216 protein-coding genes, 3 tRNA genes and 1 pseudogene (2 of these 220 cut by a window edge) are annotated in these 224,398 nt (G+C 64.5%); 93 read left to right on the forward strand and 127 right to left on the reverse strand.

The annotated features are described in order from the left end of the window. On the reverse strand, positions 1-639 hold the 5' portion of the coding sequence (locus KUF59_RS01090; RefSeq protein ID WP_212456333.1) for a heavy metal translocating P-type ATPase. It extends 1,836 nt beyond the left edge of the window; only the first 639 of its 2,475 coding nucleotides appear in the window; its start codon is at positions 637-639; its stop codon lies beyond the left edge, outside the window. Between the two features lie 65 nt (positions 640-704). Here KUF59_RS01090 and KUF59_RS01095 point away from each other — a divergent pair, with 65 nt between their 5' ends. Next, positions 705-980 carry a metal-sensitive transcriptional regulator gene (locus KUF59_RS01095; protein ID WP_212456332.1) on the forward strand — a complete coding sequence of 92 codons (276 nt, stop codon included), beginning with the start codon at positions 705-707 and terminating at the stop codon, positions 978-980. 187 nt (positions 981-1,167) lie between these two features. Here KUF59_RS01095 and KUF59_RS01100 read toward each other — a convergent pair whose 3' ends face one another. Beyond that, positions 1,168-2,151, reverse strand: a complete 984-nt coding sequence (locus KUF59_RS01100) for a YiiX/YebB-like N1pC/P60 family cysteine hydrolase (RefSeq protein ID WP_212456331.1) — start codon at positions 2,149-2,151, stop codon at positions 1,168-1,170. A 196-nt stretch (positions 2,152-2,347) separates the two neighbouring features. Here KUF59_RS01100 and KUF59_RS01105 point away from each other — a divergent pair, with 196 nt between their 5' ends. Next, entirely contained in the window at positions 2,348-3,766 is a 1,419-nt protein-coding gene (locus tag KUF59_RS01105) for a flavin monoamine oxidase family protein (RefSeq protein ID WP_212456330.1), read from the forward strand. A gap of 150 nt (positions 3,767-3,916) precedes the next feature. On the opposite strand, the gene KUF59_RS01110 is transcribed toward KUF59_RS01105, so the two are convergent. The 5 genes from KUF59_RS01110 to rpmI form a co-directional block, all read right to left on the reverse strand. Beyond that, complete coding sequence (locus KUF59_RS01110) at positions 3,917-4,687, reverse strand: sulfite exporter TauE/SafE family protein (RefSeq protein WP_212456329.1); 771 nt, start codon at positions 4,685-4,687, stop codon at positions 3,917-3,919. Positions 4,688-4,742: 55 nt separating this feature from the next. Next, positions 4,743-7,151, reverse strand: a complete 2,409-nt coding sequence (pheT, locus tag KUF59_RS01115) for a phenylalanine--tRNA ligase subunit beta (RefSeq protein ID WP_212456328.1) — start codon at positions 7,149-7,151, stop codon at positions 4,743-4,745. After that, complete coding sequence (gene pheS, locus KUF59_RS01120) at positions 7,148-8,230, reverse strand: phenylalanine--tRNA ligase subunit alpha (protein ID WP_212456327.1); 1,083 nt, start codon at positions 8,228-8,230, stop codon at positions 7,148-7,150. Before pheS ends, pheT begins: the two co-directional genes overlap by 4 nt. A 197-nt stretch (positions 8,231-8,427) precedes the next feature. Continuing rightward, positions 8,428-8,790 (reverse strand): 50S ribosomal protein L20, encoded by a 363-nt coding sequence (gene rplT, locus KUF59_RS01125; protein ID WP_212405662.1) that lies wholly within the window; start codon positions 8,788-8,790, stop codon positions 8,428-8,430. A gap of 79 nt (positions 8,791-8,869) precedes the next feature. Beyond that, entirely contained in the window at positions 8,870-9,070 is a 201-nt protein-coding gene (gene rpmI / locus KUF59_RS01130; protein ID WP_008539890.1) for a 50S ribosomal protein L35, read from the reverse strand. Between the two features lie 259 nt (positions 9,071-9,329). On the opposite strand from rpmI, the gene KUF59_RS01135 reads away from it, so the two are divergent. Continuing rightward, positions 9,330-9,725: a hypothetical protein gene (locus KUF59_RS01135; protein WP_212456326.1), complete on the forward strand. Its 396-nt coding sequence runs from the start codon at positions 9,330-9,332 to the stop codon at positions 9,723-9,725. Between the two features lie 62 nt (positions 9,726-9,787). Here the strand turns inward: KUF59_RS01135 and infC are convergent, their stop codons facing one another. Further along, positions 9,788-10,327 carry a translation initiation factor IF-3 gene (infC, locus tag KUF59_RS01140; protein WP_212456547.1) on the reverse strand — a complete coding sequence of 180 codons (540 nt, stop codon included), beginning with the start codon at positions 10,325-10,327 and terminating at the stop codon, positions 9,788-9,790. A gap of 241 nt (positions 10,328-10,568) precedes the next feature. On the opposite strand from infC, the gene KUF59_RS01145 reads away from it, so the two are divergent. Both KUF59_RS01145 and KUF59_RS01150 read left to right on the forward strand, forming a co-directional pair. Continuing rightward, positions 10,569-11,366, forward strand: coding sequence for an alpha/beta hydrolase (locus KUF59_RS01145; protein WP_212456325.1), 798 nt, complete (start codon positions 10,569-10,571; stop codon positions 11,364-11,366). A 164-nt stretch (positions 11,367-11,530) separates the two neighbouring features. Further along, the gene (locus KUF59_RS01150) at positions 11,531-11,998 is read left to right on the forward strand and encodes a nuclear transport factor 2 family protein (RefSeq protein WP_212456324.1); all 468 of its coding nucleotides are present in this window, start codon (positions 11,531-11,533) and stop codon (positions 11,996-11,998) included. Positions 11,999-12,112: 114 nt separating this feature from the next. Here the strand turns inward: KUF59_RS01150 and KUF59_RS01155 are convergent, their stop codons facing one another. From KUF59_RS01155 to KUF59_RS01165, 3 genes are read right to left on the reverse strand one after another with little or no spacing between them, the layout of a single operon-like run. Then, positions 12,113-12,910, reverse strand: coding sequence for an acyl-CoA thioesterase domain-containing protein (locus KUF59_RS01155; RefSeq protein ID WP_212456323.1), 798 nt, complete (start codon positions 12,908-12,910; stop codon positions 12,113-12,115). Between the two features lie 53 nt (positions 12,911-12,963). Beyond that, a complete protein-coding gene (gene queG, locus KUF59_RS01160; protein ID WP_212456322.1) occupies positions 12,964-14,139 on the reverse strand; it encodes a tRNA epoxyqueuosine(34) reductase QueG in 1,176 nt (391 codons plus the stop codon). Then, entirely contained in the window at positions 14,088-14,780 is a 693-nt protein-coding gene (locus KUF59_RS01165) for a glutathione S-transferase family protein (protein ID WP_212456321.1), read from the reverse strand. The genes queG and KUF59_RS01165 overlap by 52 nt, the downstream gene beginning before the upstream one ends. A gap of 169 nt (positions 14,781-14,949) precedes the next feature. On the opposite strand from KUF59_RS01165, the gene KUF59_RS01170 reads away from it, so the two are divergent. The 3 genes from KUF59_RS01170 (at position 14,950) to KUF59_RS01180 (ending at position 17,932) form a co-directional block, all read left to right on the forward strand. After that, a complete protein-coding gene (locus tag KUF59_RS01170) occupies positions 14,950-15,756 on the forward strand; it encodes an undecaprenyl-diphosphate phosphatase (RefSeq protein WP_212456320.1) in 807 nt (268 codons plus the stop codon). Positions 15,757-15,857: 101 nt separating this feature from the next. After that, entirely contained in the window at positions 15,858-17,195 is a 1,338-nt protein-coding gene (locus KUF59_RS01175) for an FAD-binding protein (protein ID WP_212456319.1), read from the forward strand. Further along, the gene (locus tag KUF59_RS01180; RefSeq protein ID WP_212456318.1) at positions 17,192-17,932 is read left to right on the forward strand and encodes an SDR family oxidoreductase; all 741 of its coding nucleotides are present in this window, start codon (positions 17,192-17,194) and stop codon (positions 17,930-17,932) included. The genes KUF59_RS01175 and KUF59_RS01180 overlap by 4 nt, the downstream gene beginning before the upstream one ends. A 40-nt stretch (positions 17,933-17,972) precedes the next feature. Here KUF59_RS01180 and KUF59_RS01185 read toward each other — a convergent pair whose 3' ends face one another. Then, on the reverse strand, positions 17,973-18,938 hold the full coding sequence (locus tag KUF59_RS01185) for a complex I NDUFA9 subunit family protein (RefSeq protein WP_212456317.1): 966 nt from the start codon (positions 18,936-18,938) through the stop codon (positions 17,973-17,975). Positions 18,939-19,075: 137 nt separating this feature from the next. Between KUF59_RS01185 and KUF59_RS01190 the strand changes: the two genes are divergently transcribed. From KUF59_RS01190 to ptsN, 10 genes are all read left to right on the forward strand, one after another. Continuing rightward, positions 19,076-19,162, forward strand: a tRNA-Leu gene (locus tag KUF59_RS01190). A 227-nt stretch (positions 19,163-19,389) separates the two neighbouring features. After that, positions 19,390-20,715, forward strand: a complete 1,326-nt coding sequence (locus KUF59_RS01195) for a UbiA family prenyltransferase (RefSeq protein ID WP_212456316.1) — start codon at positions 19,390-19,392, stop codon at positions 20,713-20,715. Further along, positions 20,715-22,445, forward strand: a complete 1,731-nt coding sequence (locus tag KUF59_RS01200) for a DUF6798 domain-containing protein (RefSeq protein ID WP_212456315.1) — start codon at positions 20,715-20,717, stop codon at positions 22,443-22,445. Before KUF59_RS01195 ends, KUF59_RS01200 begins: the two co-directional genes overlap by 1 nt. Positions 22,446-22,619: 174 nt before the next feature. Continuing rightward, on the forward strand, positions 22,620-23,234 hold the full coding sequence (locus KUF59_RS01205) for a ribonuclease D (RefSeq protein ID WP_258768091.1): 615 nt from the start codon (positions 22,620-22,622) through the stop codon (positions 23,232-23,234). A 160-nt stretch (positions 23,235-23,394) separates the two neighbouring features. Further along, a complete protein-coding gene (gene lptC, locus KUF59_RS01210) occupies positions 23,395-24,123 on the forward strand; it encodes an LPS export ABC transporter periplasmic protein LptC (RefSeq protein WP_212456313.1) in 729 nt (242 codons plus the stop codon). A 5-nt stretch (positions 24,124-24,128) separates the two neighbouring features. Then, a complete protein-coding gene (locus KUF59_RS01215; protein ID WP_249140069.1) occupies positions 24,129-24,824 on the forward strand; it encodes an LptA/OstA family protein in 696 nt (231 codons plus the stop codon). Positions 24,825-25,034: 210 nt separating this feature from the next. Continuing rightward, positions 25,035-26,024, forward strand: a complete 990-nt coding sequence (gene lptB, locus KUF59_RS01220) for an LPS export ABC transporter ATP-binding protein (RefSeq protein WP_212456311.1) — start codon at positions 25,035-25,037, stop codon at positions 26,022-26,024. A 91-nt stretch (positions 26,025-26,115) separates the two neighbouring features. Further along, complete coding sequence (gene rpoN / locus KUF59_RS01225) at positions 26,116-27,738, forward strand: RNA polymerase factor sigma-54 (RefSeq protein WP_212456310.1); 1,623 nt, start codon at positions 26,116-26,118, stop codon at positions 27,736-27,738. 72 nt (positions 27,739-27,810) lie between these two features. Then, a complete protein-coding gene (gene hpf / locus KUF59_RS01230; protein ID WP_212456309.1) occupies positions 27,811-28,404 on the forward strand; it encodes a ribosome hibernation-promoting factor, HPF/YfiA family in 594 nt (197 codons plus the stop codon). A 246-nt stretch (positions 28,405-28,650) separates the two neighbouring features. Then, entirely contained in the window at positions 28,651-29,112 is a 462-nt protein-coding gene (gene ptsN, locus KUF59_RS01235; RefSeq protein ID WP_212456308.1) for a PTS IIA-like nitrogen regulatory protein PtsN, read from the forward strand. Positions 29,113-29,304: 192 nt separating this feature from the next. Here the strand turns inward: ptsN and KUF59_RS01240 are convergent, their stop codons facing one another. Together KUF59_RS01240 and KUF59_RS01245 are read right to left on the reverse strand one after the other, a co-directional pair. Continuing rightward, a complete protein-coding gene (locus tag KUF59_RS01240; protein WP_212456307.1) occupies positions 29,305-30,426 on the reverse strand; it encodes a Fic family protein in 1,122 nt (373 codons plus the stop codon). 234 nt (positions 30,427-30,660) lie between these two features. Further along, the gene (locus tag KUF59_RS01245) at positions 30,661-31,299 is read right to left on the reverse strand and encodes a TetR/AcrR family transcriptional regulator (protein WP_212456306.1); all 639 of its coding nucleotides are present in this window, start codon (positions 31,297-31,299) and stop codon (positions 30,661-30,663) included. Positions 31,300-31,584: 285 nt separating this feature from the next. On the opposite strand from KUF59_RS01245, the gene KUF59_RS01250 reads away from it, so the two are divergent. Genes KUF59_RS01250 through KUF59_RS01260 form a run of 3 tightly spaced genes read left to right on the forward strand, consistent with a single transcriptional unit; the run spans position 31,585 to position 35,145 of the window. Further along, entirely contained in the window at positions 31,585-32,388 is an 804-nt protein-coding gene (locus tag KUF59_RS01250; RefSeq protein ID WP_212405692.1) for an SDR family NAD(P)-dependent oxidoreductase, read from the forward strand. 36 nt (positions 32,389-32,424) lie between these two features. Beyond that, positions 32,425-33,555, forward strand: coding sequence for a DUF5938 domain-containing protein (locus KUF59_RS01255; RefSeq protein WP_212456305.1), 1,131 nt, complete (start codon positions 32,425-32,427; stop codon positions 33,553-33,555). Positions 33,556-33,612: 57 nt separating this feature from the next. Continuing rightward, positions 33,613-35,145, forward strand: a complete 1,533-nt coding sequence (locus KUF59_RS01260; protein ID WP_212456304.1) for an acyl-CoA synthetase — start codon at positions 33,613-33,615, stop codon at positions 35,143-35,145. On the opposite strand, the pseudogene KUF59_RS01265 reads toward KUF59_RS01260, so the two are convergent. Beyond that, a pseudogene (locus KUF59_RS01265) lies at positions 35,142-35,237 on the reverse strand (IS5/IS1182 family transposase); the annotation flags it as partial. The gene KUF59_RS01260 and the pseudogene KUF59_RS01265 overlap by 4 nt on opposite strands. A 253-nt stretch (positions 35,238-35,490) precedes the next feature. Between KUF59_RS01265 and KUF59_RS01270 the strand changes: the two are divergent. Further along, entirely contained in the window at positions 35,491-36,318 is an 828-nt protein-coding gene (locus KUF59_RS01270; RefSeq protein ID WP_258768092.1) for an outer membrane protein, read from the forward strand. Positions 36,319-36,599: 281 nt separating this feature from the next. On the opposite strand, the gene KUF59_RS01275 is transcribed toward KUF59_RS01270, so the two are convergent. The 8 genes from KUF59_RS01275 to KUF59_RS01310 all read right to left on the reverse strand — a co-directional run bounded on the left by KUF59_RS01275 (position 36,600) and on the right by KUF59_RS01310 (position 43,816). Then, positions 36,600-36,875, reverse strand: a complete 276-nt coding sequence (locus KUF59_RS01275) for a BQ00720 family protein (RefSeq protein ID WP_212456302.1) — start codon at positions 36,873-36,875, stop codon at positions 36,600-36,602. 50 nt (positions 36,876-36,925) lie between these two features. Continuing rightward, positions 36,926-37,351, reverse strand: coding sequence for an Hsp20 family protein (locus KUF59_RS01280; RefSeq protein ID WP_027550085.1), 426 nt, complete (start codon positions 37,349-37,351; stop codon positions 36,926-36,928). 219 nt (positions 37,352-37,570) lie between these two features. Next, positions 37,571-38,662, reverse strand: a complete 1,092-nt coding sequence (locus KUF59_RS01285; protein ID WP_212456301.1) for a sn-glycerol-3-phosphate import ATP-binding protein UgpC — start codon at positions 38,660-38,662, stop codon at positions 37,571-37,573. 6 nt (positions 38,663-38,668) lie between these two features. Then, entirely contained in the window at positions 38,669-39,517 is an 849-nt protein-coding gene (ugpE, locus tag KUF59_RS01290) for a sn-glycerol-3-phosphate ABC transporter permease UgpE (protein ID WP_212456300.1), read from the reverse strand. After that, the gene (ugpA, locus tag KUF59_RS01295; RefSeq protein ID WP_212456299.1) at positions 39,517-40,398 is read right to left on the reverse strand and encodes a sn-glycerol-3-phosphate ABC transporter permease UgpA; all 882 of its coding nucleotides are present in this window, start codon (positions 40,396-40,398) and stop codon (positions 39,517-39,519) included. Before ugpA ends, ugpE begins: the two co-directional genes overlap by 1 nt. Before the next feature lie 63 nt (positions 40,399-40,461). After that, complete coding sequence (gene ugpB, locus KUF59_RS01300; RefSeq protein WP_212456298.1) at positions 40,462-41,778, reverse strand: sn-glycerol-3-phosphate ABC transporter substrate-binding protein UgpB; 1,317 nt, start codon at positions 41,776-41,778, stop codon at positions 40,462-40,464. A gap of 219 nt (positions 41,779-41,997) precedes the next feature. After that, complete coding sequence (locus KUF59_RS01305) at positions 41,998-43,203, reverse strand: CaiB/BaiF CoA transferase family protein (RefSeq protein WP_249140068.1); 1,206 nt, start codon at positions 43,201-43,203, stop codon at positions 41,998-42,000. Between the two features lie 184 nt (positions 43,204-43,387). Then, a complete protein-coding gene (locus KUF59_RS01310) occupies positions 43,388-43,816 on the reverse strand; it encodes an organic hydroperoxide resistance protein (RefSeq protein WP_212456297.1) in 429 nt (142 codons plus the stop codon). 156 nt (positions 43,817-43,972) lie between these two features. Here KUF59_RS01310 and KUF59_RS01315 point away from each other — a divergent pair, with 156 nt between their 5' ends. Further along, positions 43,973-44,434 carry a MarR family winged helix-turn-helix transcriptional regulator gene (locus tag KUF59_RS01315; RefSeq protein WP_212456296.1) on the forward strand — a complete coding sequence of 154 codons (462 nt, stop codon included), beginning with the start codon at positions 43,973-43,975 and terminating at the stop codon, positions 44,432-44,434. A gap of 109 nt (positions 44,435-44,543) precedes the next feature. Here KUF59_RS01315 and KUF59_RS01320 read toward each other — a convergent pair. Together KUF59_RS01320 and KUF59_RS01325 are read right to left on the reverse strand one after the other, a co-directional pair. Further along, positions 44,544-44,619, reverse strand: a tRNA-Ala gene (locus tag KUF59_RS01320). 95 nt (positions 44,620-44,714) lie between these two features. Next, positions 44,715-45,125, reverse strand: coding sequence for a TIGR02300 family protein (locus KUF59_RS01325; RefSeq protein WP_212456295.1), 411 nt, complete (start codon positions 45,123-45,125; stop codon positions 44,715-44,717). 202 nt (positions 45,126-45,327) lie between these two features. On the opposite strand from KUF59_RS01325, the gene aroA reads away from it, so the two are divergent. The 14 genes from aroA (at position 45,328) to KUF59_RS01395 (ending at position 58,548) form a co-directional block, all read left to right on the forward strand. Further along, positions 45,328-46,665, forward strand: coding sequence for a 3-phosphoshikimate 1-carboxyvinyltransferase (gene aroA, locus KUF59_RS01330; RefSeq protein WP_212456294.1), 1,338 nt, complete (start codon positions 45,328-45,330; stop codon positions 46,663-46,665). Beyond that, the gene (gene cmk / locus KUF59_RS01335; protein WP_212456293.1) at positions 46,662-47,300 is read left to right on the forward strand and encodes a (d)CMP kinase; all 639 of its coding nucleotides are present in this window, start codon (positions 46,662-46,664) and stop codon (positions 47,298-47,300) included. Before aroA ends, cmk begins: the two co-directional genes overlap by 4 nt. Before the next feature lie 267 nt (positions 47,301-47,567). Then, positions 47,568-49,277: a 30S ribosomal protein S1 gene (gene rpsA / locus KUF59_RS01340; RefSeq protein ID WP_212456292.1), complete on the forward strand. Its 1,710-nt coding sequence runs from the start codon at positions 47,568-47,570 to the stop codon at positions 49,275-49,277. Positions 49,278-49,619: 342 nt separating this feature from the next. After that, a complete protein-coding gene (sppA, locus tag KUF59_RS01345) occupies positions 49,620-50,600 on the forward strand; it encodes a signal peptide peptidase SppA (protein WP_212456291.1) in 981 nt (326 codons plus the stop codon). A gap of 173 nt (positions 50,601-50,773) precedes the next feature. Then, positions 50,774-51,076, forward strand: a complete 303-nt coding sequence (locus KUF59_RS01350) for an integration host factor subunit beta (protein ID WP_140980679.1) — start codon at positions 50,774-50,776, stop codon at positions 51,074-51,076. Positions 51,077-51,148: 72 nt separating this feature from the next. Next, a complete protein-coding gene (locus KUF59_RS01355; RefSeq protein WP_212456290.1) occupies positions 51,149-51,565 on the forward strand; it encodes a lipopolysaccharide assembly protein LapA domain-containing protein in 417 nt (138 codons plus the stop codon). A 64-nt stretch (positions 51,566-51,629) separates the two neighbouring features. Further along, positions 51,630-52,289 carry a phosphoribosylanthranilate isomerase gene (locus KUF59_RS01360; protein ID WP_212456289.1) on the forward strand — a complete coding sequence of 220 codons (660 nt, stop codon included), beginning with the start codon at positions 51,630-51,632 and terminating at the stop codon, positions 52,287-52,289. Further along, positions 52,286-53,503, forward strand: coding sequence for a tryptophan synthase subunit beta (gene trpB, locus KUF59_RS01365; RefSeq protein WP_212456288.1), 1,218 nt, complete (start codon positions 52,286-52,288; stop codon positions 53,501-53,503). The genes KUF59_RS01360 and trpB overlap by 4 nt, the downstream gene beginning before the upstream one ends. Continuing rightward, entirely contained in the window at positions 53,500-54,336 is an 837-nt protein-coding gene (trpA, locus tag KUF59_RS01370; RefSeq protein WP_212456287.1) for a tryptophan synthase subunit alpha, read from the forward strand. Before trpB ends, trpA begins: the two co-directional genes overlap by 4 nt. A gap of 137 nt (positions 54,337-54,473) precedes the next feature. Further along, the gene (gene accD / locus KUF59_RS01375; protein WP_212456286.1) at positions 54,474-55,415 is read left to right on the forward strand and encodes an acetyl-CoA carboxylase, carboxyltransferase subunit beta; all 942 of its coding nucleotides are present in this window, start codon (positions 54,474-54,476) and stop codon (positions 55,413-55,415) included. 95 nt (positions 55,416-55,510) lie between these two features. Then, the gene (locus KUF59_RS01380) at positions 55,511-56,770 is read left to right on the forward strand and encodes a bifunctional folylpolyglutamate synthase/dihydrofolate synthase (protein ID WP_408918141.1); all 1,260 of its coding nucleotides are present in this window, start codon (positions 55,511-55,513) and stop codon (positions 56,768-56,770) included. A gap of 30 nt (positions 56,771-56,800) precedes the next feature. Then, positions 56,801-57,541 carry a metallophosphoesterase family protein gene (locus KUF59_RS01385; protein WP_212456284.1) on the forward strand — a complete coding sequence of 247 codons (741 nt, stop codon included), beginning with the start codon at positions 56,801-56,803 and terminating at the stop codon, positions 57,539-57,541. 96 nt (positions 57,542-57,637) lie between these two features. Beyond that, entirely contained in the window at positions 57,638-58,075 is a 438-nt protein-coding gene (locus tag KUF59_RS01390) for an SRPBCC family protein (RefSeq protein ID WP_249140091.1), read from the forward strand. Beyond that, positions 58,072-58,548, forward strand: a complete 477-nt coding sequence (locus KUF59_RS01395) for a MarR family winged helix-turn-helix transcriptional regulator (RefSeq protein ID WP_212456282.1) — start codon at positions 58,072-58,074, stop codon at positions 58,546-58,548. The genes KUF59_RS01390 and KUF59_RS01395 overlap by 4 nt, the downstream gene beginning before the upstream one ends. Before the next feature lie 54 nt (positions 58,549-58,602). On the opposite strand, the gene trxA is transcribed toward KUF59_RS01395, so the two are convergent. From trxA to ubiE, 11 genes are all read right to left on the reverse strand, one after another. After that, complete coding sequence (trxA, locus tag KUF59_RS01400; RefSeq protein WP_140980672.1) at positions 58,603-58,923, reverse strand: thioredoxin; 321 nt, start codon at positions 58,921-58,923, stop codon at positions 58,603-58,605. 69 nt (positions 58,924-58,992) lie between these two features. After that, positions 58,993-62,502, reverse strand: a complete 3,510-nt coding sequence (gene addA, locus KUF59_RS01405; protein ID WP_212456281.1) for a double-strand break repair helicase AddA — start codon at positions 62,500-62,502, stop codon at positions 58,993-58,995. Further along, positions 62,496-65,639, reverse strand: coding sequence for a double-strand break repair protein AddB (gene addB, locus KUF59_RS01410; protein ID WP_212456280.1), 3,144 nt, complete (start codon positions 65,637-65,639; stop codon positions 62,496-62,498). The genes addA and addB overlap by 7 nt, the downstream gene beginning before the upstream one ends. A gap of 223 nt (positions 65,640-65,862) precedes the next feature. Continuing rightward, on the reverse strand, positions 65,863-66,585 hold the full coding sequence (locus KUF59_RS01415; RefSeq protein WP_212456279.1) for a nucleotidyltransferase family protein: 723 nt from the start codon (positions 66,583-66,585) through the stop codon (positions 65,863-65,865). Between the two features lie 139 nt (positions 66,586-66,724). Further along, positions 66,725-67,045, reverse strand: coding sequence for a PilZ domain-containing protein (locus tag KUF59_RS01420; RefSeq protein WP_212456278.1), 321 nt, complete (start codon positions 67,043-67,045; stop codon positions 66,725-66,727). 88 nt (positions 67,046-67,133) lie between these two features. Beyond that, entirely contained in the window at positions 67,134-68,657 is a 1,524-nt protein-coding gene (tsaE, locus tag KUF59_RS01425) for a tRNA (adenosine(37)-N6)-threonylcarbamoyltransferase complex ATPase subunit type 1 TsaE (protein ID WP_258768093.1), read from the reverse strand. Then, the gene (locus tag KUF59_RS01430) at positions 68,654-71,158 is read right to left on the reverse strand and encodes a sensor histidine kinase (RefSeq protein WP_212456276.1); all 2,505 of its coding nucleotides are present in this window, start codon (positions 71,156-71,158) and stop codon (positions 68,654-68,656) included. The genes tsaE and KUF59_RS01430 overlap by 4 nt, the downstream gene beginning before the upstream one ends. A gap of 213 nt (positions 71,159-71,371) precedes the next feature. Then, positions 71,372-71,830 (reverse strand): dUTP diphosphatase, encoded by a 459-nt coding sequence (gene dut / locus KUF59_RS01435; RefSeq protein ID WP_212456275.1) that lies wholly within the window; start codon positions 71,828-71,830, stop codon positions 71,372-71,374. After that, positions 71,827-73,293 carry a bifunctional phosphopantothenoylcysteine decarboxylase/phosphopantothenate--cysteine ligase CoaBC gene (coaBC, locus tag KUF59_RS01440; protein WP_258768094.1) on the reverse strand — a complete coding sequence of 489 codons (1,467 nt, stop codon included), beginning with the start codon at positions 73,291-73,293 and terminating at the stop codon, positions 71,827-71,829. Before coaBC ends, dut begins: the two co-directional genes overlap by 4 nt. 56 nt (positions 73,294-73,349) lie before the next feature. Next, on the reverse strand, positions 73,350-74,924 hold the full coding sequence (gene ubiB, locus KUF59_RS01445) for a 2-polyprenylphenol 6-hydroxylase (protein ID WP_212456273.1): 1,575 nt from the start codon (positions 74,922-74,924) through the stop codon (positions 73,350-73,352). After that, entirely contained in the window at positions 74,921-75,682 is a 762-nt protein-coding gene (gene ubiE / locus KUF59_RS01450; RefSeq protein ID WP_212456272.1) for a bifunctional demethylmenaquinone methyltransferase/2-methoxy-6-polyprenyl-1,4-benzoquinol methylase UbiE, read from the reverse strand. Before ubiE ends, ubiB begins: the two co-directional genes overlap by 4 nt. Before the next feature lie 81 nt (positions 75,683-75,763). On the opposite strand from ubiE, the gene mutM reads away from it, so the two are divergent. Continuing rightward, positions 75,764-76,645, forward strand: a complete 882-nt coding sequence (gene mutM / locus KUF59_RS01455; RefSeq protein ID WP_212456271.1) for a bifunctional DNA-formamidopyrimidine glycosylase/DNA-(apurinic or apyrimidinic site) lyase — start codon at positions 75,764-75,766, stop codon at positions 76,643-76,645. A 131-nt stretch (positions 76,646-76,776) separates the two neighbouring features. Here the strand turns inward: mutM and KUF59_RS01460 are convergent, their stop codons facing one another. Continuing rightward, a complete protein-coding gene (locus KUF59_RS01460) occupies positions 76,777-77,523 on the reverse strand; it encodes a ParA family protein (RefSeq protein WP_212456270.1) in 747 nt (248 codons plus the stop codon). A gap of 240 nt (positions 77,524-77,763) precedes the next feature. On the opposite strand from KUF59_RS01460, the gene ggt reads away from it, so the two are divergent. Next, on the forward strand, positions 77,764-79,443 hold the full coding sequence (ggt, locus tag KUF59_RS01465) for a gamma-glutamyltransferase (RefSeq protein ID WP_212456269.1): 1,680 nt from the start codon (positions 77,764-77,766) through the stop codon (positions 79,441-79,443). A 135-nt stretch (positions 79,444-79,578) separates the two neighbouring features. Here the strand turns inward: ggt and KUF59_RS01470 are convergent, their stop codons facing one another. Next, positions 79,579-80,928 (reverse strand): serine protease, encoded by a 1,350-nt coding sequence (locus tag KUF59_RS01470; RefSeq protein WP_258768095.1) that lies wholly within the window; start codon positions 80,926-80,928, stop codon positions 79,579-79,581. A 92-nt stretch (positions 80,929-81,020) separates the two neighbouring features. Between KUF59_RS01470 and KUF59_RS01475 the strand changes: the two genes are divergently transcribed. Continuing rightward, positions 81,021-81,824, forward strand: coding sequence for a HesA/MoeB/ThiF family protein (locus KUF59_RS01475; RefSeq protein WP_212456267.1), 804 nt, complete (start codon positions 81,021-81,023; stop codon positions 81,822-81,824). A 9-nt stretch (positions 81,825-81,833) separates the two neighbouring features. On the opposite strand, the gene KUF59_RS01480 is transcribed toward KUF59_RS01475, so the two are convergent. After that, positions 81,834-82,388 (reverse strand): TetR/AcrR family transcriptional regulator C-terminal domain-containing protein, encoded by a 555-nt coding sequence (locus tag KUF59_RS01480; RefSeq protein WP_249140067.1) that lies wholly within the window; start codon positions 82,386-82,388, stop codon positions 81,834-81,836. A 234-nt stretch (positions 82,389-82,622) separates the two neighbouring features. Here KUF59_RS01480 and KUF59_RS01485 point away from each other — a divergent pair, with 234 nt between their 5' ends. Next, positions 82,623-83,684, forward strand: a complete 1,062-nt coding sequence (locus KUF59_RS01485; protein ID WP_212456265.1) for a hypothetical protein — start codon at positions 82,623-82,625, stop codon at positions 83,682-83,684. 23 nt (positions 83,685-83,707) lie between these two features. Here the strand turns inward: KUF59_RS01485 and KUF59_RS01490 are convergent, their stop codons facing one another. Next, a complete protein-coding gene (locus KUF59_RS01490) occupies positions 83,708-84,709 on the reverse strand; it encodes a 2-hydroxyacid dehydrogenase (protein WP_212456264.1) in 1,002 nt (333 codons plus the stop codon). A gap of 340 nt (positions 84,710-85,049) precedes the next feature. On the opposite strand from KUF59_RS01490, the gene KUF59_RS01495 reads away from it, so the two are divergent. After that, positions 85,050-85,577: an SH3 domain-containing protein gene (locus KUF59_RS01495; RefSeq protein WP_212456263.1), complete on the forward strand. Its 528-nt coding sequence runs from the start codon at positions 85,050-85,052 to the stop codon at positions 85,575-85,577. A gap of 143 nt (positions 85,578-85,720) precedes the next feature. On the opposite strand, the gene irrA is transcribed toward KUF59_RS01495, so the two are convergent. Then, the gene (gene irrA, locus KUF59_RS01500; RefSeq protein ID WP_212456262.1) at positions 85,721-86,212 is read right to left on the reverse strand and encodes an iron response transcriptional regulator IrrA; all 492 of its coding nucleotides are present in this window, start codon (positions 86,210-86,212) and stop codon (positions 85,721-85,723) included. A 316-nt stretch (positions 86,213-86,528) separates the two neighbouring features. Here irrA and fabA point away from each other — a divergent pair, with 316 nt between their 5' ends. The 6 genes from fabA to KUF59_RS01530 all read left to right on the forward strand — a co-directional run bounded on the left by fabA (position 86,529) and on the right by KUF59_RS01530 (position 92,785). Continuing rightward, on the forward strand, positions 86,529-87,050 hold the full coding sequence (fabA, locus tag KUF59_RS01505) for a bifunctional 3-hydroxydecanoyl-ACP dehydratase/trans-2-decenoyl-ACP isomerase (protein ID WP_212456261.1): 522 nt from the start codon (positions 86,529-86,531) through the stop codon (positions 87,048-87,050). Between the two features lie 48 nt (positions 87,051-87,098). Next, positions 87,099-88,322 (forward strand): beta-ketoacyl-ACP synthase I, encoded by a 1,224-nt coding sequence (gene fabB / locus KUF59_RS01510; protein ID WP_212456260.1) that lies wholly within the window; start codon positions 87,099-87,101, stop codon positions 88,320-88,322. Between the two features lie 8 nt (positions 88,323-88,330). Beyond that, positions 88,331-88,684 (forward strand): hypothetical protein, encoded by a 354-nt coding sequence (locus tag KUF59_RS01515; RefSeq protein ID WP_212456259.1) that lies wholly within the window; start codon positions 88,331-88,333, stop codon positions 88,682-88,684. After that, positions 88,681-89,478 (forward strand): enoyl-ACP reductase FabI, encoded by a 798-nt coding sequence (fabI, locus tag KUF59_RS01520; RefSeq protein ID WP_212456258.1) that lies wholly within the window; start codon positions 88,681-88,683, stop codon positions 89,476-89,478. Before KUF59_RS01515 ends, fabI begins: the two co-directional genes overlap by 4 nt. 122 nt (positions 89,479-89,600) lie before the next feature. After that, on the forward strand, positions 89,601-91,616 hold the full coding sequence (locus KUF59_RS01525; RefSeq protein WP_249140066.1) for an autotransporter family protein: 2,016 nt from the start codon (positions 89,601-89,603) through the stop codon (positions 91,614-91,616). A gap of 185 nt (positions 91,617-91,801) precedes the next feature. After that, entirely contained in the window at positions 91,802-92,785 is a 984-nt protein-coding gene (locus KUF59_RS01530; protein ID WP_212456257.1) for an ABC transporter substrate-binding protein, read from the forward strand. Positions 92,786-92,948: 163 nt separating this feature from the next. Here KUF59_RS01530 and KUF59_RS01535 read toward each other — a convergent pair whose 3' ends face one another. The 5 genes from KUF59_RS01535 to KUF59_RS01555 all read right to left on the reverse strand — a co-directional run bounded on the left by KUF59_RS01535 (position 92,949) and on the right by KUF59_RS01555 (position 96,879). Beyond that, on the reverse strand, positions 92,949-93,545 hold the full coding sequence (locus KUF59_RS01535; protein WP_212456256.1) for a glutathione S-transferase family protein: 597 nt from the start codon (positions 93,543-93,545) through the stop codon (positions 92,949-92,951). A 162-nt stretch (positions 93,546-93,707) separates the two neighbouring features. Then, a complete protein-coding gene (locus KUF59_RS01540; protein ID WP_212456255.1) occupies positions 93,708-94,520 on the reverse strand; it encodes a hypothetical protein in 813 nt (270 codons plus the stop codon). A gap of 17 nt (positions 94,521-94,537) precedes the next feature. Beyond that, positions 94,538-95,350 carry a hypothetical protein gene (locus KUF59_RS01545; protein WP_258768096.1) on the reverse strand — a complete coding sequence of 271 codons (813 nt, stop codon included), beginning with the start codon at positions 95,348-95,350 and terminating at the stop codon, positions 94,538-94,540. 113 nt (positions 95,351-95,463) lie between these two features. Continuing rightward, on the reverse strand, positions 95,464-95,928 hold the full coding sequence (locus KUF59_RS01550) for a GNAT family N-acetyltransferase (protein WP_212456253.1): 465 nt from the start codon (positions 95,926-95,928) through the stop codon (positions 95,464-95,466). 15 nt (positions 95,929-95,943) lie between these two features. Next, positions 95,944-96,879 carry a LysR substrate-binding domain-containing protein gene (locus KUF59_RS01555; protein ID WP_212456252.1) on the reverse strand — a complete coding sequence of 312 codons (936 nt, stop codon included), beginning with the start codon at positions 96,877-96,879 and terminating at the stop codon, positions 95,944-95,946. Positions 96,880-96,994: 115 nt separating this feature from the next. On the opposite strand from KUF59_RS01555, the gene katG reads away from it, so the two are divergent. Continuing rightward, on the forward strand, positions 96,995-99,151 hold the full coding sequence (gene katG / locus KUF59_RS01560; protein ID WP_212456251.1) for a catalase/peroxidase HPI: 2,157 nt from the start codon (positions 96,995-96,997) through the stop codon (positions 99,149-99,151). 76 nt (positions 99,152-99,227) lie between these two features. Here the strand turns inward: katG and pnp are convergent, their stop codons facing one another. The 8 genes from pnp to rimP form a co-directional block, all read right to left on the reverse strand. Continuing rightward, positions 99,228-101,384 carry a polyribonucleotide nucleotidyltransferase gene (gene pnp / locus KUF59_RS01565; protein ID WP_212456250.1) on the reverse strand — a complete coding sequence of 719 codons (2,157 nt, stop codon included), beginning with the start codon at positions 101,382-101,384 and terminating at the stop codon, positions 99,228-99,230. Between the two features lie 382 nt (positions 101,385-101,766). Continuing rightward, a complete protein-coding gene (rpsO, locus tag KUF59_RS01570) occupies positions 101,767-102,036 on the reverse strand; it encodes a 30S ribosomal protein S15 (protein WP_008540131.1) in 270 nt (89 codons plus the stop codon). A 2-nt stretch (positions 102,037-102,038) separates the two neighbouring features. Then, entirely contained in the window at positions 102,039-103,157 is a 1,119-nt protein-coding gene (gene truB / locus KUF59_RS01575) for a tRNA pseudouridine(55) synthase TruB (protein ID WP_212456249.1), read from the reverse strand. Further along, positions 103,154-103,585, reverse strand: coding sequence for a 30S ribosome-binding factor RbfA (gene rbfA, locus KUF59_RS01580; protein WP_212456544.1), 432 nt, complete (start codon positions 103,583-103,585; stop codon positions 103,154-103,156). The genes truB and rbfA overlap by 4 nt, the downstream gene beginning before the upstream one ends. Positions 103,586-103,742: 157 nt before the next feature. Beyond that, positions 103,743-106,412 carry a translation initiation factor IF-2 gene (gene infB, locus KUF59_RS01585; protein WP_212456248.1) on the reverse strand — a complete coding sequence of 890 codons (2,670 nt, stop codon included), beginning with the start codon at positions 106,410-106,412 and terminating at the stop codon, positions 103,743-103,745. 86 nt (positions 106,413-106,498) lie between these two features. Beyond that, positions 106,499-107,182, reverse strand: coding sequence for an RNA-binding protein (locus tag KUF59_RS01590; RefSeq protein WP_212456247.1), 684 nt, complete (start codon positions 107,180-107,182; stop codon positions 106,499-106,501). A 23-nt stretch (positions 107,183-107,205) separates the two neighbouring features. Then, complete coding sequence (gene nusA, locus KUF59_RS01595) at positions 107,206-108,816, reverse strand: transcription termination factor NusA (protein ID WP_212456246.1); 1,611 nt, start codon at positions 108,814-108,816, stop codon at positions 107,206-107,208. 2 nt (positions 108,817-108,818) lie between these two features. Beyond that, entirely contained in the window at positions 108,819-109,574 is a 756-nt protein-coding gene (gene rimP, locus KUF59_RS01600; protein ID WP_212456245.1) for a ribosome maturation factor RimP, read from the reverse strand. A 341-nt stretch (positions 109,575-109,915) separates the two neighbouring features. On the opposite strand from rimP, the gene KUF59_RS01605 reads away from it, so the two are divergent. Beyond that, complete coding sequence (locus KUF59_RS01605) at positions 109,916-110,998, forward strand: DUF2336 domain-containing protein (protein ID WP_212456244.1); 1,083 nt, start codon at positions 109,916-109,918, stop codon at positions 110,996-110,998. Between the two features lie 94 nt (positions 110,999-111,092). On the opposite strand, the gene KUF59_RS01610 is transcribed toward KUF59_RS01605, so the two are convergent. From KUF59_RS01610 to murJ, 16 genes are all read right to left on the reverse strand, one after another. Then, positions 111,093-111,803, reverse strand: coding sequence for a tRNA (guanine(46)-N(7))-methyltransferase TrmB (locus KUF59_RS01610; RefSeq protein WP_212456243.1), 711 nt, complete (start codon positions 111,801-111,803; stop codon positions 111,093-111,095). Beyond that, positions 111,800-112,930: a M20 family metallopeptidase gene (locus KUF59_RS01615; RefSeq protein ID WP_212456242.1), complete on the reverse strand. Its 1,131-nt coding sequence runs from the start codon at positions 112,928-112,930 to the stop codon at positions 111,800-111,802. Before KUF59_RS01615 ends, KUF59_RS01610 begins: the two co-directional genes overlap by 4 nt. A gap of 111 nt (positions 112,931-113,041) precedes the next feature. After that, the gene (locus tag KUF59_RS01620; protein WP_212405258.1) at positions 113,042-113,455 is read right to left on the reverse strand and encodes a helix-turn-helix domain-containing protein; all 414 of its coding nucleotides are present in this window, start codon (positions 113,453-113,455) and stop codon (positions 113,042-113,044) included. A gap of 217 nt (positions 113,456-113,672) precedes the next feature. Next, positions 113,673-115,301 carry an apolipoprotein N-acyltransferase gene (lnt, locus tag KUF59_RS01625; protein WP_258768097.1) on the reverse strand — a complete coding sequence of 543 codons (1,629 nt, stop codon included), beginning with the start codon at positions 115,299-115,301 and terminating at the stop codon, positions 113,673-113,675. Next, entirely contained in the window at positions 115,298-116,416 is a 1,119-nt protein-coding gene (locus KUF59_RS01630; RefSeq protein WP_212456240.1) for a hemolysin family protein, read from the reverse strand. The genes lnt and KUF59_RS01630 overlap by 4 nt, the downstream gene beginning before the upstream one ends. Position 116,417: 1 nt before the next feature. Then, a complete protein-coding gene (ybeY, locus tag KUF59_RS01635; RefSeq protein ID WP_212456239.1) occupies positions 116,418-116,927 on the reverse strand; it encodes an rRNA maturation RNase YbeY in 510 nt (169 codons plus the stop codon). Positions 116,928-116,986: 59 nt separating this feature from the next. After that, entirely contained in the window at positions 116,987-117,982 is a 996-nt protein-coding gene (locus KUF59_RS01640) for a PhoH family protein (protein WP_212456238.1), read from the reverse strand. Positions 117,983-118,046: 64 nt separating this feature from the next. Beyond that, positions 118,047-119,444, reverse strand: coding sequence for a tRNA (N6-isopentenyl adenosine(37)-C2)-methylthiotransferase MiaB (miaB, locus tag KUF59_RS01645; RefSeq protein ID WP_258768098.1), 1,398 nt, complete (start codon positions 119,442-119,444; stop codon positions 118,047-118,049). A 191-nt stretch (positions 119,445-119,635) separates the two neighbouring features. After that, complete coding sequence (locus tag KUF59_RS01650) at positions 119,636-120,316, reverse strand: HAD family hydrolase (RefSeq protein WP_212456236.1); 681 nt, start codon at positions 120,314-120,316, stop codon at positions 119,636-119,638. A 79-nt stretch (positions 120,317-120,395) separates the two neighbouring features. After that, on the reverse strand, positions 120,396-120,851 hold the full coding sequence (locus KUF59_RS01655) for a Fur family transcriptional regulator (protein ID WP_212456235.1): 456 nt from the start codon (positions 120,849-120,851) through the stop codon (positions 120,396-120,398). A 39-nt stretch (positions 120,852-120,890) separates the two neighbouring features. Further along, complete coding sequence (gene rimI / locus KUF59_RS01660; RefSeq protein ID WP_212456234.1) at positions 120,891-121,376, reverse strand: ribosomal protein S18-alanine N-acetyltransferase; 486 nt, start codon at positions 121,374-121,376, stop codon at positions 120,891-120,893. Beyond that, on the reverse strand, positions 121,373-122,062 hold the full coding sequence (tsaB, locus tag KUF59_RS01665) for a tRNA (adenosine(37)-N6)-threonylcarbamoyltransferase complex dimerization subunit type 1 TsaB (protein ID WP_212456233.1): 690 nt from the start codon (positions 122,060-122,062) through the stop codon (positions 121,373-121,375). The genes rimI and tsaB overlap by 4 nt, the downstream gene beginning before the upstream one ends. Positions 122,063-122,222: 160 nt before the next feature. After that, positions 122,223-122,795, reverse strand: coding sequence for a NifU family protein (locus KUF59_RS01670; RefSeq protein WP_212456232.1), 573 nt, complete (start codon positions 122,793-122,795; stop codon positions 122,223-122,225). A gap of 294 nt (positions 122,796-123,089) precedes the next feature. After that, entirely contained in the window at positions 123,090-123,584 is a 495-nt protein-coding gene (locus KUF59_RS01675; protein ID WP_212456231.1) for a universal stress protein, read from the reverse strand. A gap of 104 nt (positions 123,585-123,688) precedes the next feature. After that, positions 123,689-124,741, reverse strand: coding sequence for a tryptophan--tRNA ligase (gene trpS / locus KUF59_RS01680; protein ID WP_212456230.1), 1,053 nt, complete (start codon positions 124,739-124,741; stop codon positions 123,689-123,691). Positions 124,742-124,815: 74 nt separating this feature from the next. After that, on the reverse strand, positions 124,816-126,366 hold the full coding sequence (gene murJ / locus KUF59_RS01685; protein WP_212456229.1) for a murein biosynthesis integral membrane protein MurJ: 1,551 nt from the start codon (positions 126,364-126,366) through the stop codon (positions 124,816-124,818). A gap of 123 nt (positions 126,367-126,489) precedes the next feature. Here murJ and KUF59_RS01690 point away from each other — a divergent pair, with 123 nt between their 5' ends. After that, positions 126,490-127,491, forward strand: a complete 1,002-nt coding sequence (locus KUF59_RS01690) for an adenosine kinase (protein ID WP_212456228.1) — start codon at positions 126,490-126,492, stop codon at positions 127,489-127,491. Positions 127,492-127,658: 167 nt separating this feature from the next. On the opposite strand, the gene KUF59_RS01695 is transcribed toward KUF59_RS01690, so the two are convergent. Then, positions 127,659-129,188, reverse strand: coding sequence for a malonate--CoA ligase (locus KUF59_RS01695; protein ID WP_212456227.1), 1,530 nt, complete (start codon positions 129,186-129,188; stop codon positions 127,659-127,661). A gap of 87 nt (positions 129,189-129,275) precedes the next feature. Here KUF59_RS01695 and KUF59_RS01700 point away from each other — a divergent pair, with 87 nt between their 5' ends. From KUF59_RS01700 to KUF59_RS01715, 4 genes are all read left to right on the forward strand, one after another. Next, entirely contained in the window at positions 129,276-130,049 is a 774-nt protein-coding gene (locus KUF59_RS01700; protein ID WP_212456226.1) for an SDR family oxidoreductase, read from the forward strand. 358 nt (positions 130,050-130,407) lie between these two features. Then, a complete protein-coding gene (locus tag KUF59_RS01705; RefSeq protein ID WP_212456225.1) occupies positions 130,408-130,962 on the forward strand; it encodes a fasciclin domain-containing protein in 555 nt (184 codons plus the stop codon). 185 nt (positions 130,963-131,147) lie between these two features. Next, complete coding sequence (locus tag KUF59_RS01710) at positions 131,148-131,777, forward strand: cytochrome b/b6 domain-containing protein (protein WP_212456224.1); 630 nt, start codon at positions 131,148-131,150, stop codon at positions 131,775-131,777. A 15-nt stretch (positions 131,778-131,792) separates the two neighbouring features. Continuing rightward, positions 131,793-132,575 carry a molybdopterin-binding protein gene (locus KUF59_RS01715; RefSeq protein WP_212456223.1) on the forward strand — a complete coding sequence of 261 codons (783 nt, stop codon included), beginning with the start codon at positions 131,793-131,795 and terminating at the stop codon, positions 132,573-132,575. A gap of 115 nt (positions 132,576-132,690) precedes the next feature. Here KUF59_RS01715 and KUF59_RS01720 read toward each other — a convergent pair whose 3' ends face one another. After that, positions 132,691-133,908 carry a YbfB/YjiJ family MFS transporter gene (locus KUF59_RS01720; RefSeq protein ID WP_212456222.1) on the reverse strand — a complete coding sequence of 406 codons (1,218 nt, stop codon included), beginning with the start codon at positions 133,906-133,908 and terminating at the stop codon, positions 132,691-132,693. Between the two features lie 246 nt (positions 133,909-134,154). Here KUF59_RS01720 and leuB point away from each other — a divergent pair, with 246 nt between their 5' ends. Beyond that, entirely contained in the window at positions 134,155-135,267 is a 1,113-nt protein-coding gene (leuB, locus tag KUF59_RS01725) for a 3-isopropylmalate dehydrogenase (RefSeq protein WP_212456221.1), read from the forward strand. A gap of 175 nt (positions 135,268-135,442) precedes the next feature. Here the strand turns inward: leuB and KUF59_RS01730 are convergent, their stop codons facing one another. Together KUF59_RS01730 and KUF59_RS01735 are read right to left on the reverse strand one after the other, a co-directional pair. Beyond that, complete coding sequence (locus tag KUF59_RS01730; RefSeq protein ID WP_212456220.1) at positions 135,443-135,832, reverse strand: hypothetical protein; 390 nt, start codon at positions 135,830-135,832, stop codon at positions 135,443-135,445. Positions 135,833-136,004: 172 nt separating this feature from the next. Then, a complete protein-coding gene (locus KUF59_RS01735; RefSeq protein ID WP_258770094.1) occupies positions 136,005-136,787 on the reverse strand; it encodes a hypothetical protein in 783 nt (260 codons plus the stop codon). Between the two features lie 117 nt (positions 136,788-136,904). Between KUF59_RS01735 and KUF59_RS01740 the strand changes: the two genes are divergently transcribed. Continuing rightward, on the forward strand, positions 136,905-137,939 hold the full coding sequence (locus tag KUF59_RS01740) for an aspartate-semialdehyde dehydrogenase (RefSeq protein ID WP_212456219.1): 1,035 nt from the start codon (positions 136,905-136,907) through the stop codon (positions 137,937-137,939). Positions 137,940-138,169: 230 nt separating this feature from the next. On the opposite strand, the gene KUF59_RS01745 is transcribed toward KUF59_RS01740, so the two are convergent. Further along, positions 138,170-138,814 carry a carbonic anhydrase gene (locus KUF59_RS01745; RefSeq protein WP_212456218.1) on the reverse strand — a complete coding sequence of 215 codons (645 nt, stop codon included), beginning with the start codon at positions 138,812-138,814 and terminating at the stop codon, positions 138,170-138,172. A gap of 129 nt (positions 138,815-138,943) precedes the next feature. Between KUF59_RS01745 and KUF59_RS01750 the strand changes: the two genes are divergently transcribed. Beyond that, positions 138,944-139,825: an HpcH/HpaI aldolase/citrate lyase family protein gene (locus tag KUF59_RS01750; protein WP_212456217.1), complete on the forward strand. Its 882-nt coding sequence runs from the start codon at positions 138,944-138,946 to the stop codon at positions 139,823-139,825. Between the two features lie 120 nt (positions 139,826-139,945). Here KUF59_RS01750 and KUF59_RS01755 read toward each other — a convergent pair whose 3' ends face one another. From KUF59_RS01755 to KUF59_RS01770, 4 genes are all read right to left on the reverse strand, one after another. Further along, on the reverse strand, positions 139,946-140,365 hold the full coding sequence (locus KUF59_RS01755; RefSeq protein ID WP_212456216.1) for a helix-turn-helix domain-containing protein: 420 nt from the start codon (positions 140,363-140,365) through the stop codon (positions 139,946-139,948). Positions 140,366-140,464: 99 nt separating this feature from the next. Further along, positions 140,465-141,250, reverse strand: coding sequence for a glycosyltransferase family 32 protein (locus KUF59_RS01760; protein ID WP_212456215.1), 786 nt, complete (start codon positions 141,248-141,250; stop codon positions 140,465-140,467). Positions 141,251-141,331: 81 nt separating this feature from the next. After that, positions 141,332-141,937 (reverse strand): 3-isopropylmalate dehydratase small subunit, encoded by a 606-nt coding sequence (gene leuD, locus KUF59_RS01765; protein WP_212456214.1) that lies wholly within the window; start codon positions 141,935-141,937, stop codon positions 141,332-141,334. A 92-nt stretch (positions 141,938-142,029) separates the two neighbouring features. Further along, positions 142,030-142,428, reverse strand: coding sequence for a metallopeptidase family protein (locus tag KUF59_RS01770; RefSeq protein ID WP_212456213.1), 399 nt, complete (start codon positions 142,426-142,428; stop codon positions 142,030-142,032). Between the two features lie 156 nt (positions 142,429-142,584). On the opposite strand from KUF59_RS01770, the gene KUF59_RS01775 reads away from it, so the two are divergent. Then, positions 142,585-142,863 (forward strand): hypothetical protein, encoded by a 279-nt coding sequence (locus KUF59_RS01775; protein ID WP_212456212.1) that lies wholly within the window; start codon positions 142,585-142,587, stop codon positions 142,861-142,863. A gap of 121 nt (positions 142,864-142,984) precedes the next feature. Here KUF59_RS01775 and KUF59_RS01780 read toward each other — a convergent pair whose 3' ends face one another. Continuing rightward, a complete protein-coding gene (locus tag KUF59_RS01780; protein WP_249140065.1) occupies positions 142,985-143,200 on the reverse strand; it encodes a hypothetical protein in 216 nt (71 codons plus the stop codon). 189 nt (positions 143,201-143,389) lie between these two features. Here KUF59_RS01780 and KUF59_RS01785 point away from each other — a divergent pair, with 189 nt between their 5' ends. Next, positions 143,390-143,617, forward strand: a complete 228-nt coding sequence (locus tag KUF59_RS01785; RefSeq protein ID WP_212456562.1) for a hypothetical protein — start codon at positions 143,390-143,392, stop codon at positions 143,615-143,617. Between the two features lie 89 nt (positions 143,618-143,706). Beyond that, positions 143,707-143,973 carry a hypothetical protein gene (locus tag KUF59_RS01790; RefSeq protein ID WP_212456211.1) on the forward strand — a complete coding sequence of 89 codons (267 nt, stop codon included), beginning with the start codon at positions 143,707-143,709 and terminating at the stop codon, positions 143,971-143,973. Between the two features lie 4 nt (positions 143,974-143,977). Here KUF59_RS01790 and KUF59_RS01795 read toward each other — a convergent pair whose 3' ends face one another. Then, positions 143,978-144,277, reverse strand: a complete 300-nt coding sequence (locus KUF59_RS01795; RefSeq protein WP_212456210.1) for a DUF1330 domain-containing protein — start codon at positions 144,275-144,277, stop codon at positions 143,978-143,980. Positions 144,278-144,440: 163 nt separating this feature from the next. Between KUF59_RS01795 and KUF59_RS01800 the strand changes: the two genes are divergently transcribed. Further along, positions 144,441-144,986: a hypothetical protein gene (locus tag KUF59_RS01800; RefSeq protein ID WP_212456209.1), complete on the forward strand. Its 546-nt coding sequence runs from the start codon at positions 144,441-144,443 to the stop codon at positions 144,984-144,986. A gap of 172 nt (positions 144,987-145,158) precedes the next feature. Here KUF59_RS01800 and KUF59_RS01805 read toward each other — a convergent pair whose 3' ends face one another. The 7 genes from KUF59_RS01805 to ffh form a co-directional block, all read right to left on the reverse strand. Next, positions 145,159-145,362 (reverse strand): hypothetical protein, encoded by a 204-nt coding sequence (locus KUF59_RS01805; RefSeq protein WP_212456208.1) that lies wholly within the window; start codon positions 145,360-145,362, stop codon positions 145,159-145,161. A gap of 108 nt (positions 145,363-145,470) precedes the next feature. Continuing rightward, positions 145,471-146,877, reverse strand: a complete 1,407-nt coding sequence (leuC, locus tag KUF59_RS01810) for a 3-isopropylmalate dehydratase large subunit (RefSeq protein ID WP_212456207.1) — start codon at positions 146,875-146,877, stop codon at positions 145,471-145,473. Between the two features lie 324 nt (positions 146,878-147,201). After that, on the reverse strand, positions 147,202-147,582 hold the full coding sequence (gene rplS / locus KUF59_RS01815) for a 50S ribosomal protein L19 (RefSeq protein ID WP_212456206.1): 381 nt from the start codon (positions 147,580-147,582) through the stop codon (positions 147,202-147,204). A 110-nt stretch (positions 147,583-147,692) separates the two neighbouring features. Further along, entirely contained in the window at positions 147,693-148,463 is a 771-nt protein-coding gene (trmD, locus tag KUF59_RS01820) for a tRNA (guanosine(37)-N1)-methyltransferase TrmD (RefSeq protein WP_212456205.1), read from the reverse strand. A gap of 126 nt (positions 148,464-148,589) precedes the next feature. After that, positions 148,590-149,156, reverse strand: coding sequence for a ribosome maturation factor RimM (gene rimM / locus KUF59_RS01825; RefSeq protein ID WP_212456541.1), 567 nt, complete (start codon positions 149,154-149,156; stop codon positions 148,590-148,592). Positions 149,157-149,165: 9 nt separating this feature from the next. Further along, on the reverse strand, positions 149,166-149,498 hold the full coding sequence (gene rpsP, locus KUF59_RS01830; RefSeq protein ID WP_212456204.1) for a 30S ribosomal protein S16: 333 nt from the start codon (positions 149,496-149,498) through the stop codon (positions 149,166-149,168). Positions 149,499-149,584: 86 nt separating this feature from the next. Continuing rightward, a complete protein-coding gene (gene ffh, locus KUF59_RS01835; protein ID WP_212456203.1) occupies positions 149,585-151,135 on the reverse strand; it encodes a signal recognition particle protein in 1,551 nt (516 codons plus the stop codon). A gap of 318 nt (positions 151,136-151,453) precedes the next feature. Here ffh and KUF59_RS01840 point away from each other — a divergent pair, with 318 nt between their 5' ends. Further along, positions 151,454-152,518, forward strand: coding sequence for an MBL fold metallo-hydrolase (locus KUF59_RS01840; protein ID WP_212456202.1), 1,065 nt, complete (start codon positions 151,454-151,456; stop codon positions 152,516-152,518). 219 nt (positions 152,519-152,737) lie between these two features. On the opposite strand, the gene KUF59_RS01845 is transcribed toward KUF59_RS01840, so the two are convergent. Continuing rightward, positions 152,738-153,457 (reverse strand): SIMPL domain-containing protein, encoded by a 720-nt coding sequence (locus KUF59_RS01845; protein ID WP_212456201.1) that lies wholly within the window; start codon positions 153,455-153,457, stop codon positions 152,738-152,740. Positions 153,458-153,468: 11 nt separating this feature from the next. Then, positions 153,469-154,269, reverse strand: a complete 801-nt coding sequence (locus tag KUF59_RS01850) for a GyrI-like domain-containing protein (RefSeq protein WP_212456200.1) — start codon at positions 154,267-154,269, stop codon at positions 153,469-153,471. A gap of 211 nt (positions 154,270-154,480) precedes the next feature. Between KUF59_RS01850 and dapF the strand changes: the two genes are divergently transcribed. Both dapF and mtaB read left to right on the forward strand, forming a co-directional pair. Continuing rightward, positions 154,481-155,356 carry a diaminopimelate epimerase gene (gene dapF, locus KUF59_RS01855; RefSeq protein ID WP_212456199.1) on the forward strand — a complete coding sequence of 292 codons (876 nt, stop codon included), beginning with the start codon at positions 154,481-154,483 and terminating at the stop codon, positions 155,354-155,356. Further along, positions 155,356-156,609, forward strand: coding sequence for a tRNA (N(6)-L-threonylcarbamoyladenosine(37)-C(2))-methylthiotransferase MtaB (gene mtaB / locus KUF59_RS01860; protein ID WP_212456198.1), 1,254 nt, complete (start codon positions 155,356-155,358; stop codon positions 156,607-156,609). The genes dapF and mtaB overlap by 1 nt, the downstream gene beginning before the upstream one ends. A 137-nt stretch (positions 156,610-156,746) precedes the next feature. Here the strand turns inward: mtaB and KUF59_RS01865 are convergent, their stop codons facing one another. Further along, the gene (locus KUF59_RS01865; protein WP_212456197.1) at positions 156,747-157,856 is read right to left on the reverse strand and encodes a DUF2336 domain-containing protein; all 1,110 of its coding nucleotides are present in this window, start codon (positions 157,854-157,856) and stop codon (positions 156,747-156,749) included. 115 nt (positions 157,857-157,971) lie between these two features. Then, positions 157,972-158,673: an RluA family pseudouridine synthase gene (locus tag KUF59_RS01870; RefSeq protein ID WP_212456195.1), complete on the reverse strand. Its 702-nt coding sequence runs from the start codon at positions 158,671-158,673 to the stop codon at positions 157,972-157,974. Between the two features lie 57 nt (positions 158,674-158,730). Here KUF59_RS01870 and ftsY point away from each other — a divergent pair, with 57 nt between their 5' ends. After that, on the forward strand, positions 158,731-159,678 hold the full coding sequence (ftsY, locus tag KUF59_RS01875) for a signal recognition particle-docking protein FtsY (RefSeq protein ID WP_212456194.1): 948 nt from the start codon (positions 158,731-158,733) through the stop codon (positions 159,676-159,678). 13 nt (positions 159,679-159,691) lie between these two features. Continuing rightward, positions 159,692-160,294: a septation protein A gene (locus KUF59_RS01880; protein WP_212456193.1), complete on the forward strand. Its 603-nt coding sequence runs from the start codon at positions 159,692-159,694 to the stop codon at positions 160,292-160,294. Positions 160,295-160,451: 157 nt separating this feature from the next. Here KUF59_RS01880 and KUF59_RS01885 read toward each other — a convergent pair whose 3' ends face one another. The 5 genes from KUF59_RS01885 to ccmA all read right to left on the reverse strand — a co-directional run bounded on the left by KUF59_RS01885 (position 160,452) and on the right by ccmA (position 163,419). Next, positions 160,452-161,048 carry a DsbE family thiol:disulfide interchange protein gene (locus KUF59_RS01885; protein WP_212456192.1) on the reverse strand — a complete coding sequence of 199 codons (597 nt, stop codon included), beginning with the start codon at positions 161,046-161,048 and terminating at the stop codon, positions 160,452-160,454. After that, entirely contained in the window at positions 161,045-161,230 is a 186-nt protein-coding gene (ccmD, locus tag KUF59_RS01890; protein ID WP_212456191.1) for a heme exporter protein CcmD, read from the reverse strand. The genes KUF59_RS01885 and ccmD overlap by 4 nt, the downstream gene beginning before the upstream one ends. Next, positions 161,227-162,018: a heme ABC transporter permease gene (locus KUF59_RS01895; protein ID WP_212456190.1), complete on the reverse strand. Its 792-nt coding sequence runs from the start codon at positions 162,016-162,018 to the stop codon at positions 161,227-161,229. Before KUF59_RS01895 ends, ccmD begins: the two co-directional genes overlap by 4 nt. 77 nt (positions 162,019-162,095) lie before the next feature. After that, positions 162,096-162,764 carry a heme exporter protein CcmB gene (ccmB, locus tag KUF59_RS01900; RefSeq protein ID WP_212456189.1) on the reverse strand — a complete coding sequence of 223 codons (669 nt, stop codon included), beginning with the start codon at positions 162,762-162,764 and terminating at the stop codon, positions 162,096-162,098. A gap of 52 nt (positions 162,765-162,816) precedes the next feature. Beyond that, on the reverse strand, positions 162,817-163,419 hold the full coding sequence (ccmA, locus tag KUF59_RS01905) for a heme ABC exporter ATP-binding protein CcmA (RefSeq protein ID WP_212456188.1): 603 nt from the start codon (positions 163,417-163,419) through the stop codon (positions 162,817-162,819). A gap of 230 nt (positions 163,420-163,649) precedes the next feature. Here ccmA and acnA point away from each other — a divergent pair, with 230 nt between their 5' ends. The 3 genes from acnA (at position 163,650) to KUF59_RS01920 (ending at position 168,336) form a co-directional block, all read left to right on the forward strand. Beyond that, complete coding sequence (acnA, locus tag KUF59_RS01910) at positions 163,650-166,370, forward strand: aconitate hydratase AcnA (RefSeq protein ID WP_212456187.1); 2,721 nt, start codon at positions 163,650-163,652, stop codon at positions 166,368-166,370. Between the two features lie 369 nt (positions 166,371-166,739). Next, on the forward strand, positions 166,740-167,513 hold the full coding sequence (locus KUF59_RS01915; RefSeq protein WP_212456186.1) for a DUF1223 domain-containing protein: 774 nt from the start codon (positions 166,740-166,742) through the stop codon (positions 167,511-167,513). Between the two features lie 451 nt (positions 167,514-167,964). After that, positions 167,965-168,336 carry a DUF2794 domain-containing protein gene (locus KUF59_RS01920; protein ID WP_212456185.1) on the forward strand — a complete coding sequence of 124 codons (372 nt, stop codon included), beginning with the start codon at positions 167,965-167,967 and terminating at the stop codon, positions 168,334-168,336. Between the two features lie 142 nt (positions 168,337-168,478). Here KUF59_RS01920 and KUF59_RS01925 read toward each other — a convergent pair whose 3' ends face one another. From KUF59_RS01925 to KUF59_RS01940, 4 genes are all read right to left on the reverse strand, one after another. Beyond that, a complete protein-coding gene (locus tag KUF59_RS01925) occupies positions 168,479-169,009 on the reverse strand; it encodes a GNAT family N-acetyltransferase (RefSeq protein WP_212456184.1) in 531 nt (176 codons plus the stop codon). Between the two features lie 255 nt (positions 169,010-169,264). Further along, positions 169,265-170,056: a Bax inhibitor-1/YccA family protein gene (locus tag KUF59_RS01930; RefSeq protein WP_212456183.1), complete on the reverse strand. Its 792-nt coding sequence runs from the start codon at positions 170,054-170,056 to the stop codon at positions 169,265-169,267. Between the two features lie 282 nt (positions 170,057-170,338). Continuing rightward, positions 170,339-172,909, reverse strand: a complete 2,571-nt coding sequence (locus KUF59_RS01935; RefSeq protein ID WP_212456182.1) for an ABC transporter permease — start codon at positions 172,907-172,909, stop codon at positions 170,339-170,341. Further along, the gene (locus tag KUF59_RS01940) at positions 172,906-173,628 is read right to left on the reverse strand and encodes an ABC transporter ATP-binding protein (RefSeq protein ID WP_212456181.1); all 723 of its coding nucleotides are present in this window, start codon (positions 173,626-173,628) and stop codon (positions 172,906-172,908) included. The genes KUF59_RS01935 and KUF59_RS01940 overlap by 4 nt, the downstream gene beginning before the upstream one ends. A gap of 55 nt (positions 173,629-173,683) precedes the next feature. On the opposite strand from KUF59_RS01940, the gene KUF59_RS01945 reads away from it, so the two are divergent. The 12 genes from KUF59_RS01945 to KUF59_RS02000 all read left to right on the forward strand — a co-directional run bounded on the left by KUF59_RS01945 (position 173,684) and on the right by KUF59_RS02000 (position 187,647). Beyond that, the gene (locus KUF59_RS01945) at positions 173,684-174,319 is read left to right on the forward strand and encodes an arylesterase (RefSeq protein WP_212456180.1); all 636 of its coding nucleotides are present in this window, start codon (positions 173,684-173,686) and stop codon (positions 174,317-174,319) included. Between the two features lie 172 nt (positions 174,320-174,491). Continuing rightward, positions 174,492-175,028: an RNA 2',3'-cyclic phosphodiesterase gene (thpR, locus tag KUF59_RS01950; RefSeq protein ID WP_212456179.1), complete on the forward strand. Its 537-nt coding sequence runs from the start codon at positions 174,492-174,494 to the stop codon at positions 175,026-175,028. 121 nt (positions 175,029-175,149) lie between these two features. After that, positions 175,150-176,337: a cell division protein ZapE gene (zapE, locus tag KUF59_RS01955; RefSeq protein WP_212456178.1), complete on the forward strand. Its 1,188-nt coding sequence runs from the start codon at positions 175,150-175,152 to the stop codon at positions 176,335-176,337. A gap of 256 nt (positions 176,338-176,593) precedes the next feature. Continuing rightward, positions 176,594-177,562, forward strand: coding sequence for a malate dehydrogenase (gene mdh, locus KUF59_RS01960; RefSeq protein ID WP_140982562.1), 969 nt, complete (start codon positions 176,594-176,596; stop codon positions 177,560-177,562). Positions 177,563-177,777: 215 nt separating this feature from the next. Continuing rightward, on the forward strand, positions 177,778-178,974 hold the full coding sequence (gene sucC / locus KUF59_RS01965) for an ADP-forming succinate--CoA ligase subunit beta (protein WP_212456177.1): 1,197 nt from the start codon (positions 177,778-177,780) through the stop codon (positions 178,972-178,974). A 16-nt stretch (positions 178,975-178,990) separates the two neighbouring features. Continuing rightward, positions 178,991-179,470: a DUF1579 family protein gene (locus KUF59_RS01970; RefSeq protein ID WP_212456540.1), complete on the forward strand. Its 480-nt coding sequence runs from the start codon at positions 178,991-178,993 to the stop codon at positions 179,468-179,470. Positions 179,471-179,503: 33 nt separating this feature from the next. Further along, positions 179,504-180,388, forward strand: coding sequence for a succinate--CoA ligase subunit alpha (gene sucD, locus KUF59_RS01975; RefSeq protein ID WP_212405020.1), 885 nt, complete (start codon positions 179,504-179,506; stop codon positions 180,386-180,388). Between the two features lie 135 nt (positions 180,389-180,523). Further along, positions 180,524-183,487 (forward strand): 2-oxoglutarate dehydrogenase E1 component, encoded by a 2,964-nt coding sequence (locus KUF59_RS01980; protein WP_258768100.1) that lies wholly within the window; start codon positions 180,524-180,526, stop codon positions 183,485-183,487. A gap of 109 nt (positions 183,488-183,596) precedes the next feature. After that, complete coding sequence (gene odhB, locus KUF59_RS01985) at positions 183,597-184,832, forward strand: 2-oxoglutarate dehydrogenase complex dihydrolipoyllysine-residue succinyltransferase (RefSeq protein ID WP_212456175.1); 1,236 nt, start codon at positions 183,597-183,599, stop codon at positions 184,830-184,832. 51 nt (positions 184,833-184,883) lie between these two features. After that, complete coding sequence (locus tag KUF59_RS01990) at positions 184,884-185,645, forward strand: SDR family oxidoreductase (RefSeq protein WP_212456539.1); 762 nt, start codon at positions 184,884-184,886, stop codon at positions 185,643-185,645. A 36-nt stretch (positions 185,646-185,681) separates the two neighbouring features. Next, entirely contained in the window at positions 185,682-187,082 is a 1,401-nt protein-coding gene (gene lpdA / locus KUF59_RS01995) for a dihydrolipoyl dehydrogenase (RefSeq protein WP_258768102.1), read from the forward strand. A gap of 34 nt (positions 187,083-187,116) precedes the next feature. Next, complete coding sequence (locus tag KUF59_RS02000) at positions 187,117-187,647, forward strand: hypothetical protein (protein ID WP_212456173.1); 531 nt, start codon at positions 187,117-187,119, stop codon at positions 187,645-187,647. Between the two features lie 170 nt (positions 187,648-187,817). On the opposite strand, the gene KUF59_RS02005 is transcribed toward KUF59_RS02000, so the two are convergent. Next, positions 187,818-188,408, reverse strand: a complete 591-nt coding sequence (locus tag KUF59_RS02005; RefSeq protein ID WP_212456172.1) for a DUF4337 domain-containing protein — start codon at positions 188,406-188,408, stop codon at positions 187,818-187,820. A gap of 140 nt (positions 188,409-188,548) precedes the next feature. Next, positions 188,549-189,517: a tyrosine recombinase XerC gene (locus KUF59_RS02010; protein ID WP_212456171.1), complete on the reverse strand. Its 969-nt coding sequence runs from the start codon at positions 189,515-189,517 to the stop codon at positions 188,549-188,551. 125 nt (positions 189,518-189,642) lie between these two features. On the opposite strand from KUF59_RS02010, the gene KUF59_RS02015 reads away from it, so the two are divergent. Further along, a complete protein-coding gene (locus tag KUF59_RS02015) occupies positions 189,643-191,850 on the forward strand; it encodes a primosomal protein N' (RefSeq protein ID WP_212456170.1) in 2,208 nt (735 codons plus the stop codon). 231 nt (positions 191,851-192,081) lie between these two features. Here the strand turns inward: KUF59_RS02015 and KUF59_RS02020 are convergent, their stop codons facing one another. Further along, positions 192,082-192,576, reverse strand: a complete 495-nt coding sequence (locus tag KUF59_RS02020; protein WP_212456169.1) for a septal ring lytic transglycosylase RlpA family protein — start codon at positions 192,574-192,576, stop codon at positions 192,082-192,084. A 646-nt stretch (positions 192,577-193,222) separates the two neighbouring features. Between KUF59_RS02020 and KUF59_RS02025 the strand changes: the two genes are divergently transcribed. The 6 genes from KUF59_RS02025 to KUF59_RS02050 all read left to right on the forward strand — a co-directional run bounded on the left by KUF59_RS02025 (position 193,223) and on the right by KUF59_RS02050 (position 200,213). Beyond that, positions 193,223-193,783: a F0F1 ATP synthase subunit delta gene (locus KUF59_RS02025; RefSeq protein WP_212456168.1), complete on the forward strand. Its 561-nt coding sequence runs from the start codon at positions 193,223-193,225 to the stop codon at positions 193,781-193,783. Next, a complete protein-coding gene (gene atpA, locus KUF59_RS02030) occupies positions 193,783-195,312 on the forward strand; it encodes a F0F1 ATP synthase subunit alpha (protein ID WP_212456167.1) in 1,530 nt (509 codons plus the stop codon). The genes KUF59_RS02025 and atpA overlap by 1 nt, the downstream gene beginning before the upstream one ends. A gap of 148 nt (positions 195,313-195,460) precedes the next feature. After that, positions 195,461-196,336: a F0F1 ATP synthase subunit gamma gene (locus KUF59_RS02035; protein WP_212456166.1), complete on the forward strand. Its 876-nt coding sequence runs from the start codon at positions 195,461-195,463 to the stop codon at positions 196,334-196,336. Between the two features lie 48 nt (positions 196,337-196,384). Further along, positions 196,385-197,827 (forward strand): F0F1 ATP synthase subunit beta, encoded by a 1,443-nt coding sequence (gene atpD / locus KUF59_RS02040; RefSeq protein ID WP_212456165.1) that lies wholly within the window; start codon positions 196,385-196,387, stop codon positions 197,825-197,827. A 141-nt stretch (positions 197,828-197,968) separates the two neighbouring features. Further along, a complete protein-coding gene (locus KUF59_RS02045; RefSeq protein WP_212456164.1) occupies positions 197,969-198,376 on the forward strand; it encodes a F0F1 ATP synthase subunit epsilon in 408 nt (135 codons plus the stop codon). A 142-nt stretch (positions 198,377-198,518) separates the two neighbouring features. Continuing rightward, entirely contained in the window at positions 198,519-200,213 is a 1,695-nt protein-coding gene (locus KUF59_RS02050) for an adenylate/guanylate cyclase domain-containing protein (protein WP_258768103.1), read from the forward strand. A 122-nt stretch (positions 200,214-200,335) separates the two neighbouring features. Here KUF59_RS02050 and KUF59_RS02055 read toward each other — a convergent pair whose 3' ends face one another. The 10 genes from KUF59_RS02055 to proB form a co-directional block, all read right to left on the reverse strand. Then, positions 200,336-200,836, reverse strand: a complete 501-nt coding sequence (locus tag KUF59_RS02055) for an RNA pyrophosphohydrolase (protein ID WP_258768104.1) — start codon at positions 200,834-200,836, stop codon at positions 200,336-200,338. A 114-nt stretch (positions 200,837-200,950) separates the two neighbouring features. Continuing rightward, positions 200,951-201,457 carry an RNA pyrophosphohydrolase gene (locus KUF59_RS02060; protein WP_212456161.1) on the reverse strand — a complete coding sequence of 169 codons (507 nt, stop codon included), beginning with the start codon at positions 201,455-201,457 and terminating at the stop codon, positions 200,951-200,953. A gap of 76 nt (positions 201,458-201,533) precedes the next feature. After that, positions 201,534-202,757: a divergent polysaccharide deacetylase family protein gene (locus KUF59_RS02065; RefSeq protein ID WP_258768105.1), complete on the reverse strand. Its 1,224-nt coding sequence runs from the start codon at positions 202,755-202,757 to the stop codon at positions 201,534-201,536. A 160-nt stretch (positions 202,758-202,917) separates the two neighbouring features. Continuing rightward, entirely contained in the window at positions 202,918-204,273 is a 1,356-nt protein-coding gene (locus KUF59_RS02070) for a S41 family peptidase (protein WP_212456159.1), read from the reverse strand. Next, positions 204,270-205,592, reverse strand: a complete 1,323-nt coding sequence (locus tag KUF59_RS02075) for a murein hydrolase activator EnvC family protein (RefSeq protein ID WP_258768106.1) — start codon at positions 205,590-205,592, stop codon at positions 204,270-204,272. The genes KUF59_RS02070 and KUF59_RS02075 overlap by 4 nt, the downstream gene beginning before the upstream one ends. A 33-nt stretch (positions 205,593-205,625) precedes the next feature. Further along, a complete protein-coding gene (rlmH, locus tag KUF59_RS02080) occupies positions 205,626-206,108 on the reverse strand; it encodes a 23S rRNA (pseudouridine(1915)-N(3))-methyltransferase RlmH (protein WP_258768107.1) in 483 nt (160 codons plus the stop codon). A gap of 94 nt (positions 206,109-206,202) precedes the next feature. Continuing rightward, a complete protein-coding gene (gene rsfS, locus KUF59_RS02085) occupies positions 206,203-206,559 on the reverse strand; it encodes a ribosome silencing factor (protein WP_212456156.1) in 357 nt (118 codons plus the stop codon). A gap of 193 nt (positions 206,560-206,752) precedes the next feature. Beyond that, complete coding sequence (locus KUF59_RS02090) at positions 206,753-207,397, reverse strand: nicotinate-nucleotide adenylyltransferase (RefSeq protein WP_212456155.1); 645 nt, start codon at positions 207,395-207,397, stop codon at positions 206,753-206,755. A gap of 13 nt (positions 207,398-207,410) precedes the next feature. Further along, the gene (locus KUF59_RS02095) at positions 207,411-208,706 is read right to left on the reverse strand and encodes a glutamate-5-semialdehyde dehydrogenase (protein ID WP_258768108.1); all 1,296 of its coding nucleotides are present in this window, start codon (positions 208,704-208,706) and stop codon (positions 207,411-207,413) included. A gap of 215 nt (positions 208,707-208,921) precedes the next feature. Continuing rightward, entirely contained in the window at positions 208,922-210,043 is a 1,122-nt protein-coding gene (gene proB / locus KUF59_RS02100; protein WP_258768109.1) for a glutamate 5-kinase, read from the reverse strand. Positions 210,044-210,241: 198 nt separating this feature from the next. Between proB and KUF59_RS02105 the strand changes: the two genes are divergently transcribed. Then, complete coding sequence (locus KUF59_RS02105; RefSeq protein ID WP_309500915.1) at positions 210,242-211,210, forward strand: Bug family tripartite tricarboxylate transporter substrate binding protein; 969 nt, start codon at positions 210,242-210,244, stop codon at positions 211,208-211,210. 136 nt (positions 211,211-211,346) lie between these two features. On the opposite strand, the gene KUF59_RS02110 is transcribed toward KUF59_RS02105, so the two are convergent. The 3 genes from KUF59_RS02110 to KUF59_RS02120 all read right to left on the reverse strand — a co-directional run bounded on the left by KUF59_RS02110 (position 211,347) and on the right by KUF59_RS02120 (position 214,669). Then, on the reverse strand, positions 211,347-212,981 hold the full coding sequence (locus KUF59_RS02110; protein ID WP_258768111.1) for an alkaline phosphatase family protein: 1,635 nt from the start codon (positions 212,979-212,981) through the stop codon (positions 211,347-211,349). Positions 212,982-213,051: 70 nt separating this feature from the next. Then, on the reverse strand, positions 213,052-214,092 hold the full coding sequence (obgE, locus tag KUF59_RS02115) for a GTPase ObgE (RefSeq protein WP_212456150.1): 1,041 nt from the start codon (positions 214,090-214,092) through the stop codon (positions 213,052-213,054). A 97-nt stretch (positions 214,093-214,189) separates the two neighbouring features. Then, entirely contained in the window at positions 214,190-214,669 is a 480-nt protein-coding gene (locus tag KUF59_RS02120) for a MaoC family dehydratase (protein ID WP_258768112.1), read from the reverse strand. A 117-nt stretch (positions 214,670-214,786) separates the two neighbouring features. On the opposite strand from KUF59_RS02120, the gene KUF59_RS02125 reads away from it, so the two are divergent. Further along, entirely contained in the window at positions 214,787-215,704 is a 918-nt protein-coding gene (locus KUF59_RS02125) for a DMT family transporter (RefSeq protein WP_212456148.1), read from the forward strand. Between the two features lie 176 nt (positions 215,705-215,880). Here KUF59_RS02125 and KUF59_RS02130 read toward each other — a convergent pair whose 3' ends face one another. The 3 genes from KUF59_RS02130 to rplU form a co-directional block, all read right to left on the reverse strand. Then, positions 215,881-216,474 carry a GNAT family N-acetyltransferase gene (locus KUF59_RS02130; RefSeq protein ID WP_212456147.1) on the reverse strand — a complete coding sequence of 198 codons (594 nt, stop codon included), beginning with the start codon at positions 216,472-216,474 and terminating at the stop codon, positions 215,881-215,883. A gap of 140 nt (positions 216,475-216,614) precedes the next feature. Further along, positions 216,615-216,884: a 50S ribosomal protein L27 gene (gene rpmA, locus KUF59_RS02135; RefSeq protein WP_212456146.1), complete on the reverse strand. Its 270-nt coding sequence runs from the start codon at positions 216,882-216,884 to the stop codon at positions 216,615-216,617. Between the two features lie 102 nt (positions 216,885-216,986). Next, a complete protein-coding gene (gene rplU, locus KUF59_RS02140; RefSeq protein WP_212456145.1) occupies positions 216,987-217,373 on the reverse strand; it encodes a 50S ribosomal protein L21 in 387 nt (128 codons plus the stop codon). Between the two features lie 343 nt (positions 217,374-217,716). On the opposite strand from rplU, the gene KUF59_RS02145 reads away from it, so the two are divergent. Then, on the forward strand, positions 217,717-218,853 hold the full coding sequence (locus tag KUF59_RS02145) for an ROK family protein (RefSeq protein WP_212456144.1): 1,137 nt from the start codon (positions 217,717-217,719) through the stop codon (positions 218,851-218,853). Between the two features lie 168 nt (positions 218,854-219,021). On the opposite strand, the gene KUF59_RS02150 is transcribed toward KUF59_RS02145, so the two are convergent. Then, the gene (locus tag KUF59_RS02150) at positions 219,022-219,885 is read right to left on the reverse strand and encodes an alpha/beta fold hydrolase (protein ID WP_212456143.1); all 864 of its coding nucleotides are present in this window, start codon (positions 219,883-219,885) and stop codon (positions 219,022-219,024) included. Between the two features lie 119 nt (positions 219,886-220,004). Here KUF59_RS02150 and KUF59_RS02155 point away from each other — a divergent pair. Next, positions 220,005-220,094, forward strand: a tRNA-Ser gene (locus tag KUF59_RS02155). A gap of 21 nt (positions 220,095-220,115) precedes the next feature. Here the strand turns inward: KUF59_RS02155 and soxA are convergent. The 6 genes in view from soxA to KUF59_RS02185 are tightly spaced (at most 57 nt apart) and all read right to left on the reverse strand, a layout consistent with a single transcriptional unit that may run on beyond the window. Then, entirely contained in the window at positions 220,116-220,892 is a 777-nt protein-coding gene (gene soxA, locus KUF59_RS02160) for a sulfur oxidation c-type cytochrome SoxA (RefSeq protein WP_212456142.1), read from the reverse strand. Further along, the gene (soxZ, locus tag KUF59_RS02165; protein WP_212456141.1) at positions 220,889-221,209 is read right to left on the reverse strand and encodes a thiosulfate oxidation carrier complex protein SoxZ; all 321 of its coding nucleotides are present in this window, start codon (positions 221,207-221,209) and stop codon (positions 220,889-220,891) included. Before soxZ ends, soxA begins: the two co-directional genes overlap by 4 nt. Continuing rightward, positions 221,209-221,688 carry a SoxY-related AACIE arm protein gene (locus KUF59_RS02170; protein ID WP_212456140.1) on the reverse strand — a complete coding sequence of 160 codons (480 nt, stop codon included), beginning with the start codon at positions 221,686-221,688 and terminating at the stop codon, positions 221,209-221,211. Before KUF59_RS02170 ends, soxZ begins: the two co-directional genes overlap by 1 nt. 9 nt (positions 221,689-221,697) lie before the next feature. After that, on the reverse strand, positions 221,698-222,150 hold the full coding sequence (gene soxX, locus KUF59_RS02175; protein ID WP_249140062.1) for a sulfur oxidation c-type cytochrome SoxX: 453 nt from the start codon (positions 222,148-222,150) through the stop codon (positions 221,698-221,700). Continuing rightward, on the reverse strand, positions 222,143-223,414 hold the full coding sequence (locus KUF59_RS02180; RefSeq protein WP_212456139.1) for an FCSD flavin-binding domain-containing protein: 1,272 nt from the start codon (positions 223,412-223,414) through the stop codon (positions 222,143-222,145). Before KUF59_RS02180 ends, soxX begins: the two co-directional genes overlap by 8 nt. 57 nt (positions 223,415-223,471) lie before the next feature. Then, positions 223,472-224,398, reverse strand: the 3' end of a protein-coding gene (locus tag KUF59_RS02185) for a xanthine dehydrogenase family protein molybdopterin-binding subunit (RefSeq protein ID WP_212456138.1). Its footprint extends 1,257 nt past the window's final position; the window shows 927 of its 2,184 coding nt (coding positions 1,258-2,184); its start codon lies off the right edge, out of view; the stop codon is at positions 223,472-223,474.

Raw genomic sequence — 224,398 nt, forward strand, 5'->3', positions numbered from 1 at the left:
CACGACGGGCGTGGCTGATACGAGCTGGATCCAGTTCGATAGCGTGGGATCAATCCAGTTGTGCGGGCCGGCGAGATGGCCGCCCATCTCCAGCACGACGGGCGGCAGCGACAGCGCGCCACCGATCCAGAAGCGGCGCGTCATGTCAGCGAGCTCGGGATTGGGACCGGTGTCGAGGCTTGCGACTTCCGGCTCCAGCGCCATGCCGCAGATCGGGCAGCTTCCCGGCCCGATCTGGCGGATCTCCGGGTGCATCGGACACGTGTAGATCGTGCCGGCCGGCATCTCCGGTTCGGGTGCCTTGGCCTTGTCGAGATATTTCGCCGGATCGGCCGCGAACTTGGTGCGGCAGCCGGCCGAGCAGAAATGATAGGTCGTGCCCTGATGGTCGAAGCGATGTTTTGAGGTCGCCGGGTCGACCGTCATGCCGCAGACGGGGTCGAGCACCTTCGTGGCTGAAGCTCCGTGGTGATGGTGGGCATGGCCGCCGTGATCGCCATGTCCGCCGCAGCAGCCGGACGGCGCCTTGGTAGATGAATCCTTGGGCGTTTCGACCGGCGCGGACGCAGCCTTGGAGGAGCAACCGCACCCGGAATGGTCGTGCCCGTGGTTCTCGTGCTTGTGTTCGGCGTCGTTCATTCCAGCGCTCCGGCCATCTCGATACCAGGCTTGCAACCCATACCCGGTAGGGGTATATAAACGGCATGCGAAAGGACATCAAGGCATCCGTCGAAAAACGCCTGAGCCGGATCGAGGGCCAGGTCCGCGGCCTCTCCAAAATGGTCGGCGAGGACCGCTACTGCATCGACATCGTGACGCAGATCTCCGCCGTGCGCGCGGCGCTCCGCCGTGTCGAGGAGGAGATCTTGAAGGATCATGTCGCGCATTGCGTCGAGCATGCGATTTCGAGCGGCAACAAGACCGATCAGCGCGAAAAGATCGCGGAGTTGATGGCGGTCATCAGTCGCGCGGAACGATAATTCATTTCTCGTGATTGGGACGAGCTAAGCATCCCTTCACGTCGTCCTGGCGAAAGCCAGGACCCATTACCCCAAAAAGCAGTTTGGCGAAGACTGGGCGTTCGGTACTGGCACCATACGCGACGGATAGATTCCGCGGTATGGGTCCTGGCTTTCGCCAGGACGACATCGGAGAGTCTGCGCCCCCTTATGCTGCGCGCGCCCGGCGGCGGCGGGGGCGGTACATGGCGATCTTCTTCAGGAGCGGAAAACCCTCAGACGCCGTGACGCGCCCGACCATGGCCGCATGCGCAGACGCATCGTCGGCCGGGCTCACTTCCGCAGCCGGAACTTGCGCTTCTTCGTCAGTCGCTTCAGGAACAAGCGGCGGCGAACCGATCGTTTCTGGAAACACACTGAAAGTGCCCGCTACCTCCTCGAGCGGCTTTTGCTTGTCGGCCCAGTGCAGCGACGTGTAGTCGAAGCCGTGCACGATGGTGGGTTTGACGACCTCGAAATAGGGCGAGATGTCGAAGTCGCGAGGCATGTAGAGCGAGGAATCGCGGATATGCAGGATCTCCTTGCGGGCGCGCCGCGAGCCTGCCTTGGTGATCTTGGGCAGGATCGGGTAGCGCACCGCGTCGAAGGCCTGCGCGATCAGCGCCGAGCAGATGATCTTGGTGGGATCGCCCGAGCCGAGCGCGATCATGCGGCGCCGCCAGCGCTGCGGCACCGGCAGCGGGAACAGGAAGCGCATCAGGTCCAGGATGTTCTTGGTGTCGTAGCCGAAGCCGATGCGGTTGATGGCATAGCGGCAGACGGTGTGACGGTCCTCATAGGACAGACCGACCGGACGGCAGAGGCGGGTGTGATAGGGGAAATATTTCGATAAGGGCGCGGAGGTGACGCCCTCGCCGATATTGGCCTCGATCAGGACGTGCGGCTCGCCGTCGGCCTCTTCCGCGCCCTCGACCGGCCCGACATAGAGCGCGGCATGGGACCAGGTGGACTGCGTGAGGTATTTGATGATGCCGGAGATGCGGTTGTTGCCTTCGACCAGCAGCACGTCGCCCGGCTGGATCACACCGCGCAGATGTTCCGGATCGCTGGGCGTGAACGGCTCATAGCCCGGCACCTCCTTCGAGAGGTAGTGGGCAATCAGCTTGCCGACTGAATCTAGGACCGTCCCCATAGCACCGAACTCCCCCCACAACCTTTTTCGGCTGCTTTTTTTCCCTTCTCTATCATGGTCGAAACGCGTTGCAATTTGGTTCATCGCTTGTTCGGGTCAAGTACGATTGATTCACCATGATGGTTGCCGTGCTGCATCAGATGCGGCAAGGTTCGCTAGCTGTTCCCGTTCGCTTCAAGTCCCCGGAAACCATGACATGACAATCACGCGCCGCGGCTTCCTATCGGCGTCAGCGGCATTTGCTGCAGCGCCGATAGCAATGCCGATAGCGCTGCCGATTCTTGGCGCGACCGCCGCGCCCCTGCCGCGCGAGGTCGACGTCGTCGTGATCGGGGCCGGAACTGCCGGTATCGCTGCAGCGCGGCGCGTGATGGCGGCGAACCGCAAGGTCGTGGTGGTCGAGGCCGCCGCGCAGATCGGCGGGCGCTGCATCACTGATACCACCACCTTCGATGTGGCGTTTGATCGCGGGGCACGCTGGATGCACAATCCAGAGACCAACCCGATGATCAAGCTGGCACGCGGCGTGGGGCTCGACGTGTCGCCGGCCCCTAGCGGGCAGAAGATGCGCATCGGCCGTCGCAACGCACGTCCCAGCGAAACCGAGGAATTTCTGGCCGCGCTGGTGCGCGCCAATCGCGGTATCGATGAAGCCGCGCGCGGCAAGCTCGACGTATCAGCCGCGTCCGCGCTGCCAAAAGATCTCGGGGACTGGGCCGGTACCGCCGAGTTCGTGCTCGGCGCAAGCTTCGCCGGCAAGGATTTGAAGGAATTTTCGGCCATCGACAAAGCGCGCGCGCAGGACCGCAATTCGGCGATCGCCTGCCGCCAGGGGCTGGGCACGCTGATCACAAAACTCGGCGAGCAGACGCCGGTCGCACTGTCGACGCCGGCAAGCCGCATCAGCTGGAGCAATCGCGACGTCAGCGTCGAGACGCCGGCCGGCAAGATCGTGGCGCGCACCGCAATCATCACGGTCTCGACCTCTGTGCTGACGGCAGGCGCAATCAAATTCGCGCCCGACATTCCCAAGCGCACGCTGGACGCGGCGGCCAAGCTGGGGCTCGGCAGCTACGATCACATCGTGCTGCAACTGCCCGGCAATCCGCTCGGGCTCGCGCGCGACGATATCCTCATCGAGCAGAGCAGCTCGACCCGCACGGCGCTGCTCTACGCCAATATCGGCGGCTCCTCGCTGTGCTCGATCGACGTCGGCGGCTCCTTCGGCCGGGATCTTTCCGCGCAGGGCGAGCAGGCCATGGCGGCCTTTGCCCGGGAGTGGCTGACAAAACTGTTCGGCAGCGAGGCGACCGCGGGCATCAAGAAGACCAGCGCGACGCGCTGGAATGCGTCGCCCTTCGTCATGGGTGCGATGTCGGCATCAGCACCGGGCGGGCAACTGTCGCGAAAGATCCTGACCGAGCCGATCGGCTGCATGTATCTGGCCGGCGAAGCGACCCATGAGACGCTGTGGGGCACGGTCGACGGCGCCTGGGAGAGCGGTGAGCGCGCCGCGGAAGCAGCGCTCCGTCGCATCGGCGCGCTGAAGGAAGAGCCGGCCGACGTACCGACGCAATCGACCAAGCGCCGCCGCGCGGCGCCGCCTCGGAACTAAGCGACGACACATTCAGTTGTCGTCCTGGCGAAAGCCAGGACCCATAATCACAGAATCACGTTTGGCGAAGACTCGTAGTTGCCAACTCGCGCTACAATAGCTGACCGGGGTAATGGGTCCTGGCTTTCGCCAGGACGACGCCCAGAGGCGTTACCGAAACACGCCATCCAGCGCCGGCATCCCAAAGATCACCGCCATCGCAATCAGCATATAGCAGATGCCGCGAAACACCGTTTCGCTGGCGCGGCCGAACAGCGAGGCGCCGAAGGCGACGCCGATCGCGTAGGCGGGCCCGACGATGCAGGACAGCAGCAGCGACTCGCGCGTGATCAGCCCGGTGCTGGCATAGCTGATCATTGAGAACAAATCCGACGCGCCGAAGAACAGCACGATGTTGGCGCGCGCGACCGTCGAGGCGATGGGGCGCCCGAGCCAGTAGCCGACGATGGGCGGGCCGCCGGTCTGTGCCAGTCCGCTGCAAAAGCCCGAGAGGCCGCCGATGCCGACCGAGAGCGAGGCATGGTCCTTGCCGCGATAACGCCAGCCCGACAGCAGCAGCGCCAGGAGGGCTGCGACGAAACCGGAGATGATCCAGCGCGTGGTGACGGGATCGAGCACGCTGAGAAAATAGGTGCCGATGGGTACGCCGATGAGCGCACCGAGCACGATCACGGCGGTGGCCTTGCGATCCGCCTTTCGCCATGCGTCCGGAAGCAGCGGTGCCGCGGCGACGAAGTCGATGACGAGGAGCAGCGCGGCCACGAGACGCGGCGCCGCGACGCTGCTTGCGAGCGGCATGAAGATCAGCGCCGCGCCGAAGCCGGAAAAGCCGCGCGCGGTGCCGGCAACGAAGGCGATGGCGCAGATCGCCATCGCAATGGTGAGGCTGACTTCCTTCGGAAGGAAATCCGTCAGACTCATGCGTGATATCTTTGGAGCATGATGCTGTCCGAAAACCGCTTCACACTTTTCGGCATCATGCCCGCAGCGTGCCGCCGGTCTTCTTCGTTACCTCGGCCACGACCTTCGCGGCCACAGCTTCGATCTCCTGATCGGTCAGCGTCTTCTCGCGCGGCTGGATCGTGACCGCGATCGCGATCGACTTCTTGCCGTCCTCGATGCCCTTGCCTTCATAGACGTCGAACACGTTGACATCAGTGATCAGCTTCTTGTCGACACCTTGCGCGGTCCGCACGATGTCGCCGGACTTGACGCCGCGGTCGACGATGAAGGCGAAGTCGCGCGACACCGGCTGGAACGCCGACAGCTCGATAACAGGCTTGGCGCGGGTCGCCTTCTTCTTCGCCTCGGGAATGCGGTCGAGGATCACCTCGAACGCCATCACGGGGCCGTCGGCGCCGAGCGCTTCCAGCGCACGCGGATGCAGCTCGCCAAAATAGCCGAGCACGTTTTGCGGGCCGATCTGGATGGTGCCGGAGCGCCCGGGATGCATCCATTTTGCGCCGCCCGGCACGATCTGCAGCGCCTGCATCGGCGCGCCGGCCGCGGCCAACACGGCAAGCGCATCGGCCTTGGCGTCGAGCGCATTGGCAGCCGCAGAGCCGGTCCAGTGCCGCCCAAGTCCCTCAGACGAGGCGAAGCCGCGGCGAACGCCTGATGCCGCCATGAACTGGTCTTGCGGGCGATCACCCTTGAAGACCTGGCCGACTTCGAACAGCGCGACATCGCCAAAGCCGCGATCGGCATTGGCCTGCGCCGCCGCGATCAGGCCGGCCAGCAGGGTCGGCCGCATGTCGGAGAGGTCGGAGGCGATCGGGTTCGCCACCTCGAGCTCCGGCTTCCCGCCGCCGAACAATTCGGCCGCCGGCTTTGCGATGAAGGACCAGGTCACGGCCTCGACCATGCCGCGGCTCGCCAGCGCGCGCCGGGCGCGGCGGGTGCGGAGTTGCAGCGGCGTCAGCACGGGCTTGCGCGCGTCCTCGCCGCGCTCGAACGGCGTCTCCGGCACCTTGTCGACGCCAAAGATACGGACGATCTCCTCGACGATATCGGCCTTGCCATGGGCATCCGAACGCCAGGAGGGCACGGCGACCTTCACCACCGGGCCGTTGCCCGCCATCATGAAGCCGAGATGGGTGAGGATACGCTTCATCTCCGGCAGCGGCACCTCGATGCCGGACAGCCGCTTCACCTCGGTGATCGGGAATTCGATGATGCGATCGTCGCCAAAAGTTTTTCCGACGACGAAGGTCTCGGACGGAGCGCCGCCGCACATCTCCATCACGAGCTTGGTCGCGAGCTCCAGGCCGGGCACCATGAACGCCGGATCGACGCCGCGCTCGAAGCGGTAGCGCGCGTCCGAATTGATGCCGAGCTTGCGGCCGGTCTGCGCGATGTTGATCTCGTTCCACAGCGCCGATTCGATCAGCACGTCGGTGGTGTTTTCGTCGCAGCCAGAGGTCTCGCCGCCCATGATGCCGGCGAGCGATTCGACACCGTGCTCATCCGAGATCACGCAGATGCTGGGGTCGAGATTGTAGGTGCGGCCGTCGAGCGCAAGCAGGCTCTCGCCCTCGCGCGCACGGCGGACGGTGAGATTGCCCCGGACCTTCCTGGCGTCGAACACGTGCAGCGGGCGCGCGCGGTCGTAGGTCATGAAGTTGGTGATATCGACCAGCGCATTGATCGGGCGCAGCCCGATCGCGGTCAGCCGCTTCTGCAGCCATTCCGGCGACGGGCCGTTCTTCACGCCGCGCACGAGGCGCAGCGCAAAGCCCGGACACAGTGTTGAGTCCTCGACCGTCACCTTCACCGGGCAGGGGAATTCGCCCTTCACGGCCTTGATGGCCGGATCCCTGAACTTGCCCATGTCGGCGGCTGCAAGGTCGCGCGCGATGCCGTGCACGCCGGTGCAGTCCTGCCGGTTCGGCGTCAGATTGATCTCGAACATGGGATCGCCGAGACCGGCCCATTCGGCGTAAGCAGCGCCGATCGGCGCGTCCGCCGGCAACTCCATGATGCCGTCATGATCGTTGGAGATCTGCAGCTCCGCCGCCGAGCACAGCATGCCACGGCTTTCGACGCCGCGGATCGTACCGACGCCGAGCGTGATGTCCTTGCCGGGAATGTAGGTGCCGGGGGCCGAGAACACGCTGACGAGACCGGTGCGCGCATTCGGCGCGCCGCACACGACCTGCACCGGCGCGCCACCGTCACCGGTATCGACCATGCAGACGCGCAGCCGATCCGCATTCGGATGCTGCTCGGCCGAGATGACGCGCGCAATGGTGAACGGCTTCAGCGCCTTCGCCTTGTCCTCGATGTTCTCGACCTCGAGCCCGATCATGGTGAGCTTGTCGGCGAGCTTTTCAACGGACTCGTCGGTGTCGAGATGGTCCTTCAGCCAGGAGAGGGTGAATTTCACGAGCTCAGCCCTCCTGCAAGCGTCGGCACTTCGAGCGGCTTGAAGCCGTAATGGGACAGCCAGCGGACGTCGCTGTCGAAAAGCTGGCGCAAATCGCTCATGCCGTATTTGAGCATGGCGATGCGGTCGATGCCCATGCCCCAGGCAAAGCCCTGGTACTCGTCGGGATCGATGCCGCAGGCGCGCAGCACGTTCGGATGCACCATGCCGCAGCCGAGAATCTCGAGCCAATCCTCGCCTTCGCCGAAGCGGATCTCGCCCTTGTCGCGGCGGCACTGGATGTCGACTTCCAGCGACGGCTCGGTGAACGGGAAGAACGACGGGCGGAAGCGCATATTGATGTGGTCGACCTCGAAGAACGCCTTGCAGAACTCGTGCAGGATCCATTTGAGGTGGCCGAGATGCGAGCTCTTGTCGATGACGAGGCCTTCGACCTGGTGGAACTGCGGCGTGTGGGTCGCGTCCGAATCAATGCGGTAGGTACGGCCGGGGCAGATCACGCGGATCGGCGGCTTCTGGCTCAGCATCGTGCGCACCTGCACCGGCGAGGTGTGCGTGCGCAACAGCATGCGCGAGCCATCCTCCTTCGGATGGAAGAAGAAGGTGTCATGCATCTCGCGCGCGGGATGGCCGATCGGGAAATTCAGCTTTGTGAAGTTGTAGTCGTCGGTCTCGACATCAGGACCTTCGGCGACCGAGAATCCCATGTCGGCGAAGATGGTGGTGAGCTCGTCCCAGACCTGGCTCAGCGGATGGATGCGGCCGGCCTCACCTAGCGGATCGCGCACCGGCAAGGTGACATCGATGGTTTCGGACGCGAGCCGCGCATCGAGCGCTGCGGACTTGAGAATGTCGCGCCGCGCGGCGAGCGCCTGGCCGACCTTGTCCTTGGCCTGGTTGATGACAGCGCCTTGCGTCTTGCGTTCGTCCGGCGACATCTTGCCGAGCGTTGCAAGCAGCGCGGAGATCGAACCCTTCTTGCCGAGCGCTGCGACGCGCACGGCTTCGAGCGCGGCTTCGTCGGAGGCCGCGGCGATGTCGGTAAGGATCTGAGTTTCGAGGTTGGCAAGATCGGTCATAGCAATCCCTTTTGGCTAGGATGCTAAGCCGCTGCTCCTAGCTCGTTCATGCCCGGCACAAAAGCGCGAAGCTTTGCCGGGCACCCACGACTTAGAGTTTTGCGCGAGAGAAGACGCGAATGACCTAAGGAGATTTGGCGCGAAGACATGCTTCGCGCTTCTTCAGGTCCTTACGACTTGAAACTGCGCCGGACAGCTCACGCTGCCGCGAGAGCGGCCTTGGCCTTCTCGGCGATCGCCTGGAACGACGCGGGCTCGTTGATCGCGAGATCCGAGAGCACCTTGCGGTCCACGGTGATGCCCGACTTGGCAAGGCCGTCGATAAATCGGCTGTAGGTCAGGCCGAACGGACGGACGGCAGCGTTGAGGCGCTGGATCCAGAGCGCGCGGAAGGTGCGCTTCTTGCGCTTGCGGTCACGGAAGGCGTACTGCTGGGCCTTCTCGACGGCCGGCTTGGCGGCGCGAATGGTGTTCTTGCGGCGGCCGTAGAAACCCTTGGCGGCCTTGTAGACTTTCTTGTGCTTGGCGTGGGCGGTCACACCGCGTTTGACGCGAGACATGACAAAAATCCTTCAGAGATGACTTCGGTTTTGGATCGCCGCGCGAACGCGGCACGGTTGGCAGTGATCGTCGACGCGATCAGGCGTTCGGCAAGAAGTACTTCTTGACGTTGTCGCCGTCGGTCTTGAACAGCACGCGGGTGCCGCGGAGCTGGCGGATCTGCTTCTTGGTCCGCTTGATCATGCCGTGACGCTTGCCGCGCTGGGCGTGCATCACTTTGCCGGTGGCAGTCACCTTGAAGCGCTTTTTAGCGCCCGATTTGGTCTTCAGCTTGGGCATTTGGCTCTCCTAATGGCCACAACAGGATACCGCCCGCGAAGGCGGCTGGCCGTCAAAAATGCTCGTTAGAGCGTTGATTGTGCTCAGGTTTTAGCGAACGAGCGCGAAACCCGCACGGGCACCGCCACGGCAGCCCTTAAATCAGCCGGGCGATGAAGGCTGGGCTTATGGCAGAGCCAAAGCGAAATGGCAACGATGAACCGCGGAAATGGGATCGCCGACTATCCAGCATTGCCACATTTTCGCCCGGAGCGATCCGATGCCCGATTGCCAGCCATCACCTATCCCCCGCCGTGGCTTCCCCCGTCTTGCGCTGCTCGCGGTGCTTGCCGCTGCCGCCCTGCCATCGACCGCCGATGCCAGAATTGGCGGCTATGACGGGGTCTGGAACGTCACCTTCGCCACCACCCGCGGTAATTGCAGCTCGGGCTACCGCGTGCCTTTTACCGTCACGGGCGGTCGGGTTTCGTCCGCCGGCGGCGGACGGGTGTCGGGCAGGGTCAACCGGCGCGGTGCCGTCGCCGTGCATGTTTCGGTCGGCGCGTCCCATGCCGACGGCGGCGGCCGGCTGGGCGGTGCGGCGGGCGCGGGGTCCTGGAACGGGATCATCTCCGGCGACCGCTGCAGCGGAACCTGGCAGGCGACCAGAAGTTGACCTAAACGAAACGGCCCGCCAGATCGCCTGACGGGCCGTCAAAACTTGAGCCTTGTGCCGGCCTAGCGCGGCGCCAGCACCATGACGACCTGGCGGCCCTCGAACCGGGCGTCCTGCTCGACCTTGGCGAGCTCGGCGACGTCGCTCTTGATCTTGTCGAGGAGTTTTGTGCCGATCTCCTGGTGCGCCATCTCACGGCCGCGATAGCGCAGCGTGATCTTGACCTTGTCGCCCTCTTCGAAGAACCGCTGCATCGCGCGCATCTTCACGTCGTAGTCGTGGTCGTCGATCATCGGGCGGAGCTTGATCTCCTTGATCTCGACGATCTTCTGCCGCTTGCGCGCTTCAGCGGCCTTCTTCTGGGCGGAATATTTGTACTTCCCGTAGTCCATAATCTTGCAGACGGGAGGGCTGGTATTCGGCGAAATCTCGACCAGATCCATGCCGGCTTCCTGGGCCATCCTGATGGCGACCATGGTTTCGACCGTACCCTTGTTTTCACCGGTCTGATCGATCAGCTGGATCTGCGCATTGCGAATATCATCATTGATGCGCGGCCCGTCTTTGCTGGCAGCGGGCGGAGCTTTATTAGGACGGCGAATGGTTGGTTCTCCAAAGTTGTGAACGAAGCGGGTAGTCTGAAGGAAGATGCGTTTGCGGGCAAGCAAGTCGCGCCTGCGGTACGTGAAAAACCCTCAAATGCGAGGCATTTTGGTCACGCCCATCGACACGCCGCTCGACATAGACACCTTGCTCCTGTTCTGCAAGCGTCCCTGAGGGACAATGGCCGGATCGGCCGCCATTGCCGGACGGCTCCAACCGCACAGCCAGAGTAAACGTTCCATGACCAGTTCGCCCGACGACGCCCCGGACTTCATTGAAATGGGCGCAGGCCCATCCGCCCGCAGGATTGCGGTGCGCCGCCGCGCAGGAAAAGGTCCCGGGTTGGTCTGGCTGGGTGGTTTCAAGTCGGACATGCAGGGAACCAAGGCGCTGGCCCTGGATGCATGGGCGCGGGACCATGGCCGCACCTGTGTCCGGTTCGACTATTCCGGTCACGGCGAATCCAGCGGCGATTTTGCCGATGGGACGATCGGACGCTGGCTGGAGGAAAGCGTCGCCGTGTTCGAGCAATTCTGCGAGGGACCGCAAATCCTGATCGGTTCCTCCATGGGCGGCTGGATGGCGCTGCTGCTCGCGCGCGAGATCAGGAAGCGACAACAGAAACAGCAAGGCGGGGCATCGCTCGCGGGCCTCGTGCTGATCGCGCCGGCGCCTGACTTCACCGAAGAGCTGATGTGGAAGAATTTTCCTGCTGATGTGAAGGCTGAGATCGAAACCAAGGGAATGTGGCTGCGGCCGTCCGAGTATGGCGATGGCTCACCGTATCCGATCACCAGGAACCTGATCGAGGAGGGACGCAACCATCTCCTGCTCGGCAGCGCCATCGATGTCGGCTGCCCCGTGCGCATTCTCCAGGGCGCGCAGGATCCCGACGTGCCCTGGCGACACGCCTTTGCGCTGACGCATCGCCTGCCGGCCGACGACGTCGTGCTGACCATGATCCAAGACGGCGACCACCGCCTGTCGCGCCCGCAGGATATCGCGCGCATCCTTGCCGCGGTCGCCGAGATCGGGTGAACTCTGTCTCCAAGGTTGACCGTGTCGTCGCCCGCCTTGTGCGCAATTGCGCACTGGGGCGGGCGATCCAGTATTCCAGAGACAGTGACGAATACGGAGAAGCCGCGGCGTACTGGATGCCCCGCCTTAGCGGGGCATGACAGCCGAGAGTGGGAGAAACGCTAATGAACGTCGCCACCCTGCTGCGCGCCTTTTGCGAAGCGGTCGAGAGCCGCAACGGCGAGGCTTTTGCAAAATTGTTTACCGAGGACGGCGTCTATCACGACGTGTTCTATGGTGCTTTTGCGGGCCGCGCCAAGATCGCCGCGATGATCGACGACTGGTTCTATCGCACGGCGACCGATTTTCGCTGGGTCATGCATGATCCCGTGTCAGACGGCACCATGCTTTATGCGCGCTACACCTTCAGCTATCGCTCGACGCTGCCGGAAGCCAAGGGCGTGCGGGCGATGTTCGAGGGCGTCGCCATCATGACGCTGAGTGACGGCAAGATCGCCAGATATCACGAGGTCGCCAACACCGCGCCGGCCTTCGTCGATCTCAACTTCGCGCCCGAGCGCATCGCAAAAATCGTTGCCAAGCAGGGCGCCGCGCTGAAGGCGCGGCCGGAGATGCAGCAGCATCTGGGGTAGCCGTTATTCCGGGGCGCGCGCAGCGCGAACCCGGAATCCATCGGGTCTCAGAGTCTGCGGTTGAATGGATTCCGGGCTCGCGCCAAGTGGCGCGCCCCGGAATGACAGCGAGAACTACTTCTTCGCCGGAGCCGCCATCGGCTTGCGCTGCGCCAGTGCTGCGACCGTCGCGGTGCCGATCGGGCCCTGCTCATCATAGAGCCAGCACTCGCCGATCGCGACGCCTTCCGTCGCCTGATGATTCACGACATCGAAACCGATCCAGTTCGTCACCGGCAGGCGATGCAGATAGATAGTCACGTCGCTGTTGATGTAGCCGAGGCCCTTGTCGCCGGCATTGGCAAACGGGCTCGCGAAGTCCGCGCCGGCGGCGACATGGACGAACGGCGTCATCGGCACGCCCGAGACCAGCTCGCGCACCTCGCTCATCCAGAGACGGCGCGGACCGAGCGAGCCCATGTGACCGACGATCGGCCGCGTCGTCCACTTGCCGTTCATGCCGAGCCGCGGATCGGTCGGCGGCGGAATGTCCGCCGGCTTCGGCACGTCCCAGTTCGGCGGCGACCAGACATTGCCGTCCGGATTCTGTGTCCGGCGCAAAAGCTGGCAGGAGGCGCGCGCCATGCTGACGCCGCCGGAGAGAAACTCGGCTTCCACCACGCGGATGCGCAGGCCGTCGCGCACGAGCCGCGTCGTCACTTCGATCGGCTTGTCGATGGTCGGCAGGCGAAACATGTCGACGGTCAGTCGCGCCGGCACGAATTCGGGGCCCGAATGGCGCTCCTCGATGGCAAAACCGAGCAGGCCGATGATGACGCGACCGTGCAGCGATTTCGGGTCCCACGGACCGTTGGCGACTTCCGTCGGACGGAATGTATCGCCGTCGCGGGTGAAGAAAGGCATGTTTTTCATGACGCGCGACCTTGAAGCAACGCGCGGGGAAATCAAGGGCTGACGCTTCCTAGTCAGGAGGCGATCTGCCACTCCTCACGCACGCTCTCGTCGTGCTCACCGGCAATCGCAGCGGCCCTCATCGCTGCAAATTCCTCTCGCGACGACAACTGTGCGAGCGCCCAGACCGCCGCGCCGCGAACCAGGGGACTCGCATCGCTCAGCAATCGTCGCGCCTCCTCCGCCAACGCTACGTCCCCCGAGTTGCCAATCGCAATCAGCACATTGCGCAAAAAGCGGTCGCGCCCGATGCGCTTGACCGGCGACTTCGTGAATAGCGCGCGAAACGCCGCATCATCGAGCTGCGCAAGCTCAACGAGCGTCGGCGCGCGCAGTTCGTCACGCGCGGCGAGCTTTGCCTCGCGGCCCTCTTTCGCAAACTTGTTCCAGGGGCATGCGGCAAGGCAGTCGTCGCAGCCATAGATGCGGTTGCCGATGGCTTTTCGAAATTCGTGCGGGATTGGTCCCTTGTTCTCGATGGTCAGATACGAGATGCAGCGTCGCGCATCGAGCTTGTAGGGCGCGGGAAAGGCCGCAGTCGGGCAGATGTCGAGACAGGCGCGGCAGGAGCCGCAGTGATCGATCTCGGCATCGTCGGGCGGCAGCTCGAGCGTCGTATAGATCGCGCCGAGAAACAGCCACGAGCCGAATTCACGCGAGACGAGGTTGGTGTGCTTGCCTTGCCAACCCAGATGCGCCGCGTGCGCCAAGGGCTTTTCCATCACCGCCGCGGTGTCGACGAACACCTTGACCTCGCACGGCGCGGTCGCCACCAGCCAGCGCGCCAGCGTCTTCAGGCGCTTCTTGATGAGATCGTGATAATCGTCGCCTTGCGCGTAGACCGAGATCGCCGCGTGATTGCGCTGTTGCAGGATTTCGAGCGGATCGTGATCGGGACCGTAATTGACGCCCAGCATGATCACCGAGCGCACGTCGCGCCACAGCCCGCGCGGATCGACGCGCCGTTCGGGTTGCGCGGCGAGCCAGTCCATGTCGCCGTGCCCGCCTGAGGCGATGAAGTCGCGAAAATACTTGGCGGCGCTTTCGATCGCGCCCGGCTCGGTGATTCCGATCGCGTCAAAACCCAGCGCCTGCGCCTCGCGCGTCAGCGCTTTCTTGAGTTCAGAAAGATCGCGGCTCAGAAATCCAGGTCCACATAGGTCCGCGACGCCGGCACGCCGGCCAGCCATTCGCTCAGCAGCGGACGGAACGACGGCCGGGATTTCACCCGCGCGTACCAAGCCTTTGCTGCTGCGTCCTCGCTCCATGGCACGTCGCCCAGATAGTCGATCGCCGAAAGATGCGCCGCGGCGGCGAGATCCGCGTAGGTCAACCGGTCGCCGGTGAGGAAGTTTCGCGTCTGCTCCAGCCAGCCGATATAGGCCAGATGATAGCGCACATTGGACTTGGCCGCGCGCATCACGTCGGGCGAGGGCGGCCCGCCGCCGTTCTCCTCGCTCATGAAGCGCTTGTAGATGCGCTCCGTGACCAGGGGATGGGACGCTTCCTCGAAGAATTTTTCGTTGAACCAGGCCATCAGCCGGCGCACTTCGATGCGCTCAGCCGTCGTTGTCGGCATCAGTCGCTTGGCGCCCATCTCGGCGCCATGGACCTCATCGATGTATTCGGCGATCACGCCGGCGCCGGGAATGGGTGGCTGTCCCTCGACCACCAGGACCGGCGTGGTGGCGGCCGGATTGAGCGCGAGAAATGCCTCGCGGCGTTCCCAGGGCCGCTCTTCCACCAGCTTCAGGTCGAGCCCGTACTCGCCGATGATCAGGCGGATGAAGCGCGAATGTGGGCAGAACGGATGATGAAACAGCGTGAACATGCAGTCTTTGCTATGGCGAGGATGCTTAAGAATCCATCAATGGTTGTTCGGCGCCACACTAGTCCTCCAAAACCGCGAGGCAAGGCGTGTTTTCGCATTTTCGCGATTGCGGCCCAGGGACGAATAGGCGAGAAGAGCCCCGCTTTTCCAGCCGAAATGGACCGTAAATATGTCAGACACGATACGGGCAGTGATCCTCGGCATCATCGAGGGCGTGACGGAGTTCCTTCCGGTGTCCTCGACCGGGCATCTCCTGCTCGCGGAGCGCTTTTTCCATCTCGGCGAGGGCGCCTTCTGGGATTCCTTCACGGTCCTGATTCAGCTCGGTGCCATCCTTGCGATCGTCGGCCTCTACTTCAAGAAATTGTGGGACGTCGCGATCGGCATGTTCTCGGGCGATGCCTATGCGCGCCGTTTCGTGATCGGCGTCCTGGTCGCGTTCCTGCCTGCGGTCATCGTCGGCCTGGTCGCCGGCAAATACATCAAGAGCATGTTGTTCAACCCATGGGTCGTGTGCTTCACGCTGATCGTCGGCGGCGCCATTCTGCTCTGGGTCGATCAGCTCGAGCTCAAGCCGCGCGAGCATGACGCGACGCGCTTTCCGCTGCTGACCTATTTGTTGATCGGCATTGCGCAGTGCGTGGCGATGATCCCCGGCGTATCGCGTTCGGGAGCGAGCATCGTGGCCGCCATGCTGCTCGGTGCGGACAAGCGCGCCGCGGCAGAATTTTCCTTCTTCCTCGCGATCCCCACCATGATCGGCGCCTTCGCCTACGATTTTTACAAGAACCGGGCGGAGATGACGACCGATCACATGGGCATCATCGCGATCGGCTTCGTGGTGTCGTTCATCACCGCGATCATCGTGGTGAAGACCTTTTTGGGATATGTCACGCGCCACGGCTTTGCGCTGTTCGCCTGGTGGCGCGTCATCGTCGGCTCGCTCGGACTGATCGCGCTGGCGCTCGGACGGTAATTACTTCCGACCAAATCGCGGTCGGTTCTCAACGTTATATAAGCTTTTGATCGGTAGGCAGTTTCGAGCAAGGCGGGGTGCGCCTTGCGAGGGAGCTGAACATGGCGCTGGTCAGCGGCTGGGGGCGTTTCCCGGTCGTCGATACCGATGTCCTGAGGCCGCGCTCGTTCGGAGCGGTCGGCGCGGTCATTGCGCGCACCTCCGGTGGCATCGCGCGCGGCAACGGCCGCGCCTATGGCGACGCCGGCATCGGCCAAAACCAGACCATCGACATGACGGCCTTCGACCGCGTCAGGTCCTTCGATCCCGAGACCGGCCGCATCCGGCTCGAGGCGGGCGTGCTGCTGTCAGATCTCATCGACACCTTTGGCCCGCGCGGCTTCCTGCCCTATGTCGTGCCGGGCACGCGCTTCATCTCGATCGGCGGTGCCATCGCGGCCGACGTCCACGGCAAGAACCATCATTGCGAGGGCGGGTTCGGCCGCTATGTCGACAGCATCTTGCTCTGGCCCGGCGAGGGCGAGGCGATCGAGATATCGCGCGAGCAGAATCCGGACGCGTTTGTCGCGACCATCGGAGGCATGGGGCTCACCGGTGTAATCCTCGAAGCGACGCTGCGGCTGCGGCCGGTCGAGACCGGCTGGATCCGCGAGCAGGTCATTCCGGCCGAGAATCTCGGCGATGCGATGAAGGCGCTCGATTCCGGCGATTCCGCGACCTATTCGGTGGCGTGGATCGATTGCGTGGCTGATGGCAGCAATCTCGGCCGTTCGCTGATCTATCTCGGCGAGCACGCGCGTGCCTCCGAGATCTCGCCCGATGCAGACAAGTTTCCGCGCGGCGCCGATCCGCGGCTCAACGTGCCCGTCGACCTGCCGTCGATGACGCTGAACCGCTACAGCGTCCGCGCCTTCAACGAGCTCTATTTCCGGATGGGCGCGCGCCGCGCCGGCGGGCCCAATCTGGTGTCGATCTTCCCCTATTTCTTTCCGCTCGACGGTGTCGGCGCCTGGAATCGCATCTACGGGCGGCGCGGCTTCCTCCAGCATCAATGCGTGATCCCGCAGGACGGCGCGCGCGATGTGCTCGGGGAGATCCTCGCGCGCGTTTCCAAGCGCGGCGATGCGTCGTTCCTCGCCGTGCTCAAGAAGCTCGGACCAAGCGACGGCATCATGTCGTTTCCGCTGCCGGGCTACACGCTGGCGCTGGATTTCCCGATGACCGGCAGCATTTTGGGCTTTCTCGACGAGCTCGATCGGCTGGTCGTGGCCGCCGGCGGGCGTCTCTATCTGGCAAAGGATGCGCGTCAGTCGCGCGCGACGTTCGAGGCCGGTTATCCGGCCCTGCAACGCTTCAAGGAGATCCGGGCCTCGCTCGATCCGTCCGGAAAGATCCGATCAAAACTTTCGCAGCGTCTACTCGATGAGGTGCATTCGTGACGGCACGCAAGATCGTCCTGGTTCTCGGTGGCAGCTCCGACATCGGACGCGCCACGGCGCGGGCCTTCGCGAAGGCAGGGTGGGACGTTCAGCTCGGCGGTCGCGACGCTGCCGCGCTGGAGCCTGACGCGGCCGATCTGCGAGCGCGCAATACCGTTGATGCAAGCGTGCATCATTTCGACGTGCTCGACACCGCATCGTTCGATGCCTTTGTGGCCGGCCTGCCGGCGCTGCCCGATGCCGTGGTCTCGATCGTCGGTCTGCTGGGTGTGCAGGAGAACGCACAGCGCGATCTCGACCACGCCACCACCATCATGCGCTCCAACTACGAGGGTCCCGCGCTGATCCTCGGCCTGCTCGGGGAAAAGTTCTTGGCGCGCGGCTCCGGTATCATTGTCGGCGTGTCCTCGGTCGCGGGCGATCGCGGCCGCGCCTCGAACTATGTCTACGGCTCGGCGAAGGCAGGCTTCTCGGCATTCCTGTCAGGCCTGCGCGCACGTGCCAGCCGCGGCGGCGTGCAGGTTATCACCGTGAAGCCCGGCTTCGTGCGGACGAAAATGACTGAGGGCATGAAGCTGATCGGCCCGCTGACCGTCGAGGCGCCGGTCGTAGGTGATGCCATCTTGGATGCCGTCGAGCGCAAGAGGGACGTCATCTACGTCAGCAACAAGTGGCGCCTCGTGATGCTCATCATCAAGACGCTGCCGGAGGCGGTTTTCAAGAGGCTGAAGTTCTGACGCTTCGGGCGGCTATGCCCGGCCATGACAATGCGGAACCTTAAGCCCCGTTGCGCTGGAATTGCCCGGCGGCGCGGAAGCGCCAGAGATATTGCGGGGCGATCGCTTCCAGCGAATCGCCTGATATGCCGAGACCTTCGAGCGTCAGCCCGGCCGCCTTCGCGGCATCCGAGACGACATTGTCCTTCTCGAGCAGCGTGACCTGATCCGGCGTCAGCTTGAAGGCACCAGGGGCGAATTGCAGGAAGGCAGCCTGGAAGCGGGCGAGGCCAAACGGCACCGGCACCAGCATCCGATCGCGACAGGTGATGGTGAGGATGGTCTGGACGATCTCGCGCATGGTCAGGACCTCGGGGCCGCCAAGCTCGTAGGTGGCGCCCGCCCTGGCCTTGCCGTCCACGGCGTCCGCGATCGCGGTGGCGACATCGCCGACATAGACCGGCTGCATCCGGGTCGTCTCGCCAATCAGCGGCAGCACCGGCGACATCCGCGCCAGCGCCGCAAAGCGGTTGGTGAACTGGTCCTCGGGCCCGAAGATCACGGAGGGACGGACGATCGTCGCCGACGGCACCGCCGCCAGCACCGCCTTCTCGCCGGCGGCCTTGGCGCGGGCGTAGGCCGAGGCCGACTGCTCATCGGCGCCGATCGCCGAGACATGCACCATCCGCGCACCGGCGGCGGCCGCCGCCTTGGCAACGGTCTCGGCGCCCTTGGCCTGGACAGCGTCAAACGTCTGCCCGCCGCTCTCGGCCAGAATGCCGACCAGATTGATCACGATATGCGAATCACGCAGCGCCGCCTCGACAGAAGCCGGGTAGCGCAGATTCGCCTGCACGGTGTGGACCTGGCCGACCCGGCCGAGCGGCTGCAGGAAGCCGGCCAGTTCCGGCCGCCTGACCGCGACCCGAACGCGGTAATCCCGCTTGCAGAGCGCGCGGACGACGCTGCGGCCCAAAAACCCCGATCCGCCGAAAACGGTGACGAGAGTTTCCAGATTCGATTGCATTTGGGTCATTCCTGCCGGAGGTGCGCTTAAGGCAGGCTTGTATCGGTCCGGTTTGCGATGCGCAATCGGCTCGCCACGGACGATTTGACAAGCGCGTCATCGATCCGTAGTAACCGCCCCCGTGCCCCAAACGGCATGCCCAGGTGGCGGAATTGGTAGACGCGCTGGCTTCAGGTGCCAGTGGCTTCACGGCCGTGAAGGTTCGAGTCCTTTCCTGGGCACCACTTTTTTCTCAAATCCCTGCTTCAGATGGCTCAACCGGCGCTCCGGTTGAGGCCAAACAGGCCGATTCTGGCCCGCCGGCCGTCCCTCTGGCCCCAGCCGGCTCCAAGACACCTTCACAGGTTGAATTAAGCCGTCCTTAGCGATTGGAAATTACGGTTTTTGCCGTGGATTTCCCTGCTCCCCGGCAGCCCAGCCGGCAATCTCTCGGCAGTCAGAGCGTCGTCGCATGGAGCAGCCCTTAAGGCAGCATTTTGGTCAGGTTGAGCCGGTGCCAACCCCGGCGGCGGCCGAGCGTGTGCTGGTCATCGATGTCAGGGGCGCGCTGCTGCGCTCGGACCTCGGGCTCGAGGCTCTGTTCTCGGATCCCGGCAAGACCCTCCGCCATCTTCGCGATATCAGTTCCTGGCGCATGAGCGAGCTTGGGGCTCTCGCGGCCGATGCCGCGATCGACTATGCGAGCCTGCCTTACGACCAGGATGTCCTGAACCAGGCGCTCGCGGCGCGGGCGCGGAGCGAAAAGATCTATCTCGTCGCTGATAGCTTTGCCGATCATGCGGCCGGTATCGCTTCGCATCTCGGTTTCGACGGCGTCGTCGCGCCGGCCGATCTGGTTGCGGGCGCCGTGCCGTTTGAGCGCGCCTCCATCGCGCACATCAGCGGCCAAAGCGGTAGCCGACGCACCAGCCTGAAAACCTGGGCGAACGCGCTCCGCGTCTACCAATACACCAAGAACACGCTGGTCTTCGTGCCCGCGGTGACCGCCCATCAGATGAATCTTTCGGCGCTCGGCGACGCCCTGTTGGCGTTCCTGGCGTTCTCGGCCTGCGCGTCCGGCGCCTATCTGATGAACGATCTCTTGGACCTCGCGGCCGACCGCCAGCATCCGACAAAACGCCATCGCGCGCTCGCCGCCGGGACCTTGCCGATCGCGCATGCGCTCATCGCCATTCCCGCGCTGTGGCTATTTGCGGTCGGTGCGAGCCTCTGCATCTCCGGAATCTTCGTCGCCGTGCTCGGCGCGTATCTCGCGACCACCATCGCCTATTCGCTCGTGCTCAAGCGAAAAATGCTGGTCGATGTCGTGACGCTGGCGGGTCTCTACAGCCTGCGCATTATTGCCGGTGCCGTCGCTGTCGGCGTCGTGCTGTCCGAATGGCTGCTGATGTTCTCGCTGTTCGTGTTCACCTCGCTGGCGTTGATCAAGCGCTTCAGCGAGCTCAGCATGCGCCAGGGCGCGGGCCTCGCCGACCCCTCCAATCGCGACTACAAAATCTCCGACCTCAGCGTCATCGCAGCCATGGCGGCGGCGAGCGGCATGAATGCGGTGATCGTGTTCTCGCTCTATGTGTCGTCCTCGACGGTCGCGACGCTGTACAGCCGTCCCTGGATGCTGTGGCTGCTCAACCCGCTGCTGCTCTACTGGTTCGGCCGCGCCCTGATGATGGCGCATCGCCGCGAGATGCCCGACGATCCCATTCTCTACACGTTCCGGGACGGCGCCAGCCGGATCACCGTTGCGGCGATGATCTGCATCATGCTGGCGGCGATCTGATGTCGCTGGTGCATCCGAGCCCGGCGCTCAGCGATCGCAAGGGCGCGCTTGGCCTGTCCGCCGCTTTCGCCGACGCGCTGCTGATCGCCATCGTCATCGCCGCGCTGTCGATGCTGCGCACCGGCTATGTCTTCGGCATCGAGAACAATCTGTTCCATCTGCCGATCGTTGCGAGCCTGCCCGGCGAGCCGCAATACCAGGGCGACGCCTTCATGCAGTCGCTGCGCTTCTTTGCGTCAGGCATCTGGGTGCTGCTCGACAACACGCAAAAATATCTGGGCAATACCGAGCTCCTGTTCCTCGTCCTCGACTACCTCTCGCGGCTGCTCACGTTTGTCGGCTTCCTCGCCTGCGCCTCGCTGCTCGGCGTCGTCACAAGGCGCGACAAGATCGTCTTCAGCCTGATCCTGTGTTCGATCGGCTTCCTCGACGGCTACACCCATGCCGGCACCGGCGGGCTGTTCGTGAACTATTTTACCCATTCGGAGATCGCCAACGGCACCGCGCTGCTCGCGATCTATTTTGCGGCCAGGGGACGGTTCACCGCGGCGGCCTTCACCCTCGGCATCACCTTCTTCGTCAATGCCTTCGTCGCGGTCTGGATCGCGCCGCTGCTCGTCGTCATCGCGATCAGCCTCTTGCTCAAGGGCGAGACCAGCTTTGCCGCGCTCTCTTCGCGCACGCTGCTCGGTCTTCTGTTCTCTGCGCCGATCGTCTATCCGGCTCTGCATTCGATCCTCGCCAATCCGGAATTCGGCAAGCCGCTCGCATTCGACTATCTCGCGTACTTGCACGAATATTTTGCCGGCCATTCGGTGATCGACGCGATCGCACTCAAGAACGTGGTCGGCGCGGTGGCCGTGGCCGTGCTCGGCGCCGCTGCCTTCTGGGGATTCGGCGCTGACGCGCGGGAGCTGAAATGGGCCTATCTCGCCGCGCTCGCGATCTATCTCGCCGGCATCGTCGCGCCCTATCTCTCAGGCTCGCCCTTCGTGCTCAATCTTCAGCTCCTGCGCGCCGGCACGATCTTCTATCTGCTCGCCGGCCTCGCCGTCGCGGCGCTCGCGACGAACTGGCTGCGCGATGACCGCTCGGCGATGTTTTTGCCCGGCTGCTTCGTCGTGCTGGCGCTCGGCATCCAGGGCACGGTGCTGCTGTTCGCCGCCCCGATCATCCTGCTGCTGCAATATCAGCGGGCCACGCCGGAGGTCGTTGCGGACTCGCATCGCTCGATCGGCTACGCGGCACTCGCCGGCGCAGCTCTGGTTCTCTTTCCGCTCTCGGTCTGGGAGAATATCAGGGTCAACCGGCTCTACACCGAAGCCGTTGCCGAGTGGACCGATCTCGGCAATTGGGCGCGCAACGCGACGCCGTTGGATGCGACCTTCATCGTTCCGCCGAAACCGGCGGAGGACGCGGCCGTCGAGCCGATCGTCATCGCGCTGTCGCGCGGCGCCGTGTTCGAATTCGTCTCCCATCGCCGCGTCTGGGTCGACTACAAGCGCGGCGCGGCCGCGATGTGGACGCCGTCCTATTACCCAATCTGGCACATCAGGATGACCGACCTCGCAGCACTCGACTCCCATGCGGCGCGCCTCGCCTACGCTGCGCGCAACGGCATCGGCTATATCGTCTCGCTCTGCGCGACGCTGCCGGCGCAGAGCGACGTCGTGTTCCGGACCCCGCATTTGTGCGTGTCCGCGGTCAGGCGGCAGGCCGAAAAGCTCTGAAACGGTCGGCCGCCGCTTGCGCAGCCGGTGGCCAGCGGATACATCGCGACCGGCCCTCGCCAGTTCCCGGCTCTTTACTGGAGCATGATCCTGTCGGAAAACCGCTCCACACTTTTCCGGATCATGCTCTGGTATTAGCTTGGGCCGCACCATTCGATTGAGGTTTCAAACGCCATGACCGTACGCCTGCATCGCGGCGATCTGCCGGACCTGTCCCGCTACACCGGGTCGGTTGCGATCGACACCGAAACCATGGGCCTCAATCCGCATCGTGACCGGCTGTGCGTGGTGCAGCTCTCGCCCGGTGACGGCAGCGCCGACGTGGTGCAGATCCCGAAGGGTCACACCGACGCGCCGAACCTGAAGGCGCTGCTCGGCAATCCCGCCGTTACAAAAATCTTCCATTTCGCACGCTTCGACGTCGCCGTGCTCTTCAACACCTTTGGCGTCATGCCGCAGCCGATCTACTGCACCAAGATCGCCTCGCGCCTGACCAGAACCTATACCGACCGCCACGGCCTCAAGGACCTCGTCCGCGAGGTGCTCAATGTCGATCTCTCCAAGCAGCAGCAGTCGAGCGACTGGGGTTCGGACAGCCTGACCGAGCCGCAGCTCGCCTATGCCGCCTCCGACGTCCTGCACCTGCATGCGCTCCGCGAGCGGCTGGATGCCATGCTGGCGCGGGAGGGGCGCACCGCGCTGGCCCAGGCCTGTTTCGACTTCCTGCCGACCCGGGCCAGGCTCGATCTCGGCGGCTGGGAGGCCGAGGACATTTTTGCGCATTCCTGAGGCGCTCCGTCACGCCAGGGACGGGCGCCACTGCCCCGTTTCCGACACAGTCGTGACGACCTGTCGCAGGCTGCATATCCCGGCGACGCCGGGTACAATGGTGCGTCCAGTTCTTGAAGAGGCTTGCTTGTAACAAGGCTTGCGGCGTCCCGGAGCGACGGTGAACTCAGCTCACAATCCCACCATGGATGCGGCCCTCGCGGCACGCTTCGCCAGCGCGGCGCGCCACAGCCGCCTGGTGCGGATTCTGCGCATCACGGTGCCGGTCACGGTGGTTGTCGCAATGGCCTCGATCATCGCCATTTCGACCTTCCTCAACCCCTTTAGCATCAAGCTGCCCGGCGGTGATGTTGGAAACCTCGTGGTGTCAGGCACCAAGATCACCATGGAATCGCCGCACCTGTCAGGTTACACGCCGGACCAGCGGCCTTATGAGCTCTGGGCCAAGACGGCGATGCAGGACATCACCGACCCCGACCATGTCGAGCTCTCGGCGTTGCGGTCAAAACTGTTGATGGAAGATGGATCGACCCTGCTGCTCGATGCCCGCACCGGCATTTTCGACAACAAGCAGCAGCAGCTCGATCTGCGCAAGGACATCTTCCTGCGCACCTCCACCGGCTATGAGGCGCGGCTGAACCAGGCCTTCGTCGACATGGCCAAGGGCACGGTAACGTCGGATGAACATGTCGATGTCAAATTGACCAACGGCACGCTGACCGCTGACCGGCTGCGCATCACCGAGGGCGGCGAGGTGATCCGCTTCGAAGGCCACGTCGTGATGTATCTGGACAAGTTGGGCGATCCTCCCGTTGCTGCCCAGGCTCCCGAGCCCGCGCCGCCAGCGAAGACGCGCTCGATTCAAAGCAAGTCGAACAGTTCAAGATGACCCTTATGGCGAAGCACTTTTTGCGTAACGGCTCCAGGCGGAGCGTTGCTATCGGGGCCGGCGCGCTCGCGGCCGTTCTCGCGTTGATCGCGGCGGCGCATGCGCAAAGCACCATGCAAGGCGTGCCCAACGCGATGCAGGGTTTTTCGCAAAACCGCGATCAGCCGATCCAGATCGAAGCGGCTTCGCTCGAGATGCGCGACAAGAAGAAGGAAGCGACCTTCGCCGGCAATGTGAAGGTCGTGCAGGGCGACACCACCATGACGTCGAAGTCGCTGGTGGTGTTCTACGAATCCGGCGGCGACAAGCCTGCGACGCCGCAGCCGACGGCCGCGAAGGGTGCCAAGTCCGCGCCGATGCAGTCGACGACGCCGGGCCCCGGCGGCAGCTCCTCGATCAAGCGGCTGGAAGCGCGCGGCAATGTCGTGGTCACGCAGAAGGAGCAGGTGGTCACCGGCGAGACCGCGATCTTCGACACCAAGACCAATCTGATCACGATGGCCGGAGGCGTCGTTCTGACGCAGTGCAACAACGTGCTGCGCGGCGACAGGCTGCTGGTCGACATGACCACCGGCGTCTCGCGTGTCGAGTCGGACACCGGCAAGGTACAGGGCCTGTTCATCCAGCAGAACGATTGTGGCCCCGGGAAGCCGGGTGGCGGGCCTCCACTGCCGGGCGCGGGTTCAAAGAAACAGAAGTGATTTCAATCGCTTGATGTCTTTGTTGGCCGGGCGAGGTTGAAGCTCGCCCGACAAGACTGTATCTACCCAGGCGGGCTTGGGAGCGGGATCGTGGGTGTTTCTCTGGGCAAGAAACATCCTTTCACTCATGCTGTGTCGAATCACGTCGATGCGGCCGGTTGCGGGACATCCGCGACGCGGAATCACCGTGAAAAGGCTAAAGTAGGCGGGATGGTCGATCTCCTCAGCATGTTCCGTCGGCGCCCCGCCAAACGCGGATTTGGCCGCCTGCGCGAGGACATCACCGCGCTCGGCGACACTGTCGGCAGCCTGTTGACCAGCCCGTTGCAGGATGCGCCGATCGCGCGCGAGCAGCCGATCCAGTCGCCGGATCAGTTCCGGGACGATCCGCGACCGCAAAACCCGCATCCCCTCCGGGGCAGCGCGCAGACGAGCGCAAAGGCGAACGGATCAGGCGGGCCGCAGCTGCTGCGGCGGCCGGGTTTCCTGGCCGTGCATAGCGTGGAAAAGAGCTTTGGCAGCCGCCAGGTGGTGCGCGGCGTCAGCATCTATGTGCGCCGTGGCGAGGCCGTCGGCCTCCTAGGGCCAAACGGCGCCGGCAAGACCACCGTGTTCTACATGATCACCGGGCTGATCAAGGCCGACCGCGGCGCGATCGAGCTCGATGGCCACGACGTCACAAAACTGCCGATGTACCAGCGCGCGCGGCTCGGCATCGGCTATCTGCCGCAGGAAGCCTCGATCTTCCGCGGCCTCACCGTCGAGCAGAACATCCGCGCCGTGCTCGAGGTGGTCGAGCCGTCGCGCAAGAAGCGCGAGCAGCAGCTCGATTCGCTGCTGGACGAGTTCAACATCACGCGCTTGCGGAAGTCGCCCTCGATCGCGCTGTCCGGCGGCGAGCGCCGCCGCGTCGAGATCGCGCGCGCGCTCGCCACGCGGCCGAACTACATGCTGCTCGACGAGCCCTTCGCCGGCATCGATCCGATCGCGGTCGGCGACATTCAGGACCTCGTCCGCCACCTCACCAACCGCGGCATCGGCGTGCTCATCACCGACCACAATGTGCGTGAGACACTTGGTCTCACCGACCGTGCCTACATCGTCTATGCCGGGGAAATCTTGACCGAGGGTAGTCCGGATGAGATCGTCAATGATCCGGACGTTCGCCGCCTTTACCTCGGCGAGGAGTTCCGCCTCTAGCCCTTTTTTCTCATCCGTCAAGGCGTGTACATCGGGCGCGGACTAGGATAAGCAAAAATCGGACCAATTTTCGGGAACGGTTCTTGCTTCGATGGCGCTAACGCAGAGATTAGAGTTCCGGCAATCGCAGTCGCTGGTCATGACGCCGCAGTTGATGCAGGCGATCAAGCTGCTGCAATTGTCCAATCTCGATCTCACGACCTTCGTGGAAGAGGAACTCGAGCGTAACCCGCTGCTGGAGCGGGCCAATGACGAGGCCCCCGCGGGCGAAGCCCCGGCCGAGGCCGGTCAGTTCAGCGATGGCGATGATTCCGGCGGTCAGGGCGGTGACGACGGCTTTGGCGGCAGCGCCGAGGCTTTTGAGCCCGGCCAGGAAGAATGGATGAGCAAGGACCTCGGCACCCGCGCCGAGATCGAGCAGACCCTGGACACGGGCCTGGACAACGTCTTCTCCGAGGAACCGGCCGAGGCTGCCGCGCGCAACGCGCAGGACGCGGCGCCGACCACCTATACCGAGTGGGGCGGCGGCGCCTCCGGTGAGGAAGACTACAATCTGGAAGCTTTTGTCGCAGCCGAGATGACGCTCGCAGATCATCTCGCCGAGCAGCTTTCGGTCGCCTTCACCGCGCCCGCGCAGCGCATGATCGGTCAGTATCTGATCGACCTCGTCGACGAGGCCGGCTATCTGCCGCCGGATCTCGGCCAGGCCGCCGAGCGCCTGGGCGCAACCCAAGCGGACGTCGAGAACGTCCTCGCCGTGCTGCAAAAGTTCGATCCGCCCGGCGTTTGTGCGCGCAATTTGAGCGAATGCCTGGCGATCCAGCTGCGCGAGCTCGACCGCTACGATCCCGCGATGCAGGCGCTCGTCGAGCATCTCGATCTCCTCGCCAAGCGCGACATCGCCGCCTTGCGCAAACTCTGCGGCGTCGACGACGAGGACATCGCCGACATGATCGGCGAGATTCGCCGCCTCAATCCAAAACCCGGCATGAAGTTCGGCTCGGCGCGTCTGCAGACCATGGTGCCCGACGTCTACGTTCGTCCCGGCCCGGACGGCGGCTGGCATGTCGAGCTCAACAGCGACACGTTGCCGCGCGTGCTGGTCAACCAGACCTACTATTCCGAACTGTCGAAGAAGATCGGCAAGGACGGCGACAAGTCGTATTTCACCGACGCGCTTCAGAACGCCACATGGCTCGTGCGCGCGCTCGACCAACGCGCGCGCACCATCCTCAAGGTCGCAACCGAAATCGTGCGCCAGCAGGACGGCTTCTTCACGCATGGCGTCGCGCATCTGCGTCCGCTTAACCTGAAGGCCGTCGCCGACGCCATCCAGATGCACGAATCGACGGTGTCGCGCGTCACCGCCAATAAATATATGGCGACGAATCGCGGCACGTTTGAATTGAAATATTTCTTCACCGCCTCGATCGCGTCGGCCGACGGCGGCGAGGCCCATTCCGCGGAAGCGGTGCGGCACCACATCAAGCAGTTGATCGATTCGGAGGAGCCGACGGCAATCCTGTCGGACGACACGATCGTGGAACGGTTGCGCGCCTCAGGCATTGATATCGCCCGCCGCACGGTTGCGAAGTACCGCGAAGCCATGCGTATCCCATCCTCGGTGCAACGCCGCCGCGACAAGCAGAGCGCCCTTGGTAACGTCCTCTCCACCGCATTGTCGGATCGCTCCCGCAACACCGAGCCGGCCTGATTGCGCCGGCTCTAAATCGCGCTACTCTCAATCTCGCTTTCAGTTCGATCCACCCACCAGGCGAGGTACCAAATGACTCTCCGTATCTCGGGTAAAAGCATCAGCGTCGGCGAAGCCCTGCGCGGACGCGTCAACGACCGCACCGAAGAAGTGCTGCGCAAATATTTCGACGGCAACTACTCCGGTCACATCACCCTGAGCAAGGACGGCGTCGGCTTCCGCACCGATTGTGCGCTGCATCTGGATTCGGGGATCACGCTGGAAGCCGATTCGATGGCCCCGGACGCCTATGCCAGCGCCGACCAGGCCCTGCTGATGATCGAGAGGCGGCTGCGCCGCTACAAGAGCCGGCTCAAGGATCGCTCCGCCCGCAAGGCCCACGCCGCGTCCGAAGCGCTCGCCGCGATGGATGCGACGAGCTACGTGCTGGAGGCGCCGGGCGAGGGCGAGGACGAAGTCACGGGCTATAGCCCCGTCATCATTGCGGAGGCCACGACCTCGCTAAAGCAGCTCTCGGTCAGCGAAGCGGTCATGGAACTCGATCTCAGCGGCGCCCCGTGCCTGGTGTTTCAGCACGGCTCGAGCGGCCGGGTGAACATCATTTACCGCCGGGCGGACGGCAATGTCGGCTGGGTCGACCCGCCGGGGGCCAAATCCGGGGAGTAGGTCCGAGGGCCGGCGGCCGGCCGCTCAGGGGTGCCGGAGCTATCCGTAAGACCCCTGTCTTTAAGGATGACCGCGGTAAAAGACGTTTCCGGGAGTTGGCACCGGGATTGCGTTGGAGTAGAAGCGCCCCACATCAGGACCGGGGCTAAGTCCGCCTCCTGCTTCACCTTATCGACGCCGGCCCAACCTGGTTCGCCAAGTTGGCTCATTCGGAACCTGACGGTTTAATTCACCTCGGAAAGCTCCATGCCGATTACCGATCTGGTCGCACCCGAGGCGATTCTCCCGGCATTGAAGGTCAACAGCAAGAAGCAGGCTTTGCAGGAACTCGCTGCGAAGGCCGCCGAGCTCACCGGACAGAACGAGCGCGCGGTTTTCGAAGTGCTGCTCCAGCGTGAGAAGCTGGGCACCACCGCCGTCGGCTATGGCGTCGCCATCCCGCATGGCAAGCTGCCCAAGCTCGAAAAAATCTTTGGCCTGTTCGCGCGGCTCGAGCGTCCGATCGATTTCGAATCGATGGACGGCCAGCCCGTCGATCTCGTCTTCCTGCTGCTGGCACCGGAAGGTGCCGGCGCCGATCACCTCAAGGCACTGGCGCGCATCGCCCGCCTGCTGCGTGACCAGGACATCGCCAAGAAGCTGCGCGCCTCGCGCGATGCGCAGGCGATCTACTCCGTGCTCGCACTGCCGCCTGCGACTGCGGCGTAAAGTTACAGTCCCACATATCGCGAAGCTCGGGCTTTTGAGACGCTGACGTTTCCGCGTCGTCATGGCCGGGCTTGACCCGGCCATCCACGCCTTACATCGCGGGTACGAAAAGCATCCGACGAGGGATTCAATGGTTGCCGGTTGCCTCGCAAAGCAACGACCGCACGGCGGACGACTGCCGTGATTGCGTTGTCACCTGCCGGAGGACCCTTTTGGAAGGTTCAGGAAGTATCGCGTGTGTCGAAGTTCGCCGGTCTTTGTCAACGCGCTCCTCTCGACGAGGTCTTGCAGGTCGCGCGTCGCGGTCGCGCGCGAAGTCTTGCTGATGCTGATGTAGTTTTCGGCACTCAGCCCACCCTTGAATCCGTCGATGCCTTCGCGGAACATGCGGGCGATGACCTTGGCTTGGCGTTCGTTCAGTTTGTCGGCGTGGCCTTGATAGAATTTTGCCTTGGCGATGTAGAAATCGACGCGCTGGATGGTGTTGCTCTGCGCCTCGAGGATCGTGTTGGCGAAATATTTCATCCAGCCATCGATTTCGAGATCCTTGTTGTTGTGCTCCAGCGCGGCATAATAGTCATTCCCTTTGCGTTCGATGGTGTAGGCAAGCGCGATGAGGCTCGGCTGGCCCAGGTTTTGCGCGAGGGCTTTTTCTGCAAGTGCGCGGCCAATGCGGCCGTTACCGTCCTCGAATGGATGGATGCAGACGAAATACAGATGCACGAGCGCGGCGCGCGTGAGCGTCGGCAGCGGAGTCTTGCCGCCCGGAGCCGTGTCGTTGAACCATGTGACGAAGCACTCCATTTCCCTCGGCACACGCGCCGAAGGCGGTGCTTCGAAGTGAACCGCGCGTTTTTGAATTGGGCCAGATACGACCTGCATCGCATCTGCGTGTGTGCGGTAGCCGCCAACGACTTTGATGTCCCTGCTATCGGGCAGCAGCATCGCGTGCCAATCAAACATTGTCTTGTCGGCGAGCGGTTCGGCGAAGCTCTGATAGAGGTCGATCATCATCTTTGAAATGCCGCGCTCGGCTGGCTTCACGCCCGGCGATTCATCTCCGAGACCTAACTGGTGGCGCAGCGAAGACTGCACGCTGTCCCGATTGAGGATTTCCCCCTCGATTTCCGAGGTCTTTACCGCTTCGTCGCTGATGAGTTCGATCTTGAGGATTTCTTGATCGCCCGGGCCTAGGTGCTTACGGGCGCCGATAAATTCCCCGGACTGCAACAGAAATTGCTGCTCCAGAGGCTCTAACGCCTTTGAATCGTACGAGAATTTCGGCCAATGGGGCTGTTCCCAGTTCCACATCATGAGCTATATGGGCTTCATTCTATAGCTCACAATAGCAAAGAATGTGAGTTATAGCCACGCGTTCTATAGCTCATGGATCTGGCCAGGCCGCGGTTTGGTCGCCGCACGAATAACGAGCCCGGGACAAGACCGGGCATGACGAGCCAACAATCCCCCAAAAGCAAAATGGGCGCGCCTTCAAGCGAAGGCATGCCCATTTGAAATTCAAGCCGTGCGCGAAAACGCTCGCCTGCCTCAGCACACCGTCGGCAGCAGGCGTCGGACTTCGTCGAGCAGATCGGGAAGTGCCGTCTTGTCACCCGCGAGGTGCCTGAGCAGCGCGCTCTGGAACAGACCGTCGAACAGCGCATAGAGCGCGGCTGGAGACGACGCCGGCCGCTTGCCGCCGAGCTCGGCATAGCGTGAGGCGATGCGCCAGATCATCGCCTCCAGGCTCTTGTCGATCTCGAGCACGTCCTTGCGAAACGCCGCCTCGAACATCGCCTGCGAGCGAAGGTCGTACCAAAGCCTGTGCATGCGGGCTTCGTCCTGCAGCGTTGCCGCAAGCTTGGCGAGGAAACCCTCCGTCAATTCGTCGCGGCTCTTTGCGGTCGTGACGACCTCGTCATATCGCGTCACGCACTTCGCCTTGTAGTGGCGGACGCAGCAGCAGATCAGGTCGAGCTTGTCGCTGAAATAATAGTGGAACACGCCGTGCGTGAACGCCGAGTTCTGCGCGATCTCGCGCAGGCTGGTGCGTGCGAAGCCGAGCTCGCCAAGCGTCTCTAACGCGGCCTCGGCAAGCTCGATGCGTCGCGCGTTGAATTTTTCGTCGCGCAGCACCTCCGCCGCATCGGCCACACGCCGGGCCGCCCCCGTCACCTGCCGCGCCATCTCGTTCCTTCCTCAGTCCCGTTCTTTCAAGGACTTATACCGCGCCTGCCGCGGAATGCTCTATCCCCTCACAACCACTTCCTTTGACAACTGTCAAATTCGTTCTTGACAAGTGTCAAGATTCTGGCGGAGGTTCGCGCCAACAAATTTGGACAGTCGTCAAGACGTCCGGACATGGAGGAACGCTTCGCCGGGTGCGGCCCAAAGGCCCGCGCCCGTGCAGTGCCGGCGTGCGCCGTCGATCGGCCCGGCGCGAATCAATCACCAGCAACGGAGGAGTGCGTCATGAGTGGGAAGAGCCTTGCAGGCAGGAAAGCCCTGGTCACCGGCGGTGCCAGAGGAATCGGCGCGGCCATCGCGCAGGCGTTGGCGCGAGCCGGCGCCTCGATCATGATCGCCGACATCCTGGAGGACACCGGCCGCGCCAGCGCAGCCGCAATCGCCAAGGAAGGTGTCGCGACGGGATTCGTCCAGCTCGACGTCACCAATGATGACCAATGGGAGCGGGCGGTTGCTGCGACGGTCGAAACCCTCGGCGGCTACGACATCCTGATCAACAATGCCGGCATCGAGATCACGTCGCTGATATCAGAGGTCAAGGCCGAGGACGCACGGCGGATGTGCGACGTCAACATCGTCGGCACCGTGCTCGGCATGAAGCACGCCTTCCGCGCGATGCGCCCGGGTGGGCCGGCGGGCAAGGGCGGCGCCGTCGTCAACATCGCTTCCGTCGCGGCGACGATCGCTTTCCCGAGCATCGCGGTCTACTCCGGCACGAAATCCGCGGTCGACCGCATGACGCGGGTCGGGGCGATGGAAGCCGGCAAGCTCGGCTTCGGCGTGCGCGTGAACTGCATCTATCCCGGCCTGATCCCGACCGACATGGGCATGCAACTCGCCAACGACATCGTCAAGGTCGGGCTCGCGCCTGACGTCAATGCCGCGGTCGGCTCGGTGGTCGAGCAAACGCCGCTCGGCCGTCTCGCCGAGGTCACCGACATCGGCGATGCCGCGGTGTTCCTCTGCTCGAACGAGGCGCGCTTCATCACCGGCATCGGACTGCCGGTCGATGGCGGCATGGGCATGTGACAACAAGGCCGACAACAAGCATTTCGGAGGATCGCAATGAGCGAGAAGAAGCCCGTCATCGTCTATGGCGCTTCCGGCTATACCGGCCGGCTGGTCTGCGAATATCTGCGCGAGTACAACATCCCCTTCATCGCCGCCGGCCGCAGCGCCGAGAAGCTCAACGCCGCGATGAAGTCGAACGTGGCCGGCATCGAGACCGCCGACTACGAGGTGGTTGCGGTGCCGCACACCGTGGCCGCGCTGACTGAATTGTTCAAGGGCGCCTCGGTGGTGCTCAACACCGTGGGCCCCTTCGCCAAGTTCGGCGGCGAGGTGGTGCAGGCCTGCCTCGCTTCCAAGTGCCACTACACCGACACGACCGGCGAGCAGGACTGGCTGATCACGCTCGATCAGGAGTGGGGCACGAAGTTCGCCAATGCCGGCCTGTTGCTGGCGCCGGGCATCGCACAGATGTACACCACCGGCGAGATCGCCGCGCAGCTGTGCCTGGAGACGCCCGGCCTCGACACGCTTGATATCGCCGTGTTCTGGGGCGGCAGCCCGACCATCGCCTCGACGCAGACCATCCTGGTCAACGCCGCGATGGCCAAGGCCTACTACCTGGAGCAGAACAAGTATGTCGAGCATCAGCCCGATGCCGGCCTCTACAATCTCGCCATCCCCGGCCAGCACGAGCTGGCGCTGGCGCTGCCCTGGGGCGGCACCTCGCACCCCGTGTGGTTCAAGCGCGATCCGCGCGTGGCCAACGTGAAGGTGCTGGGCGGCGTGTTCAACCGCGCGCTGATGCTGGGCGTGCCGCAGATCGTCGCCGCCGCGCTGGAGGCGACCAAGGACATGAACCCCGACGACCGCTACGCCGCGTTGGCGCAGACTGCTGCCGGAGTGATGAACACCATGCCACCGCGCGAGAACCCGCGCGTCAACAAGTCTATGGATTCGGTGCATGCCTCCGGCCCGTTGGGGCGCGCGCACTGCATCATCTACGGCAACAACAATTACAAGCAGACCGGCATGTTGCAGGCCTATGCGGCGTTCGCCCTGCTGCAGCAGCCGCCGAAGCGAGCTGGGTTCGCCTCCGGATGCCAGGCATTTGGCCACCGCGAACTGCTGGGACAGCTGCGCAGCTTCGGTTTGGTCAGCAAGCCGATCCTCACCGTTCACGACTGAGCGAAATCGCGGGTGGCGCAGTCGCGCGTCACCCGCCAACTGTTTGGGGTATTGACCATGCGCTTCATCGATTACCTCGACAAAGGCGCCTCGCTCGGCGCCGATGCGCCCTGCCTGACCATGGATGGACGCGATCTCAGCTATCGCGAGGTGCAGCGATTGAGCTACCGGATTGCGCGCGGGTTCGCGGGATCGGGGATCGCGGCGGGAGAGAAGGTTGCGATTCTCTCCGGCAACGACCCGCTTGCCTTCGCCTGCGTGTTCGGCATTTCGCGCGCCGGTGCGGTCTGGTGCCCGATCAATCCGCGCAACGAAGCGGCCGAGAATAAATTCATTCTCGACCAGTTCGACTGCAGCGCGCTGCTGTTTCATTCGAGCTTCGCGCCGATGGTGGAGGCGGTACGGCCCGACCTGCTGAAGCTGCGCCTGCTCGTCTGCCTCGATGCCGAGCTGCCCTTCGCATCCTCCTTCGACCGCTGGCTCCAGGACATTGCGGACGATTACTACCAGCGCGCGACGGTCGACGACCTCGCGATGATCCCGGGCACCGGCGGAACCACCGGCAAGCCCAAGGGTGTCATGCTATCGGGCCGCAACATCGAGGCCATGACGGCACTGACGCTCATGGGGTACCCGTTTAGGGGCCGCCCGGTCTACCTCGCGCTGGCGCCCCTGACGCACGCCGCCGGCGTGCTGTGTTTCCCGATCATGACGCTTGGCGGCCGCATCGTGATCATGCATCACCCCGACATCTCTGAATTCCTCGATCTGATCGAGCGTTACAGCGTCACGCACACTTTCCTGCCGCCGACCGTGATCTACATGCTGCTCGATCATCCAAGACTCGAATCGGCGAAGCTCGGGTCTCTGCAATGCTTCTGGTATGGCGCGGCGCCGATCTCGGCCGCGCGGCTTGCGGAGGCGCTGCAGCGCATCGGGCCGATGGCGCAGTTGTTCGGCCAGACCGAAGCGCCGATGATGATTTCGATGATGGCGCCCGACGAGCATTACAATAGCGACGGCACGATCGCGATGGAGCGCCTGTCTTCGGCCGGGCGGATCAGCCCGCTGGTGCAGGCCGGCATCATGGACGCGGACGGCAATCTGCTGCCGAGCGGCGAGCGCGGCGAGATCGTGGTCCGCGGGTCGCTGGTGATGGAGGGCTATTACAAAAATCCCGAGGCCACGGCGGAAGCCTCCGCGCATGGCTGGCACCACACCGGCGACATCGGCTACATCGACGGCGACGGCTACCTCTACATCGTCGACCGCGCCAAGGACATGATCATCACCGGCGGATTCAACGTCTATTCGATCGAGGTCGAGAACGCGCTGCGGGCGCATGAGGCGGTGCAGGATTGCGCGGTGATTGGGCTCGCGGACGAGAAATGGGGCGAGCGGATTGTCGCCGTGGTGCAGCCCCGCGCCGGCCAGAGCGTCGATGCGACAGCGCTGGCGGCCTTCGTCAAGCAGCGGATCGGCAGCGTCAAGACGCCGAAGCAGATCGAGGTCTGGGACGACCTTCCGCGCTCCAAGGTCGGCAAGGTGCTGAAGCCGGACATCCGCGCGCGGCTGGCAGGTCGCAACTAGGGCGCGGACTCACAAGCGCGGAGCGATAGCCTGATTGAAGCGAGCCGGACGAAGGCTAGGTAGTTGGCGGCAAGCTTATCGTAACGCGGCAGAAGTTCGCGCCAAGCCGATTATCGTGAGCCTCACCGGGGCTCAGTGCCAGCCGCGATACGCCCAAAAGCGGACCTAATACGCTCACATTGAGTTTTGTCGAGGTTGACCCATCAGCGACATCGGCGCGTCCTCGCCCTGGCGTGGGACAAAATTCCTGAAGCTGTAACGAAGTCGCAACAGCCGGGAGATCGGTTGCTTGTTATTGTGCCCCCAAGCCCGCAACTTTTCAGGGGCAGATCTTCAGGGGCATAGATGAAAATTACTGTGATTGGGGCTGTTGTCGCTACTCTGCTCGGAACGCCCGTTTTGGCGGCCGACCTGGCGGTCAAGGCTCCGCCGCCTGCCCCGGCACCGGTCTATAGCTGGACAGGCTTTTATGTCGGAGGTTCTGTCGGCGGCCGGTGGACCGACGCGGACTGGACAACGACCTGCTTGTACACCCCATTCTCTGCAAATAATTGCCCGCTGAATGGACTCGATCCGAACAGGCTTGCCACCAGAAATCCTCAGAGCTTCGATTCGTCGGCCGTCAGAGGCGGGGTTTATGCTGGATATAACTGGCAATTCGATCCGAGATGGGTCGCTGGTGTTGAAGCCGACGCTGGATGGGCGGACAACAGGAAGTCGGTGAATAACGGCATTCCCGGCACGCTGCAGGCAGTCTTCGTTGATAACGACATAGCCGAGGTCAAACAGACGTGGGATGCCGGCCTCCGCGGGCGTATCGGATATCTGATCAATCCAGGCTTGATGGTGTTCGGCGCCGGTGGTGTGTCCTGGACGCGCCTTCAGGCGACGACCACCTGCGGGCCAATCCCGCTGACATGGTGCAGTGTTGGCGGCGGGGGGTTATCTGCCTCGACGTCGATGACCAAGGTCGGCTGGACAGTTGGCGGCGGCCTTGAGTGGATGTTGGCGCAGAGGTGGTTGCTGCGGGGTGAATATCGCTACGCTGACTATGGCAAGGCCACAGTCAACTTGCTTGCAGACCCGGCCGGTCGAGATGGGTTGCTTGCGGATATCAATGTTCACACCCACACGGCCTTGTTCGGCGTCGCTTATAAATTCAGCGGTCCGTAGTTTCGGACGGAAGAGCGACGTCCGGGCAGGCTTGTCTGCGACTGTCGCAGGTGCGCCCCGGGATGTCTGAAAATGGCCCCTTCTCGGAAATCGAGCAACGTCCGCTTTTGCGCCGCCGTTGGAGGACAAGCGGACATCGATTGATGCAGTCGATTTATGAGTACGCGGCCCAGCAAGCGCCCTCACCGTGAGGGGCCTGGCGGGTGTCAAAAAATAAAAACGGGCACGCCTTCGTGCGAGGGCATGCCCGCTAAAATTCCGTCGGTCGCGCGCGAAGCGCGTCAGTGCACGCTCACCGCCTGCAGCTCGTTGCTCCAGGCGTTCGCGATCGCGGCTTCGCGGCTGTCGGTCAGCATGATCGGCGTGCCGTCGGCGGCGTGGAGCGCGAACAGTTTGAGGCCCGGCGCGATTTTTGGGGCTTGCGGAAACAGGTCCGGCACGTCTTCGGAGCGGATCTGCTTCACATAGGCGATATGACCTTCGCCGAGGGTCGCCAGCGTCTCGGCTGACAGGTTCTTGGCTTCTTCGTATTCGAACGCAACAATACCATCACTCATGGTCTCGACTCCTTCAGGAGACTAAGCGGTCGAGTCCGCTACTCGTTCCATTATTCGTGCTCATTGATAGCGATTGTCTTAACGATCCTTTCCGGTTCCGGCCGGGCAAGATCAACAGACAACAACCCGTTCTTCAAATCCGCACCCAGCACCAGCATCCCCTCCGCCAGCACGAAGGTGCGCTGGAAGTGGCGCGCGGCGATGCCGCGATGGATGTATTGCCGGGACTTGTCGTCCTGCTGACGCCCGCGGATCACGAGCTGGTTTTCCTCAATGGTTACATCGAGTTGGTCGCGGGTGAAGCCGGCGACCGCCAGCGTGATGCGCAGTCGTTCAGGCGCGCCGTCCGACCGTTCGCACCTCTCGATATTGTAGGGAGGGTAACCGTCGGCGCCTTTGACGACGCGATCGAGCACGCGCTCAATCTCGTCGAAGCCCAGAAGGAACGGACTGGATAACGTGGGAACACGAGACATAGTTTACAAAGTCCTCTCGAAGCGACTTTGACGTTTCAGGGCCCGGAAGCGGCGCCCCTTGGTCAGCAATATGGGCATATCCCCGTGCAGGTTCAAGCACCTAGCGGGACCCTTGCACAGCCGTCGCCCTTCAATCGCTCCCGGAATGACCAGAGGCGTCCGGCTACTGTGCATGGGGTTGTTTCGATGCTTTTATCGCCCCGGCCGGAAAAGCCCGTCTCACGCCTCGATTCGGGTCCTGCCGTCGCCGCTGAACAGGTGCAGCTTTGCCCTGATGGCCGCGACCCGGATTTTCTGGCCGATCGGGGGCGCCTCGGCGCCGGGGATGCGGACGATGATCTCCCCCGGCGGCAGCTCGCCGGGCGTGGCGGCAACGCGCTCCCCGTCATGGCCCCGCGCGCCATAGACGAAGGTTTCGGCGCCAACGCGTTCGATCGCCTCCACGGTGAGCGGAAGCGCGACGCCGCCGGCGGGCGTCTGGTCGGTGATGACGAAATCCTCGGGCCGGATGCCGAGGATGCCGGCGTCAGCGCCGCCGCCATTGGCGCCGAGCTGCGACTTGATCTCGTCCGGGCGCGTCGACATCAGGTTCATCGGCGGCGCGCCGATGAAGGAGGCGACGAAGGTGGTGGCCGGCTTCTCATAAATGTCGAGGGGATTGCCGACCTGCTCGACCTGGCCGCCATTCATCACGACAAGGATGTCGGCGAGCGTCATCGCCTCGAGCTGGTCGTGCGTGACGTAGATCGACGTGGTGTTGAGGCGGCGCTGCAATTTGCGGATCTCGACGCGCATGGCGATGCGCAACTTGGCGTCGAGGTTGGAGAGCGGCTCGTCGAACAAGAACACTTTTGGCTGGCGCACGATGGCGCGGCCCATCGCGACGCGCTGGCGCTGGCCGCCGGAGAGCTGGCGCGGCTTGCGCTCGAGCATCGGCGCGAGCTCGAGGATGCGGGCGGCTTCCTCGACCCGGGTCTTGATCTCGGCTTCCGGCATGCCGCGGTTGCGCAGGCCGTAGGCCATGTTGTTGTAGACGCTCATATGCGGATAGAGCGCGTAGTTCTGGAACACCATCGCGATGTCGCGATCGGCGGGCTCGACCTGGTTGACGACGCGGCCGCCGATATCGATATCGCCGCCGGTGACGGTTTCCAGCCCCGCCACCATGCGCAGCAGCGTGGACTTGCCGCAGCCGCTTGGGCCGACCAGCACGCAGAACTGGCCGTCGCCGACATCGACGTTGACGCCCTTGATGGCCTCGAAGCCGCCGGGATAGGTTTTTCGGACGTTGCGCAGGGTGACGTTGGCCATAACTTCTTACTTCTCCGTCTCGACCAGGCCGCGCACGAACAATTTCTGCATGGCGATGACGACAAAGACCGGCGGCAGCATCGCGAGCACGGCCGTCGCCATCACGACGGGCCATTCCGTCAAAGCGTCGGTAGTGGTGATCATCTTGCGGATGCCGATCTGGATGGTCTGCATGTCGTCGCGGGTGGTGATCAGCAGCGGCCAGAGATATTGATTCCAGCCGAGGATGAAGAGGATCACGAACAGCGCGGCCATGTTGGTGCGCGACAGCGGCAGCAGCGTATCCCAGAAGAAGCGGAACGGGCCCGCGCCGTCGATTCGCGAGGCTTCCAGCAGCTCGTCCGGCACGGTCATGAAGAACTGCCGGAACAAAAGCGTTGCGGTGGCCGACGCGATCAGCGGCAGCGACAGGCCGGCATAGCTGTCGAGCATGTGCAGGTCGGCGACGATCTTGTAGGTCGGGTAGATGCGCACTTCGACCGGCAGCATCAGGGTGATGAAGATGATCCAGAAGATCGGCATCCGGAACGGAAAGCGGAAATAGACGATCGCATAGGCCGAGATGATCGAGATCGCGATTTTGCCGACCGCGATCATCAGCGCCATGATCAGCGAATTGAGCATCATGTTGCCGACCGGCTCGCGGGTCGTGCCGCTCGTGCCGACGAAGATGGTCTGGTAGTAGGTCTTGAGGAACTCGCCGCCTGGCAGCAACGACATCTGCCCATTGGCGATGACGGCGTTGTCCTGGGTGGAGGCGACGATCGCCAGATAGACCGGGAAGGCGACGATCGCGATTCCGATCCACAGGATGACGTGGGCGACGTAACGCCGGATGCCCTCTTGCTCGACCATCAGTAGGTCACCTTGCGTTCGACGAAGCGGAACTGGATTCCGGTCAGCACGATGACCATGATCATCAGGATCACCGATTGCGCCGCGGAGCTGCCGAGATTTCCGCCGAGCAGGCCGTCGGTATAGACCTTGTAGACCAGCGTCTCCGTCGACTTGCCGGGACCGCCGCGGGTCATCGTGTCGATGATGCCGAAGGTGTCGAAGAAGGCGTAGACGATGTTGACGACCAGCAGGAAGAAGATGGTCGGCGACAGCAGTGGGAACGTCACCGTCCAGAACCGTCGCATTGGGCGCGCGCCGTCGATCGCGGCGGCCTCGAGCACGCTCTTGGGGATGCTCTGCAGGCCGGCGAGGAAGAACAGGAAGTTGTAGGAGATCTGCTTCCAGGCCGCGGCGAGGATGATCAGCGTTGCGGCCTGGTTACCGTCGAGCAGCGGATTCCAGTCGATGCCCATGCCGCGCAGATAGCGCGAGAGCACGCCGAGCGAGGGGTGCAGCATGAAGATCCAGAGCACGCCGACCACCGGCGGGGCGACCGCATAGGGCCAGATCAGCAGCGTGCGGTAAACGGTGCCGCCGCGCAGCGGCTTGTCCGCCATGACCGCGAGCAGCAGTGCAAGCGACAGCGACGACAAGGCGATCGCGAACGAGAAGGCGAAGGTGCGGACGATCGCCTCGAAATAGGCGGGCTCCTTGAACAGGTCGATGTAGTTCTCGAACCAGACGAAGCTGGTCGAGAGACCGAAGGCATCCTGGAGCAGGAACGACTGGATGACCGCCTGCAGGGCCGGCCAGTAGAAGAAAATCAGGACGATCGCGAGTTGCGGCGCAACCAGCGCGTAGGGCAACAGCTTTGATTGGAAGATGGATTGCTTTTGCATGATGTCGGGTCAGTGGCAGGCCGCGAGATGCGGCCTGCCAGTTTGGTGCCTCAAACCATCATGTCAGCGGACGGCGGTTTTTTCAAACTGCCGCAGCATGGTGTTGCCGCGCTCGACGGCGGCATCGATCGCCTGCTTGGCGGTCTTCTTGCCAGCGAGCGCCTGCTCGATCTCTTCGGCCCAGACGTCGCGGAGCTGGACCATGTTGCCGAGCCGCAGGCCGCGCGAATTCTCGGTCGGCTCCTTGTTGGTGAGCTCCAGGAGCGGCGTCTCGAGATAGGGCTGGTCCTTGTAGAAGCCTTCGGCCTTGGCCTTCTCGTAGGCAGCCTTGGTGATCGGCAAATAGCCCGAGGCCTTGTGGATATAGACCTGACGGTCGGTGTCCGAGAGGAAGGTCAGGAATTTCGCGACGCCCTTGTACTCGTCGGCCGACTTGCCGCCCATGACCCAGAGCGAGGCGCCGCCGATGATCGAGTTCTGCGGTGCGCCCTTGGCGTCCGGATAGTACGGCATCGGCACGGCGGTGAAGGCGAACTTGGCCTGCGCCTTGACGTTGCCGAAGAACGCCGAGGACGTCAGGTAGATCGGGCACTCACCCGAGGTGAAGCGGCCTTCGCCGGTGTTGGTGCGGCCGGCGTAGTCGTAAGTCTTGTCCTTCTGCAGCTCGACCAGGTTTTCGAGATGCTTGACCTGAAGCGGGCCGTTGAACTCGAGCACGGTGTCAAAGCCGTCGAGGCCGTTGGCTTTGCTGGACAGCGGCACGTTGTGCCAGGCGGAGAGCTGCTCGAGATTGACCCAGGTGACCCAGGAGTTGGAGAAGCCGCAGGTCGCGTGGCCGGCAGCCTTCAGCTTCTTGGCGGCGTCGAATACCTCAGGCCAGGTCTTCGGGATCTCGACATTGGCCTTCTTGAGCTCGTCGAGATTGATCCACATGACCGTCGACGACGAGTTGAAGGGGAAGGAGAGCATCTCGCCCTTCGTCGTCGAATAGTAGCCGGTGATCGCGGGCAGATAGGCTTTTGGATCGAACTTTTCGCCGGTCTCGGCCATCAGCTTGTAGACGGGCTTCACGGCGCCGGTCGCGGCCATCATGGTCGCGGTGCCGACTTCGAACACCTGCATGATGTGCGGCGCGTTACCGGCGCGGAATGCCGCAATGCCGGCATTCATCGTATCGGCGTAGTTGCCCTTGTAGGTGGGAACGACCTTGAAGTCGGTCTGCGCAGCGTTGAAATCGTTGGCGAGCTTGACGATCACGTCGTTGTTCGCCCCGGTCATCGCGTGCCACCACTGAATCTCGGTCACGGCCAGCGCCGGAGAGGCGCCAAAACCGATCGAGACTGCGAGAGCGGCAGCCGCACCAAAATGTCGAAGAGCCATCAAGAAAACCTCCCTTAGGCCGTCAAAAATGTGCGCTTGCGCTAGCAGCGCCATATGACGTTCACGTGACTGTGTAAGCGGCCGAAACGAAAGCGGCAAGCGCTGGAAAAGGGAAGCCGGAAAATAGGCGAAGACGCGCCCAGGCATGCCGCACCGTTCGCGGTGCATATGCGTGCCCGCGCCGCAGTGCGGCATTTTTGAATTATTCTGCGCGCAGCCTCAGCGCTTGCGGTCGGGACCGCAGACCACGCCCTTGGCCACCAGTGCGTCGATCTCGGCCTTGGCGTAGCCGAACTCGCCGAGCACCTCGGCGGAGTGCTGGCTGAACTTTGGCGGTACCCGGCGCAGGCTCGGCTTTGACCGTTCGAGCCGGATCGGTGACGCCACGCCCTTGTACCAATCCTTCTCGATGACGTCGCCGCGGTGGATGGTGTGCGGATTGGTCAATGCCTGGTCGATCTTCTGCACGGGACCCGCCGGCAGGCCGGCGGCGAGCAGGCGATTGCACAGCGGTTCGGCCTCATGCTGGCTGAACACGGCCGCTAGCTCGGCGCGCAGCGCCTCGCGGTTGGCGATGCGGTCCTTGTTGCGGGCAAAGCGCGGGTCGGTACCGAGCTCCGGCTTGCCGATCTCTTTCGCCAGCTTGCGGAAGGTGCCGTCATTGCCGACGCCGATGAAGATGTTGTCGGTCTTGGTCGGGAAGATCGCGTAGGGCACGAGGTTTGGATGCTCGTTGCCGGTGAGGCCGGGCGGCTTGCCATGCATGAAATAGTTCGCGGTGTGCGGATGCATGATCGCAAGGCCGGTCTCGTACAGCGTGGTCTCGAGGAACTGGCCCTGACCGGAGCGCTGACGTTCGGACAGCGCCATCAAGATGCCGATCGCCGCATAGAGGCCGGTGGTGATGTCGACCAGCGGCACGCCGATGCGCATCGGGCCGCTCTCCGGCGATCCGGTCGCCGCGATCATGCCGGTCATCGCCTGGATGATGGCGTCGTAGCCGGGATTGCCGCCGCGCGGGCCATCGGCGCCGAAACCGCAGATCCGGCAATGCACGAGGCGCGGGAATTTGGCGCGCAGCACGTCGCTGCCGATGCCCCATTTCTCCAGCGTGCCCGGCTTGAAATTCTCGATCAGCACGTCGGCCGTCTCGAGCATCTTGAGCAGCACGACGCGGCCGCCTTCGGAGGCGAGGTCGAGCCCGATCGAGCGCTTGTTGCGGTTGATGCCGACGAAATAGGCCGCGTCCTCGTCGTGGAAGGGAGGGCCCCAGTCGCGCACCTCGTCGCCTGCCGGCGGCTCGACCTTGATCACGTCGGCGCCGTGGTCGGCGAGGATCTGCGTGCAATAGGGGCCGCCGAGCACGCGCGTGAGATCGATGACGCGCAGTCCGCTCATCGCGCCGGTAGCAGCTTCAGAACTCATGGCGGCAACCTCTGCTCAAGCCTAAGTCGATATTCGAGCACAGGCCTAGCGAGGTTCGTTCACGCCAGCAATGGCCTGCCGCGTGTGGGCGCATGCGCCGCCGATCATGCCGTCACGCGGCAAATCGCGCGTAAGCAGCCGGCCCGAGGGGGATCCCGGGCCGGCCGCAGGTCCAGCCTTCGCGTCAGACGACCGTCAGGCGGACGTCGACGTTGCCGCGGGTGGCGTTGGAATAGGGGCATACCTGGTGGGCCTTCGCGACCAGCGCTTCGGCGTCGGCCTTGGCGAGGCCGGGCAGCGAGACGGCGAGATCGATGTCGAGGCCAAAGCCGCCTTCCGAGCGCGGGCCGATGCCGACGGTGGAGGTCACGGAGGCGTCCGCAGGCACCTTCACGCCGCCGCCCTGGGCTGCAACCGCCTTCATCGCGCCGATGAAGCAGGCGGCATAGCCTGCGGCAAACAGCTGCTCGGGGTTGTTGCCGGCGCCGCCGCCACCGCCGAGCTCCTTCGGGGTCGCCAGCTTGACGCTGAAGGCGCCGTCAGCTGTCGAGGCGTTGCCGTCGCGGCCGCCGGTGGCTGTTGCGGTGGTCTTGTAGAGGACTTTCACGGACATGGTCGTCTCCCTGGTGGTCTTCGGTTGGGGTGACACCTATATTGCACACAATTACATTGTGTACAATTGAAATTGGCAAGCCTCACATTTAATTGTTCGCAATTGAATGCGCGGCCGGCCCGGGCCAGAATGCTGGGTAAGTCCGAAGAGGTCAAAATGGTTCGAAAACAACTCGCCGGCGATCAGCCACTCCGGCTCGATAATCAGATCTGCTTTGCGGTCTATTCGGCCGCGCACGCCTTCAACCGGGTCTACAAGCCGCTCCTGGACCTGCTCGGCCTGACCTATCCGCAATATCTGGTCATGCTGGTGCTGTGGGAGCGCGACGACGTGCCGCTCAAGGATATCGGCGAAAAGCTGTTCCTGGATTCCGGCACGCTGACGCCGCTGCTCAAGCGCCTCGAGGCGGCGCAACTGGTCAAGCGCACGCGCTCGACCGAAGACGAGCGCCAGGTGATGATCGCACTGACGGCCCAGGGCCATGCCCTGAAGGAGAAGGCGCGCGCGGTTCCGCAGTCGATCCTGGCGGCCTCGGACTGCTCGGTCTCGGAGCTCGTCGCGATGAAGAACGAGATCGTGGCGCTGCGCGATCGGCTGAATGCGGTGATTGGGGAGTAGCTGAAGCCCGGCTTCGCCCTGCGGGCTACGCCGCGGCAGCCTTCGCTAGCTTCGCTGCGATAGAGTAGCGCGGGCTTGCCGAGCCGAAGCTCGCGAAGCGAGCGAAGGCTGGTGGAGCCAGGCGGGATCGAACCGCCGACCTCTTGCATGCCATGCAAGCGCTCTCCCAGCTGAGCTATGGCCCCGTAGTCCTTAACCGGGATGATCCTGGCGGATCACACCCAACCGGCGAGCCTGGTGACTCGCGCGGTGCACCCTTTTTCACAGATCAGGCGCGATCTCAAGTCTCTTCGTCGCCGCCGACATCACCAATGATGTCGGTCACGTCCTCATCGCCCTCTTCATCGTCGGCGATGAAGGTCGAATCATCGTCATCATCGTCCTCGAGGGTCTCGTCGACCTCGATATCGTCCTCGGACTCGGGCACGGCAGCCTTGACCTTGCCGGTATTCTCTTCGGCATCGGCCTCCTCGAGCGAGACCAATTCCTCGGACTCGGCGGGCTCCGGCGCGGTGTCGGCAGGCATCGGGCTCCGGGCTTCGGCGCCGCGGGTCGCGCGGACCGGTGCCACCGGGGCAATCGGCACGACCTCGCCGGTATAGGGCGAGATCACCGGATTCTTGTTGAGGTCATAGAACTTCTTGCCCGTGGTCGGGCAAATGCGTTTGGTTCCGAGTTCGGACTTGGCCACGGCAGGAATCCTGGGAATGTCTGAAAAGCGGTGCTTCACTTGGCTAGTTGGCGGCCCGCTGTCAATAGCGCATTACGGGAGAAAGACATGCCCGTAAAGACTTGCTCGTAAAGACTTGCCCGTGACGGCACGGGGTCCGTGTGGTACCTGCGCCACGCGCCGCATGGGATATCCGCGGCGCTTGGATCCAGGGACTTAAATCGTGAGCCATTCCGACCAGCGGACACCCCTCCAGTCGCGCGCCAGCGGCCCCCTGACCGGGTCAGTCCGGGTGCCCGGGGACAAGTCGATCTCCCACCGGGCGCTCATCCTGGGGGCGCTTTCGGTGGGCGAAACCCGCATTTCCGGCCTTTTGGAGGGCGAAGACGTTCTCAACACCGCCAAATCGATGCGGGCCCTGGGGGCCCAGGTGGAGCGGACCGGCGATTTCGCCTGGGTCGTGCGGGGCGTCGGCGTCGCCGGCTTTGCCCAGCCCAAGGCCCCCCTCGATTTCGGGAACTCGGGGACCGGCTGCCGGCTGGTGATGGGAGCCGTCGCGGGCTGCCCGATCGCGGCGGTCTTTGACGGCGATGCCTCCCTGCGCAGCCGTCCCATGCGCCGGATACTGGACCCCCTCGAAAAGATGGGCGCCAAGGTCACGGCCGGTGGCGAGGGCGGGCGGCTGCCGCTGACGCTCCAGGGCGCGCGCGATCCGCTGCCGCTCACCTACAAGACGCCGGTGGCCTCGGCCCAGATCAAGTCGGCGGTGTTGCTGGCGGGCCTGGCTGCGCCGGGCACGACCACCGTCATCGAGACCGAGGCGAGCCGCGACCACACCGAGCTGATGCTCAAGCATTTTGGCGCCGACATCACCTCGACCGTGGAAGGCCAGCATGGCCGCCGCATCACGCTGTCCGGGCAGGGCGAACTTCATGGCGCTGAGGTCGTGGTACCCGCCGACCCGTCCTCGGCGGCGTTTCCGATCGTGGCGGCGCTGATCGTCGGCGGCTCCGATCTCGTGCTCTCCGACGTCATGACCAACCCGCTGCGCACCGGCCTGTTCACGACACTGCGCGAGATGGGCGCCTTCATTGAGGAAAGCGAAGTCCGCGGCGACGCCGGCGAGCCGATGGCAAGACTGCGCGTGCGCGCCTCAAAACTGCGCGGCGTCGAGGTGCCGCCGGAGCGCGCGCCCTCGATGATCGACGAATATCTGGTGCTGGCGGTGGCAGCGTCGTTTGCGGAAGGAACGACCGTCATGCGCGGCCTGCACGAGCTGCGCGTGAAGGAATCCGATCGGTTGGAGGCGACCGCCGACATGCTGCGCGTCAACGGCGTGAAGGTCGAGATTGCCGGCGACGATCTCATCGTCGAGGGGCGTGGGCACGTGCCCGGCGGCGGCCTCGTTGCAACCCACATGGACCACCGCATCGCGATGTCGGCGCTGGTGATGGGATGCGCCTCGGACCAGCCGGTGAAGGTCGACGACACCGCCTTCATCGCCACCAGCTTCCCCGACTTCATTCCGATGATGCGCTCGCTCGGCGCGGAGTTTTCATGATCATCGCCATCGACGGACCTGCGGCCTCGGGCAAGGGGACGCTCGGCAAGCGACTCGCGCACCACTACGGCTATCGCCACCTCGATACCGGCGTGATCTATCGCGCCGTGGCCTATGGCCTGATGCAGGCCGGCCAGGACCTGCGGGACGAGGCGGCGGCGGTGGCCGTGGCGCTGGAACTCGATCCGGAAAAGTTCGGCAATCCGGCGCTGAAGTCACATGAGATCGGCCACGCCGCCTCCGTAGTTTCCGCAATCCCGAGGGTTCGCGAGGTCCTCCTGAACTTCCAGCGGCAATTCGCCGCCGATCCGCCCGGTGCCGTGCTTGACGGCCGCGACATTGGAACCGTGATCTGCCCGAATGCCGACGTGAAGATCTTTGTCGTCGCCGACCCAAAAGTCCGCGCCCGCCGCCGCACCCTGGAGGCCCAATCGAGGGGCGAGGCGGCGGACGAGGCGGCTATCCTCGCCGACATCCTCGCGCGCGACGAGCGCGACCAGAACAGGCCGATTGCGCCGCTAAAACCGGCCCCGGATGCTCACTTGCTTGATAACTCTCAACTGGATATAGAAGGCGGCGTCCGGGCCGCCATCGACATTATCGAGGCCGTCCGAGCGGGCCGGCAGCGGGGTTAAGCCGCAGCCGTCATTGGAGGAAGCGCCCGCTCCCGCTCTTTGAGGTCGATAGCTCGGTCCCCTTCTCGGGGACCGGCGACATCCAGGCTCCGGATCAAGATTTTCAACGTATCGAACGCGCGGGCTCTCGCCGGCCCGCTCTTGCTGTTCCCGGTGCGAGTCCGGGACACGAGCGGTCGCTCGAAGGTTCTGCGGACCTTCCGACACTGCGCGCACGATACGCCCTTAAACCCAACGGCCGGCAAGACGTCCGCAACTGGAGAACAAATGGCTTCGACTTCTGCTGATACCTATAGCCCCTCGCGCGACGATTTCGCCGCGATGCTCGATGAGTCCTTTGCCGGCGGCAATTTGCAGGAAAGCTCCGTCGTCAAGGGCAAGGTTGTTGCGATTGAAAAGGACATGGCCGTCATCGACGTCGGCCTGAAGACCGAGGGTCGCGTTGCGCTGCGCGAATTTTCCGGCCCCGGCCGTGAGAGCGACCTCAAGGTCGGCGACGAGGTGGAAGTGTTCCTCGATCGCATCGAAAACGCCCTCGGCGAAGCCGTGCTGTCGCGCGACAAGGCGCGCCGCGAAGAGAGCTGGGGCAAGCTCGAGAAGGCGTTCCAGAACAACGAAAAGGTCACGGGCGTCATCTTCAACCAGGTCAAGGGCGGCTTCACCGTCGATCTCGACGGCGCCGTGGCCTTCCTGCCGCGCTCGCAGGTGGACATCCGTCCGATCCGCGACGTCGCTCCGCTGATGAACAACGCGCAGCCGTTCCAGATCCTCAAGATGGATCGCCGCCGCGGCAACATCGTCGTGTCGCGCCGCACCGTGCTGGAAGAGACCCGCGCCGAGCAGCGTCAGGAGCTGGTGCAGAACCTCGAAGAGGGTCAGGTGATCGACGGCGTGGTCAAGAACATCACCGATTACGGTGCGTTCGTTGATCTCGGCGGTATCGACGGCCTGCTGCACGTCACCGATATCGCATGGCGTCGCGTCAACCACCCGACCGAGGTGCTGACGATCGGTCAGACCGTGAAGGTCAAGATCATCAAGATCAACCACGAGACGCACCGCATCTCGCTGGGCATGAAGCAGCTGCTGGACGATCCGTGGCAGGGCATCGAAGCCAAGTACCCGCTGGGTGCGCGCTTCACCGGCCGTGTCACCAACATCACCGACTACGGCGCGTTCGTCGAGCTCGAGCCGGGCATCGAAGGCCTGATCCACGTCTCCGAGATGTCGTGGACCAAGAAGAACATGCACCCCGGCAAGATCGTCTCGACCTCGCAGGAAGTCGAGGTGCAGGTGCTCGAAGTCGATTCGGTCAAGCGCCGCATCTCGCTCGGCCTCAAGCAGACCATGCGCAATCCCTGGGAGGTCTTCGTGGAAGGTCACCCGACCGGTTCGACGGTCGAGGGCGAGGTCAAGAACAAGACCGAGTTCGGTCTGTTCCTGGGTCTCGAGGGCGACGTCGACGGCATGGTCCACCTCTCCGATCTCGACTGGAAGCTTCCGGGCGAGCAGGTGATCGACAACTACAAGAAGGGCGACATGGTGAAGGCCGTGGTGCTCGATGTGGACGTCGAGAAGGAGCGCATCTCGCTCGGCATCAAGCAGCTCGAAGGCGACCCGTTCGCCGAGCCGGGCGATGTCAAGAAGGGCGCCGTCGTGACCTGCGAAGTGCTCGAAGTGAAGGAAAGCGGTATCGAGGTGAAGATCGCCGGTACCGACTTCACCACCTTCATCAAGCGCTCGGAGCTCGCGCGTGACCGCAACGACCAGCGCGCCGAACGTTTCGCCGTTGGCGAGAAGGTCGATGCCCGCGTGATCCAGTTCGACAAGAAGGCCCGCAAGGTCCAGGTGTCGATCAAGGCGCTCGAAGTCGCCGAAGAGAAGGAAGCCATCGCGCAGTACGGCTCCTCCGATTCGGGTGCGACGCTCGGCGACATCCTCGGCACCGCGCTCAAGAACCGCGGCGAGAACAAGTAAGCGATACGCTCGTTTCGCAAGCATCAAGGCCCCGGCGATCCGCCGGGGCTTTTTTGTTGCCGCAACGAGTAACGCCCTCGTCCCGGACAAGCGTGACTTCGTAGGGTGGGCAAAGGCGCGCTCTTCGCGCGTCGTGCCCACCATCGTTCCGCGCCGGGAAAAGTGGTGGGCACACCTCCGCCTCGGCTCTTCGAGCTGTGGCGGCGGCTTTGCCCACCCTACGGCGCTACTCCGGGACAGGCCTTCATTTCTTCAAATTGCGTCGCAATTGATGTATCCAGATAAGCCGATGGTCACGCTGTGGCTGCAAAACCTGCGCGGCCCATATTTGGAGATTTTTCGATGTCGCTCGATTCGGACATCATCGTCGATCGCCGACGAATCCGCCGCAAGCTGACCTTCTGGCGCGTCGTCGCCGCGCTGGTTGCGATCGTTGCGATCGCAGGTGTTGCGCTGGTGGCCGCGCCCGGTACGCGCGGGACGTTCACCTCGGCCGGCGCGATCGCGCGCGTCAAGATCGATGGCCTGATCCGCAGCGATTCCGAACGCGTCGAGGCGCTGGAGCGACTGGAGAATTCGCGCGCCGCCGCCGTCATCGTTCACATCAATTCGCCCGGAGGCACCACGGCCGGCTCCGAACAGCTCTACGACTCACTGGTGCGGTTGAAGGCGAAGAAGCCGCTCGTGGTCGTCGTCGAAGGCCTTGCCGCCTCGGGCGGCTATATCGGCGCCATCGCCAGCGACCACATCATCGCCCAGCAGAGTTCGCTGGTCGGTTCGATCGGCGTCTTGTTCCAGTATCCGAACGTGGCCGAGCTTCTGAAGACCATCGGCGTCAAGGTCGAGGAGGTGAAATCCTCGCCGCTGAAGGCCGCGCCGAACGGTTTTGAGCCGACCAGTCCCGAAGCGCGCGCCGCGCTCGACGCGCTGGTGAAGGACTCCTTCGCCTGGTTCAAGGGTCTGGTGAAGGAAAGGCGTGGCATGGATGACACGCAGCTCGAAAAAGTGGCCGACGGCCGGGTCTTCACCGGGCGGCAGGCGGTCGACCTGAAGCTGATTGATCAGCTCGGCGACGAGAAGACGGCCGTGACCTGGCTCGTCGAGCAGAAGGGCGTCAAGAAGGGCCTGCCGGTACGCGACTACAAGCTTCAACCGCGCCTCGGCGACCTGTCATTCCTGCGCGCAGCCGCCGCAATGACGCTGGAAGCGCTTGGTTTGAGCTCGATTGCGCACCAGATCGAGCAGAGTGGGGTAGCTCGGGCGGTCGACCGGCTTGGATTGGACGGGATGCTGGCACTGTGGCAACCGGCCGCATCCAATTGAAGTGGAACTGGGCGAGGGCGGGAAGGTTTTCCCGTCCGACGGGTATTGTGACAGGCCCGCTTTTCAGCCCTTGTCACGCAAATTCCCGTCACCCAATCTTGATTTAGCGTCTTGACAGTTCAAGGCATTTTCACGGAAATGGTCATCCGCACGCTTCCGGGTCCTATCTCTCGATGATCAAATCCGAACTTGTTCAGCGCATCGCCGAGCACAACCCGCATCTCTACCAGCGGGATGTCGAGAACATTGTGAATGCGATTCTCGAAGAGATCGTCGCGGCCCTGGCGCGCGGTGATCGCGTCGAGCTGCGCGGCTTCGGCGCTTTCTCAGTGAAGCACCGCCCGGCGCGCGCCGGCCGTAATCCACGCACCGGCGCCCATGTGCCCGTCGACCAGAAGAGCGTTCCGTTCTTCAAGACCGGCAAGGAAATGCGCGAGCGGCTGAACCGCGACCATCCGGATCCCGGCGGCGAATAGGCCGACATCCGGGTTTTCCCGCGTGGCCGCATGTTGCGGCCACAGGCTTGATTCCAAGGCGAGCGAAGCGTCATGCGAAAATTCCTGACCGCGCTGATCGTGATTCCGCTGGGCCTGCTGCTTGTCGTCTTTGCGGTCGCCAACCATCATTTCGTCACGGTCTCCTTCGACCCCTTCATGGCGAACGACCCGGTCTTGTCGATCACGTTGCCGCTGTTTCTGCTTCTGATCCTGGTGGCCGCGCTCGGGGTCCTTGCTGGCGGCTGTGCCGTCTGGTTCGGCCAGCGGCGCTGGCGCCGCGCCGCCCGCCAGCATGAGGCGGATGCGCGCTCGGTGCGGACCGAGCTGGCCGGCCTGCGGGCCTCTGCGGCCGCGGCCAGGCTGGACCAGCGGCAGGATCACAGCTACCAGCCGCAGCGCCTGCCTGCCCCCTCGGGCGCCGGCCTTTACGGTCCCGTCGGGCGAGACAAGCAGCGCGCGACGTTGTAGAAGCGGCCGCACCGAAAACCCGCTTTCCCGCCGCCGGCCGGCGGCTTCCACGCTGTTTGAGACCATGTCCCTGCTCGTCAAAATCTGTGGCCTGTCCACGCGCGAGACGCTTGAAGTGGCGCTCGACGCGGGCGCCGACATGGTGGGGTTCGTGTTCTTTCCGCCATCGCCGCGGCACCTGTCGCTGGAGGTTGGACGAGACCTCGGTCGCCAGGTCAAAAAGCGCGCGCTGAAGGTCGCGCTCACGGTCGACGCTGACGATGCGACCCTCGACAACATCATGGATGCGCTGTCGCCGGATATCCTGCAGCTGCACGGCAAGGAAAGCGTCGCCCGGCTGCGCGACATCAAGCAAAAATTCGGCCGTCCGGTGATGAAGGCGATGCCGGTCGAAACCGCAGCCGATCTCGCCGTGCTGCCCGGCTATGCCGCGGTCGCCGACCGCATCCTGTTCGATGCGCGGGCGCCGAAGGACGCGACGCGGCCCGGCGGCCTAGGGGCGCCCTTCGATTGGCACCTGCTCGAAAACCTCGATCTGCACGTGCCCTACATGGTCTCGGGCGGCCTGCATGCAGAGAACGTCGCGGAAGCCCTGCGCGTCACCGGCGCCGGCGGCGTCGACGTCTCCTCCGGTGTCGAGAGCGCCCCAGGCGTGAAGGATCCCGAGATGATCAAAGCCTTCATTCGCGCAAGCCGCGCCATCCAAGAGTTGAGCGTACGATGAACATCGCCAAACCAAATTCCTACCGCAGCGGCCCCGACGAGGGCGGCCATTTCGGCATCTTTGGCGGACGCTTCGTCGCCGAAACGTTGATGCCGCTGATCCTCGACCTGGAGAAGGCCTACGCCGCGGCCAAGGCCGACCCGGCCTTCCAGGCCGAGATGAACGGCTATCTCAAGCACTATGTCGGTCGGCCCTCGCCGCTCTATTTCGCGGAGCGCCTGACCGAGCACCTGGGCGGCGCAAAAATCTATTTCAAGCGCGAGGAGCTGAACCACACCGGCTCGCACAAGGTGAACAACGTGCTCGGCCAGATCATGCTGGCGCGCCGCATGGGCAAGAAGCGCATCATCGCCGAGACCGGCGCCGGCCAGCACGGTGTTGCGACCGCAACGCTGTGCGCGCGCTTCGGGCTCGAATGCGTGGTCTATATGGGCGCGGTCGACGTCGAGCGGCAGCAACCCAACGTCATCCGCATGGAGATGCTGGGCGCAAAGGTGTTTCCGGTGCAGTCGGGTACGCGCACGCTCAAGGACGCCATGAACGAGGCGCTGCGCGACTGGGTCACCAACGTGCACAACACCTTCTATTGCATCGGCACGGTCGCAGGTCCGCATCCCTATCCGACGTTGGTGCGCGACTTCCAGTCGGTGATCGGCAGCGAGACCAAGGTTCAGATGCAGGAGGTCGAGGGACGCCTGCCGGACTCGCTCGTCGCCTGCATCGGCGGCGGCTCCAATGCCATGGGCCTGTTCCATCCCTTCCTCGATGATCCCACAGTGGAGATTTTTGGCGTCGAGGCGGCGGGGCATGGGCTGACGCAGTTGCATGCGGCCTCGATCGCCGGCGGTCGTCCCGGCGTGCTGCACGGCAATCGCACCTATCTCCTGATGAACGAGGACGGCCAGATCCAGGACGCGCATTCGATCTCGGCCGGTCTCGACTATCCCGGCATCGGCCCCGAGCATTCCTGGCTGCATGAGATCGGCCGCGTGAAGTACCTGTCGGCAACCGACGACGAGGCGCTCGAAGCGTTCCAGCTCCTGTCGCGCCTCGAAGGCATCATCCCCGCGCTCGAGCCTGCGCATGCGATCGCCAAGGTGATGGAGCTCGCGCCGAAGCGGCCGAAAGATCACCTGATGGTCGTCAATCTCTCCGGCCGCGGCGACAAGGACGTCCCGCAGGTCGGTGACATCCTGAAGGGCAAGAAGAAGTGACCACGCGTATCGACACCCGCTTTGCCGAGCTGAAGAAGCAGGGCCGCTCGGCCTTCGTCACCTTCCTGATGGCCGGCGATCCCGATCTTGCGACTTCGCTCGAGATCATCAAGGCGCTGCCGAAGGCGGGCGCCGACGTGATCGAGATCGGCATGCCCTTCACCGATCCGATGGCCGACGGCCCGTCGATCCAGGCCGCGGGCCTGCGTGCGCTCAATGGCGGCATGACGCTGAAGAAGACGCTGGAGCTCGTGCGCGGCTTTCGCAAGGGCGATGACGCCACGCCGATCGTGCTGATGGGCTACTACAATCCGATCTACATCTACGGCGTCGACAAGTTCCTGTCCGATGCCAAGACCGCCGGCGTCGACGGCCTCATCATCGTCGACCTGCCGCCGGAAGAGGACGAGGAGCTTTGCAAGCCGGCGCTGAAGGCCGGCCTCAACTTCATCCGCCTGGCGACGCCGACGACCGACGACAAGCGCCTGCCGGCCGTGCTCGCGAACACGTCGGGCTTCGTCTATTACGTCTCGATCACCGGCATCACGGGTGCGGCGGCCGCCGACAGCACGGCGGTGAGCGAGGCGGTCGCCCGCATCAAGCGCCATACCAAGCTTCCGGTCTGCGTCGGCTTCGGCATCCGCACGCCGGATACGGCACGCGCCATTGCCTCGCATGCCGACGGCGCGGTGGTGGGCACGGCGCTGGTCGATGCCCTGCGCGGCAGCCTCGATTCGCAAGGGCGTGCCACCGCCAAAACCGTTAACGCCGTTGCCGATCTGGCGGCCTCCCTGGCCCAGGGCGTCCGGGGCGCGCAGCAGGCGGCCGAATAGCCATAATTCCGCTGCCAAGACGGACCAAACGGCGGCGGACCAAACGGCGGCTTGCCGGGGAACGCCCCGGCCGCCATATATTCCTCGGGCGATCGGCAAGACCTGTCGCTAAGACCGATCGCTAATCGGAGCAAACCATGAACTGGCTCACCAACGTGGTCCGGCCAAAAATCCGCAACATGCTGCGGCGGGAGACGCCGGAGAATTTGTGGATCAAGTGTCCGGATTCCGGGCAGCTCGTGTTCTACAAGGATGTCGAGGCCAACCAGTTCGTCATCCCCGGCTCGAACTATCACATGCGCATGGGCGCGGTCGCGCGGTTGAAGTCGATCTTCGACAACGAGACCTGGTTCGACGTTGCGCTGCCGGACGTCGCGGCCGATCCGCTGAAATTCCGTGACGAGAAGAAATATGTCGACCGCGTCAAGGATGCCCGCGCGCGCACCAACCTCAACGACGCGATCAAGGTCGGCTACGGCAAGCTCGAAGGCGCGGCTGTCGTGGTCGCCGTGCAGGATTTCGACTTCATGGGCGGCTCGCTTGGCATGGCCGCGGGCGAGGCCATCGTGCGCGGGCTCGAGCTCGCGGTGGAAAAGAAGTCGCCGTTCGTTGTGTTCGCGGCGTCCGGCGGCGCGCGCATGCAGGAAGGCATCTTGTCGCTGATGCAGATGCCGCGCACCACGGTGGCCGTGCAAATGCTGCGCGAGGCAAAACTGCCCTATATCGTCGTGCTGACCAACCCGACCACCGGCGGCGTCACCGCCTCCTACGCGATGCTGGGCGACGTGCAGATCGCCGAGCCCGGTGCGCTGATCGGCTTTGCCGGCGCGCGCGTGATCGAGCAGACCATCCGCGAGAAGCTGCCGGAAGGTTTTCAGCGCGCCGAATATCTGAAGGAGCACGGCATGATCGACATGGTCGTGCACCGTCACGATCTGCGCCCGACGCTGGCGCGACTCTGCCGCATCCTGACCAAGTCACCTGCGCTCGAAGGCGCGCCGAAATCCACGCCGCAAGTCACCAATCCGGCGCAGATCGTGGCGGCTTCCGAGGTGGCGCCGGCCGCGCCGCACGCGTGACACTGCCCACCAACAGCGAAAAACCGTCGCTCGATGAATTGATCGGGCGGCTGTCGGTCCTGCATCAGAAGCGCATCGACCTTGGCCTCGAGCGGATGTACCGTCTGCTCGAGCGTCTCGACCATCCCGAGCGCAGGGTCCCGCCGGTGATTCACATCGCCGGCACCAACGGCAAGGGGTCGACGCTCGCCTATCTCCGCGCGACGCTCGAGGCTGCCGGCCTGCGGGTTCACGCCTACACCTCGCCCTATCTGGTGCGGATCAACGAATGCTTCCGTCTCGGCCGCACCGGTGGCGGCGTGCTGGTCGGTGACGACGAGCTGCGCGAGGCGCTGCAACTGGTCGAGCGCGTCAACGCCGGTGAGCCCGCGACTGTGTTCGAGCTGAAGACCGCGGCCGCCTTCCATCTGTTTGCGCAAAACCCGGCCGACGTTCTGCTGCTGGAGGTCGGCCTCGGCGGCCGGCTCGATTCCACCAACGTCATCGAGACGCCGCTTGCGACCGTGATCACGCCGATCAGCATGGATCACATGGATTTCCTCGGGGACACGCTGGCGTCGATCGCCGGCGAGAAGGCGGCGATCATCAAGCGCGGCGTGCCGGTCATTTCAGCCGAGCAGACGCCGGAGGCGATGGCCGTGATCGAGGCACAGGCCAAATGCATGCGCGCGCCGTTGTTTGCGGCCGGCGAAGGCTGGCACGTCAATGTCGAGCATGGGCGGCTCGTCTATTCCGACGATCGCGGCCTGATGGATCTCACGGCGCCGCGCCTGTTCGGCCGTCATCAATTCGACAACGCCGGTCTTGCGATAGCGACACTGCGCGCGGTCCAGTCTCTCAACGCCAATGCATTCAAGATCAATCACGCCGCGTTCGAAGCCGGCATCGTCAACGCCGAATGGCCGGCGCGGATGCAGCGCATCACATCCGGGGCGCTGCTCGGCTGGGGGCCTCCGGCCTCGGAGATCTGGCTCGATGGCGGGCACAACGCCGAGGGTGGCCGCGTCGCTGCCGCAGCACTCGGCGACCTCGAGGAGCGGGTGTCGCGGCCGCTGGTGGTGATCGCGGGCATGATGGCGAACAAGGACGCGCATGCGTTTCTCGCCAATTTTGCCGGCCTCACCCGCCACATCATCGCGGTGCCGATTCCAGCCACGGAGAACGCGATGCCGGTCCATCGGCTCGCGGATGCGGCGCGCAGCCTCGGCATGCGCGTCGAGATCGCGCCCGGCATCGAGGCCGCGCTGCGCGCATTGTCGCGCCTTGCCTACGAGGTCCCGCCGCGCATTTTGGTCACCGGCTCGCTCTATCTCGCCGGCCACGTGCTCGCGCTCAACGGCACGCCTCCTGCATAGGATTGTCCCGCAGCGAGGGGAGTGACGACGATGCGTTTTGCCGCGATTGCCGATGTGCACGGAAACTATCTGGCGCTGGAGGCGGTCGTTGTCGACATCCGCGCCCACGGCATCAAGGACATCGTCAACCTCGGCGACATGGTGAGCGGCCCGCTCGATGCACGGCGCACGCTGGACGCGCTGATCGCGCTCGATGCCGTCCATGTGCTCGGCAATCACGATCGCTATCTGCTCGATCGTCCCCCGGAGAAGATGGGCTCGTGGGATCGTCCGGCACATGCGCAGCTCGACAGTTCGCATCTCGACTGGCTGCGCGCGCAGCCGATGACGCGCGTGCTCCGCGATCAGGTCTTCTTGTGCCACGCGACGCCCGACAACGACGAGGTCTACTGGCTCGACACCGTGCATCCGGACGGCACGGTCGCGCTAGCGTCGCTCGATCGGATCGAGCAACTCGCAAAAGGGATCACGCAATCGCTGATCCTCTGCGCGCATACGCATCTGGCGCGAGCGGTCCGGCTTCGCGACAACAGGCTGATCGTCAATCCCGGCAGCGTCGGCAGTCCCGGCTATCGCGACACGCACCCCTATCCGCATGTGGTCGAAGCCGGTACGCCGCACGCGCGCTATGCGATCCTTGAGCTGGCTGAAGGCGCTTGGCAGGTGACGTTCCGTCACGTGCCCTATGATCACGAGGCGATGGCTGCGCTGGCGCGCCGCAACGGTCAGCCCGAACTTGCGAACGCGCTGGCGACCGGCTGGATCAAGTAGCTTTCACCGGCGAAACAGGGGACGCCACGGGCCTTGACAGGTATGTAAGCGCGCTTATTATAAGTGCGCTTACATACGGAGGGCATCGTGAGCGACATGCAGGCTTGGCAGTACGAATACGCGATCGAGACGAGTGCGACGGCGGACACCATCTGGAGCGTTTTCCGCGACGTCCCCGGTTGGAAGAATTGGAACGCGGGGATCGAACGCATTGACATTGAGGGGCCGTTCTCGGCCGGAACGTGGTTCACGATGAAGCCTCCCGGCGAGGAGCCACTGCGCTCGCAACTGGTCGAGGTCAGTGAGAACGAATGTTTTGTGGACGAAACGCGCGTCGGAGATCTCGTGATCGCTGTCGCCCATCGCATCGAATATGCCGGACCGAAGCGCACGCGCATCGTCTATGCTGTCGACGCCAATGGACCCCAGGCCTCCGTGATCGGCCCCGCTGTTGCGTCGGATTTTCCCGAGGTTCTTGCAAGCCTCGCCAAGCTCGCCGAAACGAAACAGGCGGAGAGGATGGACCAGCAATGAAGCAACCGCCGCTGCCGACACGGCTATCCGGCCCGGCTGAAAGCCCGGGCTTCCTGCTGTGGAAGATTTCGAACGCCTGGCAGCGGCAGCAACGGGCGGCGCTTCAGCCTTTCGGGCTCACCCATTCCCAGTTCGTGGTGCTGGCAACGGCGACCTGGTTCAGCGCGTCCGAAACCCTGACCCAGGCGCGGATTTCCCAGCTCACTGGGATCGATCCGATGACGACGTCGCAGGTTCTGCGCGCGTTGGAAGCGGCTCGCTTGATCCAGCGGGTCGACCATCCCACCGATCCGCGCGCCAAGTCGATCACGGTCACCAAGGCAGGCCGCGATCTCGCCCGCGAGGCCGTCCCCGTCGTGGAGGATGTCGACGCCGCCTTCTTCGAACCGCTGGCGTCCGATACCAAGCGGCTGGTCGCGATGTTTCAGGCGCTTGTTCAGGGCACTGAGCGAACCGAAGACGACGCCAAATGAAAACGACCGGCGAAGCGCCGGCCGTTCAAAACAGTCTCGTGGTCGTGACGCGAATCAGACCGAAGCGGTGATCCACTGCTGCAGCTTTGCCTTCGGCGCCGCGCCGACCTGGCGGGAAGCCATCTCGCCGCCTTTGAAGATCATCAACGTCGGAATCGACATCACGCCATACTTCGAGGCGGTCTTCGGGCTCTCGTCGACGTTGAGTTTCACGATCTTGACCTTGTCGCCCATCGCGCCGGCGATCTCGTCGAGCGCGGGGGCGATCATGCGGCAGGGGCCGCACCACTCGGCCCAGAAATCGACCACGACCGGGCCGTCCGCCTTGAGCACCTGGGCTTCGAAATCGGCGTCAGAGACCTTGCTAACGGCCATTGGAGTTACCTCGTACGGTTGAAGGAAGAGGCGTGACATGGAATCGCGCCCGGGATCATGCCGTTCAACCTATGAACGGCTCCTTGCCGGGTCAAGGACGCTCACACTGAGATGAAGGGATGCCAGTGCCGCGTCCAGCGCGGAGGCTGAAATCTCCATATATTCAAGGGCCTCGGTCCAGAGCAGGACAGCCCGGATCGGCGTCTGGGGATAAAGCCTGGCGAGCACGGCGCGGTAAAACGCCAACTGCCTGACATAAGCCGCGGGCGCCTCGGCGGCCGACTTGGGCGGGGTCTGGTTGGTTTTGAAATCAACGATCAGGACTTCGCCCGCGCCCACCACGAGCCGGTCGATCTGCCCGGACACCAGCGCGGGCGCGCAGCCAGGACGCTCCAGCCGGCCGACGATCGCGACCTCCGCGCGGCTGCCCGCAGCAAACACCGCAGCAAAGCGCGGATCGGAGATCAGGGCGAGCACTTTTTCGGCCAGCGCCTGCCGCTCCGGTTCCGGCCAATCCGATGCGTTGCGGGAGAGGAAGCCACGCGCCGCCTCGCGTCGCCGCTCGGCGGCGATATCGGGGAGCGACTGCAGCAGCCGGTGCACCAGCGTGCCGCGCTGCAGGGCCAGCGTCCGGGACTGGACCGATTCGCCGCTGCGCACCGCACGTCCCTCCTCGGCGCTTTGGCCGGAGGGACGGACGAGATCGTCGTCCAACGATTCGCGCGGTGCCGGCGTTCGCAGCCAGGACGGCAGCTCGATATGTTCATCGGCCGAGGCCGTCGGCACGCCCAGCGCGGTGACATCCTCCGGCCGCGCGAATCGCGTGACCTTGCCGAGCGGCGTCTCGATGATCTCCTTTTCGAGGCCCGAGCCGGTGAGCCCGGTGTCGATCAAATCGTACCAGCTCAGCTTGCGGACCGTCTTCATGTTGCCGGGCATGCAGCCGCCGACGATCAGCCTATCCGCCGCGCGCGTCATCGCGACATAGAGCAGGCGGCGATACTCGTCCTCGGTCTCGGCCAGCATTGCGCTCCGTGCGTCGATCAGGGGCTTTGGATCATCCGCCTTGCGGCCGGCCCAGACCACGACCTCGCCGCCATTGCCGCGCGGCACCTGGATCAGCCGCAGCCGCTGCGTGTCCGCGGGCGACGACGTCGTGTCGACCATGAACACGACGGAGGCCTCCAGGCCCTTGGCGCCATGCACGGTCATGACGCGGACCTCGTCGCGCGAGATTTCCATGTCACGCTTCACCTCGGTGTCGGCCGAGCGCAGCCAGGCCATGAAACCCTGCAGCGAGGCCGGCGCCTTGCGCTCATAGTTCAGCGCGAGCTCCAAGAATTCATCGAGCGCGTCATTGGCCTCATGGCCGAGTCGGCGCAGGATGCGCGCCCGCCCGCCATCTCCGCCGAGCAGCCAGGCATAGAACGCGAACGGCGTCTCCTCGCGCGCGCGAACCTCGCAGGCTTCGAGCCGACGAAGTGCGGCTGCGAATTTTTCGTCTCTCGCGGCACGATCGCCGAGTGCGCGGCGCAGCGATCCCTTGCGGCCCCAGCCGATCGCAAACAAATCATCGTCATCGAGCCCGAACAGCGGGCTCTTCAGCGCCACCGCAAGCGCAAGGTCGTCCTGCGGCAACAGCAGCGCATCGGCGAGATTCATCAGGTCGATGATGGCGATGTGCTCGGTCAGCTTCAGCCGGTCGGCGCCGGCGACCGGGATGCCTGCATGCTTCAACGCCTGGATCACCGCGTCGAACGCGTTGCCGCGCCGGCGCACCAGGATCAGCATGTCGCCATAGCGCAGCGGGCGCCGCTCGCCCTCGTGCCCCGTCAGCGTGCCGCTCTCGACCAGCCGCTTGATCTCGGCCTGGATGCGGCGGGAAAGTTTTACCTCGGGGCTGGTCACGGAGACGCCGTCGAACGGCGCGCGCCAGCCTTCGATGTCCTGCTTGTCGTCGGCGACGGCGAGATCCCAGAGCTCGATCAGGCTTGGACCTGCATCGGCCAGCGCGTGATGCAGGGGATGGCCGATGTCGATCGAGTGGATGCTGCCGTAGATCTGGGGTTCACGGAACACGTGATCGACGGAGTGTAGGATCGTCGCGCCCGACCGGAACGAATAGGTGAAAGCGACAGGATCGAACTTCAGCCCGGCGGCGGTGAACTTGCGGTGCAGCTCGCGCCGCCGCTGATCGAACTCGTGGGGTGCTGCGCCCTGGAACGAGAAGATCGACTGTTTTTCGTCGCCGACCGCAAACACCGTCCGGTTCAGCCCCTCGCGCGCGCCGGCGCCGGCGGTGAATTCGGAGATGATATGGGCGACAATGTCCCATTGCCGCGGGCTCGTGTCCTGGGCTTCGTCGATCAACACGTGATCGACGCCGCGGTCGAGCTTGTAATGCACCCAGCCCGAGCTGATGCGGTCCAGCATCGCCAGTGTCTTGTCGATCAGGTCGTCATAGTCGAGCAGCCCGCGCTCCTGCTTCTCGCGCCTATAGTTCGCAGCCGCAGCCGTTGCGATATGCAGCAGTGCCTCGGTGCGGTCGCGGACCGTCACGGCGCGGCGACGTTCGACCAGCGTCGTCAGGCGCTGCGCCTCCGCCTCGAACAGGCGCGCCACGGACGGATTGTGGTCGCCGAATCTCTTGGTCACCACAGCCTTGCGCGGCAGCTTTTCGTCGGTCAGGAAGACGCTGAGATAGGCGTCGACCTGTGCGGCGCCGGAGAAGATCTTTGCTTCCTGCAGCCGTCCCGCCTGGGTCTTGTCGGATGCGGCACCGTCATCGAGAGCGAAGGCGATGTCATCCCAGCGCGACCGCGGCAGGAATGGCCCGTCCAGGATCTCCTGCTCGATGTCTTCCAAACGATCATCCGGGGAGACGCCGAGCACGGCCGCCATCTGCGCGGCCGCCGCTGCGGCGCTGCCGGCCTGATCGGTCCAGGCCATGAAATGATCGCGGCTGAGACAGGCCTCGCGCACGACCTCCTTGAACGTGACATCGGCCGCGCTGGCCATGGCGGTCAGGAGCGCCCGTCCCGTGACGCTGTCGGGGGCGCGCGCGGCCTCCAGCAGGACCTTCAGATTGGCGCGCTCCATCATGTCGGTCTGGTCGCGCTCGTCGATGACGGCAAAGCGCGCCGGCACGTTGGCCTCGAACGGAAACTGCTGGAGCAGGCGGGTGCACAGCGCGTGAATGGTCTGCACCTTCAATCCGCCCGGCGTCTCCAGCGCGCAGGCGAACAGTTTTCGCGCCTCGCGCCGCATCTTTGCATTCGGATGCGGAATGCCGGCCGCGCGGATCGCGCTATCGAGCGCAGCATCATCCAGCGTCACCCAGTGCCCGAGCGTGGTGAACACGCGCTCGGCCATGTTGGCCGCCGCTGCCTTGGTGAAGGTGATGCAGAGGATCTTTTCCGGCGGCACGCCCGCGAGCAGCAGGCGGATCACCCGCTGCACCAGCACATGCGTCTTGCCCGAGCCGGCATTGGCCGACACGAAGGCCGATGCGGTCGGGTCCGACGCGCGGGCCTGCGTCGCACGCACGGCATCGGGGATGGGGCGGGGCGCCTTCACCATTCCTCGATCCCCAGGCCGCCGGCGGCCGACCATTCCTTGATGCGGGCGAGATCATCATAGGCGCCGTAGCGGTTGGTCCACATCGGCAGGTTCAGGGAGGTGTAGGCCTGGTTCTCGTCCTCGAAGGCGCGGATCAGGGCTTCAAGCTTGCGCCGCGCGTCTGCGGCTGCGGTGTCCGGCGGCTGTGGCTCGTCGCCCGGCTTGATTTTCAGTTCGAGGATGCGCTCCTCTCCCGGCGGGTTGTTGCCGCTGAGTCTGACATAGACGAGCTGGCTGACCGATGAGCCCGCATCGATGTCGGAAAAACCGCCTTCGCGCAAAATCGCGGCTTCCAAGGTGAGCTGCGGAGACAGGCCCATGCGGACTTGCTTGCCGGTCGGCGGCTGACCCGTCTTGTAGTCGAGGATGGCGTAGCCGCCGCCTTGGCGCCGCTCGATGCGATCGGCACGTGCGGAGAGACGGAAGGCGCGCTCATTGTCGAGCTGGATCGATATCTCGCCGCGGGTCTCCGCGTTGATCGTCTCGATCACGTCGCGTCGCGCCATCTCCCATTCGCCGAACCAGCGCGCGATGCGCTGGAAGCGCGGCCACCACAGCGCGCGGGCTTCCGGCCGTTCCATCAGCGGCGCAAAATGCTTTTCGCCGATCTCGCGCAGTGCGCGCGCTGGATCCGGCGGCAGGCGTTCCGCAAACTTTTCGGTGAACTCGCCAAGCGCTTCGTGAATGGCGGAGCCGCGGTCGGCGGCCGACAGCGGCATGTCGACGGGATCGAGCGCATCCAGTCGCAAAATGTACTTTGCGTAGATCGTGTAGGGATCGCGCAGCCAGTCCTCGATCGCAGTGACCGAGAGTTTGAGGGGGCGTGTTGCGCGCGGCGGCCGCGGCTCGGGCTGCTTGATTGGCTCGACCTCGTGGGGACGGTCGAGCTCGTTCGCATAGGCGACGTATTTTTCACCGGCACGCACCGCCGCTTTCCAGCGATCGGCGCCCGCGACAGCCTCGAGGCGATGCAGGAAACGCGAGGCCACGGCCGGTGCGCCGCCGGCCTTGGCAGAGTGTGTGAGGATGACTTCGTCGGCGCCGAGCAGTTGCGCAAAATCGTGCGCGGAGAGGCCGATGCGCCGTTCCGGGAGGTCGAGGCCAAGCTCGTGTCGCATCGGTCGGCTGAGCCAGGGATCGATGCGCGGCGCGGGCGGCCACACGCCTTCGATCAGGCCGCCGATGATGACGCGGTCGGTCTGCATCAGCCGCGATTCCAGGGGACCATAGATGTGCAGCCGCGCCCCCGGCTTGTCGCCGCGGCGCACCGCGCGATCGCCGAATGCGGTCTGGAAGACGTCCGGGTAGTCCGGAAGCGGCACCATCAGCCCGCTCCTGACCTCGCCGCGCAGCAAATCGTCGAAGGCGCTCGCGAGCGCCAGCCCTTCGCGCTCCTCGAAGGCGAGCGGGATGCCATGCTCGTCACGCGACAATGCGATCAGGATTTCGCGATGACGATAAGCGAGCTCGGCGAAATCATACGGTCTTGACGAGGCCAGGTTCTCGATCGGCGCCAGCGCCGTCTGCAAGGCCGCGATCAGCGCCTGGATACGATCGAGGTCTTCGGCCTTCAGGCGCGCACGCGGCTCAGATCGATGCAGCGCGGATGCTTCTTCGCGCCACAGCTTGGAGAGCTCGTCGCGGAAGCGCGCGAATTCGCGCGACAGGCCGGCGGAGCCCGCGGGCGGCCGCGTCCCGCGCAACACCGCGAGCTCCAGCCCTTCGATCGCGCGCTTCCAGGCGCCAGGCGTGCTACCCAGCCGGCACAGTGGATGCTTCAACAGCGCGAGCAGCGTCGGCGGCTCAAGCCCCTTGGTCGCGGCTTCCGCCGTGAGCCGTGCAAAGATGCCGGCTGATGTTTCCATCAGCACGTCGCCGCCGGAATCGTCGAAGGCGAGGTTCCAGCGCGCGAGCGCCGCCATCACGCGGCGGGCCAGCGCGCGATCCGGCGTCACCAGCGCCGCCGATTTGTCGAGATGCCGCGCCTCGCGCATCGCGATCGCAATCGCGAGCGCCTCCATTTCCGGATTGGGCGCCGCGACGACCGCGAGGTTTGCCATGCCGCCCGCAATCTTCGCCGCCACATCCGGCTGCTTCAGCCGGTCATGCCATATCTCCGTCCTGGTGGACGGCCGCATCGACTCGGATGCGAGCAGATCGCGGCCATGTTCGGCCGGCGGCTGTAGCACCTCGACGTCGCTGCGCTTGATGCCGAAGCGCTGGAGCAGGCCATGCATCGCATATTGCGGATGGTTCGAGGCCGGTTGCTCGGTGATGCCCAGCAGGTCCCTGCTGCCGCCGATTGTCTGCCAGGCGTCCTCGTCGAGATCGGTGTCGAGCCCCGGCAGCACCACGGCGCCGTGCGGCAGTGAGGCGACCGCATGCAGGAACTTTGCGGTGGCCGGCATCGAACCGGTGGAGCCTGCGGCGATCACGGGGCCTGCCGGGTGTGCGGTCAGGCGCCGTGCTTCCGCAGATATCAACTGGTCGCGCCGCGCGGCCGGCTCGATCCGGCCGATCTCGGCGAGATGGCTGGGCCACGCGATCTTCGCGATGCGCAGGAATTCGAGCGAGTGCTGCCAATATTGATCGAGATTATCAGGCACGAGGCCATCGAGCGCGCCCCAATCGACGCCGCGCGTCACCATGTCGTCGATCAGGCGCGCCAGGTCCGACGCCAGCGCAAGCGTCGAGGCCGGACCGCCGACCACGAGCGGCGCCAGCACCTCGCCCTTGGCCCAGGCCGCCACCAGTCGCGCCAGCGTCAGCCGCCGTTCGAGCTCGCCAAGGCGTGGCGGAATCTCGAGCGGCTCGGCGCCCGAGAACTGTTCGGCCTCACCTGCGAACGCGAGCTCGTCCTCGTCGATGTCGCCGAGCGCGACGATGCGCGGCAGCACGACCGCGTCCGACTTCATCTCGTCGAGGAAGATCTCGCGTACCACCCGCATCGCGCGTCGCGTCGGCAGATAGAGCGTCGCGTCCGCAAGCCGCGCCGGCTCCTTGCGCGCCTCAAAACCGTCGACGAGCCGGCCGTCGAGCAGCGCGGCCACGACCGTGCGCAGAAACGGAACTGAGATGGGAACACTGAAGACGCGCATGGCTGCCTGATTCGCGAGATCAGGCGCCAATATAGGGAGCCACGCTCAGATGGTCATGGGCGCAGGCGGGGTCTTCCCCGGTGTTAGGGCCCCATATCGTCTGTCATCGTCCGCGAAGGCGGACGATCCAGTATTCCAGAGACGGTGACGTGATGCGGAGAAGCTGCGGCGTACTGGATACCCCGCCTTCGCGGGGCATGACAGCGTCACGAGCGGTGGCAGCCTACGCCACGCTCTCCAAATACGCCTCTTCCGCGGCATGCACGGCGTCGGGGGTGCCGACATGCATCCACAGGCCGTCGAGCCGCAGGCCGAACAGCCGATCCTGCTCACTGGCGCGGTCGAACATCTTTGTCAGCGAGAATTCGCCCTTGGGCGCGTTAGTGAAGATCGACGGCGACATGATGGCGGCGCCGGCATAGACGAACGGCACCACTTCCTTCTCCCGCCGGGCCCGCAGAGTGCCATCCGGCAGCATGGAGTAATCGCCGCGTCCGCTGTAGCCGATGCTGCTCGCGGTCGGGGCCATCAAGAGCATGATGTCCATCCGGGCCGGATCAAAATTTTCGGCGAGCCGCGCCAGATTGGAGCGGACGCCGTCGATCCACAGCGTGTCGGAATTGACGTGATAGAACGGCGCATCGCCGAGCAGCGGCAGCGCCTTGACCACGCCGCCGCCGGTGCCGAGCACCTGGTTGCGCTCGTCGGAAATGGTCACGTGCGGCAGCTTGCGGGTGGCGACATGATCGATGATCTGGTCGCCCAGATAGTGCACGTTGACCACGGCCTCGGTGACGCCGGCCTGACCGAGCTTGTCGAGCACATGGTCGAGCAGTGGCTGGCCGGCCACCGGAACCAGGGGCTTTGGCATCTTATCCGTCAGGGGGCGCATGCGCAGGCCCAGCCCTGCGGCGAGCACCATGGCTTTGGTCGGTTTGACGGACATCGGTCGGCTTTCTCAGAACCTCAATTTCGCGGCCGCAGCAATCCTGGCATGGGGCAACCCTAGCATGAGGATCTGCCGACCGCATCGAACCTGACCGCCATAGTCACCCGAGGTGACGTTTGTACGACGGGTGTTGCACTCAGGCCCCGGCCGCTGTGGACCGTGCCTTTTTCTTCTTGTCGCCCTGCTTGAGGAAATTGACGCCGATCTGGTCGCCATTGACCCAGGCAAGCTCGCAGCGCCGGTAGGCAAGGCCCGTCGACGACAGCAGGAGAAAAAATTCCTTCAAATGGAGGCCCTCGACCGAGCCGTCGACCGTCAGCTTGGCGCCGGTTTCGGAGACGTCCTCCATGGTGCAGTCCCGCCGCCAGGTGCCGTCGATCCCCATCATCTGGGCGGGAATCCCCCGCTCGAAGACGACGCGGTTACCGCCGCCGCGCTGATCGGTATTCGCCGCCATACTCCTCGCTCCAGCCCCGTAACCTTCCGGCCTCCTGCGGCGCAGATTACCGGCGCGACGGCTAACAGCCGGTAAATCAGGGCCCGAATCAGGCTTTTGGCGGCGGGACGTTGGCGAGGTACCAGTCGCGTAAGTGGGCGAGCGACGGGTGGGCCAGCGAGCGGTTGAGATAAGTCCAGATCCGCGGCTGGTGGCGCAGATAATGCGGCTTGCCGTCGCGGCGGTTGAGGCGGGCGAAGGTGCCGAGCAGCCGTGTATTCCGCTGCGCCGACATGATGGCGTAGAGCTCGGCAAAACCGGCCGCGTCAAAGCTCGCATCATCAGTGCGGCGCGCCTTGATGTAGCGCGACAGCAACGTCAGCTCGAGGCTTTCGGGCACGTCGATGCGGGCGTCCTGGAGCAGCGACACCACGTCATAGGATTTAGGCCCGAGCACGGTGTCCTGGAAATCGATCACGCCGACGCGTGCAATCCCGGCGCGGCCTTCGAGCCAGATCAGGTTCGGCGAGTGATAGTCGCGCAGCACCCAGGTTTTTGGCGCGGCAATGGGCCTTTGCAACAGCTCGCGCCACATCGCGAAAAATTCCGCGCGCTTTTCGTCGGAGAGTTCGGCGCCACGGTCCGGCAGATACCATTCCGGCATCAGGCCGATCTCGATCAGCAGCGCGTCGGTGTCGAACACCGGAATGGCGTGGTCGGTGGTGCCTGCCAGCGGCAGCGTCTCCGGCAATGTCTTGCCAAGCAGCGCGGCCAGCAGATCGGTTGCGGCCTCGTAGCGCTCGGCGATCGGGCGCGGCGGATCGCCCTCGATGACGCCCTCGCTGCCAAAATCCTCGGTGATGAGAAAGCCGTGGTCGAGATCGGAACGATGGATTACGGGCGCCGAAATGCCCTGCGCGCGCAGGCCCTCGTCGATGGCAACGAACGGCTTGACGTTCTCGGCGAGATGCACGGCAGCGCTATAGGATTTTCCGTTGTAGATCGCGGCGCCATCCGGCCGCTGCGGTGAGTTCATGAGGATGACGATTTCGTCGTCGCGGATCAGTCGCGCATAGGAGCGGGTCGAAGCATCGCCGGCCATCCGTCGGCGCGTGGCCTCCATGTAGCCGGCCGCATCGAGGAACTCGCGCAGCGCCTTCAATCGCGCGACGATTGCTGCCGCCTTGCCGTGGCCGGTGATATCAGCCGCGCGCGCGGTCGAGCCCAGCGCCGGACGATGCGTGAGCGCGATGTCGATGCGATCCGCAGGGAGGGCCGATGGCGCGCGCTCCGGCCATTCGATCAGCGCCAGCGTTCCCTCCGGCAGCGGCGACAGACCGATCTCCTCGAGCTCGCCTTCATCCTCGACGCGGTAGAGGTCGGCATGTAGAACCGGGACGGGCAAATGTTCGTAGCCCTGCACCAGCGTGAAGGTCGGGCTCGGCACCTCCAGCGTCTCGTCGCCGGCGAGATAGCGGATCATGGCGCGCGCGGCCGCCGTCTTGCCCGCGCCGAGATCGGCTGACAGCGTGATGACGTCTCCGGCGCCGACGAGTAGCGCAAGGTCGGCCATCAGCTCTGCAGTGGCCGTCTCGTTGACAAGCGCGACGGAGAATGTCGTTGACGCGTTCATTCGGCGGCGTCGCGATGCGCCGCCTGGTCGGTCGGGAAATCGCAGGTCACGGTGGTGCCTTTGCCGACGAGCGAATCCACCCGCACCTTGCCGCCATGCAGCTCGACGAAGGAGCGCACCAGCGATAGCCCAAGGCCGGCGCCGCGATGGCGCGAGCCCTGCGAGCGGCTCTCGAACCAGTTGAACACCTTGTCCTTCATGTCGGCGGGAATTCCAGGCCCGGAATCCGTCACGGTGAAGATGACGTTGCGCTCGGAGCGGCGCGCGCTGATGCCGACCACGGAGTCCGGCGGCGAGAAGCCGACGGCGTTGGCGAGCAGATTATACAGCACCTGCACCACGCGCTTCTCGTCGCCGACGAAGCTGCCGACATCGGGTGCAATGTCGACCTTGAGACGGATGCGGTCGGTGGCGAGCCGGTCCTGGATGCCTTCGGCGGCCAGCTCGATCGTCTTGGAGACGTCGACCGGGCCGAGCTCGAGCTTCATCGCGCCGGCGTCGATGGTCGCGAGATCGAGGATGTTGTTGGTCAGCGCCAGCAGCGCATTGGTCGACTTGGTGACGTAGTCGAGATATTCGGCCTGCTTCGGCGTCAGCGGCCCGGTCGAGGGATCGCTGAGGAAATGCGCGAAGCCGATGATGGTGGTCAGCGGCGAGCGTAGCTCGTAGGAGACGTGGTGGACGAAGTCCACCTTCATCTGGTCGGCGGTCTCCAGCGCCTCGTTGCGTTCACGCAGCGCGCGCTCGACATTCTCGGTGTCGGTGATGTCCTGGAAGGTCAGCATGGTCGCGCCGTCGGGCAGGGGGCGGATCATGCAGTCGAGCACGCTGCCGTCCTTGCGCTCCAGCTTCAGCAGCACGTCGACGCGGTTCTCGATCGAGGTGATGGCTTCCCGGATCTGACGCCAGACGTTGGCGTCGTCGAACAGCTGGTGGCACCAGCTCTCGACGGTGTGGATATGCGGCTGTTCGTTCAGCGCCTCACCTGACAGCTTCCACATCCGCGCAAAAGTCGGGTTGAAGAGCTGCGCCTTGCCGTTGCTGCCGAACACCGCCACGCCCTCGGCGAGGCTGTCCAGCGTCTCGCGCTGCACGCGGATCAGGCCGTCGAAGCGCCGCGCGAGATCGAGGCTCTCGGTGACGTCGTCGAACAGATAGGTGACGCCGCCTTCGGGATTCGGCGTGGTCACGACCGACAACGCGCGCCCGTCGGGCAGGAACCAGGTGTCCTTGGCGGTCTCGACGGCGCGATAGGCTTCGTGCAGCTTTACCTTCCAGGCGCGGAAGTCCGGCTGCTCCGGCAGTTTTCGCGCGGCGCGGAGCTGGTCGAGCACGCTGGAATCGTCCGGATTGGAATCCAGGAAGTTGCGGTCGAGATCCCACAGCCGACGGTAGGAATCGTTGTAGAAGGCGAGCCGCCGCTGGCCGTCGAACACCGCGACGCCGGAGGAGAGCTGGTCGAGCGTGCGGCGATGCGCCTCCGCCATCCGCACCAGCGCCGAGCTGAGCGCGTCGGCTTCGCTGGCGTCGATCGCGACGCCGACACTGCTTGCGCCGACATTGACGGCGCGCACGTCGTAGATGCGGCGCTCGCCGCCGATCACGATCGGCAGGCGCGAGGTGAAGTGAGCTGCCTCCTTCAGGCCGCGCTCCATGTCGGTGCGGTCGGCGCTGTCGAGCAGTTCGAGCTTGCGCTCCTGGGCATCGATGACGCTGTGCGCTTCCGTTGCCCGCACATAGGCCGGGTTGGCGTAGGTCAGCGCGCCGTTGGCGCCCTTGGCCCAGATCGGCCAGGGCGCGGAGGCCGCGAAGCCGCGCAGCATCTCGGTCTCGTCCAGCAGCGCCTTGTGGCGCAGACTGGTTTCGGCGAGTTCGCGCCGCAGGCCCGAAAGTTCGCGAATCCTCACAATGGCTTGGCCGCCGATGGCGCGCCCGATGGCTTCGAGCGTGTGGCCGTTGGAAGTGGTCACATTGAGCTGGAAGCCGTCGCCGCGTTCGCGCAAGCCACCGACGGCGTGGTCCATCTGCAGCGCCGGTTCCGGCGGCAGCCAGGTTCCGAAGGCGAGCACGCGCTGCGGGGATGAGTCCCGCGGCAGCACCATGGAGATGTCGCCGGAAATCTGCGCGCGATTGTCGCCAGCCGGCCACGAGATCAGGATCTGCGGTTCCGCAAACAGCAGCGCGCCAAAACGGTCGGCTTGCAGTTGGAGTTCCCCGATCCGGGCGTGCAGCCGCGCCTCGTTCTTGGCCGTGCGCACGCGCGTGCGCATCAACAGGATCGCGGCCATGACCGAGAAGCCGAGCAGGGCCAGCGCGGTCGTCAGCACCGCGATTTCCTGCCGGTTGAAGTCCAGTAGTGTCGATAGGGTGTCGATGAGGTCCGCGGCATGCGCAGGCCCAGCCGGAAGCAGCGCTGCGAGAGCGCTACCGATCAGGCTGTTGCGCACCAGTGATGTGCACGACAGCAGCGTCCGACGCATCGACACGATCACGCCTGACATAATTGCCCCAAGACCGCACGATTTTGCGCGCGGCGACTTCCCCCGCCGCGCGCGAATCAAACGACAATATCCGCTTCGTGACTCCACCGGTAAGAGTCCAGATCGTGAACGTAAAGACGGGCGCACAAAAAGTGGCGGCCGCGCGAATCCTGGCGTGTAGTTTTGCGGTCAATCCTGCGGATTTGAGGCGGGGCTAAAGCGTTTTCCAGCGCTCTAGCGGCCGGTCGAGCCGAAACCGCCGGCGCCGCGATCGGTCTCCGACAGCGAGGCGACGGGAACCAGCGCGGCCTGCACCACCGGCGCGATCACCATCTGCGCAATGCGTTCGCCGCGGCGAATCACGAAGGGCACCCCGCCATGGTTGATCAGGATGACCTTGATCTCGCCGCGATAATCCGCGTCGATCGTGCCGGGCGAGTTCAGCACGGTGACGCCGTGCTTGGCCGCGAGCCCGGAGCGCGGCCGCACCTGCGCCTCGAAACCCGGCGGCAGCGCGATGGCGAGCCCGGTCGGCACCATCGCGTGCTTGCCTGATGCAAGCGTCAGCGGTTCGGCATCGGGAACAGCGGCCAAGAGATCGAGGCCGGCGGCCTCGGTGGTCTGATAGGCCGGCAGTGGCAGGCCGTCCGCGTGCGGCAGACGTTGGACCTCAACGGTGACTTTCGTGCTCAAGAGGCCGGCTCCAGCGGTTTGTCGGCGAGGCTTTTGGCGATATGGGTGACCAGTTCGGTGGCAACCTGTTCCTTGGTCATGACAGGCCAGGAATCAACCGCGATGTCGCCGTCCTTCTCGCTATTCTTGCTGAGCAGGTGCACGGTGTTGCGGTCGCCGCCCATCACGCCTGTGGCGGGCGAAACGTCGTTGGCGACGATCCAGTCGCAGCCCTTGCGCTTCAGCTTTGCCTTTGCGTTGTCGATGAGATGCTCGGTCTCGGCGGCAAAGCCGATCACCAGCGGCGGGCGCTTGTCCTTCATCTTCGAGATCGTGGCAAGGATGTCGGGATTCTCCACGAGCTGGAGGGGCGGCATGCCCGCGGACGTCTTCTTCAGCTTCTGCGCGCCTTCGCTGGCGACGCGCCAATCGGCGACCGCAGCGGCGAAGATTGCGATATCGACGGGAAGCGCAGCCTCGACCTGCTCCAGCATGTGACGCGCCGATTCCACATGCCTGACCGTGACGCCCGCGGGATCATCGAGATCGACCGGACCGCTCACCAAGATCACCTCAGCGCCGGCGGCTTGCGCGGCGGCGGCAATCGCAAAACCCTGCTTGCCGGAGGAGCGGTTCGCGATGTAGCGCACGGGATCGATCGGCTCGTGGGTGGGCCCCGCGGTGATCAGCACGCGCTTGCCGGCCAGCGGCCGCGGCACCGGCGGCCGCAGCAGGCGCTCGGCGGCGGCCGCGATCTCGATCGCCTCCGACATCCGGCCGGTGCCGGCTTCGCCCGCTTCCGCCATCTCGCCGGTATTGGGGCCGATGAAGGCGACGCCGTCGCGCGTCAGCTGCGCCACGTTGCGTCGCGTCGCGGCGTTGGCCCACATCAGCGGGTTCATGGCCGGCGCGATCAGGATCTTGCGGTTGGCGGCAAGCAGGATGGCGCTGGCGAGATCGTCGGCGTGGCCGCCTGCCATCTTGGCCATCAGGTCGGCGGTCGCAGGTGCCACCACGATCAGGTCGCAGTCGCGCGCGAGGCGAATATGGCCGGCGTCGAACTCGCTCTGGGGGTCGAACAGGTCGGTATAGACCCGCTCATGCGACAAGGCGCTGACCGCGAGCGGCGTGACGAATTGCTGCGCCGCCTTGGTCAGGACGCAGCGAACCTCGATCCGCCGCTCCTTCAGCCGCCGGATCAGGTCCAGCGACTTGTAGGCGGCAATCCCGCCGCCGATGATCAGGGTGACGCTGGCGATCAGTGTGACGCCGGCCTCAGCGAGGGCGCTGGTGCGCTGGGGCACGGCAGCAGGGGATGCCGCCGTTGACGCGGCGGAGCCCGTCAGCGGCTCCTCGCGGCCCTCGATGAGCTCGCGCAGGATGACCCGGACCTCCTCCTCGACCGAGCGGCGGTTCTTGGCCGATCGGAGCCGAAGGTAGGTTTTGACGCCTTCGTCGAGTTTACGGATGGTCAGGCTCGCCATGACACCCTCCAGCACAAAATGATATCGATGCTATCACTGTGATGATTGCATCGCAATCAAAGATTCCGGACGGCGATCAGGATTCCGATGAAGGTGGCGGCAATGATCCAGAGCGCGACGGTGCGCCAGCGATTCTTGCGGCCCTCGCTGCGGCCCATCGCGGCGATGGTCTCCGGCGACAGCCGCAGGCCTTCCCGTGTCATCGCCTCCAACTGCTCCAGCACCACGACCGAACGCGCGGCAATGTCGGGCAGCCGCATCAGCACCTTGGCGAGGTCGCCGGTCCCGGCGAGCGCCCCCTGCACCCGGCCGATCGGGCCGAGATTGCGCTCGATCCACTCGCGTACTACGGGGTCGGCGATCTTCCAGATGTCGAGTTTCGGATCGAAGCCGCGCGCCACGCCCTCGACCACGACCATGGTCTTCTGCAGCAGGATCAACTCGGGTCGCGTGGTCATGTCGAACAGGCCGGTGACCTCGAGCAGCAGCGTGAGCAGCCGCGCCATCGAGATTTCTTCCGCCGTGCGATTGTGAATCGGCTCGCCGATCGCGCGGATCGCCTGCGCAAAATTCTCGACCGAGTGGTGCGCGGGCACGTAGCCCGCCTCGAAGTGCACTTCCGCCACGCGGCGATAGTCGCGGGTGATGAAGCCGAGCAGGATTTCGGCGAGGAAGCGCCGCTCCTTCATGCCGAGCCGGCCCATGATGCCGAAATCGACAGCGACGAGACGACCCGTATCATCGAGGAACAGATTCCCCGGATGCATGTCGGCGTGGAAAAAACCGTCGCGCAGCGCGTGCCGCAGAAAACTCTGGATCACCTTGCGGCCGAGATCGGGCAGGTCGACCTGCGCCTCTTGCAGGCGCTTGTGATCGTTCAGCGCGATGCCGTCGATCCACTCCATCGTCAGCACGTTGTGCGTGGTGCGGTCCCAATCCACCGTCGGCACGCGGAAATCCGGGTCGTCGCGCGTGTTCTCCGCCATCTCGGACAGGGCTGCCGCCTCCAGCCGCAAATCCATCTCCATCGCGACCGAGCGCGACATGGTGTTGATGACTTCGATGAGGCGCAGACGGCGCGCCTCGGCCGAGTAAGTTTCGGCCTTGTGCGCAACGAAGAAGAAATCGGAGAGGTCGCGGCGGAAGCGCGAGGACACGTTGGGCCGCAGCACCTTGATCGCGACTGGCTGTCTGATGCCATTGCGCAGCACCTCACCGCGATGGACCTGCGCGATCGAGGCGGCTGCGACTGCGGGGCCGAAATTGACGAACACGTCCGTCAGCGGCCGTTCGAGCGAGACGGCGATCGCGGCTTCCGCTTCTGCTTGCGGAAACGGCGGTAGGCGGTCCTGCAGGCTTTCGAGATCGTTCGCGATGTTGACGCCGACGACGTCGGGGCGCGTCGCCAGGAACTGCCCGAGCTTCAGATAGGCCGGGCCGAGGCGCGTCAGCGCGCGCGACAGGCGGGCCCCCTGCTTGGCGCCGCGCCGTTCGACCAGACGCGCCAGCTTGAGCGCAAGCTGGCCGGGCGGCGGCACCAGGCTCGGATCGATCGAGCCGAACACGCCCTCGCGCGCAAACACCAGCGCGGCGCGGGCCAGGCGCGCAATGTGGGTAATTGCAGAGATCACAAACGCCAGCCCGAATGCAGTGCCACGATGCCGCCGGACAGGGTCTGCCAGGTGACGCGGGAGAAGCCGGCCTCGCGGATCATCTCAGCGAAAGCGTTGGGCTTGGGGAATTTGCGGATCGACTCGACGAGATACTGATAGGACTCCGCGTCTCCGGTCACCATGCGGCCGAGCGGCGGAATCACCTTGAAGGAAAACAGATCGTAGAGACGATCGAGTCCGGGCATCTCGACGGTCGAGAACTCCAGGCACAGGAAGCGGCTGCCCGGCCTCAACACGCGATAGGCCTCGCGCAAAGCGAGGTCAATCCGCGGCACGTTGCGGATGCCGAACGCGATCGTGTAGGCGTCAAAGCTGCGGTCGGCAAAGCCGAGCGTTTCGGCATTGCCTTCCACGAAATCGACCTGGGCGTCGAGATGCCGCTTCAAGGCGCGCTCGCGGCCCACGGCCAGCATGTCCGAATTGATGTCGCAGACGGTGGCATGGAAGCCCGCACCCGCGGCCTTCGCCGCACGGAAGGCGATGTCGCCGGTGCCGCCGGCGACGTCGAGCAGGGCAAAGGGGTGGTCGCTCCTCGGCGGATCGAGCCTGGTGATCATGATGTCCTTCCAGACCCGGTGCAGACCGCCCGACATCAGATCGTTCATCAGGTCGTAACGCGAGGCGACGCTGTGAAACACCTCGTTCACCAGCGTCTGCTTGTCCCCTAAGGGCACGTCCCTGTAGCCAAAATGGGTGGTTTCGCCCGGCCGATCCATCACTCTACTCCACGACGCCGACCATAGCGCGGCCGGCGCAATGGCGCTATCACACCACCCTCATAAGGTGAATGCCTGACCATGCCTGAATTGCCCGAAGTCGAGACCGTCCGCCGCGGGCTTCAGCCCGTCATGGAGGGTGCCAAAATCGTCAAGGCGGAGGCCCGCAGGGCCGATTTGCGCTTTCCCTTTCAGCCCGACTTCGTCAAGCGGCTGCAGGGACAGATCGTCACGGGGCTTGGCCGGCGCGCAAAATATCTCATGGCCGATCTCGCCTCCGGCGACGTGCTCTTGATGCATCTCGGGATGTCCGGCTCGTTTCGCGTCATCAAGCTAGATGCCGAAAAATCGCCCGGCGAATTTCATTATCCACGGGCTAAGGATTCGACCCACGATCACGTCCTGTTCCGGATGTCGTCCGGAGCCGACATCGTCTTCAACGATCCGCGCCGCTTCGGTTACATGAAAGTGATCGCGCGCAACGCCCTCGATCAGGAGCCGCTGTTGCGCGGGCTCGGCCCGGAGCCGCTCGGCAATGAGTTCGATGCCGCGATGCTCGCGGAGTCCTGTGCCGGCAAGAAGACCAGCCTGAAGGCCGCGCTGCTCGACCAGCGCGTGGTGGCGGGGCTTGGCAACATCTATGTCTGCGAAGCGCTGCATCGCTCGCATCTGTCGCCGCGGCGGATCGCCGCGACGCTGGCCACGAAAAAGGGCGAGCCGACGGATCATGCCGGGCGGCTGGTCGGCGCGATCCACGCCGTGCTCAACGACGCCATCAAGGCCGGCGGATCGAGCTTGCGCGATCATCGACAGACCACGGGCGAGCTCGGCTATTTCCAGCACTCGTTCAAGGTTTACGACCGCGAGGGCGAGACGTGCAAAACGCCGGGCTGCGGCGGCACCGTGAAGCGGTTTACCCAGAACGGTCGATCGACCTTCTGGTGTCCGAAATGTCAGAAGTGAGGTTTGGGCGCCGCGCCCGTCCAACGAAGCGAAGCAATCCGGCAGGGCTGGTGTGCCGGATTGCTTCGTCGCTAAAACTCCTCGCGAGCGTGAGCGCGAGGAGCCGGAACATCACCTGAGCGCGCGAGGGCTCAGGACGCCAGCGAAGCCGCTTTGTCCTGCGCGAGCGCGTCGGTTGCGTGCAACACCACGTCTGCGGTCGACATGACCTCGTCGATCAGCAGATTGGTTGCCGTGGCCGACAGATCGAGCCGGTTCGCGATCCAGCGCCAGAGGCCGCGGATCTCCTCGGTCGACTTGGCGTTGGGCGCGAATTCGCTGACGCCGAGGCCCACCGCAAGCGAGTCCTGATGATCATTGCGCATCACGATCAGGGGACGGGCGACCACCTCAGTGAGATCGAGCGCGGCTTCCTCGGCGAGCGTGTCCGCCGCATTGTCGATGCGCTGGCCGCGGATCGGGGTCTGGTTGAGCACGAAGCTGAAGGGACGCTTCCAGGCGCGCGCGACGCTCAGCGTCGAGGTGGTGGCCTCGATGTCGGCAACCGCCGGGCGGGATGGGATCAGGCACAGATCGGAATGGCGGATCGCGGCCGTGGTCGCGGCGCTGAGGCCGGCGGCGGTGTCGATGATCGCGAGTTGAAGGCCGCTCTCGGCCAACATCTTGAGGCGCGGCTCGATGTCGGCGGCATGGTAGATGGGCTCAACGACGGGCTCGGCGTCGTTGCGGCGGCGCTGCCAGTTCGACAACGTGCCCTGCGGGTCGGTCTCGATCAGGCGGACGGAAAAGCCGGCCTGCCGGGCGGCCAGCGCGAGGCCGATGGCGAGCGTGCTCTTGCCACTGCCACCCTTTTGGGTGGCCAGTACGATCGTGTGCATTGGAAATGGATCCTCTGGAATGCCTGGGTCTGGGGTCACACCACGCGAACGTGCATCGATGTCGATGCTGAGCTCTTCTCGCTCAGGACGTGCCCGGCCCGATCCAAAGGGATCGCGGATGTCCGAATCAACGGGAACGATGATGGCGGAATCGGGAATACCAGCTAATCCGTACGATTACTGGACCCGTAGTTCTACCTATGATGTGTTTGTTGTCGCGAATGAAAAGGGGCTGGGACCATGAGCGGCAACTGGCGCGATCGTGCGGCGGCGACCTTCGAATGCCAGAAGCAACCGGCAGTCTCGAGCCGCGGCATGGTGGTCAGCAATCATCCGCTCGCCTCGAGCGCCGGCGCCGAGATGCTGGCCGCCGGCGGCAACGCCATCGATGCCGCGATCGCCACGCTGTTCACGCTGACCGTGGTCGAGCCGATGATGGTCGGCATCATCGGCGGCGGCATGGCGCATATCCGGCTCGCCGACGGCAGCCATCGCTTCATCGACGGCCAGAGCACGGTGCCACTAGCCGTGCGCGACACCACCTACACCTCAAAGCCGGGCTCCCGCCATGACGTGTTCGATACCGTCGGCGACGAGAATCTCAACGGACCGAAGGCGGTCGCCGTCCCCGGCTCGCTGAAGGCATGGTGCGAGACGCTGCGGCGGTTCGGCACGATGAGTCTGGCCGACGTCATGCAGCCCGCGATCAAGCACGCCGCCCGCGGCTATGCGACGACGCCCTATTTGCACGAATGCATCACCGAAACCGCGGCCGAAATGCGCAAGGACAAGCCGATCGCGGCGATCTATTTGCCGAGCGGTGAACCTCTGAAGGTCGGCGAACGCGTGGTGCAGGCCGAGTATGCGGAGACGCTGTCCTACATCGCCGACCACGGCGAGAAGGCGCTTTACGAGGGGCCGCTCGGCGACATCCTCGTCGATTACATGGAGAACAACGGCGGCTTCATCCGCCGCGCCGATCTGACCAGCTACAAGACGGTGGAGCGCCAGCCGATCCGCGCCGACTATCGCGGCTGGACCATTTTGGGGCCGCCGCCGCCCGCGGCCTCCGGCGTGCATATCGCGCAGATGCTGAACATTCTGGAAGGCTATGACATCGCGAGCCTCGGCTTCGGCACGGCGGAGACCATTCACCATCTCGCCGAAGTCTTGAAGATCGCCTTTGCTGATCGCGCCGCCGCCAGCGGCGATCCTGACCATGTCGGCGTTCCCGTCGAGCGGCTGACGTCAAAAGCCTATGCCGAGGAGCGCCGCCGCGTCATCGATCCCGCCAAGGCGCAGGCGTGGAGCGCGGGTGTCACACAGCTCGAGGGCGCCCACACCACGCACATGACGGTTGCGGACGCTGCGGGCAACGTGGTCGCGACCACGCAGACCATCAACAATCTGTTTGGCGCAAAGATATTGATCCCCGGCCTCGGCACCATCCCGAACAACTACATGAACCTGTTCGATCCGCGTCCCGGTCATGCCTTGTCGCCGGCGCCGGGCAAGCGCGTCACCACCTCGATGTCGCCGTTGATCGCATTGCGCGACGGCAAGCTGAAGTTTGCGCTCGGCCTGCCGGGGGGCAAACGCATCTTTCCGAGTGCCATGCAAGCGTTGATCAATTTGATCGACCACCGCATGAGCCTGCAGGAGGCGGTCGAGGCGCCGCGGGTGTGGACCGAAGGCAATGCGCTGGAGGTCGAGCAGGCCGTGCCGAAGGGCGTGCGCGCAAAACTCGCAACCATGGGCCACAAGGTCGAGGTCATGCCGACGGTTGCCGGCGGCATGAACGCGATCGCGTTCGACGAGGACGGCACCATGACGGGTGCTGCCTGTTGGCGCGCCGACGGCACGCCGATCGGCATGTCCGGCGGCCTCGCACGCAGCGGAATCCGGTTCAGGCTGAGCTAACTCTCGTGCCCCGGACGCGGCGCAGCGCGCAAGCGATGCGACGCAGAGCCGGGGCCCAGAAACTTCTAGCGCGGATCTTGGATGCATGGGTCCCGGCTCTGCGGCCGGGACACGAGAGTCGTTGTGCCGCTCGACTTACTTCCGCACGCAGATCACGCGCACGACGGCGGCTTTCGCATCCGTCGCGCTGCCGTTGGCGGTGACGTTGTTCGCTTTGAGGAAATCGCGCACGGCGTCGGCGGAAACCATCACCGCCTGTACCGTTGGTGCGGCGGGGCCGGCGACGATCACGGGCTTCAGCAGCGCGATGCCGGCGAACTTGCCGGAATCGTCGATCGCGGGGCTTCCGGAGAAGCCGACCGCAGGTGCGGGCGACAGCGCGGAATCGCCCCCACTGACCGATGCGACCGCGCCCTTGACGCTCGATACGGCGCTGCCGCCGCCCTGGTTCTGCGGATCGGCGATGCCGACGATGTCGACATTGGTCTTTGTGGCGCCGCCCGCGAGGCTGAGCGGCTTCAGCCCGCGCGCGCCATAGATGTGCAGCAGCGCGATGTCGCGATCCCTGTCCTCGGCGATGCGGTCGGCGCTGCCAAAGCCGGCAATCGTGAGGGCAAGGCAGCCGTCCGTCACCGCGCGATCGGTGACGATCACGCCGTCATCGGTGACGACGATTCCGGTGCCGTATTCGACGGTCTTGCGCGGCGGCGGACCGGCCTGGGGCCCAGCCGGAAACGCGGCGAACGCGCTCGACATCGCGATCACGACCGGCTCGACCGTGTTCTCGGTGGCCTGGTCGTAGAGGATCGTCATGATGCGGACTTCGTCGCCCTTGAAGGCGCCGCGTACGTAAAACTTCTTCAGGCCCTGCAGGCCCGACAGCACGAAGAAATCCGGCTTCACCACGGTGTAGTCGACCTTGCGTCCGGCCTCCTTCTTCTCCTGTTCGGCGAGCTTGGCCGTGGTTGGGCCAGCTTCCTTGCGCCGGCTCAAAATCACCTGGACGGTTCCGGTCGGCGACGTCCATTTCGAGCCGTTGGCGTCGGTCGACTGCTGCGGCACCAGTTTACCGGGAATGCCGAGCCGCGCACCGCTGGTCGGCTCTAGCGTGATCTTCCAGCCGACACTCTCCTGCTTCTTCCGCGGCGTGTCCGCGAGCGCGCCGCGCTCCTGCGGATTGAGCACGCCGGTCGGCTTGCCGCCCTTGGCCTTCTGATACTCCTTGATCGCGTTGACCATGCGCTCGCTGACGTCGCCGGTGATCGCGCCATTGTACTGCCCGACCCAGGCGAGGTCGGATTGCAGCGACAGCCGCTCCGCCTGCCCCATCGCGTCGGCGGTCTCCGACGGAGTTTGCAATGCGGGACGGATCGGGACGGTCTGCACCGTCTTCGGCGTGGTGCCTGGGATCGCGGGCGTCGACATCTGGGCGTGCGCGCCGGTCGCCGTCACGAACATCAATGTTGCCGCAAGCATCGATCTCATGACAAATCCAGCCAGACCATTGAACGTGGTGCCATCAAAGCACATCTCGTTGGTCGCGAACAATCTCGGGCCGGTTCAGGAGTAACTCTAAGGTGCTCAGCGCGGACGAACTCGAACGCTATGCCCGGCATATCGTGCTGCGCGACGTCGGCGGCCCCGGCCAGGCGGCGCTGAAGCAGGCCTCGGTGCTGGTGATCGGCGCCGGCGGTCTCGGCGCACCGGCCCTGATGTATCTGGCCGCGGCCGGCATCGGCACGTTAGGGGTGGTCGATGACGACGTCGTCTCGCTCTCCAACCTCCAGCGCCAGGTCATCCACACGACGCCGGATATCGGCCGGCACAAGGTCGAAAGCGCCGCCGAGCGGATCGCCGCGCTCAATCCGCATGTGCGCTTCGTCGGCCACGCCACCTGGCTCAATGCCGACAACGCGCTGGAGCTGATCGGCGACTACGACCTCGTGCTCGACGGTTCCGACAATTTCTCGACGCGCTACCTCGTCTCCGACGCCTGCTTCTTTGCCAAGCGACCGCTGATCACGGCGGCGCTCGGCACGTTCGACGGCTCGCTCACCACGATCCGCGCCCATGAGAAGAACGAGGACGGCGCGTACAATCCGACCTATCGCTGCCTGTTCCCGGAAGCGCCGCCGCCCGGCACGGTGCCGGCCTGCTCGGAGGCCGGCGTCATGGGCGCGCTCGCTGGCGTTTTGGGCTCGATGATGGCGCTGGAGGCCATTCGCGAGATCGTCGGCTTCGGCGACGGCCTGGTCGGCCGTCTGTTGATGCTGGATGCCCGCGCGATGCGTTTTGAGACGCTGCGTTACGCGCGCGATCCGGCCAATCCGCTCAATGGCGATGGGCCCGTGTTCGACGATTTGAGCATCCATCGCGAGTAGGGGGCGAGTTCAGCGCGCACGCGAGGCAGTGGATCTCGGCCCTGCCGGTGGCGCATAGGCCCGGATCAGGCGGGCAACGGCCTGACGCGCATGATGCTCAATCTCGCCGCGGCTGGGTGGTGGAATCGTGCCGAGCAGCGCGCGCGTATAGAGCTCTCCTTGCAGCAGACCGATGAAGCTGTGTCCGAACTCAGCACCGTTATCTATCTCGATGGCCCCCTCGCGCAGCAGGCGCGCCACGATCTCCCGTGCACGCTTTAGGCCATGGTCGCGGGTATGGGCGCTGTAGGCGCGACCCACGGCCGAAAGTCGCTGGCCCTCGGCTGCCGCGATCCGGAACAGTGCCAGCTTCTTCGGTTGCAGCATCAGCGCAAGGAGCTCCGTCGCAAAATATTCCAGCGCGGTTACTGCGTCGAGCGTTGCGTTGGCAGCGATGGCATCCAGCACCTCGGTGCCCTGGCGGGTTTCCCAGGCCATGAGCGCTTCGAACAAGACTTCCTTGCTGGCGAAGCGGGCGTAGAGCGTCGCTTTCGAGGCACGTGCGCGGCTAGCGATGTCGAGCATGGTCGCGCCGTGAAAGCCTTTCTCGGTAAGTATTTCCAAGGCGGCGCACAGGATCTCTTCGTCTCGGGGAGAGGCGAGCGGCGGCTTCGTCGCCCGTGGCTGCGATGCCTTTGCGAGATCAGGCCTCCGTGGCCGTGTTGACTGAGTACCCATGGGTACTCTATAGGCAGTACCCGTTGGTACTCCAAATGGTCCCCAAATGGCTCCCCAAGTTGGGGGCGCCGGAGACGTCGTATGCCGCCGCAGAACTCTCGTCAGCGTCCGGGCCTCTGCCTGCTACCGGACATGCTGCAACCCTTCCTGCTTCGATATCGCCAGGAAGATCTGCACATCATGGCGTTCTTCGCCGGCCACCCCGACTATGAGGCGGTCGAGGCCATGATCAAGTTTGGTGCGGACGGCAAGCCGGGCATCCGCGCGATCCTGACGCGCCACGACCAAACGCAGATCGACCATGTCAACGACGACCGCCTATTCGCCGAAGCATGGGGTGTCGAACGGCAGACTTGCTGGTGTGACATCGACCTGACGACAACTCACGTGCCGGGTCGGCGGCATGCGCGGCTGGCGTTCGTCTCACATGCCGGCGAGCAGGTCGTGTTCGACATCACGACGGTCGGCGAGCCCGATTCCACGCGTGGCGGCCTTTCCAATCCGGGAACGCACTCTCCGCGATCCAGCCTGCCTTTGATGCTGCGCCATGCCAGTACGTTGGCGGGACCGCAGACCATGGTCGTCGTTGACGGGCGACGGTATGACGTTCCAGTCAAGATCCGGTCCGGTCCCTTTGTTGCACAGGAGGGCTACTACACGGAACGGCATGTATTTGGCGCGGTACGCGCCGGCACCAGCACCTCGCACATCAAGGCACGACCCGAGCGGTTTGTCGCGGGAGCAAGCTGGGTGCTCGAACGCGACGGCAGAACGACAACATACCGAATTGACAAGTGCGATCCGGACGGGACGCTCCGCATTCTGGAAGCCGACACGGCAGACGAAATGGTTGTGGCGACGGTTGCCGACGATGCGTTGTGGGTGACAGAGATCAGCAAGATCGGCGATTCAGTGGGGAAAAGCGGCCTTGCCCTTGCCTTCGGTCCGAACGAGCAATTCGAAATTGCGATGGACGGCAAAGTCCTGGTGACGGGGGCTTACGAGGCATCGCAGCGAAATGAGGCCAACCGAGTGGTGTTAACACCCACGCAACCGGATTGGGCGACCTCACGGCCAATCTCCCTAGCCTGCATGCGGCAGGGAGATACCTTGATTGCAACAACGACCATCGGCCGCGATTGATTTCGGCCAGCCCAACCTCTGCCTCAGAGCATGCTCGGCAGCACGCGATCCGGCGGCTTGTGGGCGTCGAGGAAGGTTCTGATGTTGATGATCACCTTCTCGCCCATCTCGACACGGCCTTCGATCGTCGCCGAGCCCATATGCGGCAGCAGAGTCACCTTGCCGGCCTTGGCGAGCCGCACCAATTTTGGATTGACCGCGGGCTCGTGCTCATAGACGTCGAGAGCGGCGCCGCCGATCTCGCCGGCTTCGATCAGCTTGATCAGGGTATCTTCGTCGGTCACCTCGCCGCGCGCGGTGTTGACGACATAGGCCTCTTTGCGGATCAGTTTCAGCCGCCGCGCCGACAAGAGATGGTAGGTCGCCGGCGTGTGCGGACAGTTCACCGAGATGATGTCCATCCGCGCCAGCATCTGGTCGAGGCTTTCCCAATAGGTCGCGCCAAGTTCTTCGGCGATCTTCGGGGCCACGGGCCGGCGGTTGTGATAGTGGATCTGGAGGCCGAAGGCGCGGGCGCGGCGCGCGACCGCCTGGCCGATGCGGCCCATGCCGATAATGCCGAGGCGCTTGCCGCCGATACGGTGGCCGAGCATCCAGGTCGGCGACCAGCCCGCCCACGGCTTGCCCTCGGTCAGGATCGAGGCGCCCTCGATCAGCCGGCGCGGCACGGCGAGGATCAGCGCCATGGTCATGTCGGCGGTGTCTTCGGTCAAAACCTTCGGCGTATTGGTCACGGTGATGCCGCGGGCATGCGCCGCCTCGACATCGATATTGTCGACGCCATTGCCGAAATTCGCGATCAGGCGGAGCTTGCAGTCGGGCTGGTTGATGACGTCGGCGGTGATCTGGTCGGTCACGGTCGGAACCAGCACGTCGGCGGTGCGGGCGGCTTCCGCGATCTGCTCGGGCGACAGCGGCGTGTCGTCGAGGTTGATCCGCGCGTCGAACAATTCGCGCATGCGCGTCTCGATCGAGTCCGGCAGCTTGCGGGTGACGACGACGAGGGGCTTTTTCTTGACCGACATGTCCTGCTCTCATGAGCGAACGATCCCGCCTCTGTGATCAAAGGCCGACCGTTCAGGTCTCATTAACCCGGTTGTTCGACACTGCCCTTGCCGCGTCGTCCCCGGCGTTTCCTTCAAGCTCTCCCGAGATTTCCGGCCGGAAAATCGGGGCAAACTGGTTCTTAAGCGCCCGTCCTCTCTAGCAGAAGGCCGGGCCAAGACAAGAACCACGGCGGAGCCGGGGAACACCCGCGTGGGGCGGGCCAAGGGGACGTCAAGGGGACGTGCGGCGGGGTTTTGGAAGTGGCGTAGGGGAATTCGGCTCGCTTTGTGCCGGGTTTCCGGCAGGAGACGGGTTGTGATGGCGTTGGGGCGTTTGAGTTCGGTGGTTGCGCTCGTGTGTGTCTGGCTGGGTACCTCCGTCAGCACAAGTCATTCCGCCAAGGACACCGTGCAGACAACCTCAGGCTTGCCGGTGCCGCGTTATGTCAGCCTCAAATCCGATCACGTGAACGTCCGTGCCGGCCCGACCAAGGACAATGACGTGGCCTGGGTCTACACCCGCTCCGGGCTGCCGGTCGAAATCACCGCAGAGTTCGAGAACTGGCGCCGGGTGCGCGATTCGGAAGGGTCTGAAGGCTGGGTCTATCACTCGCTGCTGTCGGGCCGCCGCACCGCCGTCGTCACCATGAAGCACAAGGACGACCTAGCCCCGATCTACGATCGCGCCGATCCGGACAGCGCGGTTGCGGCGCGGCTTCAGGCCGGCGTCGTCGCCCAGGTCAAAAAGTGCGTCACCGGATGGTGCCGCGTCATGGGCAACGGATTTGACGGCTGGATCCAGCAGGAACGGCTGTGGGGCGTCTACGCCGACGAGCAGGTGAATTGACCCGAAGGGTCATCCCGGGGCGATGCGTCAGCATCGAACCCGGGATCTCGAGATTCCGGGTCTGGTGCTCGCGCACCATCCCGGAATGACAATGGCCGGGGACATCGCCCGGCCATGACAAACTCAGATCAGATCGAGAGAGCTCAGCGCTTCTTGCGCAGGCGCACGACCATGTCGATGCGCGCGATCTCGTAGCCTTCGGGCACGTCGGGCATCTTCGACAGCGCCAGATGCGGGTCGGGGATATCGACCAGTTCGTGGCTGTTCTCGAGATAATAGTGGTGATGCGTCGTGACGTTGGTGTCGAAATAGGTCTTGGTGCCATCGACGCTGACCTGACGCAGCAGGCCCGCGTCGGTAAGCTGGTTGAGCGTGTTGTAGACGGTGGCGAGCGACACCGGAACCTTGGCCAGCGTGGCTTCCTCGTAGAGCATTTCAGCCGTGAGGTGGCGGGCGCCCTTGCCGAACAGCAGCCAGCCAAGCGCCATCCTCTGGCGCGTCGGACGGAGGCCGGCAGCCTGGAGCATTTCGTTGACGTCGTGCCATGGGCAGCCGGTCAATGCCGGCTGGCGCCCCGGATGGAGGGACGCGGAAAGGGCGGCTTCGTCGTTATGGGGCGGGTTGTTCTCGCTCATTTCCAACAATTTCGGGCACGCGTGGTCAGTCACTATCGCCTTGCAATATAAGAAGTGAAAGATGCAGATGCAAGTTTCTCGCAACTAGAGCGGTTCTAAGTTACGGGGAACCATAAGCGCCTGTGGTTTTTACCCCAGGCGGGCGCTTTGACGCAGGAAGGGCCTGTGTTAGAGAGCCCGCGGTCCCGTTTAACCGATTTTGGCGCCGTCAGGCCAACAGGCCGTCTTGGCGCCTGAGAAATGCGGTTGGCGCACGTTCCCAAACGGGGCTATTTTTACCAAAAACCCCCATCGGGATTGGATTTAGAGGCTTCTGATGCTCAACCGGCGCAACGGTTACGAATTTGAGGATTTGCTGGCGTGTGCCCGTGGCGAGATGTTCGGCCCGGGCAATGCCCAGTTGCCGTTGCCGCCGATGCTGATGTTCGACCGCATCACGGAAATCTCCGAGACCGGCGGCGAGTTCGGTAAGGGTGTTGTGCACGCCGAGCTCGATGTGAAACCGGACCTCTGGTTCTTCGGGTGCCATTTCAAGAACGACCCCGTCATGCCCGGCTGCCTCGGCCTGGACGCCCTGTGGCAGATGGTTGGATTCTACCTCGGCTGGATCGGCGGCGAGGGCCGCGGTCGCGCGCTGGGATTGAACGAGCTGAAATTCAGTGGCCAGGTGCTGCCCGAGGCCCGCAAGGTTGTGTACCACGTCGATATGAAGCGCGTGATGCGTTCAAAGCTGGTACTTGGTGTTGCCGACGGGTGGCTTTCGGTCGATGACACCATTATCTATCGCGCCAAGGACTTGAAGGTCGGCCTGTTCAAGCAGGGCACGTCGCTCGGCTAACGCGCAACGCATCATTTAGAAAGAGACAACGATTAGGGTGAGGCGGTCATGAGGCGGGTTGTGGTCACCGGGATGGGCATCGTCTCGTCAATCGGAAACAACACCCAGGAAGTGCTTGCGAGCCTTCACGAGGCGAAGTCAGGCATCTCGCGGGCAGAGAAATATGCCGAGCTCGGCTTCCGGTCGCAGGTGCAAGGTGCCCCGACGATTGATCCTGCCACGGTCGTCGACCGTCGCGCGATGCGCTTCCTCGGCCAGGGCGCTGCGTGGAATCACATCGCGATGGAGCAGGCGATCCAGGATTCCGGTCTTGGACCCGACGAAGTCTCCAACATCCGCACCGGCATCATCATGGGCTCGGGCGGACCGTCGGCGCGGACCATCGTGGAATCCGCCGACATCACACGCTCCAAGGGACCGAAGCGCGTCGGACCGTTCGCGGTGCCGAAGGCGATGTCGTCCACGGCCTCGGCGACGCTTGCGACCTGGTTCAAGATCAAGGGTGTCAACTATTCGATCTCGTCGGCCTGCGCCACGTCGAACCATTGCGTCGGCAACGCCTATGAGACGATCCAGATCGGCAAGCAGGACGTCATCTTCGCCGGCGGTTGCGAGGAGCTCGACTGGTCGCTGTCGGTGCTGTTCGACGCCATGGGCGCGATGTCCTCGAAATACAACGACACGCCCGCCACCGCGTCGCGGCCCTACGACCTCAACCGCGACGGTTTTGTGATTGCCGGCGGCGCCGGCGTGCTGGTGCTGGAAGAACTCGAGCATGCCAAGGCGCGCGGCGCGCGCATCTACGGCGAGATCGTGGGCTATGGCGCGACGTCTGACGGCTACGACATGGTCGCGCCGTCGGGCGAGGGCGCCGAGCGCTGCATGCGCATGGCGCTGTCCACCGTGAAGACCAAGGTCGACTACATCAATCCGCACGCCACTTCGACGCCGGCCGGCGATCCGCCGGAGATCGAGGCGCTGCGCAAGGTGTTCGGCGCCGGCGAGAAGTGCCCGCCGATCTCCGCGACCAAGGCGCTCACGGGACATTCGCTGGGCGCGACCGGCGTGCAGGAGGCGATCTATTCGCTTCTGATGATGAACAACGGCTTCATCTGCGAGAGCGCGCATATCCAGGAGCTCGACCCCGTGTTCGCCGACATGCCGATCGTGCGCAAGCGCATCGACAACGCACGAATCGGCACCGTGCTGTCGAACTCCTTCGGCTTCGGCGGCACCAATGCCACGCTGGTGTTCAGCCGGCTGGATGCGTGAGTTCTGCCTTGCCGACCCCGGAGGATGGGCCAGACGAGATAAACTGGCACGACGGGGTTCTCGTTGACCTCAGACTTTCGGGATTTGCAGAGGGCGAGCAGGAATTCACCCTTGTCGTCGACCTGTATCCGGATGATGACGGATTGGCGCAGCGACGCCGCTATCACTGCATTGGAACGAATGTCTCCCGTTTCGTCATGAGCGGCGACATCGGGCGGCTTCTCAAGAATCGATCGCCCGGGAATATCGATTTGTTGCGCATGGAATTCACGGCCGATACGGAAATTCTCGTGGTCTGCCTGTTTGGCGGAACAATCGAAGTTGAAGCCAGATCTTTCCGACTGATGGAATCCACCACATGACACTGTTGATGAAGGGCAAGCGCGGTCTGATCATGGGCATCGCCAATGATCATTCGATCGCCTGGGGCATGGCGAAGACGTTGCACGCCCACGGCGCCGAGCTCGCCTTCACCTTCCAGGGCGACGCACAAGGCAAGCGCGTCAAGCCGCTGGCGGAGCAGCTCGGCGTGGAGCTGGTGCTGCCCTGCGACGTCGAGGACATCGCCAGCGTCGATGCCACCTTCGCGGCGCTGCGCGCGAAATGGGGCCAGCTCGACTTCGTGATCCACGCGATCGGCTTTGCCGACAAGAACGAGCTGAAGGGCCGCTACGCCGACACCAGCCGCGAGAATTTTTCGCGCACGATGGTCATCTCCTGCTTCTCCTTCACGGAAGTGGCGAAGCGCGCCGCCGACATGATGCCGGCGGGTGGCGCCATGATCACGCTGACCTACGGCGCCTCTCAGCGTTCGATGCCGAACTACAACGTCATGGGCGTCGCCAAGGCGGCGCTGGAGGCGTCCGTCCGCTACCTCGCCACCGATTTCGGACCGAAAGGCATCCGCGTCAATGCGATCTCGGCAGGGCCCGTGCGTACGCTCGCCGGCTCCGGCATCGGCGAGGCGCGCGCGATGTTCGCATTTCAGCAAAAGCATTCGCCGCTCGGCCGCGGCGTCACGCTGGAGGAGCTCGGCGGCTCGGCGCTGTATTTGCTGTCCGATTTGTCGGGTGGCGTGACCGGCGAAATCCACTACGTCGATTCCGGCTACAACGTCGTGCTGATGCCGAAGCCGGAAAACCTCAAGGCGGATTAGGCGGCCAACGTTCCGACGTCGTCCGCCCCCCACGAACATGGGGCGGACTCCGGCACGAATTTCTGTTTCCTGACCCCTGGTTCGCGCCGCGCGGTGGCCTCCATCGCGGCGGGCGTTGTGACATGCGCGGGGGAACGGTTCTGCCGATGGGATATGCGACGCTTCGTGCCAGGACTTTGGCTTGCGCCGCCTGTGCCGTGGCGCTGGGCGGCGGCCCTGCGCCTGTCCTGGCCCAATCGGCGATCTGGGATGCGACGCTGCAAAACACCAGCTGGTATGTGCCGACGGCGCAATTGCTGGCCTATGCCTCGCCAAAGACCGGTTTCTCAAATCCGATTCCGATCGGCGATCAAACGCTGTGGTCGATCGGCACGGCCACGAACGGATCATTCACCGGGACGAGCGTGGCCCAGCTCAAGCTCGGGTCGGTACTCCTGACCGACACATCGACGTTCCAGGGCTTTGTGACCAACGCGGGACAGATCACCATGCTGTTCACGCCGATTTCGGGCGGCGCCGTGACCGTTGGTCTCGGCCACATGCGATCCATCAACGGCGTGACCGAGATGGAAATGCAGATGATCACCGGCGATAGCCTGTTGGTGACGCATTGGGCCTACATGCTGCCCTACAATCCCGCCACATTCACGCCGCCCGCCCCGCAACCGATTCCGGCGAACTCGGTGCCGCAATGGGCATGGACCTCCGGCACGCCATGGCGAATCGTCAGCCCCGCCATTTTCGGCACGTCGACCCCCGGACGCTTCGTCATCACGAACTACCAGAACGGTTATTTCTGGGGCGCCGGCGTCGCGCCCGCGGGAAGCGGCGGCGGCACGTTCACGCTGCTGGGCTCGGTGACGTCAGAAGGCAACATCCTGTTCAACACGCTGTCGCGCGGCACGCTGACGAGCCTCTATGGGGCGGCGAGCGGCGATGCATCAGGCTCGCAGATGATCGTGAGTACCTACGATCTCACCGGCAATCTCACAGGCGGATTGGCGACCATGTCCCTGGTCCAACCCTATGCCCAGACGTTGCAGGCCCAGAACAACCGGGTTGGGCTTGGCGCGGCGGATGTGCTGTACCGGCTGTCGACCACGTCGCTCGGATGGACGGGATCCATGGTTTCCGGATTTGCCGCCCTCGACAATCTCGGCGGGCAAAATCTCTCGAACGCGATCAATCAGACCTTGCCGGTGCTCACCGGCGCGGCCTCTCAGGCGACCTATGCCACGCAACGTGCGGTTCGCGAGGCCGTGACCGGCCGCCTCGACGACATCAGCGGACTAAATCCTGGCATTGCGCCGGAGCGACATTTCTGGATGAAGCCCCTTGGCGGTATCGTCAGGCAAAGCGGTCTGGACGGAATTCCTGGCTACAACGCCTCCGGCGGCGGCATCGCAGCCGGAGCGGATGCGTCGATATCGCCGCGGGCGCTGCTCGGCGGCATGTTCGCCTATTCGCATCAAAGCATCACCGGCAGTGACGATGCCGTTCCTCAGCGCCTGGCGATCGATTCCTATCAGCTGGGACTCTATGGCACCTACGCGCTCAGCCATGGCCTTCTGCTCGATGGCCAGCTCGATGGTGCCTTCAACGACAACGGTGAAAGCCGCTCGCTGACCTTCATCGGCAACACCGCCACGGCACGCTATAGTTCCACCACCGGCCACGGCGGCGCGGCGATCAGGAAACGGATACCGGTCACGGCCGATCTCACGCTCACGCCGTCGCTGCGGCTGGACTATGGCGAGGTTCGTTCCGCTGCCTACCAGGAGAGCGGGGCCGGCGGTTTTAGCCTCAATGTCGATTCGCAGGTCTATCGCGAGCTGACGGTGACGGCGGGAGTGAAGAGTGTCTATCGGCTCGCGAAGCGGCTCTGTGCCACCGCCGAAGTCGGCGTCGGCTACAACACCTTGAATCAGGGATTGCAGATCAATTCGGCGTTTGCCGGCGGCGGCAGCAGTTTTGTCACCACCGGGCTTAGCCTGTCGCCATGGATCTACTCCGCCAATCTCGGCCTTGTCGCCGCCGGCAGCGACAAGGTCGATGTCGGCGTCAGATACGGCGTGCAGGCGACATCCTCCGGCCTCCTGCAGCAATCCGGCTTCGCCGTCTTCAAGTTGAAGCTCTGAAGGGACTTCAGCCCGCGGCGCTTCAACGTCGCCTTCCAAGGGTAAAGCGGAAGTCGCCACGCTCGGCATTCGTCGACGGATTGTGACCCTGAGCCGACATTGCCGCCGCTCATGGCCCTGCACCGCGGTACAGACAGGGCCCAAAAGCTGCTATACTCGCGAGCGGTCTCTGGCTGGAGCAGCACATGAGACGACGCGAATTCATCACATTGCTCGGCAGCACGGCTGCGATCTGGCCACGCCTGGCGCGCGCACAACGGCAGGGTCGCATCCCCAAAGTTGGCGTCCTCTGGCATGCCGCGAACATCGAGGAAGAAACTCCATACTATCAGTCACTGGTTGAGGGTTTCAGGAAGCTGGGCTACGTCGACGGACAGAACATAACGCTAGAACACCGTTTTCCTAATGAAGTGCCCGAAGTTTTCGACAGGATGGCAGCCGAACTCGTATCTCTAAAGTGTGATGTGTTGGTTGGTGCCGGGGCAGCTGCGGCGCACTTGAAGAAGGCGACAAGAACAATCCCAATAGTATTTATGTTCGGTTTTGACCCTATCGGAGCCGGCCTGGTCGAAAACTTTGCACGACCCGGTGGGAACGTTACGGGATTGTCGAATTTTTCCGTCCAGCTAAGTGCGAAGCGGTTGCAGTATCTCAAGGAGATCGTCCCGACGGTTACGCGCGTTGGATTGCTAATCAACCCAAATGTCAAAATATCGAGCCTCTATGTTCAGGAGGCGACGGAGGCCGGGATCAAGCTCGGCGTTGATACCCAAAGTTTCGAGGTTCGCTCGCTCAGCGACTTCGAGCCCGCATTTAACGCGATGGTAAAATTCGGCATGCAAGGGGTGGTCGCTAACGGCGAAAGCTTGATCTTTCAGGCCAGGAAAGCGATCGCGGATCTCGCACTTGCGCGTAATCTGCCGAGCTGCGGCTACGTAAGAGAGCTTCTTGAGGCTGGAGGTCTTATCTCCTATGGAGTTGACCAGCGTGCGATGGCCCGCCGTGTGGCTGTTTACGTTGATCGGATTTTGAAGGGTGAAAAGCCCGCCGAATTGCCCGTTGAGCAACCCACCAGATTTGAGCTGCTCATCAACCTAAAAACCGCCAAGGCGCTCGGTGTGATCGTGCCTCCTACATTGATTACCGGCGCCGACGAGGTAATCGACTAGTTTCATGCTGCAAATGCGATAGACCGTTGTTGGCCCAAGGCCGACATGCAGCCACATCGAAATCATCATCGCGCTTTGGCTTTTTATTTGAGGATGATCTCCGCGCAAACGCGCTCCGCGCTTGTCGCGAGGGAAAACCGCGGCACACTTTCCGGATCATGCGTTAACCGGCCGCAATCTTCTCCGCCCGCTGGAACGCCGGCCGCGCCATGCAGCGCGCGAGATAGGCCTCGAAGCTCGGGCGCGACGGCACCATCTTGAACAGCCGCACGGCAAAGTTCAGCCCCGAGCCGATCGTGATGTCGGCTGCGGAGAATTTCTCGCCCAGGATCCATGGTCCCTTGGCGAGCGCGGCATCGAGCACATCGAACACCTGCGTGGCGCTGCCCCAGGCCGCGGTCGAGGTCGGTACCTCGATCTTGGTGAAAATCTGGATGATGGCGGGCTCGATGCAGGTCGGTGAGAAGAACAGCCATTGCAGATAGCGCGCGCGAACCGGATCGACCGGGTCCGGCGCGAGCCGCGTCTCCGGATAGCGGTCGGCGATGTAGGCGCAGATCGCGGCCGCCTCGCCGAGTGCGGCGTCGCCATCCGTCAGCGCCGGCACCTTGCCCATCGGATTGATCTTCAGATAGTCCGGCGCCTTCTGCGCGCCCGCGGTGATGTCGGTCAGCACGCGCTCATAGGGCAGCCCGCTCTCCTCCATCAGCCAGATCGTCGAGAACGAGCGCGAGCGGGGCGACCAGTAGAGCTTGATCATGGCGCGGGACCTTCCATCGGCGGAACGAACGTGGCGCGATTCATCGCGCGTCCGCCGCGAATCTGCAATGCGCTACGCCTAGTCGTGCGCAACCTCGTCGCGCCGACATCTTGGTCAACCCAATGGCGTGCTGCGGGTGTGCGCGGTCGAATCGGCAGCAGGTCAGCGTGGCGGCGGTGCGGCTCTTGATTGCAGCAAGGCCGGCAGCGTCTTGTCGAGACTCTTCGTCAGCATCTCGCGGACGCCCTCCCGCAAGACCGGATTGTTGACCACCTCAGCCGGCTTCTCCGGAAACATCGCGCGATCCAGTTCGCGCGAGGGTCCTCCAAGCGGATTGTGAAGCAGGCGTTCCATGTAGGTATTTTCGGTCATCAGAGCCGGAGCCTCCTTGACCATCTCGAAGGTCGCGCCGTCATAAACGCGGATATACATCATGGCGAAGAGAGTTACGGGCCCATTGTAAGGGTATTGCGAGATGCCAATGCCGGACTCCCGCTTTATCCCGGGATTCCGGTGCACCACAACGTAGCGCTCACACCGGAGTTTTGGCGCGAGGAATCGAACGAAGTTTCCGATGTCGGTTGCCGCGTTGTAAAACAATGGCCTCTGCTTCTCGCGGCCGCCGAACCTGAGCTCTTCGATGGTGTAGGGAATCCCTCTCACGGAACTGCCGGGTGCAGCGGCGCGAACGCGCGAGACGACGAGGTCGTTGAGCGCCCACGCTGCAATCGAGACCCGCGTGCGTCTATCCAGGAAGGTCAGGGGCCCGAACTTCTCGACCACGAAAAGGTCGCCGCCGACCGGAATCACGCCGATGTGGCACGGGCCGCTCTCAATCGGTCGGCTCGGCTTGGTGGTTGCCGGCTTCCTGACCGCGGGCTTGACCACGTCCGGCTTTGGCGTTGGCTGCACCTGCCCGCCTGTCGGCGACAGCAGCGCGTACGATACCATCGCGACAACAGCGAGAACGTTCATCGTCACACTTCAGCGCCTCACTGCGCGAAATAGGGTGGCAGAATCTTATCCAGCCGCTGTGTCAGGAAATCGCGGGTATTATCCCGCAGGGTTGTGTTACTGGCGGCGTCAGCAGCTTCTGCCGGGAATATGGAATTGTCCACCTTGCGCAAAAGCTCGTTCGAGACGAAGTTGTCTGCCATATGCTTCATGACACCTTCAAACGTCACGGAAGGTCCCTTCATGATTTCGAAGGTCCGGCCGTCGACCCATGTCACGCCGATATAGGCGAAGACATATGAGTACGCGATCACACCCACACCCCGGTTGAAGATGCCGACGCCGCTGAGCGTCTGATTGGTCCCATCAAGCTGTCCTTCGCTGCGCATGACGACGAGATAGCGCTGACAACCGGCATTGCCTGCGACCTGGCGGATCAGATTCGATAGCTCTTCGCGCCGATTGCGGAAGAGGCTGGCTTTCGGGTGGTAGTAGGAATCGAGCGCGCCCTTGGCGTAAGCGATCCGTCGAACCGGCGTGGTGCGTGCTGCGGCCCTCACCCGCGCAAAGACAAGATCGTCGAGGCCCCAGGACACTGGCACTTCCGCATAGTCGTTGCCGAACACGGTTAGGCCGATCTTCTGGACGCCGAAGAGATCCTCGATCCCTGCAATCACGCCGACGTCGCAAGAACCTGCATTCGCCGGCTCCGCGGGTCTAGCCGCCGTCTTCGGCTTCGCGGTCTTCTTGGCAGGAGGTTTTGCCGGTGTTGCGGTTTGTGCGGGAGGCGCGGTGGTTGCGGGAGGGGTCTGCGCGGCTGCCGAAGCCAGAAAGGACAGCAGCACGAGCACCGAGGCAGCAAATCGAAACATGGATTCCAGGGGGATCGGAGGCAGGAGGAAATCGGAAACGCCACACTAAGTGGGGATCGTGACAACCGCAAGCTGCACCCGGAGGTCGCTGTCTATCCGGTGTGCTGTTGCCTCTTCCACCGATAGCACTTCATCATGAAGCCGGTTGCTGAGGCGACCTCCTCCTTCTCGAACACAAAACCCTCGCGCTCGTACCAGCGCCAGGCCTTTTCGTTCTCGCGCACGCAGCGCAGATAGATTTCGTCGGGCAGTTGCGTTCGCGTGAATGCCAGCAACTGCCGGCCGAGCGAGCGGCCCTGACAGGCGGGAGTGACGAAGAGCTGGTCGAGATAGTGATTTGGCAGATGCAGCGCCAGCATGGCTGCGATCGTGCCGCTGTCGTCGGCAACGAACAGGCTCCAGCCGTCCTCGATCTCGCGCCTGATACGCGCACGCAGATTGGCGAGCAGGAAATTGCTGGCCTCGGCAAGCCCGGTCGAGACCCAGCTTTCCATCCAGACGCGCGCGATCTCGTCATATTCGTCCGTGCGCGCGGGACGGATGAGGGGAGACGACATCACGGCTCCTGAGGCCTAGGCGCGCTTGCGCGCGGACGATCCGGGCGCAGGCTGCCCGCGCACCTTGCCCGCGGACAGGCACACCACCTCGGATATTTGCAGGAGTTGCCGTGCCAGCGGGCTGGTCTTGCGCCAGACCATGCCGATCGTTCGCGAGGGCTGCGGATCCCTGAAGCGCGCGACCGACACCGTGGCCGAGCGCGTTTCCACCGGCACCGCCATTTCCGGAATTAGCGTCACGCCGATGCCGGCGCTGACCATCTGGACCAGGGTCGACAAGGAGTTCGCATCCAGCATCTCGCGCGGCGGCGAGGTCTGCATGTTGCAGAACGACAGCGCCTGGTCGCGGAAGCAATGGCCTTCCTCCAGCAGCAGCAGGCGCATCTCGCGCAGCATCTCCCTTGATGGTACCGGCGTCCCCTCGTCGGTGCCCGGCCGGACCAGCAAAAAATTCTCCTCGAACAGGGCGACCTCGGTCAGCGACGGTTCGGACACGGGCAGCGCGAGGATCGCGGTGTCGAGCCGACCTTCGGCAAGCTCCTGGATCAGCTTTGGCGTCATCGTCTCGCGCACGCGAATGTCGAGCTCGGGATGCAGGCGCGTCAGGTTCTTGGTGATCGTGGGCAGCAGATAAGGCGCGATCGTCGGGATCATGCCGATGCGCAGGCGCCCCGTGAACTGGTCGCGCGAGGCGCGCGCGAAATCGCCGAGCTCGTCAACCGAGCGCAAAATGTCGCGCACGCGCTGGGCGAGTTCCTCGCCGAAGCGCGTCAGCGCGACCTGTCGCGCGCTGCGCTCAAGCAGCAGGCCGCCGAGCGCCTCTTCCATCTCCTTGATCTGCATCGACAAGGCCGGTTGCGAGATCGAACAGGCCTCCGCCGCGCGGCCGAAATGGCCGTGACGCGCCAGCGCATCGAAATACCGGAGCTGGCGCAGCGTCAGATTTATCATCAGAAAATCCTATCGCAGCGATCATTAAAGTCAACTTTACCTGATAGACGGGCGGTGCTTAGAGTGGTTCTACCTGGTGCAGGGCGGAGTACTCACGCCACCAGAGGAGGTATTCATGGACGATAAGACGAAGTGCCCGTTTTCGGGCGGAAAACCCGCGCCGTCGAACCGAGAGTGGTGGCCGACCCAGCTCAGCATCGAGATGCTGCATAAGAACTCCGGCCTGTCGGATCCGATGGACAAGGAGTTTGACTATGCCAAGGAGTTCAAGACCCTCGACCTGAACGCGGTGGTCAAGGACCTGACGGCCCTGATGACGGATTCGCAGGAATGGTGGCCGGCCGACTTCGGTCACTATGGCGGGCTCATGATCCGCATGGCCTGGCACAGCGCGGGCACCTACCGCATCACCGACGGCCGCGGTGGTGCCGGCGCCGGCCAGCAGCGTTTCGCGCCGCTCAACAGCTGGCCCGACAACGCCAACCTCGACAAGGCGCGCCGCCTGCTCTGGCCGATCAAGCAGAAGTACGGCCGCAAGCTGTCATGGGCGGACCTGATGGTGCTCGCCGGCAACGTCGCGCTGGAATCGATGGGCTTCAAGACTTTTGGTTTCGCCGGCGGCCGTGCCGACGTGTGGGAGCCGGAAGAACTGTACTGGGGTCCTGAAGGCACCTGGCTCGGTGACGAGCGCTACAGCGGCGAGCGCCAGCTCGCAGAGCCGCTCGGCGCCGTGCAGATGGGCCTCATCTACGTCAACCCGGAAGGACCGAACGGCAAGCCCGATCCGCTCGCTGCCGCGAAGGACATCCGCGAAACCTTCTTCCGGATGGCGATGAACGACGAGGAAACCGTCGCGCTGATCGCCGGCGGCCACACCTTCGGCAAGACGCACGGTGCCGGCGATCCGTCGCTGGTCGGACCGGAGCCGGAGGCCGGCGCGCTCGAGGAGCAGGGTCTCGGCTGGAAGAGCGCACATGCTTCGGGCCTCGCGGGCGATTCCATCACCAGCGGTCTCGAGGTCACCTGGACCACGACGCCGACGAAGTGGAGTAACAATTTCTTCGAGAACCTGTTCAAGTACGAATGGGAGCTGACGAAGAGCCCGGGCGGCGCGCAGCAATGGACGGCCAAGGGCGCCGACGCCGTCATTCCAGATGCCTTCGACAAGTCGAAGAAGCATCGGCCGACCATGCTGACGACCGACCTCTCGCTGCGCCTCGATCCGGCCTATGAGAAGATCTCGCGTCGCTTCCTGGAGAATCCCGATCAGTTCGCGGACGCGTTTGCCCGCGCCTGGTTCAAGCTTACCCATCGCGACATGGGCCCGATCCAGCGCTATCTCGGCCCGCTCGTGCCGAAGGAGACGCTGATCTGGCAGGATCCGATTCCGGCGGTGAATCATGAGGTCGCCAGCGATGCCGATATCGCGTCGCTGAAGACGAAGATCCTGGCGTCGGGCCTCTCGGTTTCCGAGCTGGTCTCCACCGCCTGGGCATCGGCTTCGACCTTCCGCGGCTCCGACAAGCGTGGCGGCGCCAATGGCGCGCGCATTCGCCTGGCTCCGCAGAAGGACTGGGAGGTGAACCAGCCAGCCCAGCTTTCGAAGGTGCTGAGCAAGCTCGAAGCCATCCAGAAGGACTATCAGTCCGGCGGCAAGAAAGTCTCGCTCGCCGACCTGATCGTTCTCGGCGGCACCGCCGCGGTCGAGAAGGCCGCCAAGGACGCCGGTGTCGAGGTGAAGGTTTCCTTCACGCCGGGTCGCATGGATGCGTCGCAGGAGCAGACCGACGTCGCCTCCTTCGCACCGCTGGAGCCGCGCGCCGATGGCTTCCGCAACTATGTCAGCAAGAAGCAGCAGTTCATGCAGGTCGAGGAAGCCCTGGTGGACCGCGCGCAATTGCTGCGGCTCACCGGACCGGAGCTGACCGTTCTCGTCGGCGGTCTGCGCGTGCTCGGAGCCAATGCGGGTGGTTCGAAGAACGGTGTCTTCACCTCGAAGGTGGGAACGCTGAGCAACGACTTCTTCGTCAACCTGCTCGACATGAGCGCACAGTGGGCGCCAGCTGCTGACGGCACCTATGAGGCACGTGATCGCAAGACCAACGCGGTGAAGTGGACCGGCACGCGCGCCGACCTGATCTTCGGCTCGCACTCGCAGCTCCGCGCCTTTGCCGAGGTCTATGCCTCGTCGGATGCGAAGGAGAAGTTCGTCAAGGACTTCGCCAAGGCCTGGACCAAGGTGATGAACCTCGACCGGTTCGACATCGCCTGATCAGCGTCGAACGCGACACAAACAAAAAGGGCGGCCGAGAGGCCGCCCTTCGTGTTTCTGATGCTGCGGAGAGGCTTTACTCGCCGGCCGCTTCGCGCGGCGCCTGCTCGCCGGCCTTGTCCTTGGCCTCGAGGTCCTCGCCGGTGGTCTGGTCGACGACCTTCATCGACAGGCGGGTCTTGCCGCGGTCGTCGAAGCCGAGCAGCTTGACCTTGACCTTGTCGCCTTCCTTGACGACGTCGGAGGTCTTCTGCACGCGGTTGGCCGCGAGCTGGCTGATGTGGACGAGGCCGTCCTTGGAGCCGAAGAAGTTCACGAACGCGCCGAATTCCATCACCTTGACGACGGTGCCGTCATAGATCTGGCCGACTTCCGGCTCGGACGCGATCGACTTGATCCACTTGATCGCGGCCTTCATCGCCTCGCCATCGCTGGAGGCGACCTTCACGGTGCCGTCGTCCTCGATGTTGACCTTGGCGCCGGTCTTCTCGACGATCTCGCGGATCACCTTGCCGCCGGTGCCGATCACTTCGCGGATCTTGTCGGTCGGGATCTTGAAGGTCTCGATGCGCGGCGCGTATTCGCCGAGTTCGGCGCGCGCAACGGTGAGGGCCTTCGACATCTCGCCGAGGATGTGGATGCGTCCTTCCTTGGCCTGGCCAAGTGCGACCCGCATGATCTCCTCGGTGATGCCCTCGATCTTGATGTCCATCTGGAGCGAGGTGATGCCCTGATCGGTGCCGGCGACCTTGAAGTCCATGTCGCCGAGGTGATCTTCGTCACCCAGGATGTCCGACAGAACCGCAAAGCGCTTGTCCTCGAGGATCAGGCCCATCGCGATGCCCGCGGTCGGCCGCTTCAACGGCACGCCGGCGTCCATCAGCGCGAGCGAGGCGCCGCAGACCGACGCCATCGACGAGGAGCCGTTGGACTCGGTGATCTCCGAGACCACGCGGATCGTGTAGGGGAACTCGTGATGCGGCGGCAGCACCGGGTGGATGGCGCGCCAGGCGAGCTTGCCGTGGCCGGTCTCGCGGCGCTTGGTGCCGCCCAGGCGGCCGGTCTCACCGACCGAATAGGGCGGGAAGTTGTAGTGCAGCAGGAACGTCTCCTTGTACGTTCCCGACAGCGCGTCGATGTACTGCTCGTCCTCGCCGGTGCCGAGCGTGGTCACGACCATCGCCTGGGTCTCGCCGCGGGTGAACAGCGCCGAGCCGTGGGCGCGCGGCAGGATGCCGACTTCGGCGATGATGTTGCGTACGGTCTTGGAATCGCGGCCGTCGATGCGCTTGCCGGTGTCGAGAATGTTCCAACGAACGATCTTGGCTTCGAGCTCCTTGAACACGGCGCCGATGCGCAGCTTGTCGTATTTCGGCTCCTGCCCTTCAGGGAAATAATGGGCGATCACCTTTTCCTTGACCTTGCCGACCGCGGCGTAGCGTTCCTGCTTGACCGGAATGGCGTAGGCGGCGCGCAGCTCCTGCTCGACGATGCCGAGCATTTCCTTCTCGAGCGCCGAATTGTCGATCGTGGTGACCTCGCGCGGCTCTTTCGCGGCCTTCTCGGCAAGCTCGATGATCGCGTTGATCACCGGCTGGAAGTGGCGGTGACCGAACATCACAGCGCCGAGCATGATGTCTTCGTTCAGTTCCTTGGCTTCCGATTCCACCATCAGCACGGCGTCGGCGGTGCCGGCGACGACGAGGTCGAGCTGGGTGTCGACCATCTCGTCGAGCGTCGGGTTGAGGATGAACTCGTCATTGGCGAAGCCGACGCGCGCGGCGCCGATCGGACCCTTGAAGGGCGCGCCGGACAGGGTGAGGGCAGCGGACGACGCCACCAGCGCCACGATATCGGGATCGTTCTCCATGTCGTGCGACAGCACGGTGACGATGACCTGGGTCTCGTTGCGCCAGCCGTCGACGAACAGCGGACGGATCGGACGGTCGATCAGGCGGGAGACCAGCGTCTCCTTCTCGGTCGGACGGCCCTCGCGCTTGAAATAGCCGCCGGGAATGCGGCCCGCGGCATAGGTCTTTTCCTGGTAGTCGACGGTCAGCGGCAGGAAGTCGACGCCTTCGCGCGGCGCCTTCGCTGCAACGACGGTGGCGAGCACCACGGTCTCGCCGTAGGTCGCGACCACGGCGCCGTCGGCCTGGCGGGCGATCTTGCCGGTTTCAAGCTTGAGAGGGCGTCCGCCCCAGTCGATCTCGACTGAATGTTTATTGAACATAGATGTCTTCTTTCATGGGTTCTCGAAAGAAGGACGGCTCGAAAAACAAAAACCATGCGCAAGATTGCGGGACGCTGATCGGAGCGAATGATCAGCGTCCGGCGATCCTGCCATGGTTTTCAGATTTCGGATGGCGTCCATCCTTTCGGGTCATACGGGCACCTTGCCCGTTGTGCCCAGCGGCCGGATTGCTGCTGGACTGTCAGTCGGCATGAACCTTGTTTTCGAAGGCCGTATCGCGGTCTTCGCGTTCATGCCTCGGGTGCGGGTCATCAGTGGCCCGCACACGAATTGCGCACAGCCTCGATCAAAAACCTTCAAAAAAAGTGCTTTCGTTCGAAACCACGCGCAAAAACGCGCGCCACCGGCGCGCGCAAGCAACTTAACGACGAATGTTGTGCTTCTCGAGCAGCGCCTTGTATCGCGCCTCGTCCTTCTTCTTCAGGTAGTCGAGGAGCGAGCGGCGCGTCGACACCAGCTTCAGGAGGCCGCGACGCGAATGGTTGTCCTTCACGTGGGTCTTGAAATGGTTCGTGAGGTTGTTAATGCGTTCCGAAAGGATCGCGACCTGGACCTCTGGCGAACCGGTGTCACCGGCTTTGGTGGCATTCGTCTTGATGACTTCCGCTTTGCGTTCGGCGGCAATCGACATCGTCAATTTCTCTCGTTGCGACCGGGGCTGGCAGTCAGGCCGGTCAGGTTGAACACACGCTTGGGGATGATTTCGCCATTGCCAACTTCAGCAAGCGCGAGAAGTCGGCCTGCCACCGTGACATAGACTGTGCCGCTACAATTGGGCGCATCCCGTCCGCGCAACAAAACGGCTTGGCCCCTGTGGAGCCTTGCCGCATCCGCCCGAGTGACGGCCAGTGCCGGGATGTCGTCCAGCGCGGTCTCAACGGGCAAAAGCGCGTCGGCGAGGCTGCCCTCGCCGGACGCGGCTCTATGGCACAAAGCCTCCAACTGATCCAGCGGAATCATGTCGTTTTCGCCGAATGGGCCGACCAGGGTCCGGCGCAGCGCGCAGATATGGCCAAAACAGCCCAGAATCCGGCCCATATCGCGGGCGAGCGCCCGGACATAGGTTCCCTTGCCGCACTCGGCCTCGAACACGGCTCGATCGTTATCTGGTTGATCCACAAGGGATAAAAGGTGGATCTCGACCGGTCGCGGGGCCAGCTCCACGACCTCGCCATCGCGCGCCAGATCATAGGCCCGCTCGCCCTGGACCTTGATCGCCGAATAGCGCGGCGGGACCTGCTCGATCACCCCGGTGAAGCGGGGCAGCAGGGCCTCGATCGCCTCCTTGGTCGGGCGCGCCTCGGAGGTCGCGACCGGACGACCCTCGATGTCGTCGGTATCGCGCTCCTCACCCCAGCACACGGTGAAGCGGTAGCGCTTGCGGCCGTCCATCACGAAGGGAACCGTCTTGGTGGCCTCGCCAAGGGCGATCGGCAGGCCGCCGGACGCGAGCGGATCGAGCGTGCCGGCGTGTCCCGCGCGCTTGGCCTGGAACAGGCGCTTGGCGACCGCGACGGCTTGCGTCGAGGTCATGCCGATCGGCTTGTCGAGCACGACCCAGCCGTGCACGTCGCGCCGATCGCGGCGCGGCTGATTGTTCTTCTGCTGCTTGGCGCGCGGGTCGTTGTTGACGCGGCGGTCCTGTTGATGCGGCGTCGTGTCGCTGCGCAATTCGCCAAAATTATTCTGCTGCACGTCACGTGAATCGGAGTCTTCGGTGCCGATCGCGCCGTGGGCCGGGTTCATGATCATTGTTCTTCTTCCCGATCTGAATCCAGATCTTTATCAAGGTCTCTCTGCACCGCAGGCGTTCGCAATAATTTCTCGATCCGTTCCGCTTCGTCGAATCGCTCGTCGACGCGGAAGCGAATGTCAGGTGCAAATTTCAGGTTAACGCGCCGCGCGACCTCGCCGCGCAGGAACTTCTTGTTGCGCTCGAGCGCGGCAATCACGCGCTCGGTGTCGCGGCCGCCGAGCGGCATCACATAGATGGTCGCGAGCTTCAGGTCCGGCGACATCCGTACCTCCGGCACGGTGATGATGTGACCTTCGAGGTCCGCATCATGCACACTGCCTTGCGCCAGAATATCGGCTATCGCATGGCGAACCTGCTCGCCGACGCGCAACTGACGTTGCGAGCCGCCGGGCGCGGAACCCTTTTTCTGGTGGTGGCGGGGCATTGTCCTGGAAATCACCTCGTCGTGCCCGCGTTGGGACACGAGCATTGTCGTTTGTCCTGTTGAAACGAATGAGACGTCGATGGCCGGAATAATTCCGGCCATCGCGGTCTCGCAATTTCAGTTCAAAAAGATCCGTGCGCTTCGGTAAGGCTTGGACTTACAGGGAGCGCTGGATCGTCTCCACGCGATAACACTCGATCACGTCACCGGCACGCATGTCGTGATAGCTCTCGAAGGCCATGCCGCATTCCTGGCCGGACTGAACTTCCTTCACTTCGTCCTTGAAGCGCTTCAGCGTCGACAGCTTGCCTTCGTGCACGACGACGTTGTCGCGGATCAGGCGCACATTGGCGCCGCGTTCCACGGTTCCGTCGGTGACGCGGCAACCGGCCACCTTGCCGACCTTGGAGATGTTGAAGATCTCCAGGATCTCGGCATTGCCCAGCATGGTTTCGCGCAAGGTCGGCGCGAGCAGGCCGCTCATCGCCTTCTTCACGTCGTCCACGAGGTCGTAGATGATGTTGTAGTAGCGGATCTCGATGCCGTTGCGCTTGGCGGCGGCAGCAGCTTCCTTGTTCGCACGAACCGAGAAGCCGATGATCGCGGCGTTAAAGCCTTCCGCGAGCGTCACGTCGGACTCCGAGATGCCGCCGACGCCTGCATGCAGGATGCGGGCAGCGACCTCGTCGGTGCCGAGCTTCTCGAGCGAGCCCAAAATCGCTTCCAGCGAGCCCTGCACGTCGGCCTTGACGATCAGCGGGAATTCCTTGCGGCCCGCGGTCTTCAACTGCGACATCATCTGCTCGAGCGAGCCGCGCATGCCGGAGATCGAGGCAGCCGCGTTCTCGCGCTTCTGGTGCGCGCGATAGCTCGTGACCTGACGGGCGCGGGCTTCGTTCTCGACCACCGCGAGACGATCGCCGGCTTCCGGCGGACCGTTGAAGCCGAGCACTTCGACCGGCACGGAGGGACCTGCTTCCTGCACCGTCTCGCCCTGATCCGAGATCAGCGCGCGGACGCGGCCCATTTCGGCGCCGGCGACGATGATGTCACCGACACGAAGCGTGCCGCGCTGGACGAGCACGGTCGCGACCGGACCACGGCCGCGATCGAGCTTGGCTTCGATCACGGTGCCTTCGGCCGGACGCTCCGAATTGGTCTTCAGGTCGAGAATTTCGGCCTGCAGCGCGATCATCTCGAGCAGCTTGTCGAGATTGGTCTTGTTCTTGGCGGACACTTCGACATCGACGACGTCGCCGCCGAAGGACTCGACCTGAACCTCGTGCTGCAGCAGCTCGGTGCGCACGCGCTCCGGCTTGGCGTCGGGCTTGTCGATCTTGTTGATGGCAACGATGATCGGCACGCGCGCCGCCTTGGCGTGGTTGATGGCTTCGACCGTCTGCGGCATCACGCCGTCATCGGCCGCGACCACCAGCACGACGATGTCGGTGACCTTGGCGCCGCGGGCGCGCATCGCGGTGAACGCGGCGTGGCCGGGCGTGTCGATGAAGGTGATCTTCTTGCCGCTTTCCGGCGACAGCACCTGATAGGCGCCAATATGCTGGGTGATGCCACCGGCTTCACCCGAGACAACGTTGGCATGGCGGAGCGCGTCGAGCAGCGAGGTCTTGCCGTGGTCGACGTGGCCCATCACGGTCACAACAGGCGAACGCGTCTCGGTGTCGGTGGAATCGTCGACCTGGTCGAACAGACCTTCTTCAACGTCCGACGCGGCGACGCGCTTGACGGTGTGGCCGAGCTCTTCGGCGATGAGCTGCGCCGTGTCGGCGTCGATCACGTCGGTGATCTTGTGCATCGCGCCCTGCTTCATCAGCATGCGGATGACGTCGACCGCGCGTTCGGACATGCGGTTGGCGAGTTCCTGGATGGTGATCGCTTCCGGGATCGTCACTTCGCGGATGAGTTTTTCCTTCGGCTCGTTGGAGGCGTGGCCCTTCAAGCGCTGGGTGCGGCGGCGGAACGAGGCGATCGACCGCTCGCGGACGTCGTCGGCGGTCAGCGCCGTCACCACGGTGAGGCGGCCGCGCTGCTTCTGCGGGCCTGGCTTGTGCGTGGTCTTGGGGGCCGCAGCGGGACGCATGGCCCCGCCCGGACCGCGGCGGATCTGGCGCGGACCATCGTCCTCGTCCGGTCCGGCCGCGACCGCAGGGGCGCGACCCGCGGGGGCTGCCGGCCGCTGCGTGGTCGTTGCCGGGCGCGTCGTGGTCGTTCCAGACCGCGGCGCAGAAGCGGCCGGTGTCGCCGTCGCGGCGCGCGCGGGAGATTGCGACTGCTCGCCGTCGCCAAAACGCTTCTTGGCTTCGGTCTCGGCCTTTCGCTTGGCCTCGTCCTCGTGGCGATGACGCTCTTCCTCGGCCTTGCGACGGGCCTCAGCCGCTTCGCGCTCGGCGCGTTCGGCGGTCTCGCGGGTGGCGCGGCGCAGCGCTTCCTCTTCGGCGTGCTTGCGCTCTTCGACTTCGCGCACCCGTGCATCGGCCAGCGCGCTGGCGCGCGCCGAGCGTTCGTCCTCGGTCAGCGTCCGCAGCACGACGCCGGAATTGGCATTGCGGGGCGGCGCAGCGGGCCGCGGAGCAGCAGCCGGCGGCGGCGCCGGCCTGGTGGGAGCCTTGGCGACTTCGGGCGCCTGCGGTTCGGGAGCGCCGCCCTCGCCGATCCGGCGCTTGCCGCGCTTCTCGACCACGACCTGCTTGCTCCGGCCATGGCTGAAGCTCTGGCGCACGGTGCCCGTTTCGACGCGCGGCTTGAGCGTCAGCGTCTTGCTCGGAACGCTCAGCTTCTTGTCGCCAGGGGTCTTGGTATCAACCATTCAGCAGTCCTAATCCTGATCTTGTTAGTGGGGTGCGTTGCCGCACCGTCCTTAGCGGTCGTCCCTCTTAAAGAAGAACTTGGTCTTCAGAAATCCTGCCCGTGTGTTTCGGCAGTCTTGTCATCGTCCGCCAGCCGGTATCGGACCAGCATCTGGCTACGTGACAGGAATGTCCTGCTCGCCGGGCCTGCGAGCAGCGCAGCATGTATCACATTTGACCGGGTGAGTGCCAAATCCAATTCTGCCGATTTCAATGCGGTGACGACGGGAATTTGCGCCTTGCGGCCGCGATTCCCGGCATTTTGCCGCGCAGTTGCGTCCAATTTACGGATTCCGTCTTCGGCCCCGTCACTGGCGTGGATCAGGACCTCGGCCGTTCCGTCCTTCAGGGCACCTTCGACCTTGCCAAAACCGGCCACGACCTGGCCGGCCTTGGCGGCAATGGCGAGCGCCTCGGTCACGCTCCGGACCAGGAGCGCTTCGATATCGGAGGGGAGCGTCGGTGGGGTGCGAAGGTCGCGCTTGAAGGCCTTGCTGAAATGGTGACGGCGCACGGCTTCCGCAACCACTTTCCGCGAGGCGGATATCCACATGCCCCGGCCGGGCAGCTTGCGCTTCAGATCGGGAACAATGTCGCCCGCGGGCGAAACGACGAAGCGGATCAGCTCGTCGACCGGACGCACCTCGCGGCTGACCGCGCACATCCGCATGGTCGCGGACTTGCCGGTCCGCGGCCCATGGTCGAGTTCGCTGTCAGTGCTGGCGAGCATCCGGGCGACATCCTCCTTCGCCCTTAAGCCGGCTGGTCTTCGGCGGCCTCAGCGTCTTCGCTGGGCTTGGCGAGGTCGGCCTCGGTGATCCAGCCGGCCTTGACGCGGGCCTGCATGATCATCGCTTCGGCATCGTCACGGGTGATGTCGATGCCGTCGAGCGCACCCGGATATTTGGTCGATTCGCCGCCTTCCTTGCGCTCGGTCCAGCCGACCAGATCGTCGGTGGCGCAGCCGGCGAGGTCGTCGACCGTCTTGATGTCGTTCTCGCCGAACTTGACCAGCATCTTCGAGGTCACGCCGGGCACGTCCTTGAGCGCGTCCTCGACGCCCAGTTCCTTGCGGCGGGCCTCGAGCTCGGCCTCCTGCTGCTCCAGATATTCGCGGGCGCGATTCTGCAGTTCCTGCGCGGTCTCCTCGTCAAAGCCCTCGATGCCGGCGAGCTCCTTCGCATCCACCATCGCGAGCTCCTCGACGGAGGTGAAGCCCTCGGACGCGAGCAACTGGCCGACCACCTCGTCGACGTTGAGCGATTCCATGAACACGCGGGTGGAGTTCTCGAAGTCGGCCTGGCGGCGCTCCGATTCCTCCTGCTCGGTGAGGATGTCGATGTCCCAGCCGGTGAGCTGCGAGGCGAGACGGACGTTCTGGCCGCGGCGGCCGATCGCCAGCGAGAGCTGGTTGTTGGTGTCGGGCACCACGACCTCGATGCGCTCTCGGTCTTCGTCGATGACGACCTTGGAGACTTCGGCGGGCGCCAGGGCGTTGACCACGAAGGTCGCGATGTCGGGCGACCAGGGAATGATGTCGATCTTCTCGCCCTGCAGCTCGTTCACGACGGCCTGCACGCGCGAACCGCGCATACCGACGCAGGCGCCGACCGGATCCACCGAGGAATCCCGGGAAATCACGCCGATTTTCGCGCGCGAGCCGGGATCGCGGGCCACGGCCTTGATCTCGACGATGCCGTCATAGATCTCCGGCACTTCCTGCGCGAACAGCTTTGCCATGAACTGCGGATGGGTGCGGGAGAGGAAGATCTGCGGACCGCGGGTCTCACGGCGGACGTCGAAGATATAGGCGCGGACGCGGTCGCCGTTGCGGAACACTTCACGCGGCAGCATCTCGTCGCGGCGGATGATGGCTTCACCGCGGCCGAGATCGACGATCACGCTGCCATATTCGACGCGCTTGACGACGCCGTTGACGATGTCGCCGATGCGATCCTTGAATTCCTGATACTGCCGGTCACGCTCGGCCTCGCGCACCTTCTGCACGATCACCTGCTTGGCCGACTGCGCGGCGATGCGGCCATATTCCAGCGGCGGCAGCGTGTCGGCGATGGTGTCGCCGACCTGGGCGCCGGGATTGGCGCGCTGCGCGTCCGTCAGCGAGATCTGGTTGGAGTGGTTTTCGACCTTCTCGACGACCAGCATGTGTCGCGACAGCCGCAGTTCGCCCTTCTTCGGGTCGATTTCGGCATGAACGTCAGTCTCGCTGCCGTAACGTGCGCGCGCCGCCTTGGCGATGGCGTCCTCCATCGCAGCGATGACGATGCCGCGGTCGATCGATTTCTCGCGTGCGACGGCGTCGGCGATCTGCAGCAGTTCGAGTCGATTGGCGCTGACTGCCATGGCTAGTCTCCTTCGTCAGGCTCGATCTCGCCGCGCCGCGCGCGTTCGGCGGCAAGGCGATGTTTCTTCGTGTTGATCGGGGCCGGCTTCTTCTTCGGCCTGGTGTTCTTGGTCGTCTTCGCGCTGATCTCGGCGTGAGGCGCAGCAGGCGCCTCCAGTCCGAGATCGCGGCGTAGCTCGCGCGCCTCGGCCTTGCCGCGACGCATGGAGGCCGCGATCAACTCATCGGTCAGAACCAGCCGGGCCTCGGCGATGTCTTCCATGACCAGAAGAACGTCGGCCTCGTCACCGGCCTTGATGTCGTCGCGCGTGACCCGCACGCGGTCGCCTTCGACGGCGCCGATCGTACCACGAAAACGCTTCCGCCCTTCATGGGCGACGGCCATTTCGACCTTCACGAGATGGCCGAGATGGCGTTCGAAATCGGAGCGCCGCACCAGGGGGCGGTCGATTCCGGGCGAGGAGATTTCCAGCCGGTAGGCGCGATCGATGGGGTCGGCGACGTCGAGCACCGGCGACAGTGCCCGCGAGATCGCCTCGCAATCCTCGAGCTGCATCGAGCCGTCCGGGCGCTCCGCCATGATCTGGACGGTGCAGCCGGCTTCCCCGGAAATGCGGATCCGCACCAGCCGGTAGCCCATGCCCTGGAGCACGGGGGCCGCGATCGCGGACACCCGCGCCGCGACGCCGGGCTCGACCACGAGCCGGGGCTCGGCCAGCAGATCGGCATCGGTGGAACCAGGGCTCGGTTCGGTCATATCCAGGGTCAAGGACGCTCGATGGTTAACGCTTGGTTGACGGCTCGGCTTGCGGAACTCGGGGATCGGTTCCCGTGGCCACTCGAGTGCGTCTGGACGCAGGTAATAAAAAAGAGCGGGTCCTTCCGGGCCCACTCTCAATACCGATCGTATGAGAAGATAAGTTGGCGCGGATATAGCGCTTTTCGCTCTCGCCGACAAGGCCCGGCCGGTGGGCGAGGGCCCTTTTTATGCGGTCCCGGCCTAACCCTTCCTTCATCAAGCAGGCCTAAATTGCCTGCTGGCGGTGCACTTTAGCCTGCTCGTGTACCCGCGGCGTGCCCGATTCGAGTTTGCGTTCCATGACCGTAGCCACGTCGCTCATTCCCGGACTGGACGAAATCGTCAGGCGCGGTGATCTGCGCAAGCGCAGCGACGTCGCGCGCGCCATCGCCGATCTGTTTTTCGCGGACTCCGCAAAGCTTCGACCAGACCTCGTCGATCTCTTCGACAATCTCCTGATCGACCTCGTGCCGCATGCCGAGCTTGCCGCGCGCATCGATCTCGCCGAACGCTTTTCCAAGATCGGCAACGCGCCGCGCCACCTCGTCGGCCAGCTCGCGCGCGAGAATGAAATCCAGGTCGCCGCGCCCGTGCTGCGCCGCTCGCCCGTGCTCGACGAGGCAGCCCTGCTCGAGATCGCCCGCTTCAAGGGGCAGGGCCATCTCTTGGCGATGACCGAGCGGCCGGTGCTCTCGGCAAATCTCACGGACGTGCTGGTCGAGCGCGGCGATCGCGACGTCGTGCGTCGCGCCGCCGGCAATGCCGGCGCAAAGTTCTCGGCTGGCGGCTATTCCGAGCTGATCAAGCGCGCCTCCAAGGACGGCGTGCTGACGCTCAAGATCGGCCAGCGCGACGATCTCTCCGGCGATCAGCTCAAGGATCTCCTCGGCGGAACGCTCGACGTCATCCGGCGCCGCCTGACCGAAGTGGTCAAGCCGGCACGCCAGATGGAGATCCGGCGCGCGATGACCGAGATCGAGGAAGCCTCGCTGCCGCCGGGACCGCGGCGCGATTATGCGGACGCCCAGCGCACGGTGCTCAACCTGCATCGCGAGGGTCACCTCGGCGAGAGCGCGCTGCTCGGCTTTGCCAAGGCGCACAAATACGAAGAGGCGATTGCGGCGCTGTCGGCTATGTCGGGCGTCAAGCTGTCGGTGCTCGATCGCCTGATCGCCGGCGACCGCTACGATCCGATCCTGATCCTGGGCCGTGTAAAGAATCTCGGCTGGCCGACGGTGCGCGCCCTGATCCTGCTCTGGTACGGCCCGCAGCGCATGCCGGCCGATGCCGACATCGAGGCGGCGCGCGTGAATTTCACCAAGCTGATGCCGACGACGGCCGAGCGCGTCGTGAATTTCTGGCGCACCCGCCAGACCATCTGAACCGCTTCCCAAGCCGCTTTCCCGCACAGCAAGCGCGTGGATGCCCGGGTAAAGCCCGGGCATGACGACGGAGTGTGCCGTCGCGCACGTAATCCTAGACGCGCTTAAACCGCAGATACGCCGCCTTGCGGCCCTCGCGCTCGGCTTTCCTGCCGTAGCGCGTCATTGTGTAGCTGGGCCAGGGCAGCCGGAAATCGTCGGCGCGCTCGGCGAGCCAGGTGAAGTCAGGCGAACGCGCCATATGCGACAGCGTCCAGGCGCAGTAATCGTCGATGTCGCAGACGAAGCGGAATTCGCCGCCGCTTTTGATCACGCGCGCCATCGCAGCGATGGTCTTGTCCTGGACGAAGCGGCGCTTCCAGTGCCGTCGCTTCGGCCAGGGATCGGGATGGATCAGATCGAGCCGCGACAGCGAATCCTTCGGCAGCCAGGCCAGCAGCTCGGCGGCATCGCCCGCGAACAGGCGGATGTTGCCGATATTGTTCGCCTCGATCTGCGCGAGGATCTTTGCCATGCCGTTGATATACGGCTCGCAGCCGATGAAGCCGGTGCGCGCAAACATCTGCGCTTCCGCTACGAGATGTTCGCCGCCGCCAAAGCCGACCTCGAGCCGCAGTGCGTCCGCGGCGGGATCGAAAATCTCACGCACGTCAGCCAGCGCCGCGGTGGAGATGTCGAGCGCAAGATGCGGCAACAGGTTCTCGACCAGATCGGCCTGGTGCTGCCTGAGCTTGTGCCCCTTGCGGCGGCCGAAGAAGGCGCGCTCGTCGTCGGCGCGGCTCGCGTCTGATTTGCGTTCGCTCATCGCAGCGTCTGATAGAGTCGGTAGAGCAGCCGCGCGCGCGGTTCGAGCGAGGAAATGTAGAGCTGCTCCGTGTGGGTATGCGCCCCCTTGCCATCGACGCCGAGGCCGTCGAGTGTTCCAGTGTGCGCAGCGGTAAAATTGCCGTCGGAGCCGCCGCCGGTGTGGGTGTCGATCAGATCGAAGCCGAGCTCCGCGGCAAGACCCTTGGCGTGCTCGTAGAGCGAGGCGCCGGAATTGCTCTTCTCATAGGGCGGCCGGTTGAGCTCGCCCGTGACCTTGACCGTCACGCCCTCGGTCTTCGATGTCAGTCCGAGAATCCTCCCGACGAACTCGTCGGAATCGGCAAAACTCGGCACCCGCAGGTCGACTTCGGCATAGGCGTCCTCCGGCGTGACGTTGGGCCGGGTGCCGCCGCGCACGACGCCAACATTGACTGACACGCCGCGCTTCAGATCGTTCATCGCCTCCAGCGCGTGGATGACGTTGGCGAGCTCGCGGATTGCGCTGCGTCCATCCTCCGGCCGCGTGCCGGCATGCGCGGGCACGCCCTTGATGAACACCTCGAAGCGGCCGACGCCCTTGCGGCCCGTGACGATCTTGCCGCCATCGCGTGCGGGCTCCGTCACCAGCACATACTTTGCCTTGCGGCCCTCGGCCTCGATCAGCTTGCGCGAGGTCGGGCTGCCGATCTCCTCGTCCGAGGTGAACATATGCGTGATGCCGAGCGGCGAGCGCTCCGCGGTTTCGCACAGCCGGCGGAAGGCGTGATGGGCGATGTAGGCTCCGCCCTTCATGTCGTAGATGCCGGGACCGAACGCGCTGTCGCCGTCGATCCGAAACGGCAGGCGTTCGATGAAGCCCATGGGATGCACGGTGTCGAGATGGCTGAGCACGAGGATGCCGGGCTTGTCCTGGCCCCATGTCGAGCGCACCACGAGATGATCGCCGCAGCCGTCCACACCTGAGACGCGTTCGAGCGTCACCGGCAGATCGCGGTGGTGATCCGCAACCAGCGAGGTCAGCTTGTTGACCTGGTCCGGCGTGTCGGTCGGCGTTTCGATCTCCACCCAACGGCGGATGCCCTCGAGCATAGCAGCGGTGTCGAACGGATTTTTGCTTGATGGCATGTGGCGCCTACGCCTCGAAAGTTGAAACGATCATCGGAGCGCGCCTTATACGCGCCGATGTCGGCATAGGCCAGATTTGGTGCCGTCTCAAACCCGAATGAGGCATGCGCCTCAGCGCTTGTCGGGACCCTCGCGGGCCGCGATCTGCTCGACGAGATCGACGATCGAGCGGCGCAATTTCGAATCGGTGATTCGGGTGAACGCCCTGGTCAGCGCGAGGCCTTCGGAGGTCGCGAGAAAATCGGAAACGTAAGCGGGCGAGGCGCCCTCGGCAAAACCGTCCGGCCCCGGCGTGCCGCTCGGTCCGCCCTCGAACAGGAACGACACCGGCACCTGCAAAATTTCGGCAATCTGCTGGATGCGGCTCGCGCCGACGCGATTGGTGCCCTTCTCGTATTTCTGGATCTGCTGGAACGTCAGGCCAAGCGCTTCGCCAAGCTTCTCCTGGCTCATGCCCAACATGATGCGGCGCATACGCACGCGGCTGCCGACATATTTGTCAACAGGGTTGGGCGCTTTCGACATCTCCTCACCCCTCACACACACACCCAGGGCAACAAGTAGGGATGCCTAAGGTGACAACGACTTCAAAACCTCATTTGCAATTTATGGCAAACATTGCGGAGAAATTTAGCAATGCACGGCTGTCTTTTGCAGCAAGGTGCAGAATGCGGAGGGCGCCGTCGATCTGTCAACCGTGGGAATACGGTTGTCAAAAACTTCCAGTCACGGAAATCGGCAATCAGGGTCGCCGTTTGGCGGTGCGGCGCCGCACCGCCAAGACGATGGCGAGCGCGACGATGATGGCCGCCGGAATGTCGCCGACGCGCGCATAGACGGTCGGAGAGATGGCCGCCGGTAAGCTTGCATCCAAAATGCCTTCGATGCCGAGGCCGAGGCTGGCAACGGTCCGGCCCACGGGGTCGATCACCGCCGAGATGCCGGTGTTGGCGGAGCGGACCAGCGGCAGGCCGAGCTCGATGGCGCGCATCCGCGCCTGCTCCATATGCTGGTAGGGGCCGGTGGAGATTCCGAACCAGCCGTCATTGGTCAGATTGACGATCCAGCCCGGGCGCTCGTCGCGGCCGGCAACGTCGCCGGGAAAGATCGCCTCGTAGCAGATCAGCGGCAGCGCGCGCGGCGCGCGCGGCACCGGCAGCGCGTGCCGCACGGTACCCGGAATGAATCCGCCCTGCACCCGCGTCAGTTGCTCGAAGCCGAGCTTCTCCATCAGGCCCTGGAAGGGGAGGAATTCGCCGAACGGTACCAGGTGCAGCTTGTCGTAGACCGCGAGCACGCTGCCGTCGTGGTCGATGACGTAGATCGAGTTGTAGGCGCGCGTGATCGGCTTGCCCGGCGGCAGGTCGGGCGCGCGCACCGATCCCGTGATCAGCACGGTCCCCTTGGGCAGGAGGTCGGCAATCTGCGCCATCGCGTCGGCTTCGCGGGTCAGGAAGAAAGGAAAGGCGGATTCCGGCCAGATCAGGATGGTGGCATCGCTGACTCCGGTCGACTGCGGCCCTGCGGCGCGATCGGACAGCGCCAGATATTTCTTCATCACCTCTGCTTTCGCAGAGTAGTTGAACTTGGCGTCCTGTTGCAGGTTCGGCTGCATCAGCCGCAGTTTGGTGCCCGCCACCATCGTGGTCGGATGCAGCGACAGGCGGATCGCGCCAAAGATGCCCATCGCGACCAGCAGCGCGACCGCTGCCGCCGGCACGCGCCAGGATATTGTACGACCTCGCATCTTTCGATCCGACGTGCGGTCGATCAGCACCGCGGGGCTCGAAAAGATCGCAACGGTGAGGAAGGTCATGCCCCACAGCCCGATCAGCGACGCCGTCTGTGCGAGCGGCAAAGGTTCCGACAGCGCATAGCCGTAGGCGTTCCACGGAAAGCCGGTCAGCGCGTGGCCGCGCAGCCACTCGCTGATGGTGAGGCTCGCGGCCAGCGCCAGGATGCGTGTTCCGTCCTTGGTCCAGAGTAGCCGCGCCAGCGCAAAGCCGATGGCCGGGAAAATCGCAAGGTAGGCGGGCAGGCCGAGCACGGCGAAGGGCGTCAGCCAGGCAAAGGTCTGGGCGTCGACGAAGAAGGCGTAGCCGATCCAGTAGAGGCCGGGAACGAAATAACCGAGCCCGAACCAGTAGCCGGTCAGCGCTGCTGCCGGGATGCCGCCGAGCTTCCCGCCGCCTGTGCCATCGATCAACCACACCAGAACCGGAAAGGTCAGAAACAGCACCGGCCAGGCGTTGAACGGCGCCAGCGCCAGCACCGACAGGGCACCGGCTGCCATCGCGACGAGCGCGCGCTTCCATCCCCAGGTCAGGATGATGGCGAGCGCGAGCGTACGGAGTTTGGCGGGAATCGTCACTGCGGGCCGGCCCCGTCGCTGGGCGGCGGGGTCGGCGTATCGCCGGACGGTGGCTGGTTGGTGTCGGACGGCGTCTCGCGACGGCGGCTCTCGCGCTGGGTGCGCGGAACGGGGCGTTCCTTCCGCGGCGCGATCCGCAGGCGCTTGACGCGGCGCGGGTCGGCGTCGAGCACTTCGACCTCGTAATTGCCGGGACCGGAGATCACCTCGCCGCGCACCGGCAGGCGGCCGACATGGCTGACGAGATAGCCGCCGAGCGTCTCGACCTCCTCGCCGGCTTCGCCGGTGACGAAGTCCTCGCCGATCACGGTGCGGACGTCGTCGAGGCTGGCGCGGGCATCGGCGATGAAGGCGTTGTCGGGCAGGCGCACGATCGACGGCGCATCGTCGCTGTCGTGCTCGTCGTCGATCTCGCCGACGATCTGCTCGACGATGTCCTCGAGCGAGACCAGCCCGTCGCTGCCGCCATATTCGTCGACCACGAGCGCGAGATGGATGCGCGAGGCCTGCATCTGCGCCAAGAGGTCGATCGCCCGCATCGAGGGCGGCACGTAGAGAAGCTTGCGGATGATGTTGGCCTCAAAGAGCGGCAGCGAGAGATCGACTGCGCGCAAATCGAGGCCCGCGGGCAGCGCCTTTTTTCGCTTGGCCTTTGCCGTCTCCGACACCCGTGCCTTCGCCGTCATGAAAGTCAGGAGGTCACGGATGTGCACGATGCCTTCGGGATCGTCGAGCGTCTCGTTGTAGACGACGAAGCGCGAATGGCCGGCATTCTCGAACCGGTCCATCAACTCGCCGAGCGGGATGTCGCGCTTCACCGCGATGATGTCGGCGCGGTGCACCATGACGTCGGCGATGCGGCGCTCGTGCAGGCTGAGGATATTGCGCAGCATGGTGCGCTCGACGGCGGAGAAGCCGGCATCGTCAGGCGTCGTGGCGTCGAGCACGACCTGGAGATCGTCGCGGACCGAGCCCGCCTTCCAGCCGAACAGCGTGCGGATGGCGCGCAGCAGCCAGCTCTCGGCCGCCGGGCGCAAAACTTCGCCCGGCTGCACCACCGCCGGCAGGTTGCGCGTGTTGCGCGGATTATCGTGGGTCGGCTCGGAATCCGGCATCTCAGTCCATCCGTGGCCGGTCGGCATAGGGATCGGGAATGCCGAGTTCCGCGAGGATTTCCTGTTCCAGCGCTTCCATCTCCTCCGCGTCGGCGTCGTTTTCGTGATCGTAGCCGACCAGATGCAGAAAACCGTGCACGGCGAGATGGCTCAGATGATGGTCGAAGGGCTTTTGCTCCTCGTCCGCTTCGCGCCGCATGGTCTCATAGGCGATCGCGATGTCGCCGAGCATGCGCGGGGCATCGCCCGGCTTGCGCGCGCCTTCCGGCTGCAACGCGGGAAACGACAGCACGTTGGTCGCCTTGTCGATGCCGCGCCAGTTGCTGTTGAGGGTACGGATGCCGGTATCATCGGTCAGCATCACGGCCACTTCGGCATCAGTGACGTCGTCGTCCACCGAGCCTGCGGCGGCCGCGATCGCGCGCTGAATCACGGCCTCGGCATCGGGCTCGCTCTGCCAGCAATTGGCGACGACGAGGACCTCGGTCATGGGAAGGTTGGGATGCGACATGGTTTTGTTCGGAACGGAAGGCGCTGGTCTCGCGCTCGACTTGTCCGGCTGTTTTCCCGTTATGGCTTGCCGGCGGCCGGCCGCTGCGGCGAGCCTTCGTAGGCGGCAACGATCCGCGCCACGAGCTCGTGGCGGATCACGTCCTCGGCGGTGAAATGAACTTGTGCAATGCCTTCGACGCCGCCGAGCAGGCGGGTCGCCTCCGCGAGGCCCGACGTCGCGCCGTTCGGCAGGTCGATCTGCGAGGGGTCGCCGGTGACGATCATGCGGCTGTTTTCGCCGAGACGCGTCAGAAACATCTTCATCTGCATCGACGTGGTGTTCTGCGCCTCGTCCAGGATGATGACGGCATTGGTCAGCGTCCGGCCGCGCATAAAGGCGAGCGGCGCGATCTCGATCTCGCCGCTTTGCAGCGCGCGCTCGACGATGCGGGCATCCATCAGGTCGTAGAGCGCGTCGTAGATCGGGCGCAGATAGGGATCGACCTTCTCGCGGAGATCACCGGGCAGGAAGCCGAGGCGTTCGCCGGCTTCCACCGCGGGACGCGACAGGATGATCTTGTCGACTTCCTTGCGCTCGAACATTTGCGCGGCATGCGCCACCGCGAGCCAGGTCTTGCCGGTACCGGCGGGGCCGATGCCGAATACCAGCTCATGGCGCTTCAGCGCACGGATGTAGGAATCCTGTGCCGCGGTGCGGGCGCGTACCGGCCGCTTGCGCAAATTGATGCTGTCGAAGGCTGTCTTGGCCGACTTGGCGTCGAACTCGAACAGCGAGCCCTGTGCGATCACGGCGCGGATCGCGCCTTCGACCTCGCCCTGATCGAGATCGTGGCCCTTCAGCGCCTGGGCGTAGAGCGCTTCCAGGACTCGCCGCGCGGCGTCGCAGCCGTCGCGGGTGCCGCCGATGGTGATGTGATTGCCCTTGGAATCGACGACGACGCCGAGCCGGCGCTCGATCTGCGCGAGATTCTGGCCGTAGGGGCCGACCAGCGCGGAAGCGGCGCGATTGTCGTCGAAGTCGATGACGACCTGGGTTTCGGGCGGAACTTGCATGTCGCGGTCAAATTTGCGGCTGGGAGCGAGTGAAGGCGAATCCGATGCGCTTTTTGGCAAGGGTTCAGGCTCCAGTGGCGATGGATGATAAGGCAGCTTCGCGCGCGACCGGCGGCGCCACGAGCTCGCCGAGCAGGCTGTAGCGTTCGAGGCTGTCGATGCGAACCGGCAGGATTTTTCCGATGATGTCTGATGAGGCCATCACATGCGCAGGCTGGAGGTAGGCGGTGCGGCCGACGATCTGGCCCTCCTTGCGCGCCTCGCGCTCGAACAGCACATCAACGGTTGTGCCAATCGCGGCCTTGTTGAAGGCCGATTGCTGGCTGTCGATCAACCCCTGGAGCCGCTCCAATCGCTGGTCCATCTCGGCTAAGGACACCGTCTCCTGCAGATCCGCGGCCGGCGTTCCCGGCCGGGCGGAATATTTGAACGAGTAAGCCGCAGCGTAGCCGATTTGTGTGACCAGCGCGAGGGTGGCGCGAAAATCTTCCTCAGTTTCGCCGGGGAAGCCCACGATAAAATCTGATGAAAAAGCAATGTCTTGCCGCACCGCCCGGAAACGGTCGATGACACGCCGATAGTCAGCGGCGGTATGTTTGCGGTTCATGGCCGAAAGGATCCGGTCCGAGCCCGATTGCACCGGCAGATGCACGAAGGGCATCAGGGCGTCGAGATCGCGATGGGCTGCAATCAAACTGTCATCGACGTCGCGGGGATGGCTGGTCGAGTAGCGCAGACGCGCGATGCCGGGAACCTGCGAGAGGCGCTCGAGCAGTTTGCCGAGTGGCCAGCTTTGCCCGTCCGGACCTTCACCGTGATAGGCGTTGACGTTCTGACCGATCAGCGTGAGCTCGCGCACGCCATTGTCGGCGAGCCGCTTCACGTCATCAAGGATTTTTGCGACCGGCCGCGACACCTCGGAACCGCGGGTATAGGGCACGACGCAGAACGTACAAAACTTGTCGCAGCCTTCCTGCACCGTGACGAAGGCCGAAATGCCGCGGGCGCGGATCGCGTCGGGTTTTGGCTGCGCGAGGAAGCCAAACTTGTCCGCGACGGGAAACTCGGTCTCGATCGCGCGGCCGTCATGGCGTGCGCGCTTCAGGAGCTCGGGCAGATGGTGGTAGCTCTGCGGGCCGACCACGACGTCGACCACTGGCGCGCGCCGCACGATCTCCTCGCCCTCGGCCTGCGCTACGCAGCCGGCGACCGCGATCTGCATTGCGCGTCCGCCGCGCGCCGCCTCGTCCTTGGCCGCGCGCAGGCGCCCGAGCTCGGAATAGACTTTTTCGGAAGCCTTTTCGCGGATGTGGCAGGTGTTGAGGATGACGAGGTCGGCTTCGTCAGCGCTCGCCGTCTCCACGAATCCTTCCGGCGCCAGCGTGTCCACCATGCGCTGGGCATCGTAGACGTTCATCTGGCAGCCATATGATTTGATGTGCAGCTTGCGCGGCGGCGTCATGGAACCCGGACGTGTGGTGGAACGGCCCTCAGATATAGGGTGAGGGCGCGAAAATCCAGCGATTGGAGCGTCTTTCGCAGTCATTCCGGGGTGCTCGCAAGGCGAGCGAACCCGGAATCTGGAGGTTTTGGCGCGAGATTCCGGGTTCATCGCTCCGCGATGCCCCGGAATGACGACGTTGTCGGACAGAATCAGCCGGCCAAGGCGTCCGTCCCGACCCGCCGGACCAGGTCCGGCAACTGCCGCATGTCGTCGAACGTCCATCCCGCGCCGGCAGCACGCAGTCTTTCGGCGTGCCCGGGTGGGCAGTGGCTGCCGCCGTGAAAGCCCAATACGGCCATTCCGGCCGCGTGCGCACCGGTCACCCCGGGGACGCTGTCCTCGATGACCAGGCAATTTTCCGGCGCCGTGTTCATCTGCTCGGCAGCAAACAGAAACAGGTCGGGCGCGGGCTTGCCGCGTGCGACCTGGCTCGCAGAAAAGATGTGAGGAGTGAGCAGGTCGAACAGCCCGGCGCAAGTCAGGCCGTGGCGAATCTTGTCCGGCGTGCCGCTCGACGCAACGCATCTGGGCAGATCGATTGCGCCGATCGCTGCGGCCACGTGGGTGATCGCCTGCAGGTCGCTGGCGTAGAATCGCAGCGTGGCTGCATTGACCTGATGTTCCAGATCGTCGGGAAGGTTGCGGCCGATTTCCTGTTCGACCATCAGCCGCGCGTCTTTCTCGGATACGCCGAGGAAACGGACCAGCACCTGCTCCGGCGTGATCGGATAGCCGAGCCGGCTGAGCACGTCGGCATGCGCGCGACAGGAGATGACCTCACTGTCGACGAGCACGCCGTCGCAATCGAAGATGATGAGATCGACGGGCACTAACGCATGATCCGAAAAAGTGTGGAGCGGTTTTTCCTCGCGACAAACGCGGATGCGTTTGCGCGGAGATCATGCGCAATCAAGACGTCGACTTGTCGTCGTCGAGCGGGACGCAATAGAGCTCGAGCCGGTGATCGACCAGCTTGTAGCCGAGCTTGCGGGCGATCTCGGCCTGCAGCTTCTCGATCTCTTCCGAGGTGAACTCGATCACCTTGCCGTCGCGCAGATTGATCAGGTGGTCGTGATGGCTGTCGCGCATCTGCTCGTAACGCGCGCGGCCCTCGCGAAAATCGTGACGCTCGATGATGCCGGCGTCCTCGAACAGCTTCACAGTGCGATAGACGGTCGAGATCGAGATCTTGTCGTCAACGGCGACGCAGCGCCGGTACAGTTCCTCGACGTCGGGATGGTCCGCCGCCTCCGCGAGCACGCGGGCGATGACGCGGCGCTGCTCGGTCATGCGCATGCCGGTCGCGGCACAGCGGGACTCGATGGTGGTGGCCTTGGATGTGGAGGACGATTTCAAAACGGTCATGGTCGGTCTGCCTAGCGGGGGCATCTTCTGCCACCGATGTTACGACAAGTCACGTCGCATCAGAAGCGCGTTCAACTGTTCCCCGTCCGGCTGCTTATAGTAGCGTTCGCGGCGCCCGACCACCACGAATCCGGCGCGTTCATAGAGCCGCCGTGCCGGCTGGTTATTCTCCTCAACCTCCAGAAATATAGTGCGGACGCCGCGGCCGGCGAGGTGGCCGAGATGGGTCAAGAGCAGCGCGTGCGACAGCCCGCGGCCGCGTTGGGCCGCATCGATGGCAATGGAGAGGATTTCGGCTTCGTCCGCGCCGATCCGCGACACCGCAAAACCGATCGTCTTGCGGCCCAATCTGAAACGATGCACGAGCGTGTTGCGCTCGCTCATCATGACCTCGAACTCACCTTCGCCCCAGCCGCGCGCAAACGAGGTGCCGTGGAGTTGTGCGAGCCGCGCCGCGTCGCGCGCGCTCGCGGGCTCGACGACAGCCGTGCCGCCGCGCCACCATGCGGATAGCCAGTTCATCATGAGGTCGCGATAGCGAGCGCCGGCTGTGCCGCCGGCTTGGCATCGGGCGCGCGCAGATAGAAGGGACGCGCCGGGGCGCCTTGCGGATCGGCCGCCGCGCCGAGCCAAGCGACCCAGGTAATGTCGGGTGCGGCCTCTGCATCGACGGCGATCGGCTGCGGCGCATCTTTGGGCCAGCGGTCGGCGAGAATCTTTGCGGCATTGCCGACCAGATGCGGCGCGCCGAATTGCGACGCCGCGATCGCTTCATCGATGCTGGCGACTTTCGGCCGCACCAGCTGGCTGCCGTCGCCGGCGACGATCTGGAAATAGACGTGATCATGCCGCGCATCGATCGCGGAGATCACGGGCGCCTGCCGGTTCTGGCTGACGATCGCGGCCGCATAGGCCGACAGTGTCGTGAGGCCAACGGCCGGCTTGTCTGCGGCGAGTGCCAGTCCGCGCGCGGCGGAAATGCCGACGCGCAGTCCGGTAAAACTTCCGGGGCCGGTGGTGACAGCGATGCGGTCGAGCGCCGTGAAGGCGAGGTTCGCGGATCGCATCACCCGCGCGATCAGCGGCATCAGGGCCTCGGCATGCCCGCGCTTCATCGGCAGCGATTCCTGGGCGATCAACTCGCCCGCATCTGTGTCCAGAACGGCGGCAGCGCAGGCGTCTAGCGCGGTATCGATGGCAAGGATCAGCATGGGCTGATCGTAGCATTATTGTTTGCGATGGAAGGCCTGAATCTCGCCGTCATGGCCGGGCTTGACCCGGCCATCCACGACTTTGCCGCGCCAAGAACGTGGGTGCCCGGGACAAGCCCGGGCATGACGCAGTTCAAATCGATCCCGCTGATCGCGCAACTCACATCGGCCGGACTTCGACCACGTCGGGCACAAAGTGCTTCAAGAGGTTCTGGATGCCGTGCTGGAGCGTCGCCGTCGATGACGGGCAGCCCGAGCAGGCGCCCTTCATGTTGAGATAGACGATGCCGTCCTTGAAGCCGCGGAAGGTGATGTCGCCGCCGTCATTGGCGACCGCGGGCCGCACGCGGGTCTCGATCAGGTCCTTGATCATGTCGACCGTCTCGGCGTCAGCCTCGTCGAAGAATTCGTCCTCGTCGTCGGCATCGACGTCGTCAGTCACGGTGCCGCCGGCGAGCAGCGGCGCGCCGGACATGTAGTGCTCCATGATCGCGCCGAGGATCGCGGGCTTGAGTTGCTGCCATTCACCGCCGCCTGCCTTGGTCACGGTGATGAAGTCGCTGCCGTAGAACACGCTGGTGACGCCGGGCACCTCGAACAGCTTTTCGGCGAGCGGCGAGCGTGCCGCGGATTCACGGCTCGAAAATTCCATCGGACTGCCGTTGAGCACGACGCGGCCGGGAATGAATTTCAGCGTGGCGGGATTGGGGGTGGCTTCGGTTTGGATGAACATGGTTTTCTCCGGACGTCGCCGGTTCAAGGCCGGCGCGTTCTTCCTCACTACCAGATGGCGACGGCAAACGCACGGTCAAGGGCGGGGAGGACGGTTTCGTAGGGGTATCAGAGGGTTAGGTGATCGCTTACCCTCCCCTGGAGGGGGAGGGTCGATCGCGCGCAGCGCGAGCGGGGTGGGGTCTCAACTCGGGCACTGTTCGATGCGGAGAGACCGTCACCCCACCCCGTCTCTCATTTTCGCTGCGCTCAATGTGAGCCGACCCTCCCCCTCCAGGGGAGGGTGGAAGAGCTCTCACGACAGCGCGTCAATGCTCTGGTCGCTCAGCTCGCCTGAAATGACGGTCAGCGGGATCGGGAACGTGCCGACCGCGTTCGCCAGCAGCACGATCAGGGGGCCGGGCCCCTCGGCGCCGGAATTGGCGGCCAGCACCAGCATTGCGATGTCAGGATCGGCGTCGATCACGTCGAGCAGTTGTTCCATCGGGTTACCCTCGCGGATCACGCGTTCCGGCGTGATCGCGGCGATGCCATTGGCGCGGCCGGCGGCGCGGTCGAGCGCGGCATTGGCAGCCTCATGCGCCTCGGCGCGCATGATCTCGGCGACGCCGAGCCATTGCTGGTTCTGCTCCTCGGTCTCGATGATGCGCAGCATCACCACCCCGCCGCCGGCGCGGATCGCCCAGCGGCTGGCGTAATACACCGCGCGATCCCACTCCGCGGTGTCGTCAACGATGACAAGGCATTTGGGCTTGTGCCCCGGCTCAAAGCATCGGCGCTTGCTGGTCATGCAGGTCCCGGCGTGTCCCTGCCTTACATGCTGCCACACTCGACCCACGTTTGGGAGAGGGACGGCCGGCGAAATATCGCCGGCCGCGTTCGCGCGCGCAGCAATCAACGCTTGCGGATGAAGCCGACGATGTCCTTGGAGAGGTTCATCGTCTCCTGGGCAATCGCGCGGGCCCGGTCGGAGCCATCGATCAGGATAGCGTCGATATGGCCGGGATCGGCAACGAGCCGCTTCATCTCGCCTGCGATCGGCGCCAGCTTGGTGACGCACAGCTCCGCCAGCGCGTTCTTGAAGCTGGAGAACTGGCCGCCGCCGAAATCCCTGAGGACGTCGGCCTTGGTGCGATCCGCCAGCGCGGCAAAAATGCCGACGAGATTGTCCGCTTCGGGCCGCGCCTCCAGGCCCCTCTCTTCCGTCGGCAGCGGCTCCGGGTCGGTTTTTGCCTTGCGGATCTTCTGCGCGATGGTGTCGGCGTCGTCGGTCAGGTTGATGCGCGAATTGTCCGACGCATCGGACTTCGACATCTTCTTGGTGCCGTCGCGCAGAGACATCACACGCGTCGCCGGGCCCGTGATGAACGGCTCCGGCAGCGGGAAGAACAACCCGTCATTGGCGCCGTGGCTGCGGATCGAGTCGCCAAAGTCGTTGTTGAACTTTTGCGCGATGTCGCGCGAGAGCTCGAGATGCTGCTTCTGGTCCTCGCCGACCGGAACATGCGTGGCCCGATACAAGAGAATGTCGGCCGCCATCAGCACCGGATAGTCGTAGAGACCAACCGACGCGTTCTCGCGATCCTTGCCCGCCTTCTCCTTGAACTGGGTCATGCGGTTCAGCCAACCCAGACGCGCGACACAGTTGAAGATCCAGGCGAGCTCGGCATGGCCGGAGACCTGGCTCTGGTTGAAGACGATGTGTTTCTTTGGGTCGATGCCGGCCGCGATGAACGCCGCGGTCACCTCGCGGGTGTTGCGCGCGAGCTCGGCCGGTCCGCCCCAGACATCCAGGCTCTGCGTGATCGCGTGCATGTCGACGACGCAATAGATGCAGTTATGGGTTTGCTGCATCTTCACGAAGTTGACGATCGCGCCGAGATAATTGCCGAGGTGCAGATTGCCCGTCGGCTGGACGCCCGAAAAAACCCGTTCAACGAATGGCATGGCAAGCTTTCCTGAGATCGACGGGCCGTCGTTTCCAACAGCGGCGGTGCGCCGTCAAGTGTATTTCGGCTACCTCAACCGCCCTGGTCGTGCGGAGCAGGCCGTTTCAGGGCATTCGCCGCCTCGCGCCAGGAGGCGACGCCCAGGGTCTGGATCAGCAGGGCATAGACCGCGATTCCGGCCGCAATCTGGATGGCGACGGCGAGGAGCCTGACGACGCCATGGCTGCCGGCGGGCGCCAGGGCGGAGGTCAGCCACAGCAGGGCACCCATTGCGAGCGCGGCGAGTACGATCCGCGGCAGCCGGCGCCGCGCGGCGGCGTCGACGGAGAAGCCGAATTCGGTGGCGCCCTTGCGTAGCAGGGACGCCGCGCTGCTCCAGGCGCCGGCCGCGATGCCGGCGGCGATCCCCGGCGCGCCGTACAAGCGGCCGAGCACGAAGGCGAGCGCCACCGCGACTACAAAGCCCTTCAGAGTTGCCAGCAGCGGCGTCATCGTGTCGCTGCGCGCGTAAAAGGCCGGCGACAGCGCCTTGATCAGGACGTGGGCTGGCAGGCCGAGCGAAAGCCACATCAGCGCCTGGGCGGTTGCAGCGCTGTCGTTGGCCGAGAAGGCCCCGTGCTCGAACAGCAGCCGCACGATCGGTCCCGCCAGCACGATCAGGCCGAGCGTTGCGGGCAGCGCGAGCCCGGTCGCAAGCTCAAGCGCACGCGACTCGGCATGGACGGTCGCCGCGCGATCACCGGCCGCGCTCGCGCGTGTCAGCTCCGGCACCAGCACAGTGCCCATGGCGACGCCGACGATGCCGAGCGGCAGCTCGATCAGGCGATTGGCGAAATAGAGCCAGGACACCGCCGACGGCGTTGCGGATGCGATGATCGCGCCGGCCACCATCAGCCATTGCGGACCGGAGCTTGCGATCATGCCGGGGATCGCCTTGGCGAAGAAGCCGCGCATCTCCTTGTCGAACGTCACGCGCAAGGGCGTGGCGAGTTGCGCGCTTCGTTGCGACAGCAGCATCAGCAATTGCAGCAGGCCGGCGATGCCGACGGTCGCGGCCAGTGCCCATGCCGCGTGCGTCGCATCCGTGTGCCATAGCAGCAGTGCCGCGATCGTCGCGATCAGGGCGATGTTGAACAGCAGCGGCGAGAACGCGGTCAGTGCAAAGCGACCTTGTGCGTTCAAAAGCCCCATCAGCACTGTGACCGGACCGGCGAAGGCGAGATAGGGCAGCATCAGCCGCGCGTTCGCGACGGCAAGATCGAGCGTGTCGCTGCCGATGAAGCCGGGCGCGATCACCTTGATGATCAGCGGCATCACCTGTGCGATGACGATCGAGGCCGCAATCAGCGCCGCGCTGACGGTGCCGAGCACGCGGCCCGCGAAGGCAGATGCAGCCTCCTCACCGTCGCGCGCGCGCAGGCCCAGCCATGCCGGAACGAGCGCCGCATTGAGCGCGCCTTCGCTGAGCAGCCGCCGCACCACATTGACGAGCTGGAACGCCGCCAGGAACGCATCCGCCACCGCGCCGGTGCCGAGCAGGGCCGCGATCAGGGAATCGCGCGCAAAGCCCAGCAGCCGCGAGGCCAGCGTTCCCGTCGACACCGTCAGGAAGGAGCGGATCATGGTTCTTGCATAATACCGTTGCTTGCCCGCGCGGGGGCTGACGTGATAGGCCGCGAGCCGTAATTCAGAGCAGATGAAGCGGATTCTCCGCGCAACCGCAATTGGGCAACGGGATCAAGGTGAATGGCTGACGCGAAATATGACGTTCTGGGCATCGGCAACGCGCTGTTCGACGTGCTGGTCACGACCGACGAGGCCTTTCTGGCCAAGCATGGCATGACCAAGGGCAGCATGTCCCTGATCGACGAGGCCCGTGCCGCGGCCATCTACAAGGACATGGGCCCGGCGACCGAAGTGTCCGGCGGTTCGGCCGCCAACACCATCGTCGGCATCGCGAGCCTGGGGGCGCGGGCCGCCTATGTCGGCAAGGTCAAGGACGACAAGATCGGCGAGCTCTATGTGCACGACATCCGCTCAGCCGGCGTCGCCTTCGACACTCCGGCCGCCAAGTCTGGCCCGGCCACCGGCTGCTCCTACATCCTGGTGACGCCGGACGGCGAGCGCACCATGAACACCTATCTCGGTGCGGCCCAGGACCTGTCGCCCGCCGACATCAATCCGGACGAGATCGCGGCCGCGCGCATCGTCTATCTCGAGGGCTATCTCTGGGACCCCAAGAACGCGAAGGACGCCTTCGTCAAGGCCGCCAAGATCGCGCATGATGCAAAGCGCAAGGTGGCGCTGACGCTGTCGGATTCCTTCTGCGTCGATCGCTATCGCGACGAATTTCTGGCGCTGATGAAGAACGGCACTGTCGACATCGTGTTCGCCAACGAATCCGAGCTGCACTCGCTCTACCAGACCTCGGACTTCGCCACCGCGCTGAAGCAACTGCGCAACGACGTCAATCTCGGCGTGGTCACGCGCAGCGAAAAAGGCTGCGTCGCCATCTCGCCGCAGGACGCTGTCGAGGTCGCAGCCGCGCCGATCGCAAAGCTCGTGGACACCACCGGCGCCGGCGACCTCTTCGCCGCCGGCTTCCTGTTCGGCCTCGCGCGCGACCTGCCGCACAAGACTGCAGGCCAGCTCGGTGCGCTCGCCGCGGCTGAGGTGATCCAGCACATCGGCGCACGTCCGCTCGTGTCGCTGAAGCAGCTTGCGCAGGAAAACGGGCTGGCGATTTAGCACACTGTCGTCCCGGGGCGCGCGAAGCGCGAGCCCGGGACCCATAACCCCAGGGAGAAGTTTGGCGAAGACTCGGGGTTACCGCCGTCGCGCCACAACCGCTCCCTGGGGTAATGGGTCCTGGCTTTCGCCAGGACGACACCGAGAATGAGGCGCAGCCGCGCCTCTTACTTCTTTGCGTAAATATCCTTGTAAGTGTCGCGCAAAATATTCTTCTGCACCTTGCCCATGGTGTTGCGCGGCAGTTCGTCGACGACGAACACACGCTTCGGCATCTTGAACTTTGCCAACCGTCCGTCGAGCGCCTTCAGCACTGAGGCTTCGCTCACCTCGGCCCCCTTGTTGCAGACGAGCACGGCCGTGACGCCCTCGCCGAAATCGGCATGGGGTACGCCGATCACGGCTGACTCGATCACGCCCGGCATCGCGTCGATCTCGCTCTCGATTTCCTTCGGGTAGACGTTGAATCCGCCCGAGATCACGAGATCCTTGCCGCGGCCGAGGATGTGGACGTAGCCTTTTGCGTCGATCTTGCCGAGGTCGCCGGTGATGAAGAAGCCGTCGGGCCGGAATTCCGACTTCGTCTTTTCCGGCATGCGCCAATAGCCCTTGAACACGTTCGGGCCCTTCACCTCGATCATGCCGATCTCGTCGCGCGCGAGCTCCTTGCCGGTCTCGGGCTCGGTGACGCGCAACGAAACGCCGGGCAGGGGAAAGCCGACCGCGCCGGGCACGCGCTCGCCGTCATAGGGGTTCGACGTGTTCATGTTGGTTTCGGTCATGCCGTAGCGCTCGAGCACGGCATGCCCCGTACGCGCCGACCATTCGCGATGCGTCTCGGCCAGCAGCGGCGCCGAGCCCGAGATGAACAGGCGCATGTGCTTCGTCGTCTCATGCGACAGCGCGGGATTTTGCAGGAGGCGCGTATAGAAGGTCGGCACGCCCATCAGCACGCTGGCGCGCGCCATCAGCTTGATGATCAGGTCCGGATCGAGTTTTGGCAGGAAGATCATCGACGCGCGCGAGAACAGCGTGACGTTGGTCGCCACGAACAGGCCGTGCGTGTGGTAGATCGGCAGCGCGTGGATCAAGACGTCCTTGTCGGTGAAGCGCCAGTAGTCGACCAGGCTCAGCGAGTTCGACGCGAGATTGTCGTGCGTGAGCATCGCGCCCTTGGAGCGGCCGGTGGTGCCTGACGTGTAGAGGATCGCGGCGAGATCGTCGGCCGCGCGCGGCACGGTCGCAAATTCGCTCTTCGCCTTGGCGGCGGCATCCGTCAGCGACCCCTTGCCGTCGGGCCCGAGCGTCTCGACCTTGGCCTTCACTTTTGCGGCGATCGCAGCGAGGCCTTCGGCCTTCGAGGGATCGCACACCACCAGCGACGGCTCGGCATCGGTGATGAAGTAGTCGAGCTCGTTCAGCGTGTAGGCGGTGTTGAGCGGCAGATAGACCGCGCCGGCGCGCACGGTGCCGAGATACAGCACGATGTTGGCGACGGATTTTTCGACCTGCACGGCGACGCGATCGCCGGGTTTCACCCCGCGCTCGACCAGCACGTTCGCCATCTGGCCTGCGCGCGCGATCAGATCGCCATAGCTGATGCGGCCGCCGTCCTGCGTCTCGATCGCGAGGCGCGTCGGATCGTCCAGGCCGTCGAACAGGCGGGAAAACAAATTGGCGTTGGCAGCTTGCTTCATGCGACAGTCCCTCACCGGCACCAGCCGGCCAAAAGCGAGGGCTGGATTAGCAAAAACAGCCCCGATCAAGCAACGGAGACAGTTTGCATGACAAAAGGTGGGAAACGCGTGGCAAAGCACGTGGCCTGGGTCACGGGCGGCGGCAGCGGGATCGGGGAGGCCGGCGCGGAGGCGCTCGCGGCCGACGGCTGGACGGTGGTGGTGTCCGGCCGGCGCAAGGAGCAGCTCGATTCCGTGGTTGCGAAGATCACCAAGGCCGGCGGCGCTGCGGAAGCGATTGCGCTTGATGTGTCCAGCGCTGCGGCCGCCCAGAAGGCTGCCGACGCCATCGTGGCCAAGCATGGCCGCATCGATCTGCTGGTCAACAATGCCGGCATCAACGTTCCCAAGCGAAGCTGGAAGGACATGGAACTGGAGGGATGGGACCAGCTCGTCCAGGTCAATCTCAACGGCGTGCTCTATTGCATGCGCGCGGTGCTGCCGACGATGCGCAAGCAGCAGGACGGCTCGATCATCAACGTCTCGTCTTGGGCCGGCCGCCATGTCTCGAAGATGCCGGGCCCGGCCTACACCACGACCAAACATGCGGTGCTGGCGCTGACCCATTCCTTCAACATGGACGAATGCGTCAACGGTCTGCGCGCCTGCTGCCTGATGCCGGGCGAGGTGGCAACGCCGATCCTGAAACTGCGCCCGGTCGTGCCGAGCGAGGCGGAGCAGGCCAAGATGCTGCAATCCGAAGATCTCGGCCGCACCATCGCGTTCATTGCCTCGATGCCGGCGCGGGTCTGCGTCAACGAAGTCCTGATCAGCCCGACGCATAATCGCGGGTTCATCCAGACGCCGAACAACAGGGATTGAGTTTTTCCATCCTGTCGTCCTGGACAAGCGCAGCTCCTGGCAACGCGTAGCGTTGTCAGGAGCGAAGCGCAGATCCAGGACCCATTACCCCAAGGAGTAGTTTGGCGAAGACTCGTGGTTGCCAGCGTCGCGCCACGATTCCTCCCTGGGGTAATGGGTCCTGGCTTTCGCCAGGACGACGGTGGAGACCCCACGGCCTCCCCTCGCCAAAGTTTCACGCATCACAAAGAATTTTTGTCCGAAACCGCCTCGCAAATCCTCCCGTAGTTCGGCCAACGACGACGCAACGCAGGTGTCGTTGTTGCCCCAACTCAAGCGCCGGCGGCAGCCCGCCGGACCAACTATCGGGAGACTCTCCATGTCGAAGCGTATTGCCTATCTCGCCGCTGCAGCCTTCAGCGCACTGGCCCTCACCGCCACCGTCATCGCCCCCGCCTCCGCCGAGGAAAAGACCGTGATGGTCGGCGGCGCCGCGATGTATCCCTCCAAGAACATCGTCCAGAACGCCGTCAATTCGAAGGACCACACCACGCTGGTCGCGGCGGTGAAGGCGGCCGGTCTGGTTCCGACGCTGGAAGGCAAGGGCCCGTTCACGGTGTTTGCGCCGACCAACGCCGCCTTCGGCAAGCTGCCGGCCGGCACCGTCGACACGCTGGTCAAGCCTGAGAACAAGGCGACCCTGACCAAGATCCTCACCTACCATGTCGTGCCCGGCAAGCTCGAAGCCTCCGACCTCACCGAAGGCAAGAAGCTGAAGACCGCCGAGGGCGAGGAACTCACCGTCAAGAAGATGGACGGCAAGACCTGGATCGTCGATGCCAAGGGTGGCACCTCGATGGTGACGATCTCCAACGTCAACCAGTCGAACGGCGTCATCCATGTGGTCGACACCGTGCTGATGCCGGCGAGCTAAACACCGGACGACCCTGTTTCATCCCCCTGACAGGGTGCGGCGAAACGCGAGCCGGGGGTCCCTCCGGCTCGCTTTTTTGTGACTACCATGCGTCCCCGGCATCGATTCGATAGGCCGGCCGGCGTAACGAAACCGGCATTGCGGCGTATACTCGTCATCACGCGATCTCACAGAACGGAACCGTCATGTCCACCCTAGCAGCAGCCGAGACATCTGCGAGCGCCGCGCCGGCCAAAATCATCCAGCCGGCCTGGGTCCGGACCATGCACTGGATCAACGCCGTTGCCATGATCCTGATGATCATGTCGGGCTGGCAGATCTACAACGCCTCGCCGCTGTTCGACTTCACCTTCTCGCGCGACATCACGCTCGGCGGCTGGCTCGGCGGTGCGCTGCTCTGGCATTTTGCGGCGATGTGGCTTTTGATGATCAACGGCCTTGCCTATCTCGTCACGGGTTTTGCCACCGGCCGCTTCCGCAAAAAGCTCCTGCCGATCACGCCGGCGGGTGTGATCGGTGACGTCAAGGCCGCGCTCACCTTCAAGCTCAGCCATGACGATCTCACCGTCTACAATTACGTGCAGCGAACGCTCTATGCCGGGATCATCGTGGTCGGCGTGCTCGTGGTGCTGTCGGGCCTGTCGATCTGGAAGCCCGTGCAGCTCCATTGGCTGGTGACGCTGTTCGGCGACTACCCGACCGCGCGCTACGTGCACTTCTTCTGCATGGTCGCGATCTGCGCCTTCCTCGTCATCCACGTCGCGCTTGCGCTGCTCGTTCCGAAGAGCCTGCGCGCGATGATCATCGGTCGCTGATTAGGAGACTGAAACATGGCCAAGCGTCCGTTCCTGATCCCCGGCGTCGACAAGCGTCTCCTCGTCAAGGACTCGCTGAAAGTGATGCCTGATCTGACCCGTCGCCGCTTCCTAACGGCCGGCGCAAGTTTTGGCGCGCTGACGATGCTGACCGGCTGCGACGTGATCGACTCATCGTCCGCCGAGGAGATGCTGAAGACGGTGTCGAAATTCAACGATGCCGTTCAGGCCTTCATCTTCAATCCGGATGCGCTGGCCCCGACTTTTCCAGAGAGCGCCATCACAAAACCGTTCCCGTTCAACGCCTATTACAGCCTCGACGAGGCGCCCGAGGTCGACGGCAAGGCCTGGAAGCTCGAAGTGCGCGGGCTCGTCGACAACAAGAAGTCGTGGACGCTGGACGAGCTCAATCAGTTGCCGCAGGTCACGCAAATCACGCGGCACATCTGTGTCGAGGGCTGGAGCGCGATCGGAAGCTGGACCGGCACGCCACTCCGCGATTTCCTCAAATTGATCGGCGCCGACATGCGCGCAAAATATGTCTGGTTCCAGTGCGCCGACAAGGACGGCTACAACTCACCACTGGACATGCGCAGCGCGCTGCATCCGCAGACGCAGATGACGTTCAAATTCGCCGGCGAAACCTTGCCGGTCGCCTACGGTTTTCCGATGAAGATCCGCGTGCCCACGAAGCTCGGCTTCAAGAATCCAAAGTACGTGGTCTCGATGGAAGTCACCAACGACTACAAGGGCGGCTACTGGGAAGACCAGGGGTACAATTCGTTCAGCGGGAGCTAGCTCCGCAGCAGTAGGGTGGGTTAGCGAAGCGTAACCCACCACTTCTGTGGCCGCGTAAAAGAGGTGGGTTACGCCCAGCGAATTGCGCTTCGCGCAATCGCAAGGCTAACCCACCCTACGGCACCGAATGCTTCGGACCCACCTTCCGCTGACACAGCGCCGCGACCGCCCCGAGCGCCAGCAGCGCAGCCGACACGTTCAGCGCATATGACAGGCTCCCCAGCGCATCGGTGATCGCACCCACCACGATCGGCCCGAGCGTCTGCCCGACGCCGAACGAGATCGTCATCGCTGCGATCGCGGTCGGCCAGGCCGCGGCTGGATAGTTGAAGCGCACGAAGGCGGTGGTCGAGCCGACCACGGCAAAGAAGGCGACGCCGAACACGATGGCGGAGGTCGCAAGCCATGCGGTCGACGTCCCGAGAATCGGGAGCGCCGCACCGAGCGCGTTGGTGCCGAGGATGATCGCGGTCGCGAGCCCGCCGCGGTCCAGCGCCAGCACGCGCCGCCAGAACCACGGCGTGACGAAGGCGCTGACCCCGATCAGGCCCCAGAACGCCGCCTGTGCCGCAGCGCCGCCGCCGGCGTCGCGCACATAGGCGATCATGAAGGTCATGTAGGCGATGTAGCCCGCGCCGAACATGAAGTAGGCGGCGAGATAGATCAGCACCGGCAGTATGGAGAACGAGGCGCCGCTACCTTCCGCAAAGTTTGTCGTGCTCTCGATGCGGATCAGAAACAGTGGGATCGTCATGGCGGCTGAGAGCAGCGTCAGCGCCCACCACACGATCCACCACGAGCCCGGACCGAACCACTGCAACGTGAAGGGTGCAATGAGCCCGGAGGCGAGGATGCCGATCCCGGGGCCGGCATAGAACAGGCTGAGCAGGAAATTGGCCCGCTCCGGCCGCGACTGGGCGATCACGGCGGTGAGCGCGCCGCCGGCCACGAACCCGGCCGCTGCGCCGAGCCCGGCGACCAGCCGGGCCAGGCTCAGGGCCCAAAAATTGCCCGTCAGCGCGCACAGCGCGAGCGAGGCGAGGCAGGCCAGGGTTCCGCCGCGGATCGCCGCCGCCCAGCCGACCCGCTTGATCAGCCGGGAGGCCATCAGCGCGCCCGCCAGATAGCCGACGGCGTTGATGGTGTTCATGAAACCGGCGGCCGAATAGGACCAGTGCAGGGAATCCCGCATGTCCGGCAGCACCAGCGCATAGGCAAAGCGGCCGATGCCGAGCCCGACGGTGGCGCCGAGCGACAGCGTCAGGATCAGCCGCGCGGGATGCGCGTGGTGCGAGGGGCGGCGGTCTTGAGCAAAGCTGTCTTGGGCGTGCAAGAGGTACTCCGGCAAGGTCGGACTGTGGCAGACCCCGCCGCCCCTGCACAGGCACGTCCCGGCAATGGTGTCTTGCCAAGCCTGCAATGCCGCACTAGCACTCCGCCCCGACCGTCATTCCGGGGCGCGCCGTTAGGCGCGAGCCCGGAATCCATTTTCCCGCGCGCGCTGTGGCCCGATGGATTCCGGGCTCGCTCGCTTTGCTCGCGCCCCGGAATGACGACAGAGGATCGAGAGGAACGGACCATGGCGACCCACAAACTGCTGCTGCTTCCCGGTGACGGCATCGGCCCCGAGGTGATGGGGGAGGTGAAGCGGCTGATCGACTGGCTGAATGCATCAGGCATTGCCAAATTCGAAACCGACACCGGCCTCGTCGGTGGCGCCGCCTTTGACGCGCACAAGGTGTCGATCTCGGAAGGCGACATGGCCAAGGCCAAGGACGCCGACGCCGTCATCTTCGGCGCGGTCGGCGGCCCCAAGTGGGATGCGGTTCCTTACGAGGTGCGCCCCGAAGCCGGTCTGCTGCGGCTGCGCAAGGATCTCGCACTGTTCGCCAATTTGCGTCCCGCCGTGTGCTATCCGGCGCTGGCGGACGCCTCGAGCCTGAAGCGCGAGGCGATCGAGGGTCTCGACATCGTCATCGTGCGCGAGCTCACCGGCGGCGTCTATTTCGGCGAGCCCAAGACCATCACCGATCTCGGCAATGGCCAGAAGCGCGCCATCGATACCCAGGTCTACGACACCTATGAGATCGAGCGCATCGGCCGCGTCGCCTTCGAGCTTGCCAAGAAGCGCAAGAACAAGGTGACGTCGATGGAGAAGCGCAACGTCATGAAGTCGGGCGTGCTCTGGAACGAGGTCATGACCCAGGTCCACAAGCGCGAGTATCCCGACGTCACGCTCGAGCACCAGCTCGCCGATTCCGGCGGCATGATGCTGGTGAAATGGCCAAAACAGTTCGACGTCATCGTCACCGACAATCTGTTCGGCGACATGCTCTCGGATATCGCCGCGATGCTCACGGGCTCGCTCGGCATGCTGCCCTCGGCGTCGCTCGGCGAGGTCGACGTCAAGAGCAAGAAGCGCAAGGCTCTGTACGAGCCCGTGCACGGCTCGGCGCCCGATATCGCGGGCCAGGGCCTCGCCAATCCGATCGCGATGATCTCGTCCTTCGGCATGGCGCTGCGCTACTCCTTCGACATGGGTGCGCTCGCCGACAAGCTCGATCAGGCGATCGCCGCCGTGCTCGCGAGCGGCCTGCGCACCGCCGACATCAAGTCGGAAGGCACCAAGGCTGCCTCGACCACGCAGATGGGCGAAGCGATCCTGAAGGAATTGCAGAAGCTGCACGCGTAAGGCTCACGCCGTCATTCCGGGGCGGCTCGAAGAGCCGAACCCGGAATCTCGAGATTCTCAGGTGCGCAATTGCGCACCATAGTTCGATGCTGCGCATCGCCCCGGAATGACGCAGCCAAGAAAAGCAAATGGCCGGGACGAGCCCGGCCATTTCGATGCAGATGTCTCGTTCAGCTCAATACAACGGCAATGGGAAGGCGGTCGGATAGCCGCCGACATCAGCCGGCGTCGAGAGCGGCTGGCGATCGATCGGGCGGTTGTTGTTTTCGCGTGCGAACGTTGGGTATCCGATCGCAGGCGGATACGCGTAGTCCATGAACTTGCGGTCGCCCGGATTGACCTCGGTGCCGCCGTCGAGCCAGGAGCGCTTGGTCACGTAGATGCGGGTGCGCGGGCCCTGCTGATAGACCACGTTGGGGCCGCCCGGACCGTAAAAGACGCGGCCGCGATCGTCGTAATAGCGCTTGGGCTTGGCCTCGGCCGAGGCGGCAAAACCGAGGACGGCAACGGCGCCCGCCGCAAGCCAGAGTGCCATTTTGTTCGCGGCGGTCAATTTCGAGCTCATCAGGTCCCCTTCAGGCGGCACGCCGCCAAGCAATTTCGCCGCATACTAGCGCGGCAAAGGTGACCGCAACTAGGTCAATTGGGTCACACCAGGCCGGAATAATCGGACCCGCGGCCAAAAGTTGCATCAAATCCAGCCACTTGTAGTCCCGGCCATTTGGGCTCGATGCGTCTCAAAGCGATCCGCGCAATTGCGCGTTCGCGGCGCCGTTCACCCAGTCAGCCGGGCCGAGCGGCCCGCAGGTGCGCCGCTTGAGCTCGGCTTGGGCGAACAATCCCGCCAGCTTGGGCTCATTGCCCGAGGTCAGCAGGGTCAGCCGGTTCAGCGTGCAGGCGATCGCGGCGCGGCGGGCGGGCAGCGTGTCGCCCTGGCAGGACCAGCCTGAGATCAGCAGGGCGGGCTGCTCGACCCGCTTGAGGTAGCCGAGGCAGGACGATGCGGGCCTGGCCGTGCCGGTCGGGCGAAACAGCGTAATCGGTCCGAACTTGGTGTCGATGGTGCCGGCTTCCTCGAGCGAAACGAGCTGGCCGAGACCCATGCGGTCGGCCATGTCTGGGATGACCGACCGCGTGGGGTCGAATTCCCCGCCGGTGCGGTAGATGGCGAGCTCGGCCATATCGCCGGCCCAGCGGATGACGTCCCTGCGGCCCCCTTCGGGGTGCCTTAGAATGGTGTAAGGCTCTGTTTTATCTGATGAATCGATCTGGCTGACGGCGAAGGCCGGATGCGAGCGGTCCGCCACGCTCCAGCCGAGCTTGGTCGGGGCCTCGTCGCCTCGCAAGGCCGGCAACTGACCGAGCGCGGCCAGGCCCAGGATGGCAAACAGCGCCAGCGTGCCCACATAGGCGAGCAGGCGCGCGAGCGTGCCGACAATCTCGTCGGCGATATCAGCCAGCGCCAGATGGAGTCTGGTCGTAGCGGGAATTTCGGCCGAATCGGCCTCGAACGGCTGCATCGAATGCCCGGGGGACGCGGTCACACGTTGTCTTGCGGGCGGTTCTCGCATAGAAGCGCTGCTCTTCCTGTTTAAGCGTCAGCTTCAGGAACGGGCTTTTTCATCGGAGAGTGAACGATGGGTTACAAAGTCGCAGTCGTCGGCGCGACCGGCAATGTCGGACGGGAAATGCTCAACATTTTGGATGAGCGCAAATTCCCCGCCGACGAGGTCGTGGCTCTGGCCTCGCGCCGCAGCGTCGGCGTCGAGGTCTCCTATGGCGACCGAACCCTCAAGGTCAAAGCGCTCGAGCACTACGACTTCTCCGACGTCGACATCTGCCTGATGTCGGCGGGCGGCTCGGTGTCGAAGGACTGGTCGCCGAAGATCGGCGCCGCCGGCGCGGTCGTGATCGACAATTCCTCGGCCTGGCGCATGGATCCGGACGTGCCGCTGATCGTGCCCGAGGTGAACGCGGATGCGACCAAGGGCTTTGCCAAGAAGAACATCATCGCCAACCCGAACTGCTCGACCGCGCAGCTCGTCGTCGCGCTGAAGCCGCTGCACGACAAGGCCACCATCAAGCGCGTCGTGGTCTCGACCTATCAATCGGTCTCGGGCGCCGGCAAGGACGCGATGGACGAGTTGTTCTCGCAGACCAAGGCCGTCTATACCAATGACGAGCTGGTCGCGAAGAAATTCCCCAAGCGCATCGCCTTCAACGTCATCCCCCACATCGACGTCTTCATGGAAGACGGCTTCACCAAGGAAGAGTGGAAGATGATGGCGGAGACCAAGAAGATTCTCGATCCCAAGATCAAGCTTACCGCCACCTGCGTGCGCGTGCCTGTGTTCGTCGGCCACTCCGAAGCCGTCAACATCGAGTTCGAGAATCCGATCACGGCGGACGAGGCGCGCGAGATCTTGCGCAAGGCGCCCGGCTGTCTCGTCATCGACAAGCAGGAGCCCGGCGGCTACGCCACGCCCTATGAAGCGGCCGGCGAGGACGCCACCTACATCAGCCGCATCCGCGAAGACGCGACGGTGGAGAACGGTCTCGCGCTGTGGTGCGTGTCGGACAATCTTCGCAAGGGTGCCGCGCTGAACGCGATCCAGATCGCGGAAGTGCTGATCAACCGCAAGCTGATCACCGCGAAGAAGAAGGCGGCGTAAGAGCTGCTGAACCCCTCTCGTCGTCCCGGACAAGCGCGCTCTTGGCAACGCGTAGCGTTGTCCAATAGCGGCGCGCAGATCCGGGACCCATAACCACAGGAAGTGGTTTGGCGAAGACTCGTGGTTACCGGCTTGCGCGACAATGCGAGCCTGGGGTTATGGATCCCGGATCTGCGCTTGCGCTTGTCCGGGATGACAATCTCGTTTGATGCGGCAGGGTACGAAACCGCCTACGCCGCGGCTCTGATGCTGCGAAATTCCTTCGCCACCTGATCCAGCACGAACAGCGATCCCTCGGCGACGCCAAAGTAGGCGCCGTGCGTTTGCATCTGGCCGGCTTCGACTGATTTGCGCACGAACGGGAAGGTCAGCAGGTTTTCGAGGCTGCGGAACACGGCGGCCTTCTCGATGCGCTCGACGAATTGCGCCATGGTCTCGCGCTCGCGCTGTTCGACCACCTCGCCGGGCTTGATGAACATCTGCATCCATTTGCCGATGAAATCGCCGGGGGTGAGCGGCTCGATCTTGTCGACGAAGGCGCGGATGCCGCCGCATTGCGCGTGGCCGAGCACCACGATGTGCTTCACCTTCAGCACCGTGACCGCATATTCCAGCGCGGCCGAGACGCCATGCGCGTTGCCGTCGGGCTGATACACCGGCACCAGATTGGCGATGTTGCGGACGACGAACAGCTCACCGGGGCCGACGTCAAAAATCACCTCGGGCGAGACGCGGGAATCGCAGCAGCCGATCACCATCACCTCGGGCGACTGCCCCTTTACCGACAATTCGCGGTAGCGCGTCTGCTCGGTCGGCAGCCGCTGCGTCGAAAAGGCCTTGTAGCCGTCAAGCAAGTGCTGGGGGAACGTCATCATGGCCCCATGCCTAATCATATACCGCAGGGCCGAACAAGCCTTTCGAATAGGCAGTCGAAGTGCTATCGCCTCGATCGAAGAACGGCCAAAAAGAGCCTTTCAGGGAACCCGTTCAGAGGAAATCATTTCATGACCCGCCCGCGCCGTAGTCATTTGTTCATGCCCGGCTCGAACCCGCGCGCGCTGGAAAAGGCGCGCAACCTGGCGGCCGACGGCCTGATCCTGGATCTGGAGGACTCCGTCGCCCCCGATGCCAAGGCGGTGGCGCGGGACCAGATCGCGGATGCGATCGCGGCGAAGAGTTTTGGCAAGCGCGAGATATTGATCCGGACCAACGGCCTCGACACGCCCTGGTGGGGCGACGACCTCGCGATGGCCGCCAAGGCCTCGCCCGACGGCATCCTCGTTCCAAAAGTCTCGAGCGCCGAGGATCTCGACACGATCGGCAGCCGGCTTGCCGAGCTTGGCGCTGCGCCTGATGTCAAGGTCTGGGCCATGATCGAAACCGCACGCGCCGTGCTGCATGCGGAAGAGCTCTCGGCGGCCTCGCGCGATCCCAAAACGCGGCTCGCAGGTTTCGTGTTCGGTCCGAACGACATCTCGCGCGAGACGCGGATCAAGATGCTGCCGGGACGCGCGGCGATGATCCCGATGATCACGCATTGCATCCTGGCGACGCGCGCCCACGGCCTCGAAATCCTCGACGGGCCCTACAGCGACATCAACAACAGCGAAGGCTTTGCCACCGAATGCGCGCAGGGCCGCGATCTCGGCTTTGACGGCAAGACGCTGATCCATCCCTCCCAGATCGACGCCTGCAACGCGATCTTCACGCCGCCCGAGGACGAAGTTGCGCGTGCGCGAAAAATCATCGCGGCGTTCGAATTGCCGGAGAATGCCTCGCGCGGTGCGATCAGGCTCGACGGGCAGATGGTGGAGCGCCTGCATGCCGAGATGGCGCGGCGCACGATCGCGATCGCCGATGCGATCGCAGCAATGGGCAAGTCGTAACAGCGCGGAGCGAAGATCAGCCGATCCCGCCCGCGTTGTGCAGGCGGATGACGAGCAGCGCCGCGACGGCGAGGACAATCGCCAATCCAATATGAGCCAGTGAGACGCGCATGGCGCCCCTCAATGGGTTGTCGCAGCCGTGTGATCCAGCGTCTCGAGCGTGGACGCGTTGAGGCAGAATTCCCGATAGTGCTCGGCGGCCGTGTGGTCAGCGAGATCGCGATGACACCTTACCTTGTCGGGACAGTGCGCGCAGACACGCTCGAGGTCGCGCAGCAGTAGTGGCTGGGTGCGGCTCAGACGCTCCTCGTCGATGCCGAGCTGCTCGAGCATCTTTGGCAGTTCGTCGGCGGCATGCGGCCCATGGCGAACCAGTTGCTCCAGCTCGCTCGGTGAAACCCGCAAATCGCTCGCGATGCGGTCGAAGTTGAAGCGGTCCATCTCGCGCATTTCCCTCAGCTCGCGGCGATGCTTGAGCCAGCCGGCGAAGGCGTCGATCAGGTCCTGAACCACGGGATAAGGTCTGGTCTCGGTGCTCATGGCGAAGCTCCATTCGGCTGCCAGGATTTGGTTCCGAATAGAGCACGTCGGCAAAATAGCGCGTTGCGCTGGATCAAACAGAAACTACACGAGAGCCGGCTAACGAAACCGCTCCGCCGCCCAGGCATAGAGGCTGCCCGGAATCGGCTTTTCGCCCCCGCGTCCCTTGGGTGAGATGTGCAGGCCGATGATCTCGGAGTCGCTGATCAAGCCGAGGTAACTCGACGGCTCGAAGAACAGTCTTGGTTCGGCGTGCACCGCATAGAACGACTGTTTTGGCAACGCATTCTCGAGCTCACCGAAACGACGCGCGAGCGCGGTCAATGCGGCCGGTCCGAAAATCGCCACGCGGATGTCGGAGAGGCGGTTGGAGCCACCGCGCAGGCGGCGCATCGCAAAGGTGATGCGATGGCGCAGCGACAGCCAGTCCGGCGTCAACTCGTCCTGCTCCATCAGATTCTCGAAGGCGCGAACGATGCCGTGCTCGGGCGGCAGGTACAGTACGGAGTTGCCGAGCTGGCGCGGCCGCTCCCAGGCGAAATAGGGTTTTGCCGGATCGATCTCGACCGGCCTCAAGAGCAGCACATCGGCATCGAGCCAGAGGCCTGCGCGCTTCGCCATCAGCTTCATGCGGAAGAAATCGCTGAACTGCAGCGTGGTCCAGTCGCGCCAGCTTCCGTCCGGCTGCGGCGGCCGCAGTCTTTCGGAGAACGCATGCGGCAGGATCGCTTCGGCGTCGGCATTGTCGACGCCGGCGGGAAGGCCGGGGATGGTGTCAAAACTGTAGACGGTCACCCTGTGGCCGGCCGCAATCTGCGAGCGCAGACAGGTCTGGCGCAGGGCGTCCATCGGGCCATGCCAGAAGGTGACGATTTCAGGCAACATGGGCGCAAGCTATAAAGGACAATGCCGGCAAAGAAAAAGCCCCGGCGCCGTCAGCACCGGGGCTCGACCAAAACGCCAGCTTCAGGCCCAGGCGCGCTCGCGCTTGAGCTTCTCTTCATAGGTGTCGATCGAGGCCTTCTTCTCCATCGTGAGGCCGATGTCGTCGAGGCCGTTGATCAGGCAATGCTTGCGGAACGGATCGATCTCGAACTTGACCTTGCCGCCGTCGGGACCGCGGATCTCCTGGTTCGGCAGGTCGATCGTCAGCGTCGCATTGGCGCCGCGCTCGGCGTCGTCGAATAGCTTGTCGAGGTCTTCCTGGGAGACGCGGATCGGCAAAATGCCGTTCTTGAAGCAGTTGTTGTAGAAGATGTCGCCGAACGAGGTCGAGATCACGCAGCGGATGCCGAAGTCGAGCAGCGCCCAGGGCGCGTGCTCGCGGCTCGAGCCGCAGCCGAAATTGTCGCCGGCGACCAGCACCTTGGCGCTACGATAGGCCGGCTGGTTGAGCACGAAGTCCGGGTTCTCGCTGCCGTCGTCCTTGTAGCGTTGCTCGGAGAAAAGCCCCTTGCCAAGTCCGGTGCGCTTGATGGTCTTGAGGTACTGCTTCGGAATGATCATGTCGGTGTCGACATTGATGATCTTCAGCGGCGCCGCGACGCCTTCCAGCGTAGTGAACTTTTCCATGGTTGGGCTTCCCGGTTAAAGTCAGGGGAGGGCTATTTATCCCGAAAGGGGCCCGAATCCTAGGCCGAATTCGGCAGGTCTCGTCTGCCTGCCTACTCTGCCTGGGCCTCGATCGCCTCCATATCGTCGTCCGACAGGCCGAAATGGTGGCCGATCTCGTGGATCAGGACGTGGCGGACGATATGGCCGATCGTTTCCTCATGCTCGGCCCAGTAGTCGAGGATCGGCCGGCGGTAGAGCCAAACCATGTTGGGCAGGCGGGGGATGTCGCCAGAGCTCTGGTGCGGCAGCCCGACCCCCTGGAACAGGCCAAGCAGATCGAACTCGCTCTCGCATTGCATCTCGTCGAGCACCTCCTCGGTCGGGAAGTCGTCGACCCGGATGATCACGCCTTCGCATAGCTTGCGAAACCGCGCCGGCAGGCGCTCGAAAATCTCGTGCGCCATCACCTCCATCTCGGCCAGCGAGGGCGCTTTCAGGTCCGTCCACATGCTCCCTCCATAGCGCGGGTTCCAAGGCGATGCATCCGGCTTTATAACCGCTGATACGGTTGACGTGGCTCACGAAAACGGGGAGCGTACGCCGCGCTTTTGGGGAACGTTGCAGTGAGCGGGACGATGCGGATAGCGGCAGTGGCGGTACTTTGCATGGGGTTGTTTTCGCCATTTTGCCCCGATGCCCACGCCCAGACGGCCGGCGGCCAGCTCGCACAGGCCGTTCCGCCAGACGCGCCGCCGCCGCGCAAGCGGCCGCCGACCAGGCTGCGCGTGCAGCCCTATTACTATGACGACGAGAACCGGGTGTACCCGCGCTACAATCCCGGCCCCGACGCGGTGCGCGAGTGCAACGCCACCTATGTCCAGGAATATCGGCCGAGCGGCACGGTGATCGTGCCGCGCATGAGCTGCTACTGGCGCCGCGGCTGACGCAGAGCATGATCCGGAAAAGTGGAATCCGGTTTTCCCTCGCGACAAACGCGGAACGCGTTTGCGCGGAGATCATGCTCAGTCAAAATAAGCGATATCGATCGTCAGATCGTATCGCGCCCTATTGGTTTCGTAATGCGCCGATCAAGCCGGCGCCGACGATCAGCACTGAAGCGCCGTAAACCAGGATTGCCATCACCGCCTGCGTGAAGGTGCTTGCCGTTCCCGCATCGACACCCGGTCCTTGCGCAGCAAGTGCCGCGCTCGCGCCAAGGAGCGCGCAAGCCGCAAGGGTGAAGCGGGAAATTCGCAGACCACGAGATCGGACCATGACCATCTCCTGCGTTCGTTCGATCAGGCTGGCTGTGGTGCGCAGGTGAAGCCTGCGCTGACGTCGTAGGCATGCCGCGGTTGGTCGGCATTCATCATTGCGGCAAGACCATTCATACACGATTCAGGCCGCACGCTCTAGCGTTCTCCTCAACGTCGCCACACGACGTTCGAACTAGATCGGAGGAGAAACGAGATGTCGTCTACCCAGGTTCTCGGCAAGGTGTTTGGTGTCGCCGCCGTCGGCGCGTTGATCGCTCTGGCTGCGCCGGCGGAGCGCGCACAGGCCGTATCGCTGATCAATCCCGGCGCCGCGCAATCGGTGCAGGATGCCGCGCAGCCCGCAACGGAAGTGCATTGGCGCGGGCATCGCTGGCATCATCACCACTGGCGTTGGCACCGCTGGCATCACCGCCACTGGTGACGCGGTGCGAAACAGGTCCGGATGACGGACCTGTTTTCGCTTGCGGATGACGTCATGAAGCCCGCATGCTGGCTGTTGCGGAGGGTGTCATGACGAAATGGATCGGAATGGTCGTGGCTGTGGGCATTGTAGGCTTGGCGCTGACCGCGCCAACTCCGTCGATTGCCACGACGCAGTCTGCAACGAAGTTTCAGGCGACCGACGTCGGCGCACGGCGACATGAACGCAAGTCCGGCGCCTGGCGCGCCGCGCCGCCTTACGAGCCCCGCTACTACGCGCGGCCCGTCTACTATCGGCCCTATCCCTACGGCGTGCCGGCGCCCTTCGTGTTCGGCTTCGGACCGTTTTGGTGGTGATGCGCTAGCCGCCAGGGTTGAAGCCCTTCACCAGCAGCACGGTGGCTTGCGCACCCGCCTTGCGATCCCTCGATATCTCCAGATAGTCCGGCGCATCCGAGAAGGCTTGGAACGACGCTTCGTCGGGAAACGACATCATCACCAGCTTGTCGCAGGGCCAGGTGCCTTCGAGCACGCGCGGGCTTTCATCAGCGGCGAGCAGGCGGCCGTTGAACTTGCGGAAGACGTCGAAGAATTTTGCCTGATAGCGGTCGTAGGCCGCGCGGTCGGTCATCTTCAATTGCGCGATCGCGTAGACGGTCATCCAAGATCTCCTTTCGCGTCACGGCGCATCTGCCGCAACTGTTGTTCATTCATGAGGCATTCACCTCGCTGTCTCTAATTTAATTTTGGGAGCGACTGCAACTGAAGAGGGCTGGCGCAGGCCGCGACGTACCTGCGAGAGCTTCAGATCCAGGGAGACGTTGATGCTGAGGATGATCGATCCCGGAGCGCGCGTGCTGCGCGGCCTCGGGCTTGCGGCCGTGGCAACGCTGATGCTGTCGGCGGGGACAGCGCGTCGCGCCGAGGCAGTGACTTTGATCAATCCGGCCACGGTGCCGGCGACGAAGGCCGCGTCCGACGACATGATCACGCAGGTTCGTCACGGTGGCGGCGGTCACGGGGGCCATGGTGGCGGTTTTCGCGGCGGCGGTTTCCACGGCGGCGGTTTCCACGGCGGCGGCTTCCGTGGCGGTGGTTATCACGGTGGCGGCTTCCGTGGCGCCCACATCGGAGGCTTCCGCGCCGCGCCGGTCTATCGCTCTCACATCGGCGGCTATCGCTACGGTGGCTTCCGCCACTACGGCGCCTATCGCCCCTACTACCGGCATCACTTCCACCGCCGCGTCTATTACGGCGGCTATTATCCCTACTACCACTATCCGCGCCGCTGCCGGATCATCTGGACCTATTACGGCCCGCGCCGCGTCTGCCGCTGGCATCGCTGGCACTATCCGTACCGCTATTGGTGATGTGAGTTGTTGCTGAAGCTATCCGCTGCGCGTCATGGCCGGGCATAGCCGTCCGAAGGACGGCGTCGCTTCCGCTCGCCTATGACCCGGCCATCTACGTCTTTGCCTCAACGCTGAAGAACGTGGATGCCCGGGACAAGCCCGGGCATGACGAAGGAAAAATTGGCTACAGTCAGCCCTTCAGCTTCCACGACGACGCTTTCCAGCGCATCAAATTCTCGATCTTCCATTGCCGGAACATCGCGGGCGGCCAGCGGCTCAGCCGAGAGGTCTCCTCGACCTCGGGTGGTGCGACGACGCGCAACGGCGTAGCCCGCCGACGGCGCTGCTGCGTCGCTTCGCTGATGAGATCGACATATTCGGGCTTGTTGACCATACGACTTGACCAATAAGACTTGGGCTCGCTGCCGCGCGACGAGCCCTCAGTCTTACCGGCGCCGCTTAAGGCACGATTGCCGGGATCGTTAGAATGTGAGGGAACGGCTCAGCGCCACTCCCGCACGTCGACAAAGTGCCCCGCGATCGCCGCCGCTGCCGCCATTGCCGGCGACACCAGATGCGTGCGGCCCTTAAAACCTTGGCGGCCCTCGAAGTTGCGGTTCGAGGTCGAGGCGCAGCGCTCTTCCGGCTTGAGCTTGTCGGGGTTCATGGCGAGGCACATCGAGCAGCCCGGCTCGCGCCATTCGAAGCCGGCCTTGACGAAGATCTTGTCGAGGCCCTCGGCTTCCGCCTGCTCCTTCACGATGCCGGAGCCCGGCACGACCATGGCGTTGACATGCGCCGAGACCTGCTTGCCTTCGGCGATCTTGGCCGCGGCGCGCAAATCCTCGATGCGGCCGTTGGTGCAGGAGCCGATGAAGACGCGATCGAGCTTGATGTCGGTGATCTTGGTGCCCGCCGTCAGGCCCATATATTTCAGCGCGCGATGCTTTGAGAGACGCTTGGCCTCGTCCGCGATCTTGTCAGGGTCGGGCACGAAGCCGGTCACGGAGATGACGTCCTCAGGCGAAGTGCCCCAGGTCACGATCGGCGGCAGCTTTGCCGCATCCAGGCGGATCTCGTGGTCGAAATGCGCGCCGTCGTCGGAACGCAGTTTCTCCCAGTAGCGCATCGCTTCATCCCAGGCTGCGCCCTTCGGCGACTTCGGACGATCGCGCAGGAAGTCGAACGCCTTCTGGTCGGGCGCAACGAGGCCGGCGCGCGCGCCGCCCTCGATCGACATGTTGCAGACCGTCATGCGGCCTTCCATCGTCAGCGAGCGGATCGCCTCGCCGGCATATTCCAGCACGTAGCCGGTGCCGCCGGCGGTGCCGATCTCGCCGATGATGGCCAGGATGATGTCCTTGCCGGTCACGCCATCAGGCAATTTGCCGTCGACGATCGCGCGCATGTTCTTGGCCTTCTTCTGGATCAGCGTCTGCGTCGCCAGCACGTGCTCGACCTCGGACGTGCCGATGCCGTGCGCGAGCGCGCCGAACGCGCCATGCGTCGAGGTGTGGCTGTCACCGCAGACGATGGTGGTGCCGGGCAGCGTAAAGCCCTGCTCGGGGCCGATGACGTGGACGATGCCCTGGCGCTTGTCGAACTCGTTGTAATATTCGATGCCGAATTCCTTGGCGTTCTCGGCCATCACGCGCATCTGCTCGATGCTCTCCGGATCCGGGTTCGGCTTCGAGCGGTCTGTGGTCGGGATGTTGTGGTCGACGACGGCGAGCGTCTTCTCCGGCGCGTGCACCTTGCGGCCCGAGGCGCGCAGGCCTTCGAACGCCTGCGGCGAGGTCACTTCATGGACCAGATGGCGGTCGATGTAGAGCAGGCAGGTGCCGTCCTCGGCTTCGTGCACCAGATGGTCGTTCCAGATCTTGTCGTACAGCGTGGTCGGCTTGGACATGAGCGTCAGCTCCAGCAATGTTTGATAGCGGTAGAGCGCGGCTTTGCGCGCGCGGCAGAGAAATCGTCAGCGCAGCAGCATCAGGCTGCGCGGCTAAGCTCTGACGTTGCCGAGGTCGCAAAGCGTCCGAAGAACCGGCCGGGCAGCCGCGAGCGATCGTCGATGACGATGCGCTTGGGTGCGATGCTGGTCGGATCTGGAAACATTCCAGGAATATATAGCAGGGAGATTTGGAAGCGCGAGGGCTTTGACGCGTACCTGCCACGCAACAAAAAAGCGCGGAGCCAAGCCCCGCGCTTTTGGAAACTTGCCTGGTGGCAGAGCTTACTCGTTGGCGGCGGCCGCGCGGTCCTGCTTCTCGACGATACGCGCCGACTTGCCGCGGAGATTGCGGAGGTAATAGAGCTTGGCGCGACGCACCTTGCCGCGACGCACCACCTTGATCGAGTCGATCATCGGTGACATCACCGGGAACACGCGCTCCACGCCCTCGCCGTAGGAGATCTTGCGCACCGTGAAGCTCTCGTTGAGGCCACCGCCGGAACGGCCGATGCAGACGCCTTCATAGGCCTGCACGCGGGTGCGGTCGCCTTCGACCACCTTCACGTTGACGATCAGGGTGTCGCCGGGGGCGAATTCCGGAATGTCCTTGCCGGCGGACAGCTTGTCGAATTGCTCTTTTTCGAGCTGCTTGATCAGGTTCATGGGTAAATCTCCATCGGCGCGCCCAGCCTTGAGAAACGGGGGCTGCGCAAAATTCGTCTATCCAGCCATTGCGGATTTGGCCGCTCCTATAAGGCAAGCCGGAGCGTTTGTCACCCGTCTGTCGTGTTTTTTGGCGCTTTTTGGCGGGCGCGCCGTTTTGGCACATCGCTCGGGACTTTGCTCGGGATTCGGGCCCACAAATCCGGTCGCCGGGCGGCTGTCAGGGCCTCGGATTCCGCCCGCCGCCAGGCCGCAACCTTGGCATGGTCGCCGGAGGTCAGGATCTCTGGGATCGGGACCCCCTCGAAAAGCTGCGGGCGGGTGTATTGGGGGTACTCCAGAAGGCCCTCGGAAAAGCTTTCCTCGGTGCCCGAGGCCTCCTTGCCCATGACCCCCGGCAGCAGCCGGACGCAGGCGTCGATAAGCGCCAGGGCCGCGATTTCGCCGCCGGACAGCACGTAATCGCCGATCGAAACCTCCTCCAGCCCCCGCCCGTCGATCACCCGCTGGTCCACGCCTTCGAAGCGGCCGCAGACGATCAGGGGGCCGGGGCCCTCTGCGAGTTCCACGACGCGAGCCTGGGTCAATGGCCGACCCCGCGGGCTCATCAGGAGTTTTGGCCGATCCGGGCCTATCCCGGCGGCGTCGATCGCGGCGGCCAGAACGTCCGCCCGCAGCACCATGCCGGGCCCGCCGCCGGCCGGGGTGTCGTCGACGCTGCGATGGCGGTCGGTGGCAGAGGCCCGGATGTCCCGCGCCTCCAATTCCCACAGCCCTGACGCGAGCGCCCGGCCGGCGAGGCTCACGCCGAGCGGCCCCGGAAACATCTCCGGGAATAGCGTCAGCACGGTCGCGCGCCAGATGCGTGTTGGGTTGGTCATCGCTTCCCAATTCTCGTCGTCCCGGACAAGCGAGCGGAGCGAAGCGCCGATCCGGGACCCATAACCACCGCAGTCCGATTTGCGATGGCTGGTGCAATCAACTTAGCCAAAAACCACGGCCTGTGGTTATGGGTCCCGGCCCCCCGTGCGCTCTTTGCGCACTAGGCCGGGACGACTCGGGGAGGGATCCTCGCCTTCGATCTCCTGCGGCAGCGCGATCACGACACGGCCTCCCGTGAGATCGACCTCGGGCACGACGGCGTTGGTGAACGGCAGCAGCATGGTGGTGCCCCTCAGTGGCGCGATTTCGATGATGTCGCCGGCGCCGAAATTATGGATCGCGAGCACGCGGCCGAGCGGCTCGCCTGCCGTGGTGACGGCGGCGAGTCCGATCAGGTCGGTGTGGTAATATTCGTCGTCGTCGGTCGCGGGAAGTTTTTCGCGCGCGACATAGAGCTCGATGCCGTTGAGGCGTTCGGCCTCATCGCGGGTCGCAACGCCCTTGAACGTTGCGACCAGATGGTCTTTGGCCTCGCGCATTTGCGCGATTTCGAACTGGCGCTTGCCGTCCTTGGACAGCAGCGGACCATAGCGGCGGACGGCAAAGGGATCTTCGGTGAAAGTCCACAGTTTGACCGCGCCGCGCACACCATGCGCGGCGCCGATCCGCGCGACGCAGACCAGCGCCGGCATGTCCAAGCCTTACGCCTTGGCGGCGGCTTCGGCCTGCGCCTTGCGCTCCTTGCGCGGCACGGCCTTCTGCGGGTTGCTGCGCGCTTCGCGCTTCTTGACGCCGGCAGCGTCGAGGAAACGCATCACACGGTCCGACGGCTGCGCGCCCTTGGCGAGCCAGGACTTCACCTTGTCCATGTCGAGCTTGAGGCGGGACTCGTTGTCCTTCGGCAGCAGCGGGTTGAAATAGCCGAGGCGCTCGATGAAGCGGCCGTCGCGGGGGAAGCGCGAGTCGGCGACGACGACGTGATAGACGGGACGCTTCTTGGTGCCTGCGCGCGCGAGGCGGATAACGACGGACATCTAGTTCTCCTTCAAAGTACAGTTTGTTCGGTTGATTGGTATTCCGCGTTGCGCGAGACCGGTTGAGATCCCGTGCGACGAATTCGTCATTTCTTCTTGCCGGGAAAACCGCCGAGGCCCGGAAGGGTCGGCTTGCCGCTGAGGCCCGTAAGCCCCGGCAAATTCGGTAGGCCTGAGCGAAGGCCGGGCGGCAGATCCTTCGGCAGGTTCGGCAGACCCTGTCCGCCACCGCCGCTCTGCATCTTCTCCTGCATCGCCTTCATCTCTTCCGGCGAAGGCATCTTCATGCCGCCGCCAAAGCCCATCGCCTGGGCGATGCCGGCGAGCGGGCCGCGCTTGCCCGAGCCCATGGCCTTCATCACGTCGGCCATGTTCCGGTGCATCTTCAGGAGCTTGTTGACCTGCTCGACGCTCTGGCCGCTGCCGGCGGCAATGCGCTTCTTGCGGCTGGCCTTGAGGACGTCGGGATGACGGCGCTCGTCGCGCGTCATGGAATCGATGATCGCGACCTGGCGCTTCAGGATCTTGTCGTCGATCCCGGCGGCTGCGATCTGGTTCTTCATCTTGGCGATGCCGGGCATCATGCCCATCAGGCCGCCGATGCCGCCCATGCTCGCCATCTGCTGCAATTGCTCGCGCATGTCGTTGAGGTCGAACTGACCCTTGCGCATGCGCTCGGCAACACGCGCGGCCTTCTCGGCGTCGATATTGGCGGCAGCTTTTTCGACCAGCGACACCACGTCGCCCATGCCGAGGATGCGGCCGGCGATACGTGAGGGGTGGAAATCTTCCAGCGCGTCGGTCTTTTCACCGGTGCCGATCAGCTTGATCGGCTTGCCGGTGACCGCGCGCATCGACAGTGCAGCGCCGCCGCGGCCGTCGCCGTCGACACGCGTCAGCACGATGCCGGTGAGCCCCACACGCTGGTCGAAGGCGCGGGCGAGGTTGACGGCGTCCTGACCTGTCAGAGAGTCGGCGACCAGCAGCACTTCGTGCGGATTGGCTGCGGATTTGATCGCCGCGGCCTCCGCCATCATCTCCTCGTCGAGCGTGGTGCGGCCGGCGGTGTCGAGCAGCACGATGTCGTAGCCGCCGAGCTTGCCGGCCTCTAGCGCGCGCTTCGCGATCTGCGGCGGCTGCTGGCCCTGAACGATCGGCAGGGTCGGAATGTCGAGGTCGCGGCCGAGCACGGCCAGCTGCTCCATCGCCGCCGGACGGTAGACGTCGAGCGAGGCCATCAGCACCTTGTGCTTGTCGCGCTGGACGAGGCGGCGGGCGAGCTTGGCGGTGGTGGTGGTTTTGCCGGAGCCCTGCAGACCGACCATCATGATCGGCACCGGCGGCACCGCATGAACGTCGATGGTCTGTCCGTCCGAGCCGAGCGTATTGACCAGCTCGTCATGGACGATCTTGACCACCATCTGGCCGGGGGTCACCGACTTGACGACGGTGGCACCGATCGCCTGCTCGCGGACGCGCTCGGTGAAGCTGCGCACCACTTCGAGCGCGACGTCAGCCTCCAGCAGCGCGCGGCGCACCTCGCGCATCGCGGCGTCGACGTCCTTTTCGGTCAGCGCACCGCGCCCCGTCAGACGATCGAGGATGCCGCCAAGCCTTTCCGACAGATTGTCGAACAATGAAGTCGTCCTTTGTCTTGCTCGCTGAGAAATGCGATCTTCCAAACACCTTTGCGCCCGAGGGCGCACAGCGCTGTCGGGCGTTGACCTCTGGCCTCCGGGGCCAGGCGGCGGGTCGAAAAGAAAGCCTTTCCGAGAAAGTCCGCGCCTTAAACGCCGCCGGGGGGCAAAAGTCAAGGAAAGTTAGGCGCTGCGAGCCCGCCCGTTAAGGCAAGGTACTGAAAATATTCCGGTTCTTGCGCCGTGTTCCAATTTGGCCGGCGCCGCCCATATAGCCGGTGATGTCCTACCGTCCACCCACGCCCTAAAAGCCCGTTCGTGCCCATCACCCGCCGCCGCTTCCTTGGATCATTTGCCGGCCTCGCCGCCGCGATCGGCGTGCCGTCTCTCTGGATGACCTACATGAAAACCTACGACGGACCGGTCTCCGACCATTTTGACGGGCTGCATTTCTTCGATCCCGACGGGGCGCCGCCGAAATCGCTCGGCGAAGTCCTGCGCTGGCAGTTCGGCGGCGGGCGCAAGCGCGCGGCCTGGCCCGACTGGGCGCCGAGCCCCCACGCCGATACGCCGCCGCCGCGCGTTGCGGGCGACAAGGTGCGGCTGTCCTTCGTGGGCCATGCGAGCTGGCTGATCCAGACCGCTGGTCTCAACATCCTCATCGATCCCGTCTGGTCGGAGCGCGTTTCGCCGATCGGCTTTGCCGGCCCCAAGAGGCACAACGATCCCGGCATTGCCTTCGACAAGCTGCCTGACATCGACGTCGTGCTGGTGTCGCACGGCCATTACGATCATCTCGACATCGCAACGCTGTCGAAACTCACTGCGAGCTTCTCGCCGCGCGTGATCACGCCGCTCGGCAATGACGTCACGATGCGCGAGAATGACTCCGCGATCAGAGCGGAAGGTTTTGACTGGAACGACCGCGTCGAGCTCGGCAACGGCGTTGCCGTCACGCTGGTGGCGACGCGGCACTGGTCGGCGCGCGGTCTGTTCGATCGCAACAAGGCGTTATGGGCAAGTTTCGTGCTGGAGACGCCTGCGGGAAAAATCTACATCGTCTGCGATTCCGGCTATGGCGAGGGCAAGCATTTTCGCCGCGTCGCCGAAGCTCATGGTCCCCTGCGGCTCGCGATCCTGCCGATCGGCGCCTATGAGCCGCGCTGGTTCATGCGCGACCAGCACATGAACCCTGAAGATGCAGTGAAGGCGCTGGCCGACTGCGGCGCGCAAACCGCGCTCGCGCATCATCACGGCACGTTCCAGCTTACCGACGAAGCGATTGATGCACCGGTGCAGGCGCTCGCGGAGGCGTTGAAGGGGGCAGACGTTCCGCCGGAGCGGTTTGTGGCACTGAAGCCGGGGCAGGTGGTGGAGGTTTGATTCTCGCTGGTGAAAGAAATTCCGCCGTCGTTCCGGACAAGCGTGCTCCTGGCAACGCGTAGCGTTGTCCAGAGCGGAGCGCAGATCCGGAACCCATAACCCCAGGGAAAAGTTGCGGCGCGAGCCGGTAACCTCGAGTCTTCGCCAAACCACTCACTGGGGTTATGGGTCCTGGCGTTCGCCAGGACGACAGTGGTGTGCGTTGCGCGAGCCTGCCTCTTACGGCTCCTTCTTGATCGCCCAGCTCACACTCACCGTCACCGACAGCGTCTCCTCACCGGTCGCGATCGGTACGGGAGCTGCGGCCATCGGGGCGGGGGCCATCCGAGCCTTGAACATCGGGACCGGCGCGCCGCCTTCCGTAATCGCGAGCGGTACACCCAGTGTCACACCGGCGGCCTTGGCATAAATCTCGGCCTTGCGGCGCGCGTCCGCGAGCGCCTGCTCACGGGCGCCGTCGAGCAGCTTTGAGGCCTGGGTCACCTCGAAGGAGATGTTGCCGACGTCGTTGGCACCTGATGTGACCAGCGTGTCGATCACGCTGGCGACCTTGGTCACGTCGCGGATTCTCACCGTGACGCGGTTGCTGGCGCGGAAGCTGACGATGCCGCGCTGCGTCTCGGACACTTTGGACGAGGTGGCATATTGCGGCTGCAGCGACAGCCGCGAGGTCTGATAGTCCTTCTCGTCGATCCCCGCGCCTTTCAGCGCAAGCAGCACCTTGCCCATCGCCGCGTTGTTGGCGTCGGACGCCTCTTTCGCGGTCTTCGCATCCGTCGCCACGCCGGCATCGATATGCGCAAGATCCGGGGCGGCGGAAACGGTCGCTTCGCCGCTCACAGAGATCGCGGACGGAAAATCATCGGCAAGTGCAGGCGTTGCCGCGAGCGCGGCGGCGAAGATGCTGGCGATGGTGATGGGGCTCTTCATCGGTCTCATTTCCAGGGCACTTACTTCAGCGGCACGTAGACGTTGATCACGAGCTTGTCCTCCGCCGTCTTCAGGGGATCGGTGAGGTACTCCTCGATGAACGTGTCCTTGGCTTCGAGCCTCTTGTCGTCGAGGTGATTGGTGATCGCCTCATAGGTGTTGTCCATGTTGTCGTAGGAGCCGCGATGGACGAATTTCAGCGCCTTGCCCTCCGGCGATTTGCCTACGCTCATGTCCTTGGCGAGATTCTTCGGGTCCTGGTCGACCGGGATTTCGGCGAGGAAGGTGAAGCCGGTGTCGTCGGTCGAGGTGTAGACGATCATCATGTTGCCGTTCGGCTTGATGCCCTGCTTGGTGAGCACCGTGTTCAGCGCCTTGAACGCATCGATCAGCGTGTCGAAGGCCGAGTCCCAGTTCGCGGTGCCTTTGACCATCACGACCTTTTTCGGCTCCAGCGAGAATTCCTCGCCGAAGGGATCGGCGGTCTTGACCGGAACGTCTGACGGCGACGGGGTGGTGCTGGCCGCCGGCGGAGCGGTTGGGCTCGGTGAGGGCGAGGCACTGGCTGCCGGGGTCGGGCTTGTGGCCGGGCTTGGCGTTGCCGCGGGCGATGCGCTGGCGGCCGGCGCAGGCTCGGCGGTGGGTGACGCGCTCGCGGCCGGGGCTGGGGACGCCGATGGTGCCGGCGCGGGGCTGGCGGAGGCCGCCGGGGCCGGGCTCGGACTGGCTGACTGCGCCAAAGCGCCAAAATTGCTGACCGAAATGGCTGCTGCCGGGATCAGCGCGGCCAAAGCGAGGCGGAAGAGGAAAGGGCGGTTCATTCTCATTGTCTCCAAGGCCACATCCAGGGCCAAGTTCAAGGCCAACCCGGCGCGTCCCGGTTCGCGCGAAACGCCGCCGTTCTAACACGCAACAGCCGAATACGTCCCATGACAGATGCGTCATGGCAGATGCGTCACGGCCAGGCGCACCAAATCACTGGTCAAGCCGCCAATGATCGCCATATAAGGCAGGCGAAATTCAGGATATTTCATGAGCGCGCTGGCCAACCACGCATTTGCCAAGATGAACGGCATCGGCAACGAGATCGTCGTTGTCGACATGCGCGATTCCGTCGGCCGCGTTACGCCGGATGACGCCCGCGCGGTGGCCTCCGCCAATGGCGGCGTGCCCTACGACCAGCTCATGGTCCTGCAGAAGCCGCGGCTCGACGGCACCGAAGCCTTCATCCGCATCTACAACAATGACGGCTCGGAAGCCGGCGCTTGCGGCAACGGCATGCGCTGCGTGGTGCGGCGGATTTTCGAGAAGACCGGGCAGACCACGGCGACGTTCGAGACCGCAGCGGGCCTGCTCAACTGCTGGCAGGGTCCGGCGCCGAACCTCTACACCGTCGACATGGGCGCGCCAAAATTCGGCTGGCAGGACATTCCGCTGGCGGAAGAGTTTCGCGACACCCGCTACATCGAATTGCAGATCGGGCCGATCGACAAGCCGATCCTGCATTCGCCCTCGGCTGTCAGCATGGGCAATCCGCACGCGATCTTCTGGGTCGACGACGTCAACGCCTACGACCTCGGGCGTATTGGTCCGCTGCTGGAAAATCATCCGGTCTTCCCGGAGCGCGCCAACATCACGCTCGCCCATATCGTCGATCGCGATCACATCACGATCCGCACCTGGGAGCGCGGGGCCGGCCTGACCCGGGCCTGCGGCTCGGCGGCCTGCGCCACGGCCGTGGCGGCCGCGCGGCTGAAGCGCGCCAATCGCAACGTCGAGATCGCGCTGCCCGGCGGCAAGCTCGGCATTGAATGGCGCGAGCGCGACGATCACGTTCTGATGACGGGCACGGCGACCTTCGAGTTTGAGGGCAATTTCGATCCGGCGCTGTTCGCGCCGGTCGCCTGATGGCCGTCGACGTCCTAACCTTCGGCTGCCGCCTCAACGCTTTCGAGGCCGAAGTGGTCCGCCGCGAGGCGGAAGGCGCAGGGCTCTCAGACACCATCGTCATCAATAGCTGTGCCGTCACCAATGAGGCGGTAGCGCAGGCGCGGCAGTCGATCCGCAAACTGAAGCGCGAGCGGCCAACTTCGCGCATCGTCGTCACCGGCTGCGCGGCGCAGACGCAAGGTCGCATGTTCGCCGATATGGCCGAAGTTGATCGCGTCGTCGGCAATGACGACAAGATGAAGGGCGCATCCTGGCGCGCGGCGCGTGCCGCGTTCGATCTCGGCATAGCTGAAAAGATCGCGGTCAGCGACATCATGGCGGTCAGGGAGATGGCGCCGCATCTCATCGACGGCTTTGCCGCCGGCCTGCCGCGCGTCTTCGTCCAGGTGCAGAACGGCTGCGACCATCGCTGCACCTTCTGCATCATTCCCTACGGCCGCGGCAATTCGCGCTCGGTGCCGATGGGCGCTGTCGTGGAGCAGGTGCGCGCGCTCACCCAGCGCGGCCATGCTGAGATCGTGCTGACCGGCGTTGACCTGACGAGCTATGGCGCCGATCTTCCGGGCACGCCGAAGCTCGGCATGCTGACCAAGCAGATTTTGCGGCATGTGCCGGAACTGAAGCGCCTGCGCATCTCCTCGATCGATTCGATCGAAGCCGATTCCGACCTGCTCGATGCCATCGCCGACGATGCACGGCTGATGCCGCATCTGCATCTGTCGCTGCAGTCGGGCGACGACATGATCCTGAAACGCATGAAGCGGCGGCATTTGCGCGACGATGCAATTGCGTTCTGCGCGCAGGTGCGCAGGCTGCGGCCGGACATCGCGCTCGGCGCCGACATCATCGCGGGCTTTCCAACCGAGACCGAGGAGATGTTTTCGCGTTCGCTCGATCTGGTCGAGGAATGCGATCTCACCTTCCTCCACGTCTTCCCCTATTCGCCGCGCCCGGGCACGCCGGCCGCACGAATGCCGCAGGTCGCCGGCGCCGCGATCAAGGAGCGCGCGAAGCGGCTCCGTACCGCGGGCCAAGCGGCGTTGCGGCGGCGGCTGCAGGCTGAAGTGGGCGAGACACGCGAAGTGCTGATCGAAAGCGACAGCCAGGGGCGGACGGAGCATTACTTGCCGGTGGCGATTGCGGGTCGGCTCATTGGGAGTGTGGTGTCGCTCAAGATCGCAGGTGAGAATGGCGAGCGGCTAACCACATAATCCGCTGTCGTCGCCCGGCTTGACCGGGCGACCCAGTACGCCGCGGCTTCTCCGTATCCTCTGACTGTCTCTGGAATACTGGATCACCCGCTTTCGCGGGTGATGACAGCCTGCGCTTGGTGAAAGCTTGCGTACGATTACGACGCCCGCACCTGCCAGAACCGCAGCGTCCGCTTCGCGTTCTCCGGCGTCATCCTGGCAAAATGGTTTTGCGCTTTCGCAAGGTCGGCGGGGCGCATTGCGCCGGTGGCGTAGCGGCATTCCAGCATGGCGCTGGTGGTTTCCCAGCTCAATTGCGCGGCACGGCAGGGCACGAGCAGGCCATCGTCGCGCAGGCTCTGCATCAGCGGGCGGATGACCTCGACGGTGGTGCCGGCCAGCACCGCCAATGCAGCCACGGCCTCTTCGTAGCGGCGCTGCACGGCAAACCCGCGGAGCGTCGCCTCAGAGAGTTGGCCGGCCTCCTTGAGCTTGTCGATCGCGCGCTTGGCGCCGACGAAGTCGCGGATAGCAGACATGTCGCGGTCGGCGCCCGCGGCAACGGCGGCGATTGCGTTCTGGATCTCCTCGAACAGATGCGGTGGTGCGCGCGACAACAGGCGCGTGCGGACGGCGTCGGTCGCGGAGCGTAGCAATTGCCGGCGCATATCCGCGGGCAGGTCGATGCGCACGCCCACCTGCACGGTCAACTCGGGATCGCTCTCGGCCTGGCCGACGATGGTCGCAAATCCCCTGAGCGAGAACCGCGCGCCGGGATTGGCGGCGATCTTTCGGCTGACGCTCGGATAGCGGCGCGCCAGCAGCGCATCGGTCACGACTTCCTTCAGCCACCAGCGGCCGGAGATCGCGAGCAGATGCTGCTCGCTCTTGGTCGTCGCGATCTCGAGCAACTCGTCCTCGCCGAGACGCGGCGATTCCTGCAGAACTGGGCCGGCGATCCTGATCTCGTCGTGACGGGCGAGGTGGCGGATGACGGAAGGCGGCGCCTGCGCAATCGGCGCGAGCTGGGCGCTGATCTCGGCCAGCGCAAAGCGCGCGCCCATGTCGGCGATCGCCCGTAGCTCGATGGTCTTGATCAGCCGCTCGAGCACGTCGTCGAACAGCTCGATCTGCTCGTCATTGAAGCTGCCGGCCGACGACAGGAATAGGTCGGTGACGCGCTGCGCCGTTTCAATGCGCTTCTCGGGCGAGCCGAGACGGATGGCCGCGTCGACCTCGTCGATGATCGATTGCTGGGCCTGCGGCATAGCGCGTTGCTCGTCCTGAGCGGGATCAAAATGCTTTTTCTAAGCAACCGATATCTTTAGAGATAACCGCTGAAGGGTTCGTTAAGCATGCCGTCCGGAGCAAGGCGACAGGCCGCTATTCGCCGTTCCAGCCACAGGCTCTGAGCCGCTCCTGCATATGCGCTGGCGCGGGAGCCACAACGCGCACAGGTTCCTTGTTCCTGGAGATCGGCACCACGATCTCGCGGGAATGCAGGTGCAGCCGCGGTTCGCCGAAGCGCGGACCGTTGCCGTAGATGTTGTCGCCGTAGATCGGCCAGCCCTGGGCGGCCGTATGCACGCGCAGTTGATGGGTGCGGCCGGTAACCGGTTCCATCGCGAGCCAGGTGAAACCTTCGCCCCGGCCCATCACTTTCCAGTTGGTGACGGCCTTCTGCCCTTCCGGGTCCGGCTTCTGCCACCAGCCGCGCTCGGCATTGAGGCGGCCGAGCGGCAGGTCGATCGTGCCTTCGTCCTCGGCGGGACCGCCCTCGACCACGGTCCAGTAGGTCTTGCCGATCTTGCCGTGCTTGAACAGCAGCCCGAGCGAGGCGGTCGCCTTGCGATGGCGGCCAAGCACGAGGCAGCCGGAGGTGTCCTTGTCCAGCCGGTGGGCCAGCACCGGCGGCCGCGGCAGGCCGAAGCGGAGGGCGTCGAAGGAGGATTCCAGATTGGCGCCGCCCTTGGGGCCGCGATGCACGGGGAGCCCGGCCGGCTTGTCGATGACCAGCATCAATCCGTCGCGATGGAGCACGCGCGCCAGGATCTCATCGGCGGTCAGTTCGGGAACATCGAGCAATTGCAAGGCTTTCGGTCAAGACTTTCGTTTGCGGGCCGGAACGGCTAACACGCCCCCATGAACGATACCACCTCCGACACCCCCAAACTGAGCTGGTGGCGCCGCCTCTCCAACGGGCTGAAGCGCACCTCGTCCTCGCTCGGCACCGCGGTCGCCGACCTCGTCACCAAGCGCAAGCTCGACCGCGCCATGCTCGATGACATCGAGGATGTTTTGCTGCGCGCCGATCTCGGCACCGAGGTCGCGGTCAGGATAGCTGATGCCGTCGGTACCGGCCGCTATGACAAGGCGATCTCGGCGGACGAGGTGAAGGACGTCGTCGCGACCGAAGTCGAAAAGGTGCTCTCGCCGGTTGCGCGGCCCCTGGAGATCGATGCGGGCAAAAAGCCCTTTGTCGTTCTCGTCGTCGGCGTCAACGGTTCCGGCAAGACCACGACCATCGGCAAGCTCGCGGCAAAGTTCTCGGCCGAGGGCCGCAAGGTGATGCTGGCCGCCGGCGACACCTTTCGCGCCGCCGCGATCGAGCAGTTGAAGGTCTGGGGCGACCGCACCAAGGTGCCGGTGATTGCGGGCGCGCAGGGCTCCGATTCAGCGAGCCTCGCTTTCAGCGCGCTGACGGCGGCGACCGAGCAGAAAATGGACGTGCTCCTGATCGACACCGCGGGCCGTCTCCAGAACAAGGCCGAGCTGATGAACGAGCTCGAAAAGGTCGTGCGCGTGATCCGCAAGGTCGATGCCTCGGCGCCGCATGCGGTGCTGCTGGTGCTGGATGCCACCGTCGGCCAGAATGCGCTGTCGCAGGTCGAGGCGTTCCATCGCACCGCCGGAGTGACCGGTCTCGTGATGACAAAGCTCGACGGCACCGCGCGCGGCGGCATTCTGGTGGCGTTGGCCGAAAAGTTCAAACTGCCGGTGCACTTCATCGGCGTCGGCGAAGGCGTCGACGATCTCGCCCCCTTCACCGCGCGCGATTTTGCCCGCGCCATTGCCGGAATCGAAAGCTAGGGATCGAGAGCTGATGGACAAGACCCAGCCACATCCGCTGTTCAAGCTCGCGACCGAGCTCGGTCCGCTGCTCGTGTTCTTCTTCGTGAATTCGAAGTTCAACCTGTTCGCGGCGACCGGCGCCTTCATGGTCGCGATCGTGATCGCGATGATCGCGTCCTATGTGGTGACGCGCCATATCCCGATCATGGCGATCGTCACCGGCGTGATCGTGCTGGTGTTCGGCACGCTGACGCTGGTGCTGCACGACGAGACCTTCATCAAGGTCAAGCCGACCATCATCTATGGCCTGTTCGCGGCGATCCTCGGCGGCGGGCTGTTGTTCGGCCGCTCCTTCATCGCCGTCATGTTCGACCAGGTGTTCAACCTGACCTCGCAGGGCTGGCGCATCCTGACACTGCGCTGGGCGCTGTTCTTCTTCGGCCTGGCGATCCTCAACGAGATCGTCTGGCGCACCCAGAGCACGGATTTCTGGGTCAACTTCAAGGTCTTTGGCGTGACGCCGCTGACCATGGTCTTCGCCATCGCGCAGATGCCGCTGACGAAACGCTACCACCTCGCGCCGGTGTCGCTGGAGACCAGCGAGGCCGAGGCTGGGGATGTGAGGAAGGGCTGAAGCGAAGCGGCTCGCCACACATACCGCTGTCATGCCCCGGCTTGACCGGGGCATCCAGTACGCCGCGGCTTCTCCGTATACGACTGCCGCCTCTGGAATACTGGATCGCCCGATCAAGTCGGGCGATGACAGTTGAGTGCGTGGCACGCGACGGCGCTCAGCTTCCCGCCTTCAACGCCTTCTCCAGCTCCGGCATCAGCACGCCACTGAGATTCGCCGGCGTGATCGGGCCGACCAGCTTGTAGACGATGGTGCCCTCGCGTCCCACGACAAAGGTCTCCGGCACGCCGTAGACGCCCCATTCGATCGAGGCGCGGCCGTTGGGATCGGCGCCGACGCTGCCGAAGGGATTGCCGTAGCGCCCCAGGAAGCGCCGCGCGTTGTCGACGGCATCCTTGTAGTTGATGCCGACGAGCTGAAAACGCTTGTCCTTGGCGAGCTCGGTGAGCAGCGGGGCCTCGTCATGACAGGGCACGCACCAGGATGCCCAGACGTTGACCAGGCTGACCTTGCCCTTGAACGCGGCCGGATCGAGTCCCGGCACCTGCGCGCCGTTGTTCTGCAGCCCTTCGAGCGGGGGCAGTGTGGTTTGCGGCGCGGGCCGCCCGATCAGCGCGGAGGGAATCTTCGAGGGATCGCCGCTGCCGAGGCGAAACCAGAACAGCGCCGCGAGGGCGAGGAATGCGATCAGCGGCAGTGCCACCAGGAAGGTGCGGCGCGGCGGCGAATTTGTCGAGGTCGATGGCTCGCTCATCGCATATCCGTCGCGCTGCGGCCGGAACGTCTGACAATGCCACTCTCCTCCAGCGCGCGCAGCCGCTGCGTCTGGCTGCGATAGTCGATGATGACCCAGGCGATCAGGATGATCACCACGATCGCGGCCGCGAGATACGACGTGACGATGAAGGAAGCGTAGGGACCGAGCGACATCGTCATGCGGCCCCAACTTCTTTTGACGCGTTTTCTTGACGCGAGCCGGTGCCCACTTCGCTCGAAAACGCTACGCGGCTTGCCTGCATCATCTGCAGGGAGCGGACGCGGCGGCGCAAGATCTCGTTGCGCATCGCCGCCAGATGCAGCGTGAGAAACAACAGCGTGAACGCGATCGCCATCACCAGCAGCGGAATCAGAAACGATTTGTCGAGCGTCGAGCCGCCCATGCGCATCACCGAGGCCGGTTGGTGCAGCGTGTTCCACCAGTCGACCGAGAATTTGATGATCGGCAGGTTGATCGCGCCGACCAGCGTCAGCACTGCGGCGGCGCGCGCCGCGCGCGAGGGATCGTCGACCGCGCGCCACAGCGCCATCAGGCCGAGATACATCAGGAACAGGATCAGCACGGAGGTGAGCCGCGCATCCCATTCCCAATAGGTGCCCCACATCGGCCGGCCCCAGAGCGAGCCGGTGAGTAGCGCGAGGAAGGTGAAGGCGGCGCCGATCGGGGCGGCGGCCTTTGCCGCGACGTCGGCGAGCGGATGGCGCCACACCAGCGTGCCCAGCGAAGCGATGCTCATCACGCCCCAGACGAACATCGACAGCCAGGCATTTGGCACGTGAATGAACATGATCTTCACGGTCGCGCCCTGCTGATAGTCGTCGGGCGCGAGCGACGCCTGGTAGAGGCCGAGCGCGAGCAGAATGACGGTCGCGCCGGCAAGCCACGGCAGCAGGCGCGCTGTCAGCGCGAGGAACCGCGTGGGATTGGCGAGGTCGATCAGCGTCATGGCATCCTGATAATCGCGGGGGTGACGGGAGGCAATCAGCACAAAAGAAGTTGTCTAAAGTTGATCGGGGTCAAGGTTCAGTCCAACCCGTGTCGGAGGCTGGCGGCGGCCGCAAATGGTCCGATGACGAGGCTGACCAGCGACAGCGCGCAGAGGATCGAGAACGGCGCGCCGAACGTCATGGGACCGACGATCACGGCTTGCGAGGCCGCAACGCCGAAAATCAGCACCGGAATCGACAGCGGCAGCACGAGCACGGCCATCAGCAGGCCGCCGCGATGCAGCGTCACCGCCAGCGCGGCGCCGATCATACCGGTGAAGGTCAGCGCCGGCGTGCCCGCCAGCAGCGTCAGCGCCACCGCACCGGTTGCAACCATGTCGAGGTTGAGCAAGAGCCCCAGCACGGGGGTTGCGACAATCAGCGGCAGGCCGCTGGCGATCCAATGCGCCAGCGCCTTTGCCGCGCAGGCGAGTTCCAGCGGCGTCCGGCTCATGGTGATCAGGTCGAGCGAGCCGTCGTCATGGTCGGCCATGAACAGCCGGTCGAGCGTCAAAAGGCTCGCCAGCAGCGCGCCGAGCCAGAGGATCGCCGGCCCCAGCCGCGACAGCAGCGCCAGATCCGGCCCCACCGCGAACGGCATCAGCACCACGACCGTCAGAAAGAACAGCACCCCGATCAACGCCCCGCCGCCGACCCTGAGCGCAATCCTTATGTCCCGGCGAATCAGTGCGGAGAGGGCGGTCATGCCGCACCTCGCGCCTGCCGAGGGCCGTTGAAAAGCTGAGGGTAGCCGCTCCTCACGCCACACCCCCGATCCGCAACTCCCGCGATTCGATGCCCAGCGGCGCATGCGTGGCGGCCACAATCAGGCCGCCGCGGGCGAGGTGATCGCCCATCAGGCCGCAAAACATGTCCTGGCCGGCGGTATCCAGCGCCGTGGTCGGCTCGTCCAGCAGCCAGACCGGGCGGCGGACGGTCAGCAGGCGGGCGAGCGACAGCCGGCGGCGCTGGCCGGCCGACAGGAACGCGGCCGGCAGATCGGTGGCATGGTCGAGGCCGACGGTGGCAAGGCTCTCGGTGGCGTTACAGCGCTCCCCGCCGAGGAAATCGGCCCAGAACGACAGGTTTTCGGTAACGCTGAGCGCCGGCTTCAGGGCGTCGCGATGGCCGAGATAGTGACATTGCTCGGGCAGCGTCAACTCGGCATCGCCGCCGCTAAGCGCAATCGAGCCGCCGGCCGGCACCAGCAGCCCCGCGATCAGCCGCAGCAGCGAGGTTTTGCCCGATCCGTTGCGGCCGACCACCGCCAGCGCCTCGCCGGCGACCGCGTGAAAATCGAGGCCGGCAAAGACCTCGCGGCCGCCCCGCACGCATCGGATCGCGCTTCCAGAAAGCTGCATGGCGTCTCTTTTCGGTGCCCTTAGGAAAGCTGGGGGTAGCGCATCAGAATTATGGGCTCGCCAATTGCTGCAGCACGATTGTCGGTGTGGCGGGGCGGTTAGAAAGCTTCTATAAGCCCGGAACTACTTGATGCAGCACACTCAACCTGCCCCTGCAAGCGACCCAGCCGGATTCGCTGACGGTGTTAAAATACCCTTGCCGGGTATAACTAACAATTGGGATTTCCTACATGACCTCGCTCGACAGCTTCAAATGCAAAAAGACCCTCAAGGTCGGCGCCAAGACCTATGTCTATTACAGCCTGCCCACGGCCGAGAAGAATGGTCTGAAGGGAATTTCCAAGCTTCCCTATTCGATGAAGGTGCTGCTGGAGAATTTGCTGCGCAACGAGGACGGCCGCTCGGTCAAGAAGGAAGACATCGTCGCCGTATCGAAGTGGCTGCGCAAAAAATCGCTCGAGCATGAGATCGCCTTCCGTCCCGCCCGCGTGCTGATGCAGGACTTCACCGGCGTGCCCGCGGTGGTCGACCTCGCGGCGATGCGCAACGCGATGCAGAAGCTCGGCGGCGAGCCTGACAAGATCAACCCGCTGGTGCCGGTCGATCTCGTCATCGACCACTCTGTGATCGTGAACTTCTTCGGCGACAACAAGGCTTTCGCCAAGAACGTCACCGAGGAATACAAGCAGAACCAGGAGCGCTACGAGTTCCTGAAGTGGGGCCAGAAGGCGTTCTCGAACTTCTCCGTCGTGCCGCCCGGCACCGGCATCTGCCACCAGGTCAATCTCGAATATCTCTCCCAGACGGTGTGGACCAAGAAGGAGAAGATGACGGTCGGCAAGAAGACCGGCACCTTCGAGGTCGCCTATCCCGACTCGCTGGTCGGCACCGACTCCCACACCACCATGGTCAACGGTCTCGCCGTGCTCGGCTGGGGCGTCGGCGGCATCGAGGCGGAAGCCTGCATGCTCGGCCAGCCGCTGTCGATGCTGCTGCCCAACGTCGTCGGCTTCAAGCTCAAGGGTGCGATGAAGGAAGGCGTCACCGCCACCGACCTCGTGCTGACCGTGACGCAGATGCTGCGCAAGCTCGGCGTGGTCGGCAAGTTCGTCGAGTTCTTCGGCCCCGGCCTCGACAATCTCTCCGTCGCCGACAAGGCGACGATCGCCAACATGGCGCCCGAATATGGCGCGACCTGCGGCTTCTTCCCGGTCGATGCCGCCGCGATCGATTACCTCAAGACCTCCGGCCGCGCCGCACCGCGCGTCGCGCTGGTGCAGGCCTATGCCAAGGCGCAAGGCCTGTTCCGCACCGCCAAGTCGGCCGATCCGGTGTTCACGGAAACGCTGACGCTCGACCTTGCCGACGTCGTTCCGTCGATGGCCGGTCCGAAGCGTCCCGAAGGCCGCATCGCGCTGCCCGCAGTGTCCGAAGGCTTTTCGCTCGCGCTCAGCAATGAGTACAAGAAGGCCGAAGAGCCGGCGAAGCGCTTTGGCGTCGAAGGCAAGAATTTTGACCTCGGCCATGGCGACGTTGTGATCGCCGCGATTACCTCCTGCACCAACACCTCGAACCCCAGCGTGCTGATCGGCGCCGGCCTGCTCGCGCGCAACGCCGCCGCAAGGGGCCTGAAGGCAAAGCCGTGGGTCAAGACCTCGCTTGCCCCGGGCAGCCAGGTGGTCGCGGGCTATCTCTCCGATTCCGGCCTCCAGGCCGATCTCGACAAGGTCGGTTTCAACCTGGTCGGCTTCGGCTGCACCACCTGCATCGGCAATTCCGGTCCGCTGCCGGAAGAGATTTCGAAGTCGATCAACGACAACGGTATCGTCGCCGCTGCCGTGCTCTCGGGTAACCGCAACTTCGAAGGCCGCGTCTCGCCGGACGTGCAGGCGAACTATCTGGCGTCGCCGCCGCTGGTCGTCGCGCACGCGCTCGCGGGCAGCGTGACCAAGAACCTCGCCACCGAGCCGCTCGGCGAGGGCAAGGACGGCAAGCCGGTATACCTCAAGGACATCTGGCCGACGACGAAGGAGATCAACGCCTTCATGAAGAAATTCGTGACCGCGTCGATCTTCAAGAAGAAGTATGCCGACGTGTTCAAGGGCGACACCAACTGGCGCAAGATCAAGACGGTCGAGAGCGAGACCTATCGCTGGAACATGTCTTCGACCTATGTGCAGAACCCGCCCTATTTCGACGGCATGAAGAAGGAGCCGGAGCCGGTCACCGATATCGTCGAGGCGCGCATCCTCGCGATGTTCGGCGACAAGATCACCACCGACCACATCTCGCCGGCAGGCTCGATCAAGCTCACCTCGCCCGCGGGCAAGTATCTCAGCGAGCACCAGGTGCGCCCCGCCGATTTCAACCAGTACGGCACGCGCCGCGGCAACCATGAAGTCATGATGCGCGGCACCTTCGCCAACATCCGCATCAAGAATTTTATGCTCAAGGGCGCGGATGGAAATATCCCTGAGGGCGGTCTCACAAAACACTGGCCCGACGGCGAGCAGATGTCGATCTACGACGCCGCGATGAAGTACCAGCAGGAGCAGGTGCCGCTGGTGGTGTTCGCCGGTGCCGAATACGGCAACGGCTCCTCGCGCGACTGGGCTGCCAAGGGCACGCGCCTGCTCGGCGTGCGCGCTGTGGTCTGCCAGAGCTTCGAGCGCATCCATCGCTCGAACCTGGTCGGCATGGGCGTGCTGCCGCTGACCTTCGAGGAAGGCACCTCCTGGCAGTCGCTGGGCCTCAAGGGCGACGAGAAGGTCACGCTGCGGGGTCTGGTCGGCGATCTCAAGCCGCGCCAGAAGCTGACTGCGGAGATCGTCTCCGGCGACGGCTCGCTGCAGCGCGTTTCGCTGCTCTGCCGCATCGATACGCTGGACGAGCTCGACTACTACCGCAACGGCGGCATCCTGCACTACGTGCTGCGCAAACTCGCGGCGTAGAGCATGATCCGGACCCGGAGGGCCGCGTTAGCGCAAAGTGCGTAGCGGTTTTCCGAAAAGATCATGCTCAAACAACAGCCTAAAGCGCGATGACGATTCATCGCGCTTTAGCACGCGTATTTGTGAACGGTGGCTCACTGCGAAGTGAGTGGCGACTCCCGGGAAGGCGGCCTATCAAAAGGCCGCCTTCTCGCGTTTCGCGGTGCGATCCGAACAGGCCCGGTCGGCGAAAATGCCGGTCCGGACGGTCAATCGTGCCGTGTGCGCAGAGTGCCAGCAGGACATGTCCGCAAGGACTCTGTCCGTAAGACTACGGTGACCAATCCGGCATAAAATCCCTTACATGAGCTACGGTATGCGGCGTTCAACATGGCAACAATGATGGCTTCTCGTCTCTCGCGTTGGTCCGGGGCCCTTTGGTCGGGTGCACTGGGCGTCTGCGCCATCATCGCCGTTGTCAGGCCCGCCGATGCCGATCCGCGCGCCGTGGTCGAGCTCTTCACCTCGCAGGGCTGCTCGTCCTGTCCGCCCGCCGACAAGATCATCGGCGAGCTCGCCAACGATCCCTCGATCATCGCGCTGAGCATGCCGATCGATTACTGGGATTATCTCGGCTGGAAGGACACGCTGGCCGACTCGCGCTTTTCGGCGCGCCAGCGCGCCTATTCGCGGATGCGCGGCGATCGCGATGTCTACACGCCGCAGGTCGTCGTCAACGGCTCCGCGCATGTCATCGGCAGCGATCGTGCCGGCATCGAGAGCGCGATCGGCAAGACTGCCAACAGTGAGTCCGTGATGAGCGTACCGGTGACCATGTCGCTCGCGGGCCGCCAGCTCAACGTTTCGGTCGCCGCCGGCAAGCTGCCGGCAGGATCGCATGGCGAGGTCTGGATCTGCTCCATCACCAAGGCAGTGCCGATCTCGATCGCGCGCGGCGAAAACCGCGGACAGCAGATCACCTACCACAATGTGGTGCGCAATCTCCTGAAGGTCGGCGACTGGACCGGCAACCCCGAGAGCTGGACCGTGCCGCTGGAGAATCTGACGCGCGAGGGCGTCGACGGCGCGGTGGTCTACGTCCAGGATGGTACGCGCGAGAAGCCCGGCCCGATGCTCGGCGCGGCGTATACGTCGCTGCACTGACGTTCGTCATTCCGCATTGCGCAACTGCGCAATGACGCGTCGAGAAACATCCCGACACAAACAAAAAGGACCAACTTGCGTTGGCCCTCTCTCGTGCGAACAGGCCCGATCCTGACGACCCCGGGGGGCTGGGGGCTGAGGAATCCGGAACCGAAAGGACCGGGCCAACGCACACGAATCTTTTCGCAATGCAGGGCGGCAGGCCCTAGGCGGAAAAGAGGCGGGACTGTGATTCCTGCTAACGATCCCGTGACGGTATGTCGCTTGCCGGTTCCACAGCCAAAAGCTCCGGTCAAGGCGCGAATTAAATGCGCGCCGCAAGTCCGCCCCTTGCGGCGGCGCACGGTTGGCGCAATCATGCAACTGTCATGATCCGGGCCCAAGGGACTGCGAAGGGACTGCGAAGGGAACTTCGCGCGGGATCGTGGCGTGATGCGACAGGAGACGCTCCATGAGTCTGATGTCGGAGGAAGCCGATCCGAGCGAGCAGCGCGCAGTGGCGCGAAGCGCCGCTGCGAGTTCCCCGCCTATCCGCGTGACGTTCAACCGCCTCGAACTGAACCGAATCCTCAATCTCTACGGCCGCATGGTCGCCGACGGCGAGTGGCGCGACTACGCCATCGACTTCCTCAAGGACCGCGCCGTGTTCTCGGTCTTTCGCCGCGCCTCCGAGGTGCCGATCTATCGCATCGAGAAGGATCCGCGGCTCGCGCGCAAGCAGGGCATGTACAGTGTGATCTCGGCGACCGGCCTGATCCTGCGCCGCGGCCACGAGCTCGAACGCGTGCTGCTCGTGATCGACCGCAAGCTCGCGGTGGTGTAGCGGCATCATTCCGATGCCGTAGGGTGGGTTAGCCGAAGGCGTAACCCACCACTCCTGTTGACGTGGAAACACAAGAGGTGGGTTACGCCCAGCGAACTGCGCTTCGCGCAGTCGCAAGGCTAACCCACCCTACGAATCCGAGCTACTTCCCCGGCACCGTGCTGCTGCCTTCGCCCAGATCCCGCTGCATCATCACCGTATCAAGCCAGCGGCCGAATTTGAGGCCGACATTGGGATGCGTGCCGATCATCTTGAAGCCGCATCTGGTGTGCACGCCGATCGAACCCGCATTGGCGGAGTCGCCAATCACGGCGATCATCTGGCGGAAGCCGCGCGCTTCGCTTTCGACGATCAGCTTCTCGAGCAGGAGGAGGCCGATGCCGCGGCGATGGAATGACGGATCGAGATAGATCGAGTTCTCCACCGTGAAGCGGTAGGCCGGCCGCGGCCGGTAGGCGCCGGCATAGGCATAGCCCGCCACGCGCCCGTCGATCTCAGCAACGAAATAGGGATAGCCGCCGTCCACCAGCGCCCTGTAGCGCCGCGTCATCTCGGCGAGGTCGGGCGGCTCGAGCTCGAACGTCGCGGTGCCGTGGCGCACGGCGTGCTCGTAGATGGCGGTGATGGCGGGTAGGTCGGCCTCGATTGTGGGCCTGATTTCAGGTGCGGACATGGGGGCAAGATATCAGTGGCGGCGCTTGGAGCAACGCCGTTTCCGCATACGTCATGGCCGGGCTTGCGTTGATGGCCGACGTATCCTGAGTCATTCCGGGGCGGCTCGAAGAGCCGAACCCGGAATCTCGAGATTCCACAATGCGCAATTGCACATTGGGGTTCGCGCTCCGCGCGCCCCGGAATGACGGGGAGAAGCCCAAACAAAAACCCCGGCCTCGCGGCCGGGGTTGGTGTCGTTCGCTCGTCTTGGCGCTTAGTCGCGCTGGCCGAGGAGCTGCAGCAGCAGCGTGAACAGGTTGATGAAGTTCAGGTACAGCGACAGGGCGCCGGTGATCGCGGCACGCTCGGCAACCTCGCCACCCGCGGCTGCGTAGCCGTAGATGTAGTCGTTCTTCAGCCGCTGCGTGTCCCAGGCGGTGAGGCCCGCGAACACCAGCACGCCGACGACAGACACGACGAACTGCAGTACCGAGCTCGCCAGGAACAGGTTGACCACGCTCGCGATGATGATGCCGATCAGGCCCATGAACAGGAACGATCCCATTCCGCTCATGTCGCGCTTGGTGGTGTAGCCGTAGAGGCTGAGCGCACCGAAGGTCGCCGCGGTGATGAAGAACACCCGCACGATCGAGGTGTGCGTGAACACCAGGAAGATCGACGACAGCGAGACGCCCATCAGCGCCGCGAACACCCAGAACAGGATCTGGGCGGTCGAGGGAGCCAGGCGGTTGATGCCGGCCGAAATCACGAACACCATGGCGAGCGGCGCCAGGATGAACAGCCACTTCAGCGGGCTCACGAACATCGCGTAGCCGAACGGCGTCAGGAACGAGCTGCCGATCTTCGCGGCGGCGCCCGACGGATCGGAGGTTACCGCCGCCATGTAGACGCCGAGCGCGGCGAAGCCGGTGATGGCTAGGCCAATGCTCATGTAGTTGTAGACGCGCAGCATATAGGCGCGCAGTCCGGCATCGACCGTCGCGGCGTCAACGCGCCCGGCGGCCCGGCCGAAAGGAGAAGTGTAGTTACGGTCTAGGTCCGACATGGTCGAATTCCCGTTGGTTGTCCGGTCCGGCACTCAGGTCCCCGCGCCGCCCGGTTCGTCAAATCCTATCTCGGATACCGATGCCTGCCGATATTAAATTTGGCTAACATTTTGGGATCCGAACCCGATCGATATGTGGGAAACTAACACATTCGCTGCAAGCGTCCACGCGCGGCTGAATGTCGCCCTCAGGGGTGCAATTCCCGCGCGCAGAGGTGGTTAACCCCAAAATCTGCGGATTCGCCGCGTCCCGGGACCCGCGCAGCCTGCCGCTTCAATTTGTCACAAATTCCGCAACACCGTGGCAGGCTTCTGGTTCAGTGCCAGCAGCGTCCCGGCGAGCCCGAGGCCGACGGTGACGACCAGCGCGGACACCACCACGCCGGCTGCGCTGCCGGCCTGCCAGACGAAGGTCAGCGTCATCAGCCGCGTCACGATCATCCAGGCCGCGATGCTGCCGGCGATCACGCCGAACACCGCGGTGGCCAGTCCAATCAGGAGATATTCGAGCGCGTAGGCGCCGAGCAGCCGCAGCCGCGTCGCGCCCAGCGTCTTCAGGATCACGGCGTCGTAGACCCGGTGGCGATGGCCGGCGGCGAGCGCGCCGCCCAGCACCAGGATGGCGGAGATCAGGGTCACCGCGCTAGCACCGCGGATCGCGAGCGCGAGGTTGGTGACGACCGAGCCGACCGTCTCCATCACCTCGCGGACCCGCACGCTCGTCACCATCGGATAGGCGTCCGCCACCTGCTTGATGATTTTGCCGTCGCCCGCGGCGTCGCCGTTGGCTTCGGTGAGCGTCGCGATATGGGTATGCGGCGCGCCCTTGAAGGCATTCGGCGAGAACACCAGCACGAAATTGATGCCGAGCCCCTGCCAGTCGATGTTGCGCAAATTGCTGATCTTCGCCGGAATGTCGCGGCCGAGCACGTTGACCACGACCTCGTCGCCGATGCCGAGCCCGAGCCCGTCGGCGATCTTCTTCTCCATCGAGACCAGCGGCGGGCCGGCATAGTCGGCGCCCCACCATTCGCCCTCGACCACTTTCGAGCCTTTTGGCAACTCGCTCGTATAGGTGAGGCCGCGGTCGCTTTGCAGCACCCATTCGGCGTCGGTCGCGGGCTTCAGCGCCTCGGCCTTGACGCCGCGCGCGGCGACGATGCGGCCGCGCAGCATCGGCACGTCCTCGACCTTCGCGCCCGGCGCGATCTGGCGCAGATAGGTGTCGAAGCGCGCGGCGTCCGCGCTCGGAATGTCGATGAAGTAGAACGACGGCGCGCGGTCGGGCAGCGCCGCCAGAAACTGCCGGCGCAGATTGCCGTCGATCTGGGTGATGGTGACGAGCACGGCGAGCCCGAGGCCGAGCGACAGCACCACCGACGGCGTCAGCGCGCCCGGCCGGTGGATGTTGGCGATCGCAAGCCGCAGCATCGGCAGCCGCGTGCGCGGCAGTTTCCGCGCGATCGCCATCAGCAGGGCGGCGATGCCGCGCAACAGCGCGAACACCACGACGGAGGAGAGCACGAACACGGCGGCGATGCGCTTGTCGTAGGACAGGCCGATCACGACCGCGATGAGGGCTGCGATCACCACGGCCATGAAGGCGAGGTAGCGCCAGCGCGGCCGGTGCCATTCGGCGCTGATCGTGTCGCGAAACAATGCGGCGACCGGCACGTCATGGACGCGGCCGAGCGGCCACAGGCCGAAGGCGAGCGCAGTCAACAGGCCGTAGACGAAGGACAGCGCGAGCTCGTCGGCATGCAGCGCCGGCACCACCGGCAGCGGCAGCAGCTGTCCGAACAGGCCGACAATGGCAAACGGCATCGCCGCGCCGAGCGCCAGCCCGATCACCGAGCCGATGCCGGCGAGCAGCAGCACCTGGGCGAGATAGATGCCGAACACGTCGCGGCCCGTTGCACCGACCGCCTTGAAGGCGGCGATCACCTCTAACCGGCGGTCGATATGGCTCTTGACGGCATTGGCGACACCGACGCCGCCGACCAGCAGCGCGGCGAGGCCGACCAGCGTCAAAAATTGCGTGAAGCGGTTGATATTGCGCTCGAGCTGCGGCGAGGCGTTGGAGCGGCTGCGGATCTCCCAGCCGGCCTGCGGTGCAGTCGTGCGCGCATCGCTGATAAAAGTCTCGGTCGCGCGCTCGCTGTTGGCGACGTCGGGCAGTTTCACCCGGTAGACCCAGCGCACCAGGCTGCCCGGCTGCAACAGCCCGGTGGCGCGCAGGCCCGCCTCGCTGATCAGGAAGCGCGGGCCAAAGCCGATGCCGCCGGCGAGCTTGTCGGGCTCGGCCTCGACGGCGCTGCGGATCTGGAAAATGGCATTGCCGACGGTGACGCGATCGCCGATCTTGAGGCTCATGCGCGCGAGCAGCGTCGGATCGGCTGCGGCGCCGAACGCGCCGTCGCGTTCTGCAAGCAAGTCGGATAGCGGCATCGGCGGAAACAGCGTCAGCTGGCCCAGCATCGGATAGGCGTTGTCGACCGCCTTCATCTCGACCAGCGCCAGCTTGCCCTCGGCCGAGCGCGCCATGCCGCGCAGGGTTGCCGCGATCGAGACCGTGCCGCGCGAGCGCAGGAAGGCGACCTCTTCGGGTTTTGCCTCGCGCTGGAACAGCACGAAGGAGGCGTCGCCGCCGAGCAGTGTACGTCCCTCGCGCGCCAGCCCGTCGCTGAGGCTCGCCGACACCGAGCCGACGCCGGCGATTGCCATGACGCCGAGCGCAATGCAGGCGATGAAGACGTAGAAGCCGCGCAGGCCGCCGCGCAACTCGCGCAAGGCATAGCGGATCGACAGCGCGACGGCGCTATGCCGCGCAACCGGTTCGGCGGCGATGCTCATGAGTTGACGGTCTGCGTGTCGATGCGCCCGGAGCGCAGGCGGATCACGCGGTCGCAGCGATGCGCGAGCGAGGAATCATGCGTCACCAGCACCAGCGTCATGCCGCGCTCGGCATGCTTGCCGAAGATGAGGTCGACGATCTGCTTGCCTGTGGCTTCGTCGAGATTGCCGGTGGGCTCGTCGGCGACGAGGATCGCCGGATCCGGCGCCAGCGCGCGGGCCAGCGCAACGCGCTGCTGCTCGCCGCCGGAAAGCTGCGAGGGATAATGATGCAGGCGATCGCCGAGCCCGACCGAATTCAGCTCTTCCGCCGCGCGCTTTGCCGCATCGGGATTGCCGGCGAGCTCGAGCGGGACGGCGACATTCTCCAGTGCCGTCATGGTCGGGATCAGGTGGAACGATTGGAAGACGATGCCGACCTGGCGGCCGCGGAAGCGGGCGAGCGCGTCCTCGTCGAGGGCATTGAAAGGCGTGCCTGACACCACCACCTCTCCGCTATCAGGACGCTCCAGCCCCGCCATCACCATCAGCAGCGTGGATTTGCCCGAGCCTGACGGGCCGATCAGGCCGATCGCCTCACCCGAGCCGACGCGCAGGCTGATATCCTTGAGAATGTGAACGCGTGCCGCGCCCGTGCCCAGTGAGAGATTGACGTTGGCGATGGAAATGGTGTCCGGCGTCGTGCCGGCGAGCGAAGAGGATTCGATGCGACTGTCCATGGTCCGGTCATATGGCAACTCCGCTAGCCCGGTCGAGAGGCGTTACGGATTGTTCATGCACATAGCCGTGTTGATGCTCGCTTTGATGACGGTCGGCGCGCCCGCCGCCCTGGCGCAGGAGAAGCCGGTCAAGCTGGTCGTGCTCGGCGATTCCCTGAGCGCCGGGCTTGGCCTGCCGGCCCAGGATGCATTTCCGGCCAAGCTCAAAAAAGCTTTGCAGGACAAAGGTATAGCGGTCGAGATGACCAATGCCGGGGTGTCCGGCGACACCTCCTCCGGCGGCCGCGACCGGCTCGACTGGTCGATCCCTGACGGAACCCGCGGTGTCATCGTCGAGCTCGGCGCCAATGACGCGCTGCGCGGCCTCGACCCGGACGTCACGCGCGCGGCCCTGTCCGACATTCTGGCGCGGCTGAAAGCGCGCGGCATCGCCGTGATGCTGTGCGGCATGCTGGCGCCGCCGAATTATGGAGCCGATTACGCGGCGCGCTTCAATTCGATTTATCCGGATCTCGCGAAACAATACGGCGTGCCGCTCTATCCGTTCTTCCTCGAAGGCGTTGCAGCGGACGCCAAGCTCAACCAGGCCGACGGCATCCATCCGACGGCCGCGGGCGTCGACATCATCGTGAACAACATCATGCCCACCGTGGAGGCATTTCTTGGCACGATAAGCGAGCAGCGGCGTTGAAAGCAGGCAGTGCTAACCCTAATACCCAGGGTTTTCCCGGAGTAGCCCGGCCCAAGCTTCGCAGAGTCACATAACTGCGATAGGAATCAGGTTACCGGTGATTCGTCGCCGGCTCTAATTTGGATATGATCCTTCATCAAGGATCGTACCCAAGCATCGGGAGTGCTCAACGATGCCGCGTTTGTTCACGGGTCTGGAAATTCCGGCCGACGTCGGCCTGCAGCTTTCCAACTTAAGGGGCGGCCTTCCCGGCGCCCGCTGGATCGATCCCGAAAATTATCACGTCACCCTGCGCTTCGTCGGCGACATCGACGGCGTCACCGCCAACGAGATCGCCTCGATGCTGTTTCGCGTCGACCGCAAGCCGTTCGAGGTGAAGGTGCAGGGTTTGCAGAGTTTTGGCGGCCGCAAGCCCCGCGCGGTGGTCGCCACCATCGCGCCGAGCAAGCCGCTGATGGAATTGCAGGCCGAGCTCGAGCGCATGATGCAGCGCATCGGCCTCAATCCCGAAGGGCGCAAATACATTCCGCACGTCACGCTGGCACGTCTGCACGACGCCTCCGACCAGGACGTCGCCGACTATCTCTCGCTGCGCGGCTACTTCCCGAGCAAGGTCTTCACCGCCGAACGCTTCGTGCTGTTCTCCTCGCGCGCCTCCACCGGCGGCGGGCCGTATGTGGTCGAGGACAGCTACGAGCTGTGTGCGTGAAGTGCGACGGCCCGTAGCGGGTTAGCTCTATGGCGTCCTGATGGCGCCGTAGCGTCCGCGCATACCCCTTCCACCAATTCACGGCTTGCAATTTGCCGCCGTCTCTGGCGGTAAGAAGCCCATGCTCTCCACCCAAAACCCCTCGTTCCGCGCGGAATATCAGGCGCAGGTCACCTCCGGCGCGATCGAGCCGGACCCGGCCCAGGCCGAGGTCGCGGACGCCTATGCGGAGCTGGAGCAGCGGCTCGCGAACTACAAGCCCGCCCGCAAGCAGGGCTTGCTCGGCCGCCTGTTCGGCAACGGCGACAAGGGCGAGGCGCCGCGCGGCCTCTACATCCATGGCGAGGTCGGCCGCGGCAAGACCATGCTGATGGATCTGTTCTTCCAGCACTCCTCCGTCGAGCATAAGCGCCGCGCGCATTTCCACGAATTCATGGCCGAGGTGCATGAGCGCATCTACGGCTATCGCCAGAACATCGCGCGCGGCGAGATCGCGGATGCCGACGTCATCGGGCTCACGGCGAATGCGATCTTCGAGGAGAGCTGGCTGCTCTGCTTCGACGAATTCCACGTCACCGACATCGCAGATGCGATGATCCTGGGGCGCCTGTTCGCAAAACTGTTCGAGCTCGGCACCGTCGTGATCGCGACGTCAAACGTCGCGCCCGACGATCTCTACAAGGGTGGCTTGAACCGCGCGTTGTTCCTTCCGTTCATCGTGCAGATCAACGATCACATGGACGTGCTGCGTCTCGACGCGCGCACCGATTTCCGGCTGGAGAAACTTCAGGGCGTGCCGATGTGGTTGACGCCGGCCGACGGCGATGCTGACACCGCGCTCGATCGCGCCTGGGCGAAGATGACCGGTAACGCCAAGTGCAAGTCGCGCGACATTTCGATCAAAGGCCGCATCCTGCATGTGCCGTGCTCGGCGCATGGCGTCGCGCGTTTCTCTTTCGCCGATCTCTGCCAAAAACCGCTCGCCGCATCGGACTATCTCAGGCTCGCGCACGACTATCACACCATCCTGGTCGACCATATTCCAGTGATGGACTTTTCCGAGCGCAACGCCGCCAAGCGCTTCATCACGCTGATCGATACGCTCTATGATAACGCTGTCAAACTGATGGCGTCGGCCGAAGCCAATCCGGTGTCGCTGTATCTGGCGAGCGAAGGCAACGAGGCCAACGAGTTCAAGCGCACGTCGTCGCGCCTGATCGAAATGAGCTCGGAATCCTATCTGGCGCTGCCTCACGGCCGCAAGGATTCTACCGCCAGCGGCTCGACCAAGGGCCTGGTAGAGACTTAAGTCCTATTTCCCGCCTGCTGCTCGTCATTCCGGGGCGCACGTTAGCGCGAACCCGGAATCTCACGCCACAACTTCGAGATTCCGGGTTCGCCCGCGCAATGGCGCGGGCGCCCCGGAATGACGTCCGGGGTTCGCTGGCTGTATTCGCGGCAAGCCCGACAATTGGGCATTCGGCGACTTGAACGCCGAGTGCGAAAGGGATAACCACCCACTCAGTTTTCCATCCCTCGCGGACATCTCAAAGGACAGGTTTCCCATGGCGCGCGACAAGATTGCTTTGATTGGCTCCGGTCAGATCGGCGGCACGTTGGCTCATCTCATCGGCCTGAAAGAACTGGGCGACGTGGTGATGTTCGACATCGCCGAAGGCGTGCCGCAGGGCAAGTCGCTGGACATCGCGCAGTCCTCGCCGGTCGACGGTTTTGACGCGCATTACACCGGCGCCAATTCCTACGAGGCGCTCGACAACGCAAAGGTCTGCATCGTCACCGCCGGCGTGCCGCGCAAGCCCGGCATGAGCCGCGACGATCTCCTCTCCATCAACCTCAAGGTCATGGAGCAGGTCGGTGCCGGCATCAAGAAGTACGCGCCCGACGCCTTCGTCATCTGCATCACCAACCCGCTCGATGCGATGGTCTGGGCGCTGCAGAAGGCTAGCGGCCTGCCGCACAAGAAGGTGGTCGGCATGGCCGGCGTGCTCGACTCCGCGCGCTTCCGCTACTTCCTCGCCGACGAGTTCAACGTCTCGGTCGAGGATGTCACCGCCTTCGTGCTCGGCGGCCACGGCGACACCATGGTGCCGCTGACCAAATATTCCACCGTTGCCGGCATTCCGCTGCCCGACCTCGTCAAGATGGGCTGGACCTCGCAGGCGCGCCTCGACGAGATCGTCGACCGCACCCGCAATGGCGGCGCCGAGATCGTCAATTTGCTCAAGACCGGTTCCGCCTTCTACGCGCCGGCGGCCTCCGCGATCGCGATGGCCGAGAGCTATCTCAAGGACAAGAAGCGCGTGCTGCCCTGCGCCGCCTATCTGAACGGCGAATACGGCGTGAAGGACATGTATGTCGGCGTGCCCGTCGTCATCGGCTCCAAGGGCGTCGAGCGCGTCGTCGAGATCGAGCTCGGCGGCAAGGACCGCGAAGCCTTCGACAAGTCGGTCGGCGCCGTGCAGGGTCTGGTAGACGCCTGCAAGAAGATCGCCCCCGATCTTCTCGGCCGTTAATCGAGACAACCGCGCCGAAGACCGAAAACCCGGTCTTCGGCGTTTCCATTTCCGGCGTCCGGTCTGGCTCATCCAGGCGGGGTCCGGGTCCGGCAAGCCGGGTCTCGCGACTTTTGTCGAAGAATCCGGGTTGCAGTTCCTGTGGTATATGGTATGCCAGCCAAAACTGAGGTGAACCCGCGAGGTCACCGCGCAAGGGTTCAGGGAGCGACCAGATGAATATCCATGAGTACCAGGCCAAGGCGCTGCTCAACGAGTTCGGCGTGCCGATCTCCAAGGGCGTTCCGGTCCTGAAGCCTGCCGACGCCGAAGCCGCCGCCAAGGCGCTGCCTGGCCCGGTCTGGGTGGTCAAAAGCCAGATCCACGCGGGCGGCCGCGGCAAGGGCAAGTTCAAGGAAGCCTCGGCCGGCGACAAGGGCGGCGTGCGCATCGCCAAGTCGGCAGGGGAAGTCGCCGAGTTCGCCAAGCAGATGCTGGGCGCGACGCTCGTGACCGTGCAGACCGGCCCCGCCGGCAAGCAGGTCAACCGCCTCTACATCGAGGACGGTTCCGACATTGACAAGGAATTCTACCTCTCGATCCTGGTCGACCGCGAGACCTCGCGCGTCTCGTTCGTCGTCTCGACCGAGGGCGGCGTCAACATCGAGGACGTCGCGCACAACACGCCCGAGAAGATCGTCACCTTCTCCGTCGATCCCGCGACCGGCATCATGGGCCATCACGGTCGCACCGTCGCCAAGGCGCTGAACCTGTCGGGCGATCTCGCCAAACAGGCGGAAAAGCTCACCGCGCAGCTCTACACGGCCTTCGTCGCCAAGGACATGTCGATGCTGGAGATCAACCCGCTCGTCGTGACCAAGCAGGGCCAGCTCCGCGTGCTCGATGCAAAGGTGTCGTTCGACGACAACGCGCTGTTCCGTCACCCCGAGGTGATGGCGCTGCGCGACGAGACCGAAGAAGACGCCAAGGAAATCGAAGCGTCGAAATACGATCTCAACTACGTCACCCTCGACGGCAATATCGGCTGCATGGTCAACGGCGCCGGCCTCGCCATGGCGACGATGGACATCATCAAGCTCTACGGCATGTCGCCGGCCAACTTCCTCGACGTCGGCGGCAGCGCCAGCAAGGAAAAGGTCGCGGCCGCCTTCAAGATCATCACCGCAGATCCCAACGTGAAGGGCATCCTGGTCAACATCTTTGGTGGTATCATGAAGTGTGACGTGATCGCCGAGGGCGTCACGGCTGCCGTCCGCGAAGTCGGCCTCAGCGTGCCGCTGGTGGTCCGCCTCGAAGGCACCAATGTCGAGCTCGGCAAGAAGATCATCCGTGAATCCGGCCTCAACGTGCTGCCGGCGGACAATCTCGACGACGCCGCGCAGAAGATCGTGAAGGCCGTCAAGGGAGGCTAGAGCCATGCCCAAGGACATGCCGAAGGACCATCTCTCTGCGTCATCTCCGCTGCCGGAGCACCAACGTCTGTCGGTGCTTTCTGGTGAATGGAATGGTGAGGAAACGGTCTTCCCGTCGCGCTGGAACGCCGGCGGGCCGGCGACCTCGCGGGTCGTCGCGCGCATGGACTTGAATGGCTTCTACCTGATCCAGGACACCGTGCAGATGCGCGACGGCAAGGAAGTCTTCGCCACCCACGGCCTCTTCACCTACGACCGTGACGACCGGACCTACAAATTGTTCTGGTACGACTCGCTCGGCTACACGCCGCCCTCGCCCGCCTCCGGCGGCTGGGTCGGCAAGACCCTGACGCTGGTGCGCGGCTCGCTCCGCGGCAACGCGCGCCACGTCTACGAGATCATCGACGACAATTCCTATTCGTTGAAGATCCAGTTCTCGCCGGACGCGGAAGGTTGGGCCGACGTGCTCACCGGCGTCTATCGTCGCATCCACTGACCTCTCACCGTTAGAGTTCGCGAAAGAGTCCTCATGTCCATCCTGATCGACAAGAACACCAAGGTCATCTGCCAGGGCTTTACCGGCAAGAACGGCACGTTCCATTCGGAGGCCGCGATTGCCTACGGCACCAAGATGGTCGGCGGCACCTCGCCGGGCAAAGGCGGTTCGACGCATCTGGGGCTGCCGGTGTTCGACACCGTGCGCGAGGCGCGCGAGAAGACCGGTGCGGATGCGTCCGTGATCTACGTGCCGCCGCCGGGCGCGGCTGATGCGATCTGCGAGGCGATCGACGCCGAAGTGCCGCTGATCGTCTGCATCACCGAAGGCATCCCGGTCATCGATATGGTCCGCGTGAAGCGCTCGCTCGCCGGTTCCAAGTCGCGCCTGATCGGGCCGAACTGCCCGGGCGTCATGACCGCCGGCGAATGCAAGATCGGCATCATGCCGGCCAACATCTTCAAGACCGGCAGCGTCGGCATCGTCTCCCGCTCGGGCACGCTGACCTATGAAGCCGTGTTCCAGACCTCCCAGGAGGGCCTCGGTCAGACCACCGCGGTCGGCATCGGTGGCGATCCGGTCAAGGGAACCGAGTTCATCGACGTCCTGGAGATGCTGCTTGGCGACCCCAAGACCGAGTCCATCATCATGATCGGCGAGATCGGCGGTTCCGCGGAGGAAGACGCCGCCCAGTTCCTCAAGGACGAGGCCAAGCGCGGTCGCAAGAAGCCGATGGTTGGCTTCATCGCCGGTGTTACCGCACCTCCCGGCCGCCGCATGGGCCATGCCGGCGCGATCATCGCCGGCGGCAAGGGCGACGCCGGTTCCAAGACCGAAGCCATGAAATCGGCCGGAATCACCGTGTCTCCGTCGCCCGCGCGGCTCGGACATACGCTTGCCGAAAAATTGAAAGGCTAATTCACTTCTTCGTTGTTTTCCGGGCGAAGTTTCGCGCCAGATAGGGTAAATGGTCGCTGACGCACCGATCCACGCCGGGGGATCGGTCGCAGCGCCGTTTTCAGGGCGCAAACAAAAATCGCCAGGAAGTTAAGTATGTCTCGCCAAGACGCGAACGCAGCCTTTGCCCTCTCATCCTTTCTGCAGGGCACAAACGCCACCTACATCGACGATATCTACGCCCGCTATGAGAAGGATCCCGGCTCGGTCGATCCGGAATGGCAGGAGTTCTTCCGGAGCCTGAAGGACCAGCCGGCCGACGTTCGCAAGAACGCCGAGGGCCCGAGCTGGGCCCGCGACAACTGGCCGGTGACGCCGCGCGACGAGCTCACCTCGGCGCTCGACGGCAACTGGGTCGAGGTCGAGAAGGCGGTCGGAGCCAAGATCGCCGCCAAGGCGAAGGTGGCCGACAAGGGCGCCGACCTCTCCTCCGCCGACGTGCTCCAGGCCACCCGCGATTCGGTGCGCGCGCTGATGCTGATCCGCGCCTACCGCATGCGCGGCCACTTCCACGCAAAACTCGATCCGCTCGGCATCGAGGCGCCGCGCAACCGTGAAGAGCTCGACCCGCGCACCTACGGCTTCAGCGAGGCCGACTACGACCGCAAGATTTTTCTCGATCACGTGCTCGGCCTCGAATACGGCAACCTGCGCGAGATCGTCGCGATCTGCGAGCGTACCTACTGCCAGACGCTCGGCGTCGAGTTCATGCACATCACCAACGCCGCGCAGAAGGCGTGGATCCAGGAGCGCATCGAGGGTCCGGACAAGGAGATCTCGTTCACGCCTGAAGGCCGCCGCGCCATCCTGACGAAGCTGGTCGAAGCCGAAGGCTTCGAAAAGTTCTGCGACATCAAGTTCACCGGCACCAAGCGCTTCGGCCTCGACGGCGCTGAATCGCTGATCCCCGCGCTCGAGCAGATCATCAAGCGCGGCGGCAATCTCGGCGTGAAGGAAATCGTGCTCGGCATGCCGCATCGCGGCCGCCTCAACGTGCTGACGCAGGTGATGGCCAAGTCGCATCGCGCGCTGTTCCACGAGTTCAAGGGCGGTTCGGCGAACCCCGAGGACGTCGAAGGCTCCGGCGACGTGAAGTATCACCTCGGCGCTTCCTCCGACCGCGAGTTCGACGGCAACCGGATCCATCTGTCGCTGACCGCCAACCCGTCGCATCTCGAGATCGTCGACCCTGTGGTGCTCGGCAAGGTGCGCGCCAAGCAGGACCAGCACGGCGATCCGCCGGACATGCGCATCTCCGTGCTGCCGCTGCTGCTGCACGGCGATGCCGCGTTCGCCGGCCAGGGCGTGATCTCGGAATGCTTTGCTCTGTCGGACCTGAAGGGCTACCGCACAGGCGGCTCGCTGCACTTCATCGTGAACAACCAGATCGGCTTCACCACCTATCCGCGTTACTCGCGCTCTTCGCCCTATCCGTCCGACGTCGCAAAAATGATCGACGCGCCGATCTTCCACGTCAACGGCGACGATCCGGAAGCCGTGGTGTTCGCGGCCAAGGTGGCGATCGAGTTCCGGCAGAAGTTCCACAAGCCTGTCGTCATCGACATGTTCTGTTACCGCCGCTACGGCCACAATGAGGGCGACGAGCCGGCGTTCACCCAGCCTGTGATGTACAAGCAGATCGCCTCGCATCCCTCGACGCTGACGATCTATGCCAAGCGGCTCGTCGCCGAAGGCGTGATGACCGATGGCGAGGTCGACAAGGCCAAGGCCGATTGGCGCGCCCGGCTCGATGCCGAGTTCGAGGCCGGGTCGGGCTACAAGCCGAACAAGGCCGACTGGCTCGACGGCAAGTGGTCGGGCTTCAAGATCGCCGACCAGGAAGAGGATGCGCGGCGCGGCATCACCGGCGTCGATACTGCAACGCTCAAGGACATCGGCCGCAAGATCACCAAGGTGCCGGATGGTTTCCGTGTTCACCGCACCATCCAGCGTTTCCTGGACAATCGTGCCAAGGCAATCGACAACGGCGTCGGGATCGACTGGGCGACAGGTGAGGCGCTGGCGTTCTGCTCGCTGCTCGAGGAGGGCCACCACGTGCGCCTCTCCGGGCAGGATTCGGAGCGCGGCACCTTCTCGCAGCGTCATTCGGTGCTGATCGACCAGGAAGACGAGAGCCGCTACACGCCGTTCAATCATCTCGGCGTCGAGCAGGGACATTACGAGGTCATCAACTCGCTGCTGTCGGAAGAAGCGGTGCTCGCCTTCGAATATGGCTACTCGCTGGCCGAGCCGAATGCGCTCGCGATGTGGGAAGCCCAGTTCGGCGACTTCGCCAACGGCGCGCAGGTCGTGTTCGACCAGTTCATCTCCTCGGGCGAACGCAAATGGCTGCGCATGTCGGGCCTCGTCTGCATGCTGCCGCACGGCTATGAGGGCCAGGGCCCCGAGCATTCCTCCGCACGCCTCGAGCGTTACCTGCAGATGTGCGCCGAAGACAACATGCAGGTGGTCTATCCGACGACGCCGTCGAACTACTTCCATGTGCTGCGGCGCCAGCTCCACCGCGAGATCCGCAAGCCGCTGATCCTGATGACGCCGAAATCGCTTCTGCGTCACAAGCGGGCGGTGTCGCGGCTCGACGAGCTCGGCAAGGACACGACGTTCCACCGCATCCTCTACGATGACACCCAGATGCTGCCGAACGAGCCGATCAAGCTGGTGCCGGACGAGAAGATCCGCCGCATCATCCTCTGCACGGGCAAGGTCTATTACGACCTCTACGAGGAGCGCGAGAAGCGCGGCATCGACGACATCTACCTGATGCGCGTCGAGCAGCTCTATCCGGTGCCGCTCAAGGCGCTGGTTCAGGAGCTGTCGCGCTTCAAGAAGGCCGAGGTGATCTGGTGTCAGGAAGAGCCGCGCAACATGGGCGCGTGGCACTTCATCGAGCCCTATCTCGAATGGGTGCTCAACCAGGTCCACGGCGCGAGCCGGCGTCCGCGTTATGTCGGCCGCGCAGCCTCCGCCGCGACCGCGACCGGCTTGATGTCCAAGCATCAGGCTCAATTGAAGGCGTTCCTCGACGAGGCGTTGAGCTAAACAATTTTGGACTTGAGTCATCGCCCGCCGCAGTCGCGCAAGCGCGCGCAAGGCGGGCGATGACATATGAAATTCACGACCGCACAGGCGATCTTTAGGGAAAAAGACCATGACTGAAATTCGGGTGCCGACGCTCGGCGAATCCGTCACCGAGGCCACCATCGGCCGCTGGTTCAAGAAGGCCGGCGAGTCCGTCGCCGTCGACGAGCCCCTGGTGGAGCTCGAGACCGACAAGGTGACCATCGAAGTGCCGGCACCATCCGCCGGCACGCTCGGCGAGATCATCGCCAAGGACGGCGAGACCGTCGCGGTCGGCGCGCTGCTCGGCCAGATCAATGACGGCGCCGCTGCAGCCGCAGCGAAGCCTGCCGCGGCTGCCGCCAAGCCCGCTGCCGCCGCGCCGGCGCCTGCTGCTCCCGCCGCGGCCAAGGCACCGCCGGCCGATGCGCCGCTCGCGCCCTCGGTGCGAAAACTCTCGGCCGAGACCGGCATCGATGCCTCCACCGTTCCGGGCTCCGGCAAGGACGGCCGCGTCACCAAGGGCGACATGCTCGCCGCGATCGAGCGTGCGGCGTCCGCGCCGACGCCGGTCAACCAGCCCGCCGCCTCCGTCCAGGTGCGCGCGCCGTCGCCGGCCGACGATGCCGCGCGCGAGGAGCGCGTGAAGATGACGCGGCTGCGCCAGACCATCGCGCGCCGCCTCAAGGACGTGCAGAACACCGCCGCGATGCTGACGACCTTCAACGAGGTCGACATGACCAACGTCATGGCGCTGCGCGCGCACTACAAGGATGCGTTCGAGAAGAAGCACGGCTCAAAGCTCGGCTTCATGGGCTTCTTCACCAAGGCCGTGGTGCAGGCGCTGAAGGACATCCCGGCCGTCAACGCCGAGATCGACGGCACCGACCTGATCTACAAGAACTACTACCACATCGGCGTCGCCGTCGGCACCGACAAGGGCCTGGTCGTGCCGGTGGTGCGCGATTGCGACCACAAGTCGATCGCCGACATCGAGAAGGGCATTGCCGATTTCGGCCGCCGGGCCCGCGACGGTCAGCTCAAGATCGACGAGATGCAGGGCGGCACCTTCACCATCACCAATGGCGGCATCTACGGCTCGCTGATGTCGACGCCGATCCTCAACGCGCCGCAGTCCGGCATTCTGGGCATGCACAAGATCCAGGAGCGGCCGATGGTCGTCGGCGGCAAGATCGAGGTTCGCCCGATGATGTATCTGGCACTGTCCTACGATCACCGCGTGATCGACGGCAAGGAAGCCGTCACCTTCCTGGTTCGCGTCAAGGAGAGCCTGGAAGATCCGGCGCGGCTGGTGCTGGACCTCTGATCCCCCGATCAGCTGAAAGCGCCGTCGCTCGCAAGCGGCGGCGCGTGAATGATGGAGACTGACGTGACGGACAAGGTCGTTGTCATCACCGGCGGCAGCCGCGGCATTGGTCGCGCGACGGCGCTTGCCGCGGCCGCGCGCGGTTTTCGCGTCGTGGTCGGCTATGCCAGCAACAAGGCGGCCGCCGATGAGGTCGTCTCGAAGATCGAGGGCAGCAACGGCAAGGCCATCGCGGTGAAATGCGATGTTGCCGAGGAGCAAGACATCCTCGCGCTGTTCGAGGCCGCCGACAAGTTCGGCACGCTGGGCGCGCTGGTCAACAATGCCGGCATTGTCGGCACCAGCGGCGTGCGGGTCGACGAGATGTCGGCCGAGCGCATCCAGCGCGTGATGGCCATCAACGTCACGGGCAGCATGCTCTGCGCGCGCGAGGCGGTGAAGCGGATGTCGACCAAGCATGGCGGCAAGGGCGGCGTCATCGTCAATCTCTCGTCGGTCGCAGCCCGCCTCGGTGCGCCGAACACCTATGTCGACTACGCGGCCTCCAAGGGCGCGATCGATTCCTTCACCGTTGGCCTCGGCCATGAGGTTGCGGGCGAGGGCATCCGCGTCGCCGCGATCCGTCCCGGCCTGATCGACACCGAAATCCACGCCGCCGGGGGCGAGCCCGATCGCGCGCATCGTCTGGCCCATATGGTGCCGATGAAGCGCGTCGGCACGTCGGAGGAAATCGCCAACGCCATCGTCTGGCTGATGTCGGAGGATGCCTCCTACGTCACGTCGGCCATTCTCGATGTGTCCGGCGGGCGCTGACACATCTCACCACTGATACCCACAGGACTTCTTCTCATGGCTACCTACGATCTCGTCGTCATCGGCACCGGACCGGGCGGATATGTCTGCGCAGTGCGCGCAAGCCAACTCGGCATGAAAGTCGCCGTGGTGGAGAAGAACGCAACGCTCGGCGGCACCTGCCTCAATGTCGGCTGCATGCCCTCGAAGGCGCTGCTGCACGCCTCCGAGATGTTCGAGGAAGCCGCGCATTCCTTCGCCAAGATGGGCGTGTCGGTTTCCACGCCAAAGCTCGACCTGCCGGCGATGATGAACTTCAAGCAGCAGGGCATCGACGGCAACGTCAAGGGCGTCGAGTTCCTGATGAAGAAGAACAAGATCGACGTGCTGAAGGGCACCGGCAAGATTCTGGGCACCGGCAAGGTCGAAGTGTCCGCTGACGGCAAGTCGCAGGTCGTGGAAACGAAGAACATCGTGATCGCTACCGGCTCCGACATCGCGCGTCTCAAGGGCATCGAGATCGACGAGAAGCGCATCGTGTCGTCGACCGGCGCGCTGTCGCTGGAGAAGGTGCCGCAGAGAATGCTCGTCATCGGCGCCGGCGTGATCGGCCTCGAGCTCGGGTCGGTGTGGCGCAGGCTTGGGTCCGAAGTGATGGTCGTCGAGTTCCTCGATCGCATCCTGCCCGGCATGGATGGCGAGATCGCAAAACAATTCCAGCGCATGCTGGAAAAGCAGGGTTTTGCGTTCAAGCTTGGCTCGAAGGTCACCGGTGTCGATGCTTCCGGTAAGACGCTGCTTGCCAAAATCGAGCCGGCTGCGGGCGGCGCCGCTGAGACGATCGAGGCCGACGTCGTGCTGGTCTGCATCGGCCGCGTGCCCTTCACCGACGGCCTCGGCCTGAAGGAAGCCGGCGTTGCGCTGGACAATCGCGGCCGCGTCCAGATCGATGCGCATTTTTCGACCAACGTGAAGGGCGTCTACGCCATCGGTGACGTCGTTGCGGGCCCGATGCTGGCGCACAAGGCCGAGGACGAGGGCGTGGCGGTCGCGGAAATTCTCGCCGGACAATCCGGCCACGTGAACTACGATGTTATCCCAGGCGTCGTGTATACCACGCCAGAAGTGTCCTCCGTCGGCAAGACCGAGGAGGAACTGAAACAGGCCGGTCAGGCTTATACTGTCGGGAAGTTTCCCTTTACCGCCAACGGACGGTCGAAGGTCAACCAGACCACCGATGGCTTTGTGAAGATTCTCGCAGATGCGAAGACCGATCGTGTGCTCGGCGTGCACATTGTCGGCCGCGAAGCCGGGGAAATGATCCATGAAGCGGTCGTTCTCATGGAATTTGGTGGCAGTGCCGAAGATCTTGCGCGCTCCTGCCATGCGCATCCGACCCGGTCGGAAGCCGTCAAGGAAGCGGCGCTTGCAGTCGGCAAGCGCGCCATCCATATGTAGGCGACGCTCGGAACCGAATCGGGCGGGACATCACATGCTGCGCCGCCTTCTTCAACCGGTCTGGGTCCTGCTTGCGATCATCTTTTTGATCGAAGCCTGGCTATGGGATCACCTCGAACCGATCGTGGCGCGGGTCGTCGCGGCGATTCCGCTCGCGGAATTCAAGCAGTGGCTGTCCGATCGCGTCGACGCGCTGTCGCCGGCGATGACGCTGATCGTATTCGCGGTCCCCATCATCCCGCTGTTTCCGCTCAAGCTGGTCGGGCTCTGGCTGCTCACCCATGAATACTGGCTGAGCGCGGTCGTCACGATCGTGTTCGCAAAGCTGCTCGGCGTCGGCGTCACCGCCTTCGTGTTCGACGTGACGCGTCCCAAGCTCATGGAGATGGCCTGGTTCGAGAAGCTCTACGAATTCGTGCTCATGGTGCGCGCCAAGGCGACCGCGCTGGTCGAGCCGATGAAGCGGCGGATCAAGGAAGTCCTCACCGGCAACGGCGAAGGCTGGTCCGCCCGCACGCTCCGCCTGATCCAGCGCTTTCGCAAGAGCGTGCACGAGGCGCGCTGATCAATCCAAATGTTTCACCGTCACCCCCGCGCAACGGCGAAGCCGTTGTCGCTGGAGGTGGCCGCTTGTTCAGCGGCCCTCGAAGGGCGACGGCCCGGCTGCATCCCCACGCGACGCGTTGCGTCGCATGGCTCGCGCCTCAGGATGACGGGACGAGCAGCGTTATCCCTTCAATGTAAATGCAAGAAATGCGGCATCCACAGGCCGAGCGCCGTCATGCCCAGGCCTGCGATTGTCAGCAGCCCGGCCACCCAGGCGAGCGCGAGCATGCCGGTGATGATGGTGGCCGAGGCCAGCACGATGCCGATCTGGAAGGCGGCCGAAGCGAGCTCGAAGTGATGGTACTTTGCCGTCGCTTCGTCGCGTAGGTGTTCGGCGTGCTTGGCCTTCTCGGCCAGTTGCTCGGTGCCTTCGCCGGTCTCCGGCTCGGAGCGGTAGCGCGCCGCGGTCTTCGTCCAGTCGTCGATCTGCTTCTGCACCGTAGCCTTGCGGGCGTCGTCAGTAGCGGCGCCGAGCTCGAGCTTGCCCTGGTCGGCGGCGACCTGCACGACGGTGCGGCGGATGCTCTTGGCCTGGAAGAACGCCCAGAGGTTGGACGCCTCGACATTCTTGCTGATCGATTCGGTTTGCGCCCCCTTGCCCAGCGTCTCCGAGATCGCGAGGAACAGCGCCAGCACGGCGATCAGAAGGGCAATCTTCCGGCTCGAGCCGGACGCGTGCTCGGCGTGCTCGGCATGCTCCATGCTTTCATGTGCGCTCATCATGTCCCTCCTGCCTCGGTCGCCCACGATTGACCGAACCGCGGCGTCCGCGCAAGAGGGATGGCGACTGTGACACTGTTATGTCCGGGTGCTCTCTCGCGTCGTGGCTCGTTTCGCAGAGCCGGGAGATGAACAAACATTCACCGCCGCGGATGCGCCGAGGCGTAGACTTCCAGAAGCCGCTCGGAATCGATGCCGGTATAGACCTGCGTGGTTGAGAGCGAGGAATGGCCGAGCAATTCCTGGATCGCGCGTAAGTCCCCGCCGCGCGACAAGAGATGCGTGGCGAAGGAATGGCGCAGCGCATGCGGCGTGGCAGAGTCGGGCAGGCCGAGCGCGCCACGCAGGCGCTCCATCGCGAGCTGGATGATGCGCGGGCTCAAGGGGCCGCCGCGCGCGCCGACGAAGACCGGGCCCTCCGGCGGCAGCGGATAGGGGCACATGCCGGCATAGTCCTGCACCAGCGCCAGCACGTTCTGCAGCACCGGCACCATGCGGGTCTTGTTGCCTTTGCCGGTGACGATGAGCACGTCGCCTTCGCCGGGGCGCGGCACGTCGCGGCGCTTCAAGCCGAGCGCTTCGGAGATGCGCAGGCCCGACCCGTACAAGAGCGCCATCACCGCGGCGTCGCGCACCAAGATCCAGGTCTCGCGCTCCTCGCCCGCGCGCTCGTCGGCATCGGCCAGGCGTTTTGCCGAGGCCATCGGCAGCGGCTTTGGCAGGCTTTTTGCGACTTTTGGCGCGCGAATGGCGGAGAGCGCTCCGACCTTGCCCTTGCCTTCGCGTTCGAGGAAGCGGCCGAATGAGCGCAGGCCCGCAAGCGCCCGCATCAGCGAGCGGCCGGCAATGTCGTCGGCGCGGCGCATCGCCATGAAGGCCCTGATATCGGTTGCCTCCAGCGCCGCAAAACGCTTAAGCGTCACGCGCTCGCCCCAATGCGCACAGAGGAAATCGAGGCACTGTCTGAGATCGCGGGCATAGGCTTCCAGCGTCTTCGGCGACAGTCGCCGTTCGGCGCCGAGATGCGACAGCCAGCGCGCCATCTCCAGCGCGACCGTGTGGTCGGCGGAGGGAAGCTCGATTGCCTGCGCGGTGGTCGCTTTGCTCATGAGGTCTGGACGCGGTGATTCCCAAGGATACGTCGCAAGAGTATATCGCATCACACTCGTTTATCGTTCGCTAAGGCCGCTTTGCGGCGCTAGCCTTAGGCCTCTCAGGGTTCCGATTCTCACACATGGATCACGCCTCGCGCACCGCTCCTCCGGCCGCTTCGACCCGCATGGTCGACGTGCTGGTGCCGGTCGCGCTCGACCAGACCTATTCCTATCGCGTGCCGCGCGGCATGGAGCTGAAGGCCGGCGACCTCGTCGGCGTGCCGCTCGGGCCCCGCGAGGTGCTGGCGGTGGTGTGGGCGGAAAACGCCAATCCCGATCCGCGCCTGCACAACCGGCTGAAGGACGTCAGCGAAAAGCTCGAGGTGCAACCGCTCAAGGGCGAGCTGCGCTCGCTGGTCGACTGGGTCGCCAACTATACGCTCGGCCCGCGCGGCATGGTGCTGCGCATGTGCCTGCGCATGGGCGAAAATCTCGGCCCCGAGCGGCTGCGCGCCGGCGTGCGGCTGGTCGGCGATCCGCCGCGGCGGCTGACGCCGGCCCGGCGCCGCGTGATCGAGGTGCTGTCGGACCGGCTGCTGCACGGCAAGTCGGAAGCGGCCAAGGAGGCCGGCGTCTCCGCGGGCGTCATCGACGGCCTGGTCGACGAAGGCACGCTCACCATCGAGCCGCTGCCACCGCCGCCTCCGCCGCCGGCACCCGATCCCGCCTACGGCCAGCCGGATTTCACGCCGGTCCAGCGCGGCGCAGTGGATGCGATGCGCGCGCTCGCGGCCAACGGCACCTTCCACGTCGCGCTGCTCGACGGCGTCACCGGCTCCGGCAAGACCGAGGTCTATTTCGAGGCGGTCGCCGAAACCATCCGGCGTGGCAAGCAGTCGCTGATCCTGATGCCGGAGATCGCGCTCACCGGCCAGTTTCTCGACCGTTTTGCGCAGCGCTTTGGCGTGCGGCCGCTGGAATGGCATTCCGAGCTCACGCCGCGCACCCGCGCGCGCAACTGGGCGGCGATATCGGAGGGCAGCGCATCGGTCGTGGTCGGTGCGCGCTCGGCGCTGTTTCTGCCCTATGCCGATCTCGGCCTCATCGTCGTCGATGAGGAGCACGACCAGGCCTACAAGCAGGACGACGGCGTGCACTACCACGCTCGCGACATGGCGGTGGTGCGCGCGCATATCGCAAAAATCCCGATCGTGCTGGCGTCTGCGACGCCCTCGGTCGAGTCAGAGGTGAACGCGCGAAAAGGCCGCTACCAGCGCATCGCGCTGCCGTCGCGCTTCGGCGGCCAGCACATGCCGCATATCGAGGCGATCGACCTGCGCCGCGAGCAACCAGCGCGCGGCCGCTTCATCTCGCCGCGACTCGCCGGCGAGATGAAAGCCGCGATCGAACGGCGGGAACAGTCGCTGTTGTTCCTCAACCGCCGCGGCTACGCGCCGCTGACGCTGTGCCGCGCCTGCGGCCATCGCTTCGCCTGCACCATCTGCGATGCCTGGCTGGTCGATCATCGCTTTCGTCAGCGCCTGGTCTGTCACCATTGCGGCTTCTCGATGCCGCGCCCGCCGGCCTGTCCGCATTGCGCGGCCGAGGAATCGCTGGTCGCGGTCGGCCCCGGTGTCGAGCGCCTGCAGGAAGAGGCGGCGGCGCTGTTTCCCGAGGCGCGCACCATGGTGCTGTCGAGCGATCTCATCACCTCGATCGAGACCATGCGCTCCGAGCTCAGCGAGATCGCGGAGGGTCGCGTCGACATCATCATCGGCACGCAGCTCGTCGCAAAGGGCCACAATTTCCCGCGGCTCAACCTCGTCGGCGTGGTCGATGCGGATCTCGGCCTGTCCAACGGGGATCCGCGCGCCGCCGAGCGCACCTGGCAATTGCTCAACCAGGTGATCGGCCGTGCCGGCCGCGAGCAGGGCCGCGGCGTCGGGTATCTGCAGACGCATCAGCCCGAGCATCCCGTGATGAAGGCGCTGATCGCCTGCGACCGCGAGGCGTTCTATGCCAGCGAAATCGACCTGCGCGAACGCACGCTCTATCCGCCATTCGGGCGGCTCGCGAGCCTGATCATTTCGGCAGGGGATCGTCCGAGCGCAGAAGGTTTTGCGCGCCGGCTCGTCACCTTGGCGCCGCGCGACGAGCGCGTGGTGGTGCTGGGCCCCGCGGAAGCGCCGCTCGCCGTGATCAAGGGCCGCTACCGCTTCCGCGTCCTGGTGAAATCGGCGCGCGGCTTCGATCTCTCCGACTATTTGCGGAACTGGCTCGCACTGGGTCCGAAGACCAAGGGCAATCTCAAGCTCGAGGTCGACGTCGATCCGCAGAGCTTTTTGTAAGAGCTACCGCGGCCACAACCTCCGTCGTCATTCCGGGGCGCGCCGTGAGGCGCGGGCCCGGAATCCATTTCACCACAGACTCTGTAGCCCGATGGTTTCCGGGCCCGCGCCAAGTGGCGCGTCCCGGAATGACGGAGGGCGACGAAAAAGCCCGCCGTCCCCCAAGACGGCGGGCTTGTTTCACGCACGTATGTTGCGCTCGCGTGTGTGTGAGGCGCGTCGGACGACGCGTTAGGAGACGACCTCGGCGGTGACGCGGCCGACGCCGGCGCCAGTCAGGCCGATGGCGCGGGCTGCGCCGGTGGAGAGGTCGAGGACACGGCCGCGAATGAACGGGCCACGGTCATTGATGGTGACGACGACGCTTTGGCCACGATGGGTCACGCGCAGCTTGGTGCCGAAGGGCAGCGAGCGGTGCGCCGCGGTCATGGCGTTCTGGTTGAAGCGCGCCCCGGAGGCGGTCCGGGAACCGGACTCGTTGCCGTAATAGGAAGCCATGCCGGAGAAGGAATGTCCGGAGCCCGAGGTCGGTGTCATCGACGCATTGGCGTTCTGCCAGTCGGAACCTTGGCCCTGGACTTTGCTGGCGTGGTGATGGTGATGCCGGTGGTGCCTCGACTTGGCCGAAGCTTCGGTGGCAGTTCCACCGACCAGAAGAGTTGCGGCGACAACCGCGAGCGCCGTGCGGGGCCGGGTTACGCGTCCCAGCGGTTTCAATGACAGCATTTAACAGTCCCTGTACCAGTATTGCCACATATGTGGCCAGTGGAGCCCCCGTAAGTTTGCGAGCGCTAGGCCGTTTCCGTTCGCAATGCGGCATGAATTGGGCAGTAAACCCGGTATGGTGCGTAACGAAATATCTTGCGGCGTGATTCAGATTATCAGCGAATGTTCCGTAATCTTTCGCTTTAACGAATCATTAACCAGCTCAATACTTACGAATACTGTAAAGATAAGTTATTTCTCCGCTTATTCAGAATTCGGTAAGTAATCAGCCAAGTGAAACAAAACGCCGCGCCGTCACGGCTCTGCGAGCCGTGTTCATGGCCGCTATGCGCTGGCGGCAGGAACCAATGGGACTTAGCCGGCCGCGGACCGCTCGCGCGGTTGAACCAAAATGTGGCGGCGCCGACATCGGGAGCGGTCGCCGACGTCATCAACATGCGGACCGAGGACGCAGCCTTTAATTTGGCGTCATGTTGCACCTGCGCGCCTGCCATGCTAGCAAAGCGCCGATTTTAACGAGCCCGGCGCGTCCTGTGCCGGTCGAAAATCGAAGTCCCGCTTGAATTCCAAGGGCTTGGATCGCTTGGCGCCGCTTCCGTGGCGACGGTTTTTCCCTTGCGAATTTGACAGCTAAAAGAGCGCGTCTGTGGCTGCAGAAGATACGTCCGTTTCCGGTGTGTCCGGTCGTTATGCGACGGCCTTGTTTGAACTGGCCCGCGACCAGAATTTGGTCGATGCGGTCAAAGCCGACCTCGACAGGTTCGGCGCCATGCTTAACGAGAGCGCCGACCTGAAGCGCCTTGTCCGCAGCCCGGTGTTCGCGGCCGATACGCAGTCCAAGGCGCTCGGCGCCGTGCTGGACAAGGCCGGCATATCAGGCATCTCCGCCAATTTCCTGAAAGTGCTGACGGCCAACCGCCGCCTGTTTGCAGTGGCCGACGTTATCCGCGCCTACGGCGCGCTGGTCGCCAAGTTCAAGGGCGAGGCCTCGGCCGACGTCACCGTGGCGGAACCGCTCTCGGAAAAGAATCTCGATGCCCTCAAGGTTGCCCTGAAGTCGGTGACCGGCAAGGACGTCGCGCTCAACGTGAAAGTCGATCCCTCGATCATCGGTGGCCTCGTCGTGAAGCTTGGCAGCCGCATGATCGATAGTTCGCTTCGCACCAAACTCAATTCGATCAAGCACGCGATGAAAGAGGCAGGCTGATGGACATCCGCGCCGCGGAAATTTCCGCGATCCTCAAGGACCAGATCAAGAATTTCGGCCAGGAAGCTGAAGTCTCCGAAGTCGGACAGGTGCTGTCCGTCGGTGACGGTATTGCTCGCGTCTACGGCCTCGACAACGTCCAGGCGGGCGAAATGGTCGAGTTCGAGAACGGCACCCGCGGCATGGCGCTGAACCTCGAGACCGACAACGTCGGCGTCGTCATTTTCGGTGCCGACCGTGAAATTAAGGAAGGCCAGACCGTCAAGCGCACCCGCGCCATCGTGGACGCGCCGGTCGGCAAGGGTCTGCTCGGCCGCGTCGTCGACGCGCTCGGCAATCCCATCGACGGCAAGGGCCCGATCCAGGCCGACAAGCGTATGCGCGTCGACGTCAAGGCGCCCGGCATCATTCCGCGCAAGTCGGTGAGCGAGCCGATGGCGACCGGCCTCAAGGCGATCGACGCCCTGATCCCGATCGGCCGCGGCCAGCGCGAGCTGATCATCGGCGACCGTCAGACCGGCAAGACCGCGATCGCGCTCGACACCATTTTGAACCAGAAGCCGCTCAACGCGCAGCCCGACGAGAACATCAAGCTGTATTGCGTCTACGTCGCGATCGGCCAGAAGCGCTCCACCGTCGCCCAGTTCGTGAAGGTGCTCGAAGAGCAGGGCGCGCTGGAATACTCCATCATCGTCGCCGCCACCGCGTCGGATCCGGCGCCGATGCAGTACATCGCGCCGTTCACCGGCTGCACCATGGGCGAGTACTTCCGCGACAACGGCATGCACGCCGTCATCATCTATGACGATCTGTCCAAACAGGCCGTCGCCTACCGCCAGATGTCGCTCTTGCTGCGCCGCCCGCCGGGCCGCGAAGCCTATCCCGGCGACGTGTTCTATCTGCACTCCCGCCTGCTCGAGCGCGCGGCGAAGCTGAACAAGGACCAGGGCTCCGGCTCGCTGACCGCTCTGCCGGTCATCGAAACCCAGGCCAACGACGTGTCGGCCTACATTCCGACCAACGTCATCTCGATCACCGACGGCCAGATCTTCCTGGAAACCGACCTGTTCTTCCAGGGCATCCGTCCCGCCGTGAACGTCGGTCTGTCGGTGTCGCGCGTCGGTTCGTCCGCGCAGACCAAGGCCACCAAGAAGGTCGCCGGCAAGATCAAGGGCGAGCTCGCGCAGTACCGCGAAATGGCGGCGTTCGCGCAGTTCGGCTCCGACCTCGACGCCTCGACCCAGCGCCTGCTCAACCGCGGCTCGCGCCTGACCGAACTGTTGAAGCAGCCGCAGTTCGCGCCGCTGAAGATGGAAGAGCAGGTCTGCGTGATCTGGGCCGGCACCAACGGCTATCTCGATCCGCTTCCGCTCAACAAGGTGCGTGCGTTCGAAGACGGTCTGTTGTCGCTGCTGCGCGGCAAGAACACCGACATCCTCAACGCGATCCGCGACAGCCGCGACCTCTCCGACGACAGTGCTGCGAAGCTGAAGTCAGTGGTCGAAGGTTTTGCGAAGAGCTTCGCTTAAGACTACGGCGTCATGGCCGGGCTCGTCCCGGCCATCCACGTCTTTGACGTGGAATGTAAGGCGTGGATGCCCGGGACAGGCCCGGGCATGACGACAGGGATAGCTAGCGGCTTGATCCTAAGGATCGAACCGTCGGGGTGAACGAAGAATGGCGTCACTTAAAGACATGCGGGTCCGCATCGCCTCCACCAAGGCGACGCAGAAGATCACCAAGGCTATGCAGATGGTGGCAGCGTCGCGGTTGCGCCGTGCCCAGCAGGCGGCCGAAGCGGCGCGGCCCTATGCCGACAAGATGGCGGCTGTCATCGCCAACATCGCCACCGCGGCAGCAGGCTCGCCCGGTGCACCGAAACTGCTTGGCGGCACCGGCAAGGATCAGGTTCACCTCCTTCTCGTCTGCACCGGCGAGCGCGGTCTGTCCGGCGCCTTCAACTCCTCGATCGTGCGCCTCGCGCGCGAGCGCGCGCAGGCGTTGATCGCGGAGGGCAAGGAAGTGAAATTCTTCTGCGTCGGCCGCAAAGGTTACGAGCAGCTCCGCCGCCTCTACGACAAGCAGATCGTCGAGCATCTCGACCTGCGCAGCGTTCGCCAGCTCGGCTTCGTCAATGCCGAGGACATCGCCAAGAAGGTGCTGGCCCGGTTCGATGCCGGCGAGTTCGACGTCTGCACGCTGTTCTACGCGCAGTTCAAGTCGGTGATCGCCCAGGTCCCCACCGCGCAGCAGATCATTCCGCTGGCCGTGGAAGAAAAGGCGGCGAACGCGCCGTCGACGTCCTACGAATATGAGCCGGAGGAGGACGAACTCCTCTCCCGCCTGCTGCCGCGCAACATCGCGGTGCAGATCTTCCGCGCGCTGCTGGAAAACAACGCCTCGTTCTATGGTGCGCAGATGAGCTCGATGGACAACGCCACCCGCAACGCCGGCGAAATGATCCGCAAGCAAACCCAGATCTACAACCGAACCCGTCAAGCCCAGATCACCAAGGAGCTGATCGAGATCATCTCCGGCGCCGAGGCGGTCTGAGGACGAACGACGGTCGTTCACGTACAGAATTTCGAAGGAGAGCTATTGATGGCTACAGCAGCTAACCCGGTCGGTCGCGTCACCCAGGTCATGGGCGCCGTCGTCGACGTGCAGTTCGAAGGCCACCTGCCGGCCATTCTCAATTCGCTGGAAACCAAGAACGGCAACATCCGCCTCGTGCTGGAAGTTGCCCAGCATCTTGGCGAATCCACCGTGCGCACGATCGCGATGGACGTGACCGAAGGTCTGGTGCGCGGCCAGGAAGTGACCGACACCGGCCAGCCGATCGCGGTTCCCGTGGGTGACGGCACCCTCGGCCGCATCATGAACGTCATCGGCGAGCCGATCGACGAAGCCGGTCCGATCAAGTCCGAGGGCAAGCGCGCGATCCACCAGGACGCGCCGACCTACACCGACCAGTCCACGGAAGCCGAAATTCTCGTCACCGGCATCAAGGTCGTCGACCTGCTCGCACCCTATGCCAAGGGCGGCAAGATCGGCCTGTTCGGCGGCGCCGGCGTCGGCAAGACCGTGCTGATTCAGGAGCTGATCAACAACGTCGCGAAGGCGCACGGCGGTTACTCCGTGTTCGCAGGCGTCGGCGAGCGGACCCGCGAGGGCAACGACCTCTATCACGAGTTCATCGAGTCCAAGGTCAACGCCGATCCGCACAATCCGGATCCGAGCGTGAAGTCGAAGTGCGCGCTGGTGTTCGGCCAGATGAACGAGCCGCCGGGCGCCCGCGCCCGCGTCGGCCTCACCGGTCTGACGGTCGCCGAGCACTTCCGCGACCAGGGCCAGGACGTGCTGTTCTTCGTCGACAACATCTTCCGCTTCACCCAGGCCGGCTCGGAAGTGTCGGCGCTCCTGGGTCGTATTCCTTCGGCGGTGGGTTATCAGCCGACGCTCGCGACCGACATGGGCGCGCTGCAGGAGCGCATCACCACCACCCAGAAGGGCTCGATCACCTCGGTGCAGGCCATCTACGTTCCGGCCGACGACTTGACCGACCCGGCGCCCGCGACCTCGTTCGCCCACTTGGACGCCACCACCGTGCTGTCGCGCGCCATCTCTGAAAAGGGCATCTATCCGGCGGTGGACCCGCTCGACTCGACCTCGCGCATGCTCTCGCCGCTCGTCGTCGGTGAGGAGCACTACTCGACCGCGCGCATGGTCCAGCAGGTGCTGCAGCGCTACAAGTCGCTGCAGGACATCATCGCCATTCTCGGCATGGACGAGCTTTCGGAAGAGGACAAGCTGACGGTGGCCCGCGCCCGCAAGATCGAGCGCTTCCTGTCGCAGCCGTTCCACGTCGCCGAAATCTTCACCGGCTCGCCCGGCAAGTTCGTCGAGCTCGCGGACACCATCAAGGGCTTCCGCGGCCTCTGCGAGGGCAAGTATGACCACCTGCCGGAAGCCGCCTTCTACATGGTCGGCACCATCGAAGAAGCCGTCGAGAAGGGCAAGAAGCTGGCGGCGGAAGCTGCCTAAGCTTTCACGTCTCGTCATCGCCGGGCAAAAGCGCGAAGCGCGTCTTCAAGCAAATGCCCCGGCGATCCATCGAGATGGAGCTTAGCTGATGGACCCGCGGGTCAAGCCCGCGGGTGACAAGCGGAAAATAACGGACACATCATGGCCACCTTCCACTTCGATCTCGTCTCTCCTGAAAAGCTCGCCTTCTCCGGCGAGGTCGATCAGGTCGACATTCCCGGCTACGAAGGTGATTTCGGCGTGCTCGCGGGCCACGCGCCCGTTGTGGCTGCGATGCGGCCCGGCATTTTGACCATCATTGCGGGCGGTCAGAAGCAGAAGGTGATCGTGCTTGGCGGTCTCGCCGAGGTCTCTGACGATCGACTGACTGTCCTGGCCGACGTTGCCACGTCTCTCGATGAGCTCGATCACGCGCAATTCGCCGACACCATTGCCGAGATGGAAACCAAGCTGGCCGAGAAGGAAGGCCACGAGCTCGATCTCGCGATCACGCGGCTCGACAACTACAAGAAGATCCAGCAGCAGCTGTCTTCGACAGCGATGCACTGATCGGGCTGCTACAGCCGATTCCTTACGAATAACGGTTCAAATCGGCGCTCGTCACGATGGTGGCGGGCGCCGAAAGCTTGTTGCACCCCGGTTGCGTTAGCGGCATTCTGCCGCGGAACTCGATGGTTCGGGGCTTGTGCAGATGAAACGCAAGATCGCAGCGATTTTCGCAGCCGATATTGCCGGTTACTCCAGGCTGGTCGCGGAAGACGAGGAGGAGACGCTGCGGCGTCTCGCCTCCTATCGCTCCGTCGTCGACGATTTCATCGCAAAGGCCGGCGGGCGCATCTTCAACACGGCTGGAGATGCCGTGCTCGCGGAATTCCCGAGCGCGGTGGACGCGGTGCGCTGCGCGATCGACATCCAGGAGTCCTTGCGAACCCGCAACATGGCCTATCCGCCGAGCCGGCAGATGTCGTTCCGCATCGGCATCACCATCGGGGACGTGGTCGAGCGCGACGGCGATCTCTTGGGCGACGGCGTCAACATAGCCGCGCGCCTGGAAGGCCTCGCCGAAGTCGGCGGCATCTGCGTCTCGCGTGCCGTGCATGAGCAGGTCGCCAACAAGCTCTCGGTCCAGTTCGCCGATATCGGCGCGCAGGAGGTGAAAAACATTCCGACGCCCGTGCACGCCTATATGGTGGCGATGCGCCGCGAGGACGGCAGCTACACTTCACCGCAGGTGAAGAAGCCGGCCTCCAAGGTCGCAGCCGCGCCGGTGTGGATGTGGCCGCTGGTCGTGGCGGTCGTCTCGGTCGTCGCCATCGGCGTCACCGGCTTCCTCTACAACACCAAGCTGAAGCAGACGGCGACTGCTGCCGCGACGCCGGCGGCGACACCAAGTGCTGTGCCAAGCGCCGTCCCAACCGCGACGCCGACTGCAGCGGCATCCGCCACACCGAGCCCGATGCCGACCCAGATGGCAAAGGCGCCGATGGCGCCGATGGCACCGCCGAATGCCAGTGCTGCGATGGCGCCGACGCCCGCACCGTCACCCTCCGCGATGCCGATGGCCGGCAAGTTCCCCGCTGACAGCGTGCCCTTCATCAACGAGCGTGTCCGCAGCTACCTGGCTGGCGACTATTCCGCCGCCGGCGACTACAAGGCTTTTGCGCTCAATGTCGGCGGCTTCACCGGCTCCGTGTTGAATCAGCCGAACGAGGAGGCCGCGCGCACTGGCGCGGTCGAGCAGTGCCAGAAGCGTGCCGACGCCGCGCAATCGCCGCGCCGCTGCGAGCTCTATGCGGTCGGCAACACCATCGTCTACGCCCACGGCAAGCCTCCGATGCCGCCGCCTCCCTATTTCCGGCATGATCCCATGACCGAGCGGCCCTTCGCCTCCAAGGATTTCCCGATGGTGCGCGATCCCCAAAAAGCGCGCCTGGAAAACATGTTCGTGCCCGCGCAAAAGTCGCGCGCGGTCGCGCTCGGCCCAGGCGCACAATATTTCATGGTGCTGGGCACGCCCTCGCCTGAGGAATCGTCACGCCGCGCGCTGGAATCCTGCGGCGCCATCGCGGGCGTCGCCTGCATGATCGTCGCGGTCGACGAGAGTTATGTGGTGCCGATCCCCACGCTGTTCAGGGTCACCGGCTTCTTCCATGCCGCGAGCAATGCCTCGATCGTGGCCGAGGCCCGCGACGACGTCGTGCGCCGGCTTGGCGAGGCCATGGGCTGGAACGCGGTGGCCGTCGGCACGTCCGGCCGCCCAGGCCTCGGCCTCAAGGCCGCCGACGAGCAGACCGCCGTCAACGGCGCGCTCGCCGAATGCGCCAAGCGCGACAGCGACTGCCACGTCATCGCCATCGGCCCGTTCACGGTGGGACCGATCAATTAGGGCCCGAGTGGCGGCGATTGCGCCCTTCCGCTCGTTTCGCTCGACGCGTCAGCAGCTTCGCAGAAGCCACCGCGTATCGTGCCGGCAGTCGCCGCCTACTGTGCATGGGGTTGTTTCGACGTTTAGGTTCCGAAGCGCGCAAAGTGCTGCGCGACCGCGCGGTAGACGTCGCGGCGGAACGGCACCACGAGATCGGCGACCCGGTCGAGGCGCTCCCAGCGCCAGGCGTCGAACTCCGCCGGCTGGTCGTTGCGCGGCGTCAGCGGATCGATCTCGTCCTCGTTGCCCGTGAAACGCAGCGCGAACCATTTTTGCCGCTGGCCGCGAAACTTCGCCAGTCGGTGCGTCTGCGGTCCGTCATAGGGCGGAAACTCGTAAGTGAGCCAGTCGGTCTCGCCGAGATAGTCGGCGTTTCTGACGCTGGTCTCCTCCCACAGCTCGCGCATCGCCGCGTCGTGCAGGTTCTCGCCCTCGTCGACGCCGCCCTGCGGCATCTGCCAGTCCAGTCCCGGCAGGATGATCTCGGGGCCGTCACCCTTGAAACGGTGGCCGATCAGGACGCGGCCGTCGGCGTTGAACAGCGCGATCCCGACATTGGGACGGTAGGGCTTTTGATCGGTCACTGACTTGCTTCTCGTCATTCCACATTGCGGGGGCGCGCCAAAGGCTCCGCGCGAGCCCGGAATCCATAGCCACAGACGGGTGTTGTTGGAAGGAGTGTGGCTGTCGTAATCGGGTCAATCATCCGAGAGCGTGGCAAACTCCTGCACCACGCGCTCATAGACCGGACGCTTGAAGGGAATGATGAGGCCGGGAAGATTTTTCATCGGCTCCCAGCGCCAGGTGACGAACTCGGCCTTGTGGCCGCCGCCGCCGGGATTGGCGACGTTGATCTCGCTGTCCTTGCCGGTGAAGCGCACCGCGTACCATTTTTGGCGTTGGCCGCGGTAGCGGCCCTTCCAGGCACGGCCCGCGACCGTGCGCGGGATGTCGTAGGTGAGCCAGTCCGGCACCTCGCCGAGCCGTTCGAGCGAGCGCACGCTGGTCTCCTCATAGAGCTCGCGCTTGGCGGCTTCCCAGGTGTCCTCGCCGGGATCGACGCCGCCCTGCGGCATCTGCCAGACATGAGTGTCGTCGACATGCTCGATGCCGCCGGCGCGGCGGCCGATGAACACCAGGCCATCCCTATTGATCAACATCACGCCGACGCAGGTCCGGTAGGGCAGATCCTCGTAACGCGCCATTCCGCCAAACCTCTCGCGTGTGTCCTGGCCGGTCTTTTTCGGCCCGATAGGACCCGTGCCGCACCAATCCGTTGATTTAGCTGGATTTTGATTTCAGCATCGCCGTTGTCAATGGCACCAATAGGATGCCGCGGCCCTCCAGCCCCTTGATCCAGGTACTTATCCGGTCGATCGAGACCGGAAGTGCCGATGCCGTACCGATGGCGACGCCGCGCTCGCGCGCGATCGATTCCAGCTTGGTGAGGGCGCGGTCGACCTCATTGGCGGTCGGGACTGCGTCGATCGCGATGTCGCCCTTGCCGAACGGCATGGCCTGGCTCGAGGCGATCTGGCCGGCGACACTGCGCGGCGAGGAGCCGTCGTCGAACAGGCCGAGGCCGCGCTTGTTGGCCTCGCGGATGATGGGCTGCATCGCAGCTTCCGTGGCGATGAATCGCGCGCCCATGAAGTTGGCGATCCCGGCATAGCCCTGCATCCGGCTCAGGTGCCAGTAGAGCCGATCCAGGTTCTGGTCCGCGGTGAGCGAGGTGAGCAGGGTCTGCGGACCCGGATCGTTGTCCGGGAAGTCGTAGGGCTCCATCGGGAGCTGCAGGAAGACCTCGTGGCGCTGCGCGCGCGCGCGTTCGGCAAGCTTTGCGGGATCGGCGCCATAGGGCGTGAATGCCAGCGTGATCGCGCCGGGTAGCTTCATGATCGCATCGGTTGTCTTGGCCGCGCCGACGCCGAGGCCACCGATCATGATCGCGACCACGGGCATCTTGGCTGCCTTGGTGCGATCGGCGTCGGCGGCATAGACGCTGAACGGCTTCATGTCGGCCGCTGCCACCGGAATCATGCCGTAGCGCCCCTTTTCCAGGAGCCGCTGGTCGACCCCGGTCATGACGGCGGGCGCAGCAGTGGCGGGGTCGCCGGCCTTGTCGCCGGTCTCGCCGCCGGCGCCGATCACCACGTCATGGCGGCTGCCGCTGGAGCCGTCGATGATGGTGACCGTCTTCTGTTCGCCAGTCTTTTGATCACCATGCACGGCCTGTTTCGACGCAGCCTTGGTCTCGTGGCCGGTGGCCGCGGGCGCAGCCTTCTCTTCGGCAGCCGGCTTGGATTCGCGAATCGCGACCCGGCTGATCGGCTCGCCGCCGAGGGGGTCCTTGTTGAAGATGGCAAAGCCGGCAAAGGCGACCAGGACCAGGCCGAGCAGCACCGCCAGGGCCTGCATTGCCGTGAACGGCAGCCGCAGCCGCCGTTTTCGGCGCGGCTTGTCCTGTCCGAGCGGGGTGCTCAGATCATCGGCCGTTTCTGTCATGCGCGATCCCGAATCACTCGTGCCGACGATAACACGGCGCGGTCAAGCGACGGCAGGCCGGGAAAGGCCGGGTCCCGCGAAGCAGTGGGAAGTCCAAGCAAAAAGGGCGGCTCCAGGAGCCGCCCTTTGCGATAAGTCGGATGCCGCCGGTTGCGACGCTCTAGTTGGCCGCCTTCGGCTTGTCGGCTGCGGCCTTGTCGCCGCCGGGCGTGGGCGCGGCCGACGCGCTGTTCTTGATGCCATGAAGCAGGTCGGCACCGAGCTTGAGCGCCTTGTCGTCCTTGGCGTCCGGCGGGACGTAGGACTGCGAGCCGGTCTTCTCGTCGCCGTCGTTCTTCAGGTGGCCGCGCAGCGAAGCCTCGCCCTTGGTGTCGGTGCGCGCCTTCAACTCGTCCGGCACGTCCTGCAGCACTTCGATGTCGGGCACGATGCCCTTGGCCTGGATCGACTTGCCCGACGGCGTGTAATAGCGCGCGGTGGTGAGCCGCAGCGCGCCGTTGCCGCTGCCGAGCGGGATGATGGTCTGCACCGAGCCCTTGCCGAACGAGCGCGTGCCGACGATGGTCGCGCGCTTGTGGTCCTGCAGCGCGCCGGCGACGATCTCCGAGGCTGAGGCCGAGCCGCCGTTGACGAGCACGATGACCGGCTTGCCCTTGGTCAGGTCACCCGCATGCGCGGAGCGGCGCTGCGTCTCCTCGGCGTTGCGGCCGCGGGTCGAGACGATCTCGCCGCGCTCGAGGAACGAGTCGGAGACGGTGACCGCTTCCTCCAACAGACCGCCCGGATTGTTGCGCAGGTCGATGATGTAGCCCTTCAGCTTGTCGCCGATCTGATTCGAGAGGTTGGTGACCTCGCGCTTCAGGCCTTCGGTGGTCTGCTCGTTGAAGGTGGTGATGCGGATATAGGCGATGTCGTCCTGTTCGACGCGCGCACGCACCGAGCGGACGCGGATGTTGTCGCGCACCAGCGTGACGTCGAGCGGATTGTCCTGGCCCTTGCGGATGATCTTGAGCCGGATCTTGGTGTTGACGGGGCCGCGCATCTTCTCGACTGCCTGGTTCAGGGTGAGGCCCTGCACCGCTTCGTCGTCGAGATTGGTGATGATGTCGTTGGCCATGATGCCGGCGCGCGAGGCGGGCGTGTCGTCGATCGGCGAGACCACCTTGATCAGGCCGTCCTCCATGGTGACCTCGATGCCGAGGCCGCCGAACTCGCCACGGGTCTGCACCTGCATGTCACGGAAGCTCTTGGCGTCCATGTAGCTGGAATGCGGATCGAGGCCGGTGAGCATGCCGCTGATGGCCGACTCGATCAGCTTGGTGTCGTCGGGCTTCTCGACATAGTCGGAGCGCACGCGCTCGAAGACGTCGCCGAACAGATTGAGCTGGCGGTAGGTGTCCGCGGTCGCGGCCCGTGCGCTCGAGCCCATGAACACCGCGCGCGGCTGGGTCACGAACAGCGTCAGCGCTGCGCCGGTGGCCGCGCTGAGGAGGATAACTGAAGTCTTGCGCATCATCCGCGAACCTTCTCGCCTTCATTTGCGGCCCACCATGGGCCTGGATCGATTGGAGTGCCGTCTTTGCGGAACTCGACATAGAGCACAGGTTGACTCGCGTTGGTGGCGAGAATGGAGGCGACTTGCGATGTCGACCCCATCACCGCGACCGGCTCCCCCGTGAGCACAAACTGTCCGATGTTTACCGAAATGCGCTCCATCCCGGCGATCAGGACATGATACCCGCCCCCGGCATTGAGGATCAAGAGTTGTCCATAGCTGCGGAAGGGGCCTGAATAGACCACCCAGCCGTCACACGGCGTTGTGACCTGGGAGCCGGGCCGCGTGGCCAAGGAAATGCCCTTTTGTGCGCCGCCCGAGCCGTCGGAACCGCCAAAATCCCTGATTTTGCTGCCATTGACGGGCAGGGGCAGCAGGCCCTTGGCCGAGGCGAAAGCGATCGCCGGGCTGGTCCGGGAACGGTCCTTGAACGCGGCCGCGGTCGGCTTGCCACCGGCGGTTGCCGCCGCCCGGTTCGCAGCCTCCGCGGCCTTGGCGGCGCTCTTGAGGTCCTGCTCCATCTTGGCGATCAGGCCCTGGAGGTCGCCGACCTGCCGGGACAGCGCGATGGCGCGCGAGCTCTCGGCGTCCAGATCCTTTTCCCGCGCCGATTGCTGCCGCTGCCGCTCGTCGACGAGGGCTGCGAGCCGGGTCTGGTCGTTGCGAACCTTGTCGCGGTCGGCGCCGAGCTGATCGCGTTCGGCGGCGATGTGCTTGCGCAGCGTCACAAGCTCGCCGAGCTCGCCGGCGAGCCGCTCGGCCCGGCCGCGCAATTCCGGCACCACGGCGCCGAGCAGCATCGCCGTGCGGAGCGATTGCAGTGCGTCCTCGGGCCGCACCAGCAGCGCGGGCGGCGTGCGCCGGCCGGCGCGCTGGAGCGCGGCCAGCACCTCGACGATGTCGGCGCGGCGCGAATTGAGCGAAGTGCGCATTTCCTGCTCGCGGCCGTTGAGTGCGGTCAGGCGCGCCTCGGCGTCGCTGATCTTGGTCTCGACGGTCCGCACATTGGCGGCGGTATCGATCAATTGCTGATTGAGCTGGGTGCGGTCCTGGCCGAGCGTTGCGATCTCGGATTTCAGCTTGGCCTGCGCCTCTTCCGCGCTCTTCTGCTTGGCGCGCGCCGCCTCGAGTTCCTGCTCGCGCTGCTTGATCGCCTCCGGCGAGATTTCGGCGGTCTGCGGCGCAGGGGTTGCGGTCTGAGCTTGCGCGAGGCTTGCGCACAAGATGTTTGCGCCGGCGAGGCTTGCGATCAGCAACAGGTTGAGAGTCGGCGCTCGCATCGCTTTACGCAAAGGTGCTCGTTGTGGCGCGCATCACGCGCGGTGATAGGGGTGGCCGGCCAAAATGGTTGCGGCCCGATAAAGCTGTTCCAGAAGCATGACGCGGACCATTTGATGCGGCCAGGTCGCCGAGCCGAACGCCATTGCGAGCTTGGCCTTACGCCGCAATTCGGGCGAAAGTCCGTCCGCGCCGCCAATGACGAATATAGTATGTGCGGTCCCCTCGTCGCGCCAGCGCCCGAGATTCCGTGCGAATACGGTCGAATCGATATTCTGGCCGCGCTCGTCCAGCGCCACGATTACCGATTTGTCAGGAATATGCGCGCCGATCGCTGCGGCCTCTTCCGCCATGCGCGTCGCCGTGTCGCGCGCGCGGCTTTCGGGAATTTCGTGGACGCTGAGTTCGCGGAAGCCGAGCTTGCGGCCGATCTCGTCGAACCGCTCGAAATACCGGTCGGCAAGCTCCCGTTCCGGCCCCTGCTTCAGCCGGCCAACTGCAATGACGGCAACACGCATGATGTTTTCAGGGTCGCGTTTTCAAGACCGCGCGCATTGTGCGCGCGCACGACGCTAGCATGCGCGTCAGCCGATTCGAAATCGGCTACAGCCTCTAGATCGCCTTCGCCGCGCCGGGGCCCTGCGTGTACAACCTCTCGAGGTTGTAGAACTCGCGGACCTCGGGTCTGAACACGTGCACGATCACATCGCCGGAATCGATCAGCACCCAGTCGCAATTGGGCAAGCCCTCGACATGGATGTTCTTGATGCCGTTTTCCTTGAGGCCCTTCGTGACGTTTTCCGCGATCGCGCCGACGTGCCGGTTCACCCGGCCCGTGGTGACGATCATGTAGTCGGAGTACGCCGATTTGCCGCGAAGGTCGATGGTGATCGTTTCTTCCGCCTTCATATCGTCGAGGCGGGAGAGGATCAGATTCAGCGTCTTGTCGGCGTCGGGTTGCGCCTTCAAGGCCGCAGCTTGGGTCGATGTTTTACGCGCGGTTTTGACCTTGGGTAAAACAGACTTGGACAATACAGACGGGGCCAGGGACCATTCCTTTCCTGTATCGCGAACTCCGAATCCGGGGTTCGCCGTTACACTACATCATGTGGGGTTAAGGGTTTCAATACGCCAGTGCTCCTCCTCCCCACGGCGACCGACCTTACTTGGGTGCCTTCCAGCTTCCGTCCGGGTTCCGCAGGGTGGTCGAGGACAGGCTGAGCTTCAGCCCGGTGAGGAAGACCCAGGCGGGCGCCCGGCGATCCGCAAGCAGCCCCGCCTCATTCTCGGGCAGGCGGTAGCGCGCCAGCGCGCGGGCCGCCGGCGAGGCGAGGGCGCGAAAACTCTGTGGAGGACGATCGACGACCGCAATCGGCATCTGAGCCGCGATGCGCTGCCAGTCCTGCCAGCGATGGAATTGCGCGAGGTTGTCGGCGCCCATGATCCAGACAAAGCGCAAGCCGCTTGCGCGGCGACGCAAGAAGTTGACCGTGTCGATAGTGTAGCGCGTGCGGATGACGGATTCGAGACAGCTCACCGCGATGCGCGGATCGTCGGCGACGTCGCGCGCGGCCTTCATGCGTTCGCCGAGCGCCTGCAGCGCGCCGTTCTCCTTCAGCGGATTGCCTGGCGTCACCAGCCACCACACGCGATCGAGCTTGAGGCGCGTGAGCGCGAACTGACTGATCGCGCGATGCGCGCGATGCGGCGGATTGAAGGAGCCGCCGAGCAGCCCGATGCGCATGCCCTCGGTCGAGGGCGGCAGCGCTTGCGCCACGAAGGGCGGCACGACGAAATGGTTGCTCAATGCGCGCCCTGCGTCACGGCCGCGTCTGTCCGGTGCCGTGGACGCGGTACTTGAAGCTCGTCAACTGCTCGGCCCCGACAGGGCCGCGCGCATGGAATTTTCCGGTGGCAATGCCGATCTCGGCGCCAAAACCGAACTCGCCACCATCGGCGAACTGCGTCGATGCGTTGTGCAGCACGATCGCGGAATCGACCTCGCTGAGGAATTTTTGCGCGGCGGCTTCATCCTGGCTCACGATCGCATCGGTGTGGTGCGAGCCGTGATTCTGGATGTGCGCGATCGCGCCATTGACGCCGTCGACCACTTTCGCGGCGATGATCGCGTCGAGGTACTCGGTGTCCCAATCATCTTCGGACGCGGCCTTCACGCGCGCATCGGCGTGCTGCACGGTCTCGTCGCCGCGCACTTCGCAGCCGGCATCGATCAGCATTGCGACCAGCGGCTTCAGCTTGGTCGCGCTAGCTGCGCGATCGACCAGCAGCGTCTCGGCGGCGCCGCAGACGCCGGTGCGACGCATTTTTGCGTTGAGCACGATCGACTTCGCCATGTCGAGATCGGCGCTCGCGTCGACATAGACGTGGTTGACGCCTTCGAGATGCGCGAAGACAGGTACGCGTGCCTCGGCTTCGACGCGTGCGACGAGGCTTTTGCCGCCGCGCGGCACGATCACGTCGATTGCGCCGTTCAATCCGGACAGCATCATGCCGACCGCCGCGCGGTCGCGCGTCGGCACCAGCGTGATCGCAGCTTCGGGCAGGGCCGCTTCGCGCAGGCCCTGCGTCAGGCAATCATGGATCGCGCGGCAGGAGCGGAAGCTGTCGGAGCCGCCGCGCAGGATCACGGCGTTGCCGGCCTTCAGGCAGAGCACACCGGCATCCGCCGCGACGTTCGGCCGGCTCTCGAAGATCACGCCGACGACGCCGAGCGGCACGCGGACGCGCTCGATGGTCATGCCGTTCGGCCGCTGCCAGCTCTCGGTCACGGTGCCGATCGGATCGGCAATGCCGCGGACGATCGCGATGCCCTCGGCCATGCCTTCGACGCGCGCCGGCGTCAGCGCCAGGCGATCGATGAAGGCGGAGGTCGCGTCGCCGCTCGCGCGGGCTTCGGCGACATCCTCGGCATTGGCCGCGAGAATGGCCGCCGCATTGGCGCGAATGGCCCGCTCCATCGCCTCCAGCGCCCGGTTCTTCTGCTCGGCCGGTGCCAGCGCCAGCACGCGCGCCGCAGCGCGGGCACGCGAGGCGAGGTCGGACATGAGCACCTGAAGATCGGCGGTGCCGTCGAGGGCTTTGAGGGGGGCGGCCATAGCGGTTGAACCTTCTGCTAAGGCGGTGTCCTAGCACGGAAATCCCGCATTTGCGAAGGGCGGGACGGGTATGGCTGAGCTTCAGCGAGCGGGCAATGGCTGGGCCAATGGCCTAGCCCTCGGCGTCATTCCTGGGCGATGCGAAGCATCGAACCCGGAATCTCGAGATTCCGGGCCTGGTCCTGCGGACCATCCCGGAATGACTGAGCCTTGCGCTACCCGCCCACCACCAGATCATCCCGGTGGATCATCTCGGACCTTCCGCTGATGCCCAGAATGGCCATCACATCAGGCGAGGAGCGGCCCTTGATCCGTTCGGCATCGTCGGCGTCATAGGCGATCAGGCCGCGGCCGATCTCGCGGGTGTCGGGGCCGCGCACGATCACGGCGTCTCCGCGGGCGAACTCGCCCTCGACCTTGATCACACCCGCCGGCAGCAAGCTCGCGCCCGCCCGCAATGCCCTGACTGCGCCGGCATCGATGGTCAGCGTGCCCTTCGGCTCCAGCGAGCCCGCGATCCAGCGTTTTCGCGAGGTCACGGGATTGGCGGGCGTCAAAAACCAGGTGCAGCGGCCGCCATCGGCGATCGCCTGCAAGGGATGCTCGATCTTGCCGGACGCGATCAGCATATGCGTGCCGCCTGTCGTGGCGATTTTTGCCGCCTCGACCTTGGTGCGCATGCCGCCGCGCGACAGTTCGGACTCGGCGTCGCCAGCCACCGCCTCGATGTCAGAGGAAATGCTGTCGACGACCGGGATCAGTTTTGCGTTCGGATTGTTTTTGGGCGGCGAGTCGTAGAGGCCGTCGATGTCGGACAGCAGCACGAGCAGATCGGCGCTCGCCATGGTGGCGACGCGCGCGGCGAGACGGTCATTGTCGCCGTAGCGGATCTCGTTGGTGGCGACCGTATCGTTCTCGTTGATCACGGGGATCGCGCGCCACTCCAGAAGCTTGCCGATGGTGGAGCGCGCATTGAGATAGCGGCGGCGCTCCTCGGTGTCCTGCAGCGTCACCAGAATCTGGCCCGCGCCGATGCCGTGATCGCCGAGCACCTCCGACCAGATCCGCGCCAGCGCGATCTGCCCGACGGCGGCTGCGGCCTGGCTCTCTTCCAGTTTCAGCGGGCCACGCGGCAGCTTGAGCTTGCTGCGGCCGAGCGCGATCGAGCCTGACGACACGATCAGGACGTCACGTCCCTCGCGATGCAGCTTTGCGAGGTCGGCGGCAAGCGCGGCGAGCCAGGACGCGCGCACCTCGCCGGCGTCGGAATCGACCAGCAGGGCCGAGCCGACCTTGACGACGATACGGCGGAATTGACTGAGTTCGGGGCTGGCCATGGCGCTTGGGACGAATTGCTCTGAATTGGGAGCGGCGGAGCGACAACGCGGCGCCGATGCGTGCTTTTGCAGCAGGACGGTGGCCGGCGCAAGGCGGCAGGGCCGGTAAAAGGAGCCAGCAAATAGGCCGAACGGCGCTCTTGTCGGTGGCCGCCGGGCCAGTCTATGGCTCGGAGATCAATAACAGGGAGGATGCACGTGGATCGCCGCAGCTTCATCGCCGGAGGCCTCTCGCTGCCATGGCTGGCGCAGGCCGGCGGCGCGCAGGCCCAGTCCGGCCCGCTGACCAAAATCATCTTCCCATTCTCGGCGGGTGCCGGCGGCGACACGCTATGTCGGCTGGTGGCGCCGCATCTGGCGTCACAGCTCGAGCGCACCGTGATCGTGGAGAACCGCACCGGCGGCGACGGTCTGATCGGCATCAAGGCGGTGAAGGGCGCCAACCCGGATGGCGCCACCATTCTGGTGACGACGGGTCCCACCATGTATCTGCTGCCGATGGTGGAGACGACGCCGAGTTTCGACACGGCGAAGGACTTCGTTCCGGTGTCGCAGCTGGCGCGCTTCGAATTCGCGCTCGTGGTGAGCCCATCGATCCAGGTGACGGACTTCAAGAGCTTCGTCGCCTGGCTGAAGGCGCATCCGGACAAGACGTCGTTCGGCGTGCCGAGCAACGGCACCATTCCGCATTTCACCGGCTCGAAGCTGGAGAAGGATCTCGGCATTCCCCTCACGCGCGTGCCGTATCGCGGCACTGCGCCGATCATCACTGATCTGATCGGCGGTCATATTCCCTTCGGCATCACCACGCTGGCCGATGCCGTTCCGCAGCACCGCGCCAAGGGTGTGAGGATTCTCGCGGTCTCGAGCGCAGAGCGCTCGCCATTCGTGCCCGAGGTGGCGACGTTCAAGGAGAGCGGCATCGATCTCGTGGCGGACGGCTGGTACGGCATGTGGCTTCCCGCCGGCAGCCCGCCGGATTTTGCCGCAAAGCTCAGCGCCGCTGCAGTCGCGACGCTGGCAAAACCCGAGGTGCAGGAGAAGCTGACGGCGATCGGATTGATCCCGGTCGGCAGCACGGCGGAAGGCTTGTCCAAGCAACTCGCCGCCGACATCGCCCTCTGGCAGCCGATCGTGAAGGCGACGGGTTACAAGATCGAGAATTAGCCGAGTAATACGCACCTTGCTCCGCCGTCATGGCCGGGCTTGACCCGGCCATCCACGGGCTTCCGCGATTGAGGTGAGGCGTGGATGCCCGGGTCAAGCCCGGGCATGACGAGTTGAGAGAGTTGCGCTCCCTTACCTACAGCTTCGCGCGCTGCGCGATGCCGTCGCGGATGTCGGTGAGCTCTTTCTCGTCCCAGATGCCGATCAAGATGCCGCCCTTCACCTGGAGCTGGTTGTCGGCATAGGCCGCGATCTTCTCGTTTGACGTGGTGATGTGGCCGCTCGGATGCAGCGCCCAGTCGAACAGGGCGGCCTGCAGCCGCGCGATCACGTCGGCGCAATCGGGGTCGTCGCCGCGGTCGACATATTCTTCCGGATCGGTTTCGAGATCGTACAGCATCGGGCGGAAGCCGGAGGCGTGGATGTATTTCCAGCGGCCGTCATACACCATGAACAGGCGGCAGCGCTCGATCGGTTGGTTCAGCTTCAGCCGCACATCCTGCATGGCGTAGTCGTATTCGGAGAACACCACCTTGCGCCAGTCGGTGGGCTTTTCACCGCGCAGCAGCGGCAGCAGCGAACGTCCTTCGAGAATGTGCGCGGGCACCTTGCCGCCAAAGAAGTCGACGAAGGTCGGCGCGAGATCGATGCCTTCGACCAGCGCATCGCATGTGGTGCCACGCGTCGCATCGGCCTCCTGCGAGGGGTCGAGGACGATCAGCGGGATCTTTGCGGACTGCTCGTGGAACAGGTCCTTCTCGCCCATCCAGTGATCGCCGAGATAGTCGCCGTGATCGGAGGTGAACACGATCATGGTGGTTTCCAACAGGCCGCGCTCCTCCAGAAATTTCATCAGCACGCCCATCTGGTCGTCGATCTGCGTGATCAGGCCCATATAGGTCGGGATCACCTTGTCGCGGGCATCGTCGCGCGCCATGTTGCGGGAATAGCGCATGTCCATGTAGGCGCCGAACACCGGATGTGGGTTCTGCCGCTCGCGCTCGGAGCGGATCGCGGGCAGCATGTCTGATGTCGTGTACATGCTGTCGTAGGGTTTTGGCGCGATATAGGGCCAGTGCGGCTTGATGTAGGAGAGGTGCAGGCACCACGGCCTGCCGTCGCCCTCGGCCTCGGTGATGAAGTCCATCGCGCGCCGCGTCATGTAGGGCGTTTCGGAATGCTCTTCCGGAACGCGCGCGGCCTTGTCGGCGTGAACCAGCAGCCAGCCGTTCTGCAAGCTTCCGTCGTCGTCGGCGCCGGAATTGGCCCAATGCTCCCACGGGTTCGATGCCTCAAACCCCTGCTTGCGCAGATACTCGTCATATTTCGGACGCGGCCGTCCGGTCGGGTGCAGCCCGTCATCGCGCTCATAGGGCTCGAAACCGCATTCGGCGACGTGCACGCCGATGACTGACTCCGGCGGGATGCCGAGCGCCTTCATGCCTTCGAGGTCGGGCGCCATATGGGTCTTGCCGACCAGCACGTTGCGGACGCCGATCTTCTTCAGGTGATCGCCGAGCGTGGGCTCACCGACGCGCAGCGGCCAGCCGTTCCAGTGCGAGCCGTGCGAGCGCATGTAGCGCCCGGTGTAGAACGACATCCGCGACGGTCCGCAGATCGGCGATTGCACATAGGCATTGCTGAACAACACGCCACGCTTGGCCATGGCGTCGATGTTGGGCGTCTTCAGCGTGGGATGGCCGGTGCAACCGAGATAATCATAGCGAAGCTGGTCGCACATGATCCAGAGAACGTTTTTCGCGCGCGCCATGCTTCGCCCCTGCATTTTCTTGATTGTGCGATGCTGCGCTATCGCGCAGGCGAAGACAAGCGGGCGGCGATCAGTTCGCCCAGGGCTCCGCTTCCGCCGCGCTCTTGGCCTTGGCGGACACCGGGCTTTCGCCGATGATGTCGGCGAGCGCGCGCAGCGCTTCCTTGACGCCTTGGCCGGTGACGCCTGACATCAGGAGCGGCGTCTTCTTGGCGGCGCGCTTCAGGCGATCCTTCTGCTTCTTCAACTCGTCCGGCTCGACCGCGTCGATCTTGTTCAGCGCCACGATCTCGATCTTGTCGGTGAGCTGCCCGCCATAGGCGTCGAGCTCGTGGCGCACCGTCTTGTAGGCCTTGCCGGCATGCTCGCAGGTTGCGTCGATGAGATGCAGCAGCACGCGGCAGCGCTCGACATGGCCGAGGAAGCGATCGCCGAGGCCGGTGCCTTCATGCGCGCCTTCGATCAGTCCTGGAATATCCGCGAGCACGAATTCGCGGCCGTCGGCGTTCACGACACCGAGCTGTGGATGCAGCGTGGTGAAAGGGTAGTCGGCGATTTTTGGCCGCGCCGCGCTGACCTTGGAGAGGAAGGTGGATTTGCCGGCATTCGGCATGCCCACGAGGCCGGCATCCGCGATCAGTTTCAGCCGCAGCCAGATCCAGCGCTCTTCGCCGGGCTGGCCGGGATTGGCGTTGCGCGGCGCGCGGTTGGTCGACGACTTGAAATGCGCGTTGCCGAAACCGCCATTGCCGCCTTCGGCGAGCACGAACTTTTCGCCGACCTTGGTGAAGTCGTGGATCAGCGTCTCGCGATCCTCGTCAAAAATCTGCGTGCCCATCGGCACCTTCAGCACGATGTTCTTGCCGTTCGCACCATGGCGGTCCGAGCCCATGCCGTTCTCGCCCTTCTGGGCCTTGAAATGCTGCTGGTAGCGGTAGTCGATCAGCGTGTTGAGGCCGTCGGCGACCTCGATCACGACATTGCCGCCGCGGCCGCCATTGCCGCCGGAGGGACCGCCGAATTCAATGAACTTTTCGCGGCGGAACGCCACGCAGCCGTTCCCGCCGTCACCGGAGCGGATATAGACCTTTGCCTCGTCGAGGAATTTCATGGGCCATAGGTAGGGCAGGGAGGGACCCGCGGCAACCCGAACTTGTCCGGGAAAACGCCGAATTTGCGCGATTTTTGGCCCTTGCTTAACCCGCGGATCAGGTCGGCCGCCGCCGGATCAAGAACTTCTGCATCCCGTCTAGCACCAGCTCCTTGCGCTGGTTGTAGATCGTGCTCTTCAGCGTCACCGTGCCGGTGGTGCGGCCTGCTACCAGCTCGATCACCTCGAGCGCCGGATAGATCGTGTCATCCGCGTACACCGGTTTGAGGAACCGGCTCGACTGCTCGAGAAAGCCGACCAGCGAGTCCTCGACCATGAAGGGAAACAGGCCCGCGCCTGGCGCAGTGTGGATCAGGGTCTGAAAACCGTGGGCGAGCAGATGCGGCATGCCGCGGGCGCGGCAATATTCGACGTCGTAGTGCACCGGATGGGTATCGCCGCTCGCGGTCTGGAACGCAGCGAATATCGCCGCGGTCTGGGTGCGGCTCGGCAGCACAAAACGCTCGCCGAGGACGAAATCCTCGAACCAGCGTTGCTCGGGGACCATGCGGTGCTGGGTCGGATCGAACTCGGTCATGGCTTTCGTCTCGCGATGGCAACACCTATCGGTACCGCGCTGCGAAGGGTGCGACAATCCGTTCAATTCGTTGTGGCCGGGCTTGTCCCAGCCTGCGAGGCCGTTAAAACGGCGCCAATGCCTCTCTTCAAGAAACTCTCAGCCTACGACGAACGCTCCGCACGGTTGGCCGGCATCGCCCTGATGCTGCTGTCGATCTTCATGTTCTCGTTCGGCGACGCCATGGGCAAGTTCATGGTGGCGACCTATTCGGTCGGGCAGCTCCTGTTCCTGCGCGCGATCGCGGCGCTGCTCCTGCTGTCGCCGATCATCTGGCGGCAGCGCCATGAATTCACCCGCCTCGAACGGCCCTGGCTGCAGCTTCTGCGCGTGACGCTGTCGACGCTGGAGGTCGCGGCCTTCTTCCTTGCGACCGTCTATCTGCCGCTCGCCGACGTCATCACCTATTATCTCGCGGGGCCGATCTTCGTCACCGCCTTGTCGGCGCTTCTGCTCGGCGAGCATGTCGGCTGGCGGCGCTGGACCGCGATCCTGATCGGTTTTTGCGGCGTGCTGATCGCGCTGCGCCCCTCGGCACAAACCGTCAGCCTGCCGGCGCTGATCGCGCTCGGCGGCAGCCTGTCGTTCGCGCTGCTGATGCTGATCACGCGCTCCCTGCGCGAGACGCCCGACATCGTGATGGCGTCGTCGCAGTTTTGCGGCACGTTCCTGCTCGGCCTCGGGCTCTCTGTGTTCCACTGGGTGCCGCCGACCGGCGGCAGTCTCGTGCTGTTCGCGCTGGCGGGACTCACCTCGGTCGCGGCGCTGTTCTGCGTCAACCGCTCGCTCAAGCTCGCGCCGGCAAGCGTCGTCGTGCCCTATCAATATTCGATGATCGTCTGGGCGGTGATTTTTGGCTTCGTCGTGTTCGGCGACGTGCCGTCGATGGCAACCATCATCGGCGCCGCGATCATCATCGGCGCCGGCCTCTACATCTATCTGCGCGAGCGTGATCTCGGCCGCCAGGAGGATACGCAGGTGAGCCCGCCGGTTTAGCTCTTACCCTCCCCTGGAGGGGGAGGGTCGATCGCGCGAAGCGCGAGCGGGGTGGGGTGACGGTTTCTCCGCATCGAACACTGCCCGAGTGGAGAGATCACCCCACCCCGTCACGCAATCTCGCTTCGCTCGATCGCATGCCGACCCTCCCCCTCCAGGGGAGGGTGCATCGCTCGCTACCGCACCCGTCGTGCGCTGCTCCAGCTCTTCAGCGAGGACCAGACGCCGCGCGACAGGCGAAAGCTGTCGACCGGGGTTGACGATCCCAGCGCCTCGAAGCGGTGCAGCTCGACACCGCTCCACTGGAAGCCGCACTTTTCCAGCACGTTGCGCGAGGCCGGGTTGGTGACGCGCGCGCCGGCATAGAGGTGATCCTCCTCGAATTCCTCGAAGAAGAAGTCGATCGCACCACGCGCGGCCTCGGTGCCGTAGCCGCGGCCCCAATGCTCGACGCCGAGCCAGTAGCCGAGCTCGGCATTGTCGGGCCTCGAGCGATCGATGCCGACCATGCCGACCGCCGTCTCGTCGTGCTCGATCAGGAACACGCTCTCGCTCCCGAGCTCGGCCGTGGCGCGGATGAACTCGACCGCATGCTCCTGGAGATAGGGATGCGGCAGGCGGCGGGTGTTCTGGGCGATGCGGAGATCGTTGGCGAGCTGCGAGATGGCCTTGACGTCGGCAAGTGTGGGGCGGCGCAGCGTCAGCCGCTCCGTGGCAACCACGCTCGGTCTCGCCTCGCGCAAGGTCGTGCTCGAAAAGTCCTGCAACATGTCCGGCTCCGTCAACTTCATCAAGTCAAAACGAAAAGGGGAGGCCGGTTTCCCGCCTCCCCTGGAGCCTTCGATCTTTTGATCTTAAGGACTCCGCCGGTTTGGTCAGGACCCGGCGGACTCCAAATTTGATCCACCGTCTATTCAGCCGCCTCTGCGATCGGAAGTACCGATACGAATGTGCGGCCGTTGGCTTTGGCTTGGAACGCGACGCGACCCTCGATCTTGGCGAACAGGGTGTGATCGGTGCCCATGCCGACATTAAGGCCGGGATGCCAGGTAGTGCCGCGCTGACGCGCAATGATGTTGCCGGGAATCACGCGCTCCCCGCCGAACACCTTGATGCCAAGGCGCTTGCCCTTTGAATCGCGACCGTTGCGCGATGAACCGCCTGCTTTTTTGTGAGCCATGGCTCGTCTCCGAAATCCTGCGTATCTCTAGATCAATTCCTTGACGGAATCATTTCACAATTTCTCACGCATCAATTCGTGAATTGGCGTGATCAAATCTCGTTATTCGGCGGCTTCCTTGGAAGCTTCCTTGGCCACCTTCTCCTTCTTCGGACGCGGGCCCTTGGTGGGCTTGGAGTTGTCCGTCAGGATCTCGGTGACGCGCAGAACCGTGATCTCATCGCGATAGCCGCGCTTGCGGCGCGAGTTCTTGCGGCGGCGCTTCTTGAACGCGATGACCTTCGGCCCGCGCTTGTGGTCGAGCACCTCGACCGCAACGGACGCACCTGCGACCGTCGGAACGCCCAGGACCGGCGTGTCGCCGCCGACCACCAGGACTTCATTCAACTGCACGATCGTGCCGACTTCGCCGGCGATCTTGCCTACTTCGAGAACATCATCCGGAGCGACGCGGTATTGCTTGCCGCCGGTTTTGATGACTGCGAACATCGTTTTTTTCCTTCGTGTTCAATCCCGACCTTGCGGACAGTTACGTCCGGGTCGGCTTTTTGTCAGTCGCTATGGGTTTACGATCCTTGCGCGGATGGGGTTTATCCCATTGAAAATCCACGCAAAAGCAAGCAGCGCGAGAACGCCCCGCGCCGGATCGGCCGGACTTATAGCCGCTCACGGCCCCGAGTCAAGGAAAACCGGCCGAAAAGGCTCCAAAACCGAGGAATTTGGCCGGCTTTCTACTGTGCATGGGGTTGTTTTCGAAAGTTGCCCGCATCTGCAACCATCGGGTTCCCGCGCCGTTGTCCCCGCCGAACACGTAAAGCGGGCATGGGCTCCGATGGCAACAGACGAATTGGTCGCGACGACAGGCATCGCCCAGCACGGCGCGGTGCGGCTGCCGTCGGTGGATGTCGACAGTTTCAACATTGAGATCAAGGACGAAGACGGTTTTCTCGGCGACCGCGCCAGCAAGGGCGCGTTCCGGGAAATCCTGGACCATTGGCGCAAGCCACTGCGCAAGACCGGGGAGGATCCGTTCGGCGACGAGCCCTCCGAGAAGATCAGCAAGAAGGTGTTGGACGACATGCTGGTCGGCGACGACACCGAGGCCTCCGCCGTGGTGCACAGCGCGATCGAGGAGTTCGCGCAGGAGCTGGCCTATGTGACGCGCCGTTTTCTGAAGACCAAGGCCTGGGCCAAGACCGAGCGCATCGTGGTCGGCGGCGGCTTTCGAGATTCCAGGCTCGGCGAGCTCGCGATCGCGCGGGCCGACATCATCCTGAAGTCCGAGAAATCTGGGATCGACATGGTGCCGATCCGCGCGCATCCCGATGAGGCCGGCCTGATCGGCACGCTGCATCTCGCGCCATCCTGGATCTTTGAGGCCCATGACAGCATCCTCGCCGTCGATATCGGCGGCACCAATATCCGCTGCGGCGTGGTGGAAACGCGCTGGAAGAAGGCAAAAGACCTGTCGAAAGCTGCGGTGTGGAAGTCCGAGTTGTGGCGTCACGCCGACGACAAGCCGACGCGCGAAGGTGCGGTGAAGCGGCTCACCAAGATGCTGAAGGCACTGATCACGCAAGCGGAGAACGAGGGTTTCAAGCTCGCGCCCTTCATCGGCATCGCCTGCCCCGGCGTGATCAACGCCGACGGCTCGATCGAGAAAGGCGCGCAAAACCTGCCCGGCAATTGGGAGAGTAGCAAGTTCAACCTGCCGGCGAGCCTGATCGAGGGCATTCCTGTCATCGGCGAGCACGACACCGCGATCCTCATGCACAATGACGGCGTGGTGCAGGGCCTGTCGGAAGTGCCGTTCATGCAGGACGTCGAGCGCTGGGGCGTGCTCACCATCGGCACCGGCCTCGGGAATGCGCGATTTACCAATCGCCGCAAGGAGAACGGCAAGGACCGGGACTCTACGGAGAACGGCAAGAAGAAAGCCAAGGAAACAAAGGACAACGACAAGCAGTAACCTTGACCGGTTAGGTTAAGGCGGGGATTGCGTTGCGGCGCACGAGCCACTCGCTACGGTCGATCCGTCGTCTCACCTGGCCGGCGAAGCCGCCCTTCCCGACCAGATTTCAATGAGCGGCACGGGACCGCCGGTGTTTACCGCGTCTGGCGGTCCCACCCCTGGGGTTTAACCCCAACCCTGCCGTTGAAAAAATCCCGCAATCTCCTCTGCCGCGCGCTCCGGATCCTCGCGATGGGGGAAGTGTCCGACGCCGCTGAACATTGCGAGATCGAGATCGGTGAAGGTTTCGCTGATACGATCAGTCCAGGCATAGGGAAACAGCGGATCGTGCTCGGCCCAGCGCACGCAGGTCGGCACCGCGATCGGCGGTGATATTGGCGCTTCCCCCTTCATCATGGCGACGCGCGCCGCATGGGCCGCGCGATAATGCGCAAAGCCGCCCGCAAGATTGCCATCCTCAAAGAAATTATCGGCGAAGGCATCGAGCACATCGTCGAAGGCGTCCTTGCGATGCGACCAGGTCTTGAGGAAATGCGCGATATAGAGCCGGCAGTTTTCGCGCGTCGTGCCGACGAGCTTTGGGGCCATCTCCATCTGGTGGAACGACTGGTACCAGATGTGGTTGAGCCGGTCGGGCGCCGCCATGCGCGGGCCGATGCCGGGATAGACGAAATCGAAGAAGAACAGCCCGGCGAGCCGCTCCGGCACACGGCGGGCGAGGGGCTGCATCACGGCGCCGCCGACATCATGGCCGACGACACCGAATCGCGCGATCCCCAGCGCATCCATCAGGGCCACCATGTCGGTGGCGTGCTGGTCCGGCCCGTAAGGGCCATCAGGCTTGTCGCTGGCGCCGAAACCGCGCAAATCGGGCGCAATCAGCGTGAAGCGGCCTGAAAGCCGCGTCATCACCGGCTCCCAGGTCAGCCAGAATTCCGGCCACCCATGCAGCAAAAGCAGCGGCTTGCCCTCGCCCAGGCGGGCCACATGGAAGCTGGCACCATTGGCTGTGACCTTGAGATGCTCCATCTCTGTTCCCATGCCGCAAAGAGGTGGCGGAATTTCGCCCCAGCCGCCTTGTCTGGCCCGCCATCCTCGCCTAGAAGACACCCCGACCACAGGGGCTCTGCCCCCGATTTGGCCCTCAAGGAGAGGTGGCAGAGTGGTTGAATGCACCGCACTCGAAATGCGGCATAGGTGCAAGCCTATCGGGGGTTCGAATCCCTCCCTCTCCGCCATATCGCCTTGAGCCAAGAATCCTACGGCCTCACGCCGGGTGCCTCCACCTTCATGCCGCGTGCGCGTGACATCAGATAGAGCTCGAGCTCGACCATCTCAGGGGCGCCGTAGTCGTAAGGCTGTGCGCGGATGCCGGTCATGCAGCTTCGCAGGCGGCGCTGCAATGATCCGAGCGTCTGCCATTCCAGGCGGTAGAGGGGATAGCCGGTCGGGTGGGCCTGCGTGATTGCGGATCCCGCGAGGCGCTTGTCCCAGTTGTCATCGTGGCAATTCGTGCAGGCGAGATTGAGCTGGCCCTGCCGTCGCATAAAGAGATCGCGCCCGCTGGCGATGAATTGTGCGAGTTGCGGATCGCCGCCGGTCTCGATCGGCATCTCGCGCGACTGCCGCGCAACGAAGGCGGTGAGCGCGAGCAGGTCGCGGCTCTCATAGGCGAGCGGGCTCGCCTGCTGATGATTGGCCCGGCACAGATTGATCCGCTGCTCCAGGTCGACCAGGCGGCCGAGCGTCTTGTCGAAGGCCGGATAACGCGCGGCAACACCCTTCATGCTCGTGCGCGCGTCCTGATGGCAATCGGCACAGGCCTTGGCGGCAATGCCGTCCTTGCGAGTCCACAACGCTTCGCCGTCGAGGACCCAGAGCATGCCGGGATTGGATGTGTCGTCGTCCTGGATCGCCTTGGTGTCAGGAGCCATGAAACTGTAGCTGGAGCGGCGCTCGGCTTGCGGGATTTCGCCGGCGACCACCGCTTGAGCCGTTGCCAGCGCAGCGATCGCGATGATGCCCAAAAATCTCATTCGACGACGATCGACGCCGAGGCGGTCTCGGAAAAGCCGTTGTCACCGATCCATTCGAACTCGAACTTGCCGCTTTCGGTCGCCGTCGTGAAGAACGTGATGAACGGATTGGCTGATATTGCCGGATAGAGATCGGCACGAAAGATCTCGGCGCCATTGTAGCGGCAGGCAAAGCTCGTGATGATGTTGCGCGGCACCACCTCGCCGGACGCGGTGTGGCGATAGCCTGTTTCCATGATGTGCGACATCAGCGTCTTGATCTCGATCACATCACCGCGTTTGGCCTTCGCCGGCACGTTGATGAGGGCGGCGGGCATCAGATCACCTCCTCGGTGCAGGCGGCGAGCGTCACGACGATGTCGACGGTGGCCGACCAGAACGTGTCGTCGGATAGCCGCGCGATCGCGACCACCTTCTGGCTGTCGGCGAGGCGGATGCGGGTCGACACCTGCGCGCGGCCGGCCCGCGGCCCGAGATGGAAGTTGCCGATGTTTGGCTGCGGGTTCTTCTCGTTGAAGACGTGGATGCTCTTCACATAGTCGTTCGCCGTCATCGGGCTGGTGACGCTTACCGTCATCGGCACCGTGTTGCCGTTCTCGACCAGCGGCGGAATGTCGAGCCTCACCCTACCGGTTCGCACATTGGCTTCACCGACGACGTTGCGGATCGCCGCTGACAGCATGGCCGGCGTCGCATCGGCCGGGCGCACTGTGACAACGGGCGCTGTCACCAGCGCGGCCGCGCCGCCGGCGAGGCCCAAAAACGTTCGGCGCGTGGGTGGGTGAAAGTTCGTCATTCTGCTGTCCTAGTCACGCAGCGTCACCAGATACGCCACGATGTCTTCGATCTGTTCCGCCGACAGGATCGGCTTGCCGCGCCAGGCATTACCGACACGGTCGAATCCGTCCACGCGGTAGTACGACGGCATGATCGTCGCGGCATTGAGACGCGATGCATCCACCAGCCGCAACCTCAACTGTCCTTCCGACCAGCGGTTGCCGCTGCCGGACAGATTTGGCGCAAGATCGCCCTGGAACTTCTGCTCGGGGAACGGCCCGCCGTGACAGAGGATGCACGTCGAGGCGCGTTCGACCACCAGCGCGCGTCCATGCGCCGCGTCGCCATTGGCTCCCGTCAGCGGTTCCGGGATCGCGTCACCGACGATCGCGTAGGAGTGCAGGCTCTCCTCGGCCTCGGCGGGCCGTGGTGCTGCAAGCCAGGCGATTGCGACGAGCGCTATGGTCGATGCCCTAGCCAAACGTGTCCACCGTTATGGCTTTGAACCAGTCCAGCGCCTGTTCCGCCTCGCGTTGGCGCACCTCGCGCGATGCGTCGACGGGGCTCGTGGTTGCTTCGACCTCGGCGTACTGATCTTCCTTGGGCTGATAGATGCCCTTCAGCGAAAACGCGTAGCTCGGCGCCACCGTGTTGTAGCAGGCGCCGTTGAGCCGCGGCATGTCCGCCGGCTTGCCTGTGAAGGCGTTGACGATCGCCGCCGCGCAGGCCTTGCCTTGTGCGCTCGCGGCGGACGCCGATTTCGGGATACCGCCGGCGATGGCGGCATCGCCGATGACATGGATGTTGGGCGCGATTTTTGACGCAAAGGTGACGGGATCGATCGGGCACCAGCCGGTGTGGTCGGCGGCGCCGACGATCTCGGCGATACGACCGGCGCGCTGCGGCGGAATCACGTTGGCGACCTGTGCGGTGTAGTTGCCGAAATCGGTGACGATCTCGTTGGTCGCGGGATTGACCGACGTGACGCGCCCGCCCTGCGACAGCGCGATGCGCTCGATCATGCCGGGATAGAGCTCCTGCCAGGCGCGCTCGAACAGCTTTTGCTGCGAATAGCTGTCCTTGGCGTCGAGAATCAGGATTTTTGAGCGCGGCTTCCGCGCTTTCAGGTAGTGCGCGATCAGGCTGGCGCGCTCATAGGGCGCGGGCGGACAGCGCAGGGGCGCGGCCGGGACCACGATCGCGACGACGCCGCCATCGTCCATGGCCTCGATCTGCCGCCGCAACACCACCGTCTGCTCGCCGGCCGTCCAGGCGTGCGGCATTTTTGCTGACGCGGGTTCGTCGTAACCCGGCAGCGCATCGAAGCGTATCTCGATGCCGGGCGCGAGTACCAGGCGGTCATAGGCGAGCGTGCGGCCGTCGGCGAGGCGGATCGTGCGCGCTTGCGCATCCACCTTCACGGCGGCCTGTGCGACGACCGTGACGCCGTCTGCCGCGATCCTGTCGTAGGTAAAGGTCTGCTCGGACAATTGGCGCAGGCCCGCGATCACTTCATTGCTGAACGGGCAGGCCACGAATGTCGGGCCCGGCACGATCAGCGTCACCTGCAGTCTTGAATCGAGCCGGCGCAGCGCACGCGCGCAGGCCGCGCCGCCAAATCCGCCGCCGATCACGGCGACGCGCGCGCTCCCTTGCGCGAAGGACGGGCATGCCAGCGCGGCCGCCGCAAGGGCGGCGGCTCCGCGGGCGACATCTCGCCGCGTCGGACGATGCGTGACGGCCATGCGCGATGATCCGAAAGGACGAGCGCGGCGGCCGCGAGGGGCCGCCGCGCGTCAGTGTCAGGCGAAGGTGATGTTCTGGTCGCGCAGCGGGAATGAGCGGACCCGCTTGCCCGTCGCCGCGAAGTAGGCGTTGAGCACCGCCGGCGCTGCGACGCCGATGGTCGGCTCGCCGACGCCGCCCCAGAACCCGCCGCTCGGCACCATCACCGACTCGACCTTCGGCATCTCGTTGATACGCATCGAGTTGTAGGTGTCGAAGTTGGTCTGCTCGATGCGGCCGTCCTTCACGGTGCAGCCGCCATAGAACAGGGCGCTCAGGCCGTAGACGAAGGAGCCTGCGATCTGCCGTTCCACCTGCGCCGGATTGACGACGTAGCCGGGATCGGTGGACGCGACGATGCGATGCACCTTGATCTTGCTGCCTTCGCTCACCGAGATTTCGGCCGCACCCGCGACGTAGCTTCCATAGCCCATCACCTGCGCAATGCCGCGGTAGATGCCTTTCGGTGCCGGCTTGTCCCAGCCGATTTTCTCGGCCACGGCGTTGAGCACGGCCAGGTGCTTCGGATGCTTGCCCATCAGCTTGCGGCGGAATTCGAGCGGGTCCTGGCCTGCGGCCTTGGCCAGCTCGTCCATGAAGCATTCCATGTAGATCGCGTTGTGGTTGACGTTGACGCCGCGCCAGAAGCCGGGCGGGACGTGCGGATTGCGCATGGAATGCTCGACCAGCAGGTGGGGCACCGAATAGCCGATCGCGGCTTCGCCCGTTTGGGCGACGCCCTGGAATGCGGCCGGATCCATGCCGTTCTGCAGCGCTTCGGGGCGGACCGAGAACAGGATGGATTGTCCTGACAGCCGGTAGTGCAGCGCGACCAGATTGTTGTCGGCATCGAACGCGCCGGTCAGCTTGCATTGCGTGATCGGATGATATTTGCCGTGCAGCATATCTTCTTCACGCGACCACAATAGCTTCACGGGCGTGCC

The organism is Bradyrhizobium arachidis (assembly GCF_024758505.1).
Taxonomy (GTDB): domain Bacteria; phylum Pseudomonadota; class Alphaproteobacteria; order Rhizobiales; family Xanthobacteraceae; genus Bradyrhizobium; species Bradyrhizobium manausense_C.

Coding starts and splice junctions, on each gene's coding strand:
- obgE (WP_212456150.1), bottom strand. CDS start 214,092: ATGAAATTCCTCGACGAGGCAAAGGTCTATATCCGCTCCGGTGACGGC.
- KUF59_RS01885 (WP_212456192.1), bottom strand. CDS start 161,048: ATGAGCGAGCCATCGACCTCGACAAATTCGCCGCCGCGCCGCACCTTC.
- KUF59_RS01430 (WP_212456276.1), bottom strand. CDS start 71,158: ATGTCAGGCGTGATCGTGTCGATGCGTCGGACGCTGCTGTCGTGCACA.
- KUF59_RS01485 (WP_212456265.1), top strand. CDS start 82,623: ATGCCGCCGCAGAACTCTCGTCAGCGTCCGGGCCTCTGCCTGCTACCG.
- KUF59_RS02120 (WP_258768112.1), bottom strand. CDS start 214,669: ATGACCGAGTTCGATCCGACCCAGCACCGCATGGTCCCCGAGCAACGC.
- KUF59_RS01100 (WP_212456331.1), bottom strand. CDS start 2,151: ATGGGGACGGTCCTAGATTCAGTCGGCAAGCTGATTGCCCACTACCTC.
- KUF59_RS01460 (WP_212456270.1), bottom strand. CDS start 77,523: ATGCACACGATCGTACTGGCCACCCAAAAGGGTGGCAGTGGCAAGAGC.
- KUF59_RS01310 (WP_212456297.1), bottom strand. CDS start 43,816: ATGTCCGTGAAAGTCCTCTACAAGACCACCGCAACAGCCACCGGCGGC.
- KUF59_RS01880 (WP_212456193.1), top strand. CDS start 159,692: ATGGACAAGACCCAGCCACATCCGCTGTTCAAGCTCGCGACCGAGCTC.
- KUF59_RS01755 (WP_212456216.1), bottom strand. CDS start 140,365: ATGAGCACCGAGACCAGACCTTATCCCGTGGTTCAGGACCTGATCGAC.
- rpmA (WP_212456146.1), bottom strand. CDS start 216,884: ATGGCTCACAAAAAAGCAGGCGGTTCATCGCGCAACGGTCGCGATTCA.
- KUF59_RS01850 (WP_212456200.1), bottom strand. CDS start 154,269: ATGAACCGCCCTTTCCTCTTCCGCCTCGCTTTGGCCGCGCTGATCCCG.
- KUF59_RS02130 (WP_212456147.1), bottom strand. CDS start 216,474: ATGTTGCAGGACTTTTCGAGCACGACCTTGCGCGAGGCGAGACCGAGC.
- KUF59_RS01785 (WP_212456562.1), top strand. CDS start 143,390: ATGTCGTCTACCCAGGTTCTCGGCAAGGTGTTTGGTGTCGCCGCCGTC.
- addB (WP_212456280.1), bottom strand. CDS start 65,639: ATGCGCGTCTTCAGTGTTCCCATCTCAGTTCCGTTTCTGCGCACGGTC.
- trpB (WP_212456288.1), top strand. CDS start 52,286: ATGAACATCGCCAAACCAAATTCCTACCGCAGCGGCCCCGACGAGGGC.
- KUF59_RS01170 (WP_212456320.1), top strand. CDS start 14,950: ATGTCAGACACGATACGGGCAGTGATCCTCGGCATCATCGAGGGCGTG.
- KUF59_RS01760 (WP_212456215.1), bottom strand. CDS start 141,250: ATGTTGCCTGAAATCGTCACCTTCTGGCATGGCCCGATGGACGCCCTG.
- KUF59_RS02065 (WP_258768105.1), bottom strand. CDS start 202,757: ATGACAGAAACGGCCGATGATCTGAGCACCCCGCTCGGACAGGACAAG.
- KUF59_RS01675 (WP_212456231.1), bottom strand. CDS start 123,584: ATGACCAGCAAGCGCCGATGCTTTGAGCCGGGGCACAAGCCCAAATGC.
- odhB (WP_212456175.1), top strand. CDS start 183,597: ATGACTGAAATTCGGGTGCCGACGCTCGGCGAATCCGTCACCGAGGCC.
- KUF59_RS01590 (WP_212456247.1), bottom strand. CDS start 107,182: ATGCTCGCCAGCACTGACAGCGAACTCGACCATGGGCCGCGGACCGGC.
- KUF59_RS01155 (WP_212456323.1), bottom strand. CDS start 12,910: ATGAAAAACATGCCTTTCTTCACCCGCGACGGCGATACATTCCGTCCG.
- ggt (WP_212456269.1), top strand. CDS start 77,764: ATGAGCGGCAACTGGCGCGATCGTGCGGCGGCGACCTTCGAATGCCAG.
- KUF59_RS02020 (WP_212456169.1), bottom strand. CDS start 192,576: ATGCTGTCATTGAAACCGCTGGGACGCGTAACCCGGCCCCGCACGGCG.
- trmD (WP_212456205.1), bottom strand. CDS start 148,463: ATGACCAACCCAACACGCATCTGGCGCGCGACCGTGCTGACGCTATTC.
- ubiE (WP_212456272.1), bottom strand. CDS start 75,682: ATGGATCGGCCGGGCGAAACCACCCATTTTGGCTACAGGGACGTGCCC.
- rimM (WP_212456541.1), bottom strand. CDS start 149,156: ATGCCGGCGCTGGTCTGCGTCGCGCGGATCGGCGCCGCGCATGGTGTG.
- leuB (WP_212456221.1), top strand. CDS start 134,155: ATGGCGACCCACAAACTGCTGCTGCTTCCCGGTGACGGCATCGGCCCC.
- KUF59_RS01805 (WP_212456208.1), bottom strand. CDS start 145,362: ATGGTCAACAAGCCCGAATATGTCGATCTCATCAGCGAAGCGACGCAG.
- KUF59_RS02015 (WP_212456170.1), top strand. CDS start 189,643: ATGGATCACGCCTCGCGCACCGCTCCTCCGGCCGCTTCGACCCGCATG.
- miaB (WP_258768098.1), bottom strand. CDS start 119,444: ATGACGCCGCCGCGCAAGCTGCACATCAAATCATATGGCTGCCAGATG.
- KUF59_RS01920 (WP_212456185.1), top strand. CDS start 167,965: ATGAGTCTGATGTCGGAGGAAGCCGATCCGAGCGAGCAGCGCGCAGTG.
- rplS (WP_212456206.1), bottom strand. CDS start 147,582: ATGAACCTGATCAAGCAGCTCGAAAAAGAGCAATTCGACAAGCTGTCC.
- KUF59_RS01150 (WP_212456324.1), top strand. CDS start 11,531: ATGAACGTCGCCACCCTGCTGCGCGCCTTTTGCGAAGCGGTCGAGAGC.
- KUF59_RS01775 (WP_212456212.1), top strand. CDS start 142,585: ATGGGGTTGTTTTCGCCATTTTGCCCCGATGCCCACGCCCAGACGGCC.
- KUF59_RS01550 (WP_212456253.1), bottom strand. CDS start 95,928: ATGTCGTCTCCCCTCATCCGTCCCGCGCGCACGGACGAATATGACGAG.
- KUF59_RS01795 (WP_212456210.1), bottom strand. CDS start 144,277: ATGACCGTCTACGCGATCGCGCAATTGAAGATGACCGACCGCGCGGCC.
- KUF59_RS01245 (WP_212456306.1), bottom strand. CDS start 31,299: ATGGCGCGGCAGGTGACGGGGGCGGCCCGGCGTGTGGCCGATGCGGCG.
- KUF59_RS01740 (WP_212456219.1), top strand. CDS start 136,905: ATGGGTTACAAAGTCGCAGTCGTCGGCGCGACCGGCAATGTCGGACGG.
- KUF59_RS01690 (WP_212456228.1), top strand. CDS start 126,490: ATGGCTGACGCGAAATATGACGTTCTGGGCATCGGCAACGCGCTGTTC.
- proB (WP_258768109.1), bottom strand. CDS start 210,043: ATGGCCAGCCCCGAACTCAGTCAATTCCGCCGTATCGTCGTCAAGGTC.
- KUF59_RS02070 (WP_212456159.1), bottom strand. CDS start 204,273: ATGATGCGCAAGACTTCAGTTATCCTCCTCAGCGCGGCCACCGGCGCA.
- KUF59_RS01525 (WP_249140066.1), top strand. CDS start 89,601: ATGCGCGGGGGAACGGTTCTGCCGATGGGATATGCGACGCTTCGTGCC.
- KUF59_RS01895 (WP_212456190.1), bottom strand. CDS start 162,018: ATGACGCTGATCGACCTCGCCAATCCCACGCGGTTCCTCGCGCTGACA.
- atpA (WP_212456167.1), top strand. CDS start 193,783: ATGGACATCCGCGCCGCGGAAATTTCCGCGATCCTCAAGGACCAGATC.
- KUF59_RS01480 (WP_249140067.1), bottom strand. CDS start 82,388: ATGCTCGACATCGCTAGCCGCGCACGTGCCTCGAAAGCGACGCTCTAC.
- atpD (WP_212456165.1), top strand. CDS start 196,385: ATGGCTACAGCAGCTAACCCGGTCGGTCGCGTCACCCAGGTCATGGGC.
- tsaB (WP_212456233.1), bottom strand. CDS start 122,062: ATGCTGATCCTTGCCATCGATACCGCGCTAGACGCCTGCGCTGCCGCC.
- KUF59_RS01215 (WP_249140069.1), top strand. CDS start 24,129: ATGGCGAAGCACTTTTTGCGTAACGGCTCCAGGCGGAGCGTTGCTATC.
- thpR (WP_212456179.1), top strand. CDS start 174,492: ATGCCGCGTTTGTTCACGGGTCTGGAAATTCCGGCCGACGTCGGCCTG.
- KUF59_RS01670 (WP_212456232.1), bottom strand. CDS start 122,795: ATGTTCATCCAAACCGAAGCCACCCCCAATCCCGCCACGCTGAAATTC.
- hpf (WP_212456309.1), top strand. CDS start 27,811: ATGACTCTCCGTATCTCGGGTAAAAGCATCAGCGTCGGCGAAGCCCTG.
- KUF59_RS01615 (WP_212456242.1), bottom strand. CDS start 112,930: ATGCCATCAAGCAAAAATCCGTTCGACACCGCTGCTATGCTCGAGGGC.
- KUF59_RS01980 (WP_258768100.1), top strand. CDS start 180,524: ATGTCTCGCCAAGACGCGAACGCAGCCTTTGCCCTCTCATCCTTTCTG.
- KUF59_RS01535 (WP_212456256.1), bottom strand. CDS start 93,545: ATGATCAAGCTCTACTGGTCGCCCCGCTCGCGCTCGTTCTCGACGATC.
- KUF59_RS01620 (WP_212405258.1), bottom strand. CDS start 113,455: ATGTCGAAAGCGCCCAACCCTGTTGACAAATATGTCGGCAGCCGCGTG.
- KUF59_RS01250 (WP_212405692.1), top strand. CDS start 31,585: ATGAGTGGGAAGAGCCTTGCAGGCAGGAAAGCCCTGGTCACCGGCGGT.
- KUF59_RS01925 (WP_212456184.1), bottom strand. CDS start 169,009: ATGTCCGCACCTGAAATCAGGCCCACAATCGAGGCCGACCTACCCGCC.
- KUF59_RS01730 (WP_212456220.1), bottom strand. CDS start 135,832: ATGAGCTCGAAATTGACCGCCGCGAACAAAATGGCACTCTGGCTTGCG.
- nusA (WP_212456246.1), bottom strand. CDS start 108,816: ATGGCAGTCAGCGCCAATCGACTCGAACTGCTGCAGATCGCCGACGCC.
- KUF59_RS01915 (WP_212456186.1), top strand. CDS start 166,740: ATGGCAACAATGATGGCTTCTCGTCTCTCGCGTTGGTCCGGGGCCCTT.
- KUF59_RS01200 (WP_212456315.1), top strand. CDS start 20,715: ATGTCGCTGGTGCATCCGAGCCCGGCGCTCAGCGATCGCAAGGGCGCG.
- KUF59_RS01655 (WP_212456235.1), bottom strand. CDS start 120,851: ATGACCGTTTTGAAATCGTCCTCCACATCCAAGGCCACCACCATCGAG.
- leuC (WP_212456207.1), bottom strand. CDS start 146,877: ATGTCCAAGCCGACCACGCTGTACGACAAGATCTGGAACGACCATCTG.
- KUF59_RS01285 (WP_212456301.1), bottom strand. CDS start 38,662: ATGGCCAACGTCACCCTGCGCAACGTCCGAAAAACCTATCCCGGCGGC.
- KUF59_RS02035 (WP_212456166.1), top strand. CDS start 195,461: ATGGCGTCACTTAAAGACATGCGGGTCCGCATCGCCTCCACCAAGGCG.
- KUF59_RS01495 (WP_212456263.1), top strand. CDS start 85,050: ATGGCGTTGGGGCGTTTGAGTTCGGTGGTTGCGCTCGTGTGTGTCTGG.
- KUF59_RS02095 (WP_258768108.1), bottom strand. CDS start 208,706: ATGGCCGCCCCCCTCAAAGCCCTCGACGGCACCGCCGATCTTCAGGTG.
- KUF59_RS01930 (WP_212456183.1), bottom strand. CDS start 170,056: ATGTCGGACCTAGACCGTAACTACACTTCTCCTTTCGGCCGGGCCGCC.
- fabI (WP_212456258.1), top strand. CDS start 88,681: ATGACACTGTTGATGAAGGGCAAGCGCGGTCTGATCATGGGCATCGCC.
- KUF59_RS01260 (WP_212456304.1), top strand. CDS start 33,613: ATGCGCTTCATCGATTACCTCGACAAAGGCGCCTCGCTCGGCGCCGAT.
- KUF59_RS01530 (WP_212456257.1), top strand. CDS start 91,802: ATGAGACGACGCGAATTCATCACATTGCTCGGCAGCACGGCTGCGATC.
- coaBC (WP_258768094.1), bottom strand. CDS start 73,293: ATGGCGAGCCTGACCATCCGTAAACTCGACGAAGGCGTCAAAACCTAC.
- mdh (WP_140982562.1), top strand. CDS start 176,594: ATGGCGCGCGACAAGATTGCTTTGATTGGCTCCGGTCAGATCGGCGGC.
- KUF59_RS02180 (WP_212456139.1), bottom strand. CDS start 223,414: ATGGCCGTCACGCATCGTCCGACGCGGCGAGATGTCGCCCGCGGAGCC.
- truB (WP_212456249.1), bottom strand. CDS start 103,157: ATGATCATGAACCCGGCCCACGGCGCGATCGGCACCGAAGACTCCGAT.
- KUF59_RS01710 (WP_212456224.1), top strand. CDS start 131,148: ATGTCCACCCTAGCAGCAGCCGAGACATCTGCGAGCGCCGCGCCGGCC.
- KUF59_RS01605 (WP_212456244.1), top strand. CDS start 109,916: ATGACCGTAGCCACGTCGCTCATTCCCGGACTGGACGAAATCGTCAGG.
- KUF59_RS02170 (WP_212456140.1), bottom strand. CDS start 221,688: ATGACGAACTTTCACCCACCCACGCGCCGAACGTTTTTGGGCCTCGCC.
- rpsO (WP_008540131.1), bottom strand. CDS start 102,036: ATGTCGATTGCCGCCGAACGCAAAGCGGAAGTCATCAAGACGAATGCC.
- KUF59_RS01990 (WP_212456539.1), top strand. CDS start 184,884: ATGGAGACTGACGTGACGGACAAGGTCGTTGTCATCACCGGCGGCAGC.
- leuD (WP_212456214.1), bottom strand. CDS start 141,937: ATGGAAAAGTTCACTACGCTGGAAGGCGTCGCGGCGCCGCTGAAGATC.
- rimP (WP_212456245.1), bottom strand. CDS start 109,574: ATGACCGAACCGAGCCCTGGTTCCACCGATGCCGATCTGCTGGCCGAG.
- KUF59_RS01165 (WP_212456321.1), bottom strand. CDS start 14,780: ATGTTCACGCTGTTTCATCATCCGTTCTGCCCACATTCGCGCTTCATC.
- rimI (WP_212456234.1), bottom strand. CDS start 121,376: ATGATGAACTGGCTATCCGCATGGTGGCGCGGCGGCACGGCTGTCGTC.
- rplU (WP_212456145.1), bottom strand. CDS start 217,373: ATGTTCGCAGTCATCAAAACCGGCGGCAAGCAATACCGCGTCGCTCCG.
- irrA (WP_212456262.1), bottom strand. CDS start 86,212: ATGAGCGAGAACAACCCGCCCCATAACGACGAAGCCGCCCTTTCCGCG.
- KUF59_RS01640 (WP_212456238.1), bottom strand. CDS start 117,982: ATGCAAGTTCCGCCCGAAACCCAGGTCGTCATCGACTTCGACGACAAT.
- KUF59_RS01470 (WP_258768095.1), bottom strand. CDS start 80,928: ATGAGATCGATGCTTGCGGCAACATTGATGTTCGTGACGGCGACCGGC.
- KUF59_RS01695 (WP_212456227.1), bottom strand. CDS start 129,188: ATGAAGCAAGCTGCCAACGCCAATTTGTTTTCCCGCCTGTTCGACGGC.
- KUF59_RS01705 (WP_212456225.1), top strand. CDS start 130,408: ATGTCGAAGCGTATTGCCTATCTCGCCGCTGCAGCCTTCAGCGCACTG.
- KUF59_RS01845 (WP_212456201.1), bottom strand. CDS start 153,457: ATGAGACCGATGAAGAGCCCCATCACCATCGCCAGCATCTTCGCCGCC.
- KUF59_RS02050 (WP_258768103.1), top strand. CDS start 198,519: ATGAAACGCAAGATCGCAGCGATTTTCGCAGCCGATATTGCCGGTTAC.
- KUF59_RS01780 (WP_249140065.1), bottom strand. CDS start 143,200: ATGGTCATGGTCCGATCTCGTGGTCTGCGAATTTCCCGCTTCACCCTT.
- sucD (WP_212405020.1), top strand. CDS start 179,504: ATGTCCATCCTGATCGACAAGAACACCAAGGTCATCTGCCAGGGCTTT.
- acnA (WP_212456187.1), top strand. CDS start 163,650: ATGACCTCGCTCGACAGCTTCAAATGCAAAAAGACCCTCAAGGTCGGC.
- fabB (WP_212456260.1), top strand. CDS start 87,099: ATGAGGCGGGTTGTGGTCACCGGGATGGGCATCGTCTCGTCAATCGGA.
- pnp (WP_212456250.1), bottom strand. CDS start 101,384: ATGTTCAATAAACATTCAGTCGAGATCGACTGGGGCGGACGCCCTCTC.
- KUF59_RS01105 (WP_212456330.1), top strand. CDS start 2,348: ATGACAATCACGCGCCGCGGCTTCCTATCGGCGTCAGCGGCATTTGCT.
- KUF59_RS01385 (WP_212456284.1), top strand. CDS start 56,801: ATGCGTTTTGCCGCGATTGCCGATGTGCACGGAAACTATCTGGCGCTG.
- KUF59_RS02145 (WP_212456144.1), top strand. CDS start 217,717: ATGGCAACAGACGAATTGGTCGCGACGACAGGCATCGCCCAGCACGGC.
- rpoN (WP_212456310.1), top strand. CDS start 26,116: ATGGCGCTAACGCAGAGATTAGAGTTCCGGCAATCGCAGTCGCTGGTC.
- KUF59_RS01715 (WP_212456223.1), top strand. CDS start 131,793: ATGGCCAAGCGTCCGTTCCTGATCCCCGGCGTCGACAAGCGTCTCCTC.
- mtaB (WP_212456198.1), top strand. CDS start 155,356: ATGGCCGTCGACGTCCTAACCTTCGGCTGCCGCCTCAACGCTTTCGAG.
- KUF59_RS02000 (WP_212456173.1), top strand. CDS start 187,117: ATGCTGCGCCGCCTTCTTCAACCGGTCTGGGTCCTGCTTGCGATCATC.
- KUF59_RS01145 (WP_212456325.1), top strand. CDS start 10,569: ATGACCAGTTCGCCCGACGACGCCCCGGACTTCATTGAAATGGGCGCA.
- ccmA (WP_212456188.1), bottom strand. CDS start 163,419: ATGCAGCTTTCTGGAAGCGCGATCCGATGCGTGCGGGGCGGCCGCGAG.
- KUF59_RS01865 (WP_212456197.1), bottom strand. CDS start 157,856: ATGCCGCAGGCCCAGCAATCGATCATCGACGAGGTCGACGCGGCCATC.
- soxA (WP_212456142.1), bottom strand. CDS start 220,892: ATGAGATTTTTGGGCATCATCGCGATCGCTGCGCTGGCAACGGCTCAA.
- KUF59_RS01255 (WP_212456305.1), top strand. CDS start 32,425: ATGAGCGAGAAGAAGCCCGTCATCGTCTATGGCGCTTCCGGCTATACC.
- KUF59_RS02125 (WP_212456148.1), top strand. CDS start 214,787: ATGCCTCTCTTCAAGAAACTCTCAGCCTACGACGAACGCTCCGCACGG.
- KUF59_RS01205 (WP_258768091.1), top strand. CDS start 22,620: ATGACCGTACGCCTGCATCGCGGCGATCTGCCGGACCTGTCCCGCTAC.
- KUF59_RS01940 (WP_212456181.1), bottom strand. CDS start 173,628: ATGGACAGTCGCATCGAATCCTCTTCGCTCGCCGGCACGACGCCGGAC.
- rplT (WP_212405662.1), bottom strand. CDS start 8,790: ATGTCTCGCGTCAAACGCGGTGTGACCGCCCACGCCAAGCACAAGAAA.
- soxZ (WP_212456141.1), bottom strand. CDS start 221,209: ATGCCCGCCGCCCTCATCAACGTGCCGGCGAAGGCCAAACGCGGTGAT.
- katG (WP_212456251.1), top strand. CDS start 96,995: ATGGACGATAAGACGAAGTGCCCGTTTTCGGGCGGAAAACCCGCGCCG.
- ccmB (WP_212456189.1), bottom strand. CDS start 162,764: ATGACCGCCCTCTCCGCACTGATTCGCCGGGACATAAGGATTGCGCTC.
- KUF59_RS01800 (WP_212456209.1), top strand. CDS start 144,441: ATGCTGAGGATGATCGATCCCGGAGCGCGCGTGCTGCGCGGCCTCGGG.
- fabA (WP_212456261.1), top strand. CDS start 86,529: ATGCTCAACCGGCGCAACGGTTACGAATTTGAGGATTTGCTGGCGTGT.
- addA (WP_212456281.1), bottom strand. CDS start 62,502: ATGGTGAAGGCGCCCCGCCCCATCCCCGATGCCGTGCGTGCGACGCAG.
- KUF59_RS01395 (WP_212456282.1), top strand. CDS start 58,072: ATGAAGCAACCGCCGCTGCCGACACGGCTATCCGGCCCGGCTGAAAGC.
- sppA (WP_212456291.1), top strand. CDS start 49,620: ATGTCGCTCGATTCGGACATCATCGTCGATCGCCGACGAATCCGCCGC.
- KUF59_RS01390 (WP_249140091.1), top strand. CDS start 57,638: ATGCAGGCTTGGCAGTACGAATACGCGATCGAGACGAGTGCGACGGCG.
- KUF59_RS01750 (WP_212456217.1), top strand. CDS start 138,944: ATGACCCGCCCGCGCCGTAGTCATTTGTTCATGCCCGGCTCGAACCCG.
- KUF59_RS02045 (WP_212456164.1), top strand. CDS start 197,969: ATGGCCACCTTCCACTTCGATCTCGTCTCTCCTGAAAAGCTCGCCTTC.
- KUF59_RS01275 (WP_212456302.1), bottom strand. CDS start 36,875: ATGAGTGATGGTATTGTTGCGTTCGAATACGAAGAAGCCAAGAACCTG.
- infB (WP_212456248.1), bottom strand. CDS start 106,412: ATGGTTGATACCAAGACCCCTGGCGACAAGAAGCTGAGCGTTCCGAGC.
- KUF59_RS01630 (WP_212456240.1), bottom strand. CDS start 116,416: ATGCCGGATTCCGAGCCGACCCACGATAATCCGCGCAACACGCGCAAC.
- KUF59_RS02005 (WP_212456172.1), bottom strand. CDS start 188,408: ATGAGCGCACATGAAAGCATGGAGCATGCCGAGCACGCCGAGCACGCG.
- KUF59_RS01175 (WP_212456319.1), top strand. CDS start 15,858: ATGGCGCTGGTCAGCGGCTGGGGGCGTTTCCCGGTCGTCGATACCGAT.
- trxA (WP_140980672.1), bottom strand. CDS start 58,923: ATGGCCGTTAGCAAGGTCTCTGACGCCGATTTCGAAGCCCAGGTGCTC.
- KUF59_RS01350 (WP_140980679.1), top strand. CDS start 50,774: ATGATCAAATCCGAACTTGTTCAGCGCATCGCCGAGCACAACCCGCAT.
- KUF59_RS01555 (WP_212456252.1), bottom strand. CDS start 96,879: ATGATAAATCTGACGCTGCGCCAGCTCCGGTATTTCGATGCGCTGGCG.
- rpsA (WP_212456292.1), top strand. CDS start 47,568: ATGGCTTCGACTTCTGCTGATACCTATAGCCCCTCGCGCGACGATTTC.
- KUF59_RS01540 (WP_212456255.1), bottom strand. CDS start 94,520: ATGAACGTTCTCGCTGTTGTCGCGATGGTATCGTACGCGCTGCTGTCG.
- queG (WP_212456322.1), bottom strand. CDS start 14,139: ATGGCTGGCCGGCGTGCCGGCGTCGCGGACCTATGTGGACCTGGATTT.
- mutM (WP_212456271.1), top strand. CDS start 75,764: ATGCCTGAATTGCCCGAAGTCGAGACCGTCCGCCGCGGGCTTCAGCCC.
- dapF (WP_212456199.1), top strand. CDS start 154,481: ATGAGCGCGCTGGCCAACCACGCATTTGCCAAGATGAACGGCATCGGC.
- trpS (WP_212456230.1), bottom strand. CDS start 124,741: ATGCCATTCGTTGAACGGGTTTTTTCGGGCGTCCAGCCGACGGGCAAT.
- ybeY (WP_212456239.1), bottom strand. CDS start 116,927: ATGTCGCATCCCAACCTTCCCATGACCGAGGTCCTCGTCGTCGCCAAT.
- ptsN (WP_212456308.1), top strand. CDS start 28,651: ATGCCGATTACCGATCTGGTCGCACCCGAGGCGATTCTCCCGGCATTG.
- sucC (WP_212456177.1), top strand. CDS start 177,778: ATGAATATCCATGAGTACCAGGCCAAGGCGCTGCTCAACGAGTTCGGC.
- rbfA (WP_212456544.1), bottom strand. CDS start 103,585: ATGCCCCGCCACCACCAGAAAAAGGGTTCCGCGCCCGGCGGCTCGCAA.
- KUF59_RS01195 (WP_212456316.1), top strand. CDS start 19,390: ATGGAGCAGCCCTTAAGGCAGCATTTTGGTCAGGTTGAGCCGGTGCCA.
- KUF59_RS01280 (WP_027550085.1), bottom strand. CDS start 37,351: ATGTCTCGTGTTCCCACGTTATCCAGTCCGTTCCTTCTGGGCTTCGAC.
- pheS (WP_212456327.1), bottom strand. CDS start 8,230: ATGACCGATCTTGCCAACCTCGAAACTCAGATCCTTACCGACATCGCC.
- KUF59_RS01415 (WP_212456279.1), bottom strand. CDS start 66,585: ATGTCCGTCAAACCGACCAAAGCCATGGTGCTCGCCGCAGGGCTGGGC.
- KUF59_RS01700 (WP_212456226.1), top strand. CDS start 129,276: ATGACAAAAGGTGGGAAACGCGTGGCAAAGCACGTGGCCTGGGTCACG.
- zapE (WP_212456178.1), top strand. CDS start 175,150: ATGCTCTCCACCCAAAACCCCTCGTTCCGCGCGGAATATCAGGCGCAG.
- KUF59_RS01135 (WP_212456326.1), top strand. CDS start 9,330: ATGCCCGATTGCCAGCCATCACCTATCCCCCGCCGTGGCTTCCCCCGT.
- KUF59_RS01745 (WP_212456218.1), bottom strand. CDS start 138,814: ATGATGACGTTCCCCCAGCACTTGCTTGACGGCTACAAGGCCTTTTCG.
- ugpA (WP_212456299.1), bottom strand. CDS start 40,398: ATGCAAAAGCAATCCATCTTCCAATCAAAGCTGTTGCCCTACGCGCTG.
- KUF59_RS01355 (WP_212456290.1), top strand. CDS start 51,149: ATGCGAAAATTCCTGACCGCGCTGATCGTGATTCCGCTGGGCCTGCTG.
- KUF59_RS01305 (WP_249140068.1), bottom strand. CDS start 43,203: ATGAGTTCTGAAGCTGCTACCGGCGCGATGAGCGGACTGCGCGTCATC.
- KUF59_RS01610 (WP_212456243.1), bottom strand. CDS start 111,803: ATGAGCGAACGCAAATCAGACGCGAGCCGCGCCGACGACGAGCGCGCC.
- KUF59_RS02010 (WP_212456171.1), bottom strand. CDS start 189,517: ATGAGCAAAGCGACCACCGCGCAGGCAATCGAGCTTCCCTCCGCCGAC.
- rpsP (WP_212456204.1), bottom strand. CDS start 149,498: ATGTCCGTCGTTATCCGCCTCGCGCGCGCAGGCACCAAGAAGCGTCCC.
- KUF59_RS02060 (WP_212456161.1), bottom strand. CDS start 201,457: ATGGCGCGTTACGAGGATCTGCCCTACCGGACCTGCGTCGGCGTGATG.
- rpmI (WP_008539890.1), bottom strand. CDS start 9,070: ATGCCCAAGCTGAAGACCAAATCGGGCGCTAAAAAGCGCTTCAAGGTG.
- ccmD (WP_212456191.1), bottom strand. CDS start 161,230: ATGACGATGTCGCTCGGTCCCTACGCTTCCTTCATCGTCACGTCGTAT.
- lptB (WP_212456311.1), top strand. CDS start 25,035: ATGGTCGATCTCCTCAGCATGTTCCGTCGGCGCCCCGCCAAACGCGGA.
- KUF59_RS01790 (WP_212456211.1), top strand. CDS start 143,707: ATGACGAAATGGATCGGAATGGTCGTGGCTGTGGGCATTGTAGGCTTG.
- ugpB (WP_212456298.1), bottom strand. CDS start 41,778: ATGGCTCTTCGACATTTTGGTGCGGCTGCCGCTCTCGCAGTCTCGATC.
- rlmH (WP_258768107.1), bottom strand. CDS start 206,108: ATGCGTGTTGCCGTCATTGCAGTTGGCCGGCTGAAGCAGGGGCCGGAA.
- KUF59_RS01095 (WP_212456332.1), top strand. CDS start 705: ATGCGAAAGGACATCAAGGCATCCGTCGAAAAACGCCTGAGCCGGATC.
- KUF59_RS01945 (WP_212456180.1), top strand. CDS start 173,684: ATGCACATAGCCGTGTTGATGCTCGCTTTGATGACGGTCGGCGCGCCC.
- accD (WP_212456286.1), top strand. CDS start 54,474: ATGAACTGGCTCACCAACGTGGTCCGGCCAAAAATCCGCAACATGCTG.
- KUF59_RS01935 (WP_212456182.1), bottom strand. CDS start 172,909: ATGAGCATCGCCGCCGAACCGGTTGCGCGGCATAGCGCCGTCGCGCTG.
- KUF59_RS01270 (WP_258768092.1), top strand. CDS start 35,491: ATGAAAATTACTGTGATTGGGGCTGTTGTCGCTACTCTGCTCGGAACG.
- KUF59_RS02110 (WP_258768111.1), bottom strand. CDS start 212,981: ATGGCGCGCGCGAAAAACGTTCTCTGGATCATGTGCGACCAGCTTCGC.
- KUF59_RS01185 (WP_212456317.1), bottom strand. CDS start 18,938: ATGCAATCGAATCTGGAAACTCTCGTCACCGTTTTCGGCGGATCGGGG.
- KUF59_RS01240 (WP_212456307.1), bottom strand. CDS start 30,426: ATGATGTGGAACTGGGAACAGCCCCATTGGCCGAAATTCTCGTACGAT.
- KUF59_RS01110 (WP_212456329.1), bottom strand. CDS start 4,687: ATGAGTCTGACGGATTTCCTTCCGAAGGAAGTCAGCCTCACCATTGCG.
- KUF59_RS02075 (WP_258768106.1), bottom strand. CDS start 205,592: ATGCGAGCGCCGACTCTCAACCTGTTGCTGATCGCAAGCCTCGCCGGC.
- tsaE (WP_258768093.1), bottom strand. CDS start 68,657: ATGAACGCGTCAACGACATTCTCCGTCGCGCTTGTCAACGAGACGGCC.
- KUF59_RS01970 (WP_212456540.1), top strand. CDS start 178,991: ATGCCGAAGGACCATCTCTCTGCGTCATCTCCGCTGCCGGAGCACCAA.
- KUF59_RS01380 (WP_408918141.1), top strand. CDS start 55,511: ATGTACCGTCTGCTCGAGCGTCTCGACCATCCCGAGCGCAGGGTCCCG.
- KUF59_RS01770 (WP_212456213.1), bottom strand. CDS start 142,428: ATGTGGACGGACCTGAAAGCGCCCTCGCTGGCCGAGATGGAGGTGATG.
- KUF59_RS01735 (WP_258770094.1), bottom strand. CDS start 136,787: ATGCAGCCGTTCGAGGCCGATTCGGCCGAAATTCCCGCTACGACCAGA.
- KUF59_RS01490 (WP_212456264.1), bottom strand. CDS start 84,709: ATGTCGGTCAAGAAAAAGCCCCTCGTCGTCGTCACCCGCAAGCTGCCG.
- KUF59_RS01360 (WP_212456289.1), top strand. CDS start 51,630: ATGTCCCTGCTCGTCAAAATCTGTGGCCTGTCCACGCGCGAGACGCTT.
- cmk (WP_212456293.1), top strand. CDS start 46,662: ATGATCATCGCCATCGACGGACCTGCGGCCTCGGGCAAGGGGACGCTC.
- ftsY (WP_212456194.1), top strand. CDS start 158,731: ATGAACGATACCACCTCCGACACCCCCAAACTGAGCTGGTGGCGCCGC.
- KUF59_RS02150 (WP_212456143.1), bottom strand. CDS start 219,885: ATGGAGCATCTCAAGGTCACAGCCAATGGTGCCAGCTTCCATGTGGCC.
- KUF59_RS01315 (WP_212456296.1), top strand. CDS start 43,973: ATGGTTCGAAAACAACTCGCCGGCGATCAGCCACTCCGGCTCGATAAT.
- murJ (WP_212456229.1), bottom strand. CDS start 126,366: ATGATCCGCTCCTTCCTGACGGTGTCGACGGGAACGCTGGCCTCGCGG.
- ugpE (WP_212456300.1), bottom strand. CDS start 39,517: ATGGTCGAGCAAGAGGGCATCCGGCGTTACGTCGCCCACGTCATCCTG.
- lpdA (WP_258768102.1), top strand. CDS start 185,682: ATGGCTACCTACGATCTCGTCGTCATCGGCACCGGACCGGGCGGATAT.
- KUF59_RS01420 (WP_212456278.1), bottom strand. CDS start 67,045: ATGGCGGCGAATACCGATCAGCGCGGCGGCGGTAACCGCGTCGTCTTC.